This window comes from Flavilitoribacter nigricans DSM 23189 = NBRC 102662, assembly GCF_002646595.1.
GTDB lineage: Bacteria > Bacteroidota > Bacteroidia > Chitinophagales > Saprospiraceae > Flavilitoribacter > Flavilitoribacter nigricans.
Map to the genome: position 1 here is coordinate 115,344 of NZ_PDUD01000001.1, position 230,686 is coordinate 346,029.

Below are 230,686 nucleotides of genomic sequence, written 5' to 3' on the forward strand. Positions count from 1 at the left end.
CAGCAGGCAGAGAGCAACGGTGAGGTCAGTCCGCTACCGGACGCTTCCAGTCTGCCGGTAATCCGGATCGGAAAAATGGTGAAGACCCAGAAGCAGGATTCCGAGGGCAATACTTATTTCGAAATGGCCCTGCCGCCGGCCAACACCAACGAAAAATGGAGACTGGCCAACGCTATTGATCTGCTCCGACCGCCGCAAACCGATACGGTTAATTTCGGTTTCCTGCAAAACACGGGCACCCAGAAAGCCCTGTTCCGGGTTCCGGCCTTCCAGCGTGGGGTATCCAGCCTGATCAGTGAAGTGCCCGATTTTGCCGACGGTTACCGACTGATCAATTCTACCGGCATATTCCCCAATATTCAGGATGCCATTCCGATGCCTCTCAACGGATCGGTAGTGGACATACTGGAGGAAGGCTTTCAGATGATCCAGGGGAATATTCCCAAGGAGATCGAGATCCCGCTACCGGCCGAACCGCTGGTACTGGTTGACGAGCAGCCCTACCTAAAGATTTATATTGAATACAAGGACGACAGCTCCAACGGTAAGCTCAATTTCGGCCTGGATGCCCTCAGCCAGGACACCGGCAAAAAGTGGCTGTCCAAAATGGATAATATTCGTATGGTGGTCGATCTCGGTCCCATTGAACGGATGTTGATCGTAAGTGGGAAGTTTGATTCGGAGAAAGGAGCCGAACCCGGTTTCATCAATCCGGTGATCAAGTTCAACGAAACCTACTTGCAACCCATCATCGATCTACTCACCATTCTGTCGACCCTGAGTAAAAACCCCGCCGATCCGGCCAGTTACGGGGACCTCCTGCAGAAAGGTCTGGAGATCGCCATGAGCAACACTGCCGATAGCTGGGAATACCGCATGCACGCGGTGAAGGAGATCCCGGTGATCAAATTCCCGCCGCCGGCAGTCGCCTCGGCCGCCGATCCGCTGAAGATCGAAGCCGGTCTGCGCGTGGGATGTTATTTCAACCAACCGTTCAGGCTGACCACCGATATCGAGCAGCTGCTTCCGAGCGCAGGAGCGTTCCTCGAATTCTACGGTCGCCTTTCGGTAATGTGCGCCAGTGTAGGCGCCGCCACGATCTACGCGACCGGTTCTGTCAATCTGGCGCTGGCGGCCGATATCAAGCTCGGCCCCACGCTCTCCATGAGTTACGGCTTCGGAGCGGAGATCATCGTCGGCCTACCCGTAGCCGGCAACGTCTCCCTGCTCTTTATGGTTGGGGTAGACATCTACATGGACCAACAGGTGCTCGTCGTCGGAGCCTTTCTGCTCTTTAAAGGAAGGGCGGAGATCCTGGGCGGCATTGTCACGATCCAGATCATGATCGAGGCCAAGGGCTCCATTACCAAAAACATTAGTGGTCCGGATCGTACGGAGATGTTGGCACAGGTAACTTTCGCCATCGACATCAGTATTGCCTGGGTGATCAACATCAGTTTCTCAGAATCCTGGCAGGAAACCCGCCAGGTAGCCTAACGCCTGACACCCGGCACCTGACACCTGAAAACTGACACCTGACACCTGACACCTCCAGACTCCTAAATCAAAAAAAATGAACAAATTAAATATACTGACCTTTCCCCAAAAGCTTGAGAACGGCAACATCAGCCTCAATGTATTGATCGTACCCGTCGATCAGGGCTTCGACCCTTTACAACCTTTAGCCCCATCGGCTATCCCCTTTGCGGAAGCTGATATACAACTGGAAGCCAGAATTATCGACGGGCTACAATTCTTTCCGCACGAGGCTGCCGCAGCCGGTGAACGGCCCATACTGGACTATACCGCCAGTACGGTAGATAAACCCTCTATTTACCAGGAACTGGGCAGTCAATTCAACGTTAGTCCGGCCTTTCACAAACCGCCTCAGGTACGCCCCAATTTTTTTGTAAGAAAATACCTGCCGGAAACCTACCGGAACGCCTTCAATTTTCACCGGCCGATCACGGAAAATGCTCTGATCGACGATACTTACCATTGTGCCATCAAAGACAAAAAAGGACCGAATCCGCTATTTGTCGAAGACACCAATGCAGTAAGCTGGGGTAAGGTGATCGCCTACTGTATGCGCCATCCATTGCTGTCGAGGAGTATGGGTCTGGTGTACGAAACCAGTCTGACGCTGCAAAATGACTGGTTCGACCAGGGCGGTTACCTCTACGTCAGCCTCGGCCCGGATAGTTCCTACCGGCAGGAACTGGATAATGATCCCACTTTCGTAAAGCACTACGCTGCCCGCATTCCCATCCTGGAAAACGTTAGCGAGCGGACCTTATTCGCCCCCAATCTTTTCCCGGTCTTGTTGACCAATCCTCCGGTACCGGACGGCAATTACGATACCATCTTCCAGGAGACCAGTCAGTTCGACGACGGTTTCACAAAGATCGTACACGCCAACCAGCCGATCAGTGCCGATCCGCTGGTAGAAGGCGATCGGGACCTGGAAAATCCGCCGGTATACGAGCAGGGTGTACTTTTCGCTTGGGATGACGAAAATGCCGTGATCCGCATGAACCGTCTGATGCAGGAGAATCCGGATCAGCCCGGTAGCGGCCGGCCGCTGGACGCGCCGACGGGTATCCATGCCTACCGGGTCGATGTACGCCTGGAGGGCGACACCAACTGGACCTCTCTGGTGCGGGTGCATAGCAAGACGGATCTGGCCGTCGGCGATCAAAACCTAGGTAGTTTCAGCGGAGAGCTCGGGGTGGAGGTCCATCCCAACCAACTGGACGGATACACCAACGAAAGCCATTTCTGGCTGCCTCATTACTTCGCCGGCTGGAACGGCCAGTCGATGGTCTTACCCGATGAGGAAGCCGCGGAGATCTACCAGCTACCGCAGAGTACACTCGGAAAAGGCAGCAGCAATCTAGGAAAACTCTACCTGCCCGAAGGGCTGGACAATATCACTTTGAAATACGGCAATCACTATGAATTTCGGGTCCGGATGACCGATCCAACCGGTGGCGGACCAACCATTACTGACGAGCCGGTGTACGAAGCTCCTTCCCCTGTTGCCCCTTGCCACTTCCGGCGATTCGTCGTTCCGGAAGCCCTGAGGATCGAAGCTTTACCGGCCGTCAGTGATGTACCTTTCCAGCCGGCAGGAAATGTGCTGCAGGTCAACAGGCCGTTGCTGGGATACCCGTCGGTTGTGTATACCGACAAATACCAAAATGTTTATCAGGCCCTGAAGGATGCAGCGACGGCCGAATTGGCCAAAGCGGAAGCAGACGAAAAAACCGATTCCTTTGGATTGCCCGATCCGGATGTCGTAGCGGTAGAAGTGATCGTAGAGATCCAGACCCTGAAAATGGATACGGTGGATTCTGTGAGCGGACGGGAAAACTTTGTCCATTACTATACGACCCAACGAAATTTCCCGGCGGATTTTGCCGATACGCTGGATATCCCGCTTACCTATCTCGATGCCTTTACGCTGGATTTTTCCAATCCCTTAAATCCGGGAAAAGACATCATGGGAACCAGTCTGGAAGATCTGCACGAGCAAAATGACCTGTTGCTGCCTACCGGCAGGAATATACGCCTGACCCTGCGAGCAGTGGGAGAACAGAATCTGGAGTACTACGGACACGAAGCAGCGCATATCGGCAAACCGCTCCAGTTTTTGCTCCGGGAAGCTTCCACTAACGAAGAAGATCTTTACGTAGACGATGCGCTCAGCGCCCAGATCCAGGGGATCTATTTGCAGCCCGATCCTAAAGCCGATTACGACGGCCGGTTCACCAGAGTGTTATTCGGTCGGCGCAGTCAGGATAAACCCTCGGATATGATCCAGCGGTTCAGCGACCAGTTGAATGTAGACCGGAAAGGACTGACCCTGCTGGGCACTCCCGGCCAACGGCTCCGCTTCGGCTGTTCCCGGGCTATCCGCCACACGCTCTCGCCGGAACATTCCAGCATTACCTTCGCCAGTAAGAATGAATTATTGAACCACTGGCTGGTGGTGATCAAGATCGACCTGGATCGAGACTGGACCTGGGATGCCCTTTCCGAAAGAGGATTCGAAGTCAAAAGAACAACTAAATTCCAGGGACAGGACAGCCCTCACGAAACCGATAAAGTCGTTGGGGACATCGTGCCGATGAAAACAGCCAGCCGGGTGGAACTGACCCATCCGGATCGCGACCACACCACCCTTATCTTCATCGATGCCGTAGAACCTAAACCCGCGAATGACGGATTTCCCGATGTACTGGAACTTTCCTACGAACTGGTACCGCATTTCCGGGATGAAAATATACCAAAAAGCGACAATTGGTCGGCAGATCTCAGTCTTCCCGTCACTACACCACCGTCCCAGGTACCGAAAATTGTTTCGGCCGGGGTGGCCCTTTCCCCTTATCAATACGATGATGGGTACGCCAATACGACACCACGACGGAAATACCTTTGGCTGGAATTTGCCGAACCAATTGCCAATCCGCAGGATGCCCTCTTCGCCCGGGTACTGGCCAATTCACCCGATCCGTTGCTCGCTCAGGGCAATCGCGGTGAATTGTACATCGCTCCCGAAGAACCCGCGCTGCCCATTGATCCCGAATTAATGCGGGTGATCAGTCCGGGCCAGAGCGACGATCTGGCGGGTATGGGTGCCATGCAGCGAATGGAAAAATCATCCGATTCCGATCTGCACTACATTCTGCCCCTGCCGCCGGGTATGGACCCGGAAAACAAGGAACTGTTCGGTTTCTTCACTTACGAATTCCGGGTGGGGCACGCCGATGTCTGGTCAACCGCACAGGGGCGTTACGGACGGCCATTCCGCACGACGGGTGTTCAGCATCCCGTTCCGAACTTATTCTGCAATGTGAACCGGGATGATGAAAAGATGTATGTCAATGCGCCCTACGCTTCGGCGGTTTTCCGGGGCAAAAACGTAACGGCCGATCCACCGCGTACGGAGATCTGGTGTCTGCTCTACGCCCAGGTGCACCAGGCCGACGGTCAGGAACACCGAAACATTCTGCTCCACGAGCGACCACTCCAATTGATCGACCGGGATCGGGTATTCGGCGATCCCAAAACGGAAGTGCCCGTTAAGGCCGTCCGGAATAAAGACCGGGTTCTGGTCGGCATCACCGGCTGGACCAACGAACAGATCCGGTTCCTGCTGCGACGGCTGGGCTTACCGGCAGATTCGCCGCTCAGTGTACTCTGTGTGGAAATGATGCCGCGACTGTCCTCTTTCGTGCGGGAAGGCCGTACACCGGGGCCGGTGGGCGTAGCGCATTCTACCGGAAGTGATTTCAACATTGCCGGTATGAGCGACCACGCAGCAAGTGCAGCGGTGGTACAGGATAATGTGCGGCCACTCAGTGCCCAGCTGGGGCATTACCGCATTCTGCGTACTTCGCCGCTGACTGCGGTACCGGCAGTCTGTTGCTGTTAAGTGGAACATCAAAAAAGTGGTAAGCCGTTTCGTTACAGCTTTCCACTTTTTTATTGGCCCGTCTCAACTTCTTAGCGCTATTGGAAAAAGAAAGAATAAGGCCGGAATAACTTGCGGAAAACCACCTCCTGCACTACCATGAAATCGCCGCCTTTGGTGAGCACGCTGAATCGTTCCACCACATCTCCGGTCGGTTCGGGGATGCCCGTGTCGGGATTCAGTATGGCCTTCGGATAACGCGGAAAAAAATGTGCTTCCTGCAGGTCCCCATTCCGTTTTTTCAAATGGATGGAACAGAAGGGTAACTGATTGCTGAGCGAATCCCGCTGGGGATTGCTATTCTGGAAAGTTTCGGCGAAAATAGATTCGAATTCCGTAATGTAGGTTTCCACCGCTCCCTCCTGCTCGGGGCGGTTGATCACGGGAGTGATATCGTAGAAAGGAACTACCTTCCAGTCGCGACCGTCGCGCTGGATCCGAAACGACTGGCTCTTTTGCTGGGGATATTCGACGGCCACTTCTTCAATTTCATCCATCTCCGCCCGGAAAACGGCCTTATCCCGCCACTGATCGCCCGTCAGGTCAAAACGTGCCCGCAGATTACCCGACCAGCCGGGAATGTGAGCGATATAGGGCTGATCAAATCCCTCCCGGATGATAAAAGTGCCCCGCTCATCCTGGGTCGTTCCACCCAGGTAATAAGCCATGACTTTCTTTTCGCTCCGGTTATAGATCTCCACTTTCAGGCCCTGCGTCGACAGACTTTTCACCATATTGGGTACCGCAGCGGCCGGTGGTTTGTAATTCATTTCCACCCGGCTTACGGCATCCAGAAGGTTATCCACTGCATTATCGTAGGCCCGGTATTGTCCGTTGACCACCCAGTAGCCGTTGGTACTGCGTTCCAGCGTGGTATTGGTACCGTAGCGATCCGCCAGAAAAATCTTACCGATCTCTTCCGGTTCGACCTTAAAAGTGCGTTCTTCCCGCAGCAGCGACGATTTATCCGGCGTTCCCTGGTAGAAATACCATCCGGTCAGACCGGCAAGCAACAGAAAAACGATGAGTAAAATATAAGTACGGTTCATTATCTTCAGACATTTAGCAGCCTACAGCTCCGATTCAGGAAACTGCGAAACTCCACGTTCCTATTTCCCGGCATACTTTCTCCGACGCCACCAGTTGTAGCCAAAACCGAAGAGCACCAGAAAAAAGATGGGGAATACAACATTGACCATTTGCCAGATGGTTTTCTGCTGCTCGGCCTTCATTTTATCCAGCAGGCGAAGTTTCACCTCCTTACCGCGAGCTTCGAACACCCCGTGGGGGCTAACCAGGTACTCCACGCAGTTGATCAAAAAATCCTTATTTCCCCGGAATAGATATCCCCGGCCATTCGCTTCGTAGATATTGTAGCCCAGGGCATTGGGCGTCCCGTCGCGGTTGATCTCATTGCGGGCGATATCGCCGTCCGCCACTACGATCATGGAAGTGGGCAGGGATTGATCCCGGATCTCGATATTCAGTTGTTCCATACCTTCTTTCATCTCCGCGCTCATCCGGTTGGCGAAGAAAGATGGGAATTCACCTTCGATCAACATCGCCAGTGGTTGCGGCGGTTTTTGAAAGGCCTCCTGTTTCAGTGGATAACGCAGGAAATCGAAATCCATACCCACGGGCAACTTTTGGTACATGGAATTTACCGAAGAACTGAACAGCACCGTACGGTTCAAACCCGGAGGGAGTTGCACTTCGGTGTCCAGTCCACTGGGATACCGGAGATTGATCAGACCCAGGCCTTTGGTGATCGGGTGGTCCACTTCGGGAACGATCACCGGATGGTAGGGATAGCGGAAAAATTTCGGCGGGGTACCCTGCGGCCCCATGATCAGCGGAATATTGCTGCAGCGGTAATCCAGCACGAAATTGTCCTGGAAACGGATGCCGTATTTGAACAAAATATCCGCCAAACCCAGCTCGTAGGGTGCCGGATAATAAGGCAGGGGTTTGACCATCAGGGTATCCAGGCCCATCGCGACGTGATCGATCAGCCAAAGCACTTTACCACCGGTCATCACGTACTGATCGATCTTGAATTTATCCCGCTCGGAAAAACTCTCCGTGGGTTTGGCCACCACCAGCAACTTCACCTGTTGATCGATGGTGATAATGCTGTCCAGATCCACCGAAGCGGTAGCGTAGAAGGCGTCCAGACTGGTTCGGAAATCGTACAGCTGCATCGAATCCAGTTCACCGTGTCCTTCGGTAAAGAGAATGTATTCGCGGTTATTCGGTGATACCTGTACCTTTTGAATGGCATTAGCCAGCTTGTACTCCAGCTGGCTGATCGAGAGATTGATGATCTCGTCCGGGATCACGCCCGGTACATCTTCCTCGAAAATATCTACCGGAAATACCCGGTCGCCGTAGCGAACGAACGCAAAGGGATAGACGATCTGGGATTCATCCCGGGTACCGAAGTTGGTCGGTTGCAAACCCCAGGCCCGCAGTTGTTCCCGCAGCTGGTTCACTTCCTCGGAAGTTCCCGCGGAAGGATCTTCAAAATCAAATTCTACGTAGGGAGAAACGGAGCGAAAGTCCTCCAGCACTTCCAGCGTGGCCCGTTGCAGGCGTTTCAGTTCCGCCGGAAAGTTACCCTCCAGGAGTACTTTGACGAAGACGACGTCGTCCAGATCCCGCAACATGGATTCCGTAGCCGGACTGAGCGTAAAACGCTTTTCTTCCGTAAGATCGATATTGGCGTACAGGCCCCGGCCGCCAATGCGTACATTGACGAGAATATTTAGCAGGATCACAATACCGGCAAACAGGGCCAGTTGGATCAGGGATTGTGTTTTTTTGCTTTTCGGGCTATCAGACACGGATGTTAATTTTTCTATTCAACAGCGATTTTGACTAAAGCTTCAGGATGTACGGGTCACCATTTTCTTCTGCCGATCGATACCACCGTCATGGCGATAAAGAGCGCCGTTACCGAAACGAAGTAGACCAGGTCCCGGGTATCCACCAGGCCGCGACTGATAGACTCGTAATGGTAATCGATCCCCATCATCTGCACGATATCATCGGTGCGACCGAAAAATACCGGCAACTGGCTGAAGTAATAAAAGCCGTAATGCAGGATAAAGCACAGGAAAGTGGCCAGTACGAACGAAACGATTTGGTTGCTGGTCAGACTGGATGCAAAGATCCCGATCGAAACGAAGATAGCCGCCAGAAAGATCAGACCGAAGTAAGATCCGGCAATGGCTCCCGAATCGAGATTACCGGTGGGAGCTCCGAGCCGGTAGACGGTCAGGTAGTACAGCAGCGTGGGCAAAAGGGCAAAGACCACCAGGATCAGGCAGGCCAGGAATTTTCCCAGCACGATGGACAGATCACTCAGTGGCCGTGTGGTGAGCAGTTCAATGGTACCGTTCTGCTGCTCTTCCGCAAAAGAGCGCATCGTGACGGCCGGTATCAGAAACATGAACACCAGCGGAGCCATCAGAAACAACTGGTCCAGGCTGGCGTAATTGTACTCCAACAAACTGGTATCGGGAAAAATAAATAGTACCAGTCCCATGATGATCAAAAACACTCCGATCACGATATATCCGATCAGGGAGCTAAAAAAGGTATTGATCTCTTTCCAGAAAATACTTGTCATAGGTATTGCTAATCCTTGCGAGTAATAAAGACCGGGTGGCGGTCATCGTAAATGAGCATACTCCGGTACAGTTTTTCCGAAATATCCTCTCCTTCCAGTGCAGTTACCGCTTCGGTCAGTTGCGGATCGTCCTGCACCCAGGCCAGTAAGTTTTCACGGGTTAGAGGAGCTACCTCTCCTGTATCGAAACGCAGTATCCTTTTATTGTTCACCGTTTCCATATTCTTGACCCGGCCGCGGCGAAAGGGCTTTCCGTTGAGCGGATTGTATGCTTTCACTTCAATATATCGCTCCACTTCCGAATCGAAAGTGAAATAGCAGATCGCTCCCCGCACCCGTACTTTGGCGAAAGTGGCAAACTGCCGGTCGCCGGTATTTTCCGATATCCGGATGTAGGGATGGCCATCCAGAGCGATGCCCCATACGTTCTGCAGGTCGATCTCCTGGGCACCGGTATCCGATTTCATAGCCAGATAATCCGATTTGGTCAGCCCGGTATCGTCGTTGGTGACTAATCGGCCTTCGAGATCATTGATGGAAATATCGGGCGAATCGGCCTGGAAGGAAGCCAGCGAAAGATAAAGACCATCCTGGAACTCGTAGTTGCGATCCAGAAAAGCGGCTTCCGCCTGACCCAAAGCCAGCGTACAGAGACCCAGAAAAGCGAATAGTAAAGTGGTCTTCACGTTATTGTTTTTAATCGGGGTGACGAACGGCCCTTATGGCGTGCCCGGATGAATGGTGGACTGCAGGCCGTTGATCACCGAAATCAATTTGCGGTCAGACGACGGAAAACATCTTCCACGCTAACCTCTTCTTTATGGAGTTCCAGCAGGCTCAATTGGTTGGCTACGGCAAAGGCAAAAACCGCTTCGCGTATATCGCGGTCCTTATCTGAGGTCAGTTGCCAGCGTTTGCCCAGTTGTTTGACCGCTTTTACCCCATCGATACCGAGTAAACGCTTTTGATCTACTTTTTGCTTAAACTCTACCGTGACCAGCACTTCGCCTTCCAGTCGGCTCTGCAGGCGGTCGATCGGATCGTTGGCCACCAGTTGGCCCCGGTTGATGATCAGTACCCGGTCGCAGATCGCCTGTACTTCCTGCATGATGTGCGTGCTGAAGATCACCGTCTTTTCCTCGCCGATACGTTTAATGAGCGCCCGGATATCTACCAGTTGATTGGGATCCAGTCCCGAGGTGGGTTCGTCCAGGATTAGTACTTCGGGATCGTGCAGCATGGCCTGGGCCAACCCTACTCTTTGCCGGTAGCCTTTGGAAAGCGTACCAATGAGTTTGTTCTGCTCGCGCCCGAGTCCGGTCATTTCGATCATTTCTTCAATGCGTTGGCTCGGGTTGGCAATCTTATGGACGCCGGCAATGAAATGCAGATATTCCCGTACGTACATTTCTTTGTACAGCGGATTGTGTTCCGGCAGGTAACCGATATTCCGGCGGACCTCCATGGGCTCTGCCGTCACGTCGTGTCCACATACACTTACCGTACCGCTGGTTTGCGGAATGTAGCTGGTAATGATCTTCATTGTCGTGGTCTTCCCCGCCCCGTTGGGGCCCAGGAATCCCAGGATCTCTCCTCTTTTGGCCTCAAAACTCAGGTCATTTACCGCCAATTGGCTACCGTATTGTTTGGTAAGGTTTGTTACCGTTACTGACATCTATTCGTATTGCTGTTTGGTACCATTGTAGAACGTGCCGCAAAGCTACTAAATTTTAGAAGGATTCGCTGATCTTGGGCGAAGGTAGTGTGTATGCCAAATTGCACGGGTAGGTGCAGCGCACCGTACTGTTTTCGAGCAGAAAGAATGGAAATACTTAGAGCTACAACGTTGCGACCTGATCACCAAAAGTGGGAAACAGTAGGACGGTGCGCTGCACCTTAGAAAAATCGGTCCAGTCAAATTGGAGCTATGACGGTGCGCTGCACCTACTAATGACGTGAATTGGATTTGGGTTCCGGCGTGTCAAACCCGGTCGGGATCAAACCAGTTTGTGCAGAGCACTTTATATAATGGCCGAAGCGGTTTGGGAAACATGACTTTTAGCAGCGCGTCAAGACCAAAACACTTCGCAAACACTTCGCATAAAGTATCAGGTGCAGCGCACCGTTTTATCTCCAACCCCAAAGGATGAAGAGACCTAGAGCTACAGCGTAGCGACCTGATCAACCAAAGTTGGACACAGCAGGACGGTGCGCTGCACCTTAGAAAAATCGGTCCAGTCAAATTGGAGCTATGACGGTGCGCTGCACCTACGCTGAAGTAAAATTAGTTGGGGATCCGACGTGCCAAACCAGGTCAGGATCAAACCATTTTGTAGAGTGTACTTTATATAACTGACCGAAGCGGGTTGATAATCCTGGCTATTAGCAGCGCGTCAAGACCAAGACACTTCACATAAAGGACCAGGTGCAGCGCACCGTTCTATTTCCAACTCCAAAGGATGAAAAGAACTAGAGCTACAGCGTAGCGACCTGATCCTCAGGAATCAGAAACAGTAGGACGGTGCGCTGCACCTGTACAAGTTGGGATCCATTCGGTAAGGTAGGCTACGGCATGGCAAGCCTACCAACGTTTCCCTTCGGACTGCTACCGCATCAGCACCAAGGCCGTACTCGCCGGGATCGTGATCGATCCGGCTTTCGCATCGGCCTCACCTGCTTCCCGGTAACCCGCTTCGGTGAGTACCGGTGTCCAATCGCCGGCGGGCAGGTCAAAGTCTTGATCGCTCAGATCGCCGTTTAACAAGACCAGGATGTCGGACCATGGGTCCCCATTCGCATTGCCGCTGATGGTGTAAGCGATGAAATTCGTGCCTTCGGTTTCGAGAAATTGCAAATGCTCCTGTACCATTTCCGTGCTCGTCATCCGAAATGCGGGGTGGTCTTTGCGCATTTGGATCAGACCTTTGAAGTAGTCCACTACCTCCGCATACTGCGCTTTCCGGGCCCAATCGATCTGGTTGATGGAATCTGGTGACTCAAAAGAGTTCTCTACGCCGTATTTGGTACGCAGCATTTCCATCCCGGCGTGCAGGAAGGAGATGCCCTGCGAGGTCAGTACGATGGTTCCGGCCAGTTTTTGCATCCGGATGCGTTCGGCCTCCGTTGCATCCGGTTGTGAATTCAGGAGCCGGTCCCAGAGGGTATGATTATCGTGACAGGAGACGTAGGTCATGGTTTGCGTCGGCGATGCCGCCCAGGCCCGGGCTTCATCCAGCCAGAGTACCGAATCGTATTCGATCTGCGGATGATCGGTAGAAGCGACGATCCCAAATTTAATGGTCTCTTTCAGTCCCAGTTTGCCACTGGCAAAACCCCGATCGTCCGGCGTAAAGACGTGGCCCTTGATCCCGTCCCGGATATTGTCGCTGAAGGCCGCGACTCCGTCCAGGCGGTGCGTGAATCGCTTTAATGCCCGGTCCTCGTAAGGTAACGGGCTATCGCCGGCCGTCCAGCCTTCTCCGTAGACCAGGATCGAAGGATCCATGATATGCAGAGCCGAACTGACTGCATTCATCGTTTCAATATCGTGGATACCCATCAGATCAAAGCGAAACCCATCCAGGTGGTATTCTTCCGCCCAGTACCTTACGGATTCGATAATGTAGTTGCGGACCATAGCCCGTTCCGAAGCCGTTTCGTTACCGCAGGCGGAGGCATCCGAAAAGCGGCCATCTTCCCAGTGCCGGTAGTAATAACCGGGTACCAGTTGATTGAATACCGACTTATCCGTATCTCCCGTATGATTATAGACCACATCCAGGATCACGCCGATACCGGCCCGGTGAAAGGCCTGCACCATTTGTTTGAATTCCCGGATGCGAACGGCACCATCCTTGGGATCCGTACTGTAGGTGCCCTCCGGCACATTATAGTTCTGTGGGTCGTATCCCCAGTTGTAGCGAAACCTGGCGGGATCGCTCTCGTCAATGGAGCGAAAATCGAAGGCTGGCAGGATGTGAACGTGCGTAACCCCCATTTCCCGAATATGATCCAAACCGGTACTGAGTCCATCGGGGCTCGTGGTCCCAGTTTCCGTCAAGCCCAGAAATTTTCCTTTGTGCTGGATACCGCTGTTCCCCGCGATGGATAGATCCCGCACGTGCAGTTCATAGATGATCGCATCGGTGGGTTGAACCGTTACGCGCCGGCGGTCTTGTTGCCAGCCTTCGGGATCGGTGCTGTCCAGATCGATGATCATGCCTCGTTGCCCGTTGGTCCCTACTACTCTGGCGTAAGGGTCGGGTTTTTCTTCCAGCCAGGCACCTTCCGATCGCACCTGAAAGGTATAGTACCGTCCAGCCTGGTCACCTTCCAGAGCAGCGTACCAGGTACCGGCATCGGATCGCTCCAGGGGCAGCGTCTGCAGAGCCTCGCCTCCCAGTGCATCTTCATAAATTCGTACCCGTGCCGCTGTTACGGCCGGGGACCACAGGCGAAATTCGGTGCGTTCCGGCTGGTAACGGACACCCAGGTCTGTCCCTTCGTAAATGGGGTAATCTTCGTAGGTCTCGTAATGTTCGGGCATATCGGAGCAGGTCGTAAAAAGCATGCCCGAGATGAGCGCCAGCAAAAGGATTCGGTAGGACATGTCGTTGATGAATTTGTCGTTTTTAGTATGGAGGTAAAGATAGGGTTTTGTTTAGGGATTTTGGAGGGGGTGAGGGGTCAGGGGGCGAGGGGTCAGGTGTCAGAGATATTAGGAGTCAGTGGGGTCAGGGGCGAGGGGTCAGGGAAACTGGATATAAAAAAGGCCTACCAGAGACAAATATGTCCAGTAGGCCGGTTATAAAACCTTTCAGTATAATCTTCGAACGCGTTGATTATAGTCGTCGACCGCTGGTAGGCGGCCACTTACGGCTAATAATCCGTAATATGTCTTAATACCTTTTTCCTTTAATCCAGGACCTGTGTGACTCTTCCTGCGCCAATGGGGTGATTGTTTTCCAGGATGATGAAGTGCAGGCCGACCTCCATGGCAATGGGCTGTTCCAGAATTACCTCAAAGCAAATGGTATCTCCCGGGTGTACCCGATCTACCCCTTCGGGCAAAGTGATCTTTCCGCTAAGGGTGCTGGTGCGAAACTTAAACTGCGGCTTGTAACCGTCCAAAAAAGGATTATCCAGGCCTTCTTCTTCCCTGGTTTGCATATAAACGTCACCGATAAATCGTTGCTTAGCCGAGACGGACCCGGGGGCACAGATCACCATGCCGGGTTTGATCGCCTCCCGGTCTACACCGGACAGCAGCAGACCGACATGATCACCAGCTTCACCACGTTCCTGGATCCTACGGAATTTATCCACCCCGGTCACCGTAGCGGTCAAAGACTTTTCTTCTTCCTGCGTCATTCCCACGATCTCCACCGGATCACCGGTTTTGATCACGCCACGCTCAATTCGTCCGGTAGCAACCGTTCCTCGCCCCGCGATAACATAAACATCTTCCACCGGCAGGAGGAAAGGTTTATCAATCGCTTTTACCGGAGTTGGTATATGCTGGTCTACTGCTTCCATCAGAGCAGCAATAGCGTTTATGTCTTGAGCTTCTCCCTTAAGGGCGCTGAGTGCAGAACCTCTGATCACTGGCGTTTGCTCTCCGTCAAATTGGTATTGGTTCAGTACTTTTCTGATCTCGGTCTCGACCAGATCAATCAAGTCGGAATTGTCGACCAGATCCGTTTTATTGATAAAAACCACCAATTTGGAGACTCCTCCCTGCCGGGCCAGGACGAGATGTGGTATAGTTTCCGACCTAATACCTTCAACAGCAGACACCACCAGGACGGCCCCATCGATCTTTATCGACCCGGTGACCAGACTTTTTATATAGGGATCATCACCGCCCGGAAAATCAATTTGCGTATAGCGCCGGTTCTCGGTCTCGTACTCGAACTGTGGCGAAAAGGAATGATCACCGCAATCTTTCAGTTCGACTTTCTCAGCCGGGTCCTTGTGCTTGGCCAACCCCCGCCCGACCAGATAATCGATAATTGCCCGGGTAAGTGTGGTCTTTCCCTGTTCCCCCTGGCCTATGGTACCAATCCTTACGTGTGGTTTTTCACCCTGGAAAGTCATTGCCGCTATGATTTTGAAGGTTATGGTTACGCAATAGAACTACTAACCAGAGTTAGCCCATTTTCATTCGCGTAAGGCCAAATTAACCTTCGTAAAATCCAGCTTTAATTCGGAAATCCCCTATAATTTTTCAGGAATTTCCAACGATCAGTTTTTTTAGCCCTAATATCCGATGGGGCGCGTTCGCATTGGTTCAAATCGCCGGGTATGGTTCTTAACTATTTTCAATGGGCTGCAGCACGAAGCTACAGCCCAGTTTGATTTGGTTATTTTTTACAATTCAGGCATTCGACCCGGCTGACGATGATCTTGTTCTTCACCGGAGGAAGTTCACCATCTTTTTCCAGCATTATCGTTTTTCCTTCGACCTTATCCATTTGATCCAGCTCATAGACTTTATTATCTACCTGGATCTTGTAAAAGATATTTCTGAAGCCGGTCAGATCGAATATTTTCTTCAGGTCTTCCTGCCGGGCCGGTTCGATCACCAGTTTATTACCGGGCAACACCCGGGCGTTGGGATTATCCGCAAAGACCTCCTTCCAGTCGTAGTCGATACGCACGAAAATATAGGGCGACAGGTATCCTTTGACGGATTTCATTTGCCCCAGACTGAGGGCATCTCCCGGTTCCAGTTTTGGCAATCGCAGCTCAATCAGTTCTTTGGTACTGCTGACCCGTTTTTTATCTATTTCCGGTTTCCCGTCCCTAAAGGCAATAAATACATTTTCTTCCAGAGCGACGTCTTCCATCCGGTGTTTACGCCCGTTGGCGTACAGGTACATCTCTTCCGCTTTCATTTCCTCCAGTTCGGCCTTACTCAGCATGATCATCTGCCGGGTTTCAAAGTAGCGGTCTCCCCAAAAGAAGCCCAGTTCCCGCTTGCGGCCGTCCCAGGAAGATTTTTCCCGCAGCATTACATCGAATTTGATAGTTTCACCCGCTTCGGATTCCAGCGCAAAATGGACCCGGTCTCCCGGGAAAGCCTCCAATATGGCATTGGCTTTACTGATATCCAGTGCTTCTCCTCTGACCCTTTTGTAATGATCATCGCGCAGGGCCTGCTGATTGGTAACCCTGGCACTGGCCAGAGAATAATACGCGTCGTTATTTTTCAATACCCGCAGGGGCGACTGGGCCAGCTTCTTCAATTCCTCCACATCCATGTGAACCACGCCGACGTCATTGGTCAGATTGATATTAAACTGATAATCGCCCAGTTCAACCAGTGAGCCGAATACGAAGTCCTCCCGCCGGTTATTCATCACCACGTCAAATTCAAAATAGTCGCCGCCGCCGTTGGAAAAGGTAAAACGGAACACATCACCTTTTTCAGCCTGATCCCACAGTGGAGATTCGGTGTTGAAAGACTGCTCCATTTCATCGAACTGCCCCTGGTATCCGCCCATATCTTTCATGTATTTACTCACGGCCTTCAATTCGGTGATCGATTGCGGCTGATCTTCCAGAAAAACCTGAAAACCACCCTCCTTACGGATCAGTCGCTTCAGTTCGCGGGGCCGGAGACTTTGGTTTTCGCAGTGATAGTAGTTCGGGAACTGCTCATTCCGGCAGGCACATTCGATCTCTCCCCATTTCAGCGTGTAATTTTTGGCCATAGCTGGTAAAGTCTCGGTCGTCTCCGGCGGCAATACTGGGCGCTGGGCTATATCCTGGATGCCTCTTTCAATCTTTTCCAGCGGTTCCACGAGCGGGTCGGGTAATTCTCCGGACAGGTTGAAGGCAAACAGCATCATCAACACCGCGGTCACCGGCAGGATAGATAGTATTTTCAGGTATTTCCATTTACTGGATTGGTGTTTGGCTAACATGAGTAAACGCATTTTTATGGATGAATTAAAGTGGTGTAATAACTGGTGGGCCGGCACTGGGGCTTTAGTATTGGTCAGCAACTGAGCGTACTCCAGGCGTGATCCCGCAGCATCGCTTACGTAAGCATCGGCAATGTACTCGTGCGTCAGCCGAAGACTGTTGCGGTACCAGTAAATGATCGGATGAAACCATTTCAACATCACCCAAACCTCCATCAACAGGACGTCCAGGCTGTGCCATTGCCGCACGTGGACCAACTCGTGCTCCAGAATACTTTTGCGCTCGGGGCTCAGCGGGCCTTCTTCCCAGAATACATAGCTCAGAAAGCTGGCCGCCGGGATCTTTTCAGCGGTCCTGACCACCGTATAGCCGCTTTCCTGTTTCTGTTCGCTCAAGCCGATAAGTTTCATCAGTCGCCAGGTGCGGTACAACAGCCGTCCCGCCATCCAGAGCATGCCCATTAGATAGATGACCACCAGCAGATCCAGATAAGTAAAACTGGCGGTAGCCGTCGCGGGCCGGCCCAGATTTTCCCAGATCATAAGCTGCTGTTCCTGCAGATCCGTAACCAGCGGTACCACGATCTGATCCCAGTTGCTTTGGCTCGGTTCGGCCGGTAACTGCCAATCCAAAAAGGGGATGATCATGGAAAGTACCGGGCTCAGGAGCAGGTACCAGCGGTTTAGCTGAAAGAAAGTCTCTTTCCGCAGCAGCCAGTGGTACAGGGCGTAGAAGAGCGCCAGGCAGATACTGAATTCCAGCAGATATTGGGTCAAGCTCATAGGCGGTGAAATGAGTAGTGATCAATCATTTTTATGTATTGCATCCGGCCGCATACCAGCTACTCGTTTACAAGGAGCCGCTGTGACCGTACAAATATTACCGGCAATTCATACAATCGAGCCGCCGGATCACAAGCTGTTTTTGGGGTAGCTGATCTTCCATCAGGTTCCGTAGAATATTAGTGCTGCTTTGTGCGGAAACTTTAATATTATCAACTTCGATTTCGTAGGCACTCAGGGAGAAGTTGGGCAGATCCAGCAGTCGCTGTATGTCCTCCGGTCCGGCATCGTTCAATGTGATGATCCGATCATTAGACGAGAAATTCACCCGCTTATCACCGGAAAACACCTCCCGCCAGTCCTGGTCCAGGTAGATCAGAAAAATGGGCAGAACGTATTCCTGCTCTGTCAGCATCCCGCCGAACAGTACGCTCGTTCCGGTTGCAGCATCACTGATGATCCTTCGGAAAACTTCCGGATAAGAAGTTGGATCACCTATCGGATTCTCTCCAAATTGGAAACCATGCAGCACCGCATCCTTTCCAACAATCTCGTGATTGCCGTTAATCGACAGTCGAAAAGGTTCGTCCATCAACTCGAAGATCTCGCGTTTGGAGAGCACCAGCGACTTAAAGTGTTCAATTTCCTGCTGGCCCCAGAGCACCTTCTTGTTTCTTGGCTGCGCAGCGTCTGCTTCATCACCAAAAATGTGAATACTGAAGGAGACGGGTCCTTCCGTGGTGATCAGTCCCAGAGAAAGCTTATCACCGGGAATGGCATCCCGGATCGAATGAGTATGGCTTAAATCCACTTCCGAGCTGTTCACAATATCCAGGACGTCAACACGCAGTGCCTTCTGGTTCGAAATAGTGGCCCGAATGACCTTATAATAATTGGCTTCGGTTTTCTGGACCCGGAGCAAATCTTTCTGCAGGCGTTTTACTTCCGACAGGTCCATTTTGATCACGGCACCGCTACTGTGTTTGGTCAGGTGGGAAGTGAAACGGTTGAGCGGATACTGTTGATCCCCAATCTCAATGATCTCTTCCAGCAGATTGGGTTGCGGATCCTCACTCATGACGATCTCAAACTCAAAATGATGGTCTTTTTCATTTTTGAAAGTGAAACGGAAGGCATCGCCCAGAACTGCCTGCTCCAAAAGGGGTGAGTTTCGCTTAAAACGAAGCCCCATTTCATCAAACTGGCCCTTATAGCCGCCCATATCCTTGGAATGTTTGCTCACCAGCGTCAGATCGGAAATGAGCTGAGGCTGACCGCCGCGGATCAGTCGGAAGCCTCCCTCGGCTTCGATCAGGCTGTTCAATCCCTCGGGAGTAAAGCTTTTGTCTTCACACTTGAAAAGATTCGGAAAATTACCGGAACGGCATTCGCATTCCGTATCTCCCCATTTCACTTTATACACACTATTGTGGGCTACCACCACCGCTTCGTTGAGCAGCGGGACTTTTTGATTAACCGCAGTATTCAATACGGCTTCCGCTTTTTCGAGAGCCGGTCCGGACTGACTCAGAGAAAACAGCAGAAAAAGAACGCCCGTAACGGGGCCGATAAACAGATATTTGAGGTATTTCCATTTTTCAGATTGGTGTTTGGATAACATCAGTAAGCGCATTTTGAGAGATGAATTAAATTGGTGTAACAGGTGGTTGCTGACCCCGATCGGTTGGGACCGCGTCAGCAGTCGGGCGTACTCCAGGCGCGAACCCGTTTGCTGACTGACGTAAGCGTCGGCAATGTATTCGTGCGTGAGGCGGAGACTTCTGCGGTACCAGTAAATGATGGGATGGAACCATTTCAGCATGACCCAGATCTCCATCAGCAGTACGTCGAGTGTATGCCACTGCCGCACGTGTACGAGTTCGTGTTCCAGGATCTTTTTGCGTTCCGGATCCAGCTCTCCGTCCTCCCAGAATACATAGCTGAGAAAACTGGCGGCCGGCAGCTTTTTGTGCGTGGTGACCACCGTATAGCCGGACCGCTGTTCCTGTTTGCCCTCTCCGATCAGGCGGAGCAGACTCCAGGTACGTTTGATCAGCCGGTAGGCCATGATCCAGACGCCAATGCCGTAGAGGATCAGGAACAGGTCCAGATAAGTGATGCTCCAGGTTTCGGCCGGAGCGCCGTTCAGGTTATTCCAGATCACCTGCTGTTGGTACTGGATATCGCTTACGAGCGGAACGATCACCTGGTCCCACCGGCCGGTACCCGGCTCGGCGGCTACCTCCCAGTCCACAAACGGGATGATCATGGAGAGCACCGGACTCAGCAGCAGATACCAGCGGTTCAACTGGAAAAAGGTCTCTTTCCGCAGCAGCCAATGGTACAGGCCGTAAAACAAGGCCAGACAGCAGCTAAATTCCAGCAGGTATCGGATCAGACTCATGGGGTCAGAGATGAGAGATGAACAATCAGAGCGTAATACCCTATTACGGGCGGGCGGGTACCAGCCATTAAAAGCCGGCTTTCAAACCCGGGTGTACATTTTCGGCAGCGCGTTTTTAGAGGCAATCGCATATCACTGCTTTTCATCATCGGATTCAGATTGCTGGATCTTTTCCAGCAGGCGATTCAGTTCATCCGGCGGCAGGTCCTGCTCGTCCACAAAAAAGGAAAGCAACTGTTCCGGAGAGCCTCCGAAATAGTTGTTGAGCATTCGCTGAAAGAAGGATTTACGGTAAGCGCTCTTTTCCAGGATAGGAAAATAGCGATGGGTTTTGCCAAAAGCTTCGTGACCGATAATACCCTCGGTTTCCAGCTTGCGCACAATTGAAGAAACCGTGGTGATCGGTGGTTTGGGTTCGGGCATTTCAGCCAGGATCTCTTTGACGAAAGCATTTTTCACCCGCCAGAGGATCTGCATGATCTGCTCTTCTCGTTCGTTTAATCTTTTCATACGAACAAGATATAACGAATTATTCGTTAATTCAACTAAATTTTCGTTGAAACGTCAACTTTAACGTTTTTAAGCCCTCGGGCAGCGCTTGATGGGGCTTAGATTATCGATCAGAATATTACCCGGATGACGGTAGGGACCTTCCTGGTAAAAGGCCTCGAAGATGATGTAATTGACCGGCACTTTGGGATAAAAGTCGACTTCGTAGGATTTCCAGAATGCGTGATCCACAAAATCCGTTTCCAGTAGAAGTTGCTTTTTCTCACATTTGTAGCTGCTTCCCCAGACGCGGAGCTTGATCGGTCGGTTGTACTGATTGTAGGTGGCCGAACGGGCCAGATCCATCGTAAACTTATAGCACTCCTCCGGGCTCAGCGTAGCATCCAGCCGCTGGGTAATACTTTCCCAGGTACCGTCGCCCCGGGTGATCAGGCCGACGTAAGTATCCCCTTCGGAGGCTTCCTGGTATACGCCCCAGAATCCCGGCAGGATATCCGGCGTGGTACCTTCTTCGCAGGGAAGCCAGCCGACCGGAACGGTCGCATCCGCCGGTTCGCCCTCAAAAGAAGGATTATCAAAATGGATGATCCGCTGTGCCTGGAGCCTGGGAGAAGGGAAAAAAGATATCAGGAGGATAGCAAATAAGCTCAGTTTCATTTCGTTTTTTGTTTTGGATAATGGAGGTTATCGATCAAAGTAAGTAATTTTTATAATTTTGGGGGTCAAAATCAAAGACCAGAAACCGAAAATTCCAACGCTTATATGGCCGTACCGAGTATTGAATCGCCTTTACGCACCAGACCTAACTACTTTTACGCTATCCTCAGTGTAGCCCTGGTATTGTTTCTGCTCGGTCTGTTCGGCCTGATCGCTATCCAGGCTAATCAACTCATCAAAGTGTTTAAGGAGCGGATCAATGTGCTGATCGAATTACAGGAAGGCACCGATACCGAGGCGATCGCCAATTTGCAGGCCCGGCTGGAAAAAAGCAGCTTTACCAAACCCAATACGGTCGCATTTGTCAGCCGGGAGGAAGCGGCCCGTGAAATGGCCGAGACCTTCGGGGAGGATTTTCTGAAACTGGACCTACCGAACCCTTTTTACGATATTGTCACTTTTAATCTGAATGCGGCCTATGTGCAATCCGATAGCCTGAAACGGATCCAGGCCGGAATTGCCCGCGATCCCAATGTCACCGGCGTATACTACCAGGAAACGCTGGTGGATGAAGTCGGTGGGAATATCAATCGCATTGGACTGATCAGCCTGGTTGCCGGTCTATTCTTTATCGTGGTGGCCGTCACGCTGATCCACAATACCATCCGGCTGGCTCTTTATTCCAATCGCTTTATTATCCGGAATATGGAACTGGTCGGCGCTTCCTGGGAATTCATTAGTCGCCCTTACCTCATCCGTGCACTGCGCCACGGACTGTTGAGTGCAGCCATCGCCATTGGGGTGCTGATCCTGATCCTGGGCTGGGCCCAGAGCCGCCTGCCCGAATTGCGCCAGATCGAAGATATGACCGGTTTTATCCTGCTTTTCGCCGGGCTGGTTATTCTGGGAATTATCATCAACATGGCTTCTACTTATTACGTGGTACGCAAATACCTGCGGATGCGGGAGGATGATCTGTACTAGCCGCTAGGCGTCCGGTACCGAAGCCGGGTCGGTTCAACTCCGAACTTCCGCTCCAAATCCCCTACTCCACCGGAACCATTTTTTGGTCTTCTCAGTTATTTTACTTAGTTTTCATCACAAACTAAGATTATGAAGTATAACCTCAAATGGCTCTTCCAACAAATTGCCGCCGGAGAGCCGCTCAGTTTTTTGTTTTTCTGGGGGCACAAAAGAGCTAAAGACGGTAAGATATCCAAGTCCTGTATGAGCCAGTGGTGGCCGGATGAATTTGTAGAAGACGGGATCACCTATAAAACCGCCGAACACTGGATGATGGCGGAAAAAGCGCGTTTATTCGAAGATGACCAACACCTGCAGGCCATACTCGAGGCCAAAACCCCGGGTGATGCCAAACAATTGGGCCGTAAGGTAAAGGGATTCGATCAGCAGGTCTGGATGGACCACCGCTTTGATATTGTTGTCAAGGGCAACCGGCTCAAATTTTCCCAAAATGAACACCTCAAAACATTTCTGGTCAATACCGGAAATCGCATCCTGGTGGAAGCCAGTCCGACCGACCGGATCTGGGGTATTGGTATGCAGCAGGGCGAGCCCGGTATTGAATCTCCCAAAAAATGGAACGGGCTCAATCTCCTGGGTTTTGCCTTAATGGAAGTTCGGGATGAATTGCAGAATTAAGCGGCAAGTACGGGGAATGAGTTCCGGACAGAGCTTCATTCTCCGTACGAAAATTGTAGCTCCTTACTCATACTGACTATCTTTGCGATGCCCGCTTCGCTGAATCCTCTCAATCCGTAACTCTTTCCTCCGCCCAGATCCATCCTATTATGTACAGTGGCCGGAATTTCGGTAGTCGACAACAGATAATTGCAGTCCAGACAAATATCAACCACCCATTTGGGCCGGTTTCCCTGGTAAAAGACGAAGCCTAAATGGGGATAAAAACAGGCAGCAGTCTGTTTACCGTAAGAGCGGGGGTCCGTCAGGAAACTGACCAACTCGTTTACCTGTTCCGCACCCAGGGCGCGCTGTTTCAGAATGACGGGCACAAAACGGCCGGTCTCGAGATTAAGGACGGTGGGATAGGCCCCTTCATTACCGATGAAATTGTAGGCGATCACCTTGTCGAAAGCAAGCGTATCAAATGGAACTTCCCGGAAAGGGCCAAAATTCCGGCTTTCCGTTTCGGCCACCAGTTGCTGCAGTGTCTCCGGCCTCAGGAATTTCGGCTGCGGTGCGGGCGTCGCTTTTATTTCCTGTGCAGGTTCGCTTTCCCCCCTTGCTTCCACAGCGACATCCTCCCGGTCGGAACTGCAGGCCGGCAGGACCGAAAACATCAGCAACAGCAAAAATTTATTTTTAATGCTCATAATCATTTTTTGATTAATCCGTACAAATGCCCTTCCGTTCCGATAAGATACGGGAAAGTCCTAATTTAGAATGAGATGTACCCCCTGGCATCCAATTCCGACTCCTCCCCTTTTTTCCTGTGAGTGTTTGACCTACCTTCCCATGTGGAAAACTTTCCCCTCAATTCCACCCAACTTTTCCAACTAAACTGTAATTTCGGCAACATAACGCGATACCTACTATGCCGGATTTTGTACATCTTCATTGTCATACCCAATACTCATTATTAGACGGTGCCTCGGAGATCGGCACCATGATGGATAAAGCCAAAGCTGACGGTCAGTTGGGGGTTGCCCTGACGGATCACGGAAATATGTTTGGTGCATTCAAATTTACCTCCGAAGCCGAAAGGCGCGGCCTGAAACCGATCATCGGCTGCGAATTCTATCTGGTGGAAGACCGGCATAAGCAGGCTTTCTCACGAGCCAAAGGCGAAAAGGATAATCGCTACCACCAGTTGTTGCTGGCCAAGAACCAGAAAGGATACGAAAACCTTTCCAAATTGTGTTCGCTTGGCTTCATTGAAGGTCTTTACGGCAAATATCCCCGGATCGATAAGGAATTGCTGGAGCAATACCACGAGGGACTGATCGCGACCAGTTGCTGTATCGGTGCGGAGATCCCCCAGGCTATTATGCACGGCGACCTGGAAGGAGCCGAACAAAAACTACGCTGGTGGCTGGACCTGCTGGGCGAAGATTTCTACATCGAGATCCAGCGACATCGCGGACTGGAAAATATCGACGGCCTGGGTATCAGTCAGGAGGACATCAATCAAAAGTTGCTGGAATTTGCCCGCAAATACGACGTTAAGGTCATCGCAACCAATGACTCGCATTATGTGGAAGAAGAGGACTGGGCTCCCCACGATATCCTGCTCTGTGTCAATACCAACAGCTTACTGGAAGAGGAAAAGCGTTTCAAGTTTCCCAGTTCGGATTTCTACTTTAAGACCCAGCAGGAAATGAACACCCTCTTCGGTGACGTACCGGAGTCGGTTGATAATACCATGGAGATTTTCAGCAAGATCGATACGCTGAAGCTCGCCAGGGACATCCTGCTACCGGCTTTCCCGCTACCGAAGGAATTTAAGACCCAGGATGACTACCTCCGTCACCTGACCTATGTGGGTGCTCAGAAACGCTACGGCACGATCACCCCGGAGATCAAGGAGCGCCTGGATTTTGAATTGCAGGTGATCGAAAATTCCGGATATCCGGGATACTTCCTGATCGTACAGGACTTTACCACCAAAGCGCGGGAAATGGGCGTGAGTGTCGGCCCCGGTCGGGGTTCGGCCGCCGGTTCGGCCGTAGCCTACTGTATCGGTATCACCAATGTAGATCCGATCAAATACGATCTGCTGTTTGAGAGATTCCTCAACCCGGAGCGGGTGAGCATGCCCGATATTGATATTGACTTTGATGATGAAGGCCGTCAGAAGGTGATCGATTATGTGATCGAGCAGTACGGTCAGAATCAGGTGGCGCAGATCATTACCTACGGTACGATGGCCGCCAAATCCAGTTTGCGGGATGTAGGCCGGGTGATGAATATTCCACTGCCGGAAGTGGACCGGGTCAGCAAAACCTTTCCGGCTCACCTCAAAGCTACGCTCGGCAAGGTACTCGCCGACGGTGATGTGGATCCAAAACTGAAGGGAGCGCTCAACTCGGAAGAACTGGATAAAGCCTACCAGTTCCGGCAACTGGCCGCCGGAAACGATTCTATCGGCAATATGATCCGAACGGCCCAGAAGTTGGAAGGCTCCATTCGGAATACCGGTATTCACGCCTGTGGGGTGGTGATCACGCCGGATGAAATCACCAAGTACGTACCGGTAAAAGCGGAAAAGGATACCGGCATGTTGGTGTCTCAGTTCGATAACAGTGTGGCCGAAGATGCCGGACTGCTCAAAATGGACTTCCTCGGACTGAAGACGCTGACCATCATCAAGGACGCCGTAAAAATGGTGAAAGCCAACTACGGCATCGACCTGGATCCGGACGAAGTCCCACTGGATGATCAGCCCACCTACGAACTGTTCCAACGCGGTGAAACGATCGGTATCTTCCAGTATGAAAGTTCCGGGATGCAGAAATACATGAAGGAACTGGTTCCTTCCTCTTTCGAGGACCTCATTGCCATGAATGCCCTTTACCGGCCGGGCCCTCTGGAATACATCCCCAACTTTATCGCGCGGAAACACGGCCGGGAGCCCATCACCTACGACCTTCCCGAAATGGAAGAATACCTGGCGGATACTTACGGTATTACCGTTTACCAGGAGCAGGTGATGCTACTGTCCCAAAAACTGGCCGGGTTTACCAAGGGTCAGGCGGATAAGCTCCGAAAGGCTATGGGTAAAAAGCTGAAAGCCGTACTGGATTCGCTGTATCCCTTGTTTATGGACGGTGGCGCCGAACGCGGGCATCCGAAAGATGTACTCGATAAAGTGTGGAAAGACTGGGAAGCTTTTGCTTCCTACGCCTTCAACAAGTCGCACTCTACCTGTTACGCTTTCGTTGCATTCCAGACAGCTTACCTGAAGGCGCATTACCCGGCCGAATTCATGGCCTCGGTTCTGACGCACAACAAAAACGATATTACCAAACTGACTTTCTTCCTGCAGGAATGCAAACGGATGGGTATTCCGGTACTCGGGCCCGACGTGAATGAGAGTCAGTCGGATTTTGCCTCTAATAAAGCCGGAGAGATCCGCTTCGGACTGTCGGCGCTCAAGGGAGTGGGTGAAGGTCCGGTAGAAGAGATCCTTAAGGACCGGGCGGAGCACGGCCACTACGAGAGTATGTTCGATATGATGCGGCGGCTAAGTCTGCGCGCCGTTAACAAAAAAGTAGTGGAAAGCCTGGCGCTGGGTGGTGCTTTTGACTGCTTTGAAGGCATACACCGCGCCCAGTATTTCGCTCCGTCGGACAAATACGATACGCTGCTGGAACACGCGCTGCGTTACGGCAATGCCTATCAGAACCAGAAAGCCCAGGCCGTCAATTCGCTTTTCGGTGATTCGGATGAAGTACTTATCCCCGAACCGGATATTCCCAATTGTGAGCCCTGGCCCCTGATCGAAAAACTCAATCGGGAAAAAGAAGTGACCGGTATCTTCATCAGCGGACATCCGCTGGACGATTACAAGATCGAGATCGAGAACTTCATCAGTTGCGAACTGTCCGAGGTGGAAAAACAGATGCACCGTCCGTCCTTTAATCTGGCCGGTATGGTCACCCTGGCCCGGCACATGATCAGTAAGAACGGGAATGGCTGGGGTATTTTCGGGATCAGTGATTATACCAGTACGCTGGAGTTCAAACTTTTCGGAGATGATTACCAGCGCTTCAAGCACCTGCTGGAGATGGGTAAGGCCCTGTTTATGGTCGGTGGTTTTCAGAAAGGCTGGCGGGGTGACGAAATGGAATTTAAGGTAAAAGATCTCAGCCTGCTGGAAGGCATCGCCGAGAATATGACCGAATCCATCACGATCAAACTGCACCTGGATACCCTCACCGGAGAAACGATCGATCAGCTGGATACGCTCTGCAAAAGACACCGTGGCAAACACCGCCTGCGCATGGAGGTCATTGATATCCCCCGTCGTCTGAAACTAAAACTGATGGCTAAAGAACGGAAAGTACAGGCCGATAATGATTTTATCGCCGAGCTGGATAAGATGGGTGTGGAATACTCCGTGAATTAGGCCGGAAGCAACAAAACAGAGCGTAAAAATGGCGGATCCGGAATCCGGATCCGCCATTTTTACTAAAGGCTCTTTGGGTAGCTCAGGAATATACCGTAAAGCATAGCCTGCTTTTTTATTTTTCTACTACTTCTTCCATGAAATAGTCGTTGACGTTGACGTCCATTTTACTGTTGGGTTTGAAGTTTCCGGTATCTGCCTGCTGCAGAATGTTGTAGTACTCTTCGATCACCTGTTTTTTGCGGCGATCATCGGTCATTTTTACTTTGGTCAGGATATCCAGTCTTGCGTCACCGTCAAAATCCTGGATCCAGCTGTCTTTTTGCAGGCAGTAACTTTCTCCACACCAGTAAGTAGCCAGGGTAGCTTTATGGTGGAGTTTGTTGGCCGCCATTTCAAAAAGACCAATGGTCGGATCGACATCTTCTCCGGAGAAGCGCAATACGTAAAAAGGTTTGCCATCACCACGAATGGAATAGACAGCGTAAGCTTTAAAATCTGCCGGCATTTCTTCCCGCCATCCTTCGGCGAAAATGCCGTAAAGCCCGCGGGGTAATTCCGTACCTTCGAAAAAATAATCTGTTCCCGTTTCTTCAGTCGGCGTATAAAAGTGCATATTACTTACATTTGCCTCTTCAAAGTAGGTGTTGAAGATGGCTTCGCGTTTGGTATCCGGCCGGTTGTTAGCCGGGTATTGACTGTTATCGATCTGTTCGTCGGCGATTTGCCCGAAAGCGGTCCCGAGCATAAAAATGGTAAGAATATAGGTGGATAATAATTTTAACATAACTCTGTTTTTTTCTATTAAACCCGTTTTTTAAAGTAACTGTTCGCTTGTTAATCAATCAGTTGCGATCTTCAACATTACTTTTACTTTAATAGCTTTCAACTATTATGCAACCCGTTATTCTTCTCGAAACCCATCAATACCTGGTACTCCATAAGCCCCACGGGCTGAATGTAGAGCGCCTGCCGCAGGGCTTTCCTTCGGTGGAGGAATGGGTGCATCAATACCAGGTCCGGCAGGGAGTGAAAAAACCCTATACGGGCATTGTGCACCGGCTGGATCGCCCGGTGAGTGGTGCGCTGATCGTAGCCAAGAAAAAATCGGCGTTAAAGGTGTTGAACGAACAATTCCGGGAACGGCAGGTGCAGAAATTCTACGTAGCCAGGGTGAGCCACCGGCCACCGGATCATCAGGCCGAACTGATCCACTGGATCGAAAAGGATCAACTGAATAAACGGGCGATCGCCCACGAGCATCCGCGAAAGAAAGCGATTAAAAGTCGTTTGCATTATGAGATCATGCAGGAAGAGGCCGACAGTCTGCTCTTACTCGTCAAACCCATCACCGGCAAATTCCACCAGATCCGCGTCCAACTGGCCAGCATCGGCTGCCCTATTGTGGGCGATAGCAAGTACGGTTCGGCAGTCTCCTTTCAAAAGGACGGGATCGCCCTGCATGCGCGGCGGATCATTTTCACAGATCCTCTAAGCGGAAATCGGGTAGATGTGGAAGCGCCCTGCGGTTTTTGTGGTGCCTGAATGCCGGCGGCCCGGCCCGGGGCGGTAATTACCGGATTTCCTGAACACTTCTCCTTAAATTCAGTTACACAAGTGATTTAAATCCACTTCAAATCAGTGGCGATTTTGCCTCCTTTCGAAATTCCCGGATTTGAAGTTAATGCCCGTTAAACATCACTACCAACATTATGAGTACCCGAACCTTACAGATCCTCAACATTATCGGATTCATTCTCGTAATCACGCTCAATGGCCTCGCCAACGCTCTGCCGATCAACGGCCGTACCACCGGGGAATTATCCGACCTCTATCCCAACCTCTTTGTACCCGCCGGATTCACCTTTAGCATCTGGGGCGTGATCTATCTACTGCTGCTCGGATTCATCATCTACCAGGCCCGTGGGATCACCAAAGCCACTTCCAATCCCGAGGAGGTCCAAACTATCGGCATCTGGTTTTTCATTTCCTGTCTGGCGAATGCTTCCTGGATACTGGCCTGGCACTACACGCAGGTAGTATTGTCCGTACTGATCATGCTACTTATTCTGACCAGCCTGATCATGATCTACCGCAGACTGCAGATCGGGAACGGAGCCGATTCTTCGAAAAGGCTTTTTTTGGTAAATTTACCCTTCAGCGTATATCTCGGATGGATCACTGTGGCGACCATTGCCAATGTCACTACCCTGCTGGTAGACCGGGATTTATCCGGCTTCTGGCTCGGGGAAACGATCTGGACCTGTATCATGATCCTGATCGCTACCGGTTTCGGCATTTTCTTTTTAATTAAAAAACGGGACGTTCCCTACGCTCTGGTTTTGATCTGGGCCTTCTATGGGATCACAGCCGCCCGTTTTAACGATAACATCATTCTGGTCGCCTACATCGGCATGGCTTTGCTTGCCGTTGGCGTACTTTTTCGGTTTCCACGGTGGATCAGCACATCATAGCCTGCTTTTTATACGATTCGGCTATAAAATGGCAGGGTAAATACTCATTTTTAGGTCTTCTTGGTAAAGTATAGCTACATTCTGTGCAGAATAAATGTCATTTTTACATTTATTAATTCTTAATTGCTACATTTATCTGAGAAAAATCGACTTTCCTAAAACTAGAGCGATGAAAAGCACAAAATATGTAATAGGTGTCGACTACGGAACTGACTCCGTAAGATCACTTATTGTAAATGCCGAAAACGGTGAGGAACTAGCTGCATCGGTATTTCATTACCCCCGTTGGAAGGACAATCTTTACTGTGATCCGGTCCATAATCAATTTCGCCAACACCCCCTGGATTATGTCGAAGGGCTGGAAAGCAGCATTCGCGGGGCCTTGGCCCAGGTAGGCCCGGAAGTTGCCGGCCAGGTGGTCGGCATTGCCGTTGATACGACCGGTTCCACTCCGGTTGCGGTGGATAGTAGCGGCACACCTCTGGCACTTTTGCCGGATTTTGCCACCAATCCCAACGCGATGTTTATCCTCTGGAAGGACCATACCTCCATTAAGGAAGCCGCCGAGATCAACGCGATCTGTGAACGCTGGGATATTGATTACTCCAAATACGAAGGCGGTATCTATTCATCCGAATGGTTCTGGGCCAAAATCCTGAGAACCTACCGCGTAGATCCGGCCATCCATCGTGCTGCCTACTCCTGGGTGGAGCACTGTGACTGGATCCCTTTCCTGCTGACCGGCGGAACGGACGTAACTAAAATGAAAAGAAGCCGTTGTGCCGCCGGCCACAAAGCACTTTGGCACGAAGACTTCGACGGGTTACCTCCCAATGAGTTTTTTGTGGCGCTTGATCCTCTGCTCGATGGACTGGTGGATCGGCTATTCGATCAAACTTACACCTCCGACGTACCGGCCGGTCATCTTTCGGAAGAATGGGCGGAACGACTTGGTTTAAGTACCGATGTGGTGATCAGTGTAGGGGCGTTCGACGCCCACATGGGAGCCGTCGGCGGTCAGATCGAACCCTACCATCTCTCCAAAGTGATGGGGACTTCAACCTGCGATATGGTGGTCGCCCCGATGCAGGAAGTAGGAGACAAACTTGTCCGGGGCATTTGTGGTCAGGTAGATGGTTCCGTTATCCCCGGCATGATGGGGCTGGAAGCCGGACAGTCGGCCTTCGGAGATGTTTATGCCTGGTTTAAAAACCTGCTCGCCTGGCCGATCAGACAGATACTGGCCAAAAGCGAACTGATCGATCAGGAGACCAAGGAGCAACTGATCCGGGAGACGCTCGATCGCATCATTCCCGAACTGACGGCCGCCGCCGAAAAAATAGATCCCTACGAGTCGGGTATCATTGCACTCGACTGGCTGAACGGTCGCCGCACGCCCGATGCCAATCAGGCGCTCAAAGGCGCAATTTTCGGTCTGAATCTGGGTAGTGACGCCCCCCGTATCTTCCGGGCGCTGGTGGAAGCTACCTGTTTCGGAGCCCGGACCATCGTCGATCGCTTTACCAGTGAGGGAGTTCCGATCAAGGGGGTTATCGGCCTGGGTGGTGTTTCTAAAAAATCCCCCTTTATTATGCAAACGATGGCCGATGTGCTGGGCCGGCCGATCCGGATCGCTACTTCCGAACAAACCTGCGCCCTGGGTGCAGCCATGTTTGCGGCTACTACCGCCGGCTTATACCCGAAGGTAGAAGATGCCATGGAGCAAATGAGTTCCGGTTTCGATGCCACCTACGAACCCAATCCGGCGCATGTAGAAAAATATGATAAATTATACGCTGAGTACCAACAACTCGGCGCAACCGTTGAGCAATTAATCAAGTAATATGGAGCAATACGAAGCAATCCAACAAGCTGCTTACGACGCTAATATGCAACTACCCGCACTGGGGCTGGTCCTGTTCACATTTGGGAATGCCAGTGCCTGCGACCGGGACCTGGGGGTCTTTGCCATTAAACCCAGCGGTGTAGCCTACGAAAAGCTGCGTCCGGCGGATATGGTGATCGTCGATTTCGACGGCAATACGGTAAATGGCACCATGCGTCCTTCCTCCGATACACTGACCCACGCCGTTCTTTACAAAAATTGGGAAAACATCGGAGGGATCGTGCACACGCACAGTACCTACGCAACCGCCTGGGCCCAGACCCAGACCGATATTCCTATTTTTGGGACCACCCACGCCGATCACCTCACGGAAGACATTCCCTGTGCTCCGGTAATGAGCGATGAGATGATCGAAGGGGATTACGAATACCAGACCGGATTTCAGATCATGAACGCTTTTGCGGACCGCAATCTGAGCCCGGAAGAAGTCGAGATGGTACTGGTAGCCAACCACGCTCCCTTTAGCTGGGGAAAAAGCGTAGAGAAAGCCGTTTACAACAGCGCCGTTCTGGAGGAAGTCGCTAAAATGGCCTGGTTGACCCGCCAGATCCGACCGGATGCTCCCCGGCTGAAACCGGCGCTGATCCGGAAACATTTTGAACGCAAACACGGTAGCGGCGCTTACTACGGACAGGAATAAAATGCCAATTAAATCAACCAACTATTGAAGTGGGCAGGATAAACCGGCCCGGTCCGCCAACTCTTTTTTCCTTTCTTCGGAGGAATTCGGACCAGGTCGCCGGGGAACGGTTTTTTACCGGCACAAAAAAAAGAACCTGCTCCCTTGATTAGCAACAACAAAAATGAAATGATCTCACTAAAAGCATACGAAGTCTGGTTCATCACCGGCAGTCAGCATCTGTACGGAGAAGAGACCTTAAAACAAGTGGCCAGGCACGCGGAAGAAATTGCCAAAGCGCTGAATGATGCCCGGCAGATACCGGTAAAAGTAGTGTTCAAGCCGGTGCTGGTCAGCCCGGATGGGATCTACCAACTGGTACAGGATGCCAACCACGCACCGAATTGTATCGGACTGGTGGCCTGGATGCACACTTTTTCGCCGGCCAAAATGTGGATTGCCGGACTCAAGATCTTGCAAAAACCGCTCGCCCACCTGCACACCCAGTATAATCGCGACATTCCCTGGTCCGCCATCGATATGGACTTTATGAACCTGAATCAGTCCGCCCACGGTGGTCGGGAGTTCGGTTTCATCGGTTCCCGCATGAAGATCAACCGCAAGGTGATCGTCGGCCACTGGCAGGACGAAGCCGTGCAGGATCAGTTGGCGATCTGGACCCGTTCGGCAGCCGGCTGGGCCGATTCCCAAAAAATGAAAGTGGCCCGCTTCGGGGATAATATGCGGGAAGTGGCGGTGACGGAAGGGAATAAGGTATCCGCCCAGATCCAGTTCGGATACGCCGTAAATGGCTACGGTATAGGCGATCTGGTGGCGCGGGTTCAGGAAGCGACCGATCAGCAGATCGACCAGCTCGTTCAGGAATATCAGGATAGCTATCAACTCGCAGACAGTCTGACGAAAGGCGGTGAACAACACGCTTCCCTGCGCGAAGCCGCCAGGATCGAACTGGGTATGCGTGCCTTTCTGGAAGATGGCAACTTTACCGCCTTTACGGACACCTTCGAGAACCTTTACGGTCTGGAACAACTACCCGGTCTGGCGGTCCAGCGACTGATGGCCGACGGTTACGGATTTGGGGGGGAAGGAGACTGGAAAACCGCGGCGCTGGTGCGTACCATGAAAGTAATGGGCAGCGGCCTGGAGGGAGGCAACTCGTTTATGGAGGACTATACCTACCATTTCCATCCGGGCAAAATGCAGGTGCTGGGTTCCCACATGCTGGAGATCTGTCCGTCGATTGCCGCCGGCAAACCTTCCTGCGAGATCCACCCGCTCGGTATTGGCGGTAAAGCCGATCCGGTACGTCTGGTCTTTAACGCACCGGCCGGGCCGGCGCTGAACGCCTCCGTAGTGGATATGGGTCATCGCTTCCGGCTGCTGGTGAATACCGTGGACGCCGTTGAGCCCGAACAGGATCTTCCCAAACTACCGGTTGCCCGGGTACTTTGGGAGGCACAACCTGATCTAAAAACTGCGGCCACCGCCTGGATACTGGCCGGTGGAGCTCACCATACCTGCTTCAGCCAGTCGCTGAATACGGAATACCTGGAAAACTTTGCGGAAATGGCCGGTATCGAATTCCTGCTGATCGACAATGACACCAGTCTGTACCGGTTCAAGCAGGAGCTGCGGTGGAACGAAGCTTGTTATTAATTGTCTCTAATCGGAGCAGGAAAAACGCTGCCAGGCAGTAGAAAAAAGCAACGGGGAGCCGGATAATCAAACCCGGCTCCCCGCTACTTTTATTACACTATACTACTTAAGCGTAGCTCACTTCTTTTACCGCTTTGATGATCTTCTCAGCATTCGGCAGGTACTCATCGACCAGGGTCGGTGCGTAAGGCAGAGAAGTATCGGCGGAATTCACCCGGGTAACGGGGGCATCCAGATAATCAAAAGCGTATTTCTGTACTTCGTAGGCAATTTCGGCGGATACCCCGGCAAATGGCCAGGATTCGTCCACCACTACCAGACGATTGGTTTTCTTCACGGATTCAACGATCGTATGGTGATCCAGCGGACGGATCGTACGCAGGTCGATCACCTCGGCGGATACGCCTTCCTTAGCCATCTCATCGGCAGCTTCCAGTGCGGTCAGTACCATTTTGTTGAAACTCACGAGCGTTACATCCGTACCTTCGCGGCGAACGGCGGCTTTGCCGATCGGCACCAGGTATTCACCTTCGGGCACCTCGCCTTTGTGGCCGTAGAGCATTTCGGACTCCATAATACAGATCGGATCGTCATCGCGAATGGCTGACTTCAGCAATCCTTTGGAATCCGCCGGATCCACGCAGGAGATCACCTTCAGTCCGGGTACGTTCGCCATCCAGCTTTCAAAGGTCTGGGAGTGCTGCTGGGCCAGCTGACCGGCCGAACCGGAAGGTCCGCGGAATACGATCGGACATTTGAACTGACCGGCCGACTGAGAAAGCGTCTTGGCGGCATTATTTACGATCTGGTCGAAAGCCAAGATGGCAAAGTTCCAGGTCATAAATTCAACGATCGGACGCAGGCCGTTCATCGCAGCTCCTACCCCGATACCGGCAAAACCCAGCTCGGCGATCGGAGTGTCGATCACGCGGCGGGGGCCGAACTCGTCTAACATTCCTTTACTTACTTTGTAAGCACCATTGTATTCGGCGACTTCCTCGCCCATCAAAAAGACGGTCTCGTCTCTTCTCATTTCTTCGATCATCGCCTCCCGGAGGGCATCGCGTAACGCTAATTCTCTTGCCATACTAAATTTGATATGGTGAAATTGATAAGTGTTCAATTGTTGGTAGCCGAAAGTGGAAGTGACTCATAAAGACCTGATAACGCTTTCGGACAATCCGCTCGCAAAAATAAGAAAACCGAAAATATTAACAACTTAACGCACCGCTTGTTGTAGGAATAAAATAAGTAAGGTGGAAAATATTGCCGGTTAATAAGTACAATTTACTAATTTTGTGTTATCCTAATGAATCCGGTGTACTAGAATCTGATCCATGGGCGTTAAACCCATAAGATTTTAACATTTGGAAATTTTGATTCCTGAACATATCGAAAATAAAAACTCCATGAAGTTGAATAAGATGAAACGTCTGGTTGTTGGACTTATTCTTTTGGGCGCGGCGGCGTCTTTCTCCTCTTGTAACCGTGGTTACGGTTGTCCAAATAATTTTTCTGTGAACGATACGGCTGTTAAAGTGGTTAAAGAGATAGTGAAATCTATCAAATAAGCTACTTATAATTTTATATGATCAATTGGATTCCTTTTAACTCAGTCGAACAGATCCACGAAATTCAGGAGCGTTCGAAGGAGGTACCCTGTCTTATATTTAAGCATAGTACCAGCTGTTCTATCAGCGCTTTGGCCAAACATCGCCTGGAAAATTACTGGGACCTGGACGATACCCAGGTGGAAGTCTATTTCCTGGACCTGCTGCGCCATCGTCCGATCTCTAATCAAATAGCCGAAGATTACGGCGTCTGGCACGAATCTCCACAGATATTACTGATCCGGGATGGCAAATGTGTGTACCACAGTTCCCACCTCGATATCACCGTTCACAATATTAAGGAACACCTGGAAGTTCCGATGGATTCCTAAGCGAACTTTCTCAAGCAATATACGGGCCTGCCGTGCGAAGCCGGCCCCATTCAGTCAGTAAAGAAGTGTTGGGTATGAAGGCGACATCACCGCGAATTTTCGAAACGCAGGATGGTTCCCATTCTGTTTTTTCCGAGCAGCACGGAGTGAGCTACCATTCCAAATACGGAGCCATCCAGGAATCCCAGCACGTTTTCCTCGAATCGGGTCTTTATTACAAAATGACCGGCCGGAAATCGCTGGCCGTGCTGGAGATCGGTCTGGGTACCGGCCTGAATGCATTTATGACCCTGCTGGAATCGGAAAAGCACGGCATTCAGATCGATTACACCGCGGTGGAGGCTTTTCCGATCAGCCTGGAAGAAGCCGAACAGCTCAATTATCCCGCCCTTCTGGAAAGCGGCGAATGGCAGAAACAATTCCTGGCCATCCATCAATGCGAATGGAATGAGCCGCAGCGGTTCAGTCCGCATTTCACCTTTACCAAACTGTTGCGACGCTTCGAAGAGTTGGATTTTTCCGAAACCTTTGACGTCATTTACTTCGACGCGTTTGCCCCCGGGGCACAACCCGAACTCTGGGAAGCACCCGTGATGGAGATCATGTACCGCTCTTTGCAAACAGGGGGTGTGCTGACTACCTATTGTGCAAAAGGGTCAGTCAAAAGAACGCTGAAATCAATTGGTTTCGAGATTGAAGCACTACCGGGTCCGCCGGGAAAAAGAGAAATGACCCGGGCCGTGAAAAAAAATGCGGTAGTCTGATGTGGTAATTTGGAGAGGGAAAGGTATTAATCTTCTCCCATTTCTTTTTTGCTGTTCGGCTTGATCACGTTTACTTTGCCGTTCTCTCCGTACAGCTCTCTGGACTTTTTGTTGTAAGCCAGTGCGGCTTCCTCAGCGGTTGAGAACATACCGATGTGGACCGATTTGCGGTCGATGGATATGACCGCGCGGTAGCGGTTATTTTCTTTGTAGACGCCCGTATAACCGACCTTACTGCTGGTTTTTCTTTTCCGGCTTGCTACCGAACGGGATCGGTACACCAGATTTTCCAACCGGCAGTCGAGCTTATTGCCGTTTTTGGCACCAACCAGATTTTTCTTGGACGTTTTGGTCGTTGCCAAAAATTTTTCGGCAACCAGTTTGTGCAGGTAAATAGTTTCGGTCTTGTAACCACCATCTGCTTTTTTCCACGTCTTTTGAAAAACCGCGCATCCACTTGAGTGCCGTCTCAGGTTATTGATGAAGTCCACTTTGACCAGGTAGGCGTCCGTGGTCAGGTATTCGTATACCCTATCATCTAGCAGTACCTCTTCTTCGGCATTCTTTAGTTTGACTTTGTATAACACTTTTTTAATTTTTACAGTTGGTTACGAATTGGTGTTTACTAATGCTGCTGGTTGATAATGAAATGGGACGAAGAATTTTTGGAAAAGAGGGAGTGTCGCGGGGTTACAAATGAATCATTCCTACCATACCGGAATGCAGGAAAGAAGGCTCTTTCGCTTATCTAGGGCTAATTTAACCAAAATTTGTAATTGAAAAAAGTAGTTATGCGTTTTTGCACCAAATGTATTTTTACGATCCGTTAAAAACAGAGAATAAATGCTGGTATTAGCCGAAAAATATATGCAAAGATGTTTCGAACTGGCGCGATTAGGCACCGGCAGCACGGCTCCCAACCCAACGGTAGGCGCCGTGATCGTCTACCAGGACCGGATCATCGGTGAAGGCTATCACACCCGCTACGGGCACCCCCACGCCGAGGTGGAAGCCGTACGTTCCGTTTCGGCTGAAGACCGTCACCTTATACCCCGGTCTACGCTTTATGTATCCCTGGAGCCCTGTTCGGTACACGGACGTACGCCCCCCTGTACGGACCTCATCATCCGGGAAAAGATCCCGGAAGTGGTCATATCCTATATTGATCGCAGCCCCGGCGTGAACGGAGAGGGCGTTGCCCGGCTCCGCGAGCACGGTGTTGAAGTCGTGGAGGGCGTACTGTCGGAAGCCGGTAAATTGCTGAGTGCACCACGCAATATCTTTGTTACCAGACAGCGTCCGTACCTCATTTTAAAATACGCCGTCTCGGCCAATGGCTACCTCGGGCTGCCGGACGGAAAACCATTCTGGCTAACCAACGGCTATTCCAAGCGCCTGGTACACCGCTGGCGATCGGAGGTAGACGCCATTATGGTCGGTACCAGCACGGCCCTGTACGACAACCCCCGGCTAAATACCCGGCTTTTTCCCGGCTCCTCCCCTATCCGCGTCATTCCGGACCGGAATCTGCGCCTGCCGCTCCATCTGCATGTATTTGACGATTCGATCCCCACCCTAATCTTTACCCACCAAAATCCACCGGATCACGAGTTTACACAAACTGAATATATTCAGCTTGAACCCGAGGATTTTTTCGGCGCACTGCTGCGGGAACTGCATCGGCGAAATATTCAGACCCTGATGGTGGAAGGCGGACAGGTCATTCTGGAACATTTCCAAAAAACCGGTCTCTGGGATGAGGCCCGTATCTTCCGCACGCCGCATTATCTGGAGGAAGGACTGCCTGCCCCCACCATCGGACACGCTCCCTACCAGGTCCACCGGCTGCTGGAAGACCATCTGGAAATCCATTATGCCCCGCATTTGTTAAGGTTTCTCTAGTGCGGTGCTGGTCATTCGTTAAACTTAGTTTAAAGTGATAAGAGAATACCATAACAGACCTAGCAAAAGTGTTTGATAGTTACTATTTTTAACCATCATATAAGCATTTGAAGGGATGAAAAAATTTAGTATAATCATTGGACTTCTGTTCTTAAGCGTGTTTGGCGTTCAGGCCCAACTGACGATTAAGGGAGCCCAGCCGCCGGTAAAGATACAGTGGATGAGCCTGGAAGAGGCGATGGAGAAGTCGGCCAATGAACCCAAGAAGATCATCGTTGACGTATATACCTCCTGGTGTAAGTGGTGCGATAAAATGGAAGAGATCACTTTTAGTGACCCCAAGATCGCCCAGTACATCAATGAGAATTTCTATCCGGTAAAATTCGACGCCGAACAGACCAAAGAGATCCAGTTCAAGGATAAGAACTACGGCTATTCCAAAAACGGGAAACGTGGCTACCATGATCTGGCCAAAGAACTGATGGGCGGCCGTTTGAGTTTCCCTACGGTCGTTTTCCTGGATGAAGAGCAAAACCTGATCCAGTGTGTGGTCGGCTTTAAAACGCCAAAGCAGTTTGAGCAGATCTCGTCCTATTTTGCGGATGACCATTACCGCAAAGTGCCCTGGTCCAGCTTTCAGGAAATGTACCAGCAGGTCGAAGAAGACAGATAGATAATTACTTTCCGTAATTAATTTAAACGCAACATCCCGGTTCCAGGCTCTGGAAGCGGGATGTTGCATTTAGGTAAGGTCCGTTCTATTCTTCGAGTAATCTCCAGGCCATGGCCCGGTAGGTGGTATCCATTCCGAAAACCTCCTCAAAGATCGTGTAACTCATATGTAGCTGATTTTCATCGTAGATCAGATAAGCTTCCAGATCATAAACAATCGGTACGCAGGATACGACCCGCTTGTCCGTCAGAAGGATATCCCCGAAATCAAGGGAATCGATCTGGCCGATCTCCTCTCCTACAAAAGGCCCCAGAGGGGTATAGAGTCGGCAATCTTCCTGCCGCAGCGGCAGCCCTTCAAAACCAGCTGGAAACTTAAATTGCAAATGATCCGCACCGTAGAAAAAGAACAGGGCCGAATTCTCCCGTTCCGGCAGGTGCAATCCTTCAGCGGACAAATTGTCGACGGGATAATAAATAGGATGAAATACGGATGAGATGGATTCCCTAAGCTGGAAAGTTCCGGGTTCCTCGCCGCCAAGGACCTCCAGTATGAGCGTATCCTCGTAGGAATAAACCTCAGCCTGGTCCTGGTTACAATGCGCTTCGTAAAGCACATAGGTACTGCGTTGCCCAATCCGCAGATTGGAAAAATCAATGGCCTGGTCTCCAATATTATCCGCTAAGGGAGCCGGTGCATATTTATCACAGGAAAAGCACAGGCTGAGTAAGGCCAGCGCACATAAAATAGGGGTTGTGGTTCTCATAACTAAACAGGTTTATGGATGTCTTTTTTCTATTTGGACACAAACCGGCCAAAGAAGGCCGGAATCAACACCTGATCGGTTAAAAAGTGAACCACCGGGATAAAGGGATCGCAAGCACCAATTTAAAACGGGATGATCCCGCACTGGCGATCGCCGATCCCTCTACCCACTGCCGGCATCGCAAACGATCCGGCAGTAAGGATTCCGGTACTTAACCCCGACCGGGTCCTATACGCGTTCCAGTTTTACCGGATAGGTCTGATTAGCATTCCACTGACATACGTAAATATTCTTGTCTTCATCGATGCATACATCGTGGCAATGTTTAAAGATCGCCTGATCCTGCACCATTACCTGCAATTTGCCCTTGCGGTATTTTGGCGCTGTTCCTCCCGGATTGGACACTACTTTGTTGTCTTTATCCAGAATGGTAACAAAACCTGATTCCGGCGTACGGTTCAGGTATTTCAGGCGGGACCAGCATACGCCCGCGTAGAGATTCTCCCCGTCAATAACCGGGCGGCAGACAAAAGCACCGGGCAGGAATATCGTTTCCAGATACTTTCCGTCTAAGGTAAACCGCTTAAAGGCATTGTGGGAACGGGAGGTAACCAGTAGCGTCGGATTGGCAGCGTTGCGATTGTCAATACAGACGCCGTGGCTGGTCTGGAACTGATCGTCTTCGTCGCCGGCACCGCCGAACTTGCGGATAAATTCTCCCTTCTGGTTGTACTGGTAGATATAATTGGATGCATAACCGTCGGCAACGTAAATATCGCCGTTGGGGCCGATCGTCGTTTCCGTAGGCCGGAAGGGCTTATCCTCTTCCAAAGCGCCTACTTTTGACGGATGTTCAATACGCATGAGTTCCTTACCGTCCAGGGTCGTTTTGGCTACATAGCCCGTAGTGTCACAGATAAACAGGAATTCCTCACCTCCGGCGTTCCAGAGCGTCAGGCCGTGGCCACCTTCGTAGGTGGTTCCCCAGGAATCCAGCAGTTTTCCGGATTTGTCGTAAATGAGGATATTGTTTTGGGTTTCATCCCCCACCATGATCAGACGCCCTTTGGAGTCCATCACCATTTCGTGACAGTTCTTCACCGGCGTTTTCGAAGGATCCAGATCTCCCCACTGCTGGTGTACCCGGTATTTAAACTTACCGTGACCAATAACTTCATCGCTTAGTTTGGGCTTGGACTTCCCGATATAGAAATGCGGAGCAATAAATGGTGCCGCAGAAAGCACTGCAGCCTGTTTCAAAAAATCTTTACGGTTGATCTTTCGCGTTGGCATGTTCTTTGTTTTATTTATTGAAGTTGTCTGTCGAAGATACTGTTTTTGATCCGGGTGTTCCCCATTCCCGGCTGCTATTCTTAGCTGAATTCCGGCCGTCAGCTCGCATTTTCCGTCTGGCTGGCTATCTTGCAGGCCGCATAACCCGCTAGCTATGAACTACTGGAAACAATTCTTTTCCTCCCTCCTCCGGCCCGATGATTTCAAATTGCCCCTGATGCTGATGAGCCTCTTTTTCCTGTTCCTGGGGATCCGCGCCTTCTGGGTCTATTTTCAGGACGAGCGCGTCACCGAGGTGACGGCCCGGGTTACGCGTTCCCAAACGGAGCATTCCTCCAATCTCTATCATCCACGCACCAATTACCACTTTGCGTACGAATACACTTTCAGGGGTAAGACTTATACTTCGGATCGATACCATTACAAATCGGAAGACGGCCATTCCGAGGCTGTGGACCGCTTCCGGGTCGGAGACGAGATCCAGGTCTTTATCGATCCCGCACAACCCGAAAATGCGATCGTGGATAAGGGTTGGTCCTGGCTCAATCTGGTCTGGATCGTGCTGAGTGTGCTCATCCTGGCGCGGATCCTGAGTTTGCACGCCCGACAGATAAAAGAGGAATTACATCAATCGTAGAGCAGGCCTCCACTCCTATCCATGGAATAAAACAGCAGCTACGATACCAACCGGATCAACGAATGTAGAACGGTCGTTTCTGATCCTTTTCCACCTTTATCCAGGAAGACTGATCGTTTGCGCTTATCCACTGTTTGTCCTCTTTCCGCCAGATCATATCCTTGTTTCGCTGGTAGAAGATCTGCCGGTCTTCCGATTCCAGGATCGCCATGATCTGGTTGTCGTGATAGCGATACTCATCGTAATCGGTATAAGCCCGCTGGGCCATTTCCGAATAGAGATTGTTCAACTCGATCAGGTGCTCGTGGATTTCTTCCTCCAGGGTCTCGATATTTAACCCCAGAGCTGCGGCCTCCCTGGCGGTGATCGGATAACCGTGGGCGGGATACTCCGCATTGAGATGATTACTGATCGAATTGATCTTTTCCTCGTCTTCCATATGGTACCCCAGGATCTCATTGGTCAGTTTAATGGAAAGGGAACTGGCGCGGTCCACCGCTCCGAATACCAGCGGGTGGATATATTTGTACAGATCCTTGTAGGGATTCTGTTCTTTTTCCCGACGCTCAACGTTCCAGAGCTTCAGAACCCGGTCCAGTTCATTCTGACTGACGCTAACCAGGTCATCATCCGCATCTACGGGCGACAGATCGTGGGTGACCGAAGTATCAATGGCGGTCAGGTAAGACAGTGGTCCCATCTTAATCACATCGGCACCCAGGGCCAACATGGTAGCGGCGGAGGCACATTCTACCGGCGCCAGCACCACAATACGTTTGTAAAAGCTGCGGAGCAAATGGATCATACGCAGCGCCACCTTACCGGACCCACCGGGACTTTTTACGAAAAGGAACAACTGCCCATTTTGCTTTTTCTTTTTCAGGATCTCATTCAGAACAATCACATCACTGGTCGACATGCTGCTACTGTTGGATCCCCAATAGGCGATGAAATCACTTTGGTAAAAATCCTCGATCTTTCTGATGATCTTTTGGGTCTGCTCGTACAGTACGGGCGGTTCCAGCAAGCGGATCTCGCTGGTTCCGTTTTCCGATTCCTTCAGTGATCTTTCAAACCATTTCATAAGTATGTTTTTTGGTCCGGCCAGGCCGATAGTTGGTTTCCCGATCCCATTATGGGTTCAGGATGGCAACTTTGGCGCAGGCGATTATAACGCTGCAATTAAATTATCAATCATTCTCCACTTCTATACCGTCCAATTCCCGCACATCAACTTCCTATTGATTATCAATAAATTACAGATCCTCTCAATTGAGTTCCCCCAGATTATCCGGGATTTCAACCAAAATAATCCACCAAACATTCCCAGAGCGCTGATCATTTTTCACTTTCATCCCAAAATTCGGTTTTTGCCCCGGTATTTGGGATTATCGCCCTCCCCAGCGATCATGACTCCCCATTTCATTGTTAGAAAAGAAAAAACCATACAACCATGAAAACTGTACTTCACTTATTTTTTGTCCTCCTGCTCGGCAGTACTTTCTTTGTCGCCTGTGACGGCCCGGTAGAAGAAGCAAAAGAAGAAAATGAAGAGAAATTTGACGATACGGTCCTGGAAGATGATGCCGAGTTTGCCGTTGAATTTGCCAATTACTTTATGTTCACCGACACACTGTCCCAGCTGATCGCGGAACGATCCACCGATGATCGTCTGCGCGAATTTGCCACAGCGCTCAGCAGTGATCACCAGCAACTGAAACAGGAACTGCAATCTATAGCCAGTCAGGCAAAAATTGTACTACCGACCACCATTTCTTCGGACTACGCGGAGTTTCTGGAAGACATTCGGGATGAAGACGAACTGGACGAAATGGCGGAAGACTATCTCGAAAAGGTCGTCGCTATGCATAAGACCTTCAGCAAAAAGGCGGAAGACATTATGGCGAACACCGAAACCAGTCAGTTTCTCAACTTTGCCCGTAATGTAAGTTCCCAGCAGTACGTTCACCAGAACATTGCGGAAGACTTACTCGAATCCATAGAAAGCTAGTAACAACCACGGCTCAATCGCCGACAATTATACACCAGCTTGAAAACAAAGCGCCATAACCGGGTCGATCCCTGGATATGGCGCTATTTTTTATTCCATTTCAAATGGGATATCCCGAATTAAACTTCCCAGCCTTTGCGGTGGTCTCTACCCACAAACTGGTTGGCCTCTTCCAGATTGGTGATCTTCATGTTCTCACCGTCCCACAGCAGTTTTTTCCGTCCGTAGTACTCCATCCGTCCCTGACTATTCTCTTTTCTCAGCATGTAGCTTCGGATAGCCAGGTTCCCCATCAGCACGGTTTCCGTCATCGGGCCGGCGTAGTCGAAAGAGGACGTCAGCTCCTTATGCTCTTTACTGCCGAATCCGGCTTTGCAGGCATCTACCCACTTGCGGTGGTGTCCGTATTCCGGCTCGTCGTTTTCCTCCACTTCCGGTCCGAATTCCGTGGTACCGTCATTCAGATACAGCTTAGGCATCAAGGGCGAACTGTCGTTGATATTGGTAGAAATAATCCCTTTCTCGCCGATGATCAATACACCGTTCGCGCTATTGGCACCACCGATATCGTTATCGGCCGGAATGATCTCCGGGTGAGACGGACGAATACCACCGTCGCTCCAGGTCATTTCAATCGGGGATTTGCTCTTATCCGTTGCGGCAAAGTGTAAGGTGATAAAAGAAGACGGCGGGCATCCTTCCGGATGGTAATCCGCATTCCACATCTGGGTATACACGGAGCCGACGCTACATTCCGCATCGGTCGGGTATTTCAGTCCCAGGGTACGGAATGGAATATCGATCAGGTGACAGCCGACATCGCCGAGGGCACCCGTTCCGTAATCCCACCAGCCCCGCCAGTTGAAGGGGTGCAGGTTGGGGGTATAAGGCATAGACTTGGCCGGGCCGAGCCACAGATCCCAGTGCAGATCTTCCGGCTTCTGATCCGGCGCCGGGTCCGGCATGGCAAATCCCTGCGGCCAGACCGGACGGTTGGTCCACACCTGAACTTTGGAGATCTTACCCAGTTTTCCGGAATCCACCCATTTCTGCACCATGCCCAGCAAAGGGTTGGAGCCGCCCTGATTACCCATCTGGCTCACGATCTTATGGGTACGCGCCATTTTGGTCAGCATCCTGGCTTCCTGGATGTTGTGGGTCATCGGTTTCTGGACGTATACGTGAATGCCCCGCTGCATGGCGTAGGAAGCGGCGGGTGCGTGCACGTGATCGGGCGTGGAAATGGTCACTGCATCGATGTCTTTTTCCTTATCCAGCATTTCGCGGTAATCGGCATACAGCTTGGCTTTGGGGAAGTTTTCCACCGAAGCGGAGGCCGAACCGGAGAAATCCACATCACAGAGGGCCGCTACTTTTTCCCGGCCTTTAACGGAAGCGTTGAGAATGTCACTGCGGCCTTTACCGCCCGATCCGATGGCGGCCAGTACCAGCTGATCACTGGGTGGGATAAATCCCTTTCCGCCGAGTACATGCCGTGGTACGATAAAGATAGAGGAAGCGAGGGCGCTGTTTTTAATAAACGAACGCCGCGAATTTGTTTTTGGGTCGGTTTTTCGATTTTGCATAATAATAGTTGGTTAAAGTTGAGTTGCCTTGGAATGGCTGTTCGCAATGAAGATAAGCGTTTTCGCGAAGGCAAAAAATTTTTCCCGAATGTAGTTGCACATCCGTACAATTGACGAAAAATGCTATCTTCCCTCTGACAAGTAATAAATGCAGACGTTCATGCCTCAAGACCCAGCCCAACAAAAAGGGATCAAACTCGAATCTGATCATCTTGCCGACCTTTCCCCTACCGGTAAATCCTGGTTTCTCGGGATCGGCATCAACCAATACCACGATTTTCCGAGCCTCAACAATGCCGTAAAGGACGTACTGGACCTGTCCCAATTGCTGCAGGAAGAATACGATCTCCTGCCGGAACACACGCTCACCATCCTCGATGAAGCGGCTACCCGGCGCAATATCATCGTTACCCTGGACCAGTTGCAGCACAAGATCGGCCCCCAGGACAAATTGCTGATCTACTACTCCGGGCACGGGCACCTGAACAAAGAGACCGGTAAAGGATACTGGATACCTACCGATGCGGAAGTGAGCAATACGGCCGATTATATCCGCAATTCCACCATCAGGGAATACATCGAGACTTTCCGCTCCCTGCATACCCTACTGATCTCGGATTCCTGCTTTTCGGGAACGCTTTTTGTACGGGGGGCGAGTCGTTCGCTGGAAGCCCTGCACGAACTGGCGGGCATTCCGTCCCGCTGGGCGATCTGCTCCGGACGCCACGATGAAGCCGTTTACGACGGTGTTCCCGGAGAGAACAGTCCCTTTGCCGAAAGCATCATGGATACCCTTCGCTGGAACCGCAATTCCGCCCTGAATGTAGCTAAACTGGTAGACCGGGTGATTGAACAGACCCGGTCCAACTACGAACAACTTCCCGAAGGAAATCCCCTCTACGGAGTGGGGCATAAAGGCGGACAGTATCTATTTCTGAAAAAGGGAAGCTTAGAGGACGAATGGGCCGGCACGCAAAAGGCCGGCACGGTGGCTGCCTACCTCCAATACCTGCAGAACAATCCGGACGGAGAACACGCCGACGAAGCGCGGGAATTCATTCTCTCGATCGGCACCCAGATCCGATCCCAGACCGCAGCTGCGCCGAAAAAGACACCCGCTAAGCGGCCGTCAAAGCCCAAAGCGAAACCGGCTCCGAAAAGCAAACTCCTGGCTGAGAGTACCCTGAAGCGACTGCGCAAAGCCTTTCAGGACCTGCAACAGCGCACCAATTCCGATGCCTTTGTGATCATCCAGGAAGAAAAATCGGGGAAATTTGTCCAGTTTGCCGGTGGCAAAGGCCAGGAGATCTTTTTCGACCTGCCGACCATCAACTGGGAAGAGGATCAAAAGGCCCTCGCCGTACAGGTGCTGAAGCCCTTTGGTATTGAGTTGGAAGAAATGCAACTGGGCAGCCGGAAAAAACCCAGAACTGATCCCGATATGATCCACTTTAACCACATCGTGGGTCAGGACATCGATCTCGCTCTCGAATTGATCTCCCGGGTCATGCTGGATGTTTACCAGTTCGACGCCAAAGTTAAACTGGATCTAATCGAAAACTAAGCCAGCCACTCCTACCCTTCCTGAGCGTCGGCCTGGTAAAAATGCATACCGGGTTGGGCGCGCTCGTATTGTTGTGGCCAGGCAACCGTATCTCCTAAGGCAAATGCGGCATATAGCGGAAAATTGGGATTACGCAAACTCTCCCGGGCCAGAAAGATCAAATCGGCCTTCCCGGTTTTCAAAATGTCTTCCGCCTGCTGCGGACTGGTAATGAGGCCAACCGCTCCGGTGGCAATCCCCGCTTCGTTGCGAATGCGATCCGCGAAGTCGGTCTGATACCCGGGTTCCGCCGGTATGCGGGCGTGCGGAACATTCCCGCCCGAAGAGGTATCGATCAGGTCAACTCCCAGAGCTTTCAGCCGGCCGGCCAGTTGGATACTGTCTTCGATATTCCAGCCACCATCGGTCCAGTCCGTGGCCGATATCCTTACAAACAAGGGCTTCCCGGCACCCCACTCCTGCTTAACCGCAGCGGTGATCTCCAGTACCAAACGAATGCGGTTTTCAAACGACCCGCCGTAGGCATCGGTCCGCCGGTTGGTTAACGGTGAAAGGAACTGGTGCAGCAGATATCCGTGCGCTGCGTGTACTTCGACCACATCATAACCCACCGCTTTCGCCCGGCGGGTAGCCTGGACAAAGTCCGCAATTACTCGCTGAATACCCGCTTCGTCCAGCGCAACGGGAGCTTCCTGTCCTTCGCGAAACGGTTCCCGGCCGACGCTTACGGTGGTCCAGCCGTTTTCCTGCTCCGCGGGGATCTGGGCACCGCCGTTCCAGGGCTTTTTGCAACTGGCTTTCCGGCCCGCATGGGCCAGTTGAATGCCGGCTTTTGCTCCGTGGTCGTGTAAGAACCGAACGATCTGCCGGAGTTTGGGGATGTGTTCCTCTTTCCAGATGCCCAGATCCCCGTAGGTGATCCGGCCTTCCGGGCTCACCGCGGTAGCTTCCTGCATGATCAATCCCGCCCCTCCGGTAGCACGGCTTCCCAGGTGTACGAGATGCCAGTCCGTCGCAAAACCGTCTGCGGAGGAATACTGACACATGGGAGATACCACGATCCGGTTCCTGAACACTGTATCTTTTATGGTATAGGGAGAAAGTAATTTGCTGTTTGCCATAAGTACCGCCTAGCTGTTTTGATTAGTATTGTATAAAAACCAATCAGAAACCATTGGGTTCAATGGGTACCACAGCTTTTCTGCAGCCCGGCAGAAGGCGCCACGGTAAGATTAGAATGGATTAAAATGAGTGCAATACCGATCCAAGGAGAGCTCAGCGGTATTGGATACGCCCATTTTAGCCTCTCCGAATCGCCAATTTACCTAATCCGGGTGGGCAATCAAAAAACACATCTTTTATATGGCCGGACAGTACGATCCTATCATTTTCACGGTTGAGCATCCGGGCTTTTAGCAATCGGCTTTACCCTTACTCGTCCTGCCGATAATTGGATCAAATTTCACACCCTATGATCTAATTCACTATAAATCTGCTATTTATCAGAATGCTTTTTTTTATAAATATTTATTATTCCAGACTATAAAACGCCCGTTGGATCATTTAAGCCATATTGATGCAACGATTATCTTAAAGGATGATACATTTCTATCATTCAGGCCATTTTAACCAAATTTTACTCTACAATGGAAGGAAAATCCAAAATATAAACCTATTTTCAACCTATAGAAAGTTTTTTCAGGAGGAAAAATAATCTATGGCAAAACATAATAACGAATGAAGCAGGCGTTAGGGAAACACCATCAGTCCAGAAAACTGACTACCCTGGTGGAGAATCGATCAACTTACAGCGCGGAATATGCCGAGCTCAATATTTTCGAGACCCATCAGTTTGCCGAAAATGTAGAATTACAGTTCGGGTTTCCCATCATTGCCATCATGCTTACCGGGAAAAAGATCATGCACCTCGATGGCATGAAGGAATTTGATTTTTATCCCGGCGAATCCGTAGTGCTTCCTTCGGATAAAAAAATGATCATTGATTTTCCGCTGGCCAAAAAGAACGATCCCACCCAGTGTCTCGCTTTGGGGATCGATCCGGATAAGATCGCGGATGTGGTCAATAAGTTCAACCAATACACCGCCATTGAAGAGGAAAACAACAACTGGACACTGGACGAAACTTCCTCGCACCTGACCAATAATGAAGAGGTCAATCACCTGATCGACCGGCTGGTGCATACCTTTCTCAACAGTAACAGTTCCAAAGATATCCTGCTGGACCTGATGATCCAGGAGTTGATCGTACGCCTATTGCAGACCAAAGCAAAATACCACCTGCTCAGTGACCAGCTGGGAATATTCAACGATTCCCGGATCGGCATCGTGCTCAAATACATCAAGGAACACCTTACCGATAAAAATATGAGTATCGAGACCCTGGCCAAGAAGGCCTGTATGAGTAGCTCACATTTTTATCGCAAATTCAAGAACACGCTCGGCACTTCACCTATTGACTACATCAATGGCGAAAAGATCAAGTTTGCCAAACGCCTGATGAAAGAAAGACGCAATCTGCAGATCTCGGAAGTTGCTTTCCTTTCCGGATTCAATAACGTCAGCTATTTCATCCGGCAATTCAAAAAGATCGAACTGATCACGCCTCAGCAATTCAAGAAATCTATAGATACTCCGGATGCCAGTGAAATTCTAAAATTTCGCAACCGGTCCGCATAGTGTCCGGACCGCACGACGACGGTGCAATAGTCGGTCGGTATTCGTCCGCAGACACCGAACAATTCAGGAATTAATACATCATCATTAATATATGCATCATTCTTTTACCTCCGTAATGATCGTCATTACGCTGTCGGTTCTGGCTCTGCTGTACATTGCCCTGAGGAGCCTGGAAAAAAATCCTATACAGGAGCTGTCCATTAGGAAAAAGGGGATCAGAATATTTCGCAACTTCGTCGGTAGTGCTTTTCTGATCCTGGCCGTAGTGGGGCTGTTCGTAAGCTTCAGCGCTACTCCCCGACAACTTTTCGACAGTATGGGCAGCCTCTTTGAGGACGGTCCCAGCGAAGAAGAACTGGCTAAGGCCGAAACGCTCTTCGGCACGACCTGTGCACCCTGCCACGGTGCGGACGGCGGTGGAAATATCGGTCCCAACCTGACGGATGAGTATTTCATTCACGGTGCGGACATGGAAAAGGTGCAGGCGGTCATCGTTAACGGTGTGCCCGAAAAAGGAATGGCCGCCTGGGGCGAAATGCTGAGCGAAAAGGATATCACCGGTCTGGCCCACTACATTGTGAGTCTGCACGGCACTGCACCGGAAAATCCAAAGCCGCCACAGGGTGAAAAATATGCTTACGACAACGGCACCTGGACCCTCATTCCCGGCGAGGCCATTACCGATAATGTGATCACCGTGCCGGACGACGTGCCGGAGATCCCGGTAGGGGGAGACATCAAAAAGGGACAAACTCTGTTTAACGGTATTCTGGGCTGCGCCCATTGCCACGGAAGCAACGGCCACGGTCATGTAGACAACCGCAATGTGCGGGGCATCCAGCAACGCTACGGAGACAATTACCTCAGAATGATCGATTTTGTGCTGATCAAAGGCCGTCAGGGAACGGCCATGCCGCCCTGGGACCACCTGAGTGACCAGAAACTAACGGATATCAAGTCCTATCTGCAATCCATTCAGCAGTTATAATCCCGAAACGCGAAAACGATAACCTATGTACCGCCATCTTTGGATCTTATTCGGACTTATTTTTGTACTGGCCTGCAACGATCAGGAAGCAGCCTCCGGGGAGCAATCTGCACCGCCGGAAGCGACGCCACCCAGTCCGGAAGGCATGGCGATCATCACCAACGAAGATGGGCAGTCCATCAGCTTTCTGAATCTGGCTACCCAGGAAGTCCGCAAGGAGATCGAGGTGGGTAAACGCCCCAGAGGGGTGAAGGTAAACAAGGCTTCCGGCCGGGCCTACGTGGCCGTCAGCGGCTCCCCAAAATGTCCGCCCTGGGTGGATGAGGAAGAATGTGCCGCCAAAGGCGTCGATAAGTCAGCCGACGGAATTGCGGAGATCGATCTGGAGAAGATGGAGGTCCTGCAGATCCTGCCCGCCGGATCGGACCCCGAGCAGTTTGATATCGGCAAGGACGGTAAATACCTGTTCATCGCAAATGAGGACGTCGGGAAACTCTCTGTAGTGGATATCGCCCAAAAAGCGATTATCAAAGAGATTGAGGTCAGTGAGGAACCGGAAGGAGTCCGGGTCTCTCCGGACGGGAAGATCGTGGTGGTAACCTGCGAAGAAGAAGGAGAGCTTGCTTTCGTCAGTACGGAACAACTCGAATTAATCGGCATGCTGACGGTAGGAAAAAGACCACGGGACCTGGTATTCACCAAAGATTCCGAAACGCTCTACGTTACCTGCGAAGCCAGTGGCTACATCAGTAAGGTGGATGTCAGTGAGCGCAAGGTACTGAGCAACATCAAACTCGGAGGAGGCAATCTGCCGGTGGGTATCGTATTGAGCCCGGACGAAAAAACGCTCTATATCGCCGGTGGCAGAGGTAAAAGCGTGCTGGAAGTAGACCTTGAAAATGAAAAAGTAAGCCGGAGTGTACCGGTGGAAGAACGTCCCTGGGGCCTGGACAAAGACCTTTCCGGAGGTCTGCTGATCTCGGCCAACGGAGGATCCAATGACATATCACTCATCGATATTCGCAATTTCGAGGTCATCAGGAATATCGATGTCGGCGAGGGCCCCTGGGGCGTATGCGTTTACTGACGCAGCCCCCGCTACCCCGCCCCGAAATCACGGCAGAAGAGCTCCACCCGTGCTGCAGTACCCCAAAATGCCATGTCTGTGCAGCATATCGATCAGGGTATTCTGAAAAGTCGACCTAAACTGACCTAAAACTGGTTTGGAAAATCCGAACCACTTCGAGTCGGGTAAGAGATACGCTGATAACATTTTGACGGGCCGGAGGATCAGGCGAATAATCCCGGCCAATCTCTGATTAACTGAATTTCTAATTGACTTAGTCATCATTACAACCACAATAGGGCTGTTTGTTGGGTGGAATACCTATGGCCCTTCCGTACTATTTGTCCTAATCATTTAAAACACACCACAATGACTGACCAATTCATTTCATGGAATGGGATATCCAGGTATCTCGCAATGGTTGTAATTCTGACTTTTTCTTTATCCGGCTACGGTCAGGATACACTGAGAACTAAAACCGGCTGGGATATGAACCTAAGCGGGTACATCAACTCCAACTACATCTTAGAATTCACAGAGAATGTAGACGGTTCTATTCACAGTATCCAGAACGGACTTTTACCGGCGGCCCTGACTTTTTCCGCTTCTAAAGTAGTGAGCGGTTGGACGGTCACTCCAACGTTCGGCATCTTCTACGGCCTTTCTTCCAACCAGGCGCTGGCCTTTTCACAGGTAGATGCCCGGCAGGTATTTTTCACCGCCTCCAAACCAACCAGCGGAACCTTCACTGTAGGTAGAAATTTCGGGTTATTCGGCTTTGATGCCATTATCGCAGATTTCTCCCTGCTCGGGGTCGGAGCCGGCTTTTTACCGCAAAGCCCGGGACTCACCACCCTCGGTGGCATCGCCTATGGCTATTACTACTGTGACCGTCTGAACCAGATCAATTATACGACGCCGGACTTCGGCGGCTTTACCGCTACGGTGGGGCTCTACCAGGGTCTGGATGCGCTTCTGACGGATGTAAGTAACGACCCTTCCCGGCCGGGCATCCACGGAAAACTGGCCTACGCCTCGGACGGCTTCACCGCCAGTACCTCCTTCATCAACCAGGCATCGCTGACAGCAACCGGCCGGGAGGTGAACGCTACCGGTTTTGATGTATTCGCTAAAGTTACCGCCGTGGAACATCTGGAACTCGTTGGCTACTTCTCCAGTGGCAGCGGCCTGGAAGATGTATTGCTGGGAACGGCAATTCTCAGTGATGGAGGGAATGAATACAGCACCAACACTTTCTACGTACAGGGGTCCTATGCCTTCGGCGCCAATACGCTGGCGGTCTATTACGGCCAGTCGAGCAATACGGACCTGAACGACAACAACACCCGGCTTTCTTTCCACTACCGGCGTGCGGCTTTTGGGGCAGCGCTGTTCAATGTGGGCTTTCACCTGCTGGGGGGCAGCTCCGACGATGTGGACAAAGCGGGAAAGACACAGTTGAATGCAGGGTTTTTCTTGCCCTTCTGAGTACTGATCAACAAAACCTACGAATTATAAACCATTAGTTTTTCATTCATTTAATTAAGTCAAATCAATTATTATGCAAAGTCCAACCTTAATTCCCAAGAAAAATTGGTACGTACTAAGCTTGCTGCTTTTCAGCATGCTGATGGTAGTATCCTGTGATTCGGACACCAGTTCGGAAGAAGCCACGGATACGGAAACGGCTGAAACTGAAATGGCGGCGGTGCCCCAGGAAGCGGACTGGTACGCCTATGGCAAGGATCAAACCAACCAAAGGTTCAGCCCTTTAAATGAAATCAATACCACCAATGTTGCCAACTTAAAAAAGGTCTGGGATTTTGAGCTCAACAACAGCGAAGTGCAGGAGTGTACTCCCATCGTAATTGACGGCATGATGTACGTTACTACCGGCTCCGGACCGGCCTACACCTACGGCATCAATGCCAAAACCGGCGAAAAAGTCTGGACGAAAGCCTTCCAGGTACCCGATGATGTAGCGCGCTTCGCCTGCTGCGGTATCTCCAACCGCGGATTCGCCTACCAGGACGGCAAATTGTTTGTCGGCCGTCTGGACGGCAAAATGACCGCCCTGAACGCCAAATCCGGTGAGGAACTCTGGACGACCGAAGTCGTGGATTACACCCAGGGTTCCGTGATCACTTCTCCACCCCTCGTCGTGGGCGATGTGGTCCTCTCCGGTTTCGGGGGCGGTGAATACGGTGCGGTAGGCTATCTGAGCGCCTATAACATCAACACGGGAGAAAGAGTATGGAAAACCATGACTACGCCGGAATCCGTAGCGGATACCTGGAAGGGTGAATCCTGGAAAACCGGTGGCGGAGTACCCTGGTATATCGGTTCCTACGACGAAGGTACCAACACGGTGATCTGGGGAACTTCCAATCCTTCGCCCTGGGACGCTTCCATGCGCGGTCCGGACAATTCCGACTACGGCGATCAGACCAATCTTTACACGGCCGCTACGCTCGGCGTCAATCCGGCAAACGGTGAGATCAAGTGGTACTACCAGACGACTCCTTACGACGCCTGGGATTACGATGGGGTAAACGAACTGGTACTCGCCGACATCCAGGGACAGCCGGCAGCGCTGAAAGCCGACCGGAACGGTTTCTTCTACGTGATCAACCGCAGCACCGGAAAACTGATCTCCGCCGAAAAATTCGTGGATGTCAACTGGGCCGAGAAGATCGACCTGGAAACCGGCCGTCCGGTAGAAGATCCAAAATATCGACTAACTAAAACCAATACCGTAAGTGCCGTATTCCCCAGCTTCATGGGTGGAAAAAACTGGCAGCCAATGGCTTACAATCCGCAAACCGGAATGGCCTACATCCCCGCCAACAACATCGGCATGGACTTCAAAGCAACCGAAACCGAATACAAGCGGGGTTATTTCTACCTCGGTACAGAATGGAATATGGTGTACAATGACAAAACGCCCGGTGAGTACATTGCCTGGGATGTTGCCAACCAGAAGAAAGCCTGGAGTAAGCCCCTCCAGTTCCCCATCCCGGGTGGCGCGGCCACTACCGCCGGCGATCTGGTCTTTTTCGGTGACCTCACGGGTACCTTCTACGCCCTGAACGCGAAAACCGGAGAAGAACTCTGGTCCACAAAAACTACTTCGGGTGTAGGTGCTGCGGCCATGACCTATGCGATCGACGGCAAACAGTACGTTGCGGTGGTGGAAGGCCGCCCGACGGTTATTCCGGGTTTCGTAGGTGGTGAAATGGGTGAAAATATGGTGAACGCCACACCCGCCGGTGGCAAAGTACTGGTATATGCCCTGTAAGGACAATGAGAGGTGAAAGGTGAAGGGAACGTAGAGGTACTTGATGGTGTAAAAAATGTACAGTTTTGCCTCTACGCCCTTCTTTAATTTTTCCTTGATACAGAATAAGTTGCGCGGTGTCTTTAATGTAAAGATCCGTTAAACATGTTCTGGATGGCGATGTTTATCCTTTGCCGCAGTCGGTACTTCGAACGGCAACTGGTCCCGCTCTCCAGGCGCGCATCGCAGCTTACTTTACTTTTTCGTTGAACCTTACAATTTATACCATGCTAAAAATATCATCTCTAGTTTCGGGTATTGGCCTGTTGCTGAGTGTTTGTTGCTGCTTTTGGCAATGCGCCCCGTCCGAATCCACTTCCGCCGATACCACCGCTTCTACCGAACCGGCAAAAGACACCCTGAGTTTTTGCCTGTTGAATTATTACGAACCCTTATCCGATGAAAAGCGGGGAGGCATCTACGAGGATTACGCCACCTACCTGGCCGAGCGCCTGGATAAGGTGCCGAAATTTGTTTACCTGAACTCGGCCTATTTCAACCGCCCCGTCCGCGACGGGATCCGTAAAGGCATCTGCGACTGTCAGATGGGCCATCCGATCGAAGAGGAAGAACCCTGGCTCATTCCCAAAAAAGTGCGCCAGTCCCACGCCTATACGTCTATTGGGTATGCGCTGGCAACCGCGGATCCGGAGATACAGGATCTCGAAGATCTGGCAGGCAAAAGAGTGGTAGCCATGGCGCAGGCGCCTCCTATGACCACCCTCGGCGACCTGGAGGATATCCGCCTGCAGATCATGATCAACGAGCAAAAAATGATGGAGCTGCTCGATCAGGGTGAGGTGGACGCCGTCGTAGCCTGGGGGCCCAAGCTCTACCAGCTCAATCAGGATAATTTCGACAGCCGATTTAAGGTATACAACACTTCCTACATGTGGAAGGTAGCGATACTGACCCAGGACAAGGATTCCGTACTTATGGATGAGATCAATGGGATCATTGATGAGCAACCCGGCAAATTCCAGGCGATTGCGGCCGCTTACGGATTGTAAACGACCGGGACCGCCCTCGCCGACAGACCGAAAAACGAATGCACGTTATGAAAAGCCTGCTGATCAGCTTATCTCTGCTCCTACTCGCTTCCGGCGCAATTGGCCAGGAAGTGAGCGATACCATTTTGCTGGATGACGTCATTGTGATCCCCTCTCCATTTTCGAACTACGTTTACAATGACAATGCCTTCGGCAATCTGCACTGGTCATCGGAAGCCAAGAAGCTGAAAGAAGCATCCTTTTTGAACGAATCGCTGTTAATGGCTCCTTCCGTACATGTGAACGACGGAACGACCAATCCGATCGGGCAAGACATCCAGATCCGGGGTTTTAAGACTTCTCCGCTCTACGGGCTATCCCAGGAGGTGGCCGTTTACGCCGATGGCGTAAAGAAGAACGACCTCCTGGGAGACGCCGTTTTCTGGGACCTGATGCCTACGTTCGCGATGAACCAGACGCAGGTATTTGTGGGCTCCCAGCCGCTCTTCGGACTGAATGCCCTCGGCGGGACCATCAATTACACCAGTAAATCGGGTTTCACCAATCCGGGAGGCGCGCTGGCCCTGAATTACGGTTCCTTTAACCGTATGAATGCTATCGCAGAATACGGTGCAAACAACGGCCGCTTCGGCTACTACGTCGGGGCCAATCTTTGGCAGGAGGACGGTTGGCGGGACCATTCCGAATCGGACGTCACTAATGTTTTCAGCAAGCTCAGTTACCAGCAGGGCAAAAACGTAGTGGACTTCAGCCTCCAATACGCCAATACCCAACTGCTCGGCAACGGAGCCCTGCCGCTGGAACTGCTCGACCGTAAGGAATGGCGGGATCAGATCTTCACGCATCCGGATCGAACTGAAAATGAACTGGCAGAACTGAATGCCAGCTGGCAATACCGTTGGAATGATCTCACCAGCAGTCGTCTGGTACTGTCCTACAAGGATCTGGAAACGGATATCCTGAACGGGGATGAATCGCCTTTCCGGGAATTGATCGAAAACGGTTCGGTATTTCTGGTACTGGGCGACGACGATGACGAAGGCGAAGAGATCGATGCGGATGATTATGCCATGGACCGGAACGGGGAACGCATCGAAGCTACGGACGATAATAGCGAAGCCATTCTGAACAAAAACCAGATCAGTCAGCAATCCTTTTCGGCGGCCTATTCGGTCAACACCAAATGGCAGGCCGGAGCGGTTTTCTGGGAGATCCAGTCCGGTCTGTCCTATCGCGTCGGCCGGGCCCACTACCAGGCGAGCGGCGAGCTGGGCGATTTTGACGAAAGCCGGGCCGCTACCGGATCGGGGCAATCCGTCAGCAACTTCGATACCGATGTGATCACCGATATCGGTAACCTACACGCTACCACCGGGATCAGTGCGGTGATCAATAACGATCTGGCCATCCAGCTATCCGGGGCTTACAATCATTCCAGTCTGATCCTGCGGGATCAACTGGGCACGGCCCTGAACGGCGATCACCGGTTTTCCAATTTTTCGGGTGCGCTTACCGCTTATTATCTGGCGGGGAATAACTGGATGTTTCACGGGGCCGTCAATACTTCCACCCGGAATCCGACAGCCGTGGAGGTCAGTTGTGCCGATCCGGATGCCCCCTGCCGCCTGCCCAATGCTTTCTTATCGGATCCTCCGCTGGAAACGGTGCGGGCCGTAACCACCCAGGCCGGTATCGCCTACCAAAACAAGCGGTTTCGCTTTTCCAGTACCGGCTTTATCACCGGGGTATCCGATGACATCTATTTTGTGAGCGCGGGTCCGCTGCGGGGTTCCGGTTTTTTTGATAACATCGGCAAAACCCGCCGCATGGGTTGGGAGAATAGCGTATCCTGGCAGATCGGTGAGCGGTGGAATATTCTGCTGAATTACACCCTGCTGGATGCCACCTTCCGCGATCAGTTCAAGATTGCCGCACCGAACCACCCGCGGGCAACAGACGGGGAGATCACCGTGATGCCCGGTGACCGTCTGGCGCTGATCCCCCGGCATAACGTCAACGGCAAGATCAGCTACCAGCTATTGGAAAACCTGGAGCTGGAATGGACCCAGCTCTACAATTCCGCCCAGTATATCCGCGGGGACGAAGGGAACGAACTGGATCAGATCCCGGGCTTTTTCCGGCAGGATGTAGCGGTGCGCTATGCCGTTCAGAAACATCTTTTATTCTGGGCCAAAGTAAAGAATCTGACCAATGTTGAATACCATACTTTCGGTTTGCTCGGTGAAGCCGATGAAGCCGGAGAATTACTGGAGGTAGAGCTAGAGAATAACGTATTTGCCGGACCGGCGCCGCCGCGTTACGTTGAACTGGGGGCCAGGTATACGTTCTAAACCCCGTCCCTCACCCCAGATTAGAACAACACTTTAATGGAAAAACTGGATTGCAGGTTGGACGGGTTGCGGGTTGGATCAGCATGACCGAATGGACCGGAAGAGCTCCAATATTGATGGCGTAACAGCTATCGCCTCCTTTCCGGACCTTCAACTTTGCCCCAACCCGGCAACCCGCAATCCACATCCCCGGGAATTCTCCCTTGTGAGATTTCCCGGAAAAAAGTTTAAATTTCGAAAGATACTCCATGCTCTGTTGCTTTAATCACAAGACGTTCCAGAGTACTAAATCGACTATATATGAAAAAAGTTTTCCTTTCATTTCTCATATTCAGCGCTATGATCCTGCCGGTGAGCGCCCAGCAGGACAGCCTCAAAAGCGTTACTTTCGACGAGGTCCAGGTGAGCGCGCTGCGGATCGCCACCCCTACCCTCGATCAGCCCTTTTCGATTGCAACTTACCGAGCCGGTACCCTGCAGGAAACGCGGCAGCAGCTGTCCCTGCAGGAATACCTCTACCAGGTACCCGGACTATTCAGTTTGAATGCCAACAATTACGCCCAGGACCTGCGCATTTCCATCCGGGGTTTCGGTGCCCGCTCGGCATTCGGTATCCGGGGGGTGAAGATCGTGGTGGATGGCATTCCCGAAACCACACCGGACGGTCAGGGTCAGATCGACAATCTCAATATTGGGATCATCGACCGGCTGGAAGTCCTCAAAGGACCCTCTTCGGCCCTATACGGCAACGCTTCGGGTGGGGTGATCCAGATCCATACCCAGCAGGATTTCGACCGTAATTTCCTCAATGCCGGGCTTACTTTCGGATCCTTCAATATGCAGCAGTACCAGCTCAGCGGCGGCTGGGTCCACGGACGGACCCGCGCCATCCTGCAGGGCACGCACACCCGTACCGACGGATACCGGGAACAAAGCAGGCTGGAAAACACCAACTTCAACGCCAGGGTCTTCCACGACTTTTCCGACCGATCAAAACTCAATTTCCAATTCAACTATACCAACAGTCCGGTCGGCGATGATCCCGGTGGCATCAATGCCGATGATGTACGCGAAGACCGGCAGCAGGCCCGGGATCAGAACGTAAGATTTGAAGCCGGAGAATCCGTTGCCCAGCTCAAACTGGGTACCCAGTACGAATACGAACTGGATGACACCAAGAGTATTCAGTTCTACGGATTTTACAGCAACCGGGATTTCGAAGGCCGGATCCCCATTGGGGCCGACGGATGGATCAATCTGCAGCGGGCTTATTTCGGCCAGGGTGGCCACTTTAAAAAGGTTAGTACCCTGCCGAGCGGTTCCAATACGGTACAGGTCGGATACGAATGGGCGATCCAACAGGATGACCGAAGACGCTTTGCTAATAATGAAGGAGTTAAAGGTGATCTGGCGCTGGACCAGATCGAACGTTTTTCCACGCTGGGTCTGTACCTGCTGGATCACCTTTCCTTTGACCGTTGGTTGTTCTCTTTTGGCCTTCGCTACGACCTCAACGAATTGGCAGCGGACGATCAGTTGCTCAGCGACGGTGACCAGTCGGGTACCCGGAACCTTTCGGCCCTCAACCCCAGTATCGGCATCAATTTTGAGGTAAGCCCCCAACTGCACCTGTACGGTAGTTACCGCACCAGTTTTGAGACGCCTTCCCTCAGTGAATTGTCGGCCAACCCTTCCGGTGCCGCGGGCTTTGATCCGGATCTCCGGTCGCAGCGGGCCTACAATTACGAACTCGGCTTCAAAGGTCTGCTGGGTAATGACCTGGACTTCGATCTGGCCTTTTTCCACATCAATACCAAAAACGATCTGGTACCTTTTGAACTGGAAGCCTTTCCCGGTCGCACCTTTTTCCGCAATGCCGGCAGCACCATCCGCAACGGTATGGAACTCTGGCTGCGGTACCAGCTGTCCCGGCAATTTTCCCTGCGCGGAAGCTACACTTATTCCGATTTCACCTACGACGATTACGTGATCGACGAAAAAGACCTCGGCGGCAAACTGCTACCCGCTATTCCACCGCATTTTTTATCCCTGCAACTTGCTTACGAATCGGAAGACGGCCTCAATCTCCGCTTGCAGCATCGCTTCACTGCGGAATTTTACGCTAATGACGATAATACCGCGACCGAACCGGCTTACCACGTAACCGACCTCAGTCTGGGATACCGTTTGCCCCTGGACCGGGCGACACTGGTTCCATTTTTCGGGATCAATAACCTACTCAATACGCAATACAGTGATAATGTGCGGATCAATGCTTTCGGCGGACGGTACTACGAACCGGCGGCGGGCATCAATTTTTACGGGGGTATTCGCTTAAATCTGACCGGCAAAAGGGAGTGATATGATATGGGGCACCGGCAATGTCATACCAGATTCGGGCTTACGTCCGTCGGCGGAAATTGGCTCGGAGTATGGCTGTTGGTGCTATCCTGCGGCCTGCCGGCCTACAATCAGGTAAGCTTTCGCACGAAGATCCCCCGGATGAAAGTGACCGAGAACGAGATGTTCCAGATCACTTTCATCCTCAAAAACGGGCAGGGTACGCAGTTCGAAGGGCCGGATTTCAAAAACTTTACGGTGCTGAGCAAGCCCAGCCGGTTTCTGGATCCCAACGCCGTAAACCGCAATGCCGCCGGGGAGATCATTTACTCCTACGCCCTGCTGCCCAAGGATACCGGGACCTTCCGGCTGCCCCCCGCTTCCGTGATGGTCGACGGAAAAAAGATCCGGTCCAATTCCATGGTGATTGAAGTGCTCCGGCTCGGTACGGTCATCAAGTCCAGTCTAAGCCGGGAAGAAGCCTTTGTAAGGACCGAAGTCAGCTCCAGCGAAGTTTATCTGGGGCAACAACTCATCGTGGATTACAAACTCTACTACACCATCAATGTCCAGGCCTACTACTTCACATCCGAACCGACCTACAAGGGCTTTTACGCCAAAGACACCCACCGCTTCAATTCCGAGGTGACCAATATACAGATCGACGGGATCGAATACGCTACCCGAACGCTGAAACGCGTCATCCTCTTCCCCCAGCAGCAGGGTCGCCATTCTATTGATCCGATGAATATTCGCCTCGGGGTGGTCGGCAACAACCTCTTCAAGATCGATCGATTTAATCTGGCTACGGAAGCCGTAGAGATCCGGGTGAAGCCACTTTCCGTGCTCTCCTCCGATACTCTGATCGGTGCGGTTGGAAAGTTCAGTATGGAGGCCGATGTGTCCGCCCGGAACGTTTCGGAGGGAAAGGATATCCGGCTGATCCTAACCATCGAAGGTAACGGTGACATTAAAGCCATCAAACCACCTACGATCCGGCTGCCCGAACAGATCGAAGCCTATTCGCCGCATATTCTCGAAGAAAGTTTTCAGGAAGACCAACGGGGCGTCCACGGACGGAAGGTGATCGAATACGTGCTGATCGCCAACCGGGCCGGCACCTACACCCTGGCCCCGGAATTCACCTATTTCGATACGGATAGTGCCGCCCTGGTAACTTTACGGCCGGAGGTTTTTGAGCTGAGGATAAGCCCGGATCCAAATAAATCCAGCCCGGAAACGGTGTTAGCGATGAGAGAGACCGAAATGGCAACGGACATATTGGGCGCCAAAAATGAGATCGACCTGCACCGGAATGACCGGATCTTTATTGGTTCCGGTTTGTTTTACATCCTGCTGGCATTCCCGTTTTGCATACTGGCCGGTGCCTATTTCTACCAGAAAAGACGGCGAGATCGGACTGCCCTGTCTCGGGAGCAGCTCCGGCGTCTGGAAGCCAAAAAAGTAGCGGACCAACACCTGCTCCGGGCCCGACAAATGATGGATCAGCAGGATCCCCGCGCCTTCTACGACGAGATCTCCCGGGCCACCCTGGATTATGCCTGTGACAGATTAAGCATTCCCCGGGCGGAGCTGACCAAGCAAAGGGTACGTTTGCAATTGGAAGCGATCGGCCTGGAGGAGCAGCTGATCGTCGATCTTTTGTTCGTGCTGACGGTTACGGAGCATATTTTGTACTCCCGCTCCGATGATCGCAAAGATGTACATAGGGTGTACCAAACGGCCGAAGCGGTCATCCAGGCCATCGAATCCAGTTTTTAGAGGTATTCCTTTTCCCTCCGGTTAAAATCCGGCCAAAAGCCTATCCACAATAATTAATTTTTTCCGATATTGCTGGAACACAGGAATCTGTGTCCTCCAGGTAATTTCCTGACCTGTTTCATGATCTAAACTTCCCATTCTTCCCTAAGCAATATGATGATCCGCCCCGCTCCCCGGGGCCCGGGATCGCTATTTCCGAAATCTTTCTATTGCTGAATTTTCAATTTCTTAATCATGAGACAAATTCTATCCATGACCAAAAGCTCCGGGAAATATTTCCTGTTGACCGCTCTGGCCTTTTTATTCCCCTTCTTCGCGCTCGCCTATCTGTTTTTTCCCGGCCTGCCCGTACTGGCCCACGGCGTATTGTTGTTTAACGGCTGGCTGTTCTGGACCCTGGTCGAATACTTCTGGCATCGATACAAGATGCATCCCGGACCTACCGCACCGCGCGGCCGCGCCTTTAAAGAACATCGCTATCACCACGAGCATCCCAACGACCTCCAGGTGCGGTTCCACCATCGTATGCTGATGCTGGTGGGGATTGTCCTGTTGGGCGCTGCTGCCATCCGGCTGGACAATTATTTCACCTTCATCTACGGTATCTATCTGGGCTTCGTCTGGTTTTGCTACGTACACATCCTCCTGCACCGAAGGTGGTCCGCCTATTTTTTTCCCAAACTCCTCAACTACCATATCCATCACCACAGCAAGTTGCCCAATGTCGGTTACGGCGTAAGTGTTACCTGGTGGGACGATATCTACGGCACCATCCCGCCCGAGAGCTCCCGGATCTCCGAACGGGTGATCGAACTGTATTTCCGGGGTTTGTAAACCGCGGTCCGGTATGGGCATCCGGCTCTCTTAATCAGTCAAGCGGATCCTTATCCAAACAGCAGCCGGTTAGAGATTTAAAGCGGATACCTAAGGCAGCACCCATCCCACTACACTGGCTTGTTTAGCGGGATGCTCTGCTCTCCTGATTATTGGGTCTTCGTCGCCTGAATGGCGTAGACCATGGGTAACTTATTGCCCAGATGTTTGATCCGAAACCTTCCTGGCCCCACCTCAACGGTATGCCGAAAACAATCGTAGGGCGAATAATCGTATTCATTCAACAGATTGATCGTCAATCCATTTTTGATCATGCTGTTGACCACTTCACTGAGGCTGTGATTCCAGGATACACTGGTATTGCTCACTTTCGCCGTGCGGTCGGCGTAAGTTCCCTCTTCCGTTTCTACGATCGGTCCGTCGTTGAAATAATTATAACCAAGGCCCGAAAAATCTTCATCAAACATCCAGATCACGGGATGGAACTCCACAAAAACGAAGCTGCCACCCGGCTTAAGGAAATGGGCTACTACTCCGGCCCATTTATCCAGATCGGGCAGCCAGCCGATCGTGCCATAGCTGGTAAATACGATATCGAATTGTTGGTCCAGCTGACGCGGCAGGTCGTAAACGTCCGACCGGATAAAGGTAGCGGCCACTTCCATTTTCTCGGCCACACCAACGGCCGTTTCGATGGCCTTATCCGACAGGTCGACTCCCGTACAGTGCGCGCCCATTCGGGCCAGAGAGATCGTATCCTGTCCGAAGTGACACTGAAGATGCAGGAGGTCCTTACCGCTAACCTCTCCGAGCAATTCCAGTTCAATGGAATTCAGGGAGGACCGCCCCCGGAGAAAGCTTTCGTGATCGTAAAAATCCGACTCCAGGTGTAATCCGGTTTTTTCGTTCCAGGTCTGCCGGTTGACGTCCAGGTAATTGTCTTTGGGTTTCATGTGTAATAGTTTAGGATTGGAATGATCAGCGTGGATGCAAAGGATCCAGGATAATAAACCGATCCCGACACTATTAGTTCCCTGCTTCCAGTTGGGCTATGATTTCTTTGAATTCCTTTTTTTTGCGCAGGATATCCATACTGTCATCGGTTTTTATCCAGTCCAGATTGTTGTACCCCATATCAATGGCCTTCTGCAGGTGTTCCAGGGCTTTTTCCCGGTCCTTTTGCAGTGCGTAGTACATGGCCCAGTTGCGGTAAGCGTGCCCTTCATCCGGGTGGTGTTTTTCGTATTCCGTAAAAGCTTCCCGGGCTTTTTCAAGCTGGCCGTTATGGGCGTAAGCCATTCCAATATTATTATAAAATTGGTTTTCCTTCCCCGTCGGGTCCAGTTCAAGGTCTTTTTCATAGGCCGCAATCGCCTCCGGGTAATGCTTCATATAGTAATGACAAAGGCCGATCATATTCCAGACATTTTGGTACGGACTGACCTTTTTCAGGTCCGCCATAGCACCCGTATAATCTTTCTTTTCCATCCGGTCATTCGCCCGGAATAAATAGATCGTCACCTGTAACGCAAAAGCTTCCTGGGTGTTGGGATGACCGGCGGGCAACGCATTCCTGAAGAGATTATAGGATTTTGCCTGATACTCCATAGCCCGTTCGAAATCACCCATCACCGTATAGGAGGTAGCGATATTGTAATAACTGATGCCCAGGGAAGGATGATTTTCGGGTAGATTGGCTTCACCAAGTTCAACGTTTTTCAACTGATATTCCAGGGCTTTATTCATATCCCCAAGCCCCTGGTAAATAACTCCCATTGTGCTGTACATATTGATCAGATCCGGATGGTTTGGACCAATCGAAGCCAGTAAGATATCTATAGAGCGCTGCTGGTATTCCAGGGCCTTTTCAAACTGCTGCAATCCGTAATAGACCGATGCCATGTTGCCCAAAGTAACCCCGATCGCCGGTTCTTCGGCACTTTGAGATGCTTCCCGGATCTCCAGTGTCTTTTTGAGGTAATCCAGACTTTTATCCAATTCTCCTTTAAGCTGATAAATAGACCCGATATTTTCGTAGGTAGTGGCCAGTCCGGGATGGTTTGCATTGAGGGCGCGCTTTGCGATATCCAGCGCCTTCAGTTCGTACTCCAGCGCCTGATCGTATTGCCCCAACTCCTGAAAGGTAATACCGATGTTATTGTAGGTATAGGATAGATGAGGATGGCCGGGATCCAGTACCTGTTCCTGGATATGCAGCGCTTTTTCAAACAGTTCTATCGCCTCCTTGTATTTTCCGAGTTTATTGTAAGTGGTCGCCGTGTTGTTGTAGACTGCCGCCAGTTCCGTATCCATGGAATCCAATACTCTCTCCCGGATCTCGATGGCCTTTTTCTGGTATTTTAGAGCTTCATCGTATTGTGCCAGGTTCTGGTAGGTCAATCCGATGTTGTTATACGCCTTAGCCAGTTCGGTTTCCTCCACGTCATCCAGTTCTTCCAACAGTTCGATCGCTTTGGTGTGGTATTCTAGTGCATCCTGGTGCCGACCGAGCGCGTTCAGGGTATTACCGACATTATTGTAGGCTTCCAGTACGGCCGGATGAAGTTTGGTCACCGCTTCCAGTAATTCCCGCGCTTTATCCTGATAATCCAGGGCATTGGAGAATTTTCCGTCGTCGTAATAGACCGTAGCCAGCCCGATGTAATATTCGGCCAGTTTCACCGGGTTCAGATCCGCTCTTTCCGAGAAATCAATGATCTTACGGTAACACTCCACCGCATCATCGTAATCAAAGATTGCCAGCGAGGCATTTGCTCGGGTGGTCAGTTCCTCGATCGCTGCATCGTGCAAATCCAGACTGCGTTCCAGGTCCTCCACCGCTTTTTCTATACTAAGGGCTTCCCGGGCTTCCTGAATGGATCGGCCCTCGTCCAGCAGATTGAGGTATTTGAGGATCCGGTCCGAGGCGTCATCTTTGTTGATGGAAGCAATGCGAAAAGCCTCCCGGTAGATGGTCAGGGAATCGGTCTGTTCCTCCAGTTTGGATACCCGTGCGCTCAGTTCGGCGATCTGCTGGTAATTTTTTTCCTGTTCGTTCAGGACCTTGTCCAGTTCTTTTTTGGTCTTGGCCAGTACCAGGTCCGACGAGGTTTTGATGATGTTGTAATAGCGCTGGGCGATGAGGTCCCGCTCCCCCTGCCGGCAGACGATGATCTCAAACAGATCGAGCGCCAGCGCCGGGATGCGGCAGTTCTCAAGTTCTTTCTGATTCACTACTTCGATAACCCGCTCCTGGGCATCTTCGTCTCCAACCTCCAGTTGAACGTGGTAGCCGTCCCTGGCGTTGGGAAAGACCAGTGCGTATTCGCCCTGATCCGTGGAGTAGACCACATTGGCGTTTTCCTGGGTTTGGATGCTTCCCGCGATCTTGACTCCCACCGCGGGCGTTTTGTTGCTGTTCAGATAGCGGATATTGCCCTTCAGGGTATTATTCTGCTGGCCCCACACCGGCGTGATCAATAAATTGGAAATAAAAAAGATAGTTGCTAAAATTCCGTTCGTTTTCATGCCTATTGTTTTTGTAGCCTCACTTCCGCATCGGAAGATCGGGGATAGTAATGCTGGGTTGTTGTTTTGTAGTTTTCGGCACTCACGGTCAATAGGTAAGCTTCCGTGACTTTTTCCACCTGCATCAGCTCCGGCAGGACGACCGTGAATATGCCGAGTTCATTGGTGGTGATCACCGTATCGTTATTGATCCGCACCCGGGCCCCGGCGATAAACTTCTGGCCGTCCCGGGATTTTACCACGCCTTTAATGGTGCCGAGACTTTTATCGCGTTGCACTTGCAGCCGGATCGGCTCGCCGCGAAAAATGAAGGTGTTCATTCCGTCCACGATCTCCCAGCCCTCCGCTTCCAGGCCGATCGTAATCGTATCCCCCAAATTGGACCGGGTGATGTCCGGGAAATTGGTCCGGCCGTTGGGGCCGATCTCTTCGTTCAGGGACCGGTTTCCCAGGGGAATATTCAGCCGCCCGTTATTTTCAATCGCTACATTTCCCCGCAGATCGGTCACGAATACCGTTAATTGCAGGTCTTCATTTTTAAGGATGAAAAAAAAGGTGAGCGCACCGCCCAGCAGCAGGGCCAGGGCGATACCCGCGAAGGTGCGGAACCGGTTTTGACCTCGACCACCGCCGGAAAGAGGGATGACTTCCGCCAAGGCGCCGGGACGTCGGGCGGGGTCCCGGATATAGTCGATTAGATCGATCAGCCTTTCGGTCAGCTGATTTTCCTGTAATTGGATCTGCTCCGCGCTTAGCGTACCGCGGCTGATCCGGTTTTGCAACTTGCGATACTGTGCGGTCAGGGCAATGAGCAGTTTTTGTTGCTCCTGCTCCAGGGCTAATGCTCCTATTTGGTCAATAGCTTCTGCAAGCTGTCCATCGCTGATAGTTTGTGCTATTTTACCGTACGCTTGATCCGTCATTTTAGGTGTTCTATTTGCTCACGAGGGAATGTCTGACCGTTGCTCATCCCGATGGTTCACGCAGCATATTAAGCGGGCTACTGAAATGGGCCCGAGAAGGCGACGATCCTTTATCCAAATTTATAATATGAGCTGATCCGGGACTTGGAGAATTCTTGCAGGATGTTGGAATATTCTTGCAGAACTGGAAAATACGGTGGATTGTGGGCAAGGCCACCTTAAGCCCGGTGTAGCGAAAGAGAAGTGAGGGCAGTAATGATCATTACTGCAAATTCAGTACTTAAAATAAATGTCGGTAGATCCTATCCCAACAAAAACTGCAGCTCCTTACTGGTTTTACTGGGAATGAATTCCGTCAGCACGTAATCGGCGAGGTCATGTACATTGAAGGGGTCCCGGGCGATGATGGCTTCCAGAAACGTCCGATCGGTGAGCGGGGACAGAATGATCCCTCCCGTACGGGGCACTTTGCGACCGGAAGCCACGAAATGGCCCAATTCGTACTGCTCGTTCAGGAATTGAACGTGGGCGGCCAGGTGTTGATCAACGGTTTCCAGGGGAACTTTATAGCTGATGTCGATGATAAACATGTAGAGGATTTGAGCTGGTTTTTATTCAGTGATTATTCCATTACACATTTGGGGTCTTGTTGGTTCCCGATAATTATCCCAATGGAATATTATCTTACTCTTCCCCCAGGCGAAGTAGTTTATCCCGTTGGATCAGATACAGGAGGACGGCAAAGGGTGGCACCAGGAACATGCTGATCAGCCAGAAACTCCGGTTGGCGATCTTGTTGGTGAGGATATCGCCAGCGATGATGATCCAGCTTGCAAAGAACAGGATCAGACCAACCGTTAGGATTGATCCCGGTAACTCCCATTGCTGGATACGCGCCAGGGATCCCAGGAAAAAGATTGACAGATTGGCGATAACTAAAAACCATACTGCCCGAAAATTTACTCTGAAGTCTCGATCTCGCATTGTGTAAAACTAATTATTGGTGATTTCGATAAGATGCGGATTTCTCCGGAAACATGCTATTTTTTTAGCCATTGAAGACGAAAACAGCTACAATTCTTGGTGCTCTCCAAAAGACGTATCCCTGCCCATGGAATACTAAGCACGAAATACGGCCCGGTCATTTGACCAATAATATTAATTTTAAGCCGGCTCATCCACAACTATTTAAGTATTTACTATGAACTATTTTCTGCGTATTGCGCTCTTCACCTTCTATTTTACTGCTTTCTTTGGCCGTCCGCAACTATCGGCCCAGTCCGAACGCCCCAATATGATCATCTTTATCAGTGATGATCAGAGCAGCATGGATGTGGCCTGCTACGGCAATCCTGACGTCCGGACGCCCCATATGGACCGCCTGGCCGCCGAAGGCATGCGGTTCACCTCCGCCTACGCCGCTACGCCTATGTGCGCACCTTCGCGGAGCAATATGTTCACGGGGCTCTATCCATTTCGGAATGGTTCGCAGATGAATCATTTTGCGGTCCATCCCAATACCCGGATGTTGCCCGATTACTTGCAGGAACTCGGCTACCGGGTGGTGATCGCCGGCAAGGTAGACGTTTACCCCCAGCCGGATTTCGAACACATCGGTGCGTATTTCGGAAAGTATTTTCCCATCACCAACCGCGATGATCCCCGGCAGGTTAGTTCCCAATTCATAAAGGATAATTTTGGAAAAGATCAGGACCAGCCCATTTGCCTGATCGTCGCCACCTGGTGGCCGCACGTACCCTGGCTGAAAAATGAAATGTACCGGCCGGAGGAACTGACCATGCCCGATTATCTGGTGGATACCGAAGCGACCCGGCAGGCCTTAGCCGCCTATTATGAAAGTACAACCGCCGCGGATCAACTATTGGGTAACTTGCTGGAAGCTCTGGAAACGACCGAACAACAGGATAATACGGTGGTCATGTTCTTCTCCGATCAGGGCCCTCAGTTCCCCTCGGCCAAATGGACCACCTACCGGCAGGGCCTCAATATTCCGTTTATTGTCCGTTGGCCTGGGAAAACCAAGGCCGGCAGCGTATCGGAAGCCCTGATCTCGCTGACCGACCTCACTCCTACCCTCATCGATCTGGCGGGTGGGCAGGCGGTGGATCACCTGGACGGCAGCAGTTTCAAGGAAGTCCTACTCGGTAAGCGGGCCGAACACCGGGAATTTGCTTTTGCCGAAACCTCCGTCGAACCGCACTATTGGTACAACTATACGCCCGCCCGCACGGTCATCAGCCGGGACGGTCTCCACTACATTCGGAACTATCGCCCCGGAGTGCGCTTCATCACCCATATCGACAAGGTAGAACGGGATCATTTTTACTTTGATTCCTGGGAAAATCTGGCCGAACGGGATCCCGAAGCGCAGCGACTGCTGCACCGCTACAGCTACCGGCCGGCGGAAGAATTATACGATCTGGAGCAGGATCCGTGGGAATTCGATAATCTGGTGTCCCGTGCCGATTACGCCAAATCACTGGAAGCCATGCGGGACCAACTGGACCGTGAACTGGAACGACAGGGAGAAACCGAAGCCATGATCCTGCGGGGTAGTTTACCTACTTTTTTCGATCGTTCTTATCAGGTGGAACAGGGAATGAGCGCAAGCGACCAGTCTTTTGACCGCACCGTCTGGAATCCGGATACCCTCTATATTTCGGCTTATGTCGAAGGGCTGGAGCAGAATGGATTCCTCTGTGATTATTTCGGTCGGTTTCAGCTTTTCGCCCGCGATCAGGCGATCGGTATTTCTTCGGTCGATGGTACCGATTTGATCAGTGAACCCTTATCAGCAACCAGCGGTCATCTGTTGCTCAGACTGACTGCGGACGGAGCGCTTTCCCTGCGTTTCAACGACCGGGAGATCCTATCGGACCAGCTGGATCAGGACTATACCAAGATCAAAGCCGGTTATATTTCCTGCGGACTGATCCGCGACCGAAAGATACCGGCCGGTGAACCCAATATCTTCGGCGGTAAGATCCACGATTTTCGGGTGAGCATCAATACCCTTTCCCGCTCTCCACGGCGGTGATGGGGATATGCTGCCCAAGGGGAAACAAGAGAGATCAGATCCCGTAGTAAGCCCGGCGCAGGCTGTCGACCCGGCTTTTGAGCGATCTTGGAGGCAGCCCGATTGACACTCTGCGCTCGTCGAGGTTTTCGTAATCGATGATCTGCTCCTCCCCGACATTATCGTAAATGCCGTAGATGAATTTTTTCTGATCTTTTACCCGTCGCTGGTAACTGTCTACGAAATTACCCAGGCTTTCGGGCGGAGCCTTCCCCTGCTCGATCAGACGCTTTAAAGTAGTCGTGTAGTAGTCGTAATCATCAACGTGAAACAACAATATTCCGGCATCGACCTGCTGGTCATCAATATTGTAGCCACCGATCACCCTTTCGCCCGGGTAGCCGTAGCGATCGAGGGTGTTTTTTAATTTGCGGTCGTTGATGGAATCGACCCGGCCAATAATCTTATATATACTGTCCCGGTTGATACCCGGTTTTCGCAGCATACTCCGGTAGTACTGGTCCGCATCCTTCATTTCTACTACCTGTTTCCGCAGATCGAGATCAATGGTATGTAGGTACTGTCGTCGGAGCGTATCGTATTCCAGGGCAATGGCTTTCCATTCCGGACCGGCCGCAAGTTGAACAAAAGCGTCTTTCTGCGCCAGTTGATCGATCTCGTATCCCTCAAAAATGAGGTCCCGGACCAGTTGCAGGGCTTTCTCATCCTTCCCGATCCGGGCGGCAGCTTCGGCGTATTTGAGCATTTCGTAAGGGCCCCTTTGATTCAGCAGCGCACAGTGTGATTCGACTTCGCTGATCAGGTCGTACACCCTTTGGAAATCCCCCAGAAAGTAGGCCTCCTCGGCCAGATAAATGGTTTGGTAATAGTCCTTGATGTAGGAGCAGTCTTTTTCCTGCTTGCAGGCCATAAACAGGAGCAACAGGCACAGGATTGGTAGCGCTTTTTTCATCAGTTATTTTTTAGAGAGCAATTTTTGCGGGAGCTATAGAAAATTATTTCCAGGTCCCGGTTTACCGCTTCCCCAATGGAAACTACAAACATCTCCAAAATAGTAAAGCGAGAGGAAGTTCCAAAAGAAAAATAACTCCTTTTCGATGTAGACCATTGGGAACTATTACTTTTCCAGTAAGGTTCCGCATATGTACCTTATCTCTGCGGATGAAATGAACATGATCAGCAAGATTGAACCAACATTCCAAGAATATAAAACCGCCCTCGACAGCATCGCCGGTGGACACAGTTTCGCCATAGTGGTATGGGGATTTGAAGGAAAAATCCGCTCTATTGTCGAATTGATCGAGGAGGAAATGCCGACAAAATACCCCGAAAGCAAGATCCCCTGGCTGGATTTTAAAAAGGCTATTCAGACCTACGGCGAAGTACCGAAGCGCAAAAAGCTCACCTTTGACGAGGCGAAGCACGCCCTCCGAAAGCAAATGGAAGAGGCCTGGTATTTCCAGAAGATGTTCAATCTTTCCCAGGGCGATGAATACCCCGAGGTGGAAGCCGCAATAACCCAATCGATCACGGCCACTGAAACGCTTCTACAACAAATGGATATCGCTCCCATTGCTTGTGAAGAAATCTATTTTGACCTGGGCGCAAACGATTACTGGGCGATCGTGATCTCCTGGCCGGAGGGGGCGGAGATGTTTGAATTTTTGCATTTTATTGATTGAGGTTTTGACTTCCGTTGGGTATAGTGCTGATCTTATTCTCTTTTCCGGATAGCTGCAATTTCTTTGCTCTTCACTTTGGAGCCTTTGGAGCAATCTTATTAATATCTCATGTACTTTTTGGCGCCCAAAAAGCACCAAAAAGGCCGGCCAAAATTATCCTTCCCACGAAGCAGGCACCCACACCCACCATTTTGCCCGCTTCCCTACCCGCCACAAAAGAAAAGATTGCAAAAAAATCGGCTGTTGGATAGCGTTCAGCGCCATTTCCCCAACTTATCTTGCCTTTGGGATCCTAATTTATCCCCCTTCTGGGATATTAGTTTTTTTCACTAATTGAAGGTGTCTAATAAAGATTGTTTCTGCGACATCGATAAAGTGCCTCCACGCCAATACCCATAATTCTGTCGTGAACCTACCCTTTCCCGCAACGGAATGTAAAGCGTACTATTTCCTTCTGCAAAATTTCTATATTGTTATAGTCTAAAGACCAACTGTCCGCTTCTGCGTACCAATCACTTTGTTAGTTTTCACACACCTTTGAACGGCAATATGAGATATACATTCGTCTTTCTGTTTCTGATTTTGAATTTTCTGGGAAATGCACAGGAAGCATCAACATCCGTAGCGCTGGATCATTTCGCAGCACCGAAAGTGACCCGCTTCCAGATTAAAATAAGTGAAACATTAGCCGCTCCGACCCGCCTGTTGGTGATGCACAAATATGTCCTGGATCTTCCTTTCAAAATGGACACTTTGTTGCCGGCCGGCACCAGAGAACTCCAGCTCGATCTTCCCCTGGAGAATCCTTCCCTGATCACTATCCGCATCAATAACCTCACCGATCAATTGTTTGTCGTACCGGGCCGCAATCTGACGGTAGCTTATTCCGAAAAGGAAGACTCCCGAGCGTTAAAAAAAGAAATTACAAATGACCCGGAACTGAACGCGATTAATACCTACTACCAAAAGCGGATCTCCATTTCGGGCACCCCCACCCAACCCCTGGCCGCCTACCGGGCTCCCTTTCGGACCATGACCGATTTTGCCGCCTTTACTGCTTATTATGATTCCTTAACCCAGGCACAATCGCAGCTTTTGACTGACATGCAGGAGCAACTGCTGCCCTGGTTCGTCAGCTACGAAGCCAACAACATTCATTATACCGGGCTTAGCTTCCAACTGTACATGATGAAAATGCTGAGGTACGATAACCCGCAATCCTCGGGGCCTGAGTCGACGGAACTGGACCTCTTAGCAAAGGTAAAACTGGATGACCTGCCCGCGCTGCCCATCGTGTACTATACTGAAGCTTTAAAAGACCTCGCGCTCCTGAAATACTGCACGGCGGATTGTTTCGGTGATTCCGAAAACAAGTGGCGGACATACCACGCCGCCCTTCTCCGACTGGGGCAGGAGATCACCACCCCGGCCGTCCGCGAGTTGTATTTCGCCGGGATCCTCATGCGCTCGACCGTAGCCGGAGAAACACTGCCGCCGACCATCCTTAACGCCTATCAAAATGGCCTGTCGGGTGACTATCTAAACCGCATCGCCAAACATACGCCGAAACTGGATGGTCAGCCCGCACCGGGCTTTTACCTGAAGGAACTATCGGGTGGCTTTAAAGGGATCGCGGATTTCAAAGGGAAAGTGGTATTGCTCAATTTCTGGTTCGTCGGTTGTAAGGGCTGCCTGGCCGAGATCCCCTACGAACAGCAATTGGTGGAGCAATTCGCCGATGCCCCTTTTGCCCTGGTGAATATCTGTACCAAATCCAGCGATGCGGCCTGGCGAAAATGGGTGGAGGAAAAAGGCCTGCACGGCGTCAATCTGCTGGCCCAGGGGAACTGGAACGACAAGATCGCCAAATCTTATCAGATCCTGAGCTATCCGACCTATGTTCTGATCGGGAAGGATGGTAAGGTGATTAATGGGGCCTGTCCGGAACCGAGTAGTGGGGAGTTGGTGGGGTTGATTTCGGAGCATCTGGAGTGATTAGGTCTACCTATTTATCAAAACAGTAGCCGAAATGGCTGCTTTTTACAGCTTTCCAAAAAACTAAATATTTGACTTTACGGAGCGGTCCAAAATGGATACTACGTCGGCGTTGCAAACGCCTCCGAGCGGTCGGGGTAGTGGCTTTGATTCGATGGCTTACTGAAAGTACAAATTACAGGTAGCGAGGGCGAATCAATACTTCTTTATATCAACATTTTCCTGAACTACCATCCTCATTTCGTTTAAATCAAGGGCCACCAGAGTACCGTATGCGGTTTCTTCGTATTTTAAAGAACGATAGCAACCGTTGTCAATGGGGATGTAGGTGGTTTGATCCATTACGGCATCAAATATTTCCGATAAGGAAGTGATAACATGACCATGAATTATCTTTTTGCCATCTAGAAAGTCATAATCAGGTTCAATTCTAAACCCCAATCCCCATTTCATGGTTTTAGTATCTTCCAGGGGATCATCTAAGGTGAAGTTAAGTCCTGCATGAACAAAGATGAAGTCTTCCGTTTCGTAGTAATACGGCATCGATTCGATCAATTCTTTATGAGCGGGACTCAGCTTTTTACCGAATTCTTCCAGGAATTTATCTTCGTGATTGCCCCTTATGGGATAAACCTGATAGCCCTGGGAAATAAGCGTATAAATCTCTTCCAGAACGCCAACCGATCCGGGTCCTCGATTGACGTAATCTCCTAACAAAAATAGCTGATCCTCTTTCTGTAGTGCTATTTTTTCATGGACCAGCGTTTTAAAGGTTTCTATACATCCATGAACATCAGAAATAGCGAATCTTCTCTTGTTTCCTCTTGGAATTATATTTCTCTTCATTTAGGTTTTCATTTCAGACAGAAGTCAAGCGCTATAGGCGTAAGTTGAGACATTCAGGTAGCCGGTTGACTCTATGAAATTGCGCCAGGCCGGTCCTGTCTAAAAAAAAAATTAAACCTCCTGCATCACCTGGTCAATAATTGACTTCACATACTTCTGATGAGGTCCTTCGTAATCTACATGTATAGAAAACCAGTCAAAACTAGCTTGTAATTTTTCTGATGCTGATTTTGTTTTGTCAGCACGAAATGCGTACGGAATATTGTGGATCAGGTCTGCTTTATGGTAGATGGCCTTGTCCTCACATTGGTATGCGTGTTCTCTGATTTCTAAGATCATGTCCCTAAGGATCCTGAAGTATACTTCTCTGATCTGATCATCAGTGAGTTTGGTTTTTGACTTTCTCATTTTTGATATCGGGGTTTATTTGTTATTTCATTATAGGTCTGGTATTCCTATCAGTTACGGTTTCATTTACGCATTGACATTTGCAATCCTGAGTAATCCGGTGCGCCGCGATTTCCGTTTTGTACTCTGGTCAGCAACCTGGCGGGCAGCGATCTCTTAACCGTCATTTTTTTATAAATTCAATCTAATTTAATTCTCTCAATCTCCGTCAATTTTTCTTCAACAAAACCTTCACAATTATCGTTTTTGCAATAAAATTCGATGGTTATCAATTCATTATTCCGAAGGGTGAAGATCTCGATTGAAGAATCAATTAGTTTTTTCGACACATCATCGTATACCTCCAAACCTAATATTCCGAAATTAGAACCACTTATGGTTTGAATATCCTTTTTGAGCCACAACATGGAATAGCCCGTATATTTTTCTTCATACACTCCTAAGCTCGCAGCTAGTAAATCTGCCAACTCGTAATCTTGATAACAATCCGGATAATCTGGCTGAATGATAGTTATCTGATTGATCGTATCAGGAAAATCTACACTGTAGGCAAAACCCGTCTCTTTAACGTTTCTAAGCTTTGATTTCGAAATTCTAGTTTTCCTTCGATGACCACAGGAGTAATCCGAATAATCGATCCAGGTAAATATGGTATCAAGTTCTCTGGGATAATCAAGTTTCAGTTTACCAGCATCATATTCTAGATCCAAGGAGATATTATTTCTCTTTTTCCTAAAATCACATGAATACAAAAATAAAAGACATGTGAGTATACTTAAAAGCAGTAACTGCTTCATGTAATCAAGTAATTTTTCTACTCGAATTAAAGCGATTTTTGTTGCATCTTTTTAATTGATAAATCACAGATTGACTTCCTTCGTTTTTCTATTTGGGTTGATTTTATCATGTTTTTCAAGGTTTGCTTTAATCAGTCTAAATGCTTCCCGATTTGACTCGTTTTCAGGCTCTAGGTAATCAACAAACTTTTGAAGAGCAACTAAATTACAGTAATGAATTCTAACCTTTTCATTTGGGTGGTTAATTAATTTGCTCACTATTTCAAAGTACCTTTTCTGATCTTTTTCAAATATTTCCCAGGTCCACCTGTGTATCCAATGAATTCTATTTCCATCACTATTTTCACATGGTACCTCTTTGAGTAATTCATAAAACCACTTATCCATCATTAGATGGTTATATTCCACATTTTGAATGTGCTTTCCTTCATTTGTTTTACCAATTCCCCTTCGATATACTTCATCTCCTTCTGGAGAATAGTAAACTATCGTTTGATCATTTTGTATATGTGAAATCTGACCATTTTGAAAGTAGTATACGTTTTTTTTCTGAACTAAAATTCCTTCCGCATTCCACCTTGTGTATTCAAAGTTTTCCGACCATTTAGTGGATAGCTTACCGTTTTCGTGATACCATTCTCCTCCTATGCAATTACCTTCTTCATATTCTTCTTTGGCTTGTAAATTTCCATTATCAAATTTAATTATATATGTCCCATGAGCAGCTCCATTCTTATATTGTATCGACTCATTTCCATCTTCAAATGTCCCGCTGAACGGTTCACCCTTGTAAAAGACCGAATTGAATCTGTTGTATTCATTTCGGAACTCAAAATTTGCATCTATGGACTTTGTTTTCATTTTTCTATTGTGGGTGACATACCGTTTTAAATTGAATTCACAATTACAAATCATGGAACCCGCTACCAATTATCAGTGAAAGCGCCAACACCATGCTAAAAAATGGTGAAATCTCACTTTTATCTACAGTATAAATCAAACATTATATTTCTTAAAAAGAAGGAAAGAAGGGCCTTCATATGCAGCCCGCTAATCTTAGATCAGTGCTCCCGCCAGGACTTCCCGATGCCACTACGTGCATACGGGATAAACTTCTCGCCCTGGCTTTCGCTAGTGCTCCCGCCAGGACTCGAACCTGGATCTAGAGTTTAGGAAACTCCTATTCTATCCCTTGAACTACGGGAGCATAAAAAAGATGGGTCGTACCAGCAAAAATAGCAAAAAGCGTTGCCCGGGCAAATCGGCGGGGTAGTTCGTTAGTGAATTTGTAGCCGATGAGCAATTGCAATTTCAATAGCAATGCCAATTCCAATAGTTCAAATCCACGCGAACGGGTTCCTACAGGACCAAAAGGCGGCCTGTTCCCGTCCATTGTAATTGCCATTGCAATTGAGATTGAAATTACTACTCCGATTTCACCAGCGCACTTTTTTCATTCAGCACACTCATAGCCGCTTCGTAGCCGATATCGTACAGTTCCTGAAATTTATTGAATTGGAAGATATGGTATTTGTTGATCAGTTTCGGTTCGATCAGCAAATCGCATTTCTCCGCTTCGCTGTGGGTATTGGACCAGATGGACATCTCAAAACAGCGCATGGCGATCCCCCGCATGGTACTTACAGAAGCCTTGGTGGCTTTGATACGGGGCATCACGTTGACGCCGATGGTGAAATCCGTAACGTCCTTCAGCGGGGTCACCGGCATATTACATAAAGCGCCGCCGTCGACGTAAAGTTCCCCGTCGATATCGATCGGTTCGAAAACGAGGGGAATGGCACAGGAGGCCTGAATGATGGAGAACAGAGTACCGGTATTACGAATTTCCAGCTTGCCGGTATTCAGATTGGCGATAGCCAGATGTAGGGGCTTTTTGAGTCCTTCGAAACTATCCTCGTCGATGCATTCTCCGAGGCGTTGTTTCAGATAGTCCAGTTTGTTCAATCCGCCGCCGGGAAGCCGCAGGGAAACCAGTTTCCACAGACTGCTGTCCTTAATGAAATCCAGCATCGTGTCTGTGGGCATCCCGGCCGCATAGAGCGCACCGACGATGGAACCGGCACTGCAACCGACGATCACATCCGGATGAATGTTGTGCTCCTCCAGCGCTTTCAACACGCCGATGTGGGCAATGCCCCTTGCACCACCGCCGGAGAGTGAGATCCCGATCTTTTTCCCGTTTTCCATAATGCTTATTAGTATAGGTTATCCCGGGATCCATACTACTCATGAACCCCGGGACAAACCCAGATAGTTGTATTACAATTTCGAATTAATCAACATCAAAACGTTCCAACGTTCTAACGTTCAAACTTTCTAACGTTAGCACGTTCAAACATCCCTTACTGCTTCACGATCTGCATACTCCAGATCCGATCCGTCTGCACAAAAGTGAGCGTATACAGCCCTTTTGGCAGTTGGCTCACATCCAAACGCTCATTTGCCTGCGGATCGTACTTCCGCAGTACTTCCTGACCGAAAGCATTGTGTATGCGTAGTGCATCAAAGCGATCGCTGAGTTCCAGTTGCAGGTAATTGCCGGCCGGGTTCGGATAGGCGCGTACGGAACGCGCCAGTTCCGGATCCACCGTCTGGCTCACCAGTTCGATATCCTCCAGATAGCGGGGCAACAGCTGGTAGCCTTCCGTGTAGGGATCGCTGCTGTCAAATTGATCTCCAATACCCGTTATATTGAACGCACCGGCGGGAGCGGCCGTACCGGCAATATTGACGTCCGAATCGATCCGCACTGAATAGGTATTAGTCCCGTCCGTTACGGATACGTTGAAGCTGCCGCCGCCTTCTTCCCATTCCGTCGGATCCGCCAGCGTCACATTTTCGAGCGTGATCAATTGCGATTCGGTTCCTTCGCCCAGTTCGGTCACCACCAGTGGATCCAGCAGCATGTTTCCGCTGGACATCAGGCTGATCGTATCCACGTTGATTTGGGTCAGACCGTTGAACTGACCAATGGTCCCCTGAATGGAGACCATATCCCCTTCCATCACCGTATAGTCATAATCTTCACTGCTGCTGAAAACGCCGATACCGTCGCCGTCCGCCTCGATCACCGTAAATTGCAGCCCTCCCGGACGCAGGTTCACGCCGTAGACAATACCCTGGACTTCCGCATCGACGCCGATAGAATCCGCAACACCATTTGCGTTCTCGGTATTTAATACGCTGATATCGTAAAGTGGATAGACGTCTTCCATGGGTGGAGCGCAAGCATCCGCCGCGCCGGGCGAAGCGTAGATCAGGGAGCCATTGATGATCACTCCGGAGTCCGTGGTGGAAGCGGACCAGTTGGCGCCGTCCGTCGGGTCCGCCGTCGGATCGCAAAGGACCAGGGAGGCACCGCCGCCGTTCGCATCGGCCGGCCAGTCTCCGTCACGATCGTAAGTTACCTGCAATACGACCGTACCGCCGGGGTTAGACAGTTCGATCGATTCCCCGCCGTTCGACAAAGCGCCGGTAAAGGGCAGTGCAGAAACACCAAACTGATTGAGCAGCGCCTCCGGATTGACCGCCAGCACGATATAATCGCCGGCACCCAAAATGAAATCGGGGAAGGTCGCCGTTACGCCGGCCGTAAAGGTATAGCCGGTCAGATCGGCCGGAGTATCACCGTAGTTATAGATCTCGATGAATTCCAAGGAATCCGTGCCGGATTCCGGTGGGTTGTACATGATCTCGGTAATGGCCAGATCGGGGATCACCGCGTCGTTATCCTGAATGATGATCAGCGACTGATCGGCGAAAACGTCGATCGTGGCTTCCGCACTGGGGTCCGAAAGTTCGAGCGCGATCGTATCCAGAGTTTCCAGATCCGTATCATCGATGATCGTCAGACTGAGCATGACCGTATCGCTCGTCGCGCCGGGTGTGAAAGTGACGGTAGTGGGAGTAAAGGTATAATCGGCATCCAGCGTGGCCGTGGTGGCCGCACCAATACCTACATCTACAGTGGTCGTAGCCATTGGATCACCCTGAGACAGCGCCACCGGGATCATCAGAGTGCCCGCGGCTTCACTAACGGTCATTTCTGTGCTCAGGAAGCTCACCAGCGGACCGTTGGCGCATTGTCCCGCTCCCCGGGGGTTGGCGTACAACTCAAAACCGTTGATGAAGATGCCGGTCGCGGTGCGGGCCGCGCCCCAGCTGGCCGGATCATTATTGTCGGAAGCCGGATCGCAAAGTACCAGCGCTGCCCCCAGTCCGTCGGGTTCGGAGGGCCAGTCCCCGTCCGGTTCGTAATCTACCTCATCCACCAGGTTGCCGTCTCCATCGAGGAGCTGGATCAGTTCCCCGCCATTGGACAGACCACCGCCGTCCATTTCAAAAGCCGGAACTCCGAAGGTATCGGTAAAAAATACCGAATCGGCGGCCACGATCACATAATCGCCGGCATTCAGATTAAAACCGGGAAAGGTAAAATCAAAGCCGGAAAAGGAGTAACCGATCAGATTGATGGCGGAATTACCCGCATTGTACAATTCGAGATATTCCAGATCGGCATCCGAACCGGGCGGATTGTACATGATCTCCGTAATGACGATCGACTCGACCGTCGGTTCACTGACCACAACCTGGCCGGTCATCCCCAGAGCGAAGTGTGGATCGCAGCGGTAATTATAGAGTCCGGCCTGGTCAAAGACAAATTCGTAGGTCCAGGCCGACGACGAGGCATTGCCGTTGCCGAAGCCCACCGGATTTTCCGGATAAGTGTCTGTGGTACCGTTCACGTTGTGGCTGCCGCTGGTATTGGTCCAGACCACCGTGTCGCCGATCTCAATACTGAGCGCATCCGGCGAAAATACATTGGAGCTTACCGTGACGAAGTGTTTCGTCTGAGCAAGAAGCGCGAAATTCAAAAAGAGGCTTAAAACAAGGAGCGTATATCTACTCATATTTTTTGGGTTTTATGAAAAAAGATTATTGGTGTAGTGATTGCAGGCTTTGACCTATCAACAAATGAGAAGCCGGAAAGTGTTCAGATCCCGGAAAATACTTCCTCAAATAGATAGACAAACAAGTCGATTGCGTGTTGATTACTTCCTTCCGGCACGGTAAGGATATCCGGTTCCGGATCGCCGGCCAAATGTCCGGCCGCTATACCTGAGCGATTTGCGGATCGAGGCAAAATCGCTCCAAACGTGAATATTTCACGGAAATATAAAACATTTTTGACCGGAAAGTTGCGGATTTTTTTTCGAATGGAAACAAACGAGGGACCAACATCCATTCCAAATTCAGAATTAAATTTCAAGTTCAAAAGTGTTCGCAAAAAAATATTTTAAGCAAATCAAAATCCGCCGAAAACGCATATATGTTTCCATAATATGAGTAGGATTTCCCCCTAAAAAACTTACCTTGAGTTAACAATTTCTTAACATGGCAATCGTACTTTTGCCGTGATGTTCTAAACATTCTCAACTTTAACACACTAGTTTTATGGGATTTTCAAACTTTTACAAGCCGTTATTTGCATTGGCTTTCCTGGCCTTTGCGTTTACACCGGCATTCTCTCAAGGTAGTATTACCGGTAAAGTAATGGACGAGGATACCAGCGAACCGCTGATCGGTGCAACCATTCTCGTTAAAGGAACGACTACCGGTACCATTACCGACCTCGACGGAAGTTTCACCTTACAGGGAATTGACGCCGGTACTCAGGCGATCATCATTTCCTTCATCGGTTATCAGGAAATGGAACAAGAGGTGGATGTTAGGAATGGTCAGACCGCTAACCTCGGTCAGATCCTGGTACCTTCCAGCTCCATTGGTCTGGCTGAAGTACAGGTTATCTCTTCCGTAGCGGTTGCCCGCGAAACGCCGGTTGCCGTTTCTACCCTCAAGGCAGAACAGATCGAATCCAAGATCGGTAGCCAGGAATTTCCGGAGATCCTGAAATCTACTCCGGGTGTATACGCAACCAAATCCGGTGGCGGATTCGGTGACGGCCGGATCAACGTAAGAGGATTTGACTCTCAGAATGTTGCCGTACTGATCAACGGCGTACCCGTGAACGACATGGAGAACGGTCGGGTATACTGGTCCAACTGGGCCGGCCTGACGGATGCGACCAGCATCATGCAGGTACAGCGTGGTCTGGGTGCTGCCCGTGTCGCCGTACCTTCTATCGGCGGTACGATCAACATCATCTCCAAAGCCAGCGACATGGACAAAGGTGGCTACGTTTACGCCGGTGCCGGTAACGATGCCTATTCCAAGATCGGTTTCGGTATTTCTTCCGGACTGAGTGATAACGGCTGGGCCTTCTCCCTTTCCGGTGCCAAAACACAGGGTAACGGATATGTAGACGGTACTGAATTCCTGTCTTACTCCTACTACGCGACCATCGCTAAAAGATTCAGCAGCAAGCACGAGGTGACCTTGACGGCCATCGGTGCCAAGCAGGAGCACGGTCAGCGTCAGGACCAAAGTCTGTTGTCAGAATACGAGCAAAGCCCACGCGGCATTCGTTACAACCCGGACTGGGGATATAAGAACGGTCAGCTGACCCACATCGAAGATAACTTCTACCACAAACCGCAAATCAGCCTGAACCACTACTGGACCATCAGTCCGAGTGCTCAGCTATCTACGGCGGTATACGCATCCTACGGAACTGGCGGTGGCGGCGGTACCGGCGGTGACAACAAATTCAACAATTCCGATTACCGCGTAGACGGTCTGGTTGATCTGGATCGTATCGTTAGAGAAAACCAGGCAGAATACGACTTCGGTGCCGTTTCTTTCCTGAGAGCTTCCCGTAACGACCACAAGTGGTACGGCATGCTGTCTTCTTTCACCAAAGATTTTGACAACGGTTTGTCTCTGCTGGCCGGTCTGGATTTGCGCTACTACAAAGGTGAGCACTTCCAGGAAGTAACTGATCTGCTGGGTGCTGCTTACTATCTGGATGACAACGACATCAACAATCCGATCAACGCCGCGAAAGTTGGCGATAAGTTCAACTACTATAACGACGGTATCGTGAACTGGACCGGTGGGTTCCTCCAACTGGAATACTCCGATGGAGAAAGCTTCTCCGGTTTCGTAACAGTGAACGCTTCCAACACCGGTTACGATCGCATTGACTACTTCAACAACCTGGATTCTGATCCGAACCAGCGCGTGGGTACTTTCAACTTCTTCGGTTACGGTGCCAAAGGTGGTCTGAACTACAACCTGAACGAGAATCACAACATCTTCGCCAACATCGGTTACTTCGAGAAAGCGCCGGGCTTTGATGCGGTATTCCCGAACTTCAATAACGAGAATATCAACGCTGATGCCGAAAACCAAAAGATCACCAGCTACGAACTGGGATACGGCTGGAGAACGGCTAACTTCGCGGCTAACATCAATGTTTACCGTACGCTTTGGGCGGACAGAACTTTCACCGACGGCTTCCGTGGCCCGGACGGCGAAGAATTCACCGCCAACATTCTGGGTGTAAACGCACTGCACCAGGGTGTGGAACTGGACGCCAGATGGAAACTGAGCCGTGACTTTTCCGTAACCGGTATGCTGTCTATCGGCGACTGGACCTGGGAAAATGACCTGGAAGGTGTAGGGATCATCCTGGACGGTGCTCAGATCGACGAAGTAGACGTATTCATTGCCGGTCTGCACGTGGGTGATGCCGCTCAGACTACCGCTGCACTGGGTATCAACTACCAACTGATGCCGGATCTGCGTTTCAACATTGACTACAACTACTACGATCGCCTGTACGCTAACTTCGACCCGACCAGCCGTAGCGACGAATCCGTGCGCGGTGTGGAAGCCTGGCAACTGCCCGACTTCGGTATCTTCGACGTGAACGTAACTTACGATCTGACCATTGCCGGTATGAAAGCTTCCCTTTACGGAAACGTTTACAACCTGGCCAATGAAAAGTATGTGATGGATGCCCAGGACGGTTCCAACCACGACGCTTATACTTCCAGAGTTTACTACGGTTACGGAAGAACCTGGAACCTGGGTCTTAAACTCAGATTTTAACCACAGATAACCAATAAAGCATTAAACAATCATGAAGTATTTCAATATAGTATTTGCCGTTTTTGCGGTTATTCTTATTCAGGCCTGTAATCCGATGGATGATATTCTGGAGGATCTGGAGATCTCCAATACGGTAGTTGCCGACCTGGACCTTACGCTTACCGAAGATGATTACGGTCTGGTTGGTCTTAGCTTCCCGAACTTCGGTAGCGATGATGAGGCCAAAACCCTGATCCCCGATATCCTGACGGAAAAATATCCTCAGTTCGGAGAAGGATCTTCAGCGCTGGTCACTTATGACATTTACAGCCCGGTACGTATCAACGATGAGTATATGGACACCGTTCGTACCGAAGACTACGAAGCACTGGGCTTCACCTACGGTAACCTGGACGGAGTGAACGATATCGTTGACGTTATCGAGTACAAATTTCCGGATGCAGGAGAGCGAGATGTTGTTACCCTGACCTACGAATGGTACTGCGGCGGTTGCCCGGACCAGGGTACCCGAACCAGTAAGATCGCTAACTATGACGGTAGCTGGTACGTATCCTACGTTCCAACTTCCGAGGACTATGCCTTTATGGGTCAGTCTTTCCCGAACTTCGATAGCCGGACGACGGCCAGAGAGCGTATCGCTTACGTACTGTCCGACCGCTACCCCTTTGCCGAAGCCGGTGATATCCGCACGGCGGTATTCACTTACACCTACGTACCGGATGGCGGTAGCCGCCAGTTTGAGGACTTCCTCGTTGTTTTCGAGTATGACGGAAGTAGCTGGGTGCCTTTCCAGGATGTCGTTTCCCAAACCCTGCAACTCGGTCACGACGGCAGCGCCTGGGTACCGGACAACACCATCAAATACAATATGACCGGTGATGACTTCGCCTGGGTGGCAGCAGAATTTGGTGATCGCAACCCCGATGGTGCCAGTAGTGCCGACCGCTACGGCAACTTTGATCTTACGCTGTGGAGCAACGATCAGATCCTGGAGGCTGTCGGTGAGCTGCTCCTGGACCTTTTCCCGGCAGTTGAAGGCCAGAAATACCTGGTATCCTACGCTACCTGGGAACCGGGAGCCGGTACCGGTGAGCTACACGTGATTTACGAAGGTGGATCCTACGTAGAAGTCCGCTAGAAGACTTATTTTTATTTGTTATATAGACATGCCCGTTTTGCCTGCAAAACGGGCATGTCTGATTTGAAATGTTTCCGCACGCCGTTCCATCTTTTGAGGCTTTATAATTTGCTAAAAAAATAATTTAATTACTCCAACAGTCAACTACAATAGGTATTTGTTGTTTAAAGATTTAATTCATTTGAAGACCTCGACAATACCCTCTCAACAGGTCGATTCCCATCAGGCAAGACACAAAGAAATCTTACTTTTAATTCACATCCGCTTAACACGACAATGGTAATTTTGTGACAAAGGATTAATCAATTTCCTAACAAAAAAATTAGCTGTCAGGGAAAACCTTTTCCCAAAAAATAAAGTTCTGAATCTAATTTTTTTTCATCTCAATTTCACCAATTTTCAACCCACTTTTATGAAACTGAATCAATTTATTGGCCTGTTCTTTCTACTATTTGTGGGAATGAACCTAAGTGCACAGATCACTAGCAGTAGCATCAGTGGTCGTGTGACAGATGCCAGCAGTGAAGAGCTCATTGGAGCTACCGTCATTGCGGTGCATACGCCTTCGGGCACCTCCTACGGCACGATAACCAACGAATCCGGTTATTATGCCATTCAGGGTATGCGCGTTGGCGGTCCCTACCAGCTCGAGGTGAGCTATACCGGTTTCAATCCTGTCAAAGAAGAGGACATCTACCTGAATTTGGGTAGTCCGGCGATCATCAACGTGACCCTGACGGAAGGAACGGTGGTATTGGACGAACTGGTGGTAAGTGCCAGTAAAGATCGTGCCTTTTCGGATGGCAAGACGGGATCTTCACTGAACATTACCTCAGAGAAGATCACTGCTTTGCCAACGATCAACCGGAGTATCAATGATTTCACGCGACTGACACCTCAGTCCAACGGGACCTCCTTTGCCGGTACCAACTCCCGCTTCAATAACTACACGATTGACGGGAACATCTACAACAACAACTTCGGCCTCGGGTCGGCTCAGTTTGCGGGTGGAAGCCCCATTTCGCTGGACGCTATCGAAGCCGTAAGCGTCAACCTGGCTCCCTACGACGTGCGCTATTCCGGCTTTACCGGTGCTGCCGTTAACGCAGTAACCAAATCCGGTACGAACACCTTCCGGGGTTCGGCCTACTACCTGCTGCGTAACGACCAGATGCAGGGTAATAAAGCGGGCGACCTGTCCGTAGATCGCGGCGACTCCCAGAATGAGATCATCGGTTTCACCCTGGGTGGCCCCATTATCAAAAACAAGCTGTTTTTCTTCGCTTCTTACGAGACCGAGAACGAAGCCGTACCCTCTTTCCTCAAAAGAGCGGCCCGGGAAGGAGAAACCCCGGATGGTCTGATCATCTCCAGAGTGCCGCTATCGCAGGCAGAATTTGTCCGCGACCAGATCCAGAGTATTTACGGATATGATACCGGCGCACCGGACGGCTACTCCTTTGCTTCCGAGCAGGAGCGGATCAATGTACGGCTGGACTTCAACATCAACCAGAACCACAAGCTGACGGCTCGTTTCAACCGCTACGATGCGTTTACTGACGTACCGACCAACGGCAACTCGATCCGCTATATTTCCACCCGTTTCCGGAATACTTCCAGAACTGGTGTGGAGAACATCAACTTCCGCAACAACAACTACACCAATGACCGCACGGTTACTTCTTACGTAGCGGAATTGAACTCTATCTTCAGCGATAAGCTTTCCAACCAGTTCAACATCGGTTATACCCAGATCGCCGACCCGACCCGGGGTATTCCCGGCGGACAGGATTTCCCGATGATCGAAGTTCTGGAACCGGATGCCTCCGGCACCGATCTGTACTACATGTCTTTGGGTAATGAATTGTTTACCGTTGGTAACAAGTTGGAGAATAATGTCTTCAATATCACCAACAACACGACCTTCTACAGCGGCCAGCACACCATTACGGCCGGCCTCAACCTGGAGTACATGACCTTCGTGAATGCCTTTAACCCGGTATTCAACGGCTTCTACCGTTTCGATACTTACGATAATTTCGTAGCCGCGGTGATCGATCGGGACCCTAATGTCTATCCGATCGCTTTCGCCAAGGGTTATGCTCTGGACGGTTCTACTACGCCACCTCTCGACGAAACCAGCTTCGGACAATTGGGTATTTATGTCCAGGATGAATACCAATTGAACGAAAAGCTGAAGGTGACCGGTGGCCTGCGGGTCGATCTGCCTTTCTATCCGATCGATATTCCGAATAACGAATTGCTGGATAACCTCGGAAAACGCCTGACTGATTCGGAAGGTAATACCTTCACTCCGGACGTAGCGACTTTCCCGAAGGTGAACCCTCTGTTCTCCCCGCGTCTGGGATTCAATTTTGACGTTAATGGTGACCGCAGCACTGTACTTCGGGGTGGTACCGGCGTATTCTCCGGTCGGATCCCCTTCGTGTGGCTTTCCAACCAGGTGAACGGCTCCGGTGTAATTCGTGGGGGTCTTGGTTATGAAGGTCAGGAAGTAATCGACAACGGGATTATTTTCAACCCAGATGTAACGGCCTACAATCCGGATAATCCGGCCACTTCGCTGTCTAATGAGTTGAACCTGACGGACGAGAATTTCAGATTGCCACAGGTATGGCGGACCAACATCGGTCTGGACCAGAAATTGCCTCTGGGTATTAATGCTACCGTGGAATTCATCTATAACCGTGATGTGAGCACGCCGGTAGCCTACAATCCGGTACTGCGGAATCCGGATGAAACACTGGCCGGACCGGACAATCGCGGTATCTGGACTTCCCAGCCTGACCTGCCCGGCTACAGCAACGATCCCGACTTTCGCAACGTATTCCTGTTGACCAACGCTTCCGAAAAAGCGGACTACTATTCGATCACCGCTCAACTGAGCAAGCAATTCGAAAGTGGATTCTACGCTATGGCTGCCTATACCCGCTCCCGTTCCCGGGACCTGGATGCGGCCGGTGGTTCTCAGGCTATCTCCCTTTGGACGGCTACCGTTCAGCGGGACCGCAACAATCCGGAACTCGGCTTTTCTGGTTTTGACCAGCCTAATCGCGTGATCGGTAATCTGGCCTACCAGAACGGTGGTACCCTGGTTAGTATTTTCTACGACGGTGGCAATGCCGGCCGCTTTTCTTATACCTACGCCGGTAACTTTGGTGACGCAGCCAATCGCCTGATCTATGTACCGGCGAATGCTTCCGAACTTGAATTCGAGGAGTTTACACTGGATGGGGAAACGATTACAGCCCAGATGCAGGCGCAGATCCTGGATGATTATATCGATCAGGATGAATATCTGAGCAGCCGTCGCGGACAGATCGCCGAACGGAACGGAGGCCTGCAGCCGTGGGTCAACCGACTCGACCTTCGGATCGCTCAGGACATCCGCTTCACTTCCCAGGATCGCAACAAACTGCAACTTACGCTGGACTTCCTCAACATCGGAAACATGTTCAACAGCAGCTGGGGTATTCCCGAAGTGGCCTGGCAGCCTAACCTGCTCAACTACCGGGGAACCAACGATAGCGGCGAACCGGTATACCGGGTCAACACGATTTCCGGTACTACGGACTTCCCAACGGAATCCTACCGCTTGTCGAACAATGTGCTCGATCTAGCCTGGAGATTGCAGATGGGTGTGAAGTATATCTTCTAGACCGTCAACGTTCTTAAGGTAAAAGGGCCGACAGTAAATGCTTGCTGTCGGCCCTTTTCTGTTTAGTAAAGTAGGTTCTTCCCCTACTCATTCTTCGCTCAGCAGCCAAAATAATAAAGCCCTTCCGGCACCTGAGATACCGGAAGGGCTTTAAAAAAAATAAGGTGAACAAGCACACCAACCGCTACAACCCGCTACCCTTGCTGCGTTTCCGCCCTGGGGGAGTTCACAGGGAGCTGGCTGTATGCCGTCCACCGGGGGCAAATGTAAGTTAATTTTAGTTTAACCACCAAACAATTACCCCTCAGATTTTGGAATTATTTCGGTCTGTTCACCGAAGTATTGCACAAAGCGTTGCATATCAGTAGCTAACTCTGCATTCTGAGTTGCTTTAAAATAAGTATCCGCCATGGCCCGCAGGGTTTGGAAGAAAAAACGGTCCATTTCGATGACCTGCATGTCCTTGGTCCAGAGGTCGATCTTCAGCGTTTCATTCGATTTTTTATCAAATAAGGCCAGTAACATAGCTTTGCAGTGCTGGGCCGGTCCCTGCTGATCATCCGCCTTCCAGGTAATCGCCTCCGGCATATTTTTATCATCCAGTCCTACCCGGATCTTAATCTCTTTCTTTTTCATATTCACGATGCTCGGCACCTCCGTTCCGGTACCTCTATTTTGGTAATAAATTGTTTTCCTGATTGGCCAGCTCCTGCAGGTAGTGGGACGGATAGACGTGTACGCCTTTTGATAGTTGCTGGGCCGCATTGACCATCGCCTGCGCTACTACCTCCGCCTCAACCGGACGGTATTTTGTCAGCAATCCTCCGGTGAGCCGATCAATCACCCGGCCGAGCTTGCCGGCAATTTCCTCTCCCCACCGGTTTTCGTTGCGTTCTCCCAGTAATACCGAGGGCTGAAAAATGTGAATGGCCCAGAAGGGCAATTCTTTCACCGCCTCCTCCAGTTCTCCCTTGACCTCACTGTAGTAAAAGATCGAATCCTTATCGGCTCCCACGGCCGAAACCAAAAACAACTGGTTGACGCCATTTTTAGCGGCCGCTTTTGCTGCCTCAAAGTTATAGGTATAATCCACCCGGTAAAAAGCTTTCCGGCTGCCCGCTTTGGCCATAGTCGTACCGATACAGAGGAAGATATCGTCTCCCTTGATCTGATCCGCGAAAGTCTCCGGCCGGTCAAAGTCTACTTTAATCTGCCGCAGTCTTTCGTGCTCCTTTTCCAGCGGAGTCCGCACAAAAGCGATCACCTGGCGGTAAGCCGCATGTTCAAGCAGAAAGTCCAGACAAAATCCCCCCACGAGGCCGGAGGCACCGAATATCAAAGCTGTTTTTTTCCCTTTAGTGATTTCCAAAAGTCAATTTTTTTGAACCGAAGAGCAAAGATAGGATTTTGAGTGCAAGTGCCTTAGTAAAATAGCTTCCCGTTTGGGTACATTTTTTTCCTGCCTGACACTTCCTCTTGTTAGTCCGAATTTTAACCCTAAAACTTTCAAAATGAAATCTTTTTTCTGGACACTTAGTTTATGTCTTATTGCCATAACCACCGTCAGCGGTCAATATAACGAACAGTTGAGCTTGAATTATATAAAGATAAAGGGCACGTATGCCACCCAACATTCAGTTATTGAATACCAGCCGAATTCCCAAAGTGCCGTAGTAGATATGGAACGTATCCGGGAAGGTTATAATCTCATAGCGACCGATCTGCGTAGCGGACTTGAGATTTTCCTGGTGACCAGAAAACTTGCGGACCAACTTGTAGTGGCCGGATTTGCAGCGAGAAGTAAAGGTCATGACAAATGGGTCATCATTCAATCTCCACCGCAAACCTATAATGGAAAAAGTCTGGATTTAAAATCGATCAGCTGTCCCGTGGGCTTTGACATTCAATGGGTCTGTAATTCCAACGATACCGGTACTCTGCAGATCTGCTATTACTTCTGTACGGCCAACCGGCTGGTGATAAAATTACCCTAAAAACAGAGACAATCCTGCAGGATTCCTCAGTGAAGCTGTGCAGGAGGTAAGAGCGAGAGGTGGTGGTTATTTCTCGCTCCCATTTTACCTAGTCAAAATGCTGCTCTGTGCGAACAAGTTCAGTGTAATATTACCACAATTTCCTACGCCGCAGTCGCACCGCATTGCCGATAACCACCACGTCCGAAAAGGCCATAAAGAGTGCCCCCCACATGGGATTCAGTAAACCCATGGCGGCAATTGGGATCGCTACAATATTGTAGGCGAAGGCCCAAAAAAGACTCTGGCGGATGGTCCGCACTGTGGCTTTACTGATGATGACGGCCTTAGGCAGATGGTCCAACTGACCGTTCAACAGCACCATCTGGGCCGACTGAATGGCCGCCTGGGAGGCATTACTCAGGGAAACCCCGATGGTGGCGCGGGCCAGGGCCGGAGCGTCGTTGATGCCGTCTCCCACCATAGCCGTCGGCGCCCGCTGGGAGATCTCTTCGATCTTGCTCAACTTCTCTTCCGGTCGTTGTTCAGCGTAGAATTCCTCTACTCCCAGTTTCCCGGCTACTTCGGCCGTTTTAGCCTGTTTGTCCCCACTGAGAATGATAGGATGCAACCCCTCTTTCTTCAGGTAGTGGATGAGTTCATCCGAATCGTCTTTGAGTTCATCTTCGATCTCTACCGTTGCCAGTAGCTCATCGTTGGCCGTCAGATAGACCAACTGACCAGCCAAAGCTGTTTCTGTACCTACGAGCCGGTCGGAACCGATCTTGTACTGTACCCCCGCGTCGTCTACGGCAACCAGTCCGCCGCCTTTAATCTCTTCCACTTTCAGAGTGCCCAGATCCAGACCGTTCACCCGGCTTTCCATTTCCCGCACCAGCGACTGAGCTATGGGATGGGAAGAATACTGCTCCATCCGGTGGATCAGGGCATTGACCCGTTTCCGGTCGGAAGTACGGTAATCGATATTTTTGATCCGGAAACGACCGGTCGTCAGCGTTCCCGTTTTGTCGAACACAAAATTTTCAACGCCGGCAAAGGTTTCCACGGTTTGTCCGCCCTTCACCAGGATCCCGTTGCGGGCCAGGCGGCCAACCCCAACCATTACGGCCGTTGGCGTAGCCAGTCCCATGGCACAGGGACAGGAAATCACCAGCACGGCGATGGCGTTCATCAGGGCCTGCTGGGCTTCCAGGCCAAAAGCCCAGTGGCCCAGAGCGAACGTAAGCAAAGCGATCGTCAGCACCACCGGAACAAATATGGCGCTGATCTTATCCGCAAGTCGTTGCAGGGCCGGTTTGTCCTGCTGGGCGGTTTTCACCAGTTCGATCATCCGACTGAGTACCGTATCCCGTCCAATAGCAGTTACCTGTACCCGGATATTTCCGGAAACGAGCAGCGATGATCCGATCACTTCGTCGTTGGCCGATTTACGGACCGGTTCACTTTCTCCGGTCAGCATGGATTCATCGACCTCCGCTTCCCCTTCCAGCACCAGGCCGTCGATGGGGACTTTATCCCCCTCATTTACCTGCAGGATATCGCCTACTTGTAGTTCCTCCCGATTGATCGTAATGATCGTACCCGAGGGCATTACCTTTCTCGCTTTTTCCACCTGCAGTCGGGTTAACTCACCGATTGCGGTAGTGGTCTGCTTTACGGCCCGTTTTTCCAGCCAGTTACCCACCAGAACCAGGGTAATGATCGTAGCACTGGTTTCGTAAAAAATGTAGTCGTGCTCGTGCATCAGTGTTCCGATGACACTGTAGATAAATGCCGCCGTACTACCGATGAAGATCAGTACATCCATATTAGGTACGCCGCCGCGGATGGAACTGATTGCGCTCCGGCCGAAGTGGATGAACCCGATCAGAAAAGGCGGCAGACAAACCGCGAATTGCACCCAATTGTTATCCAGAAAAGGCAGACCGCCGCCCGCCATCATCAACAGGTGATGTAGTAAGAGTGGCAGGGTGAAAATGGCGCTGATCCAGAGTTTTCGCTCCAGGGTCCACCAGGGCTCCGGTTGTTCCGGTTCGACCACCTGGTACCCCAGTTTATTGATCCCGTTCTTTACCTGTTCGAGGGTCAGTTTTTCATCGTTCTGCCGAAACCGGACTTCCTTGGTCTGAAAGTTTACAAATACATCCTCCAGGCCCTTTCTTTCCAGGAAACGGCTGATACTCATAGCACAGTTATTACAGTCCATGCCATCAACTTCCAACGCTATAATCTCCTCATTTTTTTTCATCTCAACTGAACTTGTGCCTTAATTAACTATTATAAAGATAAAGCCCCGCTTCGAAAGGTTTAGCCTGGGCAATGCTTACCTTTGCTGAAGTTTGGAGAACTACCCAAATATTATACAACTGTACATGAAACGGGTTGAAAACTCATTTCATAAAATTACACCATCACTTAAACAAACAGTAATGAGAACTTTGAGTTTGCTATTTTTTGTCGCCGTTTTTTCTTTGGCTGCGTGTAACAACGCCAGTCAGCCTTCTGACTCCGCCGGAGACATGGAGGACCATAGCGATATGGAGGCCGGCGAAATGATGTATACCTTAACGCCTTTCACACCATCAGCCGAGTACGCTGATGCGTCTATCGAATCCATGACTTACGAGGCTGGAAAATTCAACTTCACTTTGGGTGAAAGTGATTACGAACTTGGTGTACAAACTCCCGATGCCGAACAGAAAATGTGTGCCAATTCCGCAAAAGGACAGCACATTCACCTGATCGTAGATAACGAACCTTATTCCGCTCAGTATACAGCTGACTTCGATTACGATATCGCCGACGGTGAGCACTTCCTGCTCGCATTTCTGAGCCGTTCTTACCACGAAAGTATTAAGACCGCTGCCGCTTCCGTAACGGAGAAGATCACAGTAGCTGATAAGGCCATCACCGCTAACGAAGAAATCACCGAGCCTATGCTATTCTACAGCCGTCCGAAAGGTACCTATACCGGAAAGGCCAACACCGAAAAAGTCATGCTCGACTTTTATCTGGCTAATGTAGACCTGGGTTCTGAGTATAAAGTAAAAGCCGATATCAACGGAGAGATCCACATGATCGATACCTGGCAGCCATATTACATCGAAGGCCTGCCGATGGGTGAAAACACCATCACCCTGACGCTGGTAGGCGCTAATGACGGTGCCGTTGAAACGCCATTGAACCCGGTAACGCGTACCTTTACGCTGGAAGCCGATCCGATGGAAGAAGCTAATCAGTAAGATAGATCGTGGTTCTGCCACTCGAGTGGCAGAACCACGATCTACCTAAACCCAACAAAAAAGTCCAAAGACTCCGGATTGCGCATGGCATCTGGATTAGCCGCCTTCTCTACCGGCATACCCATCAGTATTTTCTTGACCGGCGCTTCCAGTTTTTTTCCCGAGATCGTATACGGTATATCCTGCACTTCGATAATTTCATCCGGCACGTGGCGGGGAGAATATTCACTACGCAGCGCTTTTTTGATCTTTCCCTTGAGGACATCATCCAGTAGCGCTCCGGATTCCATTACCACAAACAAGGGCATGAAATGCTCCCCTCCCTTAAGTTCCAGATTGACGATCAGGCTATCCTTTATTTCCGGCATCTTCTGTAAGACATTGTAGATCTCCGCCGTACCGATCCGCACGCCCTGCCGGTTCAGGGTAGCATCCGAGCGGCCGTAAATGATCAGGGAGCCCCGTTCGGTGATCTCTACCCAGTCTCCGTGCCGCCAGATCCCCGGATACATTTCAAAATAACTTTCCCGATACCGCTTTCCTTCCGGGTCATTCCAGAAATAGATCGGCATGGAAGGCATCGGTTTGGTAATGACCATCTCTCCCACTTCTCCGATCACGGCATTGCCCATTTCATCCCAGGCGTACAGAGCGCAACCCAGGGCGCGACACTGAATCTCTCCCTCGTAGACCGGCAGCAGAGGATTCCCGCCGACAAAGGCCGTACAGATATCCGTCCCTCCGCTCATGGAACATAGCCATAAGTCCGATTTCACGCTATCGTAAGCCCAGTCGAAAGCTTCCGGTGGCAAAGGCGACCCCGTAGAGCCAATAGACCGCAGAGGGCCCAGATCAAAAGTCTTTCCCGGGGACAAGTCCGCCCGCATACAGGCCACCAGATAAGGGGCCCCGGTTCCAAAGTGATGAATGGGCGCCTCTTCCGCCAGTCGCCACAGTATCTCCATTCCCGGATAGCCGGGACTGCCGTCGTACAGCACCAAAGTAGCATCCATGAGGAAAGCAGCCTGGACGAAATTCCACATCATCCATCCGGTAGTGGAAAACCAGAAAAAGTTTTCACCACGGTGAACGTCATTGTGGAACGCCAGGTATTTGTAGTGCTCCAGCAGAATCCCCCCCTGCGAATGGGTGATGGCCTTGGGTTTACCGGTAGTGCCGGAAGAATACAACACCCAAATAGGATGGGAAAACGGCACCGGGGTAAATTCCGGTTCTCCCGAATATTCTTCCATGACCCGCGACCAGGAGATGGTACGCTCGCTCTCCTCCAGGGTCGCATCCGGATTAAGATAAGGCAGAAAAATGATCCGCTCCAGAGTAGGGAGGTGGCTGGTAATCTCCCGCACCACTTCCCTGCGGTCAAATGATTTGCCGCCGTATTGGTAGCCATCCACCGCGATCAGTACTTTCGGTTCTATCTGCTGAAAACGATCGATCACGCTACTGCTGCCGAAATCAGGCGAACAACTGGACCAGACCGCACCGATACTACAGGTAGCCAGGAATGCAGTCGTCGCTTCGGGAATATTGGGCAGGTAAGCCACTACCCTATCCCCGGCCGTCAGGCCCTGAGCGCGCAGGAAAGCCTGGAGGCTACCTACCTGGGATCGGAGTTCTTTCCAACTGATCCGCTGCAGGGAATGTCGCTCGGATTGGAAGATAATGGCCGTCTGCTCATCGGGTTTATTCCGGCACAGGTGCTCGGCGTAATTGACGGTGGCACCGCTAAACCACCGCGCAGCGGGCATAGCGTCACCGGAAAGCACTTCGGTATAGGGAGTGTAGGACTTGACTTCAAAGTATTCCCAGATCGATTCCCAGAAAGCTTTTATATCTTCGACCGACCACGACCAAAGTTCGTGGTAATCGGCAAATTGCAGGCCTTTATGCTCCCGGAGCCATTCTCGATAATGGGACAAGTGCGATCGTTCCCGGAATGGTTTGGAAGGTTGCCACAGTAATTTTGGTGAAGGATCTGTCATTGCTATACGTTTCAGTCGTTGTAAGTAGGTACCGGGCCACCCGGACTACTCCGTCAAGTTAGTAAACTCGGTCTATTTCTACAAAACCTCGGAGAAAGGCCCTTGTTCAGCATAAGAAGATTTACAGGCGGAAACCGTGCCAGCGATTGGAGACCAGATAACGATAGGTCAAAATGATCATGGCTAACCAGTAAAAGATCTCAGACGCCCAGGCCCAGGCCAGGCCGCCGTGGGTGAAATTAACCTCGATATAAATGTAGGCCAGATAGAAAACAGCACACCAGGTCTGGATCTTCAGACCGTAATAAGTAGCTCCCGTACCGACCAATCCGTTAAAGAACACACCTCCCACGGCAAAACTGCTCAGGATGATCAGCAAGACCCAAAAGATGGGTTGAGCATCGGTGATCAGGCTCATGTCTTCACCGCCCAGCAAGGGATACAGCAGATAGGTGGGAAAGATGACTACCGGCAGCGCAATGATCATCGTACTGATCCAGCTCAGTTTTGCCGTTTTCCAGATGATGGGCACGACTGCCTGTCGCTTCTGCTGACCGATAAAGTTGCTGACGAGTGTATTCACCCCCGAAGAAAAACCCCAACAGGGAATGGAAAGGATCAGATAAACCATCCGCACCAGGTTGGTAATAGCCAGTTCCCGTTCTCCCAGGTTTTCGACAATTCCAAAAAAAACGAACCAGCTACCCAAGCCCACAAAGGCCTGCGCCACAATCGGAAATGATAACTTATACTGCTTTCGGATCAGAGAAAAATCGACCTTGGGCAGGTGAAACAAGCGATAGATCCGGGCGTGCTGATCAAACAGGATGTACAGACCGAAGACCACAAATGCAACCACTTCGGCCACCGTACTGGCCAGGCCCGCTCCGGCGATCCCCATCTGCGGCAGGCCCCAGTGCCCGAACACCAGGCCGTAGTCCAGCGCAATATTCACCACCGCAAGCACCACCGTATCGATCACGATAAAACTGGTACGGGCCACACCGGTATAAAGGGCAATAATCGCCACACCGATATAGGAGAAAAAGACGCCCCAGGACCGGTATTCGAGGTATTCCAGACTTTTGTAAAAAATGATATCCGAGTCGATAAACAGCGAGAAGAAGTAGTAACAGCCATACTGCATGAAGAGGAACATGACAATGGCCAGTCCCAGTTCGTAATACACCATGCTGTAAAAAATCCGACCGACCTGTTCGGGCTCCATGGCTCCCATTCGCCTGGCAATCAGGAGTTGACCACCCCGGGAAAATCCATAACCAATAGCTGCGACCACTAAATAAAAAACGCCCACAAAACCAATCGCTGCAAAATCTTGTTCACTCAAATGATACAAAAACACGCTATCGCTCAGAGCGATGACATTTTGAGCGGCGCTTCCCAACATGATTGGGGTTGAAATTGCCAGAATTTGGCGATATGAAGTTTTGAGTCGCATGCGGGGCCAAATGTACGTACTTTGTTCCTGCTGTGAACGGAAAGAACAAAAAATTATAGCAACACCAGCTTTCGGTCGATAGGAAACATCAGGCGCTGGATACGCACCGAAAATCCGGTCTTTACCGCTTCCGCCTGAGCTCCGGTTCACCGGGCGGTTTATATTTATAAGGACTAAAATTTGGTGTCTTTTATTTTTTGCTCATATTGCTGTCAAACACATACTACATGAAAACCGATACGCTTACTGCTCCACTTGCCAAGAAAATGCCCAAAGAACTGGAGCTACACGGCCATACCCGCACCGATGACTATTACTGGCTGCGGGAACGGGAAGATCAGGCCGTGGTTGACTACCTGAACGCTGAAAACGATTACCGGGAAAAGATGATGGGCCACCTCAAGGATTTTGAGGCCAGTCTGTTCGAAGAAATGAAAGGCCGGATGAAACCGGATGACGAATCGGTTCCCTACCGGGATAACGGCTACTTCTACCAGGCCCGTTACAAAAAGGACCACGAATATCCGATCTATACCCGGAGGAAAGGATCACTTACGGCCCCGGAGGATACTATACTGGATGTCAATGTATTAGCCAAACCGTACGAATACTACCAGGTAAGCGGACTGGCCATTAGTCCGGACAATAAGATCCTGGCCTACGGTGAAGATACCGTGAGCCGGCGGATCTATACCATTCGTTTCAAAAATCTGGAAACGGGCGAAATGCTGACGGATGAGATTCCCAATACGACCGGTAGCATAGCCTGGGCGAATGATAACCGGACCATTTTCTACTCGGTAAAGGACGAAGCTCTGCGGCCGTACAAAGTGTTCAAGCACCGCCTGGGCACCCCGGCCAGCGAGGACGAGGAGATCTACCACGAAGCGGATGAGACCTTTCTGACCTATGTTTACAAATCCAAGTCCAAGAAATACATCATTATCGGTTCGTATCAGACCGTTTCCAACGAGTTTCGCGTGCTGGATGCCGATGATCCGGATGGGAACTTTCGGGTGATCCAGCCGCGGGAACGACTGTTGGAATACGCCATTGCCCATTACCAGGACAAGTTCTATATCCACACCAACTGGAAGGCCCGCAACTTCCGCCTGATGGTGACGGATGAAAACCAAACCGAAAAAGAGAACTGGGAAGAAGTCATTCCCCACCGGGAGGACGTACTGCTGGAAGGTCTGGATATTTTCCGGGATTACCTCGTGCTCTCCGAACGCCACGACGGCATTACCCGACTACGGGTGCTACCCCACACAGGCGCGGAACACTATATCGATTTTGGAGAGGAAGCTTATCTGGCCCAAACGACCGTCAACCGGGAATTCGATACCGATGTCTTACGGATCGCCTACCAGTCGATGACCACGCCCCCTACAGTCTACGATTACAACATGAAGGACCGGGAGCTGAAAATGATGAAACAGCAGGAAGTGCTGGGCGGTTTCGATCCGAACAACTACGAATCCGAGCGGCTGTACGCCACCGCCCGTGATGGAGAAAAGATCCCCATTTCCATTGTTTATCCCAAAGGTTTCAAAAAAGACGGTCGCCAACCCCTGCTGCTGTACGGATACGGATCCTACGGGCACAGCATGGAGCCCTATTTCAGCAGTACCCGGCTGAGTTTGCTGGACCGGGGTTTTGCCTTTGCCATCGCCCACATCCGGGGCGGCGAGGAAATGGGACGGCGCTGGTACGATGACGGTAAACTCCTCAAGAAGAAAAATACCTTTTACGATTTTATCGACAGCGCGGAATACCTGATCCAACAAAATTATACGGGTAAAGACCAGCTCTTCGCCATGGGAGGCAGTGCCGGAGGTTTACTGATGGGTGCGATCGTTAATTTGCGTCCGGATCTCTGGCGGGGAGTGGTAGCCGCAGTTCCCTTTGTGGATGTGGTAACCACCATGCTGGACACCACTATTCCTCTAACCACCGGAGAGTTTGACGAATGGGGAAATCCCAACGACAAAGCTTTTTACGATTATATCCTCTCCTATTCTCCCTACGATAATGTAAAAGCCCAGGAGTATCCGGCGATGCTGGTTACGACCGGTTTACACGATTCCCAGGTACAGTACTGGGAGCCGGCCAAATGGGTCGCTAAGTTGCGGGAACACAAAACGGACGAAAATCCGTTATTACTGTATACCAATATGAGTACCGGTCACAGCGGGGCTTCCGGCCGTTTCGAAAGCCTGAAAGATATCGCTATGGATTATGCATTTTTGCTGGACCTGGCGGGTAAGGCAGAATAGGAGGTCACCGGGTCGACAGATACAATATTACCGTGTCAGTCGATCCGGTTTACCCAATTCGTGAATTGGCCCGTTTCGTAAAATTCCACAATGTTCTGTGCGGCCAGACGTGACATCTCGTCGCGGGCCTCCACCGTAGCCGACCCGATATGCGGTACTACGGCTACCGTATCCATTTCTAATAAAGGATTGCTTTCATCCATCGGTTCGGGATCGGTGACATCCAGGCCGGCACCCCAGATCTCCCCGTTCAGGATGGCAATGATCAGGTCCGTCTCCCGGTGTACGGGACCACGCGAAGTATTGATAAAGATCGAACTGGGTTTCATCTTCTGGAATGCCGCCCGGTCGAAGATTCCCCGGGTGCTTTCATTCAGGCTGCAGTGCACCGACAGTACATCACTTTGTGCTAACAATTCGTCAAAAGATACCCGACGGGCACCGAGTACCTCTTCAGCTTCGGGATTCGGATTTCGGTTGCAATAGATCACTGGCATCCGGTAGGCTCCCTGACAACGCAGCGCCATTTCCAGGCCGATGCCTCCGAGGCCGAAGATTCCCAGGGTTTTGTTTTTTAACTCCATACCGAGATTGGCCCGGGGTTTGAAATCACCCCACTCCCCTCTTCCAATTGATTTGTGCATGTAGAACATCTTCCGGGAAACCGCGATCATCAGTCCGAAAGCGATATCAGCGGTAGCGTCACTAACTGCATCCGGCGTATTCCCAATGGGGATCCCCAGGCGGCTGGCCGCTGCAATGTCGATATTATCGTATCCGGCTGCAAACTGGGAGATGATATCCAGATGAGAACAGGCCTCCAGAAAGGCCGCATCCAGTTTATCCTTACTGCTGGTGATCAGGGCCTGCACCGATTGGGCGGCCTCAATGAGCTCCTCTTTGCTGATAGGCTCATCGCTGGTCCAGACTTCAACGTCAAAACCTTTCGCACGCAAAAGATCGATCCCTTTATCCGGGATATTCAGGCTAACAAAAACCTTGGTGTTAGTCATAGCTGGGTTAGATATAGGTTTGTAGGTGTCATAAAGAGTCGGGCAAAGTGATCATGCAGGTAAAATCTCCTTTAACTTACTGATCACCTGATCCACTTCTTCCCGGGTATTCAAATGGGAAAACGAAAAGCGAACGGTATGTCGGTCCGAATCCGGTTTCAGGGCGGAGATCACGTGCGAGCCCGTATCGATTCCGGAACTGCAGGCGCTTCCTCCGGAAACACTGATACCGGCAATATCCAGATTGAACAGGATCAGACTCGCCTTCTCCGAAGGAGGGAAATCCACGCTGAGCACTTTGTAATGAGCCCGCCCGTCCGGGTCTCCGTTAAAGGTGATGTCCGGAAATTGAGCCAGTAGCTGCTCCCTGAAGTAATCGCGGATCCCCGTGATATATGCCCGGCGTTGATCCATTTCGCTGACGGCCAACTCCAGGGCTTTCGCCAGGCCCACGATCCCGTATATATTTTCCGTACCGCCGCGCATATTTCTTTCCTGAGCGCCACCGTCCAGATAAGGCTCCAGGATATTATCATTATTGATGTACACAAATCCTACACCCTTCGGACCATGGAATTTGTGCGCAGAACCGGAAATAAAATTCACCTTCAGCCGGGAAAGATCGATGGGAAAATAGCCAACGGTCTGTACGGTATCCGAATGAAAATAGGCACCGTATTCTGCGCAAAGTTCCCCGATCTCTTCCAAATCGATCATGGTGCCGATCTCATTGTTGGAATGCATGAGGGAGACCAGGGTCTTTCCCGGATGCTCCGTCGACAGTAAAGTCCGCAGATGATCCAGATCGACATGGCCGCTTTCATCCAGTTTTACCTGCTCCAGTTTAACGGGCGTCTCTTTTCCGATCCGGTCCACCGTATGCAGTACACAATGGTGCTCAATCGGCGAGCTAATGATGCGGGTAACACCCAGATCACGTACCGCATTTTTCAGCACCATATTGTTGGATTCCGTGCCACAGGAGGTAAAAAAGATCTCGCCGATAGATGCACCGAGACTCTGGGCCACGACTTTCCGGGCCTGCTCAACCGCAGCCCGGGCCGTACGGCCTTCCCGGTGAATGGACGATGGATTGCCAAAATTTTCGCGCATGCTACGACTCATCGCATCAATGACCTCATCCAGGATCGGGGTCGTAGCGGCATTGTCAAAATATACTCTCATTGGTATTCCTGATAGCGAAGCCGGTCTTTAGACAAAATGAAAGTGTCTACAGCCACCGGGCTCTGCCTGTCATTAGTATTTTCAAAATCTCCAACGTCCGGTTTTCGCCTTCCTATCGGAGCATTAGAGCGTTATCTTATCAAACCACTCCGCCACCTTTTTGGTTTCGAAGTCATCGCCATCCTTGTAGTAAAACTCATTGGTATGGAGATTGTATTCGTAATCCGCCGCCCAGTCCTGGTAGTGATCGTGGAGTGCCTCGATCGCATCGAGGATATAGGCCATTTCTTCATTGGTCATGACCGGATGGATCGACAGTCGGATCCAGCCGGGTTTGGCCGACAGGATACCCTGACTGATCTGATCCGTAATGGACTGGGAGAACTCCTGATCTACATTCAGCAGATAATGGCCGTAGGTACCCGCACAGGAGCATCCGCCGCGCACCTGCACGCCGTAGCGGTCGTTGAGCAATTTAACGCCCAGATTATAGTGCAGATCATCAATGTAAAATGAAATGACACCGATCCGCTCGCGGTGCTGGCTGGCCAGGATGTGTAAGCGGGGCAAGCGGTCAAAACGATCCCAGATCATGTCCAATAGTTCGTGTTCCCGTTCCAGGATCCGGTCTACCCCCATCTTTTCCTTGAGCTTTATCGCCAGGGCGACTTTAATGGTTTGCAGGAAAGCCGGCGTTCCGCCATCCTCCCGGGCTTCGATCTGATCGATGTACTTATGTCCGCCCCAGGGATTCGTCCAGTCGACGGTGCCCCCGCCGGGATTATCCGGCACCTGATTTTTGTAGAGTTTGGGATCAAAGACGAGGATGCCGGAAGAACCGGGACCTCCCAGGAATTTATGGGGAGAAAAATAGATCGCATCCAGATGTTGCAATTCATTTTCCGGCCGCATACACACTTCGATATAAGGTGCCGAACAGGCAAAGTCAACGAAACAAAGTCCGCCGTTCCGATGCATTATCTCCGCTACTTCGTAATAGGGCGTTTTGATGCCCGTGACGTTGGAACAGGAAGTTACGGCGGCGATCTTCAGACTACGATCGGCATATTTTTCCAGCAGCTCTTCCAGGTGTCCCAGGTCCATCAAACCGTTCTCATTCGGCCGGATTACCTCTACCTCGGCGATGGTTTCCAGCCAGGTAGTCTGATTGGAGTGGTGCTCCATATGGCTGATAAAAACTACGGGTCGTTCTTCCCGCTGCAACTGAACCCGCTTCCGAAAATGCTCGTGGATCTTCAACCCCAGGATGCGTTGGAATTTATTGACCACCCCGGTCATGCCCGAGTTGGTGGAGATCAGAATATCGCTCTTATGTGCGCCGACGTGCTGCTTGATCAGGGCTTTTGCTTCGTGGTAGGCCCCCGTCATGGTACATCCGGTCACGGTAGTCTCCGTATGGGTATTCCCCACGAAAGGACCGATCTCCCGGAGCAATTGATCTTCGATCGGACCGTAAAGGCGACCACTGGCCGTCCAGTCGGCATAAACAATGGGCTTCTCCCCGAAAGGCGTGAGGAAGCGTTGATCAAAGCCTACTACCTTTTCACGGTAAGGTGCAAACCACTGTTCCAGGTTCGGGCGGGCTTGGGTATTTGGTTTTACCAGCATATCAGGGCGTTTTTTATGATTCATCGGAATTAGATCCCAACATAAAAACGGAGGATATTACAGCTTGATAAACTACGCCTTAAAATATTTTCAGGACGTGATATCGATCACTGTTCCAACAAAGATAACAAGTCTGTTTTGATTTGTCCGACCAGGGCTTCGGCTCTTTCCAAAGTGGGGGCTTCGGCGTAGATCCGAATGATGGGTTCGGTATTCGAACGGCGCAGATGCACCCAGCTATCCGGAAAGTCAATTTTTAGGCCGTCAATGGTATTGCAATCCTCCTCGCGGTATTGCTCGTGCATCTTTTCCAGAATACTGTTCAGGTCCACACCTTCCGGGCTCTGGATCTTATCTTTCACCATCTGGTAGTCCGGATAAGTAGCCCGGAGTTCCGTCATACTTTTACCGGATTTGGCGAGGTGGGTCAGGATCAGGGCGATACCCGCCAGGGCATCCCGGCCGTAGTGCAGTACCGGCACGATCACCCCACCGTTGCCTTCTCCGCCGATCACGGCTTCTTTGGCCTTCATTTTTTCCACTACATTCACTTCCCCGACGGCACTGGCAAAATAAGATCCGCCGTAGCGTTCGGTAACATCGCGCAACGCCCGGGTAGAAGACAGATTGGATACCGTATTGCCCGGGTTCCGTTGCAACAGATAATCCGCTACGGCTACCAGCGTATATTCTTCTCCGAACATGCTGCCGTCATTCGACACCAGTGCCAGCCGGTCCACGTCGGGGTCAACGGAGATCCCCATATCCGCTCCGGTGGCTTTTACTTTTTCCGAAAGTGCTTCCAGGTGTTTGGGCAGGGGCTCCGGATTATGAGCAAAGAAACCGTCGGGTGTGCCGTTGATCAGAATGGTCTCACAACCCAGTCGGTCCAGCAAGGCCGGAATGGCGATCGCTCCCGTCGAGTTTACCGGATCCACCACTACTTTAAAGGCTTTTTTCCGGATCAGATCGGCATCCACCGCATCCATGTCCAGGATCAGATCGATATGGCGCTCGATCCATCCATCCTGCTCTTCGTAGCTACCGAGGTCCGTCACTTCTGCGTAGCGAATGGCTCCCGATTCGATCAGTTGCAGCAGTGTTTCTCCGTCCGATTTGGAAATGAATTCGCCCCGTTTATTGATGAATTTGAGTGCGTTCCATTCTTTGGGATTATGGCTGGCGGTGATAATGATGCCCGCACCGGCCTGGAGCAAAGGTACCGCAACTTCCACAGTCGGAGTGGTCGACAAACCGAGATCGACTACATCAATGCCCAGTCCGTTGAGGGTCGCACTAACCAATTGGCTGACCATTTTTCCCGAAATACGGGCGTCCCGGCCGATCACCACTTTCGGCGTGGCGCCCTGTTGTTGCAACCAGTATCCGAATGCCGCCGTGCATTCCACAATGTCCTGAGGGGTAAGATTCGTGCCGGCTGCGCCACCGATGGTCCCCCGTATCCCGGAAATGGATTTTATTAGTGCCAATGTCTTGTCTTTTTGAATGATTGGATATTTGGTGTTCGCTCTGCTTTCCACACCATTTGCGGCGCAAAAATAGAAATACCTGCCGAATGAGCGTGAACCCTACCCGCTAAACCTATCGGCCGGGCTTAAATTTTAGACTCCTAAGATCTTTTATCAATCCTACGCTACGATCAGCTATCTGCCAAAAATTACCATTATTCAAAGCTTTTGATCAACTTTGCGTTTTTGTGCGGAAAAAGACCGATAGCATGTTAGATACCCTGATCGAATGGGACCAATGGCTGTTTCACATTATTAATTACGACTGGCACAATGGGTTCATGGACGCCATCATGCCCTATTGGCGGGAGAAGAGGATCTGGATCCCACTTTATCTCATCATTGGCGGTTTTGCGCTTTATCGGTATCGGTTAAAAGGACTTTATTTTATCCTGGCCGCCGCCCTGACCATCGCCATTGCCGATCCCGTAAGCAGTCAGCTCATCAAGAAGAACGTACAGCGGGACCGCCCCTGTCGGGAGGCCAGTTTGCAGAAGGAAGTCAAATTGCTCATCCACTGCGGCGGTGGTTACAGTTTTACTTCGTCGCATGCAACCAACCATTTCGCCATTGGGGTGTTTTTATTTCTTACTATAGGCCGATTATTCCGTTCCTGGCGGTGGTTGTTTCTGCTTTGGGCGGCTTCCATTGCGTTCGGACAGGTTTATGTGGGTGTTCATTATCCACTGGACGTCATTGCCGGCGGCCTGGTCGGTGCGCTGATTGGTTGGTTGGTCTATCTGTTGTATAAAAATTTAAAATCGCTCCGGGTGAATGAGTTCTGGTCAGCCGGACAAGCGGAAAATATAGCCTGAGGGTACCGTATTCCTCTGCTGCTCATTCCTTATTGCTAACATTTACATGGAGATCTGGGAATATATTCTACTCTTTATATCCGTAGCCCTCGGTGGAGCTCTGGCCTTTGTACTGCGTCAGTTTAAAAGCAGCTGGATCCAATTGCTCCTTTCGTTCAGCGGAGCGTATATACTGGGAGTCACCGCTTTACATCTATTGCCGAGCGTGTACCACGAACAACCCGCGTCCATCGGTATTTGGGTGCTCCTTGGTTTCTTTTTACAACTATCGCTGGAACAACTGTCGAAGGGTGTGGAGCACGGCCATATTCACGCCCACCAGCATGCCGGTAGCGGTTTTGCCATTTCTATTATGGTTGGTCTTTGCCTGCACGCTTTCCTCGAAGGCCTGCCCCTGAGCCATTATCACGAACTCACCCATTCGCACCACGGCAATGAATCCTGGTTTGGAGCGGGCAATCACTTACTGTTTGGCATCATTTTACACAAAATACCCGCAGCATTTGCGCTGGTCACCCTCCTGCTGCGGTCCGGTTTCAAGTCGTCCGTTGCTTTTGGATTACTGCTGTTGTTTGCCTCGATGTCTCCCCTGGCCGCCCAACTGGCGGACATTTCCGAATGGGGTTCCCGCTGGCTCGTCTACATCGTAGCGGTGGTCGTTGGCTCCTTTCTGCACATTGCCACCACTATCCTTTTTGAATCGGATGACAAACACCAGCACCGGATCTCCTGGAAAAAGTTACTGGCCATCGGGCTGGGCCTCGGAATGGGACTGGTAACCTTGTAAATTTTATTCTCATCCGATATCAATCTTTCGATCCAGTAAGCATATATTACAGGTGTTCTTGAACGGTATCGCATCGTACCGTCACCAGGGATCGGACTACCCGATTCAGACCTTCATGCTCTTCGAAAAAACGGTTTTGCGCCAGGTAGTCCGCTGATTTTTAACGAAAAACAACCTGACCTACATGGACACAAAATCTTACCGCAGTATCTTTCTCTTTATTCTTATTCTAATTTTAAGCAGCGACGGTTTCGCGCAGGTAAAGATCCTGGAAAACCAGATCGGGATCGGCATTCCGAACCCAACTGCAGCGATTGATATTAGGGGTGCCAGCAACTCCGAAGCTTCCCGATTTCAGATCGGCAATTTACAGGCAACCAGTAAGATCCAGTTGCTAAGCGGTCGTAAAGAGGACGAACGGTCTTTCCTATTCTTTTCTCCCCAGGATACCTTCATCCTCGCCCGGCACTTTACGGATACCACCGAAGTACTACGTTTTGTTCCCAATGGTGGCATGGAGGCCCGGGGATATTTCAACCTCCGGAGAGGACCAAATGACAATTCGGTCTATATCGGTCCGGAAACCGGTACTGCTACCAATGGCAGTTTCAGCCTGGATAATGTATTTGTCGGATATTTTAGTGGCCGATCAAACGACATGGGCAGTAGAAATACATTTATCGGCCCGCGTACCGGATTAAGTAACGAGGGCGGTTCCTTCAATACCTTTATCGGTAACGAAGCCGGCCGGAATAACATTAACGGGATTGATAATACCGCTCTGGGTACCAAGGCCGGAGAGAACAACACCTCCGGCTCCGAAAATGTCTTTCTAGGCAATCAGGCCGGGAATGCCAATACGACGGGGAACGTTAACATCTATATCGGTCGGGGAGCTGGTTTCAGTAATTCCGCTGGTACTTTGAATACTTTCATCGGTAGTTTTGCCGGACCGGTACCGAATAGTGGTAATACGCTGGAAAGCGCTATAGCCATCGGCAATTCCGCCCAGGTGGATTGTTCTTATTGCGCCGTAATCGGTGGTACTGGCGCATATGCCGTTGATCTAGGTCTGGGCGTACCCGTACCTACCGCCAAGCTCGATGTAGACGGCACGGTACGAATCCGGAACCTGCCCCCCGGTAACGGGAATTTGGTCGTTGCGGATAATGAAGGTAACCTGTTTATCTCTGCGCCCCTTCCGATGGCCGATAATGGTCAGGCATCCACGCTGGAGGCAGAGAATCAGGCGCTGCGCACTGAATTAGCGGCGGTAAAAGAACGTCTGGAACAATTGGAAAATATCGTGCGGGATCTGGCCGCTCGACAGGAAGCTACGCCTTCCGACGGGTACCAACAGGAGGCAATCATTTCCGGAGCGATGCTCCGTCAAAATCAACCCAACCCTTTCCGCGAATCCACCCGCATCGCTTATTTTATTCCGGATGCTGTCAACCGGGCCGTCCTTAAAATAACCGACGCCCGCGGAGAATTGCTTGAGTCCATTCCCATCAAAGGCAAAGGTCAGGGGTCGACCACGATCCGTCCCTTTGCATTGAATACCGGCACCTATTTCTATAGTCTGGTCCTCGACGGTCAGATCTCGGATACCAGAAAGATGATCATCACGGCCAACTGATCTCGATTGGAAATACACCTTACGTAAATTAGTTTGGTCCTGACGCTGGTTGATAGCTCAGGGCCAAACTAAATAACTGGCTACCATTCCCGATCAAAAAGACGGCAGCTTCCAGCCGTGGTGGTATTCGGGGGTGATCAATGCGCTGGCTTCGGCATCATCGCGGAATAACCCTTTTTGCGCATCCCAGTAGATCTTGCGTCCGGTTCGGAAGGCAATATTGCCCATGTGGGCATTGATCGCGGCCACACTTCCGCTGTCCACTCCGCATTTAAGATCCTCCACTTTCCGGGAACTCAGCGCGTCTACGAAATTTCGGGCGTGTTCCACCAAAGGGTCGCCCACTCGGGGCTGTTCGGGTATGGCGTCCACCCGGTAGGATCTTCTTCCATCTTCGGTATCGGTCTCCGGGATCAGTTCCCAGCCCTGCCGGTTTACGACCAGGGTGGCATCGTCCCCAATAAAAGCGATCCCTTCTCCCCTACCGTAATTGCCGGTATTGACCCCGGTACTGTGTTCCCAGAGCATATTGAAATCGTCGTACTCGAAGATCGCCTGGAGCGTATCGGGCGTTTGGGCCGCATCTTCCGGATAGGCGAATTTACCGCCCGAGGCAACCACCGATTTAGGCGCACTGGCGTTCATGGCAAACAGCGCGATATCGATCTCGTGTACGCCCCAGTCCGTCATCAGGCCACCCGCATAATCCCAGTACCAGCGGAAACTGAAGTGAAAACGGTTTTCATTGAACGGTCGCTCCGGCGCCGGGCCCAGCCACATTTGGTAATCTACCCCTTCCGGAACCGGACTGTCGGGTTTCGGTTCGATGGCCCCTACACCGGCGCGGTAGGCCCAGACTTTCACCAGACTGATCTTACCCAATTTTCCGGAGCGGACGTAATCAATTGCATCCGCATAATGCCGGCCGCTGCGTTGCCACTGTCCTACCTGCACTATTCGGCCGTACTGGCTGGCGGCCCGTTGCATCAGTTTGCATTCCGTAATGGAATTAGCGAGCGGTTTTTCAACGTAGACGTCCTTCTCCGCCGCACAGGCGTCGACCATGATCCGGCAGTGCCAGTGATCGGGTGTGCCGATGATCACGGCGTCGATGTCCTGCCGGTCCAGCAGTTTCCGGTAATCTTTGTACTGATCGGGCTTTTTGCCGGTAATGGTTTCCGCGTCCGCGCAACGTCGGTCCAGCACCCGCTGATCTACGTCGCAAATGGCTACACAGTCCACTTCGTCCAACTGAAGGTGGGATCGCATATTGACCCACCCCATGCTGTTGGCACCGATCAGACCGAAACGGATCTTTTCACTCGGAGCTATGGTTTTTCGCCGGGCGGCAATGAGTTCTAAAGGCAGCCCGGAAAACAGGCCTAAGCCGGCCAGCGCGGCTCCCTGACGGACAAATTTTCTTCTGGATCTTTTCATTTTGGATGAGCTTATCTTTGAGCTCCTTAAAATACAGAATAATTCGGAAGGCACTGTGCTGGCAACTCCTGAATCGAAGGGGCGGTTGTTGCAAAGGACCGTGCCCGCATGCTTTTCTGTTCGATGTGCTATGGGTAGCGGCTTATCGCCGCTGGGATCTTTCCGATCAATCAGTTGATCTGGCCGATAAAACCCTGAGGTTTCTCCTTTTGTTTTTCCATTTCTTCCAGGACCATATCCAGTCCGTCCGGAGTAATCCAGCCCTGTTCCTGAGCGTGGCGGGCGGCTTCGGAAGTATCTTTCACCTGGATCATTTCTACGGACTGCCGGCGAAGGCCACCTGCGATCTCCCGGACGCGCGCAGCCTTTTCCGGCACAGAAACATCGCGAATGTAAATGGCCAGTATCCGGCCGGGAAATTCCCGTACCGCCCGGGCGTACAGTTCCGGATCGTGTTGCCCGTTGTCCCCGATCAGCAAAAAACGCATTTGCGGGTAGAGTTGGAGCAGAGAACTGATCTTTTCAAACTTATGATCGTGGGAGCCCCCACCGGAGCTGTAGAGCTGCAGCAGGCGGGTTTTCAGGTCTTTTAATAAAAAAGGTCCTTTGGGAATACCGCGTACCCGACAAAAATCAACCAGGAAATCATACAGGTTCCAGGCGCTGCTGCTAACGTAGAAGATGGGATTTTTTTGCCGCCCGTCCGAACCGGCCTGCAGCGCTTTGTAGAAGGTGCTCACACCGACGAAAGGCAAACGGGTCCTGGCGTTTTTAGTCAGGATCAGCCGTAGTTTTTTCAGGGTTTTGGTAGCGTGGGAAACCAGAATAGTATCATCCACATCGGAAATGATGCCGAATTCCGCCTGGCCGCTATGAATGTATACCTCTCCCTCGGCCCGCATTAGTTCCTGCTCCGGATCGATCCGGTCCAGGACCTGGTACTGTACGGTCTGCCAGCCGTTTGCGGCTATCGGCTCGGTAAATTCAAAGACCTTTTCAAAAAGTCCATTCTCATCCGTGGTTACGATCGCTTCCTGCCCCAGCAGACAGATATTTACCCGGATATCCGGTATCGAGGTGCTCCAGTAGCGGCTGAGCATGGCCCGGATGTTTTTATAAGTGCGATCCTGGGCGGCTGCTTCGTACAGCAATCGATCGTCCAAAACGTGGCCTGCGACCAGGACCTGATGTTGATTTCCAAATCCACGGTAGGGTAAGATAACGGGCGGAGTGATCAGCCCGAGGGCTTTTTTAACAGCTAAAATGATCTTTTTCAGGGTGGCTTTGAGCACAATTGACCGATGTTTGAGTTTCATTTAAAAACCGGAAAATTAAAACTAATGTTCTAAAACCCACTGTATGAAGAAATGTCTGTTCATAGTCAACCCTATTTCCGGTGGACTTTCTAAAAAGCAGTTCCTCCTGGAACTGGAAAATTTCTGTCGCTCGGAGCAACTGGAATACGGCGTCATTGAAACTGCCAATGAAGGCAACGACACCCGTATTCAATCGGCAATTAAAAGTTTCCAGCCCCAGGTGGTAGTAGCCTGTGGGGGCGACGGTACCGTCAACCTCGTGGCTCGAAACCTGTTAAATACCGATATGGAAATGGCCATTATCCCACTGGGTTCCGCCAATGGACTGGCCGGAGATCTAGGGATACCCTCCGATAACCAGAAAGCTTTACAGCTACTACTGTCGGGAAAGATCAGGGCACTGGACGTGATCGCCATCAACGAGGATGAGTATTGCCTGCACCTCAGCGATCTGGGATTCAACGCTACTATTGTCGAGAATTTCAACCGAAGTAATCTCCGGGGTCAACTGGCCTATCTCCTTTTCTTTTTGAAGAGCCTGTTTACCGACCACACCCGCAATTACCATTTCATTCTTCCCGATCAGAGTTTCCAGAAAAAAGCGGCCATGGTCGTTCTCGCCAACGGAAGTCGTTACGGTTTCGGTGCGGAAGTAAATCCGGTAGGCCGTCCGGACGACGGGCACTTCGAGCTGTGTGTGTTTAGCAATTATCCGTGGTATGCGTTTTTCAGTGTACTGTTCCATTTTCTTACCGGACAGTTGAAAAGCTCCCGCTACTACGAGGTCTTTTCCACGGAGCGACTGTTTATTAAAGCCGACCGGCCGGTGGAGTTGCAGGTAGACGGAGAACCCCTGGGCCCTTTCGACGAAGTGAATGCCATATTGCTACCCCGCCGCGTTAATACCCTGGTTCCCGCCTGAACGAGCAAGAGATCACTCAGCCCCCAATTATTTTACGTAGATCGTTTTAATATTGACAAATTCCCGGATGCCGTAGTCGGAAAGTTCCCGCCCGTATCCGCTGTTCTTGATGCCGCCAAAAGGTAAGCGAGGATCGGACTTTACCATCGTATTAATGAATACACTTCCGGCCGCGATGGATCTGGCGATCCGCTCGGCAGCCTCCGTATCCCGGGTGAAAATGGCCGCTCCCAGACCAAACGGCGTATCATTGGCGACACGGACTGCTTCCGGCTCGTCGGCTACCCGAATGACGGAAGCTACGGGTCCAAAGAGCTCTTCCTCATAGGCCGGCTGTCCGGGTGCGACTTCGGTTAGAATAGTGGCTGGATAATAGGCCCCTTCCCGATCGGGTATTTCCCCGCCCAGGATACATTTTGCACCCTTTCGTATACTTTTAGTGACCTGCTCGTGGAGGTCGTCCCGGAGATCCGTTCGGGCCATCGGGCCCAGATCGACCCCGTCTTTCATGGGGTCGCCCATGACGGCCGCCTCCATTTCCCCCTTAAACAGTCGGACAAAATCATCGTAAACCCGATCCACTATAATGAACCGCTTGGCTCCGATACAACTTTGACCATTGTTCAGCAAACGACCTTTGGCACATACTTCAGCGGCCTGTTCCAGATCCGCATCTCCCAGAATGAGGTAGGGATCACTGCCGCCGAGTTCCAGTACAGCTTTCTTCAGGTGCTTTCCGGCGAGTCCGGCTACCGCCCGGCCGGCAGCTTCACTGCCCGTCAGGGATACGGCCTTAACTTCCGGTGCGGCAATGACATCGGCGGTCGCATCGGAGTCAATCAACAGGGTCTGAAATACGCCTTTGGGGAAACCGGCATCCCGAAAGATCGACTCGATGGCCATGGCACAACCCGGCACATTGGAAGCGTGCTTCAGTAACACCGTGTTGCCCGCCATGATGGCCGGTGCGGCACAGCGAAACACCTGCCAGAACGGAAAATTCCAGGGCATGATGGCCAGTATTACCCCCAGTGGTTCAAAACTGACATAACTCCTGGTCGCGTCCGACCCCTTGACCTCATCGGTCAAGAAACCGGCGGCATGTTCGGCGTAATACCGACAAACCCAGGCGCATTTTTCCGCTTCGGCGATGGCGTCCCGGTACAATTTGCCCATTTCGGTAGTCATCAGTTCCGCGAATGCTTCTTTGCGCTCCTCCAGAATATCAGCAGCCCGCATCATGGATTCCGCCCGCTGCAAAAAACTTTCTTCCCGCCAGCTCTGTTGTTCTTGGTGTGCCGCTTTGATCTTTTCCGCTACATCGGACTTATTATCATTTGAATAGGTCTTCTCCACCTTAGCTGTGGCCGGATTTATAACTTTCATCATTTTCTTTTTTTGTAAAACATTGCATTCAGGCAATCGTTTTATCAAGGCGTGTCCAATAACACCCTAAAAACAAACGTTTTATGAATACACGGTTCTTCCAGTTCTTTGGTTTATTTCTGATTAGTTCCTTTTTCATGGCCTGCGCCCCCGAGACCACCGGTGGTTCGTCGGAGCAGCAAGATGTTCCCGTTGCCGTTCCGACGGCTTCTAGTGAAACAGCTGAGCCGGGCTTACCGTTTCCTGTGTACGAAAATTTTTCTGATCTGGAATACCTTTTCCGATACCAAAATGATACGACTTACGTTATCAATTTTTGGGCAACCTGGTGCAAACCCTGTGTAGCGGAACTCCCTTATTTCGAACAGCTTCACTCGGAAATAGGGAATGAAAAAATGAAAGTGATACTGGTCAGTCTCGACTTTGCCAAAGACGTGGAAACCAAACTGGTCAGTTTTGTGAAGCAACGCCAGCTAAAACCCGAAGTGATCGCTTTGACCGATGGCAAATACAGCGATTGGATCGATAAAGTGCATCCGGACTGGGGCGGCGCAATTCCCGTCACCTACATTTACAAAGGAGACCATGTCCTGTTTCACGATCAGCAATACGATAGTTTTAAAGAACTGAAAACCTCAGTTGACAAAATAAAGGATCAGGGATAGTTTATCGGAGAACGAAGGGAAAAGACCCGATACCATTATTCCTGAGGCCGGATCACCTGACTTAAACATACTTTTGTCTAAATAAATTTTTTTAAAAATGAGAACGTCATTTGCGTCATTTCTGCTATCTGCAATCCTTCTCCTGGGGCTGAGCGCCTGCACCAACGATGCCCCTTCCGAAAACGCCAATACTACATCCGAATCGTTGAAAGCAAATGAGGAACAACCCAGAGCCATTACCGTTTCCCTGAAAGAAGACGGATTGGCCATCGGGGAAAAAGCTCCGAATTTCAAGCTGGAAAATGTGGACGGTGAGTTCTATTCACTGGACGATATTAAAGATGCCAACGGACAAAAACCGAAAGGATTTATCGTAACCTTTACGTGTAATACCTGTCCGATCGCCCAAAAATACGAAGACCGGCTGATCAAGCTACACAATATGGCTTCGGCAATGGGTTATCCCCTGATCGCTATTCAACCCAATGATCCGGGAATTTCAGCGGGTGACAGTATGGGTGCGATGAAAAAAAGAGCGAAGGATAGAAGTTATCCGTTTGTTTATCTGATGGATGCCAAACAGGAAATTTACCCGCAGTACGGTGCGCGAAGAACGCCCGAGATCTATCTGCTGGACAGCGACCATATCCTGCGTTACCACGGAGCCGTCGATGATAATGTGCAGGCCCCGCAGGAAGTATCCGTCAACTACGTGCTGAAAGCGATCGAAGCGCTGGAAAACGGCCAGAATCCCGATCCTGCGGATGTAAAAGCGATCGGTTGTACGATCAAAGCGGCTAAGTCTTAAAATTTCAGGCTGCAATAACCCAAACAGATATGCTACGAGGGGCCGTAAAGCGTATTATGCTTTGCGGCCCCTCGTATTTTAAGTTCAACGCTTCCCTACGCTTCAATCCGGAGCGTATAAAGATGAATGACGATGGTCTTTCCCTGAAACTTGACCGGCTCTTCAAACTTTTCCATAATGAAACCTTTGGCCGGCAGATCATGAAAAAATTCCCGGGCTACCTGACGACGGGGATCACTCAGTACGATCGTCCCTCCCGGTTTACACAGGGTTCGAAAAGCGTGCGGCAGATAAGGAAAATTGCGGGCTTCGTAAGTGATATCGGAAGCCAGCAGTACGTCGGCAGCCAGGTCGGCATCCGGCTGGCGCCAATCCAGCAAGGTGTAATTCGCTTCGGCGGCATTGTTCAGCGCCCAGTTGCTGCGGGCAAAATCCAGGGCCGGTTCCAGATAATCGGAGAGGGTCACCTGCCCCCCGAGCTTTCCGGCAACGATACCGGGAAGTCCCAGACCGCAGCCGAGTTCCAGCACCCCTTGACCTTCCCGGATCAGGCCGGCTCCGGAATCCGCTCTTTTTAACAGGAATTGCGCCATGCCCAGCGCGGAAGGCCACAGCTCCGCCCAGTAGGGAATGCGTTCATCCTGTACATCTTCGTGCTGATCCCCTTTCAGGATCAGTTCATCCAGCAGCGCCTCCGCGTCGGCTACTTCCAGCAGTTTGAAGGTGTGCCCCCCTTCCAGTTGGAGATCGATCTCCCGGGTAGGATACGGCAGAGAAAAATTCATGGAGGCCGGTTGATTTATTGAATAATTGTGCTGTTTAGAAACTTTCCCGCAGACCGTAAGTTTGGCGCAGCCGGGAATACAAGCGCTCCGCTTCTTTATAACTCAGCGTTTGCTGACCATCGGAGAAGGCTTTTTCCGGACGTTGGTGTACTTCTACGATCACCCCGTCCGCCCCGGCCATCACGGACGCCAGTGCGATCTTATCCACGAAGCGACGGACGCCGATACCGTGGGAAGGGTCAGCAATAACCGGCAGATGGCTTTTTTCCTTCAGGATGGCCACCGCATTGAGATCCATGGTATTCCGGTAAGCGGACTCGTAGGAACGAATGCCCCGCTCGCACAGCATGATCCGTTCGTTGCCGTTGGAAAAAATGTATTCTGCCGCCTGTAAGAGTTCTTCTACGGTACCGGAGATGCCCCGTTTCAGCAGCACCGGTTTATCTACTTTACCTAATGCATCCAACAGGTTGAAGTTCTGGGCATTGCGCGCACCTACCTGGAAGATATCTACGTAATCGATCATGGCGTCGATCTGCTCGGTCATCATCACTTCGGTTATGATCTTAATACCGGCTTCCCGGGTCTGTTCGTACCACATTTTCAGTCCGTCAATACCCAGCCCCCGGAACGAATAGGGGGAACTGCGCGGTTTGTATACTCCTCCCCGCATGATCTTGATCCCGTTGGCCTGCAGGTGCTCGATGGTCGAAGCGATCTGCTCCTCGGATTCGATGGAACAGGGGCCGGCCATGACGGCAAAATGGCCCGTGCCGATCCGTACCCCGTCGCCCAGATCGATGACGGTATCTTCTACCTTCCACTTTTTGGAGACCAGTTTGTAGGCATCGCTTACGCGGTGAATATCCTTGATGCCCGGCAGATTGCCGATGCTACGGATATCAAATTCCGCTTTTCCAATGCCGATCAGATAATGACCAAACTGCGTATTAACTTCGTTGGTCTGGTACCGGATCTTTTCCAGTTGTTGCGCCAGCTGGTCTTTCTGGTCGGTCGTGATCGTAGATTCTAATTGGATGATCATGCTGATAAAGTTAGGATGGAGAGCATACACAAGCCGCTCTGCCGGAATGGGTCAATATTAAAAAAAACAGGGTTTTACACCGCGACTTCGCCGCGCACCATCTGCACAAATTCGGCGATGGTCCCTTCGAGATCAGTGGTCTCCGCTAGTGCCTTTATGAAGGCACTACCGATGATCGCTCCCTGCGCGTAGCGGCAGGCAATGGCGTAGGTTTCGTGATTGGAAATACCAAAACCGATCAGTCGGGGATGCTCCAGTTGCATAGCGTTGATCCGGTTAAAGTAGGCAAGCTGCCGATCGGAAATACCACTTTTCGCTCCGGTGATGGAAGAATCCGACACCATGTAAATGAATCCACGGGTCAGATCGTCGATCTTGCGGATCCGGTCTTCGGAAGTTTGCGGGGTGATGAGAAAACTGACGTGTAAACCGGCATCCTCAAACATTTGCCGGTAAAAGGTCTCGTATTCGAAAATCGGCAGATCGGGCAGGATCACACCGTCGATGCCCACCGCTACACAGCGATCCACGAAAGCCTGTTCGCCGTATTGCATCACCTGGTTGAAATATCCCATCAGTACCAGCGGTACGTCGGTTTGGGCGCGTACGTCCGCTACCTGACCGAAAAGGGTTTCCAGGGTCATCCCGTTCTTCAGGGCCTGCATGCCGCTTTCCTGAATGGTCGGGCCGTCGGCCATCGGATCCGAATACGGCATTCCGATCTCGATCAGGTCGACGCCGGCTTTTGCGAGGGCGGCAATGATCGTGGTGGTATCTTCCAGAGCCGGGTATCCGGCCGTAAAGTATATATTCAGCAGATTGGACTGCTTTTCGGCAAATAATTGATCTAATCGATTCATATTAATGGTTTTAGGTCGCAGGTAGGCGATCGCGGGGAGCAGACCTTCGGCCATTTCCCGGAGAATACCTTCGACACCTCTACAGCCTATCCGAGCTGATCAAAATGTTTGATATAGGTTGAAAGATCCTTGTCCCCTCTGCCGGACAGACAGACAATAAAGACGTCGTCTGCATTGTATTCCAGATGGTCCAGCGCGGCAAAAGCATGCGCGGTTTCCAGGGCGGGAATGATACCTTCTTTACGGGCCAGGAAGAAAGCCGCTTTCAGGGCCGCTTCGTCCGTAATGCTGATCGCTTCGGCCCGCCCGGAATCGATCAGGTGAGCGTGCAACGGACCAATACCCGGGTAATCCAGTCCGGCCGAGATCGAGTACGGCTCCACGATCTGTCCGTCCGGGGTCTGCATTAGCAGCGTCCGGCTACCGTGAATTATGCCCTTGGTACCCAGTACGCTCGTAGCCGCAGAATGACCACTGTCAATACCGTGACCTGCAGCTTCCACCGCAACGAGGCGGACCTCCGGATCATTCAGATAGTGGTAATAAGCTCCGGCGGCATTGCTCCCCCCACCTACACAGGCGATGATCCCGGAAGGATGCGAACTGCCGGTATGCTCTTCCAGTTGCCATTTCATCTCCTCGCTGATCACCGACTGGAAGCGGGCGACCATATCCGGGTAAGGATGCGGACCAACGACCGAACCAATGATGTAATGGGTATCAACCGGATTACTGATCCAGTCGCGGATAGCTTCGTTGGTGGCGTCCTTCAGCGTCTGGCTTCCACTCAGGGCCGGGCGAACTTCCGCGCCGAGCATCCGCATCCGCGATACGTTGGGAGCCTGGCGTTCAATGTCGATCGCTCCCATGTACACGATGCATTCGATGCCCATGAGTGCACAGACCGTGGCGGTGGCCACACCGTGTTGTCCGGCTCCGGTTTCGGCAATAATGCGGGTTTTCCCCAGCCTTTTGGCCATCAGTATCTGTCCGATCGTATTGTTGATCTTATGGGCACCCGTATGGTTCAGGTCCTCTCTTTTCAGATAGATGGTCATACCGTAGTGCTCGGATAGGCGTTCCGCCAGATACAGCGGAGACGGACGGCCTACATAGTCTTTCAAAAGACCGCGGAATTCTTTCTGGAATTCCTGATCTTCGGAGATCTCGAGGTAACAGCGCTGCAGTTCCTCCACATTCGGGTGCAACATCTCCGGGATGTAGGCCCCACCGAATTCTCCGTAATAACCTTTATCGTTGACTGCTATCATGATGATAATTTGATCTTTAAATGCGGTAATTTTTGTTGCGTCGGGCCGGGGGCCGACCTGATATCCGGATCCCGGATCATCCCTTCAGGGCCTTTACAAATTGTTCTACCTTATCGACATCCTTTTTGCCCGGTTCCAATTCGAAGCGACTGTTGATATCGACCCCTTCCAGTTGTTTGAAATTGAGTTTTCGGATCTCGTCCACCATGCTCAGGTCGATACCGCCGCTCAGCAGATACGGGGTCATACCCATGTATTTTTCCAGAATGGACCAGTCGAATCGTTGACCCGTGCCCCCGTATTCTTTGGCTTTGGTATCAAAAAGGAAGTAAGCGCACAGTCGCTCGTAAGCCTGGGTCTTGGTGAAATTAAAGGATTCATCCACCCGGAAAGCCTTGATGATCTGCGCGCTGCGCATCGAACTGATCGTCCAGTAGGTCTGCAGTTCGCGGCAGTATTCGGGGCTTTCGTCTCCGTGGAGTTGCACGTAATCCAGCCGGAAATCGTGGACGGCATTCAGGATCTGATCGACTTCGGCGTTGACGAATACGCCGACGCGGGCGATCCCTTCCAGTTCTTCATCGTTCTTTTCCAGCCATTGGGGCAAACCTTTTTTACCGACAAACCGCGGGGAATTGGGGTATAGAATAAATCCAATGAAGTCAATCGGCAACTGAGCGATCGCCAGAATATTTTCCGGTTCCCTCATCCCACATACTTTTATCTTCATAATCTTTGACTTGGTAGTTCACATTGGGTTTATCCCGACACGGATTCACCCAGTTCTTATGTAATTGCGTTTTTACTCAATTCTTCCAGTTTCCGGATGCGTTGTACGAACTCGCGGGCCCGCAGTTCGGGCTCATCCGCCTGCATGAAGTACTCCCCGATCAGAAAACCTTCGAAACCGGCTTCCTTGAGTTCTACGATAGAACGGGGATCATTGATTCCACTTTCCGAGATTTTTACCACCTGGTCCGGAATCGCCGGCAGGGCATCGATAGAATGCTGAATACTCACCGTAAAATCTTTCAGGTTGCGGTTGTTGACCCCAACCAGATCGATGTGTTCGCTGAGTTTCTCCAGCTGATCAGGTGAGTGTACTTCCATCAGTACTTCCAGTCCCAGTTCGTGGGCCGTGGCCGACAGGGCTTTTACCTCTGCCGCCGTAAGGCATTCGGCGATCAGCAGGATCACATCCGCACCGATCGAACGCGCCTCAATGATCTGGTATTCGTCGATAATGAAATCTTTACGCAGTATCGGACAGAAGTTGTTCTTCCGGGCTTCGGTAAGATCGGCATTTTTGCCACCGAAGAAATGTTCATCCGTCAGTACGGAAAGCGCCGAAGCTCCGGCCTGCATATAACCGATGGTCACCCGCTCCACCGAGGCGTATGGATTGATATCCCCTTTGGACGGAGAGCGTCGTTTGAATTCTGCGATGATACCGGACAGGTCCGGCCGGCGAATGTATTCGCGCATACTCACCGCAGGGGTATCAAAGTAGATACTCTGCTCCAGCAGTTTGACCGGATAGAGTTCTTTCCGTTTGGCAACTTCCCCTTTCTTGTGGGCAACTATTTTATCTAAAATATTCATGATCGTTTGCTTAGAACTTGCAGGTTACGACCGGTGGTTTCCCGCCGGTATGGGTGACTATTATTTCAATAATTTTTCCAGCGCCGCTTTCGCCCGGCCACTGCGAAGACTTTCCTCGGCTTCCGCCAGACAATCCTCGATGGATTGCTCCGGTTTCATGCTGTGGATGGCCATCCCCGCATTGGCCGTCACCACGGCAAACTGGGCGGGCGTTCCTTCATTGTTCAGTACGTTCCGGAAAATAGTGGCCGCTTCTTCGGCCGTATCACCGCCGTGCAGGTCCGCCTGGGTCAGTTTGGGCCGGCCGATGTCTTCCGGTTCCAGCAGTTTTTCCTGGTCCGGAGTACGCCACTTAAAGGCCCCGGTCAGGGAGATCTCATCGTACCCGTCCAGCGCATACACGATCGCGAAACGGCGGCCGCTCTGCTGCATGATGTACTGGTACATTCTGGACAACTCCAGACTGAAGGTGCCGAACAACTGATCCTGTGGTTGTACCGGATTGACCAGTGGGCCCAGCATATTGAAGAAAGTCTTCATGCCCAGCTGTTTACGCACCGGCACCACCTCTTTCATGGCCGGGTGGAACAAGGGTGCGTGCAGGAAACAGATACCGGCATCGTCCAGTTGACGGCGCAGGGTATCCTGGTCGTTCGTAAATTCGTACCCGAGGGACAAAAGTACGTCGGAAGATCCTACTGACGAAGATACGCCATAACTTCCATGTTTGGTGACCAAATAGCCGGCTCCCGCCAGTACCACGGCCGACAGCGTGGAAACATTGAAGGTGTTTTTTCCATCCCCTCCGGTCCCAACGATATCCATGGTTTCTCGGCCTTCCAGATCCAGCGGTACGCAGAGTTCGAGCATTGCATCGCGGAATCCCTGCAGTTCGCTCAGACTGACCGGTCGCATATTGAATACGGTAACAAATGCGGCGATCTGAATATGATTGTGTGCTCCCCGGGAAATGCTCAACAGCATCTCCCTGGCTTCTTCCCGGCTAAGCGTTTCGTGTTCAAACAGCCGGTTGAGTGTTGCTTTCATGATCATTGTTGGTTTTTCCTGTTTCGTTAAGCGCGGGCCAGTTCCGTGCCCTGCCGCTTGGCGGCATGCTCTAAAAAGTTTTCCAGCATTTTCATGCCCTGTGCGGTCATGATCGACTCGGGATGGAACTGTACGCCCCACACCTGGTGTTCGCGGTGCCGCATCGCCATGATCACGTCGTTTTCAGCCACGGCGGTAATTTCCAGGTCCGCAGGAAATCCTTCCCGGCTTACTACCCAGGAATGGTAGCGGCCCGCCTGGAAGTGCTTGTCAACACCCTGAAACAGCAGGTCATCTTCCACGATAATATCCACCGCCGTTTCGATGCCGTGGAAAACGTTGGTCAGGTTTTCCAGATCACCGCCGAAAGCTTCGCCGATGGCCTGGTGACCGAGGCAAACCCCAAGGATCTGCTTGGTCGGCGCGTAGCGCTTGATCAGTTCGGGCATGATCCCGGCTTCACTCGGCAGGCCGGGGCCGGGGGAAAGGATGATCACATCGTAGGCATCGACGGCGTCCAGGCTGATCTCATCGTTGCGGTATACATCAATGGATTGCCCGAGGATCTCCTGAATGTATTGTACAAGATTGTACGTAAAGGAGTCGTAATTGTCTAATACGAGAACTTTCATGATTTATATTTTTTCCGCTTCGATGAGCGCTTTCTTCAAGGCTCCGAGCTTGTTGTTAACTTCCTGCAATTCTTTTTCTTCCACACTGGCGGCCACGATACCCGCACCGGCCTGGGAATAAAGCGTGTTGTTCCAGCTCAGGAACGAACGGATCACGATCGCCTGGTTCATATCGCCTTTGAAGTCGATGAAGCCAAGGGCCCCACCGTAAAAACTACGGTTCTGATTTTCGTAGCGATCGATCAGTTCCATGGCCTTGTACTTGGGTGCGCCGGACAGCGTACCCGCCGGAAAGGTATCACCGAATACCTGGATCGGGTTGGTCGTCGGTCCCAGTTCTCCGGTCACCTTGGATACCAGGTGAATAACGTGGCTAAAGAACTGAATATCTTTCAGCGACTGTACTTTTACGTTCGTAGCGTGCCGGCCCAGGTCATTGCGGGCCAGGTCCACCAGCATGATGTGCTCGGCATTTTCCTTGGGATCCTTGGTCAGCTCATGAGCGCGTTGCGCATCTTCGATCTTGTCACCCGACCGTCGGTAGGTTCCCGCAATGGGGTTGACCTGCGCCACTTTGTTGTGGATGGCCATCTGGGTTTCCGGCGAAGAACCGAAGATCCGGTAACTACCGCAATCAAAATAAAAGAGATAAGGAGAAGGATTGATAGACCGCAATACCCGGTATACCTGGAAATCGTCGCCGCGGAACGACTGGGCAAACTGGCGAGCGAAAACGATCTGGAAAACATCCCCCAGCTGGCAGTGTTTTTTTCCCAGCGTCACCAGTTCCATAAATTCCTCATCCGTCAGGTTGCTGCGCTCCTCACCCTCGAGCCAGAACGGATGGGTAGCCAGTTTACGACTGCGGATAAGGGTCACGATCCGATCCATCTGGGAGATCTCCCCTTCAGGAATGTTCTCCAGAATGTGCAACTCGTCCTTGAAGTGATCGAAAACCAGCACAAAACGGTAAAAGGCGTAACGGATATCCGGAATGTCCATTTTCCGTTTTTCGGGATCAAATTTGAGGGTGTCGAAGTACTGCACCGCATCAAAGCCCGTATGGCCGAACAAGCCGTTAAAGCCGTGATAATCTTCCTCGTAGGTAATGTCGTACTGCTGCATGAAATCGTACAGGGCACGCGGGACCGTCTCCGTATCCACTACGGGCTGAAAGCTGGGCGCTTCGTGGTGCAATTCCACTTTGACCTGTCCGGCCTGCACCTGGAATAAGCCCAGGCGATCCAGTCCGATCATGGAATGACAATCCTCCTTGGAGCGGAAATCGTTGCTTTCCAGTAAAACCGGATCTGTGAAGTGATCCCGTACGTTGAGGAAGACCGTCACCGGCGTCAGCGTATCGGCCAGCAGGGTCCGGCTTTTGGTGGTGATCTTTATTTTTGTCTGGATGGGTGTTTCCATGATGGTGTCATTTCTTTTTTTTGTGAAAACAAAAGCGGCTTGCCGAGTGAATCGACAAGCCGCTTTTGGAACGTAAACTTATAGCAGTGTCATTTCACCCGGTACTCCGAACGATTGTGCCACCACCAGTTTTTTACATTCAAATGAAACATAAAGTGCTATAATTTTCGCGCAATATAAGAGCATTCTTTGCAATTTTCAAAACGAATCTTGAATTTTAATGCAAAATTCTCCAAACTAGTTCTTTCAGTAGCTCCCCTTCCGGCTTGCCGGTGCTGTTGTAATCCACCCCTTTCGATTTCAGGTCGTACTCCCGTAAAAGACTGATTGCCTTTTCCGTACGCGGAAAAGAGAAATTCCGGATAGCGGCCTTGTAATCGCGTAAAAAATAGGCGGAATGCAATTTCAGCGCACGCAGCTGATCCTGCTCGGAAGCATTTTTCAGGAAATGCAATTGATAGATCCGGCTGAAATAACCGTACAGAGAACCGATCACTACCGGCAGCGGATTGCGCTTGGGATTGGCCGAAAAATAATTCAGGATGCGGTTGGCCCTGAGGATATCCCGCTGGCCGAGCGCCCGCTGCAGTTCGAAAACATTGTAGTCTTTACTGATACCGATATTGGCCTCGATCTCCTTATTGCTAATCTTGGTACCGGGCGGCAGATTCAATACCAGTTTGTCCAGTTCGTTGACGACCTTAGCCAGGTCAGTTCCGACGTATTCCGCGATCAGATTTGCTGCTTCCTGACTGATCTCCAGCTTTTTCTTTTTCAGATAAGACTGGATCCATCCGGGCAGTTGATTATCGTATAAAGCCTTGGCTTCCAGGATCACCGCCTTGCTTTTCAGCGCCTTGCCCAACTTGGAGTTCATGTTGAAGCGCTTGTGCTTATGGGCGATCACCAGGATGGTGGATTCCAGTGGCTTTTCGATATACCCCTGCAGTTCCTTCAGGGTTTTCATCTCCTGGGCTTCCTTGAGGATCACTACCTGGTGACTGGACATCATTGGGAAACGACGGGCATTGTCTACCACCGTTTTGTGGTCCGTATCCTTCCCGTAAAGTACCGTCTGATTGAAAGACCGTTCGGATTCCGTCAGGATCTTGGTTTCCACGTATTGTACGACCTGATCAATGAAATAGCTCTCATTTCCGTGAAGGAAATAAACAGGCCGGTATTCCTTTTTTTTGAGGGAAATAATGATCTGGTCGGCGCTGAGACTCATCGTTTATGGCTTGCTTGGTGGTGAACGGCCGGTGAGGGCGGAAAGGTAATCGGCGGGCCGGTTTTATTCCCGCCGTCGGAAATGCAGAACGTCGGCGCGGGTATCACCCTTCCGACGTTCTGCGTTCCCTATGGTCCGGAATGCTTATTCTCTAACCAGTTCGAAGTCCGTCCGGCGGTTTTTAGCCCGGCCTTCAGCCGTATTGTTGCTGTCCACCGGATCATTAGGTCCGTTGCCGACAATGATGAAACGGGCCGGCTTCATCCCGTGTTCCGCGATCAGATAATCCGCAACTGCCTGCGCCCGACGCTCGGAAAGGCGAATATTGGAGGCTTCGTTGCCGACATTATCGGTATTACCTTCGATCCGGATGCGGGCATTACCGAATGCTTTGGCAATATCCACAAATTCCAGATCGATAATGTATTTCGCATTTTCGTCCAGTTGGTATTCCCCCGTACGGAAATTGATACTTACCCGCTTGGTGGCAATGGCTTCCTTAGCGGTACCTTCCGAAGCGGAAACCGTAGAGAAATCGGGGCCTTCTTCCGCCGCATTGTTGCCGGTGGCCTCCAGTTTGGCCTGCTGGACAAATTGCGGATAGGAGATCTGGCGCCAGTTCGGCACTCCGGATCCGGCCAGGCCAAGGGCCTGGTAGTCCTGGGTCATATTCAGATAGAGGTTCTCTCCGGTCACCCCGTTGAAATTCGAATTCAGACCGAAGAAATTGACATTGTCACCGTGGGTAACCAGGCGTACGTTGTCGATGGCGGTCGCGGCAAAATCACGCGGCACCCCAAGATCGGCGGTCAGAATGTCGATAGCTTTATCCTTAGCGGATTGTGAGTTGTTGATCTCCGCGGCACCGCGCATCCAGCCTTCGTACAATTTTTCCAGTTTTTCCCGGTTGTCCCGTACGTAGGCTTCCTTGGCGAAAAAGAAATCGGCAATAATGTTGGACGCTGAACGCGTACTTTCCAGGATGGTCGAACCGGTTACTGCTTTCAGACATTCTTCGTCATCCGGACTCCAGACAACCGCAGCGTCTACCTGCTGGCTCTTGAAAGCCGAGGCGGCATCGATGGCGCTACTCACTTCTACCAACTGTACATCGTCTACCGTCATACCGCCGGCGTCGAGCAACCAGAGCAGGAAGGAATGGGAAGGCGTCAACTGAGCAACGGCGATCTTTTTGCCGCGCAGGTCGCCCACATTCTTAATCCCGCGCCGGGCCACGATCGCGTCACCACCCCGGGACCAGTCTGCCTGCCAGAGTACTACCGGACTGAAATCTTCCAGTCCTTCAACAATGGTCGGGAAAGCATCGATCGTATACCAGTGCAGGTCCAGATCGCCATTTTTCCAGGCGTTCAGTGAATTATCGACATCGTCATTGAGTACGAATTCTACTTTCAGACCGTAGTCTTTATAGAAACGGGATTTGGTGCTGGCTTCGAAACCTTCGTTGAAGTACTGCCCACCGGCGTAACCGCCCCAGGTCACCACCCCGATCCGGATCACATCGTCGTCACCGGAAAGCGATTCGCCGGACTCGGAACTGTCGTCATCCGTTTTCACGACGGTGCCATCACCGAAAACACCGGCTTTTTGTAATTGAGTAAAACCAAAATACACCCCGGCTACAATGAGCAGGGTGATCAGAAATTTTGAAAATGTTGTGAGTCGCTTTGCCATTTTGAATTTATTAGGGTTGAGACCGGTGCCGCAAATACACCGATCCATAGGGTTTCAAAAAAATGGGTTTTCCGTATGGGAAAACCCGTTTTTTTATTCGAATAAGTTGTCGTACTGATTTCTACGGCCTTCCCGGATGGGTTCCTGGATCGGCGCGTCCAGATCAAGCACGTCTTCTTCGCTGTTGGCCTGCAACAGCAAATTATCTTTTTCTTCGCCCAGCAGCAGGGAAACGCCTTCTTTTTCCCATTTCTCCAGCATCCGCAGTCCTTCTTCCTCGAATATACCGTTCTGAAGATCCACCGAATCCATGAAGCTGGAGGACATCTCCATGAAGCGCTCCATTTCGCCAACCTTATTGGCAACATCCTCGGTGATGGATTCCATCGCCATATCGAACATGGCGCGTTTGTCGGGATCGCCGGAGATCACGCTCATGGCCGATTTCATGGCCGAGTGGCTGGTGTGAATGATCTTGCGCTCCTGTTCCTTCACCATTACCTGGTCCTGGATGTCTTCCATCAGCACCTGGGAATTCTCGTACATTTTGCTCAGTACCCGGTAGAGGACTTCCATCTTCCGGTAAAGGTCTTCCAAACGTACGTTGGATTCCTTCAGGCGGCCGGCTTTCCGGCTCTTCAGGATCATTACGGACTGCTTATTGGTGGCTTTGGCCTTACTGGCCATACTCAGGTTGCTCTGGATCTCTTTTTTGTTGTTGACGATGATCTCCTGCAACTTGTGCATCTGACCGCGCAGCTGACTGATCTGCTTGTTCATCTTGCGCAGATTGTCTTTCAGATCATCCACATAGGATTTGAGGATACCGATGGGATCGATCTGAACGAACAGACCGGTTACCCAGCGCATAACGCTCTTGTACATGTACCATACCAGATTGCGCATCTTGGGATCGAGTACCATATAAACAATGGCGCCCAAAACCCCCAGCATGAGGGCCAGATAAAGCGTATTCTGAGCCAGTAAAAGCAGGGTTGGCATGGCGGTATACAACAGGAAACCGCCGCCGAGGACCAGAGCGGCCATAAAGATCATGCCGGTCACGCCTTCCGGGCGCTGCCAAAATGATTTGGGTTTTAAATCCGTTTGAGTACTCATTATAACTATTTAGTCATTTTATTTTCGGAAAATCCGGATAAGAAAAAGCGTGTGCAGCACCCGGGAGAACGCCCGGTGCTCAAAAGCAAATATAACAGATTGTAGCCAAACACAAGATCGTGATAAGGAGGTATTCAATGGTTTTTGAAATTACTTTAGGAATTTGCCCATTTTTTCAATATCTCCGCTGATCTTCTCCACGAGTGCGTTGTAAGAAGCGATAAAATTATTCTTGGTGCTTTCTACCTTTTGACTTGCGTCCTTGATCTCGTTCTTAAGCGCGGCCGATCTTTTCTGGTCGGCTTCGATCTCCTGCGTCAGTTTTTTGATCTGCTCGGCCTTAGCCTTGATATTTTCCTCCAGTTTACTGATCTCCTGATTTTTGGAGCCGATCTGTTTGGTGCGTTGGTGGGTCAGGGCTTCTTCGAATTTCTTCTCTTCGTTCTGGAGCACGCTGACGTAGTGTTCCGCCGTCTGGATTAGTTTTTCCGGGGTGGCGCCCATGGTCTGCGCCATAGCGAAAGCAGACTGAAAACGGGTCTGTTCGTCCATGGGCATTTTTTCCAGGGACTTCAGCGATTGCTTGTATTCCAGATAATCGAAACCGTCGAGGTTATTGGCTTCCATGGCTCTGAGCAGGATCTCCATAAATTTCTTGGTCACCTGTCCGGGATCTCCTGCTTTCGATTCGGTGACCGTTGCCTTGGCTGGAGGGGTGTTGGGTGCCGGTGCGTTCCCTTTTTCTGGCTTTGGAGCCTTTTTATTGTCGCTGCCTTCCACCTCTTCGATGAAAAGGGATTTCAAATTCTTGAACATAGATACTTTTTGATTGACCGGTTGACTCACAAAATAAGACAAAATGGTGTAATTCTCCAACTGGATCTTCAATTAGCAAATGTGCATTTTTTGTCTGCATTTGCGAATGAAAAACGATAAATAACCGATTTTTTAGGTTAAATGTGCTTTTGTAGGGGCTTTGTAGGGGGCATTTTTTTGATAAAAGGAGGTAGAGGAGCCATTTTTGTGGCTCGAAATCAAAATGAAGTGCCTGGGGTATCACGGAGCTTTGAGAAGTTATCCGAAACCTGAAAAAATCCCCTCTGATCTTCAAATCAGGATGAGGTGATATACTCAGGCACAAAATATAAAGCCGGTTCTCCCGGTCAAGATTTATTTGGGTTTTTAAGGAGAGAGTTTATTAGTCCCCGTCGGTTTGGCGGGGATTTTTTTTGCCCGCTCTCTTCCTCCCTGCCCCCAAAAGATCCCCAAATATCACAATTTTACAACAACTTTGCTTATTAACTTCCTAATGTCCCGGGGCATACATCCGGTATTCATTTGTGCAACTTATTGTAGAATATTCAGTTTCAATGTAAAACCCAAAAGACAATCAATATGAGATTTTTAATTGTTGCCCTTCTTTGTGTTTACCTGTTTCAGTTAACTGCCTGTGGCGGTAATGCCGATCACCGGCAAACGGCCGAAGTGGAACCGGATGATATCGTAAGCACAGCCGTGAGTCCGGCCCCGGAAACCGCTGCAGCGGAACAACCGGAGACAGCCGAAACCGTCGAGGCCACCTCTACCCCATCCGACACCCAGGCCAAACCGGTAAAGATCTCCCAGAAACGACAACTGAATGAAGCCCCGAAAACGCCTAAAGCGGATGACGCAGCGGTAAAAGCTGCTGACGAGCAGAAGGCATCGACCACGGAATCGGTAGAACCGGCTGCGACACCGGCCGAGACGCCGAAACAGCCGGAAGAGCCCGAGGCTACCGTGGCGGAAAAAGCGGCAACGGAACAGTCGGATACGGCCGAGCCCGGGCCGGTGGAAAAACCAGCCCCTGTAAAAGCGACCGGAGCGGACCACAGTCAATGGGATGCACTGCTGAAGCAATACGTTTCGGCCACGGGAAAAGTAAATTACGCCGGTTTTAAGCAGGATAAAACCAAATTGCAGGCCTATCTGGATGAACTGGCCGCTAACCCGGTGCAGGATAGCTGGAGCCGCACCGAAAAGATGGCTTACTGGATCAATGTCTATAATGCCTTTACCATCAAGTTAATCGTCGATAATTACCCCGTGACCAGTATTACCAAGCTCCACAACGGCAAACCCTGGGATGTAAAATGGATCAAACTTGGCAGTAAGACGTATTCCCTGAACGAAGTGGAGAACGATATCCTGCGTCCCAAATACAAAGACGCCCGCATCCATTTCGCCGTTAACTGCGCCGCAAAGTCCTGTCCGCCGCTACTGAACCGGGCCTGGACGAAAGATAATCTGGAAACCTATCTCGACAAGCAGACCAAAGCGTTTATCAATAATTCAAAGTACAATACCCTCAGCGCCAGAAAAGCCGAGGTCTCCAAGATATTTGAATGGTACGCCGCAGACTTTGGCCAATTAATTGAATTTTTGAATAAATATTCCGAAACTCGCATCAATAATGGCGCTACAGTCAATTACAAAGAATATGACTGGGCACTGAATAATTAACTTTGGTTGCGGTTTTAGGTGTTGTGTAAACGTTTCCCGGACAGGAAAAACCGGACAGGCCGATCGATACGGAGGCAATTGCTTATATCTCGCATTAGCCCATGATCGATCGCCCTAACACCGCCCCGGCCGGATTTTGAAAACTTTTAGCCACGTCTTCGCATCACCGTACTGTAAATCAGAATTATTTCATTGATCCATGCAGTTACCCGCATCTTTCCTCGCTCTGATGCAAGAGCTATTAGGCAGCGAGGCCGGAGATTTTTTTGAGGCCTTGTCGGCACCACATCCTACGAGCATCCGCTTCAATACTTTAAAAAATATTAACAGGTCAGAAAATTCTGACGGAGTAAAATGGTGTTCTGACGGAATATACTTGCCAGAGCGACCGGTCTTTACCCTGGATCCCCGTTTTCACGCGGGGGCCTATTACGTACAGGAAGCTTCCTCCATGCTGATCGGAGAAGCCGTCCGACAATTAGCAGATCTATCCGGCCCGTTGCGGGTACTGGACCTCTGTGCCGCTCCGGGAGGGAAAACAACCCATCTCGCGTCCATCCTTCCCGCGGGTAGTTTGCTGGTAGCCAACGAAGTGATCCGATCCCGTTATCAGGTTCTGGATTACAATCTGACCAAATGGGGGTCGGCAAACAAAATGGCCACTAGTCAGCAAGTGAATCAATTCCGGGGACTGAAATCCTTTTTTGACCTCATCCTGATCGATGCTCCCTGTTCCGGAGAGGGTATGTTCCGGAAAGATCCGCAGGCGATAGCAGAATGGTCGCCGGAAAATGTGGCCCGTTGCAGCGTCCGGCAACAGCAGATCCTGGCCGATGCCATCCCCATGCTGAAGCCGAACGGCCTCCTGTTGTACAGTACCTGCACTTATAATGATGCGGAAAACACCGACAATGCCGACTGGCTGCAGCAGGAATTCCCCCTAACTCCCCTACCGCTAAACCTGCCGGCCGACTGGGGGATTGCCGAAAGATCGATCGGTTACCAGTGTTATCCCCACCGGGTACGGGGAGAAGGATTTTACCTGGCCGCTTTTCAAAAATCCGGATCCGGATCCGGCAGTGGAAAAAGCAAAGGGGCCAAAAAATTTAAATACTATCAAGCGCTGTCCCGGGCCGGGCAGCAGGCTTTAAAGCGATTTATCCGACCGGATGCAGACCTCGTTTTTCTGGAAAGTGATAAAGGACAGATCATTGCCCTGCCCGAAGCTATCCGGGAGGATGCGCTCCAGATGAGCGCCTACTCTAAATATTTCAGAATGGGTACGCCGGTAGGAATTATAAAGGGAAAAGATCTGGTGCCCGATCCTGCCTTAGCCCTCTCTACCCTACTACATCCGGAATTTCCCAGGATTGAACTGGACCGGGAGCAGGCTATTCGGTTCCTGCGCAGAGAAGATCCGGTGGTTACGGGTCCTGCCGGCTGGCAGTTGGTCACCTTTGACGGCCTGCCGCTCGGCTGGGTTAAAGTGCTGAAGAATCGCGTCAACAACTACTATCCGAAAGAATGGCGGATCCGCATGAGCGTATGATCCCGTAAATTTTGACGATTTTTGGAATAATTTAAACACCTTTGCGGCTCATAAACGATTGGCATTATTTTGGAGCATCCGGAACATAAGCAACCGAAAAAGTATCTGCTGGTAGTGGGTGGCGCTACGGCCAGCGGTAAGACCGGATTTGCTATTCAACTGGCCCGGCATTTCCAAACGGAGATCGTTTCCGCCGACAGTCGGCAGTTTTACCGGGAAATGCAGATCGGCACCGCCAAACCCACTCCCGAAGAACTATCCGAAGCGCCGCACCACCTGATCGGTCATATCAGCATCGAAACTGCCTACAGTGTCGGCGACTACGAACAGGAGGCCCTCCGATTACTGGATGATCTGTATGAGAAGCATAAAGTAGTGATCCTCTGTGGCGGTTCCGGCCTATTTATCAAGGCTTTATGTGAAGGGCTGGACCAATTCCCGGAAGTTCCGGCAGAGATCACTGCAGAATTACAGGCAGCGTACGAAGAACATGGATTGGCCTTTCTCCAATCCGAACTTCAGGCCGCTGATCCGGAGTATTACGGGGAGGTAGACCAGCAAAATCCCCGACGCCTCCTGCGGGCGCTTTCAGTGATCCGGGCCTCCGGAAAACCTTTTTCTTCCTTTCGGAAGCAGCAACCGAAGTCACGGGATTTCACGCCGGTCTATCTGCAAATTGACTGGCCGCGGGAACAGTTGTACGCCAGGATCAATCAGCGGGTAGATCTTATGCTGGCTGCGGGTCTGGTTGAAGAAGCCCGGCAATTGTACGCTTACCGGCACCTCCAGGCGCTGCAGACCGTAGGGTACCAAGAACTTTTTGACCACTTCAGTGGTTTGATTAGTCTCGAAGAAGCGGTGGAACTCATCAAAAGGAACAGTCGCCGCTACGCCAAACGTCAGTTGACCTGGTTCCGACGCGACGGCTTCTGGGAAAAATTTCACCCCGACGATCTCCAAAAGGCCCTCCATTACATTGGCCAAAAAATCGAAGGATAATTCATGCAGTTCTTTATTCATAATTTTCGCCGTTACGCTCAACTCGATCGTAGCGTGCGCAACGCTATTGCCGCTCAGTTTTTCGTTCAGTCCATCAATACGTCTTTCTTTCTGCTGCTCAATTACTATATGACCGATGAGGGGTATGCGGATTACCGGATCGCCGATGTACTCTCCTACCGTTTTCTTTCGGTATTCTGCCTTGCATTCCCACTGGGTCTGCTGATCAAAGGGCGCCGCCTTCGGCCCTTTTTCCTGATCTCGACCGCCCTGCTACCGATATTTTCCTTTCTGATCATCTGGTCGGTGGGGCAGCACTACGATCAGCTGCTGGATTTTGCGGCTATGATCTGGGGGGCCGCCTATATGTGTATGCAGATCACCATTCTGCCCTATATTCTGCTCAATGCCAAACCCAGCCATCACTCGGAGGCGATTGCCCTGTCTTTTGTCTCCTTTAGCGTAACGATTTGTCTGGTGGGGATCAGCCACGCGCTGCTGACCTGGATACTACCGGGTTTGATCAGTGAAGAATCGACGCTTAAGGGCGTGGCCGGGCTGGCCTTTCTCGGCGTTTATTTTGCCTACCGGGTATCCCCTCAGGAAAAACTGACCGAAAAGGTACCGCTCCGGAAGATCGCCGCCGATTACGACTGGGGACTGATTTTCAGAGCGGTGATTCCGACCATCATCATTGCGATCGGTGCCGGTTTTACCATTCCGGTGATCAACCTGTTCTTTTACCATATTCACGGCATTCCGGCGGAGGTCTTTTCGATCATGGGTTCAGCTACTTTCTTACTGGTAGCGATGGTTATGATCTTTATGCCCGTGATCCGCCGGAATTTCGGTTATACGGTAGCCATTACCGGTTTTCAATCCGTAGCGGTACTGCTTTTGCTGGGTCTGGCTACCACCGAGTGGTACCGGGAATGGGAATTTGCGGCGGTTGCGGCAGCATTGTTCTACATCTTCCGGCAACCACTGATGAATGCCGCCGGGCCGATGACGTCGGAACTGGTCATGTACTACGTAGGGCCGCGTAATCAGGAGATCATTGCGGCCCTCAATGCTTCCATCTGGTCGGGAAGCTGGTTTGTCTCAACCAGTTTGTTCAGTATGCTACGCAGAATGGAATTCCGCTATGTCAGTATCTTTTTGATCACGGTGATCTTTTACGTCATCGGTATTGTCTGGTACGCCCGGCTGATCCGTTCTTACCGCATCCGAACGGGTAAGACCGGGAAGGCCTGAAACTCCTTAGCAACGTCCGTTCAGTGCGACCAGCATACCGCCCGGGCCATCGGGGAAGATCCGCATGACCGGCACGCCGTCGCCCCAGGGCACGGTAACCTTTTTCCAGGTTTTATCGGTGGGCTTCAATTGGTAAATGCTTCCCTTGTAGCCAATCCAGAGGGTATTGCCGGAGGAGGACAGCGCAAAACTATGCTGGCCAATTTCGGGCAGCCCGGCAGATCCATTCGACCAGGTTTTATCCTGGGGGCCTTTCTTCAGCAGGCCGTCCCGCATGGTCAGCACATAAAGCGTATTGTTCACCTTTCTGACCGTATGTACTTCTACTCCTTCCAGGATATGGTTCCAGGTTTTGCCGCGATCAGTCGATTCGAACACCCCGATCGGCGTTGCAGCGTACAGCGATGATCCCTGAACGATCAGTTCATCCGCCTGGATGCCGCTCTTTACTTTCATCCAGGTCTGACCGTTATTCCAACTGGTATAGATCCCGGTTCCGGTACCGATAAATACGAGTTGGTCATAGGTAATTATGGAGTTTACCTCCAGGTCGAACAGGCCGAGATTGCGTTCCCGCCAGGTTTTACCCTGATCCAGGGATACGAGAATACCGGCCCGCCAGGGCGCCGCCAGCAGCGTGTTGCCGTTGCGGGCAATTGCTTTGAGCTTCGGGGGAAGATTTTTTCCGATGGGTTTCCAGTCGAGACCATTCGTGGATTCGAACAATCCGTTCTCATTCGTGGCCGCCAGTATCTTTCCATCAAAAGTGAGCAGGTCGTTAACCAGGACGTTGGCGGGCAGACCAGCGGTTGCCGTACTCCAGTTTGCTCCCTGATCTTTTGAATGATAGAGAAATCCGGCCTGCTGGGCCCATGCTCCGTTTGTCAGGGACATACCCAGGATCAGGAAAAAAAATGCGCTTACCACCTTCATATACTATTTACGATTTAAAATTCTTGAAGTAATCCTCCAAAGTTAGCCCTTCGGGTCCTGGTACGATTAAATTCGAAGTAAAAGAGTTTAAACGAAATGTAAAAGATGATTTTTCGGCCCTAAATTGCAATCGGTCAGTTGCAGGCCCGGATCCATTTCCGATACTTACAACTGACCGATCCTGATGGGCAAAGCCTCATTCACACCAGCGTGCCAACCGCCTTACTCCCCGCTTTCTTCTTCTTCCTCCGCTTCTTCTGTAGTTTGCTGGGCAAACTGAAATCCGGTGTCGATCATCAGGTCCGGGCGTTTGCTGCGCAGTGCTTCCACACCTTCCTGGCTGATCTGGCTCTGCCAGAGGTAGACCTTCTTCAGGGCCGGCAGACCGGCGATCACATCCACGCTCGCGTCCGTAACTTCGGTACCGTACAAATTCAGGGATTCGAGATGGGTCAGGCCTTTCAGGTGCGCGACGCCCGCATCGGTGATCTTATTTTTTTCCACCCGCAGACGGGTAAGTTGCGGCAATTGTCCGATCACTTCCAGGTCGCTGTCTTTTAGTCCGGCCTCTCCGAAGTTGATCCAGGTGATCTGGTCTTTAGCTTCCAGCAGTGATTTTACCTGCTCGCTACTGACTTCGGAACGCACTACCTTGGGACCGACCTCCACAAAATTCGAATTGGAGGCCAGCATCTGCACGGAAAATCCGGCCTCTTCCAGGGCAGTACGGGTAGCTTCCGCCAGCGGTTTGGTATTGGCCGTTTCCACGTAGGGTTTCGGTCGTGTATCCAGTTTGTAGTCCCTTAACAGCAGCGCCTTGATGGATTCCGGTACTTCCACTTCGGTCAGTCGCTGACTGGAATCCGCGCCGATATCGATCCACCAGGAAAGCAGGTTGATCTCCGTAAAGGTTAAGGGAGTGCCTTTGGTCGGCATATATTTGACACTGGATGGATCAATGGTGACCCGGCGTACGATCTCACTGGATAAGGGCGCTTCGGGTTCGATCACGCTCCCGTGTTCTCCGCCCTCCAACAGCAGACTATAGGTAGCCATGTTCAGACCGCCCTGGGTTTTGGTGTCGCTGTGGCAGGAGATACATTTCTTTTCCAGCACCGGCTTGATCAGATCCGCATAAACGATCACCGAGTCCGGCGAAGCGAACTGGCGCGTATTCAGACTATCCGGCTGTACACCCATGATCGTCTGCACCAATCCCGGCGCGTATTGATAAAGATAGTCTTCACCGTGGGTCAGGTTCCCCCCCAGATGCCCGGTAATGGTCAGTCCCAGAATGGTTGCTCCCAGCACCCCGGCAAAATATTTGGGATCAAAAGAAATGCGTTTGCTTTTCATGAGCCAGGCTACCAATGCCAAAACGGAAGTACCGATACCCAGCCAGCGGTGCCAGCCGAGCGTTCCGGCGTCATATCCGCCGTCGGCAGCCAGCATCCAACCGCAAAAAGCGGCAACGAAACCGCTGATAGCTCCGACAATTAAACTAAGGGAAATAGCACTGTCCCAACCGGGTTTCTGCTGTTTGCGGTTAACCAGTTCCAGGATACCGGCCAACAATAAAAAGCCTATCGGCAGGTGAACAAAGAGTGGGTGGAAGCGACCAATGAACAGAGTCCAATCGGTCTGCAGGAGTAAGATCGACGACATACAAGTTTAAAGTTGTGTTTTGATTGGCAATCAGCTGAACATGCCACTTAAATTTCCTAATCTAAGCTGGAAGATAATAGATTGTTAGGTTTTTTTTAGAAATTTCCTTGATCTTCCTATTGATTTCTTATTTTTGCCCCATACTTACAATCTTCCCCCTTTACCATATTTCATAGACCATCTCTCGAACAGCGCACTAACAACTTTGTCGAGTTGTTGTCTGGAACAAATTTACCCTCTTACTCATCTCAAGAAAATTGACTGTCGATCCGCGGGATCCGACAGACAGACAACGTATATAACTCGTACTTAAATCGGTTTTCGGTTGCCTGATAATCCTAACGGAGGAAGGGCAACCTTTCGATTTAAAAAGCTGCATCAACGGCAAACGTCAATGAAGGTGGGTGATCAGCCTCAGATCTTTGGTCAGAGATAAGTGATCAAATTCGTACAGAAAATCATTGATCTGTTCACAGGTAAACAGTTCCCCGTCTTCGGTGAGGTGGGAATATTCCACCCGGATCTTAAAATCAAACCAGACATTGGATTTTCGGCTTTCGGAATTGATCACCAGCGGAAAGCCCTCTTTGTCCAGATCTTCCAGGCTGAGGATATACTGACTGTCCGTTTTGTTTTCATCTACGATCAGAAAGCGCAGTTTCTTCCAATCCAGGTCCAGATTGCGATAAAGTGGTTTGAGGTCCAGGCGGATGCGGACCGTTTCATCGTTTTTCCATTCACTCCGGGTGATCTGGCCAAAACGGGCCAATTGGTGCAAACGCTCCCGCAAAACGTAAGGATCCAGCATGCTGGGTGGATGAAAAATATCTTCGTAATTTTCCTCTCCGGCGATACCCTTCAACTCGTAGAGCATCAGCGCATTGTAGCGTTCAATATAGGCTCTGGCTTTGGGCCGGTCATCAGCCGGCAGAAAAAGATCGGGAATGATCTTGTAGGCAAATCCAAAATCGGCGAGCCGACAGTGAGAATAGCCCTTCAATTCGAAGATAGGGACCCATTCGCTGTCCAGCAGAGCGAAATTACCTTCCCTAATGTGTTTCCTGGCGTAGTATTCGCCAAAACAGGAGCAATCTTCCGGCGTGTAACCGGAAAGCAGGCTATGACCTTTTTCGAGCAACTGATCAAAGGGAGAAGACTGGGCCATGGTCTCGCACGGCAGTGCAACGGATTGGGCTCGTAACGAGCCGGCATACCAGATACAGGAGACGACCAATAAAAGTACACAACGGATGGTGACCATATTTTCTTAAATCGCTTTTCTTGGGGCAGTATACGCCCTTGTATACTGTCCATCACTACGCAAATAATCGGGACGGGAACCGTGAAATTAGTTCACGGAAACCGCAGCGGGCCGGGTACCATCCACGGCAGCCACTTCGTATGCTTCTCCTAGTATGCTGTATTGATCCTGATAGGCTTGCAGAACGGCTGTTTTAAAAGCCGCTACCCGGTCTTTTTTTACCAGGTTGATAGAACATCCGCCAAACCCGCCGCCCATGATGCGGGATCCGGCTACTCCGGGAAATTGCTGGGCAAATTCTACCAGAAAATCCACTTCCGGAGCACTAACTTCGTATTCATAACGCAGACCGTCGTGCGTTTCGTTGAGCAATTGCCCCAACTGCGCAATATCCCCTTTCTCCAGGGCATCACAGGCCCGCAACAGCCGCTCATTTTCGGCAACGACGTAATGGCAGCGTTTGTAGATCACTTCCGGCATGTCCTCCTGGTGCTTTTCCAATTGCTCCAGACTGACGTCCCGCAGACTTTTTACGTCCGGGTAATGTTGCTGCAATATGGCCACGCCGGACTGACACTCCTTCACCCGGGTTCCGTACTCGGAGGAAGCCAGAGAGTGACTGACCTTGGAATTGATCATGACTACCTGGTAATCTTCCAGGTAGAACGGAATGTAATCGTATTCCAGTGAACGGCAATCCAGACGGATCACCCGGTCTTTTTTTCCCATAACACTGGCAAACTGGTCCATAATGCCACAGGGTACACCGATAAACTGATGGGAAGAGCGCTGCGCCAGCTTGGCAATTTCCGGTTTCTGGATCTCCACGCCGAACAGATGTTTCAGCGCCGTGGCGAAGCCTACTTCCATCGCAGCGGAAGAACTCATGCCCGAACCGATGGGCAAATTACCGCCGAAGACGACGTCTATACCTTCCAGGCTGACGCCCATCTGCTGGAACTGCTCCAGAATACCAAATAGATAATTGGCCCAGAGTTGATCGCTGGACTGGATATCATCCAGGTCCACTTCATCCGCCTCTTCAATATCATTGGCCCAGAACCGGCAACTATCCGTACCGTTTTTGCCGACTGCAAAGTAGATGTATTTGTCAATTGCCGCCGGCAGTACGAAACCGTCATTATAGTCGGTGTGTTCTCCGATGATGTTGATCCGTCCGCTGGACCGGATTAAAAGATCGCAGTCACGACCGAATTTTTGGGTGAAGGTTTCGCTGATCAGTTCTGGTAAGGTCATTAATGATTTTTTATTCTGAAACTAAAGGGTTAATCCTCTTCATTCATATTGTGAAAGACGTTGATCACGTCTTCGTCCTCTTCGAGTTTATCGAGTAATTTGATGACGTCCTCGACTTCCTCTTCGGACAGTGTTTTGGTATGGGACGGTACCCAGACCAGTTCGGCACTCTGTACCTCAATTCCCTGCTCTTCCAGACCTTTTTGCAAAGCACCGTACTCTTCAAATTCCGTATACAGCGCCAGATTGCCCTCTTCCTCTGCCTTCATTTCTTCCAGCCCGTGATCGATCAGTTCCAACTCCAGCATTTCTACGTCCACGCCCTCGTTCTTCACCTTAAATACGCCTTTGTGCGCAAACATGTACTCTACGGAACCGGAGGTACCCAGTGAGCCGCCGTATTTAGAGAAAATATGCCGGACGTTGGCTACCGTACGGTTGGAATTATCCGTTGCCGTTTCCACGATTACCGCTACGCCGTGGGGTGCATATCCCTCATAGCGCAATTCATCATAGCTTTCCGCGTCCTTGGACGAGGCCCGCTTGATGGCGTTATCGATATTGGTTTTCGGCATGTTCACGGCCTTGGCATTCTGTATGGCCAGACGCAGCCTGGAGTTGTATTCCGGGTCAGGCCCACCTTCCTTTACTGCGATGGCGATCTCCCGACCGGCCTTGGTAAAGTTCTTGGCCATACTGGCCCAACGCTTCATCTTTCTAGCCTTGCGATATTCAAATGCACGCCCCATACTACAGTTGTAAATTTTTTTATTTGGTTAAACAAATTTTTGGGTGATCGGTAAAAGTGGGACAAAAATAATTTTTTTTCCCCTTTTGCGATCCTTTTTTTATTTGAAGTAAATAGATCGAGAATTAATCTTAATTTTACACCCGATAAACATTATCTTAACATACATGAAGAAGATTTTAATTCTTTGCCATTACAATACGGCCCGTAGTCAAATGGCGGAAGGATACTTAAAATTTTTCGCAGGAAACCTGGCTCTTGTGCACAGCGCAGGAGTAGAAAATAAGAACCTGCATCCGCTCGCCTTCGAAATCATGGATGAAGACAATATAGATATTAAGGAACAACATCCCAAGTTAGCCACCAAATTGCTAAAAAACAAATACGACTACCTGATCACTTTCGGCCAGGACATTCCCAGTGCTTTACTCAAGCAGGTACGGGCCAAAAAGCACCTCCATCTGGATGTTGATGACCCTACCCTTTCTACCCTGGATATGGAGGAATCTTTCCGGAATGTGCGTGAAACCATCAAGAAATTCATACTCAAGTTCATCGGGCAGGAACTCATGGACCCCGTAACCACCTAATTCTCAAGAAAAAACAAGCTAAAAAGGCGATCGGACAAAGTCATTCCGATCGCCTTTTTACTTTTTAGCAGTCAGAACTAGACCTGAAGCGAAGTGGCTTTGATCCTGACCTGCTGGTGACCGTCAGCCTTTCCCAACCGCTTCGCGTCCGTATCTGCTCTACTAAAATTGGGTTGGACCCTGACTGTGTCTGACACTACCAGGCCCAACCCAATTTTACGTCCGTTTCATCCCTAAAAGCGGTAGGGATACATTTGGGGGGACATAGGTGTTGAAACGTATAAGCTTAGGAGTCATGCTTACCGACGACTTGTGTTTTTCCCGATTCCCAAAAAGAAATGGACTAAACGCAAACCGGGAGAAGGAACGCCTTCTGCGGCATTTTCCTTCTCCCGGATGGTGGGGGCCTATCCAATTGCAGCGCGTTAACGCTCTGGTGTCCCCGAGTCAGAAATAGAATATTTTACTTCATCAATTGCTTGATCGCTCCCAGCGGTTGGATCAACTGTCCGGTCTCCGATCCGGATCGGGTGTCTTTTCCACTGGCGTGCAGGATCTCGTAGGCCTGTTGGCTATCCAGCTTGGGATTGATACTTTTCATCAACCCGATCAAACCGGAGACGTAGGGCGTCGCCATGGAAGTCCCGTTATAGGAAGCGTAGTTGTTGCCCGGAATAGTCGAATAAATGTTCGTACCCGGAGCCGCAACGCCCATTTTGATATCTTCCACCGTGTTGGAGAATACCGCACGGCTGAGATCTTCGGAAATAGCACTCACTCCGATAACGCCCTCGGCATTAACCGGAGAAAAATCTTTTGCATTCCGGTTGGAATTACCGGCAGCCGCTACCACGATACAGCCCGCTTTGTTGGCGTATTTGACGGCCTTCTCGTAGGCGCGTTGTTTCGTTTGGTTGGAATAGCCGCCGAGGGAAAGGGAAATGACGTCCACTTTGCGGTCGGCCGCCTCGATGATCCCATTGATGATGGTCTGCTGGGTACCCATTCCGGAACTATTCAGCACTTTGATGCTGGTTAGCTTCACAAAACCGTTGTTCCGGGAATATGAGGCAACCCCCTTTTGGTTATTGGACACCGCACCGGCAATACCGGCACAATGCGTTCCGTGACCACGGGGGTCATTGTCGTATTTGCTGTTAATTGAGGTAAAGTTATCCGTCAGGTCTTCGTGCTTACTATCCACCCCGGTATCCAGGATGGCTACGACGGCGGTCTTTTTCGGTTTGATCTTTTGCTGGTCCAGAAAATCATACAACTGATCCATACTCATGACCTCGAAAGACCAGAGATGTTCCAATCCCGGATCATTAATGCCGTATTTGCGATTAACCTCCGGCAGTTTACGGTTTGCTTCGATCGGGCTCACACTCACACTTTCATTGCCTTCCACCCAATCGATGATCCCGCTTTTATCCAGGGCCTTTTGCAGTCCTTTCCAATCTTTCTGATCATTGGGGATATCGAGCACGTAGTAGTCATCGAGTTCGGTCTGGTCCGCTAATTTCGGCTGAAACGCCCGGCTTGCCCGCACGCCGTAGTACTGGAAGATCGGCTCCAGGGTCTGTAGATCCGCCCCTTCGGCCAGTTCGATCAGTAGTTCACCGTCGTCGCTCCAGTTCTCTTCTACCGTCACCGGTTCGGCGATTAGTGCGTATTGCATGAAATTGTTATAGTAAAAACGGAGCCCTACGGCCAGTAGCAGCAGTCCGAAAAGGAATAAGGGAAATCTCTTGAGAAACAGCCGGGAAAACAATCCGATGAATCCCAGCACGGTCAGATCCCGGAAAAGCACCAGTAGTTTTTCGTCCAGGGCCAGTTCCGAGCTGGCCACTCCCACTACAAAAGCAACAATGGCCATTAGGAGCATTATGGGGAAAAAGGCTCCTCCGTCCCTGCGTTGTTTGTAAAACCAAAGTGCCAGAAATAAAGCACTTAATCCAAATCCGGCAACGTATATGAGCGATAGCATATGTCTGGCGTTTTTTGAGTTATGTTTTCAATAATAGGCCCTTTTTCCTAGAAATCCAACATTTATTAGATGTACGGCTGGAAAATAACGGTGGACGTCCCCGCTTATCAATAACGCAATAGATTGTCCGTTATTTGTTGAGTAGGTAGTTGTTCCTACCCAACAACTTGTTGTGAAGTTTGCGCCCGCTTATCTTCCACTCGTTCGAAAGCGGAGCGGGGCAACCATCGTGGAGCGGACACTTCCCTGCGCTGTATTCAACCGGAAGGGTACTTCAGGCGTTAAAATTACACCTGATACGCTAAGATGGAGAATGGAATAGGTAGGCTTAAAATTTTTCTTATTTTTGCGCACCGATTTCCGCTAACCGAATTATGACCAATCTACCCGCAAGAGCCCTAACTGAATTTAAACCGGCTCAGTCGGGAACAATACCAAAACTTATTAAATAATGGCAGATACTATTAAATGTCTGATCATCGGGTCGGGCCCTGCAGGATATACGGCAGCTATCTATGCCGCCCGTGCCGGTCTGGACCCCGTATTATACACCGGTAAAGAACCGGGAGGACAACTTACTATTACGACCGACGTCGAAAACTACCCCGGCTATCCGGATGGTATCGGCGGCCCCGAAATGATGGAAGAATTCCGTAAACAGGCCGAACGTTTCGGCACCCAGGTACGGTACGAACTGATCAGTAAGGTTGATTTCACGGGCGACATCCATAATGTGTGGACCGAAGGCGGAGAAGAACTCGAAGCCAATACCGTGATCGTAGCAACCGGTGCCAGCGCCAAGTGGCTGGGACTGGAATCCGAACAGCGCCTGAACAACAAGGGCGTATCCGCCTGTGCGGTATGTGACGGTTTCTTTTTCCGGGGTCAGGAGGTAGCGGTTGTCGGCGGCGGTGATACCGCAGCGGAAGAAGCTACTTATTTGTCCAAGCTTTGCCCCAAAGTGCACCTCTTGGTCCGTCGCGACGAAATGCGCGCCTCTAAGATCATGCAGGAGCGGGTCAACAAAACCGAGAACATCGAAATACACTGGAATACTGAGGTTACCGAAGTATTGGGAAAAGAAGAAGTAGAGGGTATTCAGGTGATCAACAATCAAACGAAGGAAACTTCCGTTATTCCGGTAAAAGGGTTCTTTGTTGCGATCGGCCACAAACCGAACACGGAGATCTTTAACGGATGGCTGGATATGGATAAGACCGGGTACATCAAAACCATCCCGGGTACCAGCCGCACCAATGTCGAAGGTGTCTTTGCCAGCGGTGATGCCCAGGACAATGTTTACCGTCAGGCCGTAACGGCAGCCGGTACCGGTTGTATGGCCGCATTGGACGCGGAGCGTTACCTGGTGGAAAAAGGCATTGTTTAACGGTAGATCCGGCTTCCAGTCAGGTATACGAAACGGTGATTTGTCTATTATAGATCGTATATTTGTTGAGGAAAGCACAACCGTCCCGGTACTGCGGTAACGGGACCGTGCCGTATCCGATTTCACACAAAATTTCAGACCGGCCCCGGCCGGTCCTACAAAACATATTCGCCGGCTGGAAGCCGGCATTTCATTTAATCACACCCTATATGTCTACTGCAACATCCACAAAATTCCGCCCGGGCGTACTGCACGGAGAAGAGGTAACCGAATTGCTGAATTATGCCAACGAGCACGATTTCGCCCTCCCGGCGGTAAACGTTATTGGTACGGATTCCGTCAATGCGGTACTGGAAACGGCCCGGGAAGTAAATTCGCCGGTCATTGTCCAGTTTTCCAACGGTGGTTCTGCCTTCTTTGCCGGTAAAGGACTGTCCAATTCCGACCAGCAGGCTTCCATCCTCGGTGGTATCTCCGGAGCTACCCACGTCCATACCATGGCCAAAGCGTACGGCGTACCGGTCATTCTGCATACGGACCACTGCGCCCGCAAGATCCTTCCCTGGATCGACGGACTGCTGTCTGCCGGTGAAAGTTTCTACGCTGAAAGAGGTTACCCGCTGTACAGCTCCCACATGATCGACCTTTCCGAAGAATCACTCGAAGAGAATATCGGCACCTGTGTTGAATTCCTGAAGCGGATGGATAAGATCGGTATGACCCTGGAGATCGAACTCGGGGTTACCGGTGGTGAAGAAGACGGTGTGGACAATACCGATATCGACAACTCCCGTCTGTATACCCAGCCGGAAGAAGTAGCCTACGCTTACGAAGAGCTGAGCAAGGTGAGCAAGCGATTCACCATCGCCGCGGCTTTCGGTAACGTACACGGTGTATACAAACCCGGTAACGTAGAACTGACGCCCAAGATCCTGAAAAACTCCCAGGAGTACATCCAGGAGAAATACGCGACTGCGGCCAATCCGGTGAATTTCGTATTCCACGGAGGTTCCGGCTCTTCCCGCGAAGAGATCCGGGAAGCCATCGGCTACGGTGCGGTTAAAATGAACATCGATACCGATATGCAGTGGGCATTCTGGGACGGTGTGCGCAACTACTACGAAGGAAAACGCGACTATCTGCAGGCGCAGATCGGCAATCCCGAAGGAGACGATGTACCGAACAAAAAGTACTACGATCCACGGGTATGGCTGCGGGCCGGCGAACAGTCTTTCATCGACCGTCTGAAGGTCGCTTTTGAAGACCTGAACTGCCTGAATCGCAACGCATAAATTTGATCATGAGCCATTTCTGCTTACCAATGGACAATTGTTTCCAAAGTAAGCGGAGAGGGAGGCAAGAGGAACCGGAGAAGGGGTGAAGCAGGGCGCTTCACCCTCTCTCCCATCCCCAGTTCACCCAATCTTTCTGAATTTATCCGGTAGTTTGTCCTTTCAGTGATCCGGAGTGGCTCATATGCTTTTTACAATGCTGGATCTCTTTCGCTTACTTTTAGACTTCGGAGTGGTGGTATTGATCTGGTTGGTCCAACTGGTTATTTATCCCAGCTTCAAATACTTCTCCCGGGAAGGCATCAATCGATGGCATCCGAAGTATACCTTTCTGGTCAGCTTTGTGATCATGCCCCTCCTGCTCGGGCAATTAGCCCTGGCTGCCTACCAGGTGTTTTTCTTTCCCGATCTGTTTACGATCGTTTCCTTTATCCTGATCATCATTGCCTGGATCCTTACTTTTTTCTTTGCGGTGCCCATCCATCATACTTTCTCTCTGGCCGAAGACCACCAGGTGCTGGCCGATCGCCTGATCCGCATCAACGCTTACCGAACCATTGTCTGGACGCTTGCCTTTGTATTTTCATTGATCCGGTTATTCCTGCTGGAATAAAAAAAGGTTTGAATTTTCCCCCTCCTGAACTAGGAAGAGGAAAACCCAAACCTCGATAGTGATTTGCAGAAAAAGTTAAAAACTTATAAGATGCAAACGGCGGGAAAGGAAGCGCCTTACCATCCCGCTTTGCTGATCGATTATTTTAGCTCATGGTTTCCGCCAACAGGAAGGAATCATCCTTACCCTCCAGCGAAGATTGCCCCATGAGGTATTCATCAACGGCTTTGGCGGCTTCGCGGCCTTCGCTAATGGCCCATACCACCAGCGACTGACCTCTGCGCATATCTCCGGCTGCGAATACCTTCTCTACACTAGTCTGGTAATTCGTTGCCTGGATATTCCCGCGCTGGTCGAGTGCAAGCCCCAGTTGTTCCAGCATACCTTCTTTCTGAGGGTGCAGGAATCCGGCTGCGATCAACAACAGGTCACAGGGCCACTCCTTTTCGGAGCCGGGGATCTTTTTGAAGCTGTACCGACCGGTCTCTTCGTCTTTTCCCCACTCCAGATCGACGGTTTCGATGGCCTTGATATTGCCGAAGCCGTCATCGATAAAGCGTTCGGTCATCAGAGCCCATTCGCGCTGACAGCCTTCCATGTGGGAGGTAGACGTACGCAGGATCATCGGCCAGTTCGGCCAGGATAAGGGATCGCGCTGCTCGGGCGGCTTGGCCAGCAATTCGATCTGGGTCACGGATTCCGCTTTGTGCCGGTTGGAGGTACCCACACAGTCGGCTCCCGTATCACCACCGCCGATCACGACCACATGCTTACCCGTGGCCATAATGGATTCCTGCTCGGCGATCGGATCTCCCGATACGCGACGGTTATTCTGCTCCAGGAATTCCATGGCAAAATGAATACCGCTCAAGCTGCGTCCGGCCAGCGGAAGGTCCCGGGGGATCGTGGATCCGCCACAAAGCACCACGGCGTCGTAATTATCCAGCAATTCGGAAACCGGTACATTTTCCCCAACATTGGCGTTGGTCTTGAAACGGATACCTTCGGCTTCCATCAGGCGCACCCGGCGTTCCACCACCCATTTTTCCAGTTTAAAATCCGGAATACCGTAACGGAGCAGACCGCCGATGCGATCATTACGTTCCATGACCACTACCGTATGCCCGGCTTTATTCAGCTGGGCTGCAGCGGCCAGACCGGCAGGACCGGAACCCACGACCGCTACTTTTTTACCCGTTCGGCTGATGGGCGGTTTCGGGCGCAGGTAACCTTTTTCGTAAGCAACTTCCGCAATGGATTTTTCGATGTGTTCGATAGCCACCGGAGGTTGATTGATGCCCAGTACACAGGCCGTTTCGCAGGGAGCCGGACAGATCCGTCCGGTAAACTCCGGAAAGTTATTGGTGGAGCTCAGGATGCGGAAAGCGAGCTCCCAGTCCTCCTGGTATACCGCATCGTTGAATTCAGGGATAATATTCCCCAGCGGACATCCACTGTGGCAGAAAGGCACGCCACAGTCCATACAGCGGGAAGCCTGCTGGCGGGTCTTTTCTTTGGGAAACTCCTGATACAGTTCTTTATAGTCGTTTACCCGCTCGTCTACCTCGCGTGGATCGGGGAGTTCCCGGGTATATTTCATAAATCCTTTTGGATCAGCCATATGATGATTGATATAAAATTTAACAAATTGATACTTCGAACACCTGTCGCTTCTAACACGACCTAGGCATCCAATACCGCCACTTTCAGATCTACCTGTGGTTGCTCATTCCGACGGCGCAGTACGGCTTTGTAATCCCGCGGCATCACTTTCACAAAAAGCTTTTTAGATTCGTTCCAGTTGTCCAGGATGTCCAGAGCGGTTTTACTGCTCGTGTAGGAGAAATGGTTACGGATCATCCGGCGCAGCAGTTCGAAATCGGCTTCATCCAGCGGATCCAGATCGATCATTTCCTGGTTGACCAGCGATTCGAATTTTTTCTCCGGATTGTAAACGTAGGCCATGCCGCCGCTCATACCGGCAGCAAAGTTCTTACCGGTTTCTCCCAGTACCACTACTACCCCACCGGTCATGTATTCACAACCGTGGTCACCGATACCTTCCACCACTGCCTTCACCCCGGAGTTCCGGACGCAGAAGCGTTCTCCGGCCGTTCCTTTGATGTAGGCCTCACCGGAAGTTGCACCGTAGAAGGCCACGTTACCGATGATGATGTTCTCGTGGGGATCGAAAGTAGCTTCCCGGTCCGGCACCACGATCAGGCGACCGCCGGAAAGTCCTTTTCCAAAGTAGTCATTGGCTTCACCTTCCAGGGTGAATTCCAGCCCTTTCGCTCCGAAGGCACCGAAACTCTGACCGGCCGAGCCCCGGAAACGATACTGGATCGTAGCGTCCGGCAAACCTTCCGCGTGGAAGCGTCTGGAGATCTCCGAAGAGAGCATGGCGCCAACCGCCCGGTCGGTATTTTTGATCTTGAAGGTCGTATTTACCACCTGCGCATCGTTAAGCGCGGGCTGGGCGTGTTCGATCAGGCGACGGTCCAGTACGTCGGCGATACCGTGGTCCTGCTCAACGCGCTTGAATTGTCCAACCGAGGGATCAGCCGGCTCCTTATACAGGATCGGGCTCAGATCAAGTGCCTGGTATTTCCAGTAATCGATATGTTGTTTTACTTTCAGCAGTTCTACCTTACCCACCATTTCTTCCACGGTACGGAAGCCGAGTTCCGCCATGATCTCCCGCAGTTCCTGCGCCAGGAAGGTAAAGAAATTGATCACGTGCTCGGGATCTCCCGTAAAGCGTTTACGCAGTTCCGGATCCTGGGTAGCGATACCGACCGGGCAGGTGTTCAGGTGACACTTCCGCATCATGATACAGCCTTCGACCACCAGCGCGGCGGTGGCAACGCCCCACTCTTCGGCGCCCAGCAAAGTAGCGATCGCCAGGTCCCGACCGGTACGGATCTGACCGTCCGTTTGCAGGACGACCCGGTCGCGCAGTTTGTTTTTCACCAAAGTCTGGTGTGATTCTGCCAGACCCAGTTCCCACGGCAGACCGGCGTGCCGGATAGACGTCAGCGGTGAAGCCCCCGTACCGCCGTCGTGTCCGGCGATCAGGATAGCGTCTGCGTGCGCTTTGGCCACCCCGGAGGCAATAATACCTACACCGGCTTTGGAAACCAGTTTCACGTTGATCCGGGCATCCGGATTGGCGTTTTTCAGGTCAAAGATCAGCTGAGCCAGATCCTCGATGGAATAAATATCGTGGTGCGGAGGCGGTGAGATCAGACCTACGCCCGGCGTTGAATTCCGCACCCGGCCGATCCAGTCGTCCACTTTATGGCCGGGAAGCTGTCCACCCTCACCGGGTTTTGCACCCTGGGCCATTTTAATCTGCAGTTCGATGGCATTGTTCAGGTAGTAACTGGTTACCCCGAAACGTCCGGAAGCTACCTGCTTGATCGCAGAACGCTCCCAGTCTCCATTTTCTTTCCGATCGAAGCGGATGGGATCTTCACCCCCTTCTCCACTGTTACTACGGCCGCCGATCTTGTTCATCGCGATCGCCAGGGTCGAGTGGGCCTCGTGGGAAATTGAACCGAAGGACATGGCTCCCGTTGCAAAACGCTTCAGGATTTTCTCTACCGGCTCTACCTCGGAGATATCGATCGCCTCACCTTTGCGAAAGGTCAGCAGGCCACGCAGCGTCAGTGCCTGTTCTGCCTGATCGTTGATGATCTTACTGTATTTCTTAAAGGCGGTATAATCTTTCTTACGGGTTGCGAATTGCAACAGGTGGATGGATTGCGGATTGAACAGGTGCGCTTCGCCCCGTCGTTTCCACTGGTAGATCCCTCCGACTTCCAAGTCGGGAGCAGCCGTCGAAGAATGCGGGAAGGCCAGATGGTGGCGAACCAGCACTTCTTTGGCAATACCGTCGTACCCGATCCCTTCGATCCGGGATACGGAGCCGGCAAAGCAATGATCCACCACTTCTTTGTTCAATCCCAGGATCTCAAAGATCTGCGCTCCCTGGTAGGATTGCAGCGTGGAGATACCGATCTTGGACATGATCTTCAACAGACCTTTACCCACTGCTTTTTTATAAGTGTACAGCAGTTTGTCCAGAGAAAGATCATCTTCGAATACCCCGCCACGGCGTCTCAGGTCCGCAATGCTGGCGTAAGCCATATACGGGTTGATCGCACTGGCCCCGTAGCCGATCAGGGTAGCGAAGTGATGGGTTTCCCGCGCGTCCCCGGTCTCGACCACAATGGAGGTCAGTGCCCGCAATCCGGTACGGATCAGGTGATGGTGCACTGCTCCCACTGCCAGCAATGAAGGCAGCGGTGCCCGGTAAGCATTGGCGTTGCGATCGGACAGGATCAGGATATTTGCGCCGTTCCGGGTCAGATCTTCGGCTACCGCACAGATGTGATCGATAGCGGCCCGCAGGCGTCCACCCTGGCCGTCGGCGTCAAAAAGCGTATCGATCACGCCGGAACGGAAACGCGGGTGATGTAGTTCTTTTATCTTTTTCAGTTCCCCGTTGCTCAGCAGCGGTTGATCCAGGTGGATGAAGCTCGCTCTTTCCGGACCGCGATCCAGAATATTGCGGGAGCCACCCAGCATCGCGTACAGGGACATCACTGAGCGCTCCCGGATGGGGTCGATCGGCGGGTTGGTCACCTGTGCGAACAACTGTTTGAAATAGTTGCCCAGGTGCTGACTGTGGTGAGACAGTACCGCCAGCGGCGTATCCGCTCCCATGGAGCCGATCGGATCCTTGCCCTCCTTGATCATCGGAGCGAGCAGTACCCGGAGGTCTTCTTTCGTAAAACCGAAAAGCTGTTGGTTCCGGAACAGGGTCTTTTCATCCAGCTCGATCACTGGATTACCGCGCTCCTGGATATCGTCCAGGGTGAGGCGATGCTCATCCAGCCACTCACGGTACGGCAGACGCTGGCAGATGATGGATTTCAGTTCTTCGTCACCGATGATGCGGTGTTCGTCCAGGTCGGCGATCAGGATCTTACCCGGTTGCAGGCGACCTTTCTTTACCACTTTGGACTGATCGATCGGAATTACCCCGGCCTCCGAGGCCACGATCAGTACATTATCATCCGTGAGGCAGTATCGGGACGGACGCAGACCGTTACGGTCCAGTGTAGCTCCTACCAGAATCCCATCCGTAAAACAGATGGAGGCGGGACCGTCCCAGGGTTCCATAATGGTTTTGTGATACTCGTAGAAAGCCTTTTTGTAGTCCTCCATATGATCATCGTGCTGCCACGCTTCCGGGATCATCATCATCAGAGCGTGCGGCAGGGAGATGCCACTGAGTACCAAAAACTCTAGCACGTTATCGAAGTTACCGGAATCCGACAGGTGCTGTCCGCAGATGGGTTTCAGCTTTTCCAGTTCTTCTTCGCTGAACAATTCGGCCTTGATCAGTTTCTCTTTCGCTTTCCACCAGTTGACGTTACCCTGGATGGTGTTGATCTCCCCGTTGTGGGCTACGTAGCGGAACGGCTGGGCCAGTTTCCATTTAGGCACCGTGTTCGTGGAGAACCGGGAGTGTACCAGGGCGATCGCAGATTTGTAGTTGGGATCCTGAAGATCAGCAAAATACGGCTGCACCTGGTAGGTCGTCAACTGACCTTTGTAGACAATCGTCTTATAAGAAAAGGAAGTAATGTAAAATTCGTCTTTGGACTGGGGATACGTAAGGTGTATGTTATGCGTAGCGTATTTGCGTAGGATGTACAAACGACGCTCCAGGGTTTTCAGATCAAGCTTATCCTTGGGACGCACAAATACCTGTTCCATACGGGGTTCCACGGACATGGCCGAGGGACCGATATCATCATTTATGGTTTTCAGAGGACGGTAACCGATCAGGTCAAAACCGCACTCATCGATATAATCGTTTAACAGGAATCGGCTCTGCCGGCGCAATACCTCATGCTGGGGAAAAAATACCATTCCCACACCGTAAGCTCCGTATTCCGGCAAATTCAATCCGATCTTCTTACACTCAATAGTTAAAAAATCATGTGGTACCTGGGTGAGTATCCCGGCACCGTCTCCGGTATTAGGTTCACATCCACAAGCTCCTCTATGTTCCATATTGGTCAGCATCTGCAATGCATCCGCTACCAGCTCATGGGATTTATGGCCATTCAAGTTGGCAATGAAACCAGTTCCGCAGGAATCCTTTTCCATGGATGGAACATATAGCCCTTGGTTGCTGCGTTCTTGCATAGATCTATTCGTTATTGGCGTTGAAAAAAAGGAGTTTTTCAGAACATGAAGACGTTGGTAAGGCTTCACCTTAAACTCCGAAACAAGCTGCTGATCGCATTGGATCCCCGGTCCGGATCTCAAACAATGGATCAATTTTAATTTGGCGTTATTCAGTAGGACTTGCATCAGAACTGTGCTAACATCCTAATTTGCAATCATCTGTGGTTTAAAGAGGTGTCGTTCAGCTCTAATACTAGTTGAAAGATTTGACTTTAGCCGGGCTAACAAAAATAGGAAATTTCGATGAGTTTACAAATGAATATTATTCAAGCGAAACCCGCTATTCTTTAAATTTTACTTAAAACTACGAATGGAAGTAAAGGAATTAATAATTTTTGGGGTGATTTCACTAAAAAAGCAAATTTTGTTAATTCAAATATTAAACGGAATTATCCGGATCTGTAGAATAAAAAATTCACAATGCGGGGCTAATGCCATATTTTATTTTAGCCCAAATGGGCGAAAATGAATTCTGCCGCATCGTTAAAATTTCATTTCTGGTACGATCCCTAAACGAATTTTCTACCCAATAATGTAGTTATGCGGACCAGGCGGAAAGTCGCTTCAGCAGTTTCAGCATTTTCTGGTTCAGCGAGGGATTTACGTTGAAAAAATAGCCGTTGATATTGATCCATTCCTTCTCTCTTTCCAGACCTTTGAGCTGGTCGTAAGCCACCTGCCTGGCCTTCTGTAAGTGCGCTTTCCAATAGATCGCTTTTTCGGTAAGCGCGAACCCTTCCTTGCAGGATCCGAATAAACTCTGATCACAGATCAGCAGGATCTTTTCGCTCTTTTCCGGGAACAGGAACGACCGCCCGGCATTTTTCAACTTATTGACCGGCATGGTTAAAAAATCGGTATAAACGACTTCCGACTCGTGGGCGAAATCCAGATAATCCAATACCATCTGAAACAGGTCGATCTCTTGCGGATCCAGATGCTGGTACTTCAGAATGCTTTCGGGAAGCGGGGTATCCAGCAGATCCTGACAATAGCGAATGATGAAAAAATCGGTAAGTTCCTCCAACAGCTTCCCTACTTTTTTGTTAGCTGTCCGGACGGAGATCGCATCCGTATTGAGTTGGGCCTGCAGCTTCTCCCCTACCTGTTTGGCCCGCCGCTCCACGATATCCCGGAATCCGGATTCGTACACCCGCTCGGAAAATGGCAGGTGCTCCGATTTGCCGAGTTCGGTGCGTACTTTTTGTTGGAGCGCTGCGAAAAAATGGGCGCTAATCTGGGTGGCTACCTCATCATCCCAGTTCACTGTAAATATGGCGTCCTCTGCTTTTTGCTCGTGCTGAGGCGCTCCACACTGAATACAGAAGCGAGCTTCGTCCGGTAAGGGTGTCTGACAGTTAGGACAGGATTTCAAACTGGATGCTTTAAATTTTTTTGAATTTCCAACTCTAAAATGCCAAAAATATGGCCAAAGCACGAAAAAAGAGCGAATTACCTAGTAAAATCTGCCCGGTTTGCCAACGTCCCTTCGTCTGGCGCAAGAAATGGGCCAAAAACTGGGAGGAAGTGCGCTACTGCAGCGAACGCTGCCGTCGGAATCGATAAAACCTAAAGCACTGACAGTCAGCTTATTTTGAAGCTGCGCCGGTGTTATTCAAAGAACTGATCCCCTCCGTCCCTTCCGGGATCAGCGCCTGAGAGGCATCATTGTAAAAATAGACCTCATCGAGAAAAACCCAGGAGGGATCACCTTTCCCCTGGTGCCAGGCCGGTAGCGATGGCAGCGGTCTGGCCACGATCTTGTAGCAGGCAAAAGTAGAAGCGGGTATACGGATATCCAGTCCTCTCACCTCGTTCGGCAGGTATTTCTCCGGTAATTGGGGATTAAATTTGCGGATCAATCGCAGATTGCCCGCATCCGGTCCGCCCCAGACTTCAATATTCATGGGCGTCATGATGTAGGAGCCGATATTTTGCAGATAACTCAGCGTAATGGTCGAAATGGGAATGGCGGGATCCTCCGGATAGAACAGGGCCTCGAAGGCCTCCTTGCGGAATCCGATCCAAAAGGGAGACTGAAAATTATTGGCGAAGCCTTTTTTTCCGTCGATCAATCCCGGAGCTCCCGAGCCGGTGTATTTCTGATTGGGACTGGTCAGTAATTTAGCTTCCCGGATAGGAATGGACTTCGGGAAAAAAGTAGCCGTAACCTGTTCGCTGCCCAGCCAGTTTTCCCGAAATGCCCGGGCTTTGACCACTGCATACTGACTCGGTGCGATCGGCCCTTCGTAAATCGGTGCATCGGTGCTGTCCGGTTCGCTGCCGTCAACGGTATACCGGATCACAGCTCCCGGGAAATTGTGTTTCAAGTGGATCTCCTCCCGGCCTTCCAGATTATCCATTCTTTTGACCACCGGCGGACTGAGTTGCAGCAATTCCTTCGCTTCCGGCTGGTAACCGCTCTGAATGTCAATAGCCGGGAACGCATGGATCAAGGCCCTGATGCCAACAGAATCCAAAGCCGTATTCCAGATAAACAGTTCTTCCAGCCTGGGCAGCCCGCGCAGGGTAGCCGTAATACTGGTATCTACCGGCAGACCGGAAAGAGAAAGACTGCGCAATTCACCGCAATCGGCCAGTACTTCCAGACCTTTGCCCGAGAGATCGGTATTGTTCAGGTTGAGTTTTTCCAGACGATGGAACTTGCGGATCACTTCCAGTTCATCGTCTTCAATGGGGAGATGGTCCAGTTTCAGGTCCACCAGTTGATCCCGTACCTTGAGCAGATCGGCCAGGAACTCCTTCTCGTAAGTTTCCCGGATGAAAATGGCAGCCCGTAAGGCCGGCGATCCCTGGGCGATAGGCGTAACGGTCCGAAATGGGATGTTCAGCTCTTCAATGACAGCCGTGGAAGCTGGAGCAAAATCATAGGCAACCTCCAGTTCAGCCTGGGCCGCCTGGATCTGTTCCATGGCCAGTAATTTCAGCGGACTGTCGTCCGGCAGGTCCCGGATTGGTATAGTCATATCCGCTCCCTGGGCGATCCAGTTCCTGAGCAGGTCGATCTCCGCTTCCGTCAGTTGGGGTTTGCCCTCCGGCGGCATATGTTCTTCCGTTTCAAGCGGTAATTCCAGGCGTTCGATCAGCAGGCTTTCTGCGTGATCTCCGGCCGTGAAAGGTACGCCGGTGTCTCCGCCTTTCCGGAATTTTTTAATATCCGTCATAACCAGGCCGCCCTTGGCTTTACTTTCATTGTGACAACTGAAACATTTCTGCTGGAATACCGGGACGATCAAGGCCTCGTAGACCGGTGTAGCCGCCGTTATTGCTGGTTTTTCGTTTTGTAAAGGTGCCAGGACAAAGTCTTCTCCGTGGGTGATCCCAGCCCCCAGATGACCGGCGATCAGGAGCACCAGGATGTTGGCCGCAAGCCCGAACTGAAAAAGCCGGCTTACCTTTTGCTGACCTTTGAGCCAGACGAAAAGGCCGTAGGTCAGCCAACTCAGTACGATGCCAGCCCATTTATGCTGATCTACCAGTTCGCCGTTGTAACCCGACTCTCGGGCCAGAAAGAATCCCATTAAGGCGGTGAGGGCGGCCGTTATGCTACCCAATGCCAGAACGAAAAGGTGCATCTGGTAAAAGGAGGGCTCCGGCAGGTGCTTCTTTACAAACGGAAGCAACGCCAGTAACAAAAGAAAGCCGATCGGCAGGTGCAACAACATCGGGTGCATGCGGCCTACAGCCTGTAGCCACTCCGGCACCATTACCTGATCTTCCACAAACAGGAAAAAGATCAGCAGGAGATTTATCGCAAATACCGCATTGGAAACAACACTATAAAATAGCTTCATAGACTAATGTAACTAAGCAATAACGCCTTTCACCACTTTGCCGGCCACATCGGTCAGACGGTAGCGACGGCCCAGGTGTTTATAAGTCAGTTTTTCGTGATCCAGCCCCATCAAATGCAGGATGGTGGCGTGGAAATCATTGACGTGTACCGGATTTTCTACAATGTTATAACCGAATTCATCGGTCTGACCGTAGGTGATCCCGGGTTTCACCCCACCACCGGCCATCCAGATGGTGTAGCAGCGCGGGTGGTGATCCCGGCCGTAGTTATCTTTTCCGAGATTCCCCTGACAGTAATTGGTCCGTCCGAATTCTCCGCCCCAGATCACCAGGGTTTCGTCCAACAGACCACGCTGTTTGAGGTCGGTAAGCAGTGCTGCCGTAGGCCGGTCGACCTCCTGGGCCTGCTGGGCCATCTCTCCGACCAGGTTACCGTGCTGATCCCATCCCTGGTGATAGAGCTGTACAAAGCGTACGCCGGCTTCCGACAGTTTTCGGGCTAGCAGGCAATTGGCCGCGTAGGAACCCGGAGCCAGGCAGTCCGGCCCGTACATGCGAACGATGTGTTCCGGTTCCTGACTGAGATCCGTCAGTTCGGGCACGGCCGTCTGCATACGATACGCCATTTCGTATTGTTTGATCTTGGTATTGATCTCCGGATCGCCAAAGGATGCGTAGTTCTGACTGTTCAGTTCGGAAAGTTTATCCAGCATACGACGGCGGCTCGCTTTGTCCCGACCGGCCGGATTACCCAGATATAAAACCGGATCTTCACTATTACTGAACTGCACGCCCTGATGGATGCTATCCAAGAAACCGTTGGTCCACAGCTTGGAATAGACACCCTGACCGTTGCCCGGTCCGCGGGAGAGCAGGACACAGAATGACGGGAGGTTCTGGTTTTCACTGCCCAGGCCGTAACTCATCCAGGCGCCCATACTGGGGCGGTTGCCCTGCTGGGCTCCGGTCTGCATAAAGGTGAGCGCCGGATCATGATTGATGGCCTCGGTGTGCATCGTTTTGATGAAACAGATGTCGTCCACCACCTTGGCGGTGTGGGGAAAGAGTTCACTCACCCAGGCTCCGGAATTTCCGTATTGCTGGAAATCAAATTTGGAACCCACGAGGGGGAAGCGGTCCTGCCCGGAAGTCATTCCGGTGAGGCGTTGCCCCTGCCGCACGGATTCCGGCAGGTCCTGGCCGTGCATTTCCCGCAATTTGGGTTTAAAATCGAAACTTTCCAGTTGGGAAGGCGCTCCGTTCTGGAAGAGGTAGATCACCCGTTTGGCCTTGGGCGCAAAATGCGGTAAGCCCAGGGGCAAACCGGCCGCCATGCTGTCTCCTTTGGAGAACAGGTCCGGCACCATCAAAGAACCTAAGGCTACACTACCGATCCCCAGGCTTAGTTTTCCTAAAAACTGGCGACGGTTGACGTTCAGTCTGTTTTCTAAAAATTCCTTATCCATATGCTTAGGTTTTCACAATTGCTTCTTCCAGATTATAAATAGTATGAACGACCTGCATGAGAGCCGCCAGCGCCGTTACATTTTCGACGGTGGCCCGCGGAAACTCACCGGTACGCAAAAACTTTTCGGCCGCATCCGGGTGTTCGGCAAAATACTGACTCTCTTCCTTAAAATGACCCTGGAGCACCGCAAATTCTTCCGCTCCCGGCGGTCGGCAAATGATCAACTGGAAGGCCTTTTCAATTTTGGCGTCAATATCTCCGGCTTCCCCAAATAGCTTTTCGGCCAGTACCCTCGATGCTTCGAGTACATGGGGGTCATTCAACATCACCAGCGCCTGGAGCGGCGTATTGGTGCGCATCCTGCGCACCTCACACTGATCCCGGTTGGAGGCGTCGAACATGAGCATTACGGGCGGCGGCACGGTCCGTTTGATAAACTGATACATCCCACGGCGATACAGATCCTTATCGTGATCCTGTATGTAATTGGTCAGGATACCCCGCCCGGAAGAGGCGGATTCCCAGATACCATCCGGCTGGTAGGTCTTCACACTGGGCCCGCCGATATCATCGTTGAGCAGGCCGCTACTCGCCAGCACCAGGTCACGGACATTTTCGGCGGGTAACCGCAACCTTGGCGCTCTTGCGAGGTATACGTTCTCGGGGTCTTTTTCCAGTTTTTCCTGCGGTACTTCGGCGGATTGACGATAGGTAGCCGACATCACGATCTGTTTGATCAGTCGTTTGATATCCCAGCCGTTCTCTCTGAAATCAATAGCCAGATAGTCGAGCAGGGGTAAATTGGTCGGCAGGTTGCCCTGCATGCCGAAATCTCCCGAGGTCTTGACGATGCCCCGGCCGAAGAGTTCCTGCCAGATCCGGTTGACGAAAACGCGGGCGGTAAGCGGTTGCTCCTCCGCCAGCATCCACCGGGCAAGTCCCAGGCGATTGGCGGGGAATACCGCCGTATCGAAGGGCATGATCGCCAGCGGCATATTGGGCGTCACCGTATCGGTTTTGGCGTCGTACAGCCCACGATCAAGGATCTGCGTGGCCCGGATACCCGTAGAATCCTGCATGACCATGACTTCCAGTTTGGCCGAATCCTGCTTGTTGATGAAGTCCAGAATGCCGGCCACATCCTCGTTGGTGATCTCCATATTTGGGGGATCCGCGAAGGAAGCGTCGATGGTACCGACCAGCCCTTTTTCGGGAACCTGGTCAAAGAAGGCAAAGGTTTCGTAGTAATTCTTCTGGGAGATCGGATCGTATTTGTGATCGTGGCATTTGGCACACTCGAAAGTCAGACCCAGAAATGCTTTTCCGAAAGTATTGGTCCGGTCCGTAACGTACTCGATCCGGTATTCCTCGTCAATGACCCCTCCTTCCTGTGTGATCTTATGGTTGCGATTAAAACCGGTAGCCAGCAGAGTCTCCTTGCTTTTATCCGGGATCAGGTCACCCGCCAGTTGCCAGGTCAGGAACTGATCGTAGGGGTAATTGGAGTTGAAGGCGTGGATCACCCAGTCCCTCCAGGGCCACATAGTTCGTAGTCCGTCATCCTGGTAGCCGTGGGAATCGGCGTAGCGGGCCACATCCAGCCAGTGCAGCGCCAGTTTCTCCCCGTAGTGCGGGCTGGCCAGCAGTTCATCCACTACTTTTTCGTAAGCACCTTCCGAATCATCCGCCAGGTATTTTTCCTGTAATTCCAGGTCAGGCGGCAGCCCGGTAAGATCAAAGGCCAGTCGTTTTAACAAATGGGCCTTATCCGCTTCCGAATTGGGCGAAAGGCCCTGGCTTTCCATTTTCTTCAGTACGTAGTAATCGATATCATTTTGGGGCCAATCCGCCAGTTCCACTTCGGGGCGATCCGGCATCTCGGGAGGGATAAAGGCCCAGTGCGGTTTGTATTCTGCGCCCTGTTCTATCCACTTTTTCAGCAGCTCAATCTCTCCCTCGCTCAGGGCCAGGTTGGCCTCCGGGGGCGGCATGATATCCAGGGAATCCGTGGTAGTAATGCGATGGTAGAGGGCCGACTGGTTCGGCTCGCCGGGAACGATCACAAACTGGCTGGCGTCGTCTTTAAGCGCCGCGTAAGCTCCTTCTTCCGTGTCCAAACGGAGATCGGCCTTCCGCTGGTTGGCATCCGGACCGTGGCATTTAAAACATTTATCGGACAGGATCGGACGAACGTCAAAGTTGTAATCCACCAGCTCCCGATCGTTTGCCCGATTGGAACAGGACATCCCCGTACCGAGCAGGGTAACGGATATCAGTAAAAGCCAAATGTGGTTAGGTGCAATGGATGGCATGTAATTATTTTTTTCTCGAAACAGAGCTTTCTGGAGCTGTCGACAAAAGCGACCGAATAAACAAGCACAATTATTCAGACAGGAGGAATAGTACCCTGGAAGCTTTCTCTTTTGCAAAATTAATGACTGGCAAAGTGCACAGACAACTTTTTTTTTGCCTTTTCTGATATTTTTTTTGCCGATTGCTGCTCCCGGACAACCGCTGATCAGTCGGATGGAATGCGCCCCGCCCCGTGGTTCCGGAAGAAAAGCAAGCTGTTTTGATCCGGACAGCCCACAGCGCGGGAGCTATTCTCCCTGCCGCTAGCCTTCCTCCATAACCAACATGCGATCGGGGTCCCAATTGATCACACGTTGCTCAAAATAGCTCTTGTTCGAAGCCAGTGAAGGCCCTGCAGCCCGGAGGCCGAATGACGCATCCTCAATGATCGGATGATTATTGCGAATACCGGCCAGAAACGTGGCCCAGTGATCCAGGGAATCGCTATAACCCTGGGGAGCTTCGTACTTTAGTTCATCCGGTTCGGACATGCGCGGCTCATCCGGATAGTGTGATTCGTACCATTCCTTATAGGCCTTTTGCGTGGCTTCGGTAAAGGTATTGAAGGAATCCCAGCCTCCGTAACCCGGTGCAGTGGGCAGCTTCCGTCTTTTGACGGTTATGGCCCGTCCGGTCAACTCCATGATCCCCTCCGAACCGACAAAGCGGAACTTGGAACCGCCACCGCCGCCGTCCACAAAATTGGAGCGGAGCTGTAAGTTAAAGGCCGGATGTTGGTCCGTTTCCGGATAATCATAAATACCCAGGATCACGTCGGGTACATCGCGGCCGTCTTTCCAGTAACGCAGGCCGCCACTGGAATAGATCCGGTTCGGGCCGTGCGACTGCAGGATCGTATGTACTCCGGAAAAGAGGTGCACGAAGAGATCACCGGCAACCCCGGTACCGTAGTCCCGGTAATTACGCCACCGGAAAAAACGGGTCTTATCGAAAGGATGTTTGGGAGCATCGCCGAGGAATCCTTGCCAGTCAATGGTTTCCGGCGAAGCGTCGGGCGGGATCGAATACTGCCAGGCCCCGAGGGCAGAGTGCCGGTCGTACCAGACTTCCACCAGTACGAGATCGCCGATAACGCCGTCGGCCATCAGATCCCGGGCCTTGTGGTAAACGATGGAGCTCACCCGCTGACTGCCTACCTGGAATACCTGACCGGTCTCCTTTTGGGCCTTGATCACAGCGTGCCCTTCGTCGAGATGGTGCACCATCGGCTTTTCGCAGTAAACGTGTTTTCCGGCTTTCATCGCCGCTATGGAGATATGGTCGTGCCAGTGATCGGAAGTGGCAATGATCACCGCATCAATATCCTGACGGGAAAGGATCTCGCGGTAATCACGGGTAGTGAACAGATGATCGCCGAAAACTTCCTTGCTGTGCTCCAGTCGGCCATCGTACAGATCACAAACGGCAACGAGTTCAACGCCCGGAAGTTGCAGGGCGGTCCGGCAGTTACTGAAGCCCATGATGCCCATACCGATCGCTCCCAATCGGATGGTGTCATTAGGACCGTAGGATCGGGACAATAACTGCGCCAGCGGAATGCTTTGGGTATTTTCGGCAAGTAAAAGATTGGAAGAGAAACCGGCCGTTACCAGGCCGGCTCCCATTTTTCTTATAAAAGCTCTACGTGATTTGGACATGGTATGTGTTTCTTTTTGTGATCGTCAAGTTACAAAAATAGACGATGAATACCATGCCAAGGCGTACATCGGGGCCAGGTGAGACGGCCAGCTGACAGAGCAGGTGCCACCTCCATTCCGAACTTAGCTATCGTAGCGATCCAGTTCGAGTTCCTCGATGATGCGGATCAGTTTTTCCGCGTAGCGTTTATCGGTGGCGTAGCCGGCCTTTTTGAGACCGAAAGCCCAGTCGCGATAGTTGGTACGGCCCAGTTTTGCCAAATGGCGATACCGCTTACTGGTCAGCAACTTAGAGTGTTCCTGATAGCTCGCCAGCGGTTGTTCGAAAACACGGAACATATCGTAGATGTCATCATCAGTGTAATTTCGACAGGTACACCCCCGGCACTTGGAACGGCACTTGATCCCAAAATGGTTGTTGGATTCCCGGGCCAGGCGGCTGTCTCCGGCATTGGATTCCAGCAGCCCCTGAGCGAGTGTGATACTGGCCGGTATGCCGTGGTCCCGCATTTCCTGTTGTGCTTCCGCGGCGTAACGGCGAACGTAATCCCGGCAATTCTCAATTTTCCGGGCCACGATTCTCTTCGGAACGTTCTTGCGTTTGGCATAAGCCGGATTGAGCACGAAAGTAAGGTTGGAAAACGTGTTGGCCAGGCGTTCGTCTTCCTGACTGAGCGATTCCTCTTCCCCGAGATCCAGCGAGCCGATCGGGATGATGCTACTCATCTTTTTAGCGCTGGGGCCGGTAGGTGATGCGGACGTTTCCGCCGCTACCAGGTCGCGGTCGTGCAACTGGAAACGGATCGTTATATCTTTCTGAAATAGTAGGTGGATCAGGAGCCCCAGGATCAGCAGATTAAACCAGTTTTCTCTAATCCTTCGAAAATATGCGGGCAAAACAATAGTCACGGGCGCCGATCGCTGCGCACTATGGGTAAAATTGGTCATAACAAATAGTTTAGAAGCCTCAATTCCATTGGAAAACAAAAATAAACTAATTGTTTTTATTTAAAAAATATTCACCAATTTTTTGACAGTTTAGAGATTTTCCGGTCTTTCTTGTGAGAAAATTGCTTTGCTCCCACCATCTTAGTGTTAAATTTACACTACCTTTGGGGCTTCGAAAAAAAATGAGGGAAGCACGCCGATCAAACGGGCATCCTTTTATAAGATAAATTGACCTATGGCAAAGGATACTAAGAAAAAAGAGATCAAACGGATCGCTGTATTTACTTCCGGAGGAGACGCCCCGGGAATGAATGCCGCCGTCCGGGCTGTGGTTCGGACCGGAGCCTATAACAATCTCCACGTATTTGGCATCAAAAGAGGATACGAGGGCATGATCGATTGTGATCTCGTCCGGCTGGAAGTCGGAGATGTGGGCAACATCATGCACCGCGGAGGTACTTTTTTGAAGACGGCCCGCAGCCAGCGGTTTATGACCCCCGAAGGTCGCCGTACGGCCTACGAAGCGCTCAAAGCCTACGATATCGACGGGCTGATCGCGATCGGCGGTAACGGTACATTTACCGGGGCGATGGTCTTTTCTCAGGAATACGACATTCCCATCGTCGGCGTACCGGGTACGATCGATAATGATCTTTACGGTTCCGATTTTACCATCGGTTTTGATACGGCGGTCAATACGGCAATCGAGGCCGTGGATAAGATCCGCGATACGGCGGATTCCCACAACCGCCTGTTCTTCGTGGAGGTGATGGGACGGAATTCTGGATTTATCGCTCTGAATACCGCTATCGGTAGTGGTGCGGCCAGTGTAATGATCCCCGAAAAAGACGCTACGCTGGAAGATCTGGTCGATGTACTCAAAATGGGTGCCCGCCGGAAAAAACTCTTCAGTGTAGTGATCGTGGCGGAAGGAAATCACTTCGGTGGAGCCAGCGAGATCGCCAAGCAGGTCAAGGAATTGTTCGATTTTTACGATACCAAAGTAACCATCATCGGTCACCTGCAGCGCGGAGGTTCTCCCACGGCGCTGGATCGCGTGCTGGCCAGTCGACTGGGCTTCTCTGCGGTGGAAGGTCTGCTGGAAGGGCAAGCCGGTGTGATGGCCGGGCTGGTAAACAGCAAGATCAAATTCACGCCTTTTGAAGAAGCGATCTCCAAGAACCGGAAGCCGGACAATCAATTGATCCGGATGGCTGAGATCCTGGCGATTTAATATGGTTTCCTTTTCAGACGCAGATGGCCAGGTGTTGACGAATGACGTTTGCTGAAACGTGGAAATGTTTGAATGTGGAAACGTTTGAATGTGGAAATGTGGAAATGTTTCCTGGAATGGGAAGCATCATACTTCCTGATCTGTCTTTCTTTCTCCTGTAGCTGGATTATGGTCTTGGATAGGTGGTTTCTGATGGCGGGATTACTTCTTTATTCCCGGTCCTTCTCCTGGATAGCGTTTGATTCTTTCCCGTAAAGCAACCAGATAAGCAGGCCGAGCGGCAACAAAAAATGCGGAAAGCGAAAAACGCTTTCGTGTAACCACTGCGCCAGTCCTGAGCCCAGGAATTCCCAGTGTACAAAAGCCCACACCCGGGCAATGGTGGTCATGAATCCCCAAAATGTCAGATAGGCCAGTGCCAGAATGTTAATCTTCCGCCAGGGCACGAAAAGCGCCGCGGCAAAGATAAAATCCAGCACGCCCGCCAGGTTCAAAAAATGAATAGCCATATCATTTCCCAAACCCAGGATGTTGATCACCATGGTCTGGAAGAGTTCCGGCCGGGGAGAATAACCCACCGCATAGAGTCCGTGGCAGACAAAAGTGAGGGCGATCGCTACTTTCAGTAAGAGTACCTGTCGGTCCGTAATGCTGGTCTGCCGGGCGAAAGCCGCCAGGAAAAAGGGTGCAGACCACTGCAGGGTATATTCCAGAAATTGGCCGAAGAAATAGAATTTTTCCTTGGTATACAGGGCTGCGAGAAAGATGAGAAACGCGCCACCGATCCGAAGGATCCGGCGCCCCGGTTTTCCCAGGCGGGTGATCATCAGGGCCATTACGGCGCAAAGCAGATAAAACCAGCCGGTAGCCTGGATGAGATGCTGCATGACCTGGTCCGTCCGGGGATCGGTCACGTAGGAGTTCCAATCCGCATAGCCGAACAGGTGTACCAGTCCTCCCATCCACTTTTCATCCCAGAACAGGTCCCGGTAGGGAGCGTCCCAGCGCAGATGCTGCCAGGCCCGGCCCAGGAAGACCGCTACGGTAGCGATCCGCGTCAGGAGGAATACCGTAGAAAAAGGGGAACCGAAAGGTTTACCACGCCAGCGCAGTAAGCCTTTCGGTCCTTGTTTAATTGGAGCTTGACTCATGGTGCATGAGATAGGCTTTCAAAAATTCGTCGAGATCCCCGTCCAGTACAGCATCCGTCTGACTGGTCTGGTAACCGGTACGGTGATCCTTAACGCGGCGATCGTCCAGAACATAGCTCCGGATCTGCGATCCCCACTCGTTCTTCATCTTGGTCGATTCGACCGCCTGCTTCTCGGCCCGCTTCTTTTCCAGTTCCAGCTCGTACAAACGGGACTTCAGCATCTGTATCGCTTTTTCGCGGTTCATATGCTGAGAGCGTTCCTGCTGGCATTCCACCACGATCCCACTGGGCATGTGGCGGACCCGGACGGCCGATTCGGTCTTGTTCACGTGCTGCCCACCCGCACCACTGGAACGGAACGTATCCCAGTCCAGATCTGCAGGATTGACTTCCACTTCGATGCGATCATCGATCATGGGATGCACAAAAACCGAAGCGAAGGAAGTCATGCGTTTGCCCTGTGCATTATAGGGGCTTACCCTTACCAGACGATGCACGCCGTTCTCCCCTTTAAGAAAACCGTAGGCAAAATCACCGGAGATCTCCAGCGACGCGGATTTGATCCCCGCCACATCTCCCGGCTGATTATTGAGCTCGGAAACCTTGAAGTTCTGCTTCTCGGCCCACATCAGGTACATCCGGTACAGCATTTCGGCCCAATCGCAGGCCTCCGTACCGCCGGCACCGGCATTGATCTCCAATACGGCACCCAGTTCGTCTTCCTCCTGGTTCAGCGTGGAATGGAATTCCACGTTCTCCATGGCGTCCAGCGCTTCCCGGTAGCGGGCGTTCACATCTTCTTCCGTGCCTTCGCCCTCCTGGTAAAACTCCTGGAGCACTTCCGTGTCCTCGACCAGTGTGGCGACATCTTCGTACTGCTCTACCCAGTTCTTGTGGCTTTTCAGCTCCTTCAGAATGGTTTCCGCACGTTTCGGATCATCCCAGAAATTGGGATTCAACGATTGTTGTTCTTTGTCTTCAATCTGTCTTTTGCGTTCATCGACGTCAAAGATACCTCCTTAACGAAACCAGGCGCTCTTTCAGATCATTCAGTTGATCAGTGGTCATGCTTTAAAATGCTTTAATTAATTCAACATAAAATACCAGTTCAGCGTTGGCCGGGATCACCGGAGGTGAACCTGCTTCGCCGTATCCCAACTGGTGAGGGATGAACAGATAACCGCTTCCGCCTTCTTTCAGCAGCGCGATACCTTCGTCCCAGCCCGGGATAACCCGTCCTACTCCCAATGGGAAAGTAATGGCTTGGCCCCGCTCGAATGAGTTATCGAATAAGGTACCGTCGGTCAGTGTACCTACGTACTGTACGGATACCTGCTTCCCTACCGTAGGTGAAGCTCCGGTACCTTCTTCAACGATCATGTACCCCAGTCCGGTATTGGTCCGTTGTACTTTATCTCCCAGTTCGCCGGCGGCATATTGGGCAACAATGTTCTTAGTTTCCTGAATAACGGGCTCCGCTCTTTCCCGAAACACGGCTGCATCCGCTTCGGCAGCGGCCCGCTTCTCTTCCTGCTCGGCATCGAACTCAGCCTGCTCCTTTACGTCCACAACGACCAGGTCAAAGTACATAACATCTTCTTCTTCAAATCCCGGAGGTTTGGTCGGTAGCGTATCGAGACGCAGGTAAATGGTAGCACTATCGCCCACTCCCATGGAAGTGAGTACATCCTCCAACAGAGCAGTTTCGCTGTTGGGATTGTCTTCGGCCGGAATCTGAAAAATTTGTGGATCTCCCAGGTCACGACTTCTGCTTTCCACTTCTTCTCCCTTACGACGCTGCGCGTGGTAATATACGTACTGACCAGGCTGTATTTTCGGAGAACCGGTAGACTTCTGGATCTTAAACTCGGTTCCATCAGATGCAGTCTGCATGGCCGAGTCCTGCTGGCAGGACGTCAAGACCAAAGTTGCCGCTAAAACGACAAGTGTGAATAAACGCATTAATTGATGCATGAATTATTAATAATTGTTAAGAATTGAGTTGATCTTTATACAATGGTAACAGTTCTTTGAAACGCTTGACCGTTGTGCGCAATCCCTTGAAGGAAGCGCCGCCGGCGGCATTTTTGTGTCCCCCGCCTTTGAAGTGTCTGCGGGCAATTTCCTGAACGGAAAAATCTCCTTTGGAGCGCAGAGAGATCTTGACGATGGTAGGCTGCTCCGTAATAAAGGCCGCTACCACGATCTTTTTCATTTTCAACAGATAATTGACAATACCTTCAGTATCGCCCCGCTTGATGTCGAAATTGGCATAATCTTCCTTGGTCAGCGTGATGATACCGGTGCGGAATTCTTCCAGGATCTCCATCCGGTTGTGCAGGCAGTGCCCCAACAGACGCAGTTGTTTTTCCGTCATACTGTTGAAGATCAGGTCCTGCAGCATATAATCATCCACTCCGACCTCTAATAACTGCGCTACGATGCGAAATAGTTTAGCGGAGGTCGCATATTTGAAGGAACCGGTATCCGTTAGAATGCCGGTAAACAGACAATCGCCGATGTTTTTATTGATCATCGGTTTGTCGCCCAGCCCTTCTATGAAATCGAAGATCATTTCGCAGGTAGAACTCGCTTCGGTATTGGAAATGGTATAATCTGCAAAATGTTCGGGATACAGGTGGTGATCGATCAGGATCTTGGTCGCCCGGCGGTCGGCAAAGAGGTCACCCACCTTGTCGATCCGGTCCAGCGAATTAAAATCCAGACAAAAGATCACTTCCGCCCGTTCGAATACCTCGGCGGATTCCTCCGGTTCGATATCGTAGATGATGATCCGGTCCACATCCGGCATCCAGACCATAAAATCAGGGTACTCGGAAGGCACCACTATCCGCACACTATGCCCGAGCATATTGAGGTAGTGATACAAACCCAGAGAAGAACCAATAGCATCCCCATCGGGATTGCGATGAGTGGTAATGGCTATATCCTTAGGATAGGATAGTATTTTTTTTATTTCTTCAGCAAATTCCATAAAGCGCTTCAAAATCAGGGAGCGAAGTTGACAAAAATTATGTACTTAACCAAAAGTATCACAACCCAGAGGTAATTTTTTACATCCGGGCCTTGTGTAGATTAGCTCAGTTTGCCTACTTTTGCGTCGCTTTTTTGGGGCGCCGGAAGGAAAAGAGGCTGTTTGCGGTCAATCAATTGCTTCGTACTGCGTCCCCGAGGGTTTTAAGATAATTCAAAGTCGTTTGTAACGACTGCAAAAGTAAAACAGTTAAAACAAAAAATAATGGCTGGAAACAGAACCTTTACCATGATCAAACCCGATGCCGTACGCGCTGGAAACATCGGTGGTATCCTGGCAATGATGAACGATGCGGGCTTCCGGATCGTCTCCATGAAACTGACCAAACTGTCGGCAGAGAAAGCCGGTGAATTCTACGAAGTACACAAAGAACGTCCGTTCTACGGCGAACTGGTGGAATTCATGTCAAGTGGCCCGATCGTGGCTGCCATCCTGGAAAAAGACAATGCAGTGGAAGATTTCCGCAAGCTGATCGGTGCGACCAACCCGGCTGAAGCTGCTCCCGGCACCATCCGCGCCAAGTACGCTACCAGCATCGGCGAAAACGCCGTACACGGTGCGGACTCCGATGAGAACGCTGCCCGTGAAGGTAGCTTCCACTTCGCCGCAACGGAGATGTTCTAAGCGACGAAGCAACAGCAACGAGAAAGGCCGCAATGAGCATTTGCTTTTGCGGCCTTTTTCATTTGGTGGGTGTCCCACCGGAAATACCGATGGTTCACCCCCTGTTTTTTATTGTCTTACTGCTTAGGCGTTCATGTTGTCGAACACCTCCATAACTGAACGTACGTGGCCCGCAGAAGTTTTCAGCAGTTCCATTTCGTCAGCATTGAGTTTCAGTTCCAGCAGTTCGGTGATACCGGATTTGCCCAGTTTCACGGGAACACCCAGGAAAATATCTTTCAGACCGTACTCGCCGTTCAACAGGGCGCAGCAGGGGAAAATGCGGTTTTCATCGCGTACGATGGTTTCTACCATCTGAGCAGCAGCAGCACCCGGAGCGTACCAGGCGGAAGTACCCATGAGTTTAACCAGCTCACCACCACCGGATTTGGTGCGGTCTACGATTGCGTTCAGCGTATCGCTGTCGATCATTTCCTCAACGGGAATACCGGCTACGGTTGTGTAGCGGGGCAGCGGCACCATTGTATCGCCGTGGCCTCCCATCAGTACTGCCTGAATATCTTTCGGAGAAACATTCAGTGCAGTTGCCAGGAACGCCCGGTAACGAGCCGTATCCAGGATACCGGCCATACCGAATACACGGCTGGAATCCAGACCGGAAGCTTTATGAGCGGCGTAGGTCATTACATCCAGAGGATTGGAAACCACAATGATGATGGGATTCTCGGAATGCTCCATGATGGAGTTGGTAACTGAAGTGACGATCTTGGCGTTGGTGGAGATCAGATCATCCCGGCTCATACCCGGTTTACGGGGAATACCCGCGGTGATCACTACGATGTCCGAACCGGCCGTATCCTTATAATCTTCCGTACCCGTCAGCTGGGTACTGTAATAATCGATGGGAGCCTGTTGCCAGCTATCCAGCGCCTTACCGCGCGCCAGATCGCCTTTGATATCTATCAGGACGACTTCTTTTACAATATCCTTGTGGGCAAGTACATTGGCGCAGGTAGCTCCGACGTTACCAGCACCTACCACAGTTACCTTACTCATAAATTAATTATTCTATTGATTTAAAAATTACTTGTCAAAAGCACGGCAAAAGTAGCCAATTTTTGGTGCCTTTGTTAAAGAAGTTGTCTAATTTTGTTTGGTATAAAGATAATGCCCCGGTATTTTTTCCGTTTTATACGGACATCTCCATTCCAAACACCCTATTTATAGCGCCGGCTTTCCGTCGGCAATATTCCGGCTGACCTGATCCGAACGGCAGGTGGCAGCCCGTGCTGTCCTGAATACAGTCTCCGGCTGGAAGTCGGACCTGCATTGAAACCAATTTGACTCAAAATAGTATAAGAGTGTGTTCGGGATTTTTTCTTTGCGGCGAAAACAGTCAATTTTTTGTTTTGACGAAGCTCATTTTGAAGTGCATACCTATAAGGTACGTACTGAGAAATAGCTGAAGTAAAAACATAAAAGTGGCGTTTGCAGCCCGATTAATAATTCCCGTACAAACTCTGAGGTAATTATTTAAAATAACGTCATATATGAAAAGGACTTCTATCATCTTCGGGATGGTATGTCTACTCAGCATTTCCACTATGAACGCTCAGATCGACAACGGAAGCTGTGGAACGGTGGGTCAGTTACAGGAAGCGTTCATTCCTGACCTGCAGAGAAATATCCGCTGGGCGGAATCGAATCCCATTCAATTTCGGAGTACGCAGTACATTCCGATCAAATTCCATATCATCGCCAAAACCGACGGGACGAGCGGGGTGAAAGAAGCCCAGGTACTCGACCAGCTGGCGGCCCTGAATGAGGATTTCGCCGATATGGATATCCAGTTCTACCTGAAAGACTGTTCCTTCAACTATATCAAGAATACAACTGTATTTGAGGATCACGAAGCGACGATCGGTACGATCATGAAGGTCAACCGGGATAACAGCGCCATCAATGTCTTCGTCCCCGAAACGGCGGACCGCAATACAAGCAGCCTGGGCCGGACCCTGGGTTACTACCTGAAGATTGCCATTACCGGTACGGGGGTTTTCGAATCCGACTGGGTAGTTATCCGGAAAAGTGAAGTATCTGGTTCATCGGTTACGCTGACCCACGAGTTGGGCCACTACTTCACCCTGGCGCACCCGCATCGCGGCTGGGATTCCGAACCCTACGATACCGACCAGTACGGCGACCAGGCCCCTACCCGGGCCCCGAACGGATTCTTAACCGAGCTCCAGGACGGCAGTAACTGCGACGAATCCGGTGACCTCCTGTGCGATACGCCTCCCGATTACAATTTCCCGGACTACTGGAACTCCTGCAACTACGAAGGTGGTGTAAAAGATCCGAAAGGTGATCTGGTGAATCCGGAAGAGAAGCTGTACATGGGTTACTTCAATGCCTGCAGCTCGGAGGATTACTTCTTTTCTGCCATGCAGAAGGCGGCTATTATTGCCAGTCTCAGCAGCGATGAGCGGTCCTATATCCGCAGCGGCTGGACGCCCGGCAGCGCGGACATTACCACCAATACCACGCTGGAATTCCCCATCGCCGACGAACGCCTACCCTACTATAACGATATTCCCTTTACCTGGACGGCTGTACCCGGTGCCAATAAGTACCTGCTGGAGGTTTCCCGCTTTGCCAACTATATGGAAAGCACCAGTACGTTCAGCCTGATCGTGAACGGCAACGCCAAAGTGGTGAGCGGCCTGGAAGCGGAGCGCAAGTATTACTGGCGCGTACGCCCCTTCAACTGCTACGATACCGGCATGGGTTTCACCGCCAGCGGTTCGTTCATCACCGGTTCGGTAACCAAGATCGAAGAACCGGAATTTGTGGAAGGCTGGACCGTTGGTCCCAACCCGGTACATGCCAATTCCAACATCCAGGTGACCATCAACAGTACGGAAGTATTTGAAGGTCAGATCAGCTGGTACGGGATTGACGGCCGGCGTATTCGCACCGAGGCCGGTCAGCGTTTCGTCAATGGCGCCAACCGGATCTCCCTATCCACCGGAGACCTCACCGCCGGAGTATATCTACTGGCGCTGGAAACCAGCGAAGGACGACTGACCAAGCGCATTGCCGTTATCCCTTAAGATAATAGGCCGGGGCAGGCTCCTGCTTTGGTTCCAATCTTGCGAAGTGGCCCGGGTGGAACAGCCTCCGGGCCATTTCGTATTTTAGAAGCTCCACGCCGGAGCTTGGTCTATAGCCAGCAGGACGGGTGCCGTTTGCCAGTTCCCCGCCGGGACCCAAACGGGTAATTTCCCGAATTCCCCTAGATAATCCGATCGGAAGAAGGGCCTGCAATGCTTTTTTTATTACATTTGGGCTCTGATTGAAAACACTGACTAAACAGAAGCTGTAAACACCTTATCTAATATGAATTTACACGAATATCAGGGAAAAGAATTACTTAAGAGCTACGGTGTAGCCATTCAGGAAGGCATCGTGGCAACCACGGTTGACGAAGCGGTAAACGCTTACGAGGAGATCGCCGAACGCACCGGTTCCAAATTTGCGGTGATCAAGGCGCAGATCCACGCCGGCGGCCGGGGTAAAGGCGGTGGTGTGAAAGTGGTAAAAAGTAAGGATGGTGCAAAAGAAACGGCCGATGCCATTTTGGGAATGATGCTGAAAACGCCTCAGACTCCCGGTGGTATGAACGGTCCCGGTAAACTGGTTCGCAAGATCCTGGTTGCCGAAGATGCCTACGTTCCCGATTTCGATTCCTGTGAAGAATTCTACGTATCCATCCTGATGGATCGTCAGCGCAAACAGAATGTGATCATCTATTCTACCGAAGGTGGTATGGATATCGAAGAGGTGGCCGAAAAGACGCCCCATCTGGTGCATAAGGAATACATCGATCCGGAGCAGGGCCTGCTGCCCTTCCAGGCACGTAAGGTTGCCTTCAACCTGGGTTTGAGCGGTAAAGCCTTCAAGCAGATGTCCAAATTCATCGCTTCGCTGTATAAAGCATTTGTAGGTTCCGACGCTTCCCTGTTCGAGATAAACCCCTGCATGAAGACCGGCCACGATGATATCGTAGCGGTTGACTGTAAGGTAACACTCGATGAGAATGCACTTTTCCGTCACAAAGACCTCGCCGAACTGCGGGACCTGGACGAAGAAGATCCGACCGAAGTGGAAGCCAAGAACGTAGGCCTGAACTACGTTAACCTCGACGGAAATGTGGGTTGTATGGTGAACGGTGCCGGACTGGCCATGGCCACGATGGACATCATCAAACTTTCCGGTGGAGAGCCCGCCAACTTCCTGGATGTAGGGGGTACGGCTGACGCCAAGCGCGTAGAGCATGCCTTCCGGATCATTCTGAAAGATCCCAACGTAGAAGCCATTCTGATCAATATCTTCGGTGGTATCGTTCGTTGTGACCGCGTGGCTCAGGGAGTTGTCGACGCATACAAAAACATCGGCGACATCAAAGTTCCGATCATCGTGCGTCTCCAAGGTACCAATGCGGACCTGGCAAAAGACATTATCGACAAATCCGGACTGGAAGTACACTCCGCCATTCAGCTGCAGGATGCCGCTGATCTGGTTGCTAAGGTTCTCGGATAAATAACGACTGGAACCCGGTATCCGGGCTCAGTTGCACAGAAAAAATAAATCCCGGGTTTTCCTGAACGGAAAGCCCGGGATTTTTCGTTTTAGGAAAACAAAATTGTATTTTCACCAAACAAATCCTTGCAACTATTGCCTATGGAAAATCCGCTGATAATCTCTTTCCTCTTTCTGATCACCGGCCTGGTACTGGGATATATTGCCGGCATGTGGCGACAGCGGATGATCCTGGATCGGGATTTTGTAGCGAGAGAAGCACTGGATAAACAGTACATTTCCCGGGAAGTCTACAACCACCTGCAGGAGCAATCGGACCTGCAACGGGAAGATCTGGCGGAAAAGGATACGGAATTGCGGCAATTGTCCGCTACCCTCGCCGGTCGGGAACAACAACTCCTTCAGATCGAGGAAAAGCTCCAGACCCAGGCGGACGAAGTAGAGCAGCTGCAACGACAGGCCCGGGTAGAGTTTGAAAATCTGGCCAACCGCCTGCTTGAAGAGAAGAGTAACCAGTTCAAATCCCAGAATCAACAAGCCCTGCACGATATTCTGGACCCACTGCGCGAACGCATCAAATCTTTCGAAGATGGGATCGAAAAACGGTTCCTGGAAGAAACCCGGGACCGGGTATCCCTCAAAAAGGAGATCGAACATCTGCGCCTGCTCAATCAACAGCTCAGCGAAGATGCCAATAATCTGGCGACGGCATTAAAGGGAGAAAACAAGACCCAGGGAGACTGGGGGGAAGTGCAACTGGAAATGCTGCTGGAACGAGCCGGGCTCGCCCGCGATATCCACTACCAGACCCAAACTAGTTTCCGGGACGAAGACGGACGCCAGAAGCGACCGGATTTCATCATTAACCTGCCCGACAACAAACACCTCATTATCGACTGTAAAGTTTCCCTTACGGCCTACGAACGCTTTTTCCAGGCCTCCAAGGATGAGAAACGAAAGAAATACCTGCGCCAGCACATCGACAGTCTGCGCTCTCACATCAAAGACCTGAGCGGTAAGAACTATCAGCAACTGTATCAGATCAATTCACCGGACTATCTCCTCTTGTTTGTCCCGATCGAACCGGCTTTCGGCATTGCTCTGCAGGAGGATTCCAGTCTGTTTAACGAGGCCCTAGATCAGAACATTGTGATCGTGACCACGTCTACCCTACTCGCTACGATGCGTACGGTCTCCTATATCTGGAAACAGGAAAAGCAAAAAAGAAATGTACTCGAAATCGCCCGTCAGAGTGGTCTGCTCTACGATCGCTTCGTCAGCTTTATCGATGATCTGAAAGCGGTTGGCCTGCGGCTGGATTCCGCCCAGGGCGCCTACCACGATGCCATGCGCAAACTTACAGATGGGAAAAAGTACGGAGACACGCTGGTAGGACGGGCGGAACGCATCCGTGAATTGGGGGCTAAAGCGAGTAAATCCCTGCCGCCCGAGCTATTGGATGGCTTTGACGAGGAGTGATTTGGTGACAAGGAGACGTGACGGGGTGACTTGGAGACGAGGTGACGGGGAGAAAATCCCCCCAGTCACCTTGTCTCCCCATCTCCTACTCATCCCATCTCCCAGTCTCCCCATCTCCCAGGTCTCCAAGTCCTATTTCTCAAGGCTTAACAATTCCTGGTAGCTTTCCAGCTTACCGTTCTTCTTGTAGGTATTGGACCGCACCAGCCCCACGCCTTCGGCGTAAAATTCCTCCGTGGTAAAGGATTTGGACATGATCGTTTTCATGCTGGTGGTCTGCGTGATCTTGTAACATTCGAAAGTACCCGCCGGTGTGGTAATGGTTTCCATGCCTTCAACTTTCCGGTCCGTGACGGACAGGGTAACCGTCATCAGGCTCATGCCGTTCATACCGGTTTTGATCTTGGTGGTAGCGTCGGGCAGGGTCTGACCGGCCTTCAGCGCGGACGGGATCATCAAAGGATCGCCTTCCATGCTGACTTCCATTTCAGAAAACTGGCTGGTCATCTGGGTCATATTCATGGAGATATCCATGTGCAGGGTGCCGTCTTCGCAGGAAACTTCGGAAGTAGCCTCGAAAGTGTCCTGGTTTTTCTTCTCCGGGATAAATTTCGAATTGACTTTGGCCGTCACTGCCCCGCCGGTTTCCGTCACGTCGGAAATGCGCATGATCTGCCGACCCTGGGACTTGTCTTTGTGATCGTAAAGCCCGTATTCGTAGGAAGCATTTTCAACAAACTGGTAAAAGGTACCACAATCCTGAGCGTACAAAATGGTGCCGCAGCTAACGGCAAGAAAGGTCAATAAGGAACGTAAATTCATGTTTACTAATTTATTTTGGTTTTTAAGCTTTATCCCTGCTCAGGACCAATCGTTACATATTTTTTATCCGCCGGCCATTTCCAGTTCCATTGCTGCCTCTTCCCATTCCTCCATGGCCTTGGTCAGGTCCGATTTTTTTTGTTCGTATTCGATGGTGATCTTCTCCACGTCCGCTCCATCGTAAAAAGCGGGATCCGCCATCTTTTTCTCAAATTTTGCAATTTCCTCTTCGATCCGGTTGATGCGTTTTTCCGCATTGCTTACCGCGCGGGTCAGCCGTTTGCGCTCTTCGTGGGATAAGGTCTTTTTGGGTTCTTCCTGCACCGGAGCGTTCTCCTGCCGGGTATTCACGACATTGGTATTCGCCGAGGGCTGGACGGTTTTACCGATCTCCACATCCCGCATATTATCGAGCGCCCGTTTTTCGAGGAAGGCCGTTACGTCACCGATATAGTGGTGCAGTTGCTTATCCCGGAACTCTACGACGCGATTGGTCAGTCCGTTCAGAAATTCCCGGTCGTGGGAGACCACGATCATCGTGCCGTCGTATTCTTTCAGCGCCTGTTTGAGCACATCTTTAGACAGCATGTCCAGGTGGTTCGTAGGTTCATCCAGTACCAGTAAATTAAAGGGGCGCAGCAACAGACAAGCCAGCGCCAGACGGGCCCGCTCTCCTCCGGATAGGACCGATACTTTTTTATCGACATCTTCCCCGCTGAACATGAAGGCACCAAGGATGGTGCGCAGCTTGGTACGCATTTCCGGGGGACTGTACATTTCCATGGTTTCCAACAGGGTCAGCTTGGAATCCAGGGTATCCGACTGATTCTGGGCGTAATAGCCCAATTCCACATTGTAGCCCAGATCCAGCGTTCCGCCGGTATATTTCAGTTCGTCTACAATGATCTTGGCCAAAGTAGTTTTTCCCTGACCGTTCTGACCGACAAAAGCGACCCGGTCTCCCCGGTCCAGCCTTAGATCGACTTCCTGTAAAACCAGCAGATCTCCGTATTTTTTAGTCAGATCTTTTGCTTCCACCACTACCTGACCGGAACGCGGCGCGGGTGGGAACCGGAGATTCATCGTAGCGGCATCCACATCCTCGATCTCGATCCGTTCGATCTTATCCAGTTGTTTTTGCATGGACTGCGCCATCTTCGTCTTGGTGGCCTTCGCCATAAAGCGGTTGATCGTCTTTTCCTTCTGGGCGATCATGCGCTGCTGGTTCTGGTAGGCGGCCATTTGCTTTTCCCGGCGGTCTTTGCGCAATTCCACGTATTTGCTGTACGGCGCCTTGTAATCATAGACCTGCCCGAGTTCCACCTCTACCGTTCGTTTGGTGATGGTATCCAGGAACTGACGGTCGTGAGAGATCACGATGATCGCGCCCGGATAATCCTGCAGGAAGTTCTCCAGCCAGATGATCGATTCGATATCCAGGTGGTTTGTAGGCTCATCCAGCAGCAGGTAATCCGGTTGGCTCAGCAGCATCTTCGCGAGTTCGACCCGCATTTGCCAGCCACCGCTGAACTCCGTGGTTTGGCGGTTCATATCACCGTCCTTAAAACCAAGTCCCTTCAGTACCTTTTCGATATCGGCCTGGGCGGAAGAACCACCCAGAATGTGCAGGCGGTGGTTGACGGCGTCGAGTTCTTCCAGCAGTTTGTGGTAACCGTTGCTCTCGTAGTCCGTCCGGTTACCGATCTCTTCCGTCAGTTCTTCCAGCCGACTTTCCAGTCGCTGGATCTCCTCAAAGGCCGTCATGGTCTCTTCCAGTACGGTACGCCCGCGGGGCAGTTCGATCTCCTGGTGCAAAAAACCCAGAGAAGAAGCAGATGGTCGGGCGATCGTGCCCTCATCGGGATTGATGGTATTCGCAATGATCTTGAGCAGGGTAGATTTCCCCGCACCATTGCGGCCTACCAGTCCCACTTTATCACGTTCTGCAATCACCAGATTTACGTGGTCGAACAGTACACGTTCACCGTATTTTAGAGATATATCGCTTAGCGTCAGCATGCATTATTTCCTTGAAATGAATAGAACGGCAAAAATAGGAAAGAATTGGTGAAATCGATGATCGGGGACCATCGAAGAATAACTTATCGCCGGTAAGCTCATTCATGCCTTCTCCAGCGTAAAACCAAAAGTGGATCCCACGCCCGGCGTACTCCGCACGTTGATCGTTTGTTTGTGAGCTTCGATGATGTGTTTAACGATAGAAAGCCCCAGTCCGGAACCACCCTGCGCCCGCGACCGGCTTTTGTCTACCCGGTAGAAACGGTCAAAAACGTGTAACAGATGGTTCTTGGGGATGCCGATCCCGTTATCGGCCACTTCGATGAGCATATTTTTGTCCATGTCGTAAAAACCGACCTTGGTCTTGCCGCCGCTATTCCCGTATTTGATGGAATTGTGGATCAGATTAGTCAGCACCTGCCGGATGTATTCCCGGTCCGCCAGCACCTTATAATTCTGGGAGGCCCCGTCCTTGAATTCCAGGATGATCTCCTTTTCCCGGGCCTTGATCTCCAGATCTTCAAATATTTCTTCCGTCAGTTCCTTGATATCGAAAGCCTGCATTTCCAGTACCAGGTTCCCCGCTTCCAGCCGGGCAATGGCGCTGAGGTCCTCGACGATGGTATACAGCCGGTCGACATTTTTGGCGGCTTTTTTGAGGAAAGTCATATTGACCTTGTCGTCGTATAATCCGCCATCCAATAAGGTATGCAGGTAGCCCTGAATAGTAAAAATGGGCGTTTTCAATTCGTGGGAAATATCCCCGACAAACTTACGCCGGTAATCGGCCCAGGCCCGGAAACGGTCGAGTTCCTGTTGCTGGATTGCCGCCCAGGCGTTCACTTCCTTTTCTACTTCCTCAATGATATTGTTATCTACATCAATGCCCGGCGCCTTTTCATCCGGGGATCGTTTGTGCCGGTGAATGGTTTTGTAGATGAGCTTTACCTTACGGTAGATGTACTTTTTGAGATAGTAAAGATTGACCAGATAAGCGAGGCCCAGAATCGTGAGCGGAAACAGGATCCAAGCCAACCAACCGGAAACGAATTCCAGATTGGTCACCCCGATATAAAAGACCAGGGAGTAGGCACTAAGTAATATGGCAGACGCCAGGGCGATCTGCCGTGGCGTCGGATTTTTCATCATTCCAAACATACAATTAAGGCGTCGGGCCACAACGGCCGTTTTTCAGTTATTGCTGAAAATGGAAACCGGAACCCAGCTACCTCTTTAAAATTCAAACTTATAACCGATTCCTTTGATCGTTTTAATGTAGTGATCGCCGATCTTTTCGCGCAGTTTGCGAATATGGACGTCAATGGTCCGGTTCCCAACGATAACGTCGGTGCCCCAGACTTTATTGAAGATCTCCTCCCGGGAAAATACCTTTCCGGGTTTGGAGATCAGCAAATTGATCAGTTCAAATTCCTTTTTAGCCAGTTCGATGACCTCTTCACCCTTTTGTACCGTAACTTTTTCCCGGTCGATGATCAGATCTCCCACCTGTACGGAATCTCCGTCCACTTCCTGTTCTTCCGAACGATCCGAGCGGCGCAACAGCGCTTTGACCCGGCTCATAAATACTCGGGGACGAATGGGTTTGGTAATGTAATCATCGCCACCGACCTCCAGGGCCGCGATCTGCGAATAGTCCTCTTCGCGGGCGGTAAGAAAAGCGATCAGGGTCTTGTCGAACATTGGTTTGGATCGAAGGTTCCGGCACACCTCAACGCCGTCCATTTTCGGCATCATGATGTCCAGAATGATCAGATCCGGTTTTTCTTTCTCCGCCAGCATCACGCCCTCTTCACCGTTGGAAGCCGTGAATACCCGGTACCCCTCCTTATTGAGGTTGTATTCAAGAAACTCCAGAATATCCGGCTCGTCATCAACGACTAAAATTTTCACGGAATCCATAGACGATGGAATTAAAATGTCCGGATCAAAAGCCTTTATAGATATGGATCACCGGACCGTTAAACTTCTCAACATTGGACCGCTCCCGTTCGGGAACAGCACCAATGTATAAAATACAACAATTTCGGCAAAAATAACAGAATGCGTACCCCCGCTGGCCACCTCGGTATTAAATAATTGTTAAGTAACGGGCGGCCATTTAATACAGAGTTGACATAGGATCATTCCATATTTTCATCGCCGCGTTCGGAGGCTTCCAACACATTCAGCCTTTCCATGATCTGAACGTAAATGGCATCCAGGCGTTCGGGATCTTCCCGTAGCACGTTCATCGACTCGTCGAAATCCTGTTGGGTCACTCCGTGTTCCCGGTAGATCATCCGGTAGTAGACATTGCCCACGGTGTCCCGGTCCGCTACGGGAAGCTTTTCGATCATCGATTCGGCCATGTGCATATCGATGAGGACCTCGACCAGTTTTTCCTCGGTCAGAGGGATTGGAACTTCCTCTTTCCCACAGGAAATCAGCAGGATAAGACCAGCCAGTAGCAGTGATGGTAACAATTGCTTAATCAAGCGCGTAGTGCTCATGATGGTAGTTAAATGATCTTGCAAAATTCCGGCATGTTCCCTGCTCCCCCCGTTACCGCTTTTTAAACTGCTTGGGGAACCAGAATTCCTGAACGGTTCCCTCTCCCTTTTTCAGGCCACTCCATTTATTGGTCTTGAGGGCCAGGGCGACAACTCCACAGGTCGGTACATTATCGATGTATTCATCGGCAAAATAGTTGGCGACGCTGGTAAATGTCGGATTATGACCGAACAAAAATACGGTATTCCAGTCATCCGGCCAATCCCGGGCCAGACGAAGAATATCTTCGGCGTAAGCGTGGTAGATATTGACGTTTTGCACGATGTCCTCCGGGTTGATGCCCTGAGCCTGGGCGAAGAATACGGCAGTAGAATAGGCGCGTTTGGCCGGGCTGCTCACCAGTTTATCGGGAATAATGCCCTCATCCCGAACCATCTGGGCCATGAAGGGAGCGTCCCGCAGCCCCCGGGAAGCCAGGGGCCGATCGAAGTCTTTTAATTCGGGATAGTCCCAGCTACTTTTGGCATGCCTGATTAAATATAGCATCTTCATACTCCAAAATTGTTTTTAGTAACCGATTTTAATCCCGACCTTTGCTCTCCACCATCGAAAATCGATTATGAGTTTCAATAATAAGGTAGTTTGGATAACTGGAGCATCGTCTGGTATTGGGGAACATTTAGCTTACGCCTTTGCAGCCGAAGGAGCTAAATTAGTCATATCGAGTCGTAATAAAAAAGAATTGGAACGCGTCAAACAAAACTGCAACGAGGAAACAGAGATCATGATCCTGCCGATGGATGTTGCGGATTTTGATTCCATTCCGGAAAAAGCGCAAAGTGTTCTGGACCGCTTCGGTTTCATCAATGTACTGATCAACAGCGCCGGTATTTCCCAGCGGGCGCTGATCAAGGACACCGATTTTTCGGTTGATAAAAAGATCATGGAGGTTAATTACCTCGGTACCGTTGCCGTTACCAAAGCCGTACTTCCGGCATTTATCCGGCAGCAATTCGGGCATATCGTAGTCATCAGCAGTGTTATGGGCAAAATGGGTGTTCCCTGGCGTTCCGGGTATGCTGCTTCCAAACACGCTTTGCACGGCTATTTCGATGCCCTGCGGGCGGAGTTGGAAGCCTCCGATGTTCCGGTTAAAGTAACCATTCTCATCCCCGGATATGTTCAGTCCAACGCCACAATAAATGCGTTGAAGGGAGACGGCACCAAGAATAACTCCGTTTCGGAAGCCAATAAGAACGGTCTGGACCCCGCGGTCTTTGCCAAAAAGGCGCTGGACGCCATACGGTCCGGCAAACGGGAAGCCGCCATCGGGGGAAAAGAGATCTATTCGATCTATTTCAAACGGTTCTTCCCGGGCTTTGTCGCCAGGATGGTGCGTAAGGTAAGGCTGTCCTAAAAGTAATTATACTATAAAAAAAGGTGTACAGGCGGGCAATTGAAATATTTGCTTTTCCGTCCGTACACCTTTTTTGTTGGGTGTTTTCCCGGGCTACCAGTATTTTACCGGAGCCAGTTCGTACTGACCAATCATCCGCTGGTACTGTCCGTAAGTAAAGCCGCAGCGGCAGGTATCCTGGTAGTAGGACATGAAGTTGCCGACGTGGGGAATGTAGATCTGCCCGTTGGCATCCGAAGACGCATCGATGAAACGGCAGCCCTGCTCCACATCAACGTAATTTTCCACCGGCATACCGATCTCGTAAGGATCCGCCGGCGTATCGCAAACGAGGTCACCGGCTTCTTCACAGTTATCGCCGTTCACGGTCTCTTCGCCGAATTCGGTTTCAAAGGTGTGGTACAGACCGAAGAAATGCCCCATTTCGTGGATCAGTGATTTGGGTTCGTTGATGGTGCAGTCCTTCTTCATCAGAATGGCACCGCCACTGTCGGTCATGGTGATCGCTCCCTGATCCGTATAGCCGCATTCCATGTCTTCGTCCCAGTCGATGGTATTGACGAAGAATACATTGATGCGGTTATCCTGCAGGTGTTTAACTTTCAATTCCGTCCACTCATTTTCATTTTCCGTATCGTCGTACTGAAAATTATCGATAATGGATACTTCACACAGGGTGAAAGACATACAGATCGGTGCGTAGTATTTATTCAGGGAATCAACTGCAGCTTCGATATCAGACTCCAGGATGTTGGTTTCTCCCATGGAATCCCGTAAAATGTGGGCAACCAGGTTAAAGTCTTTATTTACACAGGGTAAAGTAGCCTGTTTGGTCGTATATTGCTGGCTCCAGGCCAAAGTGGTGAAACCAAGAAACCCAAGAATGACAATAATTTTCTTCATAGAAATGGTCATGAGCGGTTTAGAAAAACTCAAAGTAAATCAATAAAAACCAAATAAGGTATTAGGATCGCAACAAAATTATAACTTTGGCGTGTAGCTTGCTTTTAGGTATTTGCAAACTTATGGTTTTTACATTTTCTTTGCAAAATGCCAAAGACAAAAGTCGGTAGAACACAAAACATGATTATGAATCGAAAACGGATACCATCCTGGCCTAATCCCATTTACATGATGAAATATACGCTCTATTCCGTATTTACTGCTGCTCTTCTGATAGGAACTATCGCAAACACCGCTGCCCAATCCGCTACGATCACGGAAGGATGTGCCCCCTTGCTGGTACAGTTTTCCGCACCAACCGGACTGGACGCCTTTTTCTGGGACTTCAAAAATGGAAACAACTCCAGCAACGCAAATCCCAGCGAGACTTTCCAGGAACCCGGTGTCTACGTAGTTGAATTCGGCCTGGGTGTCGGCCTGCCGCCCATCGGCACCGTCACGATTACGGTGTATGCGAAACCGGTGCTCGATTTTGCCGGCGATCCCACCGGCGGTTGTGCGCCGCTGCCCGTTCAGTTCACCAACAACTCTACTATCGATCAGGCGATCCTGGATGCCGGGGTCAGCTACAACTGGACCTTTGGTGACGGGCAGTCCGATCAGACCGAAAATCCCAATCATACCTACGGCGTGGCCGGTAGTTATAATGTCGGTTTGCAGATCGTTTCCGATCTGACCAACTGTAGTGTAGCTACTACTGAGCCCGGCTTTATAAATGTATCCAGTGTCAATGCCGCTTTTACCACCGATCCCTCGCCGGCTACCAGCTGCGAAGCGCCCCTGACCGTCAATTTCATCAACCAGACGGAAGGCGAAGGCCTGATGTTCGACTGGGATTTCGGCAACGGTGAGGCCTCCGGAGCGATCAGCCCACCCGCCGTTACCTACACCGAAGACGGGGAATACGAAGTGCTGATGACGGTGACGGATGAGAACGGTTGTGCCGGAAGCGCCACCCAGATCGTTACGGTTGGCAACCCGGTTGCTGATTTCACCATTCCCGATACCGTTTGCCTGGATCAGCCCGTACAGCTGGTGAACAACTCCACCAACGGCTCGTACGTGTGGACCTTCGGTCCGGACGCATCTCCGACCGTTTCTACGGATGCGGAACCGGAAGTAAGTTTCGGAGAAGCAGGAGACACTGATGTTCGCCTGGTAGTTACTTCTCTGGACGGACAATGTACCAGTGAAATAACCAAAACGACTTTTGTTCAGGATGTTGACGGATCCTTTACTTCCGATCCGACCTTCCTCTGCAGTGAACCTTTTGAATTTACCTATACTCCGGCGATCATTGATGAGAACGCCACTTATTCCTGGTTATTCAGTGATTCCACCACTTCGACGGAAGCTATGCCCACCTACATGGTGCCGGTAGATACCAATGTTTACGCCGAAACGGGTGTACGCGAGATCCGGACGGAACTGATGCTGACCACCTCCGCGGGCTGTACGACTACATTTTCCCGGACGGATACGGTCTTCCAGGCTTATGCGCTCTTCATGCCGGATGTCGACAACGGCTGCGCGCCGCTGACCGTGACCTTCTCGGATTCCAGCGCCGCTTATACCGATATCGTTTCCTACACCTATATATACGGTGACGGCCAGACCGCCACTTTCAATAACGATGATGACCATTCCTATACGTTTACCGATGCCGGCGAGTACGATGTACTGCTGGTGATCGAAGACGCTACCGGCTGTACGGATACTTCCTACGCCGTGCGCATCGACGTTGGTGAACCGATCACTGCCGATTTCACGGTAGATAAGCAGGATGTTTGTCCGGGTGAGGAAGTTACCCTAACAACCACTACCCAGGATGACCGCATCGATGCCTGGCACTTCGATACCGACGACGGCCGGTCCTCGCACTGCTACAACGAACCGAACCTGACCTGGTCTTTCATTACCGAAGCCAAGGAAATGGACGTGACCCTGACGGTAGAATACAACGGCTGTTACAGCGATGTGACCAAACAGAATTTCATCAATGTGCAGGGCCCCATTGCCAATCTCTACTACGAAATGGACTGTGAGGCACCCCTGGTATATACTTTCCGCGATTCCAGCTTCAACGCCACGAACGTCAGCTGGGACTTCGGAGACGGTACCACCGGCACGGGCGCGGAAGTAGAACATACTTACGCCGAGACCGGTGATTACTGGGTGAAACTGACCGCCGAGAATGCCGGTACGGGTTGTGCGGCCTCCGTGGACTCCGCCCTGGTTTGCGTACGGATGCCGGTCGCTCAGTTTGAGCTGGACCCGATGATCTGTATCGGCTCCCAGGTCGACCTGGACGGTTCCGAATCTGTGGACGTAAATGCCGAGTGCTGGAAAGGATATACCTGGTACTTTGAACTCTCGGGCCGCCCGATCACTACGCAGGATTCTTCCATCGAATTCTCTTTCAGCAATCCGGGTATGGAAACGGTCATGCTGGAGGTAGAAGATGTGAACGGATGTAAGGATACCGCTACGGTCATGACCCAGATCTACGACATTCAGGCCAATTTTGCCCTGGATGATTCCCGGATCTGTATCCCGGGAACGATCAACTTTACGGACGAAAGTTCCGCCGATACAACCATCACCAAATGGGAATGGATGTTTGGCGACGGTGTCGGAATGGCTTCCGGCCCGAATCCATCTTATACTTATACGAACCTGGCCGGTGTACCTCCCGGGGAAGGCATATCGGTTACCCTCTCGATTGAAGACGAACTGGGATGTACCGCGGAAGCCAGCCAGACCATCAGCGTCTACCAACCGCAGAGTACCATTACCGCTTCGGACCTGACGATCTGTGCCGGTGATATGATCGATCTCTCCGCTTCCGACTTTACCCAGGAAGGCTCCAATCTGAGTTTCAGCTGGGATCTCGGTAACGGTCAGACGGCTACCAGCCAGAATACCGAAGCGACCTACGATGCCGGTGGCACTTATCCGGTAGTACTGAACTTCGTAGAGATCGCCACGGGATGTGCCGGGCAGACCACCGCTCTGGTACAGGTACAGGATTACCCCGTACCGTCCGTAGTGATCGATGCCATGGATCCGCAAAATATCTGTATCAATACGCCGGTCCCCTTCCTGTACGATAATGCCAACAACCAGGTGCTGACGTTCAACTGGACTTTCGACGACGGTCAGAGCTCAACGGCGGAAGATCCGCAGATGACGTTCAACGAACGCGGCCCGGTCAGCTATAATCTGAATGTGGCGACCACCTTCGGTTGTGCGGCCTCCGCAAACGGCAACTTTAACGTAGTAGGACCGACCGGTGATTTCACCTTCTCTCCTACTGCCTTCTGCGTTGGCGATGAAGTAACCTTTGAACTGGTAGACACCATGAGTGTTTCCAGTTGGGAATTTACTTTCGGAGACGGATCATCCGCCCAAAACGAATCTCCGGTCGTGCACGTATTCAACAACGTACCGACTACCGGTACCCGGACCGTTTCGCTGGAATTGCGGGATGACAACGGCTGCGTTTTCAATCCGGATCCGCAAACCTTATTCATTGGCGGTGCGCCGGTTGAAGTAGCCGACGGTATTGCCTGTGCCGGCGATACGATCACGCTCAGCGCCGGGGATCTGCGCCCGGGTTCCACTTACAGTTGGTCACCGGCGGAGAATATCATCAACCCGAATTCTCCCAACCCGAGAGCGGTCATCAATGAAACTACCACCTTCACGGTAACCATTACTTCCTCTCTGGGATGTATCAGCGAAGACAGCGGCACGATCAACGTTATTCCGATCGTTGACTTTGCCGGACAGAACATTGTAGTTTGTGATGACGAGCCGGTCACTCTGCCCGAGCCCGATAACCCGAACGGACTGTTCACTTTCAACTGGAGCCCCCAGGGTCCGGTAGTCACTCCCGATCCGAATGCGGAGGTGACCACGGTCACCCTGCGCGTTACCGACGGAGCCAACTGTAACACCAACAACAGCTTCGAATTCAATATCAGTCTGGCGGAAAATTCATTCCGGATACCGAATGCCTTTACGCCAAACGGTGATGAAACGAATAATGAATTCCGGATCTATTCCCGTGAGGGCAGCAATCTGAGTATTTCCACTTTCAAGATCTACAACCGTTGGGGCCGGGTAGTTTACGACGGCGGCGGCGCTTCTAATCCATCCTGGAACGGGGATGTGGACGGCACCGCAGCGCCATCGGATGTGTACACTTATTTCATTGAACTGGAAGTACCGCAGTGTGAAGAGCCGATCCAGAAACGGGGAGATCTCACGCTGATCCGATAATTGACAGGTTTAGCGTACCGTACGTACGCGCTTGACCAGGGAACGAGGGCCCGCTATACTCATTGGAGTTGGCGGGCCCTCGCTCGTTTTAGCTCTGGGCATTGGCGATCAAACGTCTCTTCTCTCCGATATCTCTGGCGGTGGCTATTATAGTTAATGGCGTATTCGCCGCCCTATTACTACAATTTCAACCGCTTCTTAATTATCTTGGCCTATCCAAAAATAAGACCAATACATGTTCATGAATACAAGAACCTTTCTATTCCTACTCGGGAACTTAATCCTTATCTCTGCCTGGTCCCAAAAAAAAGACAACAAATGGGACATCAATGATCCGCCGGGCAGCATTGAACACAAGGATATCAGCTTCACCACCGATGAAGGCACCTGGATGAGCCTGGACGTCAGCCCGGACGGCCAGACCATTGTTTTCGATCTGCTGGGAGATATCTACAGCATGCCCATCACCGGCGGCACGGCCAAAGCCCTGCGCACCGGCCTCGCCTACGAAGTACAACCGCGCTTCAGTCCGGACGGCAACCGGATCCTGTTCACCAGCGATGCCGGTGGCGGGGATAATATCTGGGTCATGGACGCCGACGGGGAAAATGCCAAACAGATCACCAAAGAGAATTTCCGGCTGCTGAATAATCCGGCCTGGATGCCGGACGGCCAATATTTTGTAGCCCGTAAACACTTCACTTCCTCCCGCAGCCTGGGAGCCGGTGAGATCTGGATGTACCACATTACCGGTGGGGATGGTATCCAGTTGACCGAACGGAAAAATGATCAGCAGGACGTTAACGAGCCCAGCGTATCCTCCGACGGACGCTACGTGTATTTCAGTGAGGACATGTATCCGGGCGGTTCTTTCCAGTACAATAAGGATCCGAATAGTCAGATCTACGTGATCAAGCGCTACGACCGGGAGAAAGGCGAGGTCCGGAACGTGGTGACGGGAGCGGGTGGCGCGTGCCGCCCCCAGATATCCCACGACGGGAAAAGACTGGCCTACGTAAAACGGGTACGCACCGAGACCATCCTCTTCGTTGAGGATCTGGAAACCGGACAGGCCTATCCCCTGTTCAAAGGCCTGAGTAAAGACCAGCAGGAAGCCTGGGCCATCTTCGGCGCCTATACCGGTTTTGACTGGACACCCGATGATAAGCATCTGGTGATCTGGGGGGAAGGTAAGATCTGGAAAGTGGATGCCGGCTCGGGAGAAGCGACTAACATTCCCTTTCAGGCGGAGATCAATACCCAAGTAGCGGAGACGGTCCGCTTTAAAAATGACGCGTTCAGCGAAGCATTCGAAGTTAAGGTGATCCGGCACGCCATTACTGCGCCGGACGGATCATCCCTGGTATTTTCCGCCCTGGGTCATCTCTGGCGCATGGACTTGCCCGACGGCTCGCCCGAGCGGATCACCGAGGATAGCGACTTTGAATTCGAACCCAGCTTTTCTCCGGACGGCGGTTCACTCGCGTATGTGAGCTGGAATGATCAGGAAAAAGGAGTGGTCTGGCTGCTGGATCTCAGCAGTGGCCGCAAGGAAAAGATCACCCGGGAAAAAGGCATCTTCCGGACGCCTTCTTTTTCCGCCGACGGCAAACATCTGGTATTTCGCAAGGATGGTGGCAACGGCCACCAGGGGTATACCTTTACCGAAAAGTCGGGGATCTACCGGACCGAACTTGGTACCGATTCCATAACCTTTGTTCACCCCCAGGGAGAATATCCGGTATTCAGCGCGGATGGCAAACGGATCTATTACCAGACCGGCGGTTTCTTATTCGGCAGCATCACCAAGAGCTTTCATTCCATAGACCTGGACGGCAATGATCACCGAAAGCATCTCGACGGAAAATACGCCCAGCGTTTTTCCCTGAGCCCGGATAACCAGTGGATCGCCTGGTCGGAACTGTACAAGGTCTACATCGCACCCTTTCCCCGAACGGGACAGAGTATTGGCCTTTCGGCCGGCACCAAGGCCGTTCCCGTGGCTCAGGTCGCCCGGGATGCCGGTATCAACCTGCACTGGTCGACGGACAGTAAAAAGCTCCACTGGACCCTCGGCAATGAATACTTCTCGGATAATCTGACCGAGCGTTTTAAATTCCTGGAAGGCTCCGTGGACAGTATACCGCCGCTGGATACGACGGGCCTGAAGATCGAGCTCATGGCCACGGCCGACCGTCCCGAGGGGCAGGTAGCGCTCACTAACGCCCGGATCATCACCATGAACGGCGACGAAGTGATCGACAATGGCACCGTGCTGATCGAAGGCAACACTATAAAAGCCGTGGGCCGGCGCGTACGGGTTCCCGCCGGTGCGAAAGTCATCGACTGCCGCGGCAAAACCATCATGCCGGGTATTGTGGATGCCCACGCGCACGTTGGCGATTTCCGTTATGGCCTCAGTCCGCAACAGAACTGGTATTATTACGCCAACCTGGCTTACGGCGTCACTACCTCCCACGACCCTTCCTCCAACTCGGAAATGATCTTCAGTCACAGCGAAATGATCAAATCCGGTGAAACGGTCGGGCCCCGTCTGTTCTCTACCGGGGTGATCCTGTACGGCGCCGACGGGGATTTCAAAGCGGTGATCAACAGTCTGGACGATGCCCGCTCGGCGATCCGGCGAACCAAAGCCTACGGTGCCTTCAGCGTTAAAAGCTACAATCAGCCCCGCCGCGAACAACGCCAGCAGGTCATGCAGGCCGCCAAGGAACTGGGAATTATCGTCGTTCCGGAAGGTGGTTCAACCTTCTTCCACAATATGAGCATGGTGGCCGACGGCCATACCGGGGTGGAACACAATATTCCGGTGGCTCCACTGTACAAGGATGTGATCGAATTCTGGTCCGAAACCGAAACGCACAATACGCCGACGTTGATCGTCAATTACGCCGGAGTAAGCGGTGAATACTATTGGTACCAGCATACGAATGTCTGGGAAAAAGAGCGTCTACTGAGCTTTACTCCCCGCAGCATTATCGACAGCCGGGCCCGCCACCGGACCATGATCCCCGAAGAAGAATACGATAACGGACATATCCTGACTTCCCGTTCTCTCAAAAAACTGTCGGATGCCGGAGTGAAGATCAACCTGGGAGCGCATGGACAATTGCAGGGGCTCGGAGCCCACTGGGAACTCTGGATGCTGCAACAGGGCGGCATGAGCAACCACGATGCGCTGCGTTGCGCCACCATCAATGGCGCCCGCTACCTGGGCATGGATCATCAGATCGGTTCCATCGAGACCGGCAAACTGGCCGATATCATCGTTCTGGACGCCAATCCGCTGGAGGATATCCGCAATTCCGAACAGGTTCGCTATACGATTATCAACGGCCGGGTTTACGATTCGGCTACCATGAATGAGATTGGCAATTATGACCAGCCGCGTGCGCCTTTCTTCTTCGAGCAGGAAGGAAGCGGCAACGCCTGGCCCTTGCTGTACAGTGAAGGGCTCGGTCTACCGGAATCGCAGTGTAGCTGTCGCCGGTAAGGAGGTCGCAATATGAGTCATGCTGAATTTTTTCAGGACTTAAAAAAGACCTCGTAGAGGTTAAACATTGCCTTTTGTAAAATTCGGGGTGATTCATGTCGTGCTGCTTATATTCGAACATCCCTTCAAAAACTTAAGACTAGTATGAAAATATACACTTTACTCCTATCATTCTGCCTGGCTGCCGGTTTGCTGTACGCCCAGGAAAAATCTCCGACCCGGGGAACCAACGAAGGAGACGGGCCCCACACTCAGCTGATCATTCGCGGGGTCACCCTGATCAACGGGAACGGAGCTCCGCCGCGCGGACCGATCGATATCGTCGTGGAGCAAAACAAGATCACCCAGATCAAAGTGGTCGGTTATCCCGGCGTACCGATCAATCCGGACAGCCGGCCGGTACTCCAGCCCGGAGGCAAAGAACTCGATTGCGAAGGTATGTACCTCCTGCCCGGCTTCGTGGATATGCACGGTCATATCGGGGGAAAATCCCAGGGCGCCGATGCGGAATACGTTTTCAAACTGTGGATGGGTCACGGGATAACGACCATCCGGGATCCGTCCTGCGGCAATGGCCTCGACTGGGTACTGGAACACCGCGAACGCAGTGCCAAAAACGAGATCGTAGCTCCCCGTATTATGGCCTATACCGCCTTCGGGCAGGGAGCCAAAAACGGAGTTAACAGTGCGGAGGAAGCCCGGACCTGGGTGCGCGAAAATGCGGATAAAGGCGCCGACGGTATTAAGTTCTTCGGTGCGCCACCGGAGATAATGGCCGCCGCTCTGGAAGAAAACAAGAAACTCGGACTACGCTCGGCCTGTCACCACGCTCAGATGGATGTAGGGCGCTGGAATGTGCTCAATTCGGCCCGTGCCGGCCTGACCAGCATGGAACACTGGTACGGACTGCCCGAAGCGTTGTTCGCAGATCGTACCGTGCAAAGCTATCCGCTGGATTACAATTATCAGAACGAGCAGAACCGCTTCGAGGAAGCCGGCAAGCTCTGGAAACAGGCCGCCCCACCCTATTCCGACCACTGGAACGCCGTCATGCAGGAACTCCTCGATCTGGACTTCACTCTGGACCCCACCTTCAATATTTACGAAGCTAACCGCGACCTCATGCGTGCGCGCCGGGCCGAATGGCACGAAGAATACACCATGCCCTCCCTGTGGCGGTTTTATAAACCCAGCCGGATCTCCCACGGCTCCTACTGGCACGAATGGGGCACAGAGCAGGAAGTAAACTGGAAGGAGAACTACCGCCTCTGGATGACTTTCATCAATGAGTACAAAAACCGGGGCGGGCGGGTCACCGCCGGATCCGATTCGGGATTCATCTACCAACTCTACGGTTTTGCCTATATCCGGGAGTTGGAATTACTCCGGGAAGCCGGCTTCCACCCACTGGAAGTCATTCGATCGGCCACCCTGAACGGCGCCGAAGCCTTGGGTATGGCGGATCAGATCGGAACGGTAGAAGTCGGTAAATTCGCCGATTTTGTAATCCTCGAAGAAAACCCACTGACGGACATCAAACTCCTGTACGGAACGGGCGCTATCCGCCTGGATGAAAACAACGAAGTCGTACGCAAAGGCGGCGTAACCTATACCGTTAAAGACGGTGTCGTGTACGATGCCAAAAAACTACTCCAGGATGTCAAGCGTATGGTCCAGGAAGCTAAAGCCCGCGAGGAGTTTGAGATCGAACAGCCCGGCATGGAAAAAAGTAAATCCTGATTTACGGGTGAACGTGCTAAAGTGTGAATGTGTGAACGTGCCCCAAAACATTCACACTTTAGCACGTTCACACATCAGCACATTCTATCTAACTTTCACCATCCGTCGTGTTTTGACCCGGCCGGGCACCTGCAGGCGATAGTAGTAATTGCCCGCCGGAAGATGACTGCCGTTGAACGATAACTGATGTTCACCGGCTTCCAGGTGCTTATTGACCAGTACCTGTAGTTCGCTGCCCATGGCGTTGAAAACGCTCAGGCGAACGTGGCCGCCGGTACTTTCAAAGCGGATATTTGTCCAGTTGGGAAATGGGTTGGGATAATTGTTGAGTAGCAGGTCTTCGCCGGCTTTTAGTTCATCCTGCACACTGGTCGGTTTGCAGGAATTGAACAGCGGAATATAACTGAAACCGGCATAAAACATATTCTGGATATCCTCCTGGGTGACGTCAAACCAATCCATCAGAATGGAGCCGTAGACGTCCCGGAAATCGTACTGCATCGGTACCCCTTCTCCCCGGCTGACGTTGTTGGGGATGTCCGGATTGTCACCGACGATAGACGGATTGACGCAGGAACCGAACAGGATCAGCGGAGCGGCCGTACCGTGGTCGGTGCCGAAACTATCGTTGGAAGCGATCTGCCGGCCAAATTCCGAGAAGGTCATTCCGGCAACCCGCTCCTGGATACCCAGCAAGCTCAGGTCTTTCTGAAAAGCCGCAATGGCCTCCGATAAATTGCGCAGCAGTTGGGCATGTTCGCCGTTGGTTTTATCGCCTTCCATCACCTGATTGGCGTGGGTATCAAAACCGCCGATATTTACGACATAGACATTGGTTTTCAAGCCACCCGCAATGAGCAGAGCAACGGTCTTGAGTTGTTGGGCCAGGCCGTTGTCTTCGGGATAGGCCGCCAGGTTGGTAGCTTTTTCCGCAGCTGCGGTTACCACTTCCCCGTAAGCGTTCGTCTGAGCGATCGTGGTCCGCAGAAAGGACAGCTCTTCCCCGTAGGGCGTACCCGGTACGTCCGTGGGCGATCCCTCGTACAGCGGGGACAGAGAAAACGGATCCGTAATGGTCAGGCAGTAATTGGCGGCAGCCCCCTGGCAGGTTTCCGAGACGATACTACCGATCGTGATCGCGAAAGGATCCGGGTTGCTGTCGTTCGGGTAACCTTCCGGATAGCCCTCCACAACGGAATCCAGGTAACGCCCCATCCAGCCCGTAGTCCAGAATTCATCGGGAGGGGAACCCGTAAACCAGATATCCGAAGAGCGGAAATGGGAGCGGTTCTGATTGGGGTAACCCACACTCTGCACAATGCCCAGTTGCCCCTCATCGTAAAGGGAACGCAGACCGGTCATCATCGGGTGGAAGCCGACTTTATCCGTTACCGGCACGATGGCATTTTCCGGGATCAGCACATTGGAACGCGCCTTGAACAGTTCACTGTACTGATCACGCGGGATGACCATATTGAGGCCGTCATTGCCGCCGTTCATCTGCACCAGCACGAGTACTTTATCGGATTCATCGTTAAAGGAGGGAAGGAAACTATTGCGGCCGATAGCGGAAAGCGGCAGGCCGTTGAGAAGCACGGGGATGCTGACCACCGCACTACTTTTATGGAGAAATTGTCTTCTTTTCATAATGCTAAGGATTTAGGATAATTGGGAAAGGGAGATCAACTCAAATGAAATTCAGCCAGACTGATCAGGGCGCGGGTCAGTTGCCGCAGCTTGAGCGACACGGCGTTCGCCAGTTCGGGATTTTCCGGATCGGCAACGTATTCCCCGTATTCCAGAGTCCATTCAAAATCGGGTAAGCCCGGGATCAGAATATCCTTGAGCGCCACCTTCTGCTGATCGGTCAGGGGTTGCGGGTGCAGCAGGCGGGAGAATTCATCGATGACCACATTCGGATCCGTAGGGTTGGACATCGTAGCGATGAAAGCCAGCGGATCGTAGGCAAAAGCAAAACCATTGATCATCATCGGCCCGGCGGCAATGATGTTAGCCAGGCCCGATCGGATCTGTAAAGTGGAAGCATTGATCCAGAAACGGTAGAACTGGGGTGCCTGAAAATAAGCTTTCCAGCCGGAAACCTGGGGCACATCCATGTATTCCATCTCCATCGCCCCGGCCAGTCGGTAGAGACGCAGACCGATCTCGTAACGGGTAGCCTGATCATCCGGCAGGCTCATTTCCAGCTGTTTGACCATGGATAGGCTGTAATCGATCGGATTCTTGATCATAGGGCCTACGCTGAGGATGTCGAAAAAGTGTTCGCTGGTCAGTAGGGTGCGAACGATCGGTTCCAACTCGTAATCGTTATCTATCAGCATCTGGGCCAGCGGCGCGATCACCTCCATTTCCGTTTGCTCATCTATTTCGTAGTAAACGAACCACTGGTACAACTTCCGGCAGATGAAATGCGCTACCCGGTCCTGCTGGAAGATCACGTCTATCAAATGGGCGTATTCCGCATCGCCCAGATCCGAAATGACTGCATTGCCGAAACGGTGGGATAATTGCTTGGTCCCGTTATCGTGCCGAAATTCCCGGTATTCTACCCGGGGTGGGTTTTCGGGCTCTGAATTCAGATTGCCGAAAGTACGCCAGCCCGTCAGTACCCGTGCCATTGCCGCCACATCCTGCTCCGTGAAGGTGGAATAGTCACCCTCTCCGGCCAGGTCACCTTTTCCGACGGTGTACAGTTCCAGGAGTTCCCGGGCGTAATTTTCGTTGGGCGCTACTTCGGTATTTTGATTGCCGTTCAGGAAGATCAGCATACTGCCGTCCACGGTTACGTCCTTGATCAATTGACGGAAATTGCCCAGTGCACTGGAGCGAAGCAGCTCAATGTAGCGGTACATAAAGCGCTTATCATTGATACCGGCCACTCCGAAATGATTGATCCAGAAGAGGGTCATTTTCTGGCGAATGGAGATGCCTTCTTCCAGCATGTTCAGGAAGATCCAGGAACGCAGGCTGCGGTTCCGGTAAGGCCGCAGATCTATGTTTTCGGAGTAAGGTGCGTCGACCCAGGTCTGGCCGACCGGCACATTGGGGTCTTCCGTAAAATCGGGATTGACGGGCGGAGCGGGCGCCGGCGGATCGGCAAACAATTGGTCAAATACAGCGCTTTGGCCCATTTCGACCGCGGTACTGATCAGTTCGCGACTCGGTCCGAAGGTGGTTCTGCGCAACAAGTGTGCAGCTTGTTCGAAGGTCCATTCGCCGGAGTAGGGTGTCAAACCGGCTCCGGGCGGTTTTGGAGCGAAAGTGGTATTTTCTGTGCGTTGGGGCGCTCTCTGTTCATTTCCGACAATAGCAGATCGGCCCAGCAAGCGGCGTAGGCTAGCTCTTCTATTCATAGGGTGCAGCATTAAGATTTAAAAATTGGCGTGTTTATTTATTGATCGCGGGCAGTGATTAGACTACTGGGGAGACGGGAGGTTTAATGAGGAACGAAGATTATTCAGAAATTATGATCCGAACCCATAAGAATTTGAAAATTCCGCCGCATTATTTGATCAAAATCTTACTTTTGAGCCTGCTTAAGCCCGTTAAAATCAAAACCAAAGATATCTTAAACCGCCCCCGGTCTATCGGAACGCAGATGAAAGACGATTTTATTATTGATGAATGGAAAGTGATCGAAGACGGCTTTAAGCCCGCAAGCAACCGGGTCTCCGAAAGTATTTTTAGTCTGGGCAATGGTCGTATGGGCCTTCGTGGTAACTTCGAAGAACACTTTTCGGGCAACAGCCTCCAGGGCAACTACATCGGCGGCATCTATTATGCCGATCACGTGCAACTGGATCACACCAAAGGTAACCGGCCGCAGCAGGTCGTTAAATTTTTAAATGCTCCCAACTGGATCGGCATCAGTATCTCCTTTGACGGGGAAGTGCTCGACCTGGACAATTGCCAGGTGCAATCCTTCCGCCGGGAGCTCGATCTCCGCAAAGGATATCTCGAACGTACTTTCGTAGCCAAAATGAAAAGCGGCCGCAAAGTGCAGGTAAGCACGCGTCGGTTTTGCAGCATGGCCGATCAGGAACTCGGGGCCATTCGCTATACGATCACGCCGCTCGATTTTGATTCTACGCTTACGGTTCAACCCTATCTGGATGCCGACGTTTCCAACGAAGATGCCGATGAAAATCAAAAATTCTGGGTCGAGGTAGACACCAAGGTGAAACGGCGCGGGGGCTATTTGCTGACGGAGACCAAAAAGACGTTTTTTCAGGTCTGCACGGCCATGAAATTTTCCATCTTCCGCGATGAGAAAGAACTGGACTTTGATTCTTACCGGCTGCACCGCGAAAAATATATCGGCTGCGAAGTAGACATGGGTTGCAAAAAAGGAGAAACCATCACGATCTGCAAATACGCTTCCATCGTTACTTCCCTGGATCATCCCGACGGCGATCTGCCCCGGATCGGAAAGAAGATCGTGAAAAAGGCCTTGAAAAAGGGTTTTGACCAACTGTCCGGTGAACACGCCAAAGCCTGGAAAGATAAGTGGTCCTCTTCCGACGTTACCATTGATGGGGACCCGGCCGCCCAACAGGCCATTCGCTTCAATATTTTCCAGTTGCATCAGGCCTACAATGGTCGTGACAGCCGGATGAGTATTGCTTCGAGAGGTTTTACCGGGGAAAAGTACGGGGGTTGTACATTCTGGGACGCAGAAGCCTACGGTCTGCCGTTTTTCCTGGCTACAACTCCAGCCGATGTATCCAGAAACCTCCTGCAATATCGTGCCAACCACCTCGGTAAAGCCATTGAAAATGCCGAAAAACTCGGTTTCAACAAGGGGGCCGCTTTTTACCCTATGGTGACGATAAACGGAGAAGAAGCCCACCACAGTTGGGAAGTAACCCTGGAAGAGATCCATCGCAACGGCGCGATCGCCTACGCCATCTTTGAATATATACGCTACACCGGAGACGAAGCCTATCTGGCCGAAGGCGGACTGGAGGTACTTATCGCCATTGCCCGCTTCTGGGCCCAGCGCGTGCATTACTCCGAACGGCGGGAGGCTTACGTGATCCACGGCGTCACCGGACCGAACGAATACGAGAACAATATCAACAACAACTGGTACACCAATTATATCGCCAAATGGTGCCTGGAGTATACCCTGAGTGCTGTTGAATACGTTAAAAGCAAGCACAAGAAGTGGTTTGAAAAACTGAGCAAAAAACTCAAATTCGAGGAAAATGCCGAAACCTCCGAATGGCAAAAGATCGCCAAAAAACTCTACCTGAAAGAGGATAAGAAACTGGGAATATTCGTGCAGCAGGATACCTTTCTGGATAAGGAACTGACCACGGTGGCCGATTTGAAGAAAGGACAACTTCCCCTTTACCAAAACTGGACCTGGGACCGCATCCTGCGTTCGGTCTACCTCAAGCAGGCCGATGTACTGCAGGGGATCTATGCCTTTGAAGAGGCATTTGATCAGGAGCAGATCCGGCGCAATTACGAATTTTACGAAGCGAGGACGGTCCACGAGTCGCCCCTATCGCCCTGCGTTCACAGTATTTTGGCCGCCCGGATCGGTTTGGAGGAGCAGGCCTACGAATTCTACCGGCAAAGCGCCCGGACGGATCTGGATGATCAGCTCGGAGATACCGCCGCCGGTTTGCACATCAACGCCATGGGGGCTTCCTGGCTGTGCCTGGTCAAGGGCCTGGGAGGCATGCGGATCAGCAATACCGGGGGACTCAGTTTTGCTCCCATTTTGCCGAAATCCTGGAAAAACTATACCTTCAGGATACAGTACCGAGGACAATTGTTGCAGGTAAAAGTGAGCAGCAAACAGCTAATCCTGGTCAATCATTCTCAGAAAACTTTACACCTGAAGGTTTACGATAAAGAGGTAAAACTCGAAGGAGGGAAAAAGGAAAAACTGGATCGATAAAGGCGGATGATCAGTGGGATAACCTGCACAGCCAGTCGCTACCGGCGGGAATCCCAAACCGAATCCCTCCCCTTTCCGACCACAAATAATAACCATTTAATTTCACTAACATGTTACGCAATTTAATCCTAGGATGTTTAGTCATTATTGGCCTGGTCGCCTGCAATTCCGATAACACCAGCGGAAACGACGGCAACAGCGCTACTACCGCCGGCAGTACAGCTTACCAGGGTGGCCCGGGCAGTGTTGTCGGTCCGCCGATGATCCCACCGCAGAACGATGTCACCCAGAGACTGATGAAAGATTATTGGGTGTTCGAATTCTATGTAGTTCCCGGCGATCGTGCCGCCAGCCGTGCCGGTCAGGGAAGATGGTATAAATTCAATGCGGACGGCACTTTCGAAAGTGGTCGCTGGGAAGATGAAGTTTGGGGATCCGGCAACTGGTATTTCCGGACGGAAAGCGGAAAGAACTATCTGAAACTGGATTCCGAAGTGGACGCCGAAGATTCCGAATGGGAGATCCAGGGGATTACCGATGGCGCTATGTCCTGGGGAGGTACTCAGACCTATGACAATGCCGGAATTATCCTCAAGGCCCTGAGTCTGATGACCGTTCCAACGCGGGAACAATTCGGTTTCCAGGAATAAATGGCCTTTAAATCGGTCGAAAAGACATTTTTTTGCGCTTTTTTTCGGCTTTTAACGCAAGAAAAAACGGGAATATTTTCATCACAATCTCACAAAAAACAAAGGCATAAAAATCACATTTAACTGATTATCAGTAAAATGAACTTTAAATAAAAAATTATTTTCTCAATATTTTTTTCACAAAAGTGTTTTTTTGTCTTTGTTTACGGAAGGGAAAAATCAAATATTTGTAATGTGATCAGAAAATAGAGGAAGAAGGAAAGTCGATTGAAAAGCAATCGCACACTAAATTAGGATATGTTCATGGGATTATAATTTGTTAGTAGTGAGTCGTCCTGCCATATTAGGGCGGACGACTTACTAACTATCTTCGATCCCTGCACAATAAAGATATATACCTTGCGAAAAAAAAAGCTGACCCACTGCAATGGACCAGCTCAAGTGTTTTTGGGTTATGATAAAAGCACTAAATCACGTCGCAAGATATCATTTTTTCGCAGACTATTAAAATGTCTGTGGAAAAATCTGGCTCAGGCCAACTCAATTTTGGATATGTTCATGGGATTATAATTTATTGAAAGTCGTACCGATCAAACGGTACGACTTTTTTCGTTTCTGGCATCCGGTAGCGTAAAGTAGAAAGTAGCGCCCTTTCCCAACTCCGATTCCACCCAGATCTTCCCTCCGTACAGGTCTACGATCTTCTGACAGGTAGCCAGTCCGATCCCCGTTCCCCAGTAAGCTTCTTCGTGGTGCAAACGGGAAAACATCTCAAATATCTTTTGCTGATCTGCGGGCGCAATACCGATCCCGTTGTCCTTTACCGAAAAGCAATAATAGTTTTCGGACAGCTCGCGGCAATTCACCTGCACTTCCGGTTTTTTACCATTACTGAATTTCAAGGCATTGCCGATCAGGTTTTGGAATAACTGTACCAATTGGGAGGGCACGATCTCCAGTTCGGGTAAAGATTCCTCCTGTACGATGATACTGGCATCTTTCTTTTCAATCTGGGCATTGAGATTACCCAGGGCCACGTCGAGCAACTGATTGCTCTTCACCCGGGTCGCTTCAGATTTCGGACGGTCCGCCCGGGCGTAGTTGAGCAGATCATCCAAAAGCGTGTACATGTTGGCTACGCTTTTATGGATGAATCCCATGTATTCCTGGGCCTTGTTGTCCAGATTGTCCACATACTTTCTCCCGAGGAGACTGGTGAAGCTGCTGATTGTGCGCAGCGGCTCTTTGAGGTCATGGGAAGCGATATGGGCGAAATGCTCCAGTTCGATGTTTTTCCTTTTGAGTTGGTCGCCGATCTCGGCCAGGGTGGCATTTTTCCGGCTGAGGTCTTTATTGATCCGGTAGCCGGCGATGATCAACCCCGTAATCAGGAGAACGACCGAGATCATGATCATGGTCTTGAGGCGATCGTTCTCATCTCTCTGCACCTGGATATCCTTCAGGCGCTTGATCTCCGCTTCTTTCTCTGAAGTTTGGTAGATGATGTTGTGTTCTTCGATCAGTTCCCGGGTTTTTTCTCCCAGCATTTCCTCTTTGAGAGTTGTATAGCGATCCAGGAAGTAAAAAGCCTTTTCGTACTGACCGTTCTCGGAAAACAAGGATTTAAGTGCCTGGTAACATTCGAGAACCTTCACCTTGGCACCGATCTCATTCGCCTCCATAAGCGCTTCCGTAAAGAGCGTCTCCGCCCGGCCGTAGCGCTTTTGCGCCATAAGGAGCTGTCCCAGTTCCAGCTTGGAGTCCACTACCCCATTCTGATCACCGAAAGCCTCTTTGCCCTCAATGGCTGCGTGAATATAACTAACCGCCAGTTCGACGTTTCCGGATTCAGCGTGTGCTTCGCCCAAATTACCCAAGGCGTAGAACAGGATCGTGGAGTCTTTTAACTCAATGCCCAGTTCGGCCGATTGTTCCAGGAATTTGATCGCCTTTTCCAATTGGTAAAGACCGATATAGGCCGAACCGATCGCTCCCAGGGTAGTGCCATACTGGCGGGTGACCGTATCGGTGCCCAGAAGGGTCCGCACCCGCATATAGTTTTCGAGGGCGCGGGAATAATCCTCAATGCTGTGTGCGTAATTACCGAGTTGGTAAACCGAGCGGGTTATGCTTTTCTTATCGTTGTTGATCTCTGCAATCTGCAGTGCCTTGGATTCGTAGTAATAGGCTTCTTCAAAATTGCCCAGTTTACTGTTCGCGTCGGCAATTCCGGAATAGTTTTTAGCCCGGGCTTTAGGATCTTTCTCCCGGTCCAGCAACTCCAGGGCCCACTGGTGATTGAGGATCGCCGTGCGATAATTGGACAGCCGGCAAAAAGCCTTCCCGATCCGGTAATACGATTCGGCCTGACAGGTAGTATCTGTGGAATATTCCAGACTACATTCATAGGCTTCGATCGCAGCCCGGTAATCTTTTCGATCAAAAAGCGCTTCGGCCACCTCATTATCACATAGCTCTTCCTCCTGCCCAATTCCCATTACCTGGAACAGGCACAAAGCAATACCAATAATGATACACCGTACCCAAATGTACATTTTGCTAAATTTACTTTTCGCTTGACTTTAATAAGGAGAAATCTGAGTGTAAGGGATAAAACTGTTTAACTTTTTACTTTCTCTACAATGATGGTCTTCTAAGGATTAATATTTATACACGTAAAATTTTTTATAAAGTTACATTAAATTCATAAAAAAAGGCTGCTACACAATTATATAAATCGGTAGCAGCCCTTTATCAGTCTTTTAACTAACCTTCATCATCATCGTCTTCGGGCCAGGGTGGAGGATCTCCACCGCCTTTTAACTGGGTTAGTTGCGCGTCCTCAAGGACAGTGTCTTGGAATTTTTCAAAAGCTTTCATACTTAAATCGGTTTAAAATAAAAAAAGGCCTTTATCGCCTGTACGGAGCCAAGCCTCCGTAAAGCGATGGTTTGTTCTATAGTGTTCTTAAAAACTATACTATAACTTAATAAAGTACTAAGTATTTTCTACAAAAAAATTACCGGAATTGAAAGCGGCAAAGATGGGCGCCGATGCATCGAATGACCGGGCCAGTTGCCAGAATTTGTGAAGAATTGTTTGGGTAAATATGGTTGTGCCGTAAAAGTGTGGGTAAATATAAGACAAAATCACAGTTTGAAAAACCAATTCGATGATAAAACCCGCCCCAAAGTCAAGGAAAGCAGTGATTAACGCCCGTTAAAGGTGTAGATATAAAAACGCCTGGTAAATTTCAGACCCATTCAGCTTGCAGCCTATAAGGAGCGAATTGATGGGGAAAAGCACAATCCGTACGGATGGAGCATAGGCCGCAAAAAAAAAGAGGGCCGAAACCCTCTCAAAAAAAACACCTAAAACCCATATTCATATCATGAAAACCTTATTTCTCTTTTTTGTCGCTGTCTGCTCTTTTGACGTACCCATTCCTAAAAGTCACAGACCAGCAGGATTTTTTTTAACCCAAAAAAAAGAGGGCCAAAGCCCTCTCGAAAAAACACCTAAAACCCATATTCATATCATGAAAACCTTATTTCTCTTTTTTGTCGCTGTCTGTCTTTAAGACGCACGCTCCGCTGAAAGTCACAGCCCTTCCAGGATTTTTTTTACCCCCAAAAAAAAGAGGGCCAAAGCCCTCTCGAAAAAACACCTAAAACCCATATTCATATCATGAAAACCTTATTTCTCTTTTTTGTCGCTGTCTGTCTTTAAGACGTTCTCTCCGCTGAAAGTCACAGCCCTCTAAGATTTTTTTTGCCCCAAAAAAAAGAGGGCCGAAGCCCTCCCGAAAAAACACCTAAAACCCATATTCATATCATGAAAACCTTATTTCTCTTTTTTGTCGCTGTCTGTCTTTAGGACGCACGCTCCGCTAAAAGTCACAGCCCTCCAAGATTTTTTTTACCCCAAAAAAAAAAGAGGGCCGAAACCCTCTCAAAAAAAACACCTAAAACCCATATTCATATCATGAAAACCTTATTTCTCTTTTTTGTCGCTGTCTGTCTTTAAGACGCACGCTCCGCTGAAAGTCACAGCCCTCCTGGATTTTTTTTAGCCCAAAAAAAAGAGGGCCGAAGCCCTCCGAAAAAACACCTAAAACCCATATTCATATCATGAAAACCTTATTTCTTAGTTGTTGTCACTGTTGTCCTTCTGACGCAGTCTTTTTCCGAAAGTCACTACTCACTAATTTTTTTTCACAACTATCCTATTTTTTCAGCGATGCCGCCAGTAAACAAATTTCGGCTTATTGACATTCTATACTCAATGAACCTTCCTAACCATATTTAAGATCCATTATGCAGGAAAATGCCGAAGAACAGGAAACGATGACCACGATTGAAGAAGAAAACCCGAATCAGGTACAGGCCGTAGAAGATATACTTCCCCATAACCTGACCATACTTCCCCTACTCCAGCGACCCGTATTTCCGGGAATGCCCATCCCCATTGCCTTTACCGGCAAAGACAAAGTGTCCGTGCTAAAAAAAGCCATGGAGCAGGATGACGGCTATATTGGTCTGGTGCTGGCCAAGGAGATCGATGAAGAAGATTATACGGAATCGGAGCTATACGAAGTAGGAACGACCTTCCAGATCATGCGGCTGATCCCCATTGCCCCCGATACCATGCAGGTACTCGGCCAGGGGATCAATCGGTTCAAAAGAAAAAAGACGATCCTGGTCAAACCCCAGATCCGCTGGGAAGTTGATCACCAGGCCAGTCCCAAGGTCAAACCCGACCAGGAACTGCGGGCATATATGATGGCCATCAGCGGGGAGATCAAGGAACTGCTTAAGATCAATCCGCTCTTCCAGGAGCAGGTGAACATGGTAGTATCCCAACTCAACTACGATGCCCCCAGTATGACGATGGATATCATCAGCAACCTGCTGTCCTCCAGTGCCGAAGAACTACAGGAACTGCTGGAGACCTTCGACCTGCACGAACGCGCCAAGATGCTGGTGGGCCTCATCAAGCAGGATCTGGAGATCGCCAAGATCCAGAAAAGGATCAGTACCCAGATCGAGGAAAAAGTGAGTGCCCAACAAAAAGAATTCTTCCTCCGCGAGCAGCTCAAAGCCATCAAAAAGGAGTTGGGCATCGAAAAAGAGGATAACGAATCGGAAGCCGAAAAGCTGGAGAAAAAGCTGGGCGAACTGGAACTCACCGACGAAGCGGAAAAGGTAGTCGAGCAGGAATTAGAAAAACTGCGTACCCTGAACGCTCAATCGCCGGAATTCAACGTCACCCGGAATTATCTGGAGATCATTGCCGACCTGCCCTGGGGAAAATTCACTGATGATAACCACAACATCAAAAAAGCCAGGAAAATACTGGACCAGGAACATTTCGGCCTGGATGAGGTCAAAGAGCGCATCCTGGAATTCCTCAGTACCATTATCCGCCGCGGTAAAGTGGCCGGATCCATTATCTGTCTGGTGGGCCCTCCCGGTGTGGGTAAAACCTCTATCGGTAAATCCATCGCCCACGCGCTGGGAAGAAAATTCTACCGCTTTTCCGTTGGCGGCATGCGTGATGAAGCCGAGATCAAAGGACACCGCCGGACCTACATCGGCGCAATGCCCGGTAAACTGATCCAGGCCCTGCGCCGGGTAGAGGCCGCCAATCCCGTGATCATGCTGGATGAGATCGACAAGATCGGCAGCAGCTTTCGGGGAGATCCCGCTTCCGCTTTACTGGAAGTACTCGATCCGGAACAGAACAGCACCTTTGTGGACCATTATCTCGATCTGGCTTTCGATCTGTCCAACGTATTGTTCGTGACGACCGCCAACCAACTGGATACCATTCCCGGACCACTGCTGGACCGCATGGAGATCATTCGACTGGCCGGTTACATCCTGGAGGAAAAAATCCAGATCGCCAAGCAATACCTCGTGCCCAAACAGCTGGAGGAAACGGGCTTTTCGCCCAGTGAGATCACCTTTACCACCGGTGCGCTCAAAAAGATCGTCGAAGACTACGCCCGGGAAGCCGGGGTCCGGAACCTGGAAAAACAGATCCGCAAGATCATCCGGAAAGTGAACCTGAAAATGGCCGAGAACGGAACAACTACTTTCAAGGTCAAAAAAGAAGATGTCGAATCTTTCCTCGGAAAGGCCGTTTACAATACCGAAAAACTGTACAACCGGGATACTCCCGGCGTTGCCCTCGGGCTGGCCTATACTTCCATAGGCGGTGCTACCCTCTACATTGAAGCCACCGCTATCCGCAGTAAAGGTCCGGGCTTTAAGCAAACCGGTCAGTTGGGTGATGTGATGCGGGAATCTTCGGAGATCGCTTACAGTTACGTACGCGGTCTGTTATCCGAGGATAAAGAATACGCCAAATTCTTTGATGAGCATTTCGTACACCTGCACGTTCCTGCCGGTGCCACACCCAAAGACGGTCCTTCGGCGGGTATTACGATGTCCCTGGCCTTGTACTCCCTGGCTACGGGCCGGATCGTACGCGACAAGCTGGCCATGACGGGAGAGATCACCCTTACCGGTAAAGTGCTGCCGATCGGTGGGGTTAAGGAAAAGACGATTGCCGCCCGCCGGGTAGGAATTACCCATCTGATCCTGCCGATTGACAATAAAAAGGATTTTGATGAGCTGCCGGACCATATAAAAAAGGGAATAAACGTACATTACGCCGATTATTTTAAGGATGTGCTGAAGGTGGCGTTTGAGAAGTAGGGGGTGTGAGGTGTGAGGGAGAAGGTGTCAGGTGTCAGAATGGAGGTGTCAGGGACGAGGCGCGAGGGGTCAGGGATGTTTATAAATTTAGTTATGAAGAAGATTTGGCTGAAACGGGGCAAAGAAGCGGCCGTTAAACGATTTCATCCCTGGGTATTTTCCGGTGCCGTTCACCGGCAGGAAGATGGACTGGAAGATGGGGATGTCGTGGAAGTACTGGACAGTAAAGAAAATGTACTGGGTATTGGACATTACCAGGACGGCAGTATTACCGTTCGGATTCTGTCGTTTACTCCCGCAAATATTGATGCGGATTTCTGGCGGGAAAGGATTGGCCAGGCCTACCAATATCGGCAACAATTGGGATTAGTGGATTCCGAGCTTACCAACTGTTATCGACTAGTGCACGCGGCCGGCGACCGCCTCCCCGGACTGATCGTGGATATTTACGATAAGACCGCAGTCATTCAGTGTCATTCAATCGGGATGCACCGGCAGATCGATCTGATCGCCGCTGCGCTGCAGGATATCTACGCGGGCAAGTTGGTAGCCATATACGATAAAAGTGAGCATACGCTGCCTTCCATGTACGCCGCCGGGATTACCAATGAGAACATTTTCGGGGAAGCCCGGGAGACCGTTGTAAAAGAATACGGTCATTCCTTTCTCGTCAATTGGGAAAGCGGCCAGAAAACGGGCTTCTTTCTCGATCAGCGGGAGAACCGGCACCTGATCTCCCGCTATGCCGAAGGAAAGCGGGTACTTAATGCATTCTGCTATTCGGGTGGTTTCAGCGTGTATGCGCTGGCGGCCGGAGCCGCTTGGGTAGATTCCGTAGATATTAGCGAAACGGCGGTACAGTTAACGGAGCGCAATGTTGCCCTCAATGTGGACGAAACCGCTCAATCCCGCCACCGCGCTATTCAGGCCGATGTGCTGGACTTCATCAAAGAGCAGCAGGATCAATACGATATCTATATTCTGGACCCTCCGGCTTTCGCCAAAAGTAAACACAAGCGGCATAAGGCCGTACAGGCCTACAAGCGCCTTAATGCCATGGCGATGCGACAGATGCCCAGCGGTGGAATATTGTTTACCTTTTCCTGTTCGAAAGTAGTGGATAAAGCCCTGTTCCGCAATACGATCGTAGCGGCGGCCATGGAAAGTGGCCGACAGGTGCGGGTGATGCACGAATTGGGACAACCGGCCGATCATCCCGTCAATTTCTTCCATCCGGAAGGAGAATACCTCAAAGGACTGGTGCTGCAGATTGTTTGATGATCCAATGATAAGATGATCTGATCGAGTGCAATCAGATCATCCTATCACCAAATAATCGAATCATCAATTACAGCCCAACTGGCTCAGGCTCTCCTCAATACTTTTCAGTTTCGCTTCGCCGTCGGCCTGTTTTTGACGTTCCTTATCGACGACTGCCGCCGGAGCATTGTTTACGAAACGCTCGTTGGACAGCTTGCCGTTTACCTGCTTGAGGAATCCTTGGTAGTAGGCCAGTTCTTCCTTCAGGCGGGCACATTCCGCCTCGGTATCGATCTCCTGGTTGAGTACCACGAAAAAGGTCTCAGTTCCCGCGAGGAAGGAAACACTGTTGTTAACGTCCTCCGTGGTGGCTTCCAGTTTGGACAGATTACCCATTTTGATGATCATATCCGACCAGCCGCCAACAGCCAGCAGATGCCCGGCATTTTCACCATCCTGAATATATACCTCCAGCGGGTCCTTCATCTTGATCCCTTTGCTGTTGCGAATATCCCGGATGCTGGTCACCACGCTTTTCGCCTGCTCGATCTGGGCGATCAGTTTGGCATCCGAAGCGGCCGGTACCGGCCATTTGCTGATCACGCAGTCTTCGCCTTCCGCGCGTTCGCGCAGGTTGTGCCAGATCTCTTCCGTAACGAACGGCATAAACGGATGCAGCAGGGTCATCTGCTTTTCGAACAAAGCGATGGCCTGCTTGTAAGTAGCCCGATCGATCGGCTGACCGTAGTCCGGCTTGATCATTTCCAGGTACCAGGAGCAGAAGTCATCCCAGATGAATTTGTAAAGATCGATCAGTGCTTCGGACAGGCGGTATTCTTCAAATAAGCCATCCAGCTTTTTCACCAGCCCTTCCAGTTTATTTTCCAGCCAGCGTCCGGCCATTTCATTCACGGCGCGGGTAGCCGCTTCCGGAGCTTCATCGGAAATCTCCCAGCCCTGGATCAGGCGCAGGGCATTCCACATTTTATTGCAGAAGTTACGTCCCTGCTCGCAAAGCTTACTTTCGTTCAGGATCTCTTTGGTCTGCGGATCGAAAGGCGCATCGAAAATGATATCGTTTCCGGCCGCACCACTGGAAAGCATGCCGAAGCGTACGCCGTCCGCACCGTAATTATCCAGCAGTTTCAGGGCCTCCGGACTGTTTCCGAGCGATTTGCTCATCTTACGCCGTTTGCTGTCCCGAACCATACCGGTGAAGTACACATCCTTGAAGGGTTGCCGGCCGTGTTCCAGTACGTGATCCAGCCCCATCAGTTCACCCGACCACTCGTAGCCGGACATGATCATCCGGGCCACCCACAGGTAGATGATGTCCCATCCGGTCACCAGTACATTGGTGGGATAGTAATATTTGAGTTCTTCCTGATCTTCGAAACCGTCAAAAACGGAGATCGGCCACAGCCAGGAAGAGAACCAGGTATCCAGTACGTCTTCGTCCTGCTGCAGGTCGGTCAGTTGCAGATCTGCCTGGCCCGTTTTTTCCCGGGCTTCCGCCAGCGCTTCTTCGGCCGTTTCGGCTACGAAAATGTGGTCGCCGTAATACCAGGCCGGGATCCGGTGCCCCCACCACAGCTGACGGGAAATACACCAGTCGCGAACGTTGTCTTCCCGCAACCAGTTGTAGTACATGTTCCAGAACTGGCTCGGCCAGAACTTCACCTGCTCACTATCCACGGCGTGCAGCGCCGTGCTGGAAAATTCCTTCATTTCCACGAACCACTGCAGGGTAAGCCGCGGCTCCACCACAGAATTGGTTCTTTCGGAACGGCCGATCTTGGTCTGGTAATCTTCCAGTTTGATCAGATTGCCGGCGTCTTCCAGTAATTTCTTAATGCTTTTCCGGGCCTCGAAGCGATCCTGTCCGATCAGGATCTGCGCCTTGTCGTTCAGTCGACCGTCCGGATGCAGGATGTCGATCACATCCAGTCCGTGTTTCTGGCCGATCTCGTAGTCATTCTGATCGTGGGCCGGAGTGATCTTCAATGCCCCCGTTCCGAATTCGCGATCCACGTATTCATCGGCGATCACCGGAATTGGCCGGTTGATCAGCGGTACCAGTACCTCCTTGCCGATGAGGTCGCGGAAGCGATCATCTTCCGGATGAACGGCAATGGCCACGTCCGCCATAATGGTTTCCGGACGTTGGGTAGCGATCACGATGGACTGCCCGGAACCGTCCGCAGCATCATAGCGCAGGTGGAACAACTGGGCGTTCTCTTCGAAATACAATACCTCCTCGTTGGACAATACGGTCTGTGCCTCCGGATCCCAGTTGGTCATCCGCAGCCGGCGGTAAACCCGTCCCTTGCGGTACAGGTCGACAAACACCTTCATTACTGCCTTGCTCAGTTTGGGTTCCATCGTGAAGCGGGTACGGTCCCAGTCGCAGGAAGCGCCCAGGCGACGAAGTTGCTGCAGAATGATCCCACCGTATTCTTCTTTCCAGGCAAAGGCGTGTTCCAGGAATTTTTCCCGTCCGATCTCTCCTTTGGTGATCCCTTTTTCGCGCAACATTTTCACCACCTTCGCCTCCGTGGCGATGGAAGCGTGATCCGTTCCCGGAACCCAGCAGGCATTTTTACCGTCCAGGCGAGCCTTTCGGATCAGGATATCCTGGATGGTATTGTTCAACATGTGCCCCATGTGCAGGACACCGGTGACGTTGGGTGGTGGGATTACGATTGAAAATGGCTCTCTGTCATCGGGTACCGAACGGAAATACTGCCGGTCCATCCAGTGCTGGTACCACTTGTCTTCCGTTTCTTCGGGAGAATATCTGGTCGATAATTCCATTACTTAAACTAACTATTTTTCTTGTTGAAATGATTGTCGGCAGGGCAGCTGACACCAGCCCCGACTACCGGCCAATTTATTCAGCGTGTTTGATATTTTGATTATTGGTGTTCTCCGGTTTTTTACGCGGCAATTTCTCCGGAGTTGCGCTATGCAGATCCAGGGTCTCTACCTTTTCCACATCCAGGTCGAGTTCCACCTGGGTGGCCAGCAGATCTTCCATCCGTTCTCTCCGCCGGATCAGGTGGGCCTTACCGGCGTGCACCAGCACTTCGGCCGGCCGGAAGCGGGAGTTGTAATTGGAAGCCATGGAAGCGCAGTAAGCGCCGGCGTTCTTGATACACAGCACATCCCCTTCGCGGGCTTCGCCCAGCCGACGGTTGATACCGAAGGTATCCGTTTCGCAGATATATCCCACCACCGTGTAAAAACGGGCCTTGCCGTTGGGATTGGAAGCATTAACGATCTCGTGGTGCGCATTGTACAGCATCGGACGGATCAGGTGGTTCATGCCCGAATCCACCCCGGCAAATACGGTGGAAGTCGTTTGCTTGATCACATTGATCTTCACCAGAAAAGAACCGGCCTCACTGACGAGGAATTTCCCCGGTTCAAAGATCAGGGTCAGATCCTTACCGTATTCCTTGCAAAAGTTGTTGAAGCGGGTAGAGATCTTTTTGCCCAGCTCTTCAATATTGGTCTCAATATCGCCTTCGTAATAGGCTACCTTGAAACCGCTGCCGAAATCCAGGTAATCCAGATCTTCAAAATCCTTGGCCATATTGAACAGGATCTCCGCCCCCAGCAGGAAGACTTCCGCATCCAGGATACCGGATCCGGTGTGCATATGCAGCCCCTCTACCCGCAGACCGGTAGCTTTCACCACCCGATGCACATGGGGCATCTGGTGAAAAGAGATACCGAATTTTGAATCGATATGCCCCACCGAGGTCTTGGCATTCTCCCCCGCTACGATGTGCGGATTGATCCGGATACAAACCGGTACGTCGGGATGGGACTGACCGAACTGTTCGAGGATAGAGATATTATCGATGTTGATCCGTACCCCCAGTTCGACGGCCTCCTGGATCTCTTCCAGGGAAACGCAGTTGGGCGTAAAGATGATATCCTGTGGTTTGAAACCGGCCATCAGGCCCAGCTGTACCTCCTGTATGGAAACCGTATCCAGCCCGGATCCCAGTGAACGGAAAAACTTTAGAACGTTGATATTCGTTAAAGCCTTACAAGCGTAGTTGATCCGCAGCTTCTTGACGTTGAACGCATTCGTGATCCGCTGGTACTGCCTTTCCATGACGGCACTGTCGTATACATAGAGTGGATAATCAAACCGTTCCCCGAGTTCGAGCAGATCGACTCCGCCACTGAGCTTATACTGGTTATTATCTAGATACATTTTGCTACGGTTGAGACGCACAGTCCGGCGTCTTTTCTTGAGAATGATGGTAATTTTTCTCCGCTACCGGGGATAAGCTCCGGCCCGCAGAGAAAACGGACGGCAAAATTAGCCAATTAATGTCGATATATCGATTTATCAACCATTTTCTATCGTGCATAATTCCCACCTTTTCGGGAAATATTCATGAATAATGACCGTGTAACCACCAAAAACGTAATCAAATACATCTGTTAGGATGTGAACTGGTACACTGAATGACCGAAAATTGAAACCCAAATGGGATCCGGCGCTTTTTTAGAGCATTAAGATGGTAAAGCAGGTGATAAAAGCTTATTTTACCCAAACAATGCAATCCGGCAGGAAACCAGACAGTCCGAAACTTGAAGATCTAACAAAACTTACTACAGGTGACCGAAAAAGAGCTAATTGCCGCTTGTACAAAACAGAACCGAAAGGCACAACAATGGCTTTTCGACCAGTATTCCCCTACCATGAACGGAACGCTGAAACGCTACCTCAAGCGTACGGAAGACCGGGAGGATGTGCTGGTAGAAGCATTTTTTAAGGTGCTGACGAATATTGAGCAGTTCAAGGGCAACGGCAGCTTTGAAGGTTGGATCCGCCGGATCGTCATTAACGAAGCCCTGATGTTCCTGCGCAAAAAGCACAACTTCAACATGACGGTCGAGATCGACGATGTAGATGTGCCCTGGCGCAGCAAAGTGCAGGCCGAACTGGAAGCACAGGATATTCTTGATCTGTTGGAAAAATTACCAACCGGTTATCGAACCATATTCAACCTCTACGTTCTGGAAGGATACAAACACCGGGAAATCGCCGAGTTACTGGACATCAGTATCAACACCTCCAAATCGCAGCTTATTCTGGCCAAAAAGCGGATGCAGGAAATGTTGGAAAAAGTCAATTACCCGGGCATACCCTCGAAAGAACAATCCGGTTGACCCCAATGAAAACGTATCATGAAAAATAATTTTTTTCAATTAAATCGATCCAAAGATCAGCACGGTTTGCCTAACCAACGCAAAAGCAGAATTATTAAAATGAAACAATCAAAAGACATATTCGACCTGTTTCGGGAAAGCAAGCACAAACTGGATGAAGCTCCCAATCCCCAGGCGTGGCGCCGACTGGAGAAACGACTGGACACGCGCCGGGCTACCCGCGGTGGTTCGCTTTATCGCATTATGGCCATGGCGGCCGGAGTGTTGCTCCTGATCGGCGTGTTCTCTCTGTTACCGGCATTAGATCAAAACAGTCCGCAGGAAGATGTAATGGCGCTCAATCATCCACCCTCTGAAATGGAAGACCTGGTCGTGGATCCTGCTGATTCGGACCAGAATATCATCAAGGTGGTAGAATTCAGCCGCCAGTATCAGGACCGCATGGTTCAACCTATTGAAGAAGGTAGCAGCGCCAAAAAACTGGTGCCCAGCAACCAATTAAATACCAGGATCCAAAATGCCGACACTCCCGGCGACACCCTGGCGAAACAAAAATCCGAAGGGTGATCTGACATTAACCAGCTGGAGTAAAATCGCACCCCTCCCCTACGGCCCCGGGCCGGTCGGGAGGAAAGGAAAGCGGGCCAGGTATCGATTCCGATACGGCCCGTTTTTTCATTTTTTGGCCTTATTCATTTCTCTGAAGTCCTATCCTCCAAAAAAAATTGGTATAAAATTCCCCGTATCCCGGGAGATTTCCGGCTCCCGCCGCACTCCGCCGAAAGATCCGGTGTTTGAAATGTAATAGTATTACTTTCATCAATAAGGACACCTAAAACATTTCATGGAGGAGAACAACAATCAACTCAAAAGAACTCTCGGACTTTTAGATATTCTCATGTTTGGCATCGGCGGTATTGTAGGCGCCGGGATCTACGCGATCATCGGCGAAGCCGGTGGACTGGCCGGCAATACCCTCTGGATCAGTTTTGCCATCGCCGCCTTTGTGGCCCTACTGACCGGATTGAGCTATGCCGAATTTGTGAGCCAGTTCCCGGATGCGGGCGGGAGTTTTGAATACGTCAAACAGGGCTTCGGTACGAAAACAGCCCTGGTACTTTCCATTGTTATGCTTTTCACTAATGTGGTAGCGCCGGCCGCCATTGCTATTAGTTTCAGCGATTACCTGAGCCGTCTGATCGAAGTCCCCCAGTGGGCTACTACCCTGGGTATCATTGGACTTATGGCCCTGGTAAATGTGATCGGTATTCAGCAATCTTCCTGGTTCAATACGGTGGCTACCGTTATTACCCTGCTCGGATTGGGCGCCGTAGTGGCCTTTGCCGTCCCGGAATGGGGAGAGGCCGATCTGCTCGAATTCCCCGAGAGTGGATGGACGGGTATTCTCGCCGGTTCCGCACTGATCTTCTTTAGTTATGTAGGATTTGAAGACCTGGTCAAGGTCGCGGAAGAAACCAAGGAACCGGAAAAAACATTGCCCCGGGGTATCATCATTTCCGGCATCGCCGTACTGGTCATCTATCTGCTGATCGCGATCAGCGCCGTCAATGTGGTCAGTGCCGATGAACTGGGTAAAAGTGAAGGCCCGCTGGCCCTGGTGATGAATACGCTCGCCGGACAGGCCTGGGCAACCGGTCTGATCGTAGTGGCACTTTTTGCCACCAGTAAGACCATCCTGTCCAACATCATGGGAAGCAGCCGGCTGCTGTTTGATGTGGCCCGCGACGGAGGGATTGAGTGGATGAAAAAACTGACCACCGTCAATAAAAAAACGGACACACCGATCTTCGCCATTATTGCTATCGCTATCCTGGTGATGATCTTCGGCCTGATCGGCAATCTGAAGGTAGTGGCGAGTATCAGTAATATCTTCGTATTTCTGCTTTTCCTTACGGTAAATACCGCACTACTCCGTTACCGAAAAACCCACGAAAAAGGCAAGGATGCACCCTTCCGGATCCCGCTGAACGTCAATAATATCCCGATCCCGACGGTGATTGCCGTGATTGGATTGCTGACGCTGTTGGGTTTTAATATTTACAATCTATTGTAGATCGACTTACCGCCCAATCCCCACCGCCGCAGGATACTGCATCGTCACACAGTGCAAAGAACCATGCTGTTCGATCAGCGCGCGGCAGTTGATCCCAATGATCTCGTGCTCGGGGAAACAAAAGGCTAGCTGTTGGAGGGCCGCTTCATCCTGCGGTACCTGGTAGATAGGGGCCAGCACAGCTTCATTAATGATCAGAAAATTCGCATAGGTAGCGGGCAGGCGATGTCCGTCCTCTGCGTAACAGGCTTCCGGCCAGGGCAAGGGGATCAGCCGGTAAGGCGTACCATCTGCTTTCCGGAAAGCCTGCAGTTCCTGCTCCATCGCCTGAAAATCGGTGTAGTGCACATCTTCCGGATCATCGCACTGGACGTAGGCGATCGTGTCGGGATCACAAAAACGCGCCAGGGTATCGATATGTGAATCCGTATCGTCTCCGTCCAGATGGCCGTGCTCCAGCCAGAGTATCCGGTCACAGCCAAAGCGGTCCCGCAAAACTGCTTCGGTCGCTGCATGATCCAGATGGGGATTCCGGTTTGGGCTCAACATGCAGGCGGTGGTGGTCATTAAAGTCCCCTGACCGTCCGTTTCAATGCCGCCGCCTTCCAGTACAATGCCTCCCGCCTGCACGGCGGTGTCGCCCAGGATGCCCTGCTCCTGTAGCCCGGAAGTCAGTAGATTATCGAGATAGGCTGGGAATTTCAATCCCCATCCGTTGAAGACGAAATCCCAGATCAGAGGGTTTCCTCCGGGCTGCAGTACGGTAATGCCACCGTGATCCCGTGCCCAGGTATCGTTGGAGGGAAGGTCCACCAGTACGAGTCGGTCTTTGGGCAGCCCGCCCAGATAAGCCGCTACCCGGTCGATATCGTCGCAGATTACCAGCACCGATTCGTACCGGCTGATGGCGGTAATGATCTCTACAAAACAGGGAATGACGGCTTCCAGATACGGAGCCCAGTCGGAATCGGCGTGCGGAAAGGTAAGCTGTACGGCACACTGCGGTTCCCACTCCGCCGGCAAACGGTATGGATTTGACATGCTTTATTTTCAGATTTTGTGGAGATTAGAAACTCCGGATTGGTTTGATCCGGCAGTTCCCTACGATCGCATTTTTCCTAAACTCACCGGCAGGGATCTACAACTGGTGCCCCATTTTCCCTCCCTATCGGCAATAATCCGGCAAAGTAAACCATATCTTTTTAGAATAGTCCAACTCCTGCGGACTTTCCCCATCCGTCAGCGGCATTTTCCATAGATTCCCCGAATTCGGGTTGAACTGTACCCACATAAGCACATTGAAAAAATCTGCATTTTCGGTCGTGATGCGGAACAGGTAAACACTGTCCTTTTGAATATCCAGATCAGCCGCCCCGAAAGGATTCGATTCCGTTAGATAGATGATCTGTTCCCCCTGCCTTTGGGTCTGTTCCACGAGCGTTTGCACTTCGGGAGCGCTGCGCACCACCTCCAATACCTGACGTTCGCAATCACCCATCAGGGCCAGTTTGGAATCTTCCCGCAGTTTCAGCCGGTATAAGGTATCCGTTTCGGTAGCACTCAGGATGACCACTTCCGGTTCCATCTGGTAATTTTCCCGGATGGAATACAGGCCTTTCAAACCTTCTTCATCCAGATCTTCCAGCCACTGGGTAGATTGAAAATGAGCGCCGTCCAGCAGTGCAAATTCGATCTCCGCCCCCTCCAGCACCACCCCGTCCAGACGGCAATTGGTGAAAGAGCCACTGATCCTGGACTGACTAAGATCCACGCCCTGCAGATTGGCGTTGGCAAAGTCGACATTGACCAGTTCGGAAGAGCGAAGTTTTACTTCCCGCAACTGTGCACCCTGCAGGTTGACGTTTTCCAGGTGCGTATCCGACAGATCCGCCATGTTGAGTATGGCAAATTCCAGATCCGCATCGCGGAATACCGCATCCGGAAAATGAGCATGCTCCAGGTTGACATTGCGGAGGTAGGCCTCGGCGAAATTGGCCTGCTTCAGATCGGCATAACTGAAATTAGACTTCTCAAAGATCTTATCGTAGGTAGCTTCATCCAAAAGGCTATTGACGAGAGCGAACAATAACTGCCCCCTTTCCGGACTCAGCGGTCCGGCGGTGAGTTCATCGTTTTCCAAATAGCGGTAGGGTAATAATGCCTGACTGAGGGCGGCGATACGACCGATCAGTTCATCGCTGAGTTGCCGGGAGCCGTCCGGTGCGTTTTTCAGTTCCTCGTCGATCTTGTCCATGATGTTACTCATGAGGAAGATGAAGGAACTCCGGCGGTGGCTTTCGTCGAGCTGGACCTGCTGATCGAGCCGCAGGTTTTGATTCTGGATCAGTTGATTCTGGTAATCCAGCTTTTCATTCTGGGTGCTCAGAATGACCGTTTGTACCATCAGGACGAGTATGGGAATAATGGCGGCGCTGATGGCAAAGATGCCGATCCGGGTAACTCGCCAGATGACGTGGGAAGAAACATCCGCCATCGTGTCCTTGCTGACATTATGGGGCAATTCGTTGTAAAGTCGGGCCAGGCTGCGCTTGAGGCCTTTGCCAGCCGCCAGGCTGGAGGCATTCATAGCCAGTTTCCGGAAAAAAGCTTTTCCGCTCTGGAGCAGGCTATCCTGTCCGCCTTCCTCAATCGACTGTCGGAGGCGCCGATTTTCCTCCCGCAGCGCTTCCAGTTGTTTTTGGGTATTATCAGGTGTCATCGATCTAAAGTATCATGGAGACCAAATATAGTCATTGATTTGTTGGATCGGGAGCAGGTTACCCGGAATTTACTTCCGGCCTCTTTTTCCCAACTCAACTACCTGTAGATCGGACACGACCCCATTGGCGACCGAAAAGCGGACCAGGGTGCGGATCTGGTGGAAACCGTGGTGCCCGCAAGCTCCGGGATTAATGTGCAGCAACTGGTATTTCGGATCGGGCATCACCTTCAGGATATGAGAGTGCCCGGATATAAAAAGTCCGGGAGGGTTGAGCTGCATCCCCTCCCGAACTCTTTTTTGGTAGTTTCCCGGATAGCCGCCGATGTGGGTGATCCAGACATCTAGGCCTTCGCAGACAAAATGCTGATCCAGCGGAAATTGCCGACGCAAACGTGCATCATCGATATTACCGTAAACGGCCCGCAATGGTTTGAGGTCCGCCAGACGGTCCGTCACTTCCGGATCTCCGATATCGCCGGCGTGCCAGATCTCGTCGCATTCGGCAAAATATCCGAGAATATGATCATCTATATAGCTGTGGTTATCGGATAAAAGTCCGATCCTTTTCATGGATAAGTCTCATTGGGGATCAATACGTAGCCGTTGGTGGCCAGTTTGCCAAAATCGTCGTATTTGATCCAGATGTAGCCGTTGATGCCCCAGGCCGTACCCCAGGTACTCATCAGCTCAAATGCTTCTTCGTTTTCGTTGTACCCCACTACGATGAGGTAATCAGTAGCCGTACCATTGCCCACCTTTTCCAGGTGGCGGGTACTGACCTGGCCTTTCAGTTTGCCGTCCGTAGCGAATTCTACCAATATCGGATTGCCTTTCATCAGGGCCTTTTTGGCCTCAAAAACACGCTGGCGATCCCGGGTCAGATTGGAAAAAACGTGCAGGTAATTGACCACATCGAACTTCTGGGTGGAAAACACCGCGCCCGTCAGTTCCCCGGCATCGTAAGGAACGATGGCCGCATTTACGGTCCCCTGTTCGGCCAGAAAACCCAGTACCTCTTTGGAGTTGTTGGCTTTTCCACTGCCGGCCAGGCTCAAGTTGATGAAGTCCGGGCTTAAGTTGATCTTGTAGTTGCGCCCCAGATTGACGTAATACTCCAGACAATACGCCGCCGCATAGGCCAGATCATTACCCCGAAACCCCGTTTTGCGCACGGGCATCATGTAGGGCTTCAGACTCTGTTGTTCCAGCAGGTCGCGGGCACTGCTGCCCACCCCCGGTACGATGTACATAAAATTCTCGATCTGGTCGGGAGCACTCAATCCCAGGGTCATTCCCGCCGCAGATTTAGCCCGTGGGTTCTGAGCGTTCAGGTTCAGGGAAAAAAACAGGCAAACGAAGAAAAGAAAATAGGGGGATCTCATGTGATAGATAGTTAGTGTGTGAATAGGAATTAATTACGGGGCGCTTACCGGCAAGCGTACGGACATCGCCGTACGGACAGCCTGCATTAACAACGAGAATTTCCCTAATTTCTTTTTCTTATAGCCAAAAATTATATTTTTCCTGACCAGATTGACCTAGAGCGGAATGTTGCCGTGTTTTTTCTTCGGCAAGCTGGCCACTTTGTTCTCCAGCATGGTAAAGGCCCGGAGCAGTTTGCGCCGGGTCTCGGAAGGCAGAATGACCTCATCGATGAATCCGCGGGCCGCCGCCCGGTAGGGATGTGCGAACTTTTCCTTGTATTCCTGCTCTTTATCCCGGAGCACGGCCTCCGGATCTTCAGCCTCCTGGATCTCTTTGCGGAAGATGATCTCCGAAGCGCCCTTGGCTCCCATCACTGCAATTTCGGCAATTGGCCAGGCGTAGTTCATATCCGCACCGATGTGTTTGGAGTTCATCACGTCATAGGCGCCTCCATAGGCCTTACGGGTGATCAGACTGACCCTCGGCACCGTAGCTTCACTGAAGGCATACAGCAATTTTGCACCGTTGGTGATAATACCGTTCCACTCCTGATCGGTGCCCGGCAGGAAACCCGGCACATCTACTAATACCAGCAGCGGAATATTGAAACAATCGCAGAAGCGCACGAAACGGGCTCCTTTACGCGAACTGTCCACGTCCAGTACCCCGGCCAGGCTCATTGGCTGGTTGCCGACGATACCGATGCTGCGTCCTCCCAGTCGGGCAAAGCCCACGATGATGTTCTCGGCAAAATCCTTATGGATCTCGAGGAAGGAATCCGCATCGACGATCCCGTTCACCACTTCCCGCATGTCGTACGGTAGGTGACTGTCTTCCGGTACGATATTGTCCAGTTCCGGCCGGAGTTCATCTTCGATCTCAACGCTTAGTTTTTCCGCTTTCTCTTCGCAGTTCTGGGGTAGATAACTGATCAGTCGTTTGACCTTATTGATCGCCTGGAGATCGTTCGCCGCGGTGAGGTGGGTTACCCCGGATTTCACGGCATGGGTCATGGCACCGCCCAGCTCTTCGGCCGTAACCGTTTCGTTGGTCACCGTTTTCACTACGTTCGGACCGGTTACGAACATATAGGAGGTATCCTCTACCATAATGGTGAAATCCGTGATGGCTGGAGAATAAACGGCTCCCCCCGCACAAGGGCCCATGATGAGGGATATTTGCGGAATCACGCCGGAAGCCCGTACGTTGCGGTAGAAAATATCGGCATAACCACCCAAAGACCGCACACCTTCCTGAATACGCGCGCCACCGGAGTCATTCAGACCGATCAGCGGAGCGCCATTCTGCATGGCCAGTTCCATGATCTTACAGATCTTCTCGGCGTGGGTTTCGGATAAGGAACCTCCAAAAACAGTAAAATCCTGGGAAAATACGTAGACCAGGCGACCGTTGATGGTCCCGTATCCGGTGATCACCCCGTCGCCGAGGATGACCTGCTTATCCATGCCAAAATCGGTCGTACGGTGCGTCACCAACATGCCGATCTCCTCGAAAGAGCCCCGGTCCAGCAGGAAGTGGATACGTTCGCGGGCTGTGAGTTTCCCTTTCTTATGTTGGGTGTCGACCCGCGTCTGACCGCCCCCCAGTTTGGCCTCGGTCTTTTTCTCGCGGAGCGTTTCTATCTTATCTTTCATGTAATGGTTTTAATGGTCCAGGTTTGGATAGGAGCGCCGGATCTCGTGTCGATCGGCTAGTCGGCAAATATAATATTTTAAAGTAGAAGGAAAACCGGCGGAGTCCTGCAGGAGGGTGTATTTTGTACCCGATCAGTCTCGTGCAAAGACAATGTAATTTATCACGAATCGTTAATTTTTTAACAAAGAGAAACCTTTTTCTAAAGAATTCAACAGGTCGTTCAAATTTCTCCAAAAAGGCATCGAGTTACCCGCAAATAACCTACTTTTGCTGCCGAAATATTCATGAAGCTATTTAAAGCTTTCCTACAAACAATTAAACCTTTAATTCCATGTCAGCGGTAAGTACATACCCATTGTCGCAGCGTGTAATGAGAATGGAGGAATCCGCCACGCTCAGAATGACCCAATTGGCCAGAAACCTGAAAGCCCAGGGTCACGATGTAATCAGTCTCAGTATCGGGGAACCCGATTTCGACACCCCGGATCATATTAAGGAAGCAGCCAAAAAGGCATTGGATGAAGGTTATACCAAATACACTCCGGTACCGGGGCTGATGGAACTTCGCCAGGCCATCTGCACCAAATTCAAAAGGGACAACGGCCTGGAATTCAAACCGGATCAGATCGTGGTGTCCAATGGCGCCAAGCAGACCATTGCCAACCTATGCCTGGCACTACTGGACGAAGGGGATGAAGTGATCATACTGGCTCCCTATTGGGTGTCTTATTCCGCAATCGTGGAACTGGCCGGCGGTGTACCCGTACTGGTCAAAGCCGGAATCGAGCAGGACTACAAAGTAAGCGCCGAGCAGGTTGCCGAAGCCATGACGGATAAAACCAAAATGGTGATCTTCTCCTCTCCCTGCAATCCGACCGGATCGGTATTTCTGCGTTCGGAACTGGAAGCGATCGCCGATGTGCTCAGCAAGCAAGAGAATATTTTCATCGTTTCCGATGAAATTTACGAATACATCAACTTTACCGACCAGCACACCAGCATCGGTACGATCCCATCCGTAGCCGATCGCACCATTACGGTGAATGGCTTTGCCAAAGGTTTTGCCATGACCGGCTGGCGTTTGGGTTATATGGGTGGTCCGGCCTGGATCGCCGAAGCCTGCACCAAGATCCAGGGACAGGTTACTTCCGGTGCCAACTCCTTCGGTCAGCGGGCCGCCGCCGAAGCGCTGCTGGGCGATATGACGCCTTCTACGGATATGCGCAATGCTTTCCTGACGCGCCGGGACCTGGTGATCGATCTGCTGAACGAGATCCCCGGTTTCAAGGTCAACAAGCCGGAAGGGGCCTTCTATATCTTCCCCGACATCAGTGAATATTTCGGAAAATCCGACGGGGAAGTAACCATCAACAATGCCGACGAATTTGCCGAATACATCCTCAATACGGCCTACGTTGCTGTAGTGAGCGGCTCGGCTTTTGGAGCGGATAACTGCTTCCGCCTGTCTTACGCCGCCAGTGAAGACCAACTGCGCGAAGCCATCAGACGTATCGGCGAAGCCGTGCAGAAGTTGAAATAAACATTTAAAGATAAAGTGAAGGTCAATGCAATTAATGCGCTGACCTTCCACCGGTTATAGTCAGGAGGAATGGAAACAGATCCCATGATCTTCTCCATTCCTCCGAATTTGTAAAGCCCTACACCCCAGCGCCCTGCATTCCCAACCAGCTAACTACCAAATTATGCAAAAGATCCTCGTAGCCAATCGCGGCGAAATTGCCTTACGCATCATGCGTACGGCCCGCCGGATGGGTATACAGACTGTGGCCATTTTTTCCGAAGCCGACCGCCATGCTCCCCACGTCAGATTTGCCGACGAAGCCGTTCTCATCGGCCCGCCACCTTCCAATCAATCCTACCTGCGCGCGGATGCCATCATCCAGGCTGCCAAAGAACTGGGTGTGGACGGTATCCATCCCGGTTATGGTTTTCTGAGTGAAAATGCGTCCTTTTCCGCAGCGGTAGAAAAAGCCGGTATCACCTTTATCGGTCCTAAACCCCACGCTATTGAAGTGATGGGTAGCAAGCTTGCCGCCAAAGATGCCGTTAAAGCCTACGACATTCCGATGGTACCGGGTATTGACGAAGCGGTTACCGAGGTAGATAAGGCGATCGCGGTAGCGGAAGAGATCGGATTCCCGATCCTGATCAAAGCATCAGCCGGCGGCGGTGGAAAAGGCATGCGGATCGTAGAGCGAAAAGAGGAACTGGCCGAACAAATGCAGCGCGCCATTAGCGAAGCCGAATCCGCCTTCGGGGACGGGTCGGTCTTTATTGAAAAATACGTCGCCTCACCGCGTCATATCGAGATCCAGGTGCTGGCCGACAGTCACGGTAATACCGTTCATCTCTTCGAACGCGAATGCAGCGTCCAGCGCCGTCACCAGAAAGTGGTGGAAGAAGCGCCCTCCTCCGTCCTTACTCCGGAGATCCGGGCCAAAATGGGGGCAGACGCCGTTAAGGTTGCCCAGGCCTGTGATTACCTCGGGGCGGGTACGGTAGAATTTCTGCTCGACGAGAACCGGAATTACTACTTTTTGGAAATGAATACCCGCCTGCAGGTGGAACATCCCGTTACCGAACTGATCACCGGGCTGGATTTGGTGGAATGGCAGATCCGTATTGCGCGCGGGGAAGCTTTGTCCTTCGGTCAGGAAGATCTCAATATTCAGGGCCACGCTCTAGAGTTGCGGGTATACGCCGAAGATCCGGCCAATGATTTTCTGCCGGACATCGGGAAATTACAGCACTACGAAACGCCCCGGGGAACGGGCATCCGCGTGGACGATGGCTACGAAGCCGGTATGGATATTCCCATTTACTACGATCCGATGATCGCCAAACTGATCACCTACGGTGCGGACCGCCAGGCCGCAATCGGTAAGATGCTGGAAGCGATCGAACACTACCGGATCGAAGGAGTAGCCACTACCCTCCCCTTCGGACGGTTTGTTTTTGAGCATCCGGCTTTTGTATCGGGTGACTTTGATACCCACTTCGTTAAAAAGTATTTCCGCCCGGAAGCGATCCGGGAAGCGGAAGCGGCCGAAGCTGAAGTAGCCGCCAAACTGGCATTCCATCTTTTTGAACGGCAGAAGCAGAGTCTGCCGCTGTCCGAACCCACCAATAATAACTGGTGGATGAAACGACGGTAGCCGTCCATCGGGCTATTCCATTTTCTTTGCTTATTATTGCCGTATGCTTGATGAACAGGGAACCAAGAATTTCGGAGCCTACCTGGACCGCACCCTGCGCCAGGTAAGACTGGATATGGGCCGGCGGCTCAAAGAACAGGGTGTGGATATCACCCCCGAGCAATGGATCATTCTATCCGGTCTGTACGAAAACGACGGTCAGTCCCAAAGCGAGCTGGGAGATTCCAGTTTTAAAAATGCTCCAACCGTTTCCCGGATCATTGATCTGCTTTGTAAAAAGGGACTTACCCGCCGTTTGCCCCACGCCGAAGACCGGCGTCGCCATCACATCTATCTCACCGATACCGGTAAAAAAACCGTGGAGCGGGCCCTGCCCGCCATCCTCGCATCCCGTGAAAAGGGATGGCAGGGGCTCGACGATTCTGATTATCAAACCTTTCTGCGGATTATCAACCGAATTTTCCAAAATTTCAGTGAACAGGAATAAGGCGTCATTTTGTTGAAATAGATAGCGACCGATTGCACGGTATTGATACATTTATTATATTTGCCTAGGCAACTATTGCCTTAGCAATTAAAACCAAAGCGTATGCCGATCTATCACAAAATGGGGAACATACCGCCCAAACGTCACACCATTTTTGAAAAGCCGGAAGGTGGATTGTACTACGAGCAACTCTTCGGCACCATCGGTTTTGACGGGATGTCTTCCCTGATGTACCATTTGCGGCGTCCCACTATGATCCGGGAAGTTGCCGGAAGCCGTGACCTCAGTCCGAAGATTGCCGTTGAGAAGAACATTAAACCCCGGCTAATGAAAGGTTTCCAAGTGCCTCCCCAGGCTGATTTCCTGGATAGTCGTACCAGTCTGTTGGTCAATAAGGACATCCATATCGGTCTGGCAGCTCCCGAAACCTCTATGGATAGCTATTTCTACAAGAATGCGGATGCGGACGAGTTACTGTTCATCCACCGGGGAACCGGGCAACTCCGTACTATGCTGGGCAATATTCCATTTGAATACGGGGATTATCTCGTCATACCGCGGGGTATGATCTACCAGATCGAATTTGATACGTCGGATAACCGGATCCTCTACGCGGAGTCTTTCCATCCCATTTATACGCCAAAACGCTACCGCAACTGGTTCGGACAGCTTTCCGAGCACGCACCGTTTTCCGAAAGGGATTACATCCTGCCGGATGTGCTGGAAACTTTTGACGAAGAGGGGGAATTCCTGATCAAGGTCAAAAAACAGGGCGTTCTGCACGATCTGGTGTATGCCTCCCACCCCTTCGACGTGGTCGGTTGGGACGGCTTTAACTATCCCTACGGTTTTTCCATTCACAATTTCGAACCGATCACCGGACTGATCCACCAGCCGCCACCGGTGCACCAAACGTTTGAGACTAAAGCATTCGTTGTTTGTTCTTTCTGTCCGCGACTCTATGATTATCATCCCAAGGCCATTCCGGCTCCTTACCACCATTCCAATATCGATTCAGACGAAATGCTCTACTATGTAGATGGAGATTTTATGAGCCGCAACAATATTGATCGCGGTCACATCACCCTGCACCCGGGCGGCATCCCGCACGGACCGCATCCCGGAGCCTACGAACGAAGTATCGGTCAGAAAAAAACGGAAGAACTGGCCGTGATGATCGACACCTTCGCGCCCCTCATGCTGACCGAAGCCGCTATGGAACTGGACGATGGGAAATACTACCGTTCCTGGCTGGAAGATGAGCATATTTCCACAATCGGACATTAATACCCTTGAAATCGAGTGGATCAGGTTCCACTCAAGCAGGAGGAATCCCAACAACCACCATAAAACAACCAACATGTCAGCCATAACCAAATCTGCGCCCAAAGCACCCGGGCAAGCAAAAGATTTTATGCCGATCAACGGCACCGATTACATCGAGTTGTATGTAAGTAACGCCAAGCAGGCCGCTCATTTTTACAAATCGGCCATGGGCTTCCAATCATTGGCCTATGCCGGGCTGGAAACCGGACTGAAGGACCGGGAATCCTACGTGGTAGTGCAGGACAAAATCCGCCTCGTACTGACCTCACCGCTGAAAAGCGGCACCAAGATCGGACAGCATATCGATCGCCACGGCGATGGAGTGAAAGTCGTCGCCCTGTGGGTAGACGATGCCACCTATGCCTACGAAACGGCCATGGAACGGGGGGCGAGATCCTATTTCAGCCCGCAGGAAGAAGGAGATGAGCACGGTCGGGTGATCCGCTCGGGCATCTACACCTACGGTGAAGTGGTCCACATCTTCGTCGAACGAAAAAACTACGAGGGTGTATTTCTCCCGGGTTTTCGCTCCTGGGAAACGCACTACTCTCCCGCGCCGGTAGGCCTGAAATACGTCGACCACATGGTGGGTAACGTTGGTCTCGGACGAATGAATTATTGGGTTGATTTTTACGAAAAGGTCATGGGATTCAACCAGATCATTTCTTTTGACGATAAGGATATTTCCACTAAATACACCGCCCTCATGAGTAAGGTAATGAGTAGCGGCAACGGCCGGATCAAGTTTCCCATCAACGAACCGGCGCCGGGTATCAAAAAGTCACAGGTAGAAGAATACCTCGACTTTTACGAAGGTGAAGGCGTGCAGCATATTGCCGTGGCCACGGACGACATTATCGCTACCGTCACCGAACTGCGCGATCGGGGTATCGAGTTTTTACGGGTACCCGATAACTACTACGATACCCTGCTGGACCGGGTGGGAAAAATCGAAGAGGATATTGAACCTTTGCGGGATCTGGGCATTTTAGTAGACCGGGACGATGAAGGTTACCTGCTGCAGATATTTACCAAAACCGTGCAGGCCCGCCCGACCATGTTCTTCGAGATCATTCAGCGGAAAGGCGCAAAATCCTTCGGAAAAGGGAATTTCAAAGCGCTGTTCGAAGCACTGGAAAGAGAACAGGAACTTCGGGGAACCTTGTAACAGACCATCCCGCAATACACAAAGAACACCAAGTAACCACCACATGATTAGCATTGATCCGAAGACATATAATCAGGTAGCCCTTAGCCGGCTACTAACCGGTGCGGTCGCTCCGCGCCCGATCGCGCTGGTATCCAGTATCAGCCAGTCGGGCGCGGTCAACCTCAGTCCGTACAGCTTCTTCAACGTATTCAGTTACCGGCCGCCGATCCTGATCTTTTCCGTTTCCCGGCGCATGCGCGATAACACCACCAAGGATACGCTGGAGAACGTACTGGAAAAACCGGAAGTGGTGATCAATATCGTTAATCACGATCTGGTGGAGCAAATGTCCCTGACCAGTACCGAATACGACCGCGGCGTAAACGAATACGAAAAGGCCGGGCTTACACCTATCCCTTCCGAACGGGTGCAGCCGCCCCGGGTAGCGGAATCGCCCGTTGCGTTCGAATGTAAGGTCAACCAGGTCCTGCCATTGGGTGAAACCGGAGGAGCCGGGAATCTGGTGGTCTGTGAGGTCATCCTGGCTCACTATTCCGAACAAATTTTGATTGATGAGGGCACTGTGGATCCGGTAAAGCTGGACGCGGTGGCCCGCATGGGAAACAACTGGTACAGCCGCGCCAACGGAGACTCCCTGTTCGAGATCGTCAAACCCGGACAGAGTCTTGGCATTGGGGTGGATAAGCTGCCCGATCCTATTCGCTACAGTTCCGTACTGAGCGGTAATGACCTGGGGCGGTTGGGGAATCTCAAAGCTTTTCCCGATGCCGGGGAATTGGAAACCATCAAAAAAGAAGAGGTAGTCCGGGCCCTGATCGAGACCAAAGCGCCCGAGGAACAATGGCATACCCTGGCCAAACGGGTGCTCGAAGTAGGCGAGCGGGAAAAAGCCCTGGCTATTCTGATGATCGGCCTGGAATCTTATGCGATAAAAGAATAAGGCATTTTTCCTGCATCCCTCGCCCCTTTTCCTACCGTCAATTTCTCACTTTAGACCAAACGATGCTCTTGTTTCATCGCAAACTTTGATAATTTCGTAGTTAGAAGAGATGAAACAAGAGCATGAGGTTATTCGTATTAGGGTTCTGGGTACTGCTTACCGCCGGATATTCCGAGATATTCGGACAGGCGGAATATTACCGCAGTACCATCTTTCACAGCATCACCGTTAATGACGGACTGGCCCACCGCACGGCCCACGACCTCGTGCAGGACGAAGACGGTTACATCTGGATTGCCACCAACAACGGCCTCAACCGCTACGACGGCCGCAACATGCAAACCTTCCGCTGGGATATCCGGGATACCTACAGCCTACCAGATAATCGGATCAATCAACTTTTGCTGGGGAACGACCGGCGTCTCTGGATCATTTCCGGGGTTGGAAAATTGTCCTGGTACGATGCACTAGGCGATCGTTTCATCAATCTCAACCTCAAAAGCCCCCTTGGTGAGGGCAACCTGAGAACCTACCTGATCGCCAAAGACACCGCCGGTCAGGTGTATGCGATGGCCAACGATCAGCATCTTTACCGGCTAGTTCCCCGGCCCGACCGGCCCCACGAGCCGCAGCTGATCCCTATTTCTTTTCCTGAAACCGGAACTCCCTCGGTCAACAGATTGCGGGTGGATCAGAGGAACAGATTCTGGGTCCAGACCAATAGCGGCGAAGTATACTGTTACGAACTTCGGGAGGAACAGTTGGAACTCAGAAAAAAATTTAGCCGGCCGACTTCCCTAAACCTGCTGAATATCGACGGCGATCAGATCTGGATGCGGGAAAACAACTCGATCTTCCGACTGGATCTGGACGAACCAGCCCTTTCCCTGCAGCCTTTTTGTAATCTGGACGATCTGGTGTCCGGCCTGAATAGCGCCGCCCAGGAGATCCGGCAGGATAAGCAGGGGCGCTTCTGGATCGCTACGGCCCGCGATGGCCTTATTCAGATCGAGCCCCAGGGTGATACCTTGAAGTACCGGCATTTTCCGGGAACTTCGAAATCGGAGGAAGACCTTTCCAACAACCAGATCTCCAATCTGCTGATCGACAAGTATAATGTACTATGGATCGGCACCCAGGTAGGCGTATTCTGGACGCCACTGGATCAAAAGCCCTTCTACCAGATCAGTCGCTCCAATACCGATGAGCGGGCGATTATTGACAACATCATCCTGTCCGTTTACCGCGATAAATTTCTCTGGATCGGCACCCGCAACGGGCTGTCGGTGATCGATACGTTCTCCAATGCCGTCTATAATTACCCGACACTTCCCGGATACCCCGATGGAACGGACTACGGAGGCATCACCTGTCTTTACAAAGACCGGAACGGCAGCATGTGGATGGGTACCGGACTAGGGCCTCTTTACGAGGTCAAAAATATCCGGCAGCCGGATAAGTTGATGTTTATTCCGATCAACCGCTCCAACTCCAATTTTAGCTATCAGAACATCAATAATATCCTGGAAGATGACTTCGGCCGACTGTGGATCGGCACCACTTACAGCGGGCTATCTATCCTAAAGAACGGGGGTAACAGCGGGCGCTATGAGTTTGATCACCTCTCCACTATTCCCCGGCTGGTGATCAGCAACATGTATAAGGATCCCTATGAAAATACGATCTGGGTGGGCACCACGACCCACGGCCTACTGCAGATCCGGCTGGACCAGCAACGGAATTACCGCACTACCTTTTTCCAGTCCAAACCCGGCGACCCCAATAGCCTCAGTCTGAACCATACGAATCCGATGGTAAAGACCGATCCACAGACCCTGTGGGTAGGCACCATTGGCGGAGGACTCAACAAAATGACCTTTTTGCCCAATGACAGCATTCATTACCAGCTCTATACCACCCAGGAGGGCCTGGTTGACAATACCATTCATACCCTACAAAAGGATAGTGCCGGGCATCTTTGGCTGGGGGGTACCGGACTAAGTCGCTTTGATCCAAAGACCGGGACTTTTATTCATTACGACAAGCAGGACGGCTTGCAGAGTAATCTGTTTATCGTTAATTCAACCTTCAAGGATCGATACGGGAGGCTTTATTTCGGAGGCCCATACGGCCTAAACTTCTTCTCACCGGAAGCCGTACAGGCGGAAAAGAATTATCCGGATATCGTTATTTCCCGATTGAAGATCCTCAACGATTACATCACCGTTGGCGAAGCAATAAACGGGCGGGTGCTGCTCCCGAATGCGCTTAATCAAATGCATCACCTGACCATCAAGGAAAAGGAAAATGACCTGACACTCGACCTGCTGGCCATGCACCACGCCGCTCCCGCAAAAAACCGCCTCCGTTACCGCCTGCAGGGTCACCTGAACGAATGGATCGACGTACCGAGTATGCAGGCTACTATCAACTACTCCAATCTACAGCGGGGAGATTATACGCTACAGATCATGGCCAGTAACGGGGATGGGATCTGGGCCCCGAACGTCAAGGAACTCAAGATCACGGTGCTACCCTACTGGTACAAGACGGTTTGGGCCTATCTGGCTTATGGGCTGGTATTTATCCTGCTGATGGTACTCTTCCGGCGCAATGTGATCGTACAGAGTAATCTGCGCAACAACCTCAAGATCGCCGAAGTAAAGCTGGAGAAAGACCAGGAAGTAGCCGAGATGAAAACCCGCTTTTTCAACAACATCACCCACGAACTGCGCACGCCGCTTACCCTGATCAAAGGACCGGTGGAGGAGTTACTTACCAATGAGGACATCCCGGAAGCGGATCAGAAGAATTACCACCACATCATTCATCACAATGCAGGTCGCTTATTCAATCTGGTGAACCGCCTGCTGGATTTCCGGAAAGCGGAAACCGGACATTTTAAACTGGAAGCGACCGAAGAAGACCTGATTCCCTTTGTCCGCGAACTCTTCCTTTCCTTTCAGGAACTGGCCAGAAAAAAGCAGATCACCTACGAATGGGCCGGTCCGCCCACATTGCCGCTTTATTTTGACCGCGAGAAGATGGAGATCGTACTCGGCAATCTGCTATCCAATGCGTTTAAATACAGCCAGGCCGGAGACCGGATCCGGATCACCGTGAAAGAAAAGGAGCAAAGCTGCCGGATCGAGGTGAGCGATACCGGCCAGGGGATCTCGGCCGAGGAACTGGATAATATTTTCAATCGATTTTACCAGATCGCCCGTACGGAATCTTCCCAGATCATCGGTACCGGTATCGGCCTGTCGATGGTCAAAAACATCGTGGAGCTGCATCGGGGCAAGATCGAAGTGGACAGTCAACCCGGTGCGGGCAGCACATTTTCCATCTGCCTTCCCCTGGG

173 protein-coding genes, 1 tRNA gene and 1 other RNA gene (2 of these 175 only partly in view) are annotated in these 230,686 nt (G+C 51.2%); 78 read left to right on the forward strand and 97 right to left on the reverse strand.

Going from position 1 to position 230,686, the window contains the following annotated elements; translation table 11 throughout:
- Both CRP01_RS00455 and CRP01_RS00460 read left to right on the forward strand, forming a co-directional pair.
- Positions 1-1,497 carry the final stretch of a hypothetical protein gene (locus tag CRP01_RS00455; RefSeq protein ID WP_099148009.1) on the forward strand. It extends 3,696 nt beyond the left edge of the window, so only the last 1,497 of its 5,193 coding nucleotides appear in the window; its start codon lies off the left edge, out of view; the stop codon is at positions 1,495-1,497.
- Between the two features lie 76 nt (positions 1,498-1,573).
- Complete coding sequence (locus tag CRP01_RS00460) at positions 1,574-5,437, forward strand: hypothetical protein (protein WP_099148010.1); 3,864 nt, start codon at positions 1,574-1,576, stop codon at positions 5,435-5,437.
- A gap of 77 nt (positions 5,438-5,514) precedes the next feature.
- On the opposite strand, the gene CRP01_RS00465 is transcribed toward CRP01_RS00460, so the two are convergent.
- The 11 genes from CRP01_RS00465 to CRP01_RS00515 all read right to left on the reverse strand — a co-directional run bounded on the left by CRP01_RS00465 (position 5,515) and on the right by CRP01_RS00515 (position 21,389).
- A complete protein-coding gene (locus tag CRP01_RS00465; RefSeq protein WP_099148011.1) occupies positions 5,515-6,525 on the reverse strand; it encodes a DUF4340 domain-containing protein in 1,011 nt (336 codons plus the stop codon).
- A 60-nt stretch (positions 6,526-6,585) separates the two neighbouring features.
- Entirely contained in the window at positions 6,586-8,319 is a 1,734-nt protein-coding gene (gldG, locus tag CRP01_RS00470; protein WP_170110164.1) for a gliding motility-associated ABC transporter substrate-binding protein GldG, read from the reverse strand.
- A gap of 56 nt (positions 8,320-8,375) precedes the next feature.
- On the reverse strand, positions 8,376-9,107 hold the full coding sequence (gldF, locus tag CRP01_RS00475; RefSeq protein ID WP_099148013.1) for a gliding motility-associated ABC transporter permease subunit GldF: 732 nt from the start codon (positions 9,105-9,107) through the stop codon (positions 8,376-8,378).
- An 8-nt stretch (positions 9,108-9,115) separates the two neighbouring features.
- A complete protein-coding gene (locus CRP01_RS00480) occupies positions 9,116-9,793 on the reverse strand; it encodes a hypothetical protein (protein WP_099148014.1) in 678 nt (225 codons plus the stop codon).
- Positions 9,794-9,876: 83 nt separating this feature from the next.
- Entirely contained in the window at positions 9,877-10,782 is a 906-nt protein-coding gene (gene gldA / locus CRP01_RS00485) for a gliding motility-associated ABC transporter ATP-binding subunit GldA (protein WP_099148015.1), read from the reverse strand.
- Positions 10,783-11,712: 930 nt separating this feature from the next.
- Positions 11,713-13,716 carry a type I pullulanase gene (gene pulA / locus CRP01_RS00490; RefSeq protein WP_099148016.1) on the reverse strand — a complete coding sequence of 668 codons (2,004 nt, stop codon included), beginning with the start codon at positions 13,714-13,716 and terminating at the stop codon, positions 11,713-11,715.
- 305 nt (positions 13,717-14,021) lie between these two features.
- Positions 14,022-15,203 (reverse strand): GTP-binding protein, encoded by a 1,182-nt coding sequence (locus CRP01_RS00495; RefSeq protein ID WP_099148017.1) that lies wholly within the window; start codon positions 15,201-15,203, stop codon positions 14,022-14,024.
- Positions 15,204-15,469: 266 nt separating this feature from the next.
- A complete protein-coding gene (locus CRP01_RS00500) occupies positions 15,470-17,818 on the reverse strand; it encodes a M56 family metallopeptidase (RefSeq protein WP_099148018.1) in 2,349 nt (782 codons plus the stop codon).
- 97 nt (positions 17,819-17,915) lie between these two features.
- Positions 17,916-20,222 carry a M56 family metallopeptidase gene (locus CRP01_RS00505; protein ID WP_099148019.1) on the reverse strand — a complete coding sequence of 769 codons (2,307 nt, stop codon included), beginning with the start codon at positions 20,220-20,222 and terminating at the stop codon, positions 17,916-17,918.
- A gap of 132 nt (positions 20,223-20,354) precedes the next feature.
- Positions 20,355-20,732: a BlaI/MecI/CopY family transcriptional regulator gene (locus CRP01_RS00510; protein WP_099148020.1), complete on the reverse strand. Its 378-nt coding sequence runs from the start codon at positions 20,730-20,732 to the stop codon at positions 20,355-20,357.
- A 69-nt stretch (positions 20,733-20,801) separates the two neighbouring features.
- On the reverse strand, positions 20,802-21,389 hold the full coding sequence (locus tag CRP01_RS00515; RefSeq protein ID WP_099148021.1) for a hypothetical protein: 588 nt from the start codon (positions 21,387-21,389) through the stop codon (positions 20,802-20,804).
- A 105-nt stretch (positions 21,390-21,494) separates the two neighbouring features.
- On the opposite strand from CRP01_RS00515, the gene CRP01_RS00520 reads away from it, so the two are divergent.
- Positions 21,495-22,373, forward strand: a complete 879-nt coding sequence (locus CRP01_RS00520; protein ID WP_099148022.1) for a cell division protein FtsX — start codon at positions 21,495-21,497, stop codon at positions 22,371-22,373.
- A gap of 129 nt (positions 22,374-22,502) precedes the next feature.
- The gene (locus tag CRP01_RS00525) at positions 22,503-23,051 is read left to right on the forward strand and encodes an NADAR family protein (RefSeq protein WP_099148023.1); all 549 of its coding nucleotides are present in this window, start codon (positions 22,503-22,505) and stop codon (positions 23,049-23,051) included.
- A gap of 35 nt (positions 23,052-23,086) precedes the next feature.
- On the opposite strand, the gene CRP01_RS00530 is transcribed toward CRP01_RS00525, so the two are convergent.
- The gene (locus CRP01_RS00530) at positions 23,087-23,743 is read right to left on the reverse strand and encodes a hypothetical protein (RefSeq protein ID WP_099148024.1); all 657 of its coding nucleotides are present in this window, start codon (positions 23,741-23,743) and stop codon (positions 23,087-23,089) included.
- Positions 23,744-23,964: 221 nt separating this feature from the next.
- Between CRP01_RS00530 and dnaE the strand changes: the two genes are divergently transcribed.
- Positions 23,965-27,498, forward strand: a complete 3,534-nt coding sequence (gene dnaE, locus CRP01_RS00535) for a DNA polymerase III subunit alpha (RefSeq protein WP_099148025.1) — start codon at positions 23,965-23,967, stop codon at positions 27,496-27,498.
- Positions 27,499-27,613: 115 nt separating this feature from the next.
- On the opposite strand, the gene CRP01_RS00540 is transcribed toward dnaE, so the two are convergent.
- Positions 27,614-28,285, reverse strand: coding sequence for a hypothetical protein (locus tag CRP01_RS00540; RefSeq protein WP_099148026.1), 672 nt, complete (start codon positions 28,283-28,285; stop codon positions 27,614-27,616).
- A gap of 107 nt (positions 28,286-28,392) precedes the next feature.
- On the opposite strand from CRP01_RS00540, the gene CRP01_RS00545 reads away from it, so the two are divergent.
- The 5 genes from CRP01_RS00545 to araA all read left to right on the forward strand — a co-directional run bounded on the left by CRP01_RS00545 (position 28,393) and on the right by araA (position 34,174).
- Positions 28,393-29,043 carry an RluA family pseudouridine synthase gene (locus CRP01_RS00545; RefSeq protein WP_099148027.1) on the forward strand — a complete coding sequence of 217 codons (651 nt, stop codon included), beginning with the start codon at positions 28,393-28,395 and terminating at the stop codon, positions 29,041-29,043.
- 167 nt (positions 29,044-29,210) lie between these two features.
- Entirely contained in the window at positions 29,211-29,972 is a 762-nt protein-coding gene (locus tag CRP01_RS00550) for a tryptophan-rich sensory protein (protein ID WP_099148028.1), read from the forward strand.
- 169 nt (positions 29,973-30,141) lie between these two features.
- A complete protein-coding gene (locus CRP01_RS00555) occupies positions 30,142-31,815 on the forward strand; it encodes a ribulokinase (protein WP_099148029.1) in 1,674 nt (557 codons plus the stop codon).
- A gap of 1 nt (position 31,816) precedes the next feature.
- Positions 31,817-32,518 (forward strand): L-ribulose-5-phosphate 4-epimerase, encoded by a 702-nt coding sequence (locus tag CRP01_RS00560; RefSeq protein WP_099148030.1) that lies wholly within the window; start codon positions 31,817-31,819, stop codon positions 32,516-32,518.
- Positions 32,519-32,686: 168 nt separating this feature from the next.
- A complete protein-coding gene (gene araA / locus CRP01_RS00565) occupies positions 32,687-34,174 on the forward strand; it encodes an L-arabinose isomerase (protein ID WP_099148289.1) in 1,488 nt (495 codons plus the stop codon).
- Positions 34,175-34,280: 106 nt separating this feature from the next.
- On the opposite strand, the gene CRP01_RS00570 is transcribed toward araA, so the two are convergent.
- Positions 34,281-35,261 (reverse strand): pyruvate dehydrogenase complex E1 component subunit beta, encoded by a 981-nt coding sequence (locus CRP01_RS00570; protein WP_099148031.1) that lies wholly within the window; start codon positions 35,259-35,261, stop codon positions 34,281-34,283.
- Positions 35,262-35,583: 322 nt separating this feature from the next.
- Between CRP01_RS00570 and CRP01_RS42100 the strand changes: the two genes are divergently transcribed.
- From CRP01_RS42100 to mnmD, 3 genes are all read left to right on the forward strand, one after another.
- Entirely contained in the window at positions 35,584-35,745 is a 162-nt protein-coding gene (locus CRP01_RS42100) for a hypothetical protein (protein ID WP_170110165.1), read from the forward strand.
- 17 nt (positions 35,746-35,762) lie between these two features.
- Entirely contained in the window at positions 35,763-36,116 is a 354-nt protein-coding gene (ytxJ, locus tag CRP01_RS00575; protein ID WP_099148032.1) for a bacillithiol system redox-active protein YtxJ, read from the forward strand.
- Between the two features lie 74 nt (positions 36,117-36,190).
- Positions 36,191-36,880 carry a tRNA (5-methylaminomethyl-2-thiouridine)(34)-methyltransferase MnmD gene (gene mnmD / locus CRP01_RS00580; protein WP_099148033.1) on the forward strand — a complete coding sequence of 230 codons (690 nt, stop codon included), beginning with the start codon at positions 36,191-36,193 and terminating at the stop codon, positions 36,878-36,880.
- Positions 36,881-36,906: 26 nt separating this feature from the next.
- Here the strand turns inward: mnmD and CRP01_RS00585 are convergent, their stop codons facing one another.
- Complete coding sequence (locus CRP01_RS00585; RefSeq protein WP_099148034.1) at positions 36,907-37,467, reverse strand: AP2/ERF family transcription factor; 561 nt, start codon at positions 37,465-37,467, stop codon at positions 36,907-36,909.
- A 256-nt stretch (positions 37,468-37,723) separates the two neighbouring features.
- On the opposite strand from CRP01_RS00585, the gene ribD reads away from it, so the two are divergent.
- Both ribD and CRP01_RS00595 read left to right on the forward strand, forming a co-directional pair.
- Entirely contained in the window at positions 37,724-38,782 is a 1,059-nt protein-coding gene (gene ribD / locus CRP01_RS00590; RefSeq protein WP_099148035.1) for a bifunctional diaminohydroxyphosphoribosylaminopyrimidine deaminase/5-amino-6-(5-phosphoribosylamino)uracil reductase RibD, read from the forward strand.
- A 115-nt stretch (positions 38,783-38,897) separates the two neighbouring features.
- Entirely contained in the window at positions 38,898-39,455 is a 558-nt protein-coding gene (locus CRP01_RS00595) for a thioredoxin family protein (RefSeq protein ID WP_099148036.1), read from the forward strand.
- A gap of 85 nt (positions 39,456-39,540) precedes the next feature.
- On the opposite strand, the gene CRP01_RS00600 is transcribed toward CRP01_RS00595, so the two are convergent.
- Complete coding sequence (locus CRP01_RS00600; protein ID WP_099148037.1) at positions 39,541-40,221, reverse strand: hypothetical protein; 681 nt, start codon at positions 40,219-40,221, stop codon at positions 39,541-39,543.
- A gap of 86 nt (positions 40,222-40,307) precedes the next feature.
- Here CRP01_RS00600 and CRP01_RS43130 point away from each other — a divergent pair, with 86 nt between their 5' ends.
- The gene (locus CRP01_RS43130) at positions 40,308-40,436 is read left to right on the forward strand and encodes a hypothetical protein (RefSeq protein ID WP_262510308.1); all 129 of its coding nucleotides are present in this window, start codon (positions 40,308-40,310) and stop codon (positions 40,434-40,436) included.
- A 13-nt stretch (positions 40,437-40,449) separates the two neighbouring features.
- On the opposite strand, the gene CRP01_RS00605 is transcribed toward CRP01_RS43130, so the two are convergent.
- Complete coding sequence (locus CRP01_RS00605; protein WP_099148038.1) at positions 40,450-41,514, reverse strand: 6-bladed beta-propeller; 1,065 nt, start codon at positions 41,512-41,514, stop codon at positions 40,450-40,452.
- Positions 41,515-41,668: 154 nt separating this feature from the next.
- Between CRP01_RS00605 and CRP01_RS00610 the strand changes: the two genes are divergently transcribed.
- Positions 41,669-42,151, forward strand: a complete 483-nt coding sequence (locus CRP01_RS00610) for a DUF3592 domain-containing protein (protein ID WP_099148039.1) — start codon at positions 41,669-41,671, stop codon at positions 42,149-42,151.
- 55 nt (positions 42,152-42,206) lie between these two features.
- Here CRP01_RS00610 and CRP01_RS00615 read toward each other — a convergent pair whose 3' ends face one another.
- Positions 42,207-43,235, reverse strand: a complete 1,029-nt coding sequence (locus tag CRP01_RS00615; protein WP_099148040.1) for a Clp protease/crotonase-like domain-containing protein — start codon at positions 43,233-43,235, stop codon at positions 42,207-42,209.
- Positions 43,236-43,239: 4 nt separating this feature from the next.
- Between CRP01_RS00615 and CRP01_RS00620 the strand changes: the two genes are divergently transcribed.
- Together CRP01_RS00620 and CRP01_RS00625 are read left to right on the forward strand one after the other, a co-directional pair.
- Positions 43,240-43,608, forward strand: coding sequence for a hypothetical protein (locus tag CRP01_RS00620; RefSeq protein ID WP_099148041.1), 369 nt, complete (start codon positions 43,240-43,242; stop codon positions 43,606-43,608).
- Complete coding sequence (locus CRP01_RS00625; protein WP_099148042.1) at positions 43,605-44,162, forward strand: DUF4142 domain-containing protein; 558 nt, start codon at positions 43,605-43,607, stop codon at positions 44,160-44,162. Before CRP01_RS00620 ends, CRP01_RS00625 begins: the two co-directional genes overlap by 4 nt.
- A gap of 119 nt (positions 44,163-44,281) precedes the next feature.
- On the opposite strand, the gene CRP01_RS00630 is transcribed toward CRP01_RS00625, so the two are convergent.
- The gene (locus CRP01_RS00630; protein ID WP_099148043.1) at positions 44,282-45,748 is read right to left on the reverse strand and encodes a Gfo/Idh/MocA family protein; all 1,467 of its coding nucleotides are present in this window, start codon (positions 45,746-45,748) and stop codon (positions 44,282-44,284) included.
- A 160-nt stretch (positions 45,749-45,908) separates the two neighbouring features.
- On the opposite strand from CRP01_RS00630, the gene CRP01_RS00635 reads away from it, so the two are divergent.
- Positions 45,909-47,312, forward strand: coding sequence for a caspase family protein (locus CRP01_RS00635; RefSeq protein ID WP_170110166.1), 1,404 nt, complete (start codon positions 45,909-45,911; stop codon positions 47,310-47,312).
- Positions 47,313-47,323: 11 nt separating this feature from the next.
- Here the strand turns inward: CRP01_RS00635 and CRP01_RS00640 are convergent, their stop codons facing one another.
- On the reverse strand, positions 47,324-48,433 hold the full coding sequence (locus CRP01_RS00640; RefSeq protein WP_099148045.1) for an NADH:flavin oxidoreductase/NADH oxidase: 1,110 nt from the start codon (positions 48,431-48,433) through the stop codon (positions 47,324-47,326).
- 616 nt (positions 48,434-49,049) lie between these two features.
- On the opposite strand from CRP01_RS00640, the gene CRP01_RS00645 reads away from it, so the two are divergent.
- The 10 genes from CRP01_RS00645 to CRP01_RS00690 all read left to right on the forward strand — a co-directional run bounded on the left by CRP01_RS00645 (position 49,050) and on the right by CRP01_RS00690 (position 63,717).
- Positions 49,050-50,009: an AraC family transcriptional regulator gene (locus tag CRP01_RS00645; RefSeq protein ID WP_099148046.1), complete on the forward strand. Its 960-nt coding sequence runs from the start codon at positions 49,050-49,052 to the stop codon at positions 50,007-50,009.
- Positions 50,010-50,100: 91 nt separating this feature from the next.
- Positions 50,101-50,997: a c-type cytochrome gene (locus tag CRP01_RS00650; RefSeq protein WP_099148047.1), complete on the forward strand. Its 897-nt coding sequence runs from the start codon at positions 50,101-50,103 to the stop codon at positions 50,995-50,997.
- A gap of 25 nt (positions 50,998-51,022) precedes the next feature.
- Entirely contained in the window at positions 51,023-52,084 is a 1,062-nt protein-coding gene (locus CRP01_RS00655) for a YVTN family beta-propeller repeat protein (protein ID WP_099148048.1), read from the forward strand.
- A 468-nt stretch (positions 52,085-52,552) separates the two neighbouring features.
- Positions 52,553-53,551: a porin gene (locus CRP01_RS00660; RefSeq protein WP_394337752.1), complete on the forward strand. Its 999-nt coding sequence runs from the start codon at positions 52,553-52,555 to the stop codon at positions 53,549-53,551.
- 73 nt (positions 53,552-53,624) lie between these two features.
- Entirely contained in the window at positions 53,625-55,361 is a 1,737-nt protein-coding gene (locus CRP01_RS00665) for a PQQ-dependent dehydrogenase, methanol/ethanol family (protein WP_099148050.1), read from the forward strand.
- 266 nt (positions 55,362-55,627) lie between these two features.
- Complete coding sequence (locus CRP01_RS00670) at positions 55,628-56,410, forward strand: substrate-binding periplasmic protein (RefSeq protein ID WP_099148051.1); 783 nt, start codon at positions 55,628-55,630, stop codon at positions 56,408-56,410.
- 47 nt (positions 56,411-56,457) lie between these two features.
- Positions 56,458-58,761, forward strand: coding sequence for a TonB-dependent receptor (locus CRP01_RS00675; protein WP_170110167.1), 2,304 nt, complete (start codon positions 56,458-56,460; stop codon positions 58,759-58,761).
- 300 nt (positions 58,762-59,061) lie between these two features.
- Positions 59,062-61,122, forward strand: a complete 2,061-nt coding sequence (locus tag CRP01_RS00680; protein ID WP_099148053.1) for a TonB-dependent receptor family protein — start codon at positions 59,062-59,064, stop codon at positions 61,120-61,122.
- A gap of 6 nt (positions 61,123-61,128) precedes the next feature.
- Positions 61,129-62,883 (forward strand): BatD family protein, encoded by a 1,755-nt coding sequence (locus CRP01_RS00685; protein WP_099148054.1) that lies wholly within the window; start codon positions 61,129-61,131, stop codon positions 62,881-62,883.
- A gap of 234 nt (positions 62,884-63,117) precedes the next feature.
- Positions 63,118-63,717: a sterol desaturase family protein gene (locus CRP01_RS00690; protein ID WP_099148055.1), complete on the forward strand. Its 600-nt coding sequence runs from the start codon at positions 63,118-63,120 to the stop codon at positions 63,715-63,717.
- A 149-nt stretch (positions 63,718-63,866) separates the two neighbouring features.
- On the opposite strand, the gene CRP01_RS00695 is transcribed toward CRP01_RS00690, so the two are convergent.
- The 5 genes from CRP01_RS00695 to CRP01_RS00715 form a co-directional block, all read right to left on the reverse strand.
- Positions 63,867-64,670 carry a class I SAM-dependent methyltransferase gene (locus CRP01_RS00695; protein ID WP_099148056.1) on the reverse strand — a complete coding sequence of 268 codons (804 nt, stop codon included), beginning with the start codon at positions 64,668-64,670 and terminating at the stop codon, positions 63,867-63,869.
- Positions 64,671-64,743: 73 nt separating this feature from the next.
- Positions 64,744-67,245, reverse strand: a complete 2,502-nt coding sequence (locus CRP01_RS00700; protein WP_099148057.1) for a tetratricopeptide repeat protein — start codon at positions 67,243-67,245, stop codon at positions 64,744-64,746.
- A 2-nt stretch (positions 67,246-67,247) separates the two neighbouring features.
- A complete protein-coding gene (locus tag CRP01_RS00705) occupies positions 67,248-68,168 on the reverse strand; it encodes a carboxypeptidase-like regulatory domain-containing protein (protein WP_099148058.1) in 921 nt (306 codons plus the stop codon).
- Positions 68,169-68,470: 302 nt separating this feature from the next.
- Positions 68,471-68,758 carry a YciI family protein gene (locus CRP01_RS00710; RefSeq protein ID WP_099148059.1) on the reverse strand — a complete coding sequence of 96 codons (288 nt, stop codon included), beginning with the start codon at positions 68,756-68,758 and terminating at the stop codon, positions 68,471-68,473.
- Between the two features lie 94 nt (positions 68,759-68,852).
- On the reverse strand, positions 68,853-69,152 hold the full coding sequence (locus CRP01_RS00715) for a hypothetical protein (protein WP_099148060.1): 300 nt from the start codon (positions 69,150-69,152) through the stop codon (positions 68,853-68,855).
- A gap of 217 nt (positions 69,153-69,369) precedes the next feature.
- Here CRP01_RS00715 and CRP01_RS00720 point away from each other — a divergent pair, with 217 nt between their 5' ends.
- Positions 69,370-71,226 carry a sulfatase family protein gene (locus CRP01_RS00720; protein WP_099148061.1) on the forward strand — a complete coding sequence of 619 codons (1,857 nt, stop codon included), beginning with the start codon at positions 69,370-69,372 and terminating at the stop codon, positions 71,224-71,226.
- Positions 71,227-71,260: 34 nt separating this feature from the next.
- Here the strand turns inward: CRP01_RS00720 and CRP01_RS00725 are convergent, their stop codons facing one another.
- Positions 71,261-72,178: a hypothetical protein gene (locus CRP01_RS00725; RefSeq protein WP_099148062.1), complete on the reverse strand. Its 918-nt coding sequence runs from the start codon at positions 72,176-72,178 to the stop codon at positions 71,261-71,263.
- Between the two features lie 190 nt (positions 72,179-72,368).
- Between CRP01_RS00725 and CRP01_RS00730 the strand changes: the two genes are divergently transcribed.
- Positions 72,369-72,908 (forward strand): hypothetical protein, encoded by a 540-nt coding sequence (locus CRP01_RS00730; protein WP_143473216.1) that lies wholly within the window; start codon positions 72,369-72,371, stop codon positions 72,906-72,908.
- A gap of 549 nt (positions 72,909-73,457) precedes the next feature.
- Positions 73,458-74,903 carry a TlpA family protein disulfide reductase gene (locus CRP01_RS00735; protein ID WP_143473217.1) on the forward strand — a complete coding sequence of 482 codons (1,446 nt, stop codon included), beginning with the start codon at positions 73,458-73,460 and terminating at the stop codon, positions 74,901-74,903.
- A gap of 195 nt (positions 74,904-75,098) precedes the next feature.
- Here the strand turns inward: CRP01_RS00735 and CRP01_RS00740 are convergent, their stop codons facing one another.
- From CRP01_RS00740 to CRP01_RS00780, 9 genes are all read right to left on the reverse strand, one after another.
- Complete coding sequence (locus CRP01_RS00740; RefSeq protein ID WP_099148065.1) at positions 75,099-75,749, reverse strand: metallophosphoesterase; 651 nt, start codon at positions 75,747-75,749, stop codon at positions 75,099-75,101.
- Between the two features lie 111 nt (positions 75,750-75,860).
- Positions 75,861-76,157: a hypothetical protein gene (locus CRP01_RS00745; protein WP_099148066.1), complete on the reverse strand. Its 297-nt coding sequence runs from the start codon at positions 76,155-76,157 to the stop codon at positions 75,861-75,863.
- Positions 76,158-76,336: 179 nt separating this feature from the next.
- Positions 76,337-76,954: a hypothetical protein gene (locus CRP01_RS00750; protein WP_099148067.1), complete on the reverse strand. Its 618-nt coding sequence runs from the start codon at positions 76,952-76,954 to the stop codon at positions 76,337-76,339.
- Between the two features lie 63 nt (positions 76,955-77,017).
- The gene (locus CRP01_RS00755; RefSeq protein WP_099148068.1) at positions 77,018-77,815 is read right to left on the reverse strand and encodes a hypothetical protein; all 798 of its coding nucleotides are present in this window, start codon (positions 77,813-77,815) and stop codon (positions 77,018-77,020) included.
- Positions 77,816-78,089: 274 nt separating this feature from the next.
- Positions 78,090-78,161 (reverse strand) — tRNA-Arg (locus tag CRP01_RS00760).
- Positions 78,135-78,359 (reverse strand): hypothetical protein, encoded by a 225-nt coding sequence (locus CRP01_RS00765; protein ID WP_099148069.1) that lies wholly within the window; start codon positions 78,357-78,359, stop codon positions 78,135-78,137. The genes CRP01_RS00760 and CRP01_RS00765 overlap by 27 nt, the downstream gene beginning before the upstream one ends.
- A gap of 20 nt (positions 78,360-78,379) precedes the next feature.
- Complete coding sequence (locus CRP01_RS00770; protein WP_099148070.1) at positions 78,380-79,162, reverse strand: patatin-like phospholipase family protein; 783 nt, start codon at positions 79,160-79,162, stop codon at positions 78,380-78,382.
- A gap of 155 nt (positions 79,163-79,317) precedes the next feature.
- A complete protein-coding gene (locus tag CRP01_RS00775; RefSeq protein ID WP_099148071.1) occupies positions 79,318-81,885 on the reverse strand; it encodes a lamin tail domain-containing protein in 2,568 nt (855 codons plus the stop codon).
- A gap of 83 nt (positions 81,886-81,968) precedes the next feature.
- Entirely contained in the window at positions 81,969-82,244 is a 276-nt protein-coding gene (locus tag CRP01_RS00780; protein WP_099148072.1) for a hypothetical protein, read from the reverse strand.
- A 185-nt stretch (positions 82,245-82,429) separates the two neighbouring features.
- Between CRP01_RS00780 and CRP01_RS00785 the strand changes: the two genes are divergently transcribed.
- From CRP01_RS00785 to CRP01_RS00795, 3 genes are all read left to right on the forward strand, one after another.
- Positions 82,430-84,988 carry a TonB-dependent receptor gene (locus CRP01_RS00785; protein WP_099148073.1) on the forward strand — a complete coding sequence of 853 codons (2,559 nt, stop codon included), beginning with the start codon at positions 82,430-82,432 and terminating at the stop codon, positions 84,986-84,988.
- A 31-nt stretch (positions 84,989-85,019) separates the two neighbouring features.
- Positions 85,020-86,126, forward strand: coding sequence for a hypothetical protein (locus tag CRP01_RS00790; RefSeq protein WP_099148074.1), 1,107 nt, complete (start codon positions 85,020-85,022; stop codon positions 86,124-86,126).
- 412 nt (positions 86,127-86,538) lie between these two features.
- The gene (locus CRP01_RS00795; RefSeq protein ID WP_099148075.1) at positions 86,539-89,805 is read left to right on the forward strand and encodes a TonB-dependent receptor; all 3,267 of its coding nucleotides are present in this window, start codon (positions 86,539-86,541) and stop codon (positions 89,803-89,805) included.
- Positions 89,806-89,964: 159 nt separating this feature from the next.
- On the opposite strand, the gene ffs is transcribed toward CRP01_RS00795, so the two are convergent.
- From ffs to CRP01_RS00810, 3 genes are all read right to left on the reverse strand, one after another.
- Positions 89,965-90,062: signal recognition particle sRNA small type (gene ffs / locus CRP01_RS00800), an RNA gene on the reverse strand.
- Positions 90,063-90,102: 40 nt separating this feature from the next.
- Positions 90,103-90,441, reverse strand: a complete 339-nt coding sequence (gldC, locus tag CRP01_RS00805; protein WP_099148290.1) for a gliding motility protein GldC — start codon at positions 90,439-90,441, stop codon at positions 90,103-90,105.
- Positions 90,442-90,475: 34 nt separating this feature from the next.
- On the reverse strand, positions 90,476-91,174 hold the full coding sequence (locus CRP01_RS00810) for an NAD(P)H-binding protein (RefSeq protein WP_099148076.1): 699 nt from the start codon (positions 91,172-91,174) through the stop codon (positions 90,476-90,478).
- Positions 91,175-91,316: 142 nt separating this feature from the next.
- Here CRP01_RS00810 and CRP01_RS00815 point away from each other — a divergent pair, with 142 nt between their 5' ends.
- The gene (locus tag CRP01_RS00815; protein ID WP_143473218.1) at positions 91,317-91,799 is read left to right on the forward strand and encodes a hypothetical protein; all 483 of its coding nucleotides are present in this window, start codon (positions 91,317-91,319) and stop codon (positions 91,797-91,799) included.
- A 130-nt stretch (positions 91,800-91,929) separates the two neighbouring features.
- Here the strand turns inward: CRP01_RS00815 and CRP01_RS00820 are convergent, their stop codons facing one another.
- Positions 91,930-94,047, reverse strand: coding sequence for a heavy metal translocating P-type ATPase (locus CRP01_RS00820; RefSeq protein WP_099148078.1), 2,118 nt, complete (start codon positions 94,045-94,047; stop codon positions 91,930-91,932).
- A 181-nt stretch (positions 94,048-94,228) separates the two neighbouring features.
- Here CRP01_RS00820 and CRP01_RS00825 point away from each other — a divergent pair, with 181 nt between their 5' ends.
- Positions 94,229-95,041: a phosphopeptide-binding protein gene (locus tag CRP01_RS00825; protein WP_099148079.1), complete on the forward strand. Its 813-nt coding sequence runs from the start codon at positions 94,229-94,231 to the stop codon at positions 95,039-95,041.
- 41 nt (positions 95,042-95,082) lie between these two features.
- Here the strand turns inward: CRP01_RS00825 and CRP01_RS00830 are convergent, their stop codons facing one another.
- Together CRP01_RS00830 and CRP01_RS00835 are read right to left on the reverse strand one after the other, a co-directional pair.
- Positions 95,083-97,044 (reverse strand): acetoacetate--CoA ligase, encoded by a 1,962-nt coding sequence (locus CRP01_RS00830; RefSeq protein WP_099148080.1) that lies wholly within the window; start codon positions 97,042-97,044, stop codon positions 95,083-95,085.
- A gap of 121 nt (positions 97,045-97,165) precedes the next feature.
- A complete protein-coding gene (locus CRP01_RS00835; RefSeq protein ID WP_099148081.1) occupies positions 97,166-98,452 on the reverse strand; it encodes an MATE family efflux transporter in 1,287 nt (428 codons plus the stop codon).
- Between the two features lie 278 nt (positions 98,453-98,730).
- Between CRP01_RS00835 and CRP01_RS00840 the strand changes: the two genes are divergently transcribed.
- Entirely contained in the window at positions 98,731-100,782 is a 2,052-nt protein-coding gene (locus CRP01_RS00840) for a S9 family peptidase (RefSeq protein ID WP_099148082.1), read from the forward strand.
- Between the two features lie 35 nt (positions 100,783-100,817).
- On the opposite strand, the gene CRP01_RS00845 is transcribed toward CRP01_RS00840, so the two are convergent.
- The 4 genes from CRP01_RS00845 to glmM all read right to left on the reverse strand — a co-directional run bounded on the left by CRP01_RS00845 (position 100,818) and on the right by glmM (position 106,099).
- Positions 100,818-101,795 (reverse strand): 2-hydroxyacid dehydrogenase, encoded by a 978-nt coding sequence (locus CRP01_RS00845; RefSeq protein ID WP_099148083.1) that lies wholly within the window; start codon positions 101,793-101,795, stop codon positions 100,818-100,820.
- A gap of 51 nt (positions 101,796-101,846) precedes the next feature.
- A complete protein-coding gene (locus CRP01_RS00850) occupies positions 101,847-102,980 on the reverse strand; it encodes a cysteine desulfurase family protein (RefSeq protein ID WP_099148084.1) in 1,134 nt (377 codons plus the stop codon).
- A gap of 123 nt (positions 102,981-103,103) precedes the next feature.
- A complete protein-coding gene (locus CRP01_RS00855; protein ID WP_099148085.1) occupies positions 103,104-104,609 on the reverse strand; it encodes an aminotransferase class V-fold PLP-dependent enzyme in 1,506 nt (501 codons plus the stop codon).
- Positions 104,610-104,716: 107 nt separating this feature from the next.
- Positions 104,717-106,099, reverse strand: a complete 1,383-nt coding sequence (glmM, locus tag CRP01_RS00860; RefSeq protein WP_099148086.1) for a phosphoglucosamine mutase — start codon at positions 106,097-106,099, stop codon at positions 104,717-104,719.
- A 248-nt stretch (positions 106,100-106,347) separates the two neighbouring features.
- Here glmM and CRP01_RS00865 point away from each other — a divergent pair, with 248 nt between their 5' ends.
- From CRP01_RS00865 to CRP01_RS00875, 3 genes are all read left to right on the forward strand, one after another.
- Positions 106,348-106,953 (forward strand): phosphatase PAP2 family protein, encoded by a 606-nt coding sequence (locus tag CRP01_RS00865; RefSeq protein ID WP_099148087.1) that lies wholly within the window; start codon positions 106,348-106,350, stop codon positions 106,951-106,953.
- Between the two features lie 46 nt (positions 106,954-106,999).
- The gene (locus CRP01_RS00870; protein ID WP_099148088.1) at positions 107,000-107,740 is read left to right on the forward strand and encodes a ZIP family metal transporter; all 741 of its coding nucleotides are present in this window, start codon (positions 107,000-107,002) and stop codon (positions 107,738-107,740) included.
- A gap of 184 nt (positions 107,741-107,924) precedes the next feature.
- The gene (locus tag CRP01_RS00875) at positions 107,925-109,379 is read left to right on the forward strand and encodes a T9SS type A sorting domain-containing protein (protein ID WP_099148089.1); all 1,455 of its coding nucleotides are present in this window, start codon (positions 107,925-107,927) and stop codon (positions 109,377-109,379) included.
- Between the two features lie 93 nt (positions 109,380-109,472).
- On the opposite strand, the gene CRP01_RS00880 is transcribed toward CRP01_RS00875, so the two are convergent.
- Positions 109,473-110,816 carry a Gfo/Idh/MocA family protein gene (locus CRP01_RS00880; RefSeq protein WP_099148090.1) on the reverse strand — a complete coding sequence of 448 codons (1,344 nt, stop codon included), beginning with the start codon at positions 110,814-110,816 and terminating at the stop codon, positions 109,473-109,475.
- 170 nt (positions 110,817-110,986) lie between these two features.
- Positions 110,987-112,132, reverse strand: coding sequence for an App1 family protein (locus tag CRP01_RS00885; protein WP_099148091.1), 1,146 nt, complete (start codon positions 112,130-112,132; stop codon positions 110,987-110,989).
- 43 nt (positions 112,133-112,175) lie between these two features.
- On the opposite strand from CRP01_RS00885, the gene CRP01_RS00890 reads away from it, so the two are divergent.
- The gene (locus tag CRP01_RS00890) at positions 112,176-113,054 is read left to right on the forward strand and encodes a diacylglycerol/lipid kinase family protein (RefSeq protein ID WP_099148092.1); all 879 of its coding nucleotides are present in this window, start codon (positions 112,176-112,178) and stop codon (positions 113,052-113,054) included.
- Positions 113,055-113,081: 27 nt separating this feature from the next.
- Here the strand turns inward: CRP01_RS00890 and CRP01_RS00895 are convergent, their stop codons facing one another.
- Positions 113,082-114,440, reverse strand: coding sequence for an NAD-dependent succinate-semialdehyde dehydrogenase (locus CRP01_RS00895; protein WP_099148093.1), 1,359 nt, complete (start codon positions 114,438-114,440; stop codon positions 113,082-113,084).
- An 83-nt stretch (positions 114,441-114,523) separates the two neighbouring features.
- On the opposite strand from CRP01_RS00895, the gene CRP01_RS00900 reads away from it, so the two are divergent.
- Both CRP01_RS00900 and CRP01_RS00905 read left to right on the forward strand, forming a co-directional pair.
- The gene (locus CRP01_RS00900; protein ID WP_099148094.1) at positions 114,524-115,105 is read left to right on the forward strand and encodes a TlpA disulfide reductase family protein; all 582 of its coding nucleotides are present in this window, start codon (positions 114,524-114,526) and stop codon (positions 115,103-115,105) included.
- 97 nt (positions 115,106-115,202) lie between these two features.
- Positions 115,203-115,913, forward strand: a complete 711-nt coding sequence (locus CRP01_RS00905; protein ID WP_099148095.1) for a thioredoxin family protein — start codon at positions 115,203-115,205, stop codon at positions 115,911-115,913.
- Positions 115,914-116,008: 95 nt separating this feature from the next.
- Here the strand turns inward: CRP01_RS00905 and CRP01_RS00910 are convergent, their stop codons facing one another.
- From CRP01_RS00910 to CRP01_RS00970, 13 genes are all read right to left on the reverse strand, one after another.
- The gene (locus CRP01_RS00910; RefSeq protein WP_099148096.1) at positions 116,009-116,698 is read right to left on the reverse strand and encodes a class I SAM-dependent methyltransferase; all 690 of its coding nucleotides are present in this window, start codon (positions 116,696-116,698) and stop codon (positions 116,009-116,011) included.
- Positions 116,699-116,732: 34 nt separating this feature from the next.
- Positions 116,733-117,743 (reverse strand): 3-deoxy-7-phosphoheptulonate synthase, encoded by a 1,011-nt coding sequence (aroF, locus tag CRP01_RS00915; protein WP_099148097.1) that lies wholly within the window; start codon positions 117,741-117,743, stop codon positions 116,733-116,735.
- Between the two features lie 74 nt (positions 117,744-117,817).
- Positions 117,818-118,603 (reverse strand): tryptophan synthase subunit alpha, encoded by a 786-nt coding sequence (gene trpA, locus CRP01_RS00920; RefSeq protein WP_099148291.1) that lies wholly within the window; start codon positions 118,601-118,603, stop codon positions 117,818-117,820.
- A gap of 86 nt (positions 118,604-118,689) precedes the next feature.
- Complete coding sequence (gene trpB, locus CRP01_RS00925) at positions 118,690-119,874, reverse strand: tryptophan synthase subunit beta (protein ID WP_185154545.1); 1,185 nt, start codon at positions 119,872-119,874, stop codon at positions 118,690-118,692.
- Between the two features lie 76 nt (positions 119,875-119,950).
- Positions 119,951-120,604 carry a phosphoribosylanthranilate isomerase gene (locus tag CRP01_RS00930; RefSeq protein ID WP_099148099.1) on the reverse strand — a complete coding sequence of 218 codons (654 nt, stop codon included), beginning with the start codon at positions 120,602-120,604 and terminating at the stop codon, positions 119,951-119,953.
- A gap of 56 nt (positions 120,605-120,660) precedes the next feature.
- Positions 120,661-121,476 carry an indole-3-glycerol phosphate synthase TrpC gene (gene trpC, locus CRP01_RS00935; RefSeq protein ID WP_099148100.1) on the reverse strand — a complete coding sequence of 272 codons (816 nt, stop codon included), beginning with the start codon at positions 121,474-121,476 and terminating at the stop codon, positions 120,661-120,663.
- Between the two features lie 60 nt (positions 121,477-121,536).
- On the reverse strand, positions 121,537-122,523 hold the full coding sequence (gene trpD / locus CRP01_RS00940) for an anthranilate phosphoribosyltransferase (RefSeq protein ID WP_099148292.1): 987 nt from the start codon (positions 122,521-122,523) through the stop codon (positions 121,537-121,539).
- A gap of 26 nt (positions 122,524-122,549) precedes the next feature.
- On the reverse strand, positions 122,550-123,155 hold the full coding sequence (locus tag CRP01_RS00945; RefSeq protein ID WP_099148101.1) for an anthranilate synthase component II: 606 nt from the start codon (positions 123,153-123,155) through the stop codon (positions 122,550-122,552).
- Between the two features lie 3 nt (positions 123,156-123,158).
- On the reverse strand, positions 123,159-124,577 hold the full coding sequence (locus tag CRP01_RS00950; RefSeq protein ID WP_099148102.1) for an anthranilate synthase component I family protein: 1,419 nt from the start codon (positions 124,575-124,577) through the stop codon (positions 123,159-123,161).
- Positions 124,578-124,794: 217 nt separating this feature from the next.
- Positions 124,795-125,808, reverse strand: a complete 1,014-nt coding sequence (holA, locus tag CRP01_RS00955; RefSeq protein ID WP_099148103.1) for a DNA polymerase III subunit delta — start codon at positions 125,806-125,808, stop codon at positions 124,795-124,797.
- Between the two features lie 144 nt (positions 125,809-125,952).
- Entirely contained in the window at positions 125,953-127,503 is a 1,551-nt protein-coding gene (locus tag CRP01_RS00960) for a phosphate ABC transporter substrate-binding/OmpA family protein (RefSeq protein WP_099148293.1), read from the reverse strand.
- A 93-nt stretch (positions 127,504-127,596) separates the two neighbouring features.
- Positions 127,597-128,622, reverse strand: a complete 1,026-nt coding sequence (locus CRP01_RS00965; RefSeq protein WP_099148104.1) for a hypothetical protein — start codon at positions 128,620-128,622, stop codon at positions 127,597-127,599.
- 150 nt (positions 128,623-128,772) lie between these two features.
- Positions 128,773-129,438 carry a coiled-coil domain-containing protein gene (locus tag CRP01_RS00970; RefSeq protein WP_143473219.1) on the reverse strand — a complete coding sequence of 222 codons (666 nt, stop codon included), beginning with the start codon at positions 129,436-129,438 and terminating at the stop codon, positions 128,773-128,775.
- 579 nt (positions 129,439-130,017) lie between these two features.
- Here CRP01_RS00970 and CRP01_RS00975 point away from each other — a divergent pair.
- From CRP01_RS00975 to CRP01_RS00990, 4 genes are all read left to right on the forward strand, one after another.
- Positions 130,018-131,124 (forward strand): DUF547 domain-containing protein, encoded by a 1,107-nt coding sequence (locus CRP01_RS00975; protein ID WP_099148106.1) that lies wholly within the window; start codon positions 130,018-130,020, stop codon positions 131,122-131,124.
- A gap of 199 nt (positions 131,125-131,323) precedes the next feature.
- Entirely contained in the window at positions 131,324-132,673 is a 1,350-nt protein-coding gene (locus CRP01_RS00980; RefSeq protein WP_099148107.1) for a methyltransferase RsmF C-terminal domain-like protein, read from the forward strand.
- A gap of 69 nt (positions 132,674-132,742) precedes the next feature.
- A complete protein-coding gene (miaA, locus tag CRP01_RS00985) occupies positions 132,743-133,672 on the forward strand; it encodes a tRNA (adenosine(37)-N6)-dimethylallyltransferase MiaA (RefSeq protein ID WP_233752606.1) in 930 nt (309 codons plus the stop codon).
- 3 nt (positions 133,673-133,675) lie between these two features.
- Complete coding sequence (locus tag CRP01_RS00990) at positions 133,676-134,926, forward strand: MFS transporter (protein ID WP_099148109.1); 1,251 nt, start codon at positions 133,676-133,678, stop codon at positions 134,924-134,926.
- Between the two features lie 6 nt (positions 134,927-134,932).
- Here CRP01_RS00990 and CRP01_RS00995 read toward each other — a convergent pair whose 3' ends face one another.
- From CRP01_RS00995 to CRP01_RS01015, 5 genes are all read right to left on the reverse strand, one after another.
- Positions 134,933-135,859, reverse strand: a complete 927-nt coding sequence (locus tag CRP01_RS00995) for a sialidase family protein (protein WP_099148110.1) — start codon at positions 135,857-135,859, stop codon at positions 134,933-134,935.
- 222 nt (positions 135,860-136,081) lie between these two features.
- Entirely contained in the window at positions 136,082-137,524 is a 1,443-nt protein-coding gene (locus CRP01_RS01000) for a DUF2231 domain-containing protein (protein ID WP_099148111.1), read from the reverse strand.
- A gap of 391 nt (positions 137,525-137,915) precedes the next feature.
- Entirely contained in the window at positions 137,916-138,785 is an 870-nt protein-coding gene (locus tag CRP01_RS01005; protein ID WP_143473220.1) for a hypothetical protein, read from the reverse strand.
- An 87-nt stretch (positions 138,786-138,872) separates the two neighbouring features.
- Entirely contained in the window at positions 138,873-140,042 is a 1,170-nt protein-coding gene (locus CRP01_RS01010) for a galactokinase (RefSeq protein WP_099148113.1), read from the reverse strand.
- Between the two features lie 29 nt (positions 140,043-140,071).
- Entirely contained in the window at positions 140,072-140,791 is a 720-nt protein-coding gene (locus tag CRP01_RS01015; protein ID WP_099148114.1) for a YebC/PmpR family DNA-binding transcriptional regulator, read from the reverse strand.
- A 166-nt stretch (positions 140,792-140,957) separates the two neighbouring features.
- Between CRP01_RS01015 and CRP01_RS01020 the strand changes: the two genes are divergently transcribed.
- Positions 140,958-141,380: an arsenate reductase/protein-tyrosine-phosphatase family protein gene (locus CRP01_RS01020; protein ID WP_099148115.1), complete on the forward strand. Its 423-nt coding sequence runs from the start codon at positions 140,958-140,960 to the stop codon at positions 141,378-141,380.
- A 463-nt stretch (positions 141,381-141,843) separates the two neighbouring features.
- Here the strand turns inward: CRP01_RS01020 and CRP01_RS01025 are convergent, their stop codons facing one another.
- A complete protein-coding gene (locus CRP01_RS01025; protein ID WP_099148116.1) occupies positions 141,844-143,370 on the reverse strand; it encodes a S8 family peptidase in 1,527 nt (508 codons plus the stop codon).
- A gap of 451 nt (positions 143,371-143,821) precedes the next feature.
- Here CRP01_RS01025 and trxB point away from each other — a divergent pair, with 451 nt between their 5' ends.
- The 3 genes from trxB (at position 143,822) to CRP01_RS01040 (ending at position 146,662) form a co-directional block, all read left to right on the forward strand.
- Positions 143,822-144,757: a thioredoxin-disulfide reductase gene (gene trxB, locus CRP01_RS01030; RefSeq protein ID WP_099148117.1), complete on the forward strand. Its 936-nt coding sequence runs from the start codon at positions 143,822-143,824 to the stop codon at positions 144,755-144,757.
- A 209-nt stretch (positions 144,758-144,966) separates the two neighbouring features.
- A complete protein-coding gene (gene fbaA / locus CRP01_RS01035) occupies positions 144,967-146,049 on the forward strand; it encodes a class II fructose-bisphosphate aldolase (protein WP_099148118.1) in 1,083 nt (360 codons plus the stop codon).
- A gap of 196 nt (positions 146,050-146,245) precedes the next feature.
- Positions 146,246-146,662: a hypothetical protein gene (locus tag CRP01_RS01040; protein ID WP_099148119.1), complete on the forward strand. Its 417-nt coding sequence runs from the start codon at positions 146,246-146,248 to the stop codon at positions 146,660-146,662.
- A gap of 145 nt (positions 146,663-146,807) precedes the next feature.
- Here CRP01_RS01040 and CRP01_RS01045 read toward each other — a convergent pair whose 3' ends face one another.
- The 3 genes from CRP01_RS01045 to CRP01_RS01055 all read right to left on the reverse strand — a co-directional run bounded on the left by CRP01_RS01045 (position 146,808) and on the right by CRP01_RS01055 (position 154,304).
- Positions 146,808-148,283, reverse strand: coding sequence for a glutamate synthase subunit beta (locus CRP01_RS01045; RefSeq protein WP_099148120.1), 1,476 nt, complete (start codon positions 148,281-148,283; stop codon positions 146,808-146,810).
- A gap of 62 nt (positions 148,284-148,345) precedes the next feature.
- The gene (gene gltB / locus CRP01_RS01050) at positions 148,346-152,887 is read right to left on the reverse strand and encodes a glutamate synthase large subunit (RefSeq protein WP_099148121.1); all 4,542 of its coding nucleotides are present in this window, start codon (positions 152,885-152,887) and stop codon (positions 148,346-148,348) included.
- Positions 152,888-153,467: 580 nt separating this feature from the next.
- Positions 153,468-154,304, reverse strand: a complete 837-nt coding sequence (locus CRP01_RS01055) for a zinc ribbon domain-containing protein (protein WP_099148122.1) — start codon at positions 154,302-154,304, stop codon at positions 153,468-153,470.
- A gap of 50 nt (positions 154,305-154,354) precedes the next feature.
- Here CRP01_RS01055 and CRP01_RS01060 point away from each other — a divergent pair, with 50 nt between their 5' ends.
- Positions 154,355-154,495 carry a DUF2256 domain-containing protein gene (locus tag CRP01_RS01060; protein ID WP_099148123.1) on the forward strand — a complete coding sequence of 47 codons (141 nt, stop codon included), beginning with the start codon at positions 154,355-154,357 and terminating at the stop codon, positions 154,493-154,495.
- 23 nt (positions 154,496-154,518) lie between these two features.
- On the opposite strand, the gene CRP01_RS01065 is transcribed toward CRP01_RS01060, so the two are convergent.
- From CRP01_RS01065 to CRP01_RS01085, 5 genes are all read right to left on the reverse strand, one after another.
- Complete coding sequence (locus CRP01_RS01065; protein ID WP_099148124.1) at positions 154,519-156,744, reverse strand: FN3 associated domain-containing protein; 2,226 nt, start codon at positions 156,742-156,744, stop codon at positions 154,519-154,521.
- Between the two features lie 12 nt (positions 156,745-156,756).
- Complete coding sequence (locus tag CRP01_RS01070; protein ID WP_099148125.1) at positions 156,757-158,211, reverse strand: DUF1501 domain-containing protein; 1,455 nt, start codon at positions 158,209-158,211, stop codon at positions 156,757-156,759.
- Positions 158,212-158,215: 4 nt separating this feature from the next.
- Complete coding sequence (locus tag CRP01_RS01075; protein WP_099148126.1) at positions 158,216-160,525, reverse strand: PSD1 and planctomycete cytochrome C domain-containing protein; 2,310 nt, start codon at positions 160,523-160,525, stop codon at positions 158,216-158,218.
- 303 nt (positions 160,526-160,828) lie between these two features.
- Complete coding sequence (locus CRP01_RS01080; protein ID WP_099148127.1) at positions 160,829-162,223, reverse strand: Gfo/Idh/MocA family protein; 1,395 nt, start codon at positions 162,221-162,223, stop codon at positions 160,829-160,831.
- Positions 162,224-162,346: 123 nt separating this feature from the next.
- Positions 162,347-163,171 carry a glycoside hydrolase family 73 protein gene (locus CRP01_RS01085; protein WP_099148128.1) on the reverse strand — a complete coding sequence of 275 codons (825 nt, stop codon included), beginning with the start codon at positions 163,169-163,171 and terminating at the stop codon, positions 162,347-162,349.
- 235 nt (positions 163,172-163,406) lie between these two features.
- On the opposite strand from CRP01_RS01085, the gene pfkA reads away from it, so the two are divergent.
- Complete coding sequence (gene pfkA / locus CRP01_RS01090; RefSeq protein WP_099148129.1) at positions 163,407-164,405, forward strand: 6-phosphofructokinase; 999 nt, start codon at positions 163,407-163,409, stop codon at positions 164,403-164,405.
- A 209-nt stretch (positions 164,406-164,614) separates the two neighbouring features.
- Here the strand turns inward: pfkA and CRP01_RS01095 are convergent, their stop codons facing one another.
- The 4 genes from CRP01_RS01095 to CRP01_RS01110 form a co-directional block, all read right to left on the reverse strand.
- On the reverse strand, positions 164,615-165,556 hold the full coding sequence (locus CRP01_RS01095) for a hypothetical protein (RefSeq protein ID WP_099148130.1): 942 nt from the start codon (positions 165,554-165,556) through the stop codon (positions 164,615-164,617).
- Positions 165,537-166,626, reverse strand: a protein-coding gene (gene prfB, locus CRP01_RS01100; protein WP_185154546.1) for a peptide chain release factor 2 whose coding sequence is annotated in 2 segments (ribosomal slippage) — positions 165,537-166,577 and positions 166,579-166,626 — 1,089 coding nt in all. Because the reading frame shifts where the segments join, the coding sequence is not laid out codon by codon here. The genes CRP01_RS01095 and prfB overlap by 20 nt, the downstream gene beginning before the upstream one ends.
- A 3-nt stretch (positions 166,627-166,629) precedes the next feature.
- Positions 166,630-167,532 carry an FKBP-type peptidyl-prolyl cis-trans isomerase gene (locus CRP01_RS01105; protein WP_099148132.1) on the reverse strand — a complete coding sequence of 301 codons (903 nt, stop codon included), beginning with the start codon at positions 167,530-167,532 and terminating at the stop codon, positions 166,630-166,632.
- Between the two features lie 16 nt (positions 167,533-167,548).
- Entirely contained in the window at positions 167,549-168,565 is a 1,017-nt protein-coding gene (locus tag CRP01_RS01110) for a DHH family phosphoesterase (RefSeq protein WP_233752608.1), read from the reverse strand.
- 252 nt (positions 168,566-168,817) lie between these two features.
- On the opposite strand from CRP01_RS01110, the gene CRP01_RS01115 reads away from it, so the two are divergent.
- Positions 168,818-169,237, forward strand: a complete 420-nt coding sequence (locus tag CRP01_RS01115; protein WP_099148134.1) for a nucleoside-diphosphate kinase — start codon at positions 168,818-168,820, stop codon at positions 169,235-169,237.
- A gap of 123 nt (positions 169,238-169,360) precedes the next feature.
- Here CRP01_RS01115 and mdh read toward each other — a convergent pair whose 3' ends face one another.
- The gene (gene mdh, locus CRP01_RS01120; RefSeq protein WP_099148135.1) at positions 169,361-170,293 is read right to left on the reverse strand and encodes a malate dehydrogenase; all 933 of its coding nucleotides are present in this window, start codon (positions 170,291-170,293) and stop codon (positions 169,361-169,363) included.
- Between the two features lie 494 nt (positions 170,294-170,787).
- On the opposite strand from mdh, the gene CRP01_RS01125 reads away from it, so the two are divergent.
- From CRP01_RS01125 to rmuC, 3 genes are all read left to right on the forward strand, one after another.
- On the forward strand, positions 170,788-172,350 hold the full coding sequence (locus CRP01_RS01125) for a zinc-dependent metalloprotease (RefSeq protein WP_099148136.1): 1,563 nt from the start codon (positions 170,788-170,790) through the stop codon (positions 172,348-172,350).
- Between the two features lie 286 nt (positions 172,351-172,636).
- Complete coding sequence (gene sucC / locus CRP01_RS01135; RefSeq protein WP_099148138.1) at positions 172,637-173,839, forward strand: ADP-forming succinate--CoA ligase subunit beta; 1,203 nt, start codon at positions 172,637-172,639, stop codon at positions 173,837-173,839.
- 141 nt (positions 173,840-173,980) lie between these two features.
- The gene (gene rmuC, locus CRP01_RS01140) at positions 173,981-175,318 is read left to right on the forward strand and encodes a DNA recombination protein RmuC (RefSeq protein ID WP_099148139.1); all 1,338 of its coding nucleotides are present in this window, start codon (positions 173,981-173,983) and stop codon (positions 175,316-175,318) included.
- A gap of 132 nt (positions 175,319-175,450) precedes the next feature.
- On the opposite strand, the gene CRP01_RS01145 is transcribed toward rmuC, so the two are convergent.
- From CRP01_RS01145 to CRP01_RS01170, 6 genes are all read right to left on the reverse strand, one after another.
- On the reverse strand, positions 175,451-176,140 hold the full coding sequence (locus CRP01_RS01145; RefSeq protein ID WP_099148140.1) for a TapB family protein: 690 nt from the start codon (positions 176,138-176,140) through the stop codon (positions 175,451-175,453).
- Positions 176,141-176,203: 63 nt separating this feature from the next.
- The gene (locus tag CRP01_RS01150; RefSeq protein ID WP_099148141.1) at positions 176,204-178,159 is read right to left on the reverse strand and encodes an ABC-F family ATP-binding cassette domain-containing protein; all 1,956 of its coding nucleotides are present in this window, start codon (positions 178,157-178,159) and stop codon (positions 176,204-176,206) included.
- Positions 178,160-178,261: 102 nt separating this feature from the next.
- Positions 178,262-179,308 (reverse strand): sensor histidine kinase, encoded by a 1,047-nt coding sequence (locus tag CRP01_RS01155; RefSeq protein ID WP_099148294.1) that lies wholly within the window; start codon positions 179,306-179,308, stop codon positions 178,262-178,264.
- A gap of 84 nt (positions 179,309-179,392) precedes the next feature.
- Positions 179,393-180,079: a response regulator transcription factor gene (locus CRP01_RS01160; protein ID WP_099148142.1), complete on the reverse strand. Its 687-nt coding sequence runs from the start codon at positions 180,077-180,079 to the stop codon at positions 179,393-179,395.
- A 221-nt stretch (positions 180,080-180,300) separates the two neighbouring features.
- Positions 180,301-180,669, reverse strand: coding sequence for a DUF4296 domain-containing protein (locus CRP01_RS01165; protein ID WP_099148143.1), 369 nt, complete (start codon positions 180,667-180,669; stop codon positions 180,301-180,303).
- 52 nt (positions 180,670-180,721) lie between these two features.
- Positions 180,722-181,222, reverse strand: coding sequence for a SixA phosphatase family protein (locus CRP01_RS01170; protein WP_099148144.1), 501 nt, complete (start codon positions 181,220-181,222; stop codon positions 180,722-180,724).
- 67 nt (positions 181,223-181,289) lie between these two features.
- Here CRP01_RS01170 and CRP01_RS01175 point away from each other — a divergent pair, with 67 nt between their 5' ends.
- The gene (locus CRP01_RS01175; RefSeq protein WP_099148145.1) at positions 181,290-182,087 is read left to right on the forward strand and encodes an SDR family oxidoreductase; all 798 of its coding nucleotides are present in this window, start codon (positions 181,290-181,292) and stop codon (positions 182,085-182,087) included.
- A 93-nt stretch (positions 182,088-182,180) separates the two neighbouring features.
- Here CRP01_RS01175 and CRP01_RS01180 read toward each other — a convergent pair whose 3' ends face one another.
- Positions 182,181-182,990, reverse strand: a complete 810-nt coding sequence (locus tag CRP01_RS01180; protein ID WP_170110168.1) for a M43 family zinc metalloprotease — start codon at positions 182,988-182,990, stop codon at positions 182,181-182,183.
- A 228-nt stretch (positions 182,991-183,218) separates the two neighbouring features.
- Here CRP01_RS01180 and CRP01_RS01185 point away from each other — a divergent pair, with 228 nt between their 5' ends.
- From CRP01_RS01185 to CRP01_RS01195, 3 genes are all read left to right on the forward strand, one after another.
- On the forward strand, positions 183,219-187,334 hold the full coding sequence (locus CRP01_RS01185; RefSeq protein WP_170110169.1) for a PKD domain-containing protein: 4,116 nt from the start codon (positions 183,219-183,221) through the stop codon (positions 187,332-187,334).
- Positions 187,335-187,575: 241 nt separating this feature from the next.
- A complete protein-coding gene (locus CRP01_RS01190) occupies positions 187,576-190,848 on the forward strand; it encodes an amidohydrolase family protein (protein ID WP_099148295.1) in 3,273 nt (1,090 codons plus the stop codon).
- A gap of 144 nt (positions 190,849-190,992) precedes the next feature.
- Complete coding sequence (locus CRP01_RS01195) at positions 190,993-192,588, forward strand: amidohydrolase family protein (protein WP_099148148.1); 1,596 nt, start codon at positions 190,993-190,995, stop codon at positions 192,586-192,588.
- 84 nt (positions 192,589-192,672) lie between these two features.
- On the opposite strand, the gene CRP01_RS01200 is transcribed toward CRP01_RS01195, so the two are convergent.
- Together CRP01_RS01200 and CRP01_RS01205 are read right to left on the reverse strand one after the other, a co-directional pair.
- A complete protein-coding gene (locus tag CRP01_RS01200; protein ID WP_099148149.1) occupies positions 192,673-194,235 on the reverse strand; it encodes a DUF1501 domain-containing protein in 1,563 nt (520 codons plus the stop codon).
- A gap of 35 nt (positions 194,236-194,270) precedes the next feature.
- Positions 194,271-195,962, reverse strand: coding sequence for a DUF1800 domain-containing protein (locus CRP01_RS01205; RefSeq protein ID WP_170110170.1), 1,692 nt, complete (start codon positions 195,960-195,962; stop codon positions 194,271-194,273).
- 245 nt (positions 195,963-196,207) lie between these two features.
- On the opposite strand from CRP01_RS01205, the gene CRP01_RS01210 reads away from it, so the two are divergent.
- Both CRP01_RS01210 and CRP01_RS01215 read left to right on the forward strand, forming a co-directional pair.
- Complete coding sequence (locus CRP01_RS01210; protein WP_099148296.1) at positions 196,208-198,520, forward strand: family 65 glycosyl hydrolase domain-containing protein; 2,313 nt, start codon at positions 196,208-196,210, stop codon at positions 198,518-198,520.
- A 110-nt stretch (positions 198,521-198,630) separates the two neighbouring features.
- The gene (locus CRP01_RS01215; RefSeq protein WP_099148151.1) at positions 198,631-199,170 is read left to right on the forward strand and encodes a hypothetical protein; all 540 of its coding nucleotides are present in this window, start codon (positions 198,631-198,633) and stop codon (positions 199,168-199,170) included.
- A gap of 590 nt (positions 199,171-199,760) precedes the next feature.
- Here CRP01_RS01215 and CRP01_RS01220 read toward each other — a convergent pair.
- Positions 199,761-201,725: an ATP-binding protein gene (locus CRP01_RS01220; RefSeq protein ID WP_099148152.1), complete on the reverse strand. Its 1,965-nt coding sequence runs from the start codon at positions 201,723-201,725 to the stop codon at positions 199,761-199,763.
- A gap of 836 nt (positions 201,726-202,561) precedes the next feature.
- On the opposite strand from CRP01_RS01220, the gene CRP01_RS41795 reads away from it, so the two are divergent.
- The 3 genes from CRP01_RS41795 (at position 202,562) to CRP01_RS01230 (ending at position 207,170) form a co-directional block, all read left to right on the forward strand.
- Positions 202,562-202,750: a hypothetical protein gene (locus CRP01_RS41795; RefSeq protein WP_143473221.1), complete on the forward strand. Its 189-nt coding sequence runs from the start codon at positions 202,562-202,564 to the stop codon at positions 202,748-202,750.
- Positions 202,751-203,486: 736 nt separating this feature from the next.
- Positions 203,487-205,892, forward strand: coding sequence for an endopeptidase La (lon, locus tag CRP01_RS01225; protein WP_222845634.1), 2,406 nt, complete (start codon positions 203,487-203,489; stop codon positions 205,890-205,892).
- A gap of 93 nt (positions 205,893-205,985) precedes the next feature.
- Positions 205,986-207,170 (forward strand): class I SAM-dependent rRNA methyltransferase, encoded by a 1,185-nt coding sequence (locus tag CRP01_RS01230; RefSeq protein WP_099148153.1) that lies wholly within the window; start codon positions 205,986-205,988, stop codon positions 207,168-207,170.
- Between the two features lie 66 nt (positions 207,171-207,236).
- Here CRP01_RS01230 and CRP01_RS01235 read toward each other — a convergent pair whose 3' ends face one another.
- Positions 207,237-209,966 carry a valine--tRNA ligase gene (locus tag CRP01_RS01235; RefSeq protein ID WP_099148154.1) on the reverse strand — a complete coding sequence of 910 codons (2,730 nt, stop codon included), beginning with the start codon at positions 209,964-209,966 and terminating at the stop codon, positions 207,237-207,239.
- Positions 209,967-210,042: 76 nt separating this feature from the next.
- Entirely contained in the window at positions 210,043-211,380 is a 1,338-nt protein-coding gene (gene lysA, locus CRP01_RS01240; protein WP_099148155.1) for a diaminopimelate decarboxylase, read from the reverse strand.
- Between the two features lie 410 nt (positions 211,381-211,790).
- On the opposite strand from lysA, the gene CRP01_RS01245 reads away from it, so the two are divergent.
- The 3 genes from CRP01_RS01245 to CRP01_RS01255 all read left to right on the forward strand — a co-directional run bounded on the left by CRP01_RS01245 (position 211,791) and on the right by CRP01_RS01255 (position 214,419).
- Positions 211,791-212,345, forward strand: coding sequence for an RNA polymerase sigma factor (locus tag CRP01_RS01245; RefSeq protein ID WP_099148156.1), 555 nt, complete (start codon positions 211,791-211,793; stop codon positions 212,343-212,345).
- A gap of 99 nt (positions 212,346-212,444) precedes the next feature.
- Positions 212,445-212,912 (forward strand): hypothetical protein, encoded by a 468-nt coding sequence (locus CRP01_RS01250; protein ID WP_143473222.1) that lies wholly within the window; start codon positions 212,445-212,447, stop codon positions 212,910-212,912.
- Positions 212,913-213,189: 277 nt separating this feature from the next.
- Positions 213,190-214,419, forward strand: a complete 1,230-nt coding sequence (locus CRP01_RS01255) for an APC family permease (protein WP_099148158.1) — start codon at positions 213,190-213,192, stop codon at positions 214,417-214,419.
- A 6-nt stretch (positions 214,420-214,425) separates the two neighbouring features.
- Here CRP01_RS01255 and CRP01_RS01260 read toward each other — a convergent pair whose 3' ends face one another.
- From CRP01_RS01260 to CRP01_RS01280, 5 genes are all read right to left on the reverse strand, one after another.
- On the reverse strand, positions 214,426-215,460 hold the full coding sequence (locus tag CRP01_RS01260) for an agmatine deiminase family protein (RefSeq protein WP_099148159.1): 1,035 nt from the start codon (positions 215,458-215,460) through the stop codon (positions 214,426-214,428).
- 124 nt (positions 215,461-215,584) lie between these two features.
- On the reverse strand, positions 215,585-217,138 hold the full coding sequence (locus CRP01_RS01265; protein WP_099148160.1) for a pentapeptide repeat-containing protein: 1,554 nt from the start codon (positions 217,136-217,138) through the stop codon (positions 215,585-215,587).
- A 69-nt stretch (positions 217,139-217,207) separates the two neighbouring features.
- Complete coding sequence (locus CRP01_RS01270) at positions 217,208-217,711, reverse strand: metallophosphoesterase family protein (protein ID WP_099148161.1); 504 nt, start codon at positions 217,709-217,711, stop codon at positions 217,208-217,210.
- Positions 217,708-218,523: a C1 family peptidase gene (locus tag CRP01_RS01275; protein ID WP_099148162.1), complete on the reverse strand. Its 816-nt coding sequence runs from the start codon at positions 218,521-218,523 to the stop codon at positions 217,708-217,710. The genes CRP01_RS01270 and CRP01_RS01275 overlap by 4 nt, the downstream gene beginning before the upstream one ends.
- Before the next feature lie 156 nt (positions 218,524-218,679).
- A complete protein-coding gene (locus CRP01_RS01280; RefSeq protein ID WP_099148163.1) occupies positions 218,680-220,221 on the reverse strand; it encodes an acyl-CoA carboxylase subunit beta in 1,542 nt (513 codons plus the stop codon).
- Between the two features lie 332 nt (positions 220,222-220,553).
- Here CRP01_RS01280 and CRP01_RS01285 point away from each other — a divergent pair, with 332 nt between their 5' ends.
- From CRP01_RS01285 to CRP01_RS01315, 7 genes are all read left to right on the forward strand, one after another.
- Positions 220,554-221,762 carry a pyridoxal phosphate-dependent aminotransferase gene (locus tag CRP01_RS01285; RefSeq protein ID WP_099148164.1) on the forward strand — a complete coding sequence of 403 codons (1,209 nt, stop codon included), beginning with the start codon at positions 220,554-220,556 and terminating at the stop codon, positions 221,760-221,762.
- A gap of 163 nt (positions 221,763-221,925) precedes the next feature.
- A complete protein-coding gene (gene accC / locus CRP01_RS01290; RefSeq protein WP_099148165.1) occupies positions 221,926-223,398 on the forward strand; it encodes an acetyl-CoA carboxylase biotin carboxylase subunit in 1,473 nt (490 codons plus the stop codon).
- Between the two features lie 43 nt (positions 223,399-223,441).
- On the forward strand, positions 223,442-223,885 hold the full coding sequence (locus tag CRP01_RS01295; protein ID WP_099148166.1) for a MarR family winged helix-turn-helix transcriptional regulator: 444 nt from the start codon (positions 223,442-223,444) through the stop codon (positions 223,883-223,885).
- A gap of 102 nt (positions 223,886-223,987) precedes the next feature.
- Positions 223,988-225,172 carry a homogentisate 1,2-dioxygenase gene (locus CRP01_RS01300; RefSeq protein ID WP_099148167.1) on the forward strand — a complete coding sequence of 395 codons (1,185 nt, stop codon included), beginning with the start codon at positions 223,988-223,990 and terminating at the stop codon, positions 225,170-225,172.
- A 73-nt stretch (positions 225,173-225,245) separates the two neighbouring features.
- Complete coding sequence (gene hppD, locus CRP01_RS01305; protein WP_099148168.1) at positions 225,246-226,379, forward strand: 4-hydroxyphenylpyruvate dioxygenase; 1,134 nt, start codon at positions 225,246-225,248, stop codon at positions 226,377-226,379.
- 43 nt (positions 226,380-226,422) lie between these two features.
- Positions 226,423-227,322: a flavin reductase family protein gene (locus tag CRP01_RS01310; protein WP_099148169.1), complete on the forward strand. Its 900-nt coding sequence runs from the start codon at positions 226,423-226,425 to the stop codon at positions 227,320-227,322.
- A 122-nt stretch (positions 227,323-227,444) separates the two neighbouring features.
- Positions 227,445-230,686, forward strand: partial view of a two-component regulator propeller domain-containing protein gene (locus CRP01_RS01315; protein WP_099148170.1) — the 5' portion only. The gene runs 877 nt beyond the window's last position; 3,242 of the gene's 4,119 nt are visible here — the first part of the coding sequence; the start codon lies at positions 227,445-227,447; its stop codon lies beyond the right edge, outside the window.

What these genes read in the sequence shown, in the direction of transcription:
- CRP01_RS01165 (WP_099148143.1), bottom strand. Translation starts at nt 180,669, where the DNA reads ATGAGCACTACGCGCTTGATTAAGCAATTGTTACCATCACTGCTACTG.
- CRP01_RS01285 (WP_099148164.1), top strand. Translation starts at nt 220,554, where the DNA reads ATGTCAGCGGTAAGTACATACCCATTGTCGCAGCGTGTAATGAGAATG.
- CRP01_RS00785 (WP_099148073.1), top strand. Translation starts at nt 82,430, where the DNA reads ATGGGATTTTCAAACTTTTACAAGCCGTTATTTGCATTGGCTTTCCTG.
- CRP01_RS00740 (WP_099148065.1), bottom strand. Translation starts at nt 75,749, where the DNA reads ATGAAGAGAAATATAATTCCAAGAGGAAACAAGAGAAGATTCGCTATT.
- CRP01_RS01300 (WP_099148167.1), top strand. Translation starts at nt 223,988, where the DNA reads ATGCCGATCTATCACAAAATGGGGAACATACCGCCCAAACGTCACACC.
- CRP01_RS00775 (WP_099148071.1), bottom strand. Translation starts at nt 81,885, where the DNA reads ATGAGTAGATATACGCTCCTTGTTTTAAGCCTCTTTTTGAATTTCGCG.
- CRP01_RS00990 (WP_099148109.1), top strand. Translation starts at nt 133,676, where the DNA reads ATGCAGTTCTTTATTCATAATTTTCGCCGTTACGCTCAACTCGATCGT.
- gldA (WP_099148015.1), bottom strand. Translation starts at nt 10,782, where the DNA reads ATGTCAGTAACGGTAACAAACCTTACCAAACAATACGGTAGCCAATTG.
- CRP01_RS00845 (WP_099148083.1), bottom strand. Translation starts at nt 101,795, where the DNA reads ATGACTAACACCAAGGTTTTTGTTAGCCTGAATATCCCGGATAAAGGG.
- CRP01_RS00875 (WP_099148089.1), top strand. Translation starts at nt 107,925, where the DNA reads ATGGACACAAAATCTTACCGCAGTATCTTTCTCTTTATTCTTATTCTA.
- CRP01_RS01065 (WP_099148124.1), bottom strand. Translation starts at nt 156,744, where the DNA reads ATGAAGCTATTTTATAGTGTTGTTTCCAATGCGGTATTTGCGATAAAT.
- rmuC (WP_099148139.1), top strand. Translation starts at nt 173,981, where the DNA reads ATGGAAAATCCGCTGATAATCTCTTTCCTCTTTCTGATCACCGGCCTG.
- CRP01_RS00730 (WP_143473216.1), top strand. Translation starts at nt 72,369, where the DNA reads ATGTACCTTATCTCTGCGGATGAAATGAACATGATCAGCAAGATTGAA.
- CRP01_RS00555 (WP_099148029.1), top strand. Translation starts at nt 30,142, where the DNA reads ATGAAAAGCACAAAATATGTAATAGGTGTCGACTACGGAACTGACTCC.
- gltB (WP_099148121.1), bottom strand. Translation starts at nt 152,887, where the DNA reads ATGCAAGAACGCAGCAACCAAGGGCTATATGTTCCATCCATGGAAAAG.
- CRP01_RS00715 (WP_099148060.1), bottom strand. Translation starts at nt 69,152, where the DNA reads ATGCGAGATCGAGACTTCAGAGTAAATTTTCGGGCAGTATGGTTTTTA.
- CRP01_RS00690 (WP_099148055.1), top strand. Translation starts at nt 63,118, where the DNA reads ATGAGACAAATTCTATCCATGACCAAAAGCTCCGGGAAATATTTCCTG.
- CRP01_RS00910 (WP_099148096.1), bottom strand. Translation starts at nt 116,698, where the DNA reads ATGAATTTTTCTCTGCCGTATCCTACCCGGGAGATCGATCTCCAACTG.
- CRP01_RS00630 (WP_099148043.1), bottom strand. Translation starts at nt 45,748, where the DNA reads ATGCAAAATCGAAAAACCGACCCAAAAACAAATTCGCGGCGTTCGTTT.
- CRP01_RS00550 (WP_099148028.1), top strand. Translation starts at nt 29,211, where the DNA reads ATGAGTACCCGAACCTTACAGATCCTCAACATTATCGGATTCATTCTC.
- CRP01_RS00840 (WP_099148082.1), top strand. Translation starts at nt 98,731, where the DNA reads ATGAAAACCGATACGCTTACTGCTCCACTTGCCAAGAAAATGCCCAAA.
- CRP01_RS00865 (WP_099148087.1), top strand. Translation starts at nt 106,348, where the DNA reads ATGTTAGATACCCTGATCGAATGGGACCAATGGCTGTTTCACATTATT.
- CRP01_RS00675 (WP_170110167.1), top strand. Translation starts at nt 56,458, where the DNA reads ATGAAAAGCCTGCTGATCAGCTTATCTCTGCTCCTACTCGCTTCCGGC.
- CRP01_RS01295 (WP_099148166.1), top strand. Translation starts at nt 223,442, where the DNA reads ATGCTTGATGAACAGGGAACCAAGAATTTCGGAGCCTACCTGGACCGC.
- CRP01_RS00635 (WP_170110166.1), top strand. Translation starts at nt 45,909, where the DNA reads ATGCCTCAAGACCCAGCCCAACAAAAAGGGATCAAACTCGAATCTGAT.
- CRP01_RS01150 (WP_099148141.1), bottom strand. Translation starts at nt 178,159, where the DNA reads ATGCTGACGCTAAGCGATATATCTCTAAAATACGGTGAACGTGTACTG.
- CRP01_RS00615 (WP_099148040.1), bottom strand. Translation starts at nt 43,235, where the DNA reads ATGAAATGGTTTGAAAGATCACTGAAGGAATCGGAAAACGGAACCAGC.
- CRP01_RS01195 (WP_099148148.1), top strand. Translation starts at nt 190,993, where the DNA reads ATGAAAATATACACTTTACTCCTATCATTCTGCCTGGCTGCCGGTTTG.
- CRP01_RS00570 (WP_099148031.1), bottom strand. Translation starts at nt 35,261, where the DNA reads ATGGCAAGAGAATTAGCGTTACGCGATGCCCTCCGGGAGGCGATGATC.
- CRP01_RS00900 (WP_099148094.1), top strand. Translation starts at nt 114,524, where the DNA reads ATGAATACACGGTTCTTCCAGTTCTTTGGTTTATTTCTGATTAGTTCC.
- CRP01_RS01060 (WP_099148123.1), top strand. Translation starts at nt 154,355, where the DNA reads ATGGCCAAAGCACGAAAAAAGAGCGAATTACCTAGTAAAATCTGCCCG.
- CRP01_RS00525 (WP_099148023.1), top strand. Translation starts at nt 22,503, where the DNA reads ATGAAGTATAACCTCAAATGGCTCTTCCAACAAATTGCCGCCGGAGAG.
- CRP01_RS01145 (WP_099148140.1), bottom strand. Translation starts at nt 176,140, where the DNA reads ATGAATTTACGTTCCTTATTGACCTTTCTTGCCGTTAGCTGCGGCACC.
- CRP01_RS01085 (WP_099148128.1), bottom strand. Translation starts at nt 163,171, where the DNA reads ATGACCAATTTTACCCATAGTGCGCAGCGATCGGCGCCCGTGACTATT.
- CRP01_RS01160 (WP_099148142.1), bottom strand. Translation starts at nt 180,079, where the DNA reads ATGGATTCCGTGAAAATTTTAGTCGTTGATGACGAGCCGGATATTCTG.
- CRP01_RS00790 (WP_099148074.1), top strand. Translation starts at nt 85,020, where the DNA reads ATGAAGTATTTCAATATAGTATTTGCCGTTTTTGCGGTTATTCTTATT.
- CRP01_RS00540 (WP_099148026.1), bottom strand. Translation starts at nt 28,285, where the DNA reads ATGTTAAAATTATTATCCACCTATATTCTTACCATTTTTATGCTCGGG.
- CRP01_RS01040 (WP_099148119.1), top strand. Translation starts at nt 146,246, where the DNA reads ATGCTGGATCTCTTTCGCTTACTTTTAGACTTCGGAGTGGTGGTATTG.
- CRP01_RS00735 (WP_143473217.1), top strand. Translation starts at nt 73,458, where the DNA reads ATGAGATATACATTCGTCTTTCTGTTTCTGATTTTGAATTTTCTGGGA.
- CRP01_RS01255 (WP_099148158.1), top strand. Translation starts at nt 213,190, where the DNA reads ATGGAGGAGAACAACAATCAACTCAAAAGAACTCTCGGACTTTTAGAT.
- sucC (WP_099148138.1), top strand. Translation starts at nt 172,637, where the DNA reads ATGAATTTACACGAATATCAGGGAAAAGAATTACTTAAGAGCTACGGT.
- CRP01_RS00530 (WP_099148024.1), bottom strand. Translation starts at nt 23,743, where the DNA reads ATGAGCATTAAAAATAAATTTTTGCTGTTGCTGATGTTTTCGGTCCTG.
- CRP01_RS00660 (WP_394337752.1), top strand. Translation starts at nt 52,553, where the DNA reads ATGAACCTAAGCGGGTACATCAACTCCAACTACATCTTAGAATTCACA.
- ytxJ (WP_099148032.1), top strand. Translation starts at nt 35,763, where the DNA reads ATGATCAATTGGATTCCTTTTAACTCAGTCGAACAGATCCACGAAATT.
- CRP01_RS01250 (WP_143473222.1), top strand. Translation starts at nt 212,445, where the DNA reads ATGAAACAATCAAAAGACATATTCGACCTGTTTCGGGAAAGCAAGCAC.
- CRP01_RS00975 (WP_099148106.1), top strand. Translation starts at nt 130,018, where the DNA reads ATGAGATTTTTAATTGTTGCCCTTCTTTGTGTTTACCTGTTTCAGTTA.
- dnaE (WP_099148025.1), top strand. Translation starts at nt 23,965, where the DNA reads ATGCCGGATTTTGTACATCTTCATTGTCATACCCAATACTCATTATTA.
- CRP01_RS00670 (WP_099148051.1), top strand. Translation starts at nt 55,628, where the DNA reads ATGCTAAAAATATCATCTCTAGTTTCGGGTATTGGCCTGTTGCTGAGT.
- CRP01_RS01190 (WP_099148295.1), top strand. Translation starts at nt 187,576, where the DNA reads ATGAATACAAGAACCTTTCTATTCCTACTCGGGAACTTAATCCTTATC.
- CRP01_RS00705 (WP_099148058.1), bottom strand. Translation starts at nt 68,168, where the DNA reads ATGACGGATCAAGCGTACGGTAAAATAGCACAAACTATCAGCGATGGA.
- CRP01_RS00820 (WP_099148078.1), bottom strand. Translation starts at nt 94,047, where the DNA reads ATGAAAAAAAATGAGGAGATTATAGCGTTGGAAGTTGATGGCATGGAC.
- CRP01_RS01185 (WP_170110169.1), top strand. Translation starts at nt 183,219, where the DNA reads ATGATGAAATATACGCTCTATTCCGTATTTACTGCTGCTCTTCTGATA.
- CRP01_RS00625 (WP_099148042.1), top strand. Translation starts at nt 43,605, where the DNA reads ATGAAAACTGTACTTCACTTATTTTTTGTCCTCCTGCTCGGCAGTACT.
- CRP01_RS01180 (WP_170110168.1), bottom strand. Translation starts at nt 182,990, where the DNA reads ATGAAGAAAATTATTGTCATTCTTGGGTTTCTTGGTTTCACCACTTTG.
- CRP01_RS01200 (WP_099148149.1), bottom strand. Translation starts at nt 194,235, where the DNA reads ATGAAAAGAAGACAATTTCTCCATAAAAGTAGTGCGGTGGTCAGCATC.
- trpA (WP_099148291.1), bottom strand. Translation starts at nt 118,603, where the DNA reads ATGAATCGATTAGATCAATTATTTGCCGAAAAGCAGTCCAATCTGCTG.
- CRP01_RS00850 (WP_099148084.1), bottom strand. Translation starts at nt 102,980, where the DNA reads ATGAGAGTATATTTTGACAATGCCGCTACGACCCCGATCCTGGATGAG.
- CRP01_RS00750 (WP_099148067.1), bottom strand. Translation starts at nt 76,954, where the DNA reads ATGAAGCAGTTACTGCTTTTAAGTATACTCACATGTCTTTTATTTTTG.
- CRP01_RS00970 (WP_143473219.1), bottom strand. Translation starts at nt 129,438, where the DNA reads ATGTTCAAGAATTTGAAATCCCTTTTCATCGAAGAGGTGGAAGGCAGC.
- CRP01_RS00930 (WP_099148099.1), bottom strand. Translation starts at nt 120,604, where the DNA reads ATGAAGATAAAAGTATGTGGGATGAGGGAACCGGAAAATATTCTGGCG.
- CRP01_RS00495 (WP_099148017.1), bottom strand. Translation starts at nt 15,203, where the DNA reads ATGACTTTCCAGGGTGAAAAACCACACGTAAGGATTGGTACCATAGGC.
- hppD (WP_099148168.1), top strand. Translation starts at nt 225,246, where the DNA reads ATGTCAGCCATAACCAAATCTGCGCCCAAAGCACCCGGGCAAGCAAAA.
- mdh (WP_099148135.1), bottom strand. Translation starts at nt 170,293, where the DNA reads ATGAGTAAGGTAACTGTGGTAGGTGCTGGTAACGTCGGAGCTACCTGC.
- CRP01_RS00770 (WP_099148070.1), bottom strand. Translation starts at nt 79,162, where the DNA reads ATGGAAAACGGGAAAAAGATCGGGATCTCACTCTCCGGCGGTGGTGCA.
- trpC (WP_099148100.1), bottom strand. Translation starts at nt 121,476, where the DNA reads ATGAATATTTTAGATAAAATAGTTGCCCACAAGAAAGGGGAAGTTGCC.
- CRP01_RS00460 (WP_099148010.1), top strand. Translation starts at nt 1,574, where the DNA reads ATGAACAAATTAAATATACTGACCTTTCCCCAAAAGCTTGAGAACGGC.
- CRP01_RS01215 (WP_099148151.1), top strand. Translation starts at nt 198,631, where the DNA reads ATGTTACGCAATTTAATCCTAGGATGTTTAGTCATTATTGGCCTGGTC.
- CRP01_RS00880 (WP_099148090.1), bottom strand. Translation starts at nt 110,816, where the DNA reads ATGAAAAGATCCAGAAGAAAATTTGTCCGTCAGGGAGCCGCGCTGGCC.
- CRP01_RS00950 (WP_099148102.1), bottom strand. Translation starts at nt 124,577, where the DNA reads ATGGAAACACCCATCCAGACAAAAATAAAGATCACCACCAAAAGCCGG.
- CRP01_RS01270 (WP_099148161.1), bottom strand. Translation starts at nt 217,711, where the DNA reads ATGAAAAGGATCGGACTTTTATCCGATAACCACAGCTATATAGATGAT.
- CRP01_RS01310 (WP_099148169.1), top strand. Translation starts at nt 226,423, where the DNA reads ATGATTAGCATTGATCCGAAGACATATAATCAGGTAGCCCTTAGCCGG.
- CRP01_RS00685 (WP_099148054.1), top strand. Translation starts at nt 61,129, where the DNA reads ATGGGGCACCGGCAATGTCATACCAGATTCGGGCTTACGTCCGTCGGC.
- pfkA (WP_099148129.1), top strand. Translation starts at nt 163,407, where the DNA reads ATGGCAAAGGATACTAAGAAAAAAGAGATCAAACGGATCGCTGTATTT.
- CRP01_RS00745 (WP_099148066.1), bottom strand. Translation starts at nt 76,157, where the DNA reads ATGAGAAAGTCAAAAACCAAACTCACTGATGATCAGATCAGAGAAGTA.
- CRP01_RS00905 (WP_099148095.1), top strand. Translation starts at nt 115,203, where the DNA reads ATGAGAACGTCATTTGCGTCATTTCTGCTATCTGCAATCCTTCTCCTG.
- CRP01_RS01205 (WP_170110170.1), bottom strand. Translation starts at nt 195,962, where the DNA reads ATGAATAGAAGAGCTAGCCTACGCCGCTTGCTGGGCCGATCTGCTATT.
- pulA (WP_099148016.1), bottom strand. Translation starts at nt 13,716, where the DNA reads ATGTCCTACCGAATCCTTTTGCTGGCGCTCATCTCGGGCATGCTTTTT.
- CRP01_RS01070 (WP_099148125.1), bottom strand. Translation starts at nt 158,211, where the DNA reads ATGGATAAGGAATTTTTAGAAAACAGACTGAACGTCAACCGTCGCCAG.
- CRP01_RS01280 (WP_099148163.1), bottom strand. Translation starts at nt 220,221, where the DNA reads ATGAAAGATAAGATAGAAACGCTCCGCGAGAAAAAGACCGAGGCCAAA.
- CRP01_RS00600 (WP_099148037.1), bottom strand. Translation starts at nt 40,221, where the DNA reads ATGAGAACCACAACCCCTATTTTATGTGCGCTGGCCTTACTCAGCCTG.
- CRP01_RS00520 (WP_099148022.1), top strand. Translation starts at nt 21,495, where the DNA reads ATGGCCGTACCGAGTATTGAATCGCCTTTACGCACCAGACCTAACTAC.
- CRP01_RS00680 (WP_099148053.1), top strand. Translation starts at nt 59,062, where the DNA reads ATGAAAAAAGTTTTCCTTTCATTTCTCATATTCAGCGCTATGATCCTG.
- CRP01_RS01170 (WP_099148144.1), bottom strand. Translation starts at nt 181,222, where the DNA reads ATGAAGATGCTATATTTAATCAGGCATGCCAAAAGTAGCTGGGACTAT.
- CRP01_RS01260 (WP_099148159.1), bottom strand. Translation starts at nt 215,460, where the DNA reads ATGTCAAATCCATACCGTTTGCCGGCGGAGTGGGAACCGCAGTGTGCC.
- CRP01_RS00885 (WP_099148091.1), bottom strand. Translation starts at nt 112,132, where the DNA reads ATGAAACTCAAACATCGGTCAATTGTGCTCAAAGCCACCCTGAAAAAG.
- CRP01_RS00560 (WP_099148030.1), top strand. Translation starts at nt 31,817, where the DNA reads ATGGAGCAATACGAAGCAATCCAACAAGCTGCTTACGACGCTAATATG.
- aroF (WP_099148097.1), bottom strand. Translation starts at nt 117,743, where the DNA reads ATGATCATCCAATTAGAATCTACGATCACGACCGACCAGAAAGACCAG.
- CRP01_RS00610 (WP_099148039.1), top strand. Translation starts at nt 41,669, where the DNA reads ATGAACTACTGGAAACAATTCTTTTCCTCCCTCCTCCGGCCCGATGAT.
- CRP01_RS00995 (WP_099148110.1), bottom strand. Translation starts at nt 135,859, where the DNA reads ATGAAGGTGGTAAGCGCATTTTTTTTCCTGATCCTGGGTATGTCCCTG.
- CRP01_RS00870 (WP_099148088.1), top strand. Translation starts at nt 107,000, where the DNA reads ATGGAGATCTGGGAATATATTCTACTCTTTATATCCGTAGCCCTCGGT.
- CRP01_RS00725 (WP_099148062.1), bottom strand. Translation starts at nt 72,178, where the DNA reads ATGAAAAAAGCGCTACCAATCCTGTGCCTGTTGCTCCTGTTTATGGCC.
- CRP01_RS01125 (WP_099148136.1), top strand. Translation starts at nt 170,788, where the DNA reads ATGAAAAGGACTTCTATCATCTTCGGGATGGTATGTCTACTCAGCATT.
- CRP01_RS00700 (WP_099148057.1), bottom strand. Translation starts at nt 67,245, where the DNA reads ATGAAAACGAACGGAATTTTAGCAACTATCTTTTTTATTTCCAATTTA.
- CRP01_RS00825 (WP_099148079.1), top strand. Translation starts at nt 94,229, where the DNA reads ATGAGAACTTTGAGTTTGCTATTTTTTGTCGCCGTTTTTTCTTTGGCT.
- lon (WP_222845634.1), top strand. Translation starts at nt 203,487, where the DNA reads ATGCAGGAAAATGCCGAAGAACAGGAAACGATGACCACGATTGAAGAA.
- holA (WP_099148103.1), bottom strand. Translation starts at nt 125,808, where the DNA reads ATGAGTCTCAGCGCCGACCAGATCATTATTTCCCTCAAAAAAAAGGAA.
- CRP01_RS00695 (WP_099148056.1), bottom strand. Translation starts at nt 64,670, where the DNA reads ATGAAACCCAAAGACAATTACCTGGACGTCAACCGGCAGACCTGGAAC.
- CRP01_RS00545 (WP_099148027.1), top strand. Translation starts at nt 28,393, where the DNA reads ATGCAACCCGTTATTCTTCTCGAAACCCATCAATACCTGGTACTCCAT.
- CRP01_RS00895 (WP_099148093.1), bottom strand. Translation starts at nt 114,440, where the DNA reads ATGAAAGTTATAAATCCGGCCACAGCTAAGGTGGAGAAGACCTATTCA.
- CRP01_RS01230 (WP_099148153.1), top strand. Translation starts at nt 205,986, where the DNA reads ATGAAGAAGATTTGGCTGAAACGGGGCAAAGAAGCGGCCGTTAAACGA.
- CRP01_RS00665 (WP_099148050.1), top strand. Translation starts at nt 53,625, where the DNA reads ATGCAAAGTCCAACCTTAATTCCCAAGAAAAATTGGTACGTACTAAGC.
- CRP01_RS01220 (WP_099148152.1), bottom strand. Translation starts at nt 201,725, where the DNA reads ATGTACATTTGGGTACGGTGTATCATTATTGGTATTGCTTTGTGCCTG.
- CRP01_RS42100 (WP_170110165.1), top strand. Translation starts at nt 35,584, where the DNA reads ATGAAGTTGAATAAGATGAAACGTCTGGTTGTTGGACTTATTCTTTTG.
- CRP01_RS01015 (WP_099148114.1), bottom strand. Translation starts at nt 140,791, where the DNA reads ATGGGGCGTGCATTTGAATATCGCAAGGCTAGAAAGATGAAGCGTTGG.
- CRP01_RS01095 (WP_099148130.1), bottom strand. Translation starts at nt 165,556, where the DNA reads ATGAGTCAAGCTCCAATTAAACAAGGACCGAAAGGCTTACTGCGCTGG.
- CRP01_RS00830 (WP_099148080.1), bottom strand. Translation starts at nt 97,044, where the DNA reads ATGACAGATCCTTCACCAAAATTACTGTGGCAACCTTCCAAACCATTC.
- CRP01_RS01010 (WP_099148113.1), bottom strand. Translation starts at nt 140,042, where the DNA reads ATGACCTTACCAGAACTGATCAGCGAAACCTTCACCCAAAAATTCGGT.
- CRP01_RS00980 (WP_099148107.1), top strand. Translation starts at nt 131,324, where the DNA reads ATGCAGTTACCCGCATCTTTCCTCGCTCTGATGCAAGAGCTATTAGGC.
- CRP01_RS01210 (WP_099148296.1), top strand. Translation starts at nt 196,208, where the DNA reads ATGAAAGACGATTTTATTATTGATGAATGGAAAGTGATCGAAGACGGC.
- CRP01_RS01045 (WP_099148120.1), bottom strand. Translation starts at nt 148,283, where the DNA reads ATGGCTGATCCAAAAGGATTTATGAAATATACCCGGGAACTCCCCGAT.
- CRP01_RS01175 (WP_099148145.1), top strand. Translation starts at nt 181,290, where the DNA reads ATGAGTTTCAATAATAAGGTAGTTTGGATAACTGGAGCATCGTCTGGT.
- CRP01_RS00655 (WP_099148048.1), top strand. Translation starts at nt 51,023, where the DNA reads ATGTACCGCCATCTTTGGATCTTATTCGGACTTATTTTTGTACTGGCC.
- CRP01_RS00710 (WP_099148059.1), bottom strand. Translation starts at nt 68,758, where the DNA reads ATGTTTATCATCGACATCAGCTATAAAGTTCCCCTGGAAACCGTTGAT.
- CRP01_RS00620 (WP_099148041.1), top strand. Translation starts at nt 43,240, where the DNA reads ATGTTTTTTGGTCCGGCCAGGCCGATAGTTGGTTTCCCGATCCCATTA.
- CRP01_RS00510 (WP_099148020.1), bottom strand. Translation starts at nt 20,732, where the DNA reads ATGAAAAGATTAAACGAACGAGAAGAGCAGATCATGCAGATCCTCTGG.
- CRP01_RS00765 (WP_099148069.1), bottom strand. Translation starts at nt 78,359, where the DNA reads ATGGCAATTACAATGGACGGGAACAGGCCGCCTTTTGGTCCTGTAGGA.
- CRP01_RS01115 (WP_099148134.1), top strand. Translation starts at nt 168,818, where the DNA reads ATGGCTGGAAACAGAACCTTTACCATGATCAAACCCGATGCCGTACGC.
- CRP01_RS01000 (WP_099148111.1), bottom strand. Translation starts at nt 137,524, where the DNA reads ATGTCGTCGATCTTACTCCTGCAGACCGATTGGACTCTGTTCATTGGT.
- CRP01_RS01075 (WP_099148126.1), bottom strand. Translation starts at nt 160,525, where the DNA reads ATGCCATCCATTGCACCTAACCACATTTGGCTTTTACTGATATCCGTT.
- CRP01_RS41795 (WP_143473221.1), top strand. Translation starts at nt 202,562, where the DNA reads ATGAAAACCTTATTTCTCTTTTTTGTCGCTGTCTGCTCTTTTGACGTA.
- gldF (WP_099148013.1), bottom strand. Translation starts at nt 9,107, where the DNA reads ATGACAAGTATTTTCTGGAAAGAGATCAATACCTTTTTTAGCTCCCTG.
- CRP01_RS00965 (WP_099148104.1), bottom strand. Translation starts at nt 128,622, where the DNA reads ATGAGTACTCAAACGGATTTAAAACCCAAATCATTTTGGCAGCGCCCG.
- CRP01_RS00465 (WP_099148011.1), bottom strand. Translation starts at nt 6,525, where the DNA reads ATGAACCGTACTTATATTTTACTCATCGTTTTTCTGTTGCTTGCCGGT.
- CRP01_RS00505 (WP_099148019.1), bottom strand. Translation starts at nt 20,222, where the DNA reads ATGAGTCTGATCCGATACCTGCTGGAATTTAGCTGCTGTCTGGCCTTG.
- CRP01_RS00500 (WP_099148018.1), bottom strand. Translation starts at nt 17,818, where the DNA reads ATGAGCTTGACCCAATATCTGCTGGAATTCAGTATCTGCCTGGCGCTC.
- CRP01_RS00815 (WP_143473218.1), top strand. Translation starts at nt 91,317, where the DNA reads ATGAAATCTTTTTTCTGGACACTTAGTTTATGTCTTATTGCCATAACC.
- CRP01_RS00650 (WP_099148047.1), top strand. Translation starts at nt 50,101, where the DNA reads ATGCATCATTCTTTTACCTCCGTAATGATCGTCATTACGCTGTCGGTT.
- CRP01_RS00890 (WP_099148092.1), top strand. Translation starts at nt 112,176, where the DNA reads ATGAAGAAATGTCTGTTCATAGTCAACCCTATTTCCGGTGGACTTTCT.
- fbaA (WP_099148118.1), top strand. Translation starts at nt 144,967, where the DNA reads ATGTCTACTGCAACATCCACAAAATTCCGCCCGGGCGTACTGCACGGA.
- CRP01_RS00855 (WP_099148085.1), bottom strand. Translation starts at nt 104,609, where the DNA reads ATGCTGGTAAAACCAAATACCCAAGCCCGCCCGAACCTGGAACAGTGG.
- mnmD (WP_099148033.1), top strand. Translation starts at nt 36,191, where the DNA reads ATGAAGGCGACATCACCGCGAATTTTCGAAACGCAGGATGGTTCCCAT.
- CRP01_RS01105 (WP_099148132.1), bottom strand. Translation starts at nt 167,532, where the DNA reads ATGCATCAATTAATGCGTTTATTCACACTTGTCGTTTTAGCGGCAACT.
- accC (WP_099148165.1), top strand. Translation starts at nt 221,926, where the DNA reads ATGCAAAAGATCCTCGTAGCCAATCGCGGCGAAATTGCCTTACGCATC.
- ribD (WP_099148035.1), top strand. Translation starts at nt 37,724, where the DNA reads ATGCTGGTATTAGCCGAAAAATATATGCAAAGATGTTTCGAACTGGCG.
- CRP01_RS00645 (WP_099148046.1), top strand. Translation starts at nt 49,050, where the DNA reads ATGAAGCAGGCGTTAGGGAAACACCATCAGTCCAGAAAACTGACTACC.
- CRP01_RS00720 (WP_099148061.1), top strand. Translation starts at nt 69,370, where the DNA reads ATGAACTATTTTCTGCGTATTGCGCTCTTCACCTTCTATTTTACTGCT.
- CRP01_RS01080 (WP_099148127.1), bottom strand. Translation starts at nt 162,223, where the DNA reads ATGTCCAAATCACGTAGAGCTTTTATAAGAAAAATGGGAGCCGGCCTG.
- CRP01_RS00835 (WP_099148081.1), bottom strand. Translation starts at nt 98,452, where the DNA reads ATGTTGGGAAGCGCCGCTCAAAATGTCATCGCTCTGAGCGATAGCGTG.
- CRP01_RS01020 (WP_099148115.1), top strand. Translation starts at nt 140,958, where the DNA reads ATGAAGAAGATTTTAATTCTTTGCCATTACAATACGGCCCGTAGTCAA.
- CRP01_RS00595 (WP_099148036.1), top strand. Translation starts at nt 38,898, where the DNA reads ATGAAAAAATTTAGTATAATCATTGGACTTCTGTTCTTAAGCGTGTTT.
- CRP01_RS01235 (WP_099148154.1), bottom strand. Translation starts at nt 209,966, where the DNA reads ATGGAATTATCGACCAGATATTCTCCCGAAGAAACGGAAGACAAGTGG.
- trxB (WP_099148117.1), top strand. Translation starts at nt 143,822, where the DNA reads ATGGCAGATACTATTAAATGTCTGATCATCGGGTCGGGCCCTGCAGGA.
- CRP01_RS00755 (WP_099148068.1), bottom strand. Translation starts at nt 77,815, where the DNA reads ATGAAAACAAAGTCCATAGATGCAAATTTTGAGTTCCGAAATGAATAC.
- CRP01_RS01005 (WP_143473220.1), bottom strand. Translation starts at nt 138,785, where the DNA reads ATGGTCACCATCCGTTGTGTACTTTTATTGGTCGTCTCCTGTATCTGG.
- CRP01_RS00945 (WP_099148101.1), bottom strand. Translation starts at nt 123,155, where the DNA reads ATGAAAGTTCTCGTATTAGACAATTACGACTCCTTTACGTACAATCTT.
- CRP01_RS00605 (WP_099148038.1), bottom strand. Translation starts at nt 41,514, where the DNA reads ATGCCAACGCGAAAGATCAACCGTAAAGATTTTTTGAAACAGGCTGCA.
- lysA (WP_099148155.1), bottom strand. Translation starts at nt 211,380, where the DNA reads ATGTATCTAGATAATAACCAGTATAAGCTCAGTGGCGGAGTCGATCTG.
- araA (WP_099148289.1), top strand. Translation starts at nt 32,687, where the DNA reads ATGATCTCACTAAAAGCATACGAAGTCTGGTTCATCACCGGCAGTCAG.
- CRP01_RS01025 (WP_099148116.1), bottom strand. Translation starts at nt 143,370, where the DNA reads ATGCTATCGCTCATATACGTTGCCGGATTTGGATTAAGTGCTTTATTT.
- trpD (WP_099148292.1), bottom strand. Translation starts at nt 122,523, where the DNA reads ATGAAAGCAACACTCAACCGGCTGTTTGAACACGAAACGCTTAGCCGG.
- trpB (WP_185154545.1), bottom strand. Translation starts at nt 119,874, where the DNA reads ATGATAGCAGTCAACGATAAAGGTTATTACGGAGAATTCGGTGGGGCC.
- gldC (WP_099148290.1), bottom strand. Translation starts at nt 90,441, where the DNA reads ATGAAAAAGAAAGAGATTAAGATCCGGGTAGGACTGGATGATAAAAAT.
- CRP01_RS00795 (WP_099148075.1), top strand. Translation starts at nt 86,539, where the DNA reads ATGAAACTGAATCAATTTATTGGCCTGTTCTTTCTACTATTTGTGGGA.
- CRP01_RS00640 (WP_099148045.1), bottom strand. Translation starts at nt 48,433, where the DNA reads ATGGCAAACAGCAAATTACTTTCTCCCTATACCATAAAAGATACAGTG.
- CRP01_RS00960 (WP_099148293.1), bottom strand. Translation starts at nt 127,503, where the DNA reads ATGGCAAAGCGACTCACAACATTTTCAAAATTTCTGATCACCCTGCTC.
- CRP01_RS01275 (WP_099148162.1), bottom strand. Translation starts at nt 218,523, where the DNA reads ATGAGATCCCCCTATTTTCTTTTCTTCGTTTGCCTGTTTTTTTCCCTG.
- CRP01_RS00515 (WP_099148021.1), bottom strand. Translation starts at nt 21,389, where the DNA reads ATGAAACTGAGCTTATTTGCTATCCTCCTGATATCTTTTTTCCCTTCT.
- CRP01_RS01155 (WP_099148294.1), bottom strand. Translation starts at nt 179,308, where the DNA reads ATGATGAAAAATCCGACGCCACGGCAGATCGCCCTGGCGTCTGCCATA.
- CRP01_RS01265 (WP_099148160.1), bottom strand. Translation starts at nt 217,138, where the DNA reads ATGACACCTGATAATACCCAAAAACAACTGGAAGCGCTGCGGGAGGAA.